The 230,686-nt window shown below is 55.6% G+C and carries 191 protein-coding genes, 4 tRNA genes and 3 riboswitches (1 of these 198 cut by a window edge); of the genes, 137 read left to right on the top strand and 58 right to left on the bottom strand.

Annotation, left to right across the window (positions count from 1 at the left end):
- Nucleotides 1–629 carry the 3' portion of a sigma 54-interacting transcriptional regulator gene (locus C7459_RS03295; protein WP_109686285.1) on the top strand. The gene continues 616 nt to the left of window position 1, outside the view, so 629 of the gene's 1,245 nt are visible here — the last part of the coding sequence; its start codon lies off the left edge, out of view; its stop codon occupies nt 627–629.
- A gap of 5 nt (nt 630–634) precedes the next feature.
- On the top strand, nt 635–2,425 hold the full coding sequence (locus tag C7459_RS03290) for an ABC transporter ATP-binding protein (RefSeq protein ID WP_109686541.1): 1,791 nt from the start codon (nt 635–637) through the stop codon (nt 2,423–2,425).
- Nucleotides 2,426–2,498: 73 nt separating this feature from the next.
- Here C7459_RS03290 and C7459_RS03285 read toward each other — a convergent pair whose 3' ends face one another.
- The gene (locus tag C7459_RS03285; RefSeq protein WP_109686283.1) at nt 2,499–3,578 is read right to left on the bottom strand and encodes an undecaprenyldiphospho-muramoylpentapeptide beta-N-acetylglucosaminyltransferase; all 1,080 of its coding nucleotides are present in this window, start codon (nt 3,576–3,578) and stop codon (nt 2,499–2,501) included.
- A 127-nt stretch (nt 3,579–3,705) separates the two neighbouring features.
- Here C7459_RS03285 and C7459_RS03280 point away from each other — a divergent pair, with 127 nt between their 5' ends.
- From C7459_RS03280 to C7459_RS03270, 3 genes are all read left to right on the top strand, one after another.
- The gene (locus tag C7459_RS03280) at nt 3,706–4,098 is read left to right on the top strand and encodes a VOC family protein (protein WP_109686281.1); all 393 of its coding nucleotides are present in this window, start codon (nt 3,706–3,708) and stop codon (nt 4,096–4,098) included.
- Nucleotides 4,099–4,159: 61 nt separating this feature from the next.
- Complete coding sequence (locus tag C7459_RS03275) at nt 4,160–4,831, top strand: sulfite oxidase-like oxidoreductase (RefSeq protein ID WP_109686279.1); 672 nt, start codon at nt 4,160–4,162, stop codon at nt 4,829–4,831.
- A 256-nt stretch (nt 4,832–5,087) separates the two neighbouring features.
- A complete protein-coding gene (locus C7459_RS03270; RefSeq protein WP_146200933.1) occupies nt 5,088–6,035 on the top strand; it encodes a WD40/YVTN/BNR-like repeat-containing protein in 948 nt (315 codons plus the stop codon).
- 77 nt (nt 6,036–6,112) lie between these two features.
- Here C7459_RS03270 and C7459_RS03265 read toward each other — a convergent pair whose 3' ends face one another.
- Nucleotides 6,113–6,427 (bottom strand): YolD-like family protein, encoded by a 315-nt coding sequence (locus C7459_RS03265; RefSeq protein WP_109686275.1) that lies wholly within the window; start codon nt 6,425–6,427, stop codon nt 6,113–6,115.
- Nucleotides 6,428–6,609: 182 nt separating this feature from the next.
- Here C7459_RS03265 and C7459_RS03260 point away from each other — a divergent pair, with 182 nt between their 5' ends.
- The 8 genes from C7459_RS03260 to C7459_RS24070 all read left to right on the top strand — a co-directional run bounded on the left by C7459_RS03260 (nt 6,610) and on the right by C7459_RS24070 (nt 12,623).
- Nucleotides 6,610–7,338, top strand: a complete 729-nt coding sequence (locus C7459_RS03260; RefSeq protein ID WP_109686273.1) for a DUF2225 domain-containing protein — start codon at nt 6,610–6,612, stop codon at nt 7,336–7,338.
- Nucleotides 7,339–7,496: 158 nt separating this feature from the next.
- Nucleotides 7,497–7,769, top strand: coding sequence for a hypothetical protein (locus tag C7459_RS03255; RefSeq protein WP_109686270.1), 273 nt, complete (start codon nt 7,497–7,499; stop codon nt 7,767–7,769).
- A 229-nt stretch (nt 7,770–7,998) separates the two neighbouring features.
- Nucleotides 7,999–8,442: an RrF2 family transcriptional regulator gene (locus C7459_RS03250; RefSeq protein ID WP_109686268.1), complete on the top strand. Its 444-nt coding sequence runs from the start codon at nt 7,999–8,001 to the stop codon at nt 8,440–8,442.
- 44 nt (nt 8,443–8,486) lie between these two features.
- On the top strand, nt 8,487–9,671 hold the full coding sequence (nifS, locus tag C7459_RS03245) for a cysteine desulfurase NifS (RefSeq protein WP_109686266.1): 1,185 nt from the start codon (nt 8,487–8,489) through the stop codon (nt 9,669–9,671).
- A gap of 48 nt (nt 9,672–9,719) precedes the next feature.
- Entirely contained in the window at nt 9,720–10,142 is a 423-nt protein-coding gene (gene nifU / locus C7459_RS03240) for a Fe-S cluster assembly scaffold protein NifU (protein WP_109686264.1), read from the top strand.
- A 62-nt stretch (nt 10,143–10,204) separates the two neighbouring features.
- The gene (locus C7459_RS03235; RefSeq protein ID WP_109686262.1) at nt 10,205–10,579 is read left to right on the top strand and encodes a hypothetical protein; all 375 of its coding nucleotides are present in this window, start codon (nt 10,205–10,207) and stop codon (nt 10,577–10,579) included.
- A 68-nt stretch (nt 10,580–10,647) separates the two neighbouring features.
- Nucleotides 10,648–11,865 (top strand): MDR family MFS transporter, encoded by a 1,218-nt coding sequence (locus tag C7459_RS03230; RefSeq protein ID WP_245884374.1) that lies wholly within the window; start codon nt 10,648–10,650, stop codon nt 11,863–11,865.
- Nucleotides 11,866–11,894: 29 nt separating this feature from the next.
- Nucleotides 11,895–12,623, top strand: coding sequence for a DUF1284 domain-containing protein (locus C7459_RS24070; protein WP_342766654.1), 729 nt, complete (start codon nt 11,895–11,897; stop codon nt 12,621–12,623).
- A 49-nt stretch (nt 12,624–12,672) separates the two neighbouring features.
- On the opposite strand, the gene corA (C7459_RS03220) is transcribed toward C7459_RS24070, so the two are convergent.
- Together corA (C7459_RS03220) and C7459_RS03215 are read right to left on the bottom strand one after the other, a co-directional pair.
- Complete coding sequence (corA, locus tag C7459_RS03220) at nt 12,673–13,626, bottom strand: magnesium/cobalt transporter CorA (protein ID WP_109686260.1); 954 nt, start codon at nt 13,624–13,626, stop codon at nt 12,673–12,675.
- Between the two features lie 93 nt (nt 13,627–13,719).
- The gene (locus C7459_RS03215) at nt 13,720–15,297 is read right to left on the bottom strand and encodes a nitrite/sulfite reductase (RefSeq protein ID WP_109686258.1); all 1,578 of its coding nucleotides are present in this window, start codon (nt 15,295–15,297) and stop codon (nt 13,720–13,722) included.
- Nucleotides 15,298–15,461: 164 nt separating this feature from the next.
- Between C7459_RS03215 and C7459_RS03210 the strand changes: the two genes are divergently transcribed.
- From C7459_RS03210 to C7459_RS03200, 3 genes are all read left to right on the top strand, one after another.
- Nucleotides 15,462–15,659 (top strand): hypothetical protein, encoded by a 198-nt coding sequence (locus C7459_RS03210; protein ID WP_109686256.1) that lies wholly within the window; start codon nt 15,462–15,464, stop codon nt 15,657–15,659.
- A gap of 70 nt (nt 15,660–15,729) precedes the next feature.
- Nucleotides 15,730–16,512, top strand: coding sequence for an enoyl-CoA hydratase/isomerase family protein (locus C7459_RS03205; RefSeq protein WP_109686254.1), 783 nt, complete (start codon nt 15,730–15,732; stop codon nt 16,510–16,512).
- 71 nt (nt 16,513–16,583) lie between these two features.
- Nucleotides 16,584–18,107 (top strand): long-chain-fatty-acid--CoA ligase, encoded by a 1,524-nt coding sequence (locus C7459_RS03200; RefSeq protein WP_245884373.1) that lies wholly within the window; start codon nt 16,584–16,586, stop codon nt 18,105–18,107.
- Between the two features lie 120 nt (nt 18,108–18,227).
- On the opposite strand, the gene C7459_RS03195 is transcribed toward C7459_RS03200, so the two are convergent.
- Entirely contained in the window at nt 18,228–18,707 is a 480-nt protein-coding gene (locus C7459_RS03195; protein WP_109686250.1) for an NUDIX domain-containing protein, read from the bottom strand.
- Between the two features lie 14 nt (nt 18,708–18,721).
- Nucleotides 18,722–19,606 (bottom strand): ABC transporter substrate-binding protein, encoded by an 885-nt coding sequence (locus C7459_RS03190; RefSeq protein ID WP_109686249.1) that lies wholly within the window; start codon nt 19,604–19,606, stop codon nt 18,722–18,724.
- Between the two features lie 92 nt (nt 19,607–19,698).
- Between C7459_RS03190 and C7459_RS03185 the strand changes: the two genes are divergently transcribed.
- Nucleotides 19,699–19,959, top strand: a complete 261-nt coding sequence (locus C7459_RS03185) for a hypothetical protein (RefSeq protein ID WP_245884372.1) — start codon at nt 19,699–19,701, stop codon at nt 19,957–19,959.
- 34 nt (nt 19,960–19,993) lie between these two features.
- Here C7459_RS03185 and C7459_RS03180 read toward each other — a convergent pair whose 3' ends face one another.
- Nucleotides 19,994–20,479: an inorganic diphosphatase gene (locus C7459_RS03180; RefSeq protein WP_211320328.1), complete on the bottom strand. Its 486-nt coding sequence runs from the start codon at nt 20,477–20,479 to the stop codon at nt 19,994–19,996.
- A 257-nt stretch (nt 20,480–20,736) separates the two neighbouring features.
- On the opposite strand from C7459_RS03180, the gene C7459_RS03175 reads away from it, so the two are divergent.
- The 5 genes from C7459_RS03175 (at nt 20,737) to corA (C7459_RS03155) (ending at nt 27,064) form a co-directional block, all read left to right on the top strand.
- Entirely contained in the window at nt 20,737–22,083 is a 1,347-nt protein-coding gene (locus C7459_RS03175) for a hemolysin family protein (protein ID WP_425450711.1), read from the top strand.
- Between the two features lie 103 nt (nt 22,084–22,186).
- A complete protein-coding gene (locus tag C7459_RS03170; protein ID WP_170119234.1) occupies nt 22,187–23,740 on the top strand; it encodes a spore germination protein in 1,554 nt (517 codons plus the stop codon).
- An 11-nt stretch (nt 23,741–23,751) separates the two neighbouring features.
- Nucleotides 23,752–24,882 (top strand): GerAB/ArcD/ProY family transporter, encoded by a 1,131-nt coding sequence (locus C7459_RS03165; protein WP_170119233.1) that lies wholly within the window; start codon nt 23,752–23,754, stop codon nt 24,880–24,882.
- A complete protein-coding gene (locus C7459_RS03160) occupies nt 24,879–26,000 on the top strand; it encodes a Ger(x)C family spore germination protein (protein ID WP_109686244.1) in 1,122 nt (373 codons plus the stop codon). The genes C7459_RS03165 and C7459_RS03160 overlap by 4 nt, the downstream gene beginning before the upstream one ends.
- Before the next feature lie 92 nt (nt 26,001–26,092).
- Nucleotides 26,093–27,064: a magnesium/cobalt transporter CorA gene (gene corA, locus C7459_RS03155; RefSeq protein WP_109686242.1), complete on the top strand. Its 972-nt coding sequence runs from the start codon at nt 26,093–26,095 to the stop codon at nt 27,062–27,064.
- A 48-nt stretch (nt 27,065–27,112) separates the two neighbouring features.
- Here the strand turns inward: corA (C7459_RS03155) and C7459_RS03150 are convergent, their stop codons facing one another.
- The gene (locus tag C7459_RS03150; RefSeq protein ID WP_109686240.1) at nt 27,113–27,301 is read right to left on the bottom strand and encodes a 2-hydroxymuconate tautomerase; all 189 of its coding nucleotides are present in this window, start codon (nt 27,299–27,301) and stop codon (nt 27,113–27,115) included.
- A gap of 119 nt (nt 27,302–27,420) precedes the next feature.
- On the opposite strand from C7459_RS03150, the gene C7459_RS03145 reads away from it, so the two are divergent.
- Nucleotides 27,421–27,984: a hypothetical protein gene (locus C7459_RS03145; protein WP_109686238.1), complete on the top strand. Its 564-nt coding sequence runs from the start codon at nt 27,421–27,423 to the stop codon at nt 27,982–27,984.
- Nucleotides 27,985–28,100: 116 nt separating this feature from the next.
- Here the strand turns inward: C7459_RS03145 and C7459_RS23930 are convergent, their stop codons facing one another.
- The 3 genes from C7459_RS23930 to gerPC form a co-directional block, all read right to left on the bottom strand.
- A complete protein-coding gene (locus C7459_RS23930; RefSeq protein WP_281272725.1) occupies nt 28,101–28,232 on the bottom strand; it encodes a hypothetical protein in 132 nt (43 codons plus the stop codon).
- Nucleotides 28,233–28,328: 96 nt separating this feature from the next.
- A complete protein-coding gene (locus C7459_RS03140; protein ID WP_109686235.1) occupies nt 28,329–29,003 on the bottom strand; it encodes an SGNH/GDSL hydrolase family protein in 675 nt (224 codons plus the stop codon).
- Nucleotides 29,004–29,009: 6 nt separating this feature from the next.
- Nucleotides 29,010–29,273 carry a spore germination protein GerPC gene (gene gerPC, locus C7459_RS03135; RefSeq protein ID WP_109686233.1) on the bottom strand — a complete coding sequence of 88 codons (264 nt, stop codon included), beginning with the start codon at nt 29,271–29,273 and terminating at the stop codon, nt 29,010–29,012.
- A gap of 179 nt (nt 29,274–29,452) precedes the next feature.
- Between gerPC and C7459_RS23110 the strand changes: the two genes are divergently transcribed.
- The 3 genes from C7459_RS23110 to C7459_RS03125 all read left to right on the top strand — a co-directional run bounded on the left by C7459_RS23110 (nt 29,453) and on the right by C7459_RS03125 (nt 30,815).
- The gene (locus C7459_RS23110) at nt 29,453–29,629 is read left to right on the top strand and encodes a hypothetical protein (RefSeq protein ID WP_170119232.1); all 177 of its coding nucleotides are present in this window, start codon (nt 29,453–29,455) and stop codon (nt 29,627–29,629) included.
- Nucleotides 29,630–29,787: 158 nt separating this feature from the next.
- On the top strand, nt 29,788–30,336 hold the full coding sequence (locus tag C7459_RS03130) for a bifunctional transcriptional activator/DNA repair enzyme AdaA (RefSeq protein WP_109686231.1): 549 nt from the start codon (nt 29,788–29,790) through the stop codon (nt 30,334–30,336).
- Entirely contained in the window at nt 30,333–30,815 is a 483-nt protein-coding gene (locus tag C7459_RS03125; protein ID WP_109686229.1) for a methylated-DNA--[protein]-cysteine S-methyltransferase, read from the top strand. The genes C7459_RS03130 and C7459_RS03125 overlap by 4 nt, the downstream gene beginning before the upstream one ends.
- A gap of 44 nt (nt 30,816–30,859) precedes the next feature.
- On the opposite strand, the gene amyS is transcribed toward C7459_RS03125, so the two are convergent.
- Nucleotides 30,860–32,401, bottom strand: coding sequence for an alpha-amylase (gene amyS / locus C7459_RS03120; RefSeq protein WP_425450710.1), 1,542 nt, complete (start codon nt 32,399–32,401; stop codon nt 30,860–30,862).
- Nucleotides 32,402–32,574: 173 nt separating this feature from the next.
- Between amyS and C7459_RS03115 the strand changes: the two genes are divergently transcribed.
- Nucleotides 32,575–33,000, top strand: a complete 426-nt coding sequence (locus C7459_RS03115) for a DUF309 domain-containing protein (protein ID WP_109686225.1) — start codon at nt 32,575–32,577, stop codon at nt 32,998–33,000.
- A gap of 26 nt (nt 33,001–33,026) precedes the next feature.
- Nucleotides 33,027–33,386 (top strand): 2Fe-2S iron-sulfur cluster-binding protein, encoded by a 360-nt coding sequence (locus C7459_RS03110; protein WP_109686223.1) that lies wholly within the window; start codon nt 33,027–33,029, stop codon nt 33,384–33,386.
- 53 nt (nt 33,387–33,439) lie between these two features.
- Here C7459_RS03110 and C7459_RS03105 read toward each other — a convergent pair whose 3' ends face one another.
- Both C7459_RS03105 and C7459_RS03100 read right to left on the bottom strand, forming a co-directional pair.
- Complete coding sequence (locus tag C7459_RS03105) at nt 33,440–34,348, bottom strand: phosphatase PAP2 family protein (RefSeq protein ID WP_170119231.1); 909 nt, start codon at nt 34,346–34,348, stop codon at nt 33,440–33,442.
- Nucleotides 34,349–34,430: 82 nt separating this feature from the next.
- Nucleotides 34,431–34,868, bottom strand: coding sequence for a Dps family protein (locus C7459_RS03100; protein ID WP_109686219.1), 438 nt, complete (start codon nt 34,866–34,868; stop codon nt 34,431–34,433).
- An 85-nt stretch (nt 34,869–34,953) separates the two neighbouring features.
- Here C7459_RS03100 and C7459_RS03095 point away from each other — a divergent pair, with 85 nt between their 5' ends.
- A complete protein-coding gene (locus C7459_RS03095; RefSeq protein WP_109686217.1) occupies nt 34,954–35,583 on the top strand; it encodes a DUF2238 domain-containing protein in 630 nt (209 codons plus the stop codon).
- Between the two features lie 73 nt (nt 35,584–35,656).
- Here the strand turns inward: C7459_RS03095 and C7459_RS03090 are convergent, their stop codons facing one another.
- Together C7459_RS03090 and C7459_RS03085 are read right to left on the bottom strand one after the other, a co-directional pair.
- Nucleotides 35,657–37,693 (bottom strand): ABC transporter ATP-binding protein, encoded by a 2,037-nt coding sequence (locus C7459_RS03090; RefSeq protein ID WP_109686215.1) that lies wholly within the window; start codon nt 37,691–37,693, stop codon nt 35,657–35,659.
- A 13-nt stretch (nt 37,694–37,706) separates the two neighbouring features.
- On the bottom strand, nt 37,707–39,467 hold the full coding sequence (locus C7459_RS03085) for an ABC transporter ATP-binding protein (RefSeq protein WP_109686213.1): 1,761 nt from the start codon (nt 39,465–39,467) through the stop codon (nt 37,707–37,709).
- Between the two features lie 74 nt (nt 39,468–39,541).
- Here C7459_RS03085 and C7459_RS03080 point away from each other — a divergent pair, with 74 nt between their 5' ends.
- Nucleotides 39,542–39,817, top strand: a complete 276-nt coding sequence (locus C7459_RS03080; protein ID WP_109686211.1) for a GIY-YIG nuclease family protein — start codon at nt 39,542–39,544, stop codon at nt 39,815–39,817.
- A 44-nt stretch (nt 39,818–39,861) separates the two neighbouring features.
- Here the strand turns inward: C7459_RS03080 and C7459_RS03075 are convergent, their stop codons facing one another.
- Nucleotides 39,862–40,503, bottom strand: a complete 642-nt coding sequence (locus C7459_RS03075) for a helix-turn-helix transcriptional regulator (RefSeq protein ID WP_109686210.1) — start codon at nt 40,501–40,503, stop codon at nt 39,862–39,864.
- Nucleotides 40,504–40,671: 168 nt separating this feature from the next.
- On the opposite strand from C7459_RS03075, the gene cax reads away from it, so the two are divergent.
- Nucleotides 40,672–41,715: a calcium/proton exchanger gene (gene cax, locus C7459_RS03070; protein WP_109686208.1), complete on the top strand. Its 1,044-nt coding sequence runs from the start codon at nt 40,672–40,674 to the stop codon at nt 41,713–41,715.
- A gap of 49 nt (nt 41,716–41,764) precedes the next feature.
- Here the strand turns inward: cax and C7459_RS23105 are convergent, their stop codons facing one another.
- Both C7459_RS23105 and C7459_RS03065 read right to left on the bottom strand, forming a co-directional pair.
- Complete coding sequence (locus C7459_RS23105; RefSeq protein WP_170119212.1) at nt 41,765–41,911, bottom strand: hypothetical protein; 147 nt, start codon at nt 41,909–41,911, stop codon at nt 41,765–41,767.
- 149 nt (nt 41,912–42,060) lie between these two features.
- Nucleotides 42,061–42,699, bottom strand: a complete 639-nt coding sequence (locus C7459_RS03065) for a lytic transglycosylase domain-containing protein (protein ID WP_109686205.1) — start codon at nt 42,697–42,699, stop codon at nt 42,061–42,063.
- A 91-nt stretch (nt 42,700–42,790) separates the two neighbouring features.
- Here C7459_RS03065 and C7459_RS03060 point away from each other — a divergent pair, with 91 nt between their 5' ends.
- The 6 genes from C7459_RS03060 to C7459_RS23100 all read left to right on the top strand — a co-directional run bounded on the left by C7459_RS03060 (nt 42,791) and on the right by C7459_RS23100 (nt 46,985).
- The gene (locus tag C7459_RS03060) at nt 42,791–43,366 is read left to right on the top strand and encodes a DUF502 domain-containing protein (protein WP_109686528.1); all 576 of its coding nucleotides are present in this window, start codon (nt 42,791–42,793) and stop codon (nt 43,364–43,366) included.
- Nucleotides 43,363–44,799 (top strand): Na+/H+ antiporter NhaC family protein, encoded by a 1,437-nt coding sequence (locus tag C7459_RS03055; RefSeq protein WP_109686204.1) that lies wholly within the window; start codon nt 43,363–43,365, stop codon nt 44,797–44,799. The genes C7459_RS03060 and C7459_RS03055 overlap by 4 nt, the downstream gene beginning before the upstream one ends.
- 96 nt (nt 44,800–44,895) lie before the next feature.
- Nucleotides 44,896–45,354 carry a Fur family transcriptional regulator gene (locus C7459_RS03050; RefSeq protein ID WP_211320327.1) on the top strand — a complete coding sequence of 153 codons (459 nt, stop codon included), beginning with the start codon at nt 44,896–44,898 and terminating at the stop codon, nt 45,352–45,354.
- Nucleotides 45,355–45,479: 125 nt separating this feature from the next.
- Entirely contained in the window at nt 45,480–45,911 is a 432-nt protein-coding gene (locus tag C7459_RS03045; protein WP_109686202.1) for a Fur family transcriptional regulator, read from the top strand.
- 74 nt (nt 45,912–45,985) lie between these two features.
- Complete coding sequence (locus C7459_RS03040) at nt 45,986–46,858, top strand: DMT family transporter (protein ID WP_109686200.1); 873 nt, start codon at nt 45,986–45,988, stop codon at nt 46,856–46,858.
- A complete protein-coding gene (locus tag C7459_RS23100) occupies nt 46,839–46,985 on the top strand; it encodes a hypothetical protein (RefSeq protein WP_170119230.1) in 147 nt (48 codons plus the stop codon). The genes C7459_RS03040 and C7459_RS23100 overlap by 20 nt, the downstream gene beginning before the upstream one ends.
- A gap of 34 nt (nt 46,986–47,019) precedes the next feature.
- On the opposite strand, the gene C7459_RS03035 is transcribed toward C7459_RS23100, so the two are convergent.
- On the bottom strand, nt 47,020–49,200 hold the full coding sequence (locus C7459_RS03035; protein WP_109686198.1) for a cell division protein FtsA: 2,181 nt from the start codon (nt 49,198–49,200) through the stop codon (nt 47,020–47,022).
- 12 nt (nt 49,201–49,212) lie between these two features.
- Complete coding sequence (ilvA, locus tag C7459_RS03030) at nt 49,213–50,418, bottom strand: threonine ammonia-lyase (RefSeq protein WP_109686196.1); 1,206 nt, start codon at nt 50,416–50,418, stop codon at nt 49,213–49,215.
- 160 nt (nt 50,419–50,578) lie between these two features.
- On the opposite strand from ilvA, the gene hisC reads away from it, so the two are divergent.
- Together hisC and C7459_RS03020 are read left to right on the top strand one after the other, a co-directional pair.
- Nucleotides 50,579–51,700 (top strand): histidinol-phosphate transaminase, encoded by a 1,122-nt coding sequence (gene hisC / locus C7459_RS03025; RefSeq protein ID WP_109686194.1) that lies wholly within the window; start codon nt 50,579–50,581, stop codon nt 51,698–51,700.
- A gap of 48 nt (nt 51,701–51,748) precedes the next feature.
- On the top strand, nt 51,749–52,840 hold the full coding sequence (locus tag C7459_RS03020) for a bifunctional 3-deoxy-7-phosphoheptulonate synthase/chorismate mutase (RefSeq protein ID WP_109686192.1): 1,092 nt from the start codon (nt 51,749–51,751) through the stop codon (nt 52,838–52,840).
- 61 nt (nt 52,841–52,901) lie between these two features.
- On the opposite strand, the gene C7459_RS03015 is transcribed toward C7459_RS03020, so the two are convergent.
- Nucleotides 52,902–53,549, bottom strand: coding sequence for a YcnI family protein (locus C7459_RS03015; protein ID WP_109686190.1), 648 nt, complete (start codon nt 53,547–53,549; stop codon nt 52,902–52,904).
- Nucleotides 53,546–55,138 carry a copper resistance CopC/CopD family protein gene (locus C7459_RS03010; RefSeq protein ID WP_170119229.1) on the bottom strand — a complete coding sequence of 531 codons (1,593 nt, stop codon included), beginning with the start codon at nt 55,136–55,138 and terminating at the stop codon, nt 53,546–53,548. The genes C7459_RS03015 and C7459_RS03010 overlap by 4 nt, the downstream gene beginning before the upstream one ends.
- A gap of 116 nt (nt 55,139–55,254) precedes the next feature.
- On the opposite strand from C7459_RS03010, the gene C7459_RS03005 reads away from it, so the two are divergent.
- Nucleotides 55,255–55,908, top strand: a complete 654-nt coding sequence (locus tag C7459_RS03005; protein WP_109686186.1) for a HoxN/HupN/NixA family nickel/cobalt transporter — start codon at nt 55,255–55,257, stop codon at nt 55,906–55,908.
- 38 nt (nt 55,909–55,946) lie between these two features.
- Here C7459_RS03005 and C7459_RS03000 read toward each other — a convergent pair whose 3' ends face one another.
- The 8 genes from C7459_RS03000 to C7459_RS02965 all read right to left on the bottom strand — a co-directional run bounded on the left by C7459_RS03000 (nt 55,947) and on the right by C7459_RS02965 (nt 61,850).
- Nucleotides 55,947–56,597, bottom strand: coding sequence for a response regulator (locus tag C7459_RS03000; protein ID WP_109686184.1), 651 nt, complete (start codon nt 56,595–56,597; stop codon nt 55,947–55,949).
- The gene (locus C7459_RS02995) at nt 56,594–57,415 is read right to left on the bottom strand and encodes a sensor histidine kinase (protein ID WP_109686182.1); all 822 of its coding nucleotides are present in this window, start codon (nt 57,413–57,415) and stop codon (nt 56,594–56,596) included. The genes C7459_RS03000 and C7459_RS02995 overlap by 4 nt, the downstream gene beginning before the upstream one ends.
- Nucleotides 57,416–57,498: 83 nt before the next feature.
- Complete coding sequence (locus C7459_RS02990) at nt 57,499–58,572, bottom strand: HD-GYP domain-containing protein (RefSeq protein ID WP_170119228.1); 1,074 nt, start codon at nt 58,570–58,572, stop codon at nt 57,499–57,501.
- 118 nt (nt 58,573–58,690) lie between these two features.
- Nucleotides 58,691–59,176, bottom strand: a complete 486-nt coding sequence (locus C7459_RS02985) for a DUF1269 domain-containing protein (RefSeq protein ID WP_109686179.1) — start codon at nt 59,174–59,176, stop codon at nt 58,691–58,693.
- 12 nt (nt 59,177–59,188) lie between these two features.
- Nucleotides 59,189–59,707 carry a c-type cytochrome gene (locus C7459_RS02980; RefSeq protein ID WP_109686177.1) on the bottom strand — a complete coding sequence of 173 codons (519 nt, stop codon included), beginning with the start codon at nt 59,705–59,707 and terminating at the stop codon, nt 59,189–59,191.
- A 27-nt stretch (nt 59,708–59,734) separates the two neighbouring features.
- Complete coding sequence (gene ccoS, locus C7459_RS02975) at nt 59,735–59,875, bottom strand: cbb3-type cytochrome oxidase assembly protein CcoS (protein WP_109686175.1); 141 nt, start codon at nt 59,873–59,875, stop codon at nt 59,735–59,737.
- 12 nt (nt 59,876–59,887) lie between these two features.
- Nucleotides 59,888–60,391, bottom strand: coding sequence for a cbb3-type cytochrome c oxidase subunit II (locus tag C7459_RS02970; protein WP_109686173.1), 504 nt, complete (start codon nt 60,389–60,391; stop codon nt 59,888–59,890).
- A gap of 34 nt (nt 60,392–60,425) precedes the next feature.
- The gene (locus C7459_RS02965; RefSeq protein ID WP_109686171.1) at nt 60,426–61,850 is read right to left on the bottom strand and encodes a cbb3-type cytochrome c oxidase subunit I; all 1,425 of its coding nucleotides are present in this window, start codon (nt 61,848–61,850) and stop codon (nt 60,426–60,428) included.
- Between the two features lie 135 nt (nt 61,851–61,985).
- Between C7459_RS02965 and C7459_RS02960 the strand changes: the two genes are divergently transcribed.
- The gene (locus C7459_RS02960) at nt 61,986–62,831 is read left to right on the top strand and encodes a L,D-transpeptidase family protein (protein WP_109686169.1); all 846 of its coding nucleotides are present in this window, start codon (nt 61,986–61,988) and stop codon (nt 62,829–62,831) included.
- Between the two features lie 33 nt (nt 62,832–62,864).
- Here the strand turns inward: C7459_RS02960 and C7459_RS02955 are convergent, their stop codons facing one another.
- The 4 genes from C7459_RS02955 to C7459_RS02940 all read right to left on the bottom strand — a co-directional run bounded on the left by C7459_RS02955 (nt 62,865) and on the right by C7459_RS02940 (nt 66,684).
- On the bottom strand, nt 62,865–64,157 hold the full coding sequence (locus tag C7459_RS02955) for an HD-GYP domain-containing protein (protein WP_109686167.1): 1,293 nt from the start codon (nt 64,155–64,157) through the stop codon (nt 62,865–62,867).
- 89 nt (nt 64,158–64,246) lie between these two features.
- Nucleotides 64,247–65,404, bottom strand: coding sequence for an acetoin utilization protein AcuC (locus C7459_RS02950; RefSeq protein WP_109686165.1), 1,158 nt, complete (start codon nt 65,402–65,404; stop codon nt 64,247–64,249).
- Between the two features lie 5 nt (nt 65,405–65,409).
- Nucleotides 65,410–66,027: a CBS and ACT domain-containing protein gene (locus C7459_RS02945; RefSeq protein ID WP_109686164.1), complete on the bottom strand. Its 618-nt coding sequence runs from the start codon at nt 66,025–66,027 to the stop codon at nt 65,410–65,412.
- Between the two features lie 24 nt (nt 66,028–66,051).
- A complete protein-coding gene (locus C7459_RS02940) occupies nt 66,052–66,684 on the bottom strand; it encodes an N-acetyltransferase (RefSeq protein ID WP_109686162.1) in 633 nt (210 codons plus the stop codon).
- 125 nt (nt 66,685–66,809) lie between these two features.
- Here C7459_RS02940 and acsA point away from each other — a divergent pair, with 125 nt between their 5' ends.
- Nucleotides 66,810–68,534: an acetate--CoA ligase gene (acsA, locus tag C7459_RS02935; protein WP_425450709.1), complete on the top strand. Its 1,725-nt coding sequence runs from the start codon at nt 66,810–66,812 to the stop codon at nt 68,532–68,534.
- A gap of 165 nt (nt 68,535–68,699) precedes the next feature.
- Nucleotides 68,700–69,368, top strand: coding sequence for a PspA/IM30 family protein (locus tag C7459_RS02930; RefSeq protein ID WP_109686159.1), 669 nt, complete (start codon nt 68,700–68,702; stop codon nt 69,366–69,368).
- Nucleotides 69,369–69,548: 180 nt separating this feature from the next.
- Here C7459_RS02930 and C7459_RS23095 read toward each other — a convergent pair whose 3' ends face one another.
- Both C7459_RS23095 and C7459_RS02920 read right to left on the bottom strand, forming a co-directional pair.
- Nucleotides 69,549–69,875: a hypothetical protein gene (locus tag C7459_RS23095; RefSeq protein WP_170119227.1), complete on the bottom strand. Its 327-nt coding sequence runs from the start codon at nt 69,873–69,875 to the stop codon at nt 69,549–69,551.
- 113 nt (nt 69,876–69,988) lie between these two features.
- Nucleotides 69,989–70,240 carry a hypothetical protein gene (locus tag C7459_RS02920; protein WP_109686155.1) on the bottom strand — a complete coding sequence of 84 codons (252 nt, stop codon included), beginning with the start codon at nt 70,238–70,240 and terminating at the stop codon, nt 69,989–69,991.
- A gap of 90 nt (nt 70,241–70,330) precedes the next feature.
- On the opposite strand from C7459_RS02920, the gene C7459_RS02915 reads away from it, so the two are divergent.
- From C7459_RS02915 to C7459_RS02860, 12 genes are all read left to right on the top strand, one after another.
- Nucleotides 70,331–71,794 (top strand): spore germination protein, encoded by a 1,464-nt coding sequence (locus C7459_RS02915; protein WP_109686153.1) that lies wholly within the window; start codon nt 70,331–70,333, stop codon nt 71,792–71,794.
- A 95-nt stretch (nt 71,795–71,889) separates the two neighbouring features.
- Nucleotides 71,890–72,201: a thioredoxin family protein gene (locus tag C7459_RS02910; protein ID WP_109686151.1), complete on the top strand. Its 312-nt coding sequence runs from the start codon at nt 71,890–71,892 to the stop codon at nt 72,199–72,201.
- Between the two features lie 37 nt (nt 72,202–72,238).
- Complete coding sequence (uvrC, locus tag C7459_RS02905; protein ID WP_109686149.1) at nt 72,239–74,023, top strand: excinuclease ABC subunit UvrC; 1,785 nt, start codon at nt 72,239–72,241, stop codon at nt 74,021–74,023.
- Between the two features lie 38 nt (nt 74,024–74,061).
- A riboswitch (Lysine riboswitch) is annotated at nt 74,062–74,255 on the top strand.
- Nucleotides 74,256–74,399: 144 nt separating this feature from the next.
- Nucleotides 74,400–75,638, top strand: coding sequence for an aspartate kinase (locus C7459_RS02900; RefSeq protein ID WP_109686146.1), 1,239 nt, complete (start codon nt 74,400–74,402; stop codon nt 75,636–75,638).
- Between the two features lie 54 nt (nt 75,639–75,692).
- Nucleotides 75,693–75,818, top strand: a riboswitch (SAM riboswitch).
- Nucleotides 75,819–75,891: 73 nt separating this feature from the next.
- Entirely contained in the window at nt 75,892–76,899 is a 1,008-nt protein-coding gene (locus C7459_RS02895; protein ID WP_109686144.1) for an aspartate kinase, read from the top strand.
- Between the two features lie 89 nt (nt 76,900–76,988).
- Nucleotides 76,989–77,111: riboswitch (SAM riboswitch) on the top strand.
- Between the two features lie 85 nt (nt 77,112–77,196).
- Nucleotides 77,197–78,270, top strand: coding sequence for a homoserine O-acetyltransferase MetX (gene metX / locus C7459_RS02890; protein WP_109686142.1), 1,074 nt, complete (start codon nt 77,197–77,199; stop codon nt 78,268–78,270).
- A complete protein-coding gene (locus C7459_RS02885; RefSeq protein WP_109686140.1) occupies nt 78,260–79,633 on the top strand; it encodes a homoserine dehydrogenase in 1,374 nt (457 codons plus the stop codon). Before metX ends, C7459_RS02885 begins: the two co-directional genes overlap by 11 nt.
- Nucleotides 79,634–79,922: 289 nt before the next feature.
- Nucleotides 79,923–80,534, top strand: a complete 612-nt coding sequence (locus tag C7459_RS02880; RefSeq protein ID WP_109686138.1) for a succinate dehydrogenase cytochrome b558 subunit — start codon at nt 79,923–79,925, stop codon at nt 80,532–80,534.
- A gap of 33 nt (nt 80,535–80,567) precedes the next feature.
- Entirely contained in the window at nt 80,568–82,346 is a 1,779-nt protein-coding gene (gene sdhA / locus C7459_RS02875) for a succinate dehydrogenase flavoprotein subunit (protein WP_109686136.1), read from the top strand.
- Between the two features lie 28 nt (nt 82,347–82,374).
- On the top strand, nt 82,375–83,124 hold the full coding sequence (gene sdhB, locus C7459_RS02870; protein WP_109686134.1) for a succinate dehydrogenase iron-sulfur subunit: 750 nt from the start codon (nt 82,375–82,377) through the stop codon (nt 83,122–83,124).
- A 206-nt stretch (nt 83,125–83,330) separates the two neighbouring features.
- Nucleotides 83,331–83,735, top strand: a complete 405-nt coding sequence (locus C7459_RS02865; protein ID WP_170119226.1) for a chemotaxis protein CheX — start codon at nt 83,331–83,333, stop codon at nt 83,733–83,735.
- 139 nt (nt 83,736–83,874) lie between these two features.
- A complete protein-coding gene (locus C7459_RS02860; protein WP_109686130.1) occupies nt 83,875–84,102 on the top strand; it encodes a helix-turn-helix domain-containing protein in 228 nt (75 codons plus the stop codon).
- A gap of 59 nt (nt 84,103–84,161) precedes the next feature.
- Here C7459_RS02860 and C7459_RS02855 read toward each other — a convergent pair whose 3' ends face one another.
- Nucleotides 84,162–85,904, bottom strand: a complete 1,743-nt coding sequence (locus C7459_RS02855) for a phytoene desaturase family protein (RefSeq protein ID WP_170119225.1) — start codon at nt 85,902–85,904, stop codon at nt 84,162–84,164.
- Between the two features lie 358 nt (nt 85,905–86,262).
- Here C7459_RS02855 and C7459_RS02850 point away from each other — a divergent pair, with 358 nt between their 5' ends.
- From C7459_RS02850 to C7459_RS02685, 34 genes are all read left to right on the top strand, one after another.
- Nucleotides 86,263–86,679, top strand: a complete 417-nt coding sequence (locus tag C7459_RS02850; RefSeq protein WP_109686126.1) for an acyl-CoA thioesterase — start codon at nt 86,263–86,265, stop codon at nt 86,677–86,679.
- A complete protein-coding gene (locus C7459_RS02845; RefSeq protein ID WP_109686124.1) occupies nt 86,676–87,626 on the top strand; it encodes an ACP S-malonyltransferase in 951 nt (316 codons plus the stop codon). Before C7459_RS02850 ends, C7459_RS02845 begins: the two co-directional genes overlap by 4 nt.
- 13 nt (nt 87,627–87,639) lie before the next feature.
- Complete coding sequence (gene fabG, locus C7459_RS02840) at nt 87,640–88,383, top strand: 3-oxoacyl-[acyl-carrier-protein] reductase (RefSeq protein WP_211320326.1); 744 nt, start codon at nt 87,640–87,642, stop codon at nt 88,381–88,383.
- A 43-nt stretch (nt 88,384–88,426) separates the two neighbouring features.
- Nucleotides 88,427–88,714, top strand: coding sequence for a phosphopantetheine-binding protein (locus tag C7459_RS02835; RefSeq protein WP_109686122.1), 288 nt, complete (start codon nt 88,427–88,429; stop codon nt 88,712–88,714).
- Between the two features lie 7 nt (nt 88,715–88,721).
- A complete protein-coding gene (gene fabZ / locus C7459_RS02830; protein ID WP_109686119.1) occupies nt 88,722–89,213 on the top strand; it encodes a 3-hydroxyacyl-ACP dehydratase FabZ in 492 nt (163 codons plus the stop codon).
- Nucleotides 89,214–89,231: 18 nt separating this feature from the next.
- Nucleotides 89,232–92,432, top strand: a complete 3,201-nt coding sequence (locus C7459_RS02825) for a hypothetical protein (RefSeq protein WP_109686117.1) — start codon at nt 89,232–89,234, stop codon at nt 92,430–92,432.
- An 18-nt stretch (nt 92,433–92,450) separates the two neighbouring features.
- Nucleotides 92,451–93,548 carry an aminomethyl transferase family protein gene (locus C7459_RS02820; protein ID WP_109686115.1) on the top strand — a complete coding sequence of 366 codons (1,098 nt, stop codon included), beginning with the start codon at nt 92,451–92,453 and terminating at the stop codon, nt 93,546–93,548.
- 21 nt (nt 93,549–93,569) lie between these two features.
- Nucleotides 93,570–96,032: a beta-ketoacyl-[acyl-carrier-protein] synthase family protein gene (locus C7459_RS02815; RefSeq protein WP_109686113.1), complete on the top strand. Its 2,463-nt coding sequence runs from the start codon at nt 93,570–93,572 to the stop codon at nt 96,030–96,032.
- A gap of 95 nt (nt 96,033–96,127) precedes the next feature.
- Nucleotides 96,128–97,306 carry a sensor histidine kinase gene (locus C7459_RS02810; protein ID WP_170119224.1) on the top strand — a complete coding sequence of 393 codons (1,179 nt, stop codon included), beginning with the start codon at nt 96,128–96,130 and terminating at the stop codon, nt 97,304–97,306.
- Nucleotides 97,303–97,998, top strand: a complete 696-nt coding sequence (locus C7459_RS02805; protein ID WP_109686108.1) for a response regulator — start codon at nt 97,303–97,305, stop codon at nt 97,996–97,998. The genes C7459_RS02810 and C7459_RS02805 overlap by 4 nt, the downstream gene beginning before the upstream one ends.
- Before the next feature lie 116 nt (nt 97,999–98,114).
- The gene (locus C7459_RS02800; protein ID WP_109686106.1) at nt 98,115–98,474 is read left to right on the top strand and encodes a carboxymuconolactone decarboxylase family protein; all 360 of its coding nucleotides are present in this window, start codon (nt 98,115–98,117) and stop codon (nt 98,472–98,474) included.
- Between the two features lie 154 nt (nt 98,475–98,628).
- Nucleotides 98,629–99,072, top strand: coding sequence for a YdbC family protein (locus C7459_RS02795; RefSeq protein ID WP_109686104.1), 444 nt, complete (start codon nt 98,629–98,631; stop codon nt 99,070–99,072).
- Nucleotides 99,069–99,755, top strand: coding sequence for a response regulator transcription factor (locus C7459_RS02790; RefSeq protein ID WP_109686102.1), 687 nt, complete (start codon nt 99,069–99,071; stop codon nt 99,753–99,755). The genes C7459_RS02795 and C7459_RS02790 overlap by 4 nt, the downstream gene beginning before the upstream one ends.
- Entirely contained in the window at nt 99,752–101,131 is a 1,380-nt protein-coding gene (locus C7459_RS02785) for a sensor histidine kinase (protein WP_109686099.1), read from the top strand. The genes C7459_RS02790 and C7459_RS02785 overlap by 4 nt, the downstream gene beginning before the upstream one ends.
- A 112-nt stretch (nt 101,132–101,243) precedes the next feature.
- Nucleotides 101,244–103,445 carry a beta-barrel domain-containing protein gene (locus C7459_RS02780; protein WP_109686097.1) on the top strand — a complete coding sequence of 734 codons (2,202 nt, stop codon included), beginning with the start codon at nt 101,244–101,246 and terminating at the stop codon, nt 103,443–103,445.
- A gap of 1 nt (nt 103,446) precedes the next feature.
- Complete coding sequence (locus tag C7459_RS02775; RefSeq protein ID WP_109686096.1) at nt 103,447–104,187, top strand: ABC transporter ATP-binding protein; 741 nt, start codon at nt 103,447–103,449, stop codon at nt 104,185–104,187.
- The gene (locus C7459_RS02770) at nt 104,184–105,398 is read left to right on the top strand and encodes an ABC transporter permease (RefSeq protein WP_109686094.1); all 1,215 of its coding nucleotides are present in this window, start codon (nt 104,184–104,186) and stop codon (nt 105,396–105,398) included. The genes C7459_RS02775 and C7459_RS02770 overlap by 4 nt, the downstream gene beginning before the upstream one ends.
- Before the next feature lie 112 nt (nt 105,399–105,510).
- Nucleotides 105,511–105,954 (top strand): MarR family winged helix-turn-helix transcriptional regulator, encoded by a 444-nt coding sequence (locus C7459_RS02765; protein ID WP_109686092.1) that lies wholly within the window; start codon nt 105,511–105,513, stop codon nt 105,952–105,954.
- Between the two features lie 101 nt (nt 105,955–106,055).
- Nucleotides 106,056–106,859, top strand: coding sequence for a glutamate racemase (racE, locus tag C7459_RS02760; protein ID WP_109686090.1), 804 nt, complete (start codon nt 106,056–106,058; stop codon nt 106,857–106,859).
- A gap of 127 nt (nt 106,860–106,986) precedes the next feature.
- The gene (locus tag C7459_RS02755) at nt 106,987–108,039 is read left to right on the top strand and encodes a GerMN domain-containing protein (RefSeq protein WP_109686088.1); all 1,053 of its coding nucleotides are present in this window, start codon (nt 106,987–106,989) and stop codon (nt 108,037–108,039) included.
- A 143-nt stretch (nt 108,040–108,182) separates the two neighbouring features.
- On the top strand, nt 108,183–108,947 hold the full coding sequence (gene rph / locus C7459_RS02750; RefSeq protein ID WP_109686086.1) for a ribonuclease PH: 765 nt from the start codon (nt 108,183–108,185) through the stop codon (nt 108,945–108,947).
- A gap of 19 nt (nt 108,948–108,966) precedes the next feature.
- Nucleotides 108,967–109,581: an XTP/dITP diphosphatase gene (locus C7459_RS02745; protein ID WP_109686520.1), complete on the top strand. Its 615-nt coding sequence runs from the start codon at nt 108,967–108,969 to the stop codon at nt 109,579–109,581.
- The gene (locus C7459_RS02740) at nt 109,578–110,183 is read left to right on the top strand and encodes a metallophosphoesterase family protein (protein WP_109686084.1); all 606 of its coding nucleotides are present in this window, start codon (nt 109,578–109,580) and stop codon (nt 110,181–110,183) included. Before C7459_RS02745 ends, C7459_RS02740 begins: the two co-directional genes overlap by 4 nt.
- A gap of 62 nt (nt 110,184–110,245) precedes the next feature.
- Nucleotides 110,246–110,319, top strand: a tRNA-Gly gene (locus C7459_RS02735).
- 8 nt (nt 110,320–110,327) lie between these two features.
- Nucleotides 110,328–110,404: transfer RNA gene (locus C7459_RS02730), tRNA-Arg, on the top strand.
- A gap of 27 nt (nt 110,405–110,431) precedes the next feature.
- Nucleotides 110,432–110,507: transfer RNA gene (locus C7459_RS02725), tRNA-His, on the top strand.
- 3 nt (nt 110,508–110,510) lie between these two features.
- Nucleotides 110,511–110,585, top strand: a tRNA-Gln gene (locus tag C7459_RS02720).
- 171 nt (nt 110,586–110,756) lie between these two features.
- Nucleotides 110,757–112,055 (top strand): trigger factor, encoded by a 1,299-nt coding sequence (gene tig, locus C7459_RS02715; RefSeq protein WP_109686082.1) that lies wholly within the window; start codon nt 110,757–110,759, stop codon nt 112,053–112,055.
- A gap of 122 nt (nt 112,056–112,177) precedes the next feature.
- Nucleotides 112,178–112,768: an ATP-dependent Clp endopeptidase proteolytic subunit ClpP gene (clpP, locus tag C7459_RS02710; protein ID WP_109686080.1), complete on the top strand. Its 591-nt coding sequence runs from the start codon at nt 112,178–112,180 to the stop codon at nt 112,766–112,768.
- Nucleotides 112,769–112,785: 17 nt separating this feature from the next.
- Nucleotides 112,786–114,039 carry an ATP-dependent protease ATP-binding subunit ClpX gene (gene clpX, locus C7459_RS02705; RefSeq protein WP_109686077.1) on the top strand — a complete coding sequence of 418 codons (1,254 nt, stop codon included), beginning with the start codon at nt 112,786–112,788 and terminating at the stop codon, nt 114,037–114,039.
- Nucleotides 114,040–114,171: 132 nt separating this feature from the next.
- The gene (gene lonB, locus C7459_RS02700) at nt 114,172–115,869 is read left to right on the top strand and encodes an ATP-dependent protease LonB (RefSeq protein WP_109686075.1); all 1,698 of its coding nucleotides are present in this window, start codon (nt 114,172–114,174) and stop codon (nt 115,867–115,869) included.
- Nucleotides 115,870–116,063: 194 nt separating this feature from the next.
- A complete protein-coding gene (gene lon / locus C7459_RS02695; RefSeq protein ID WP_109686072.1) occupies nt 116,064–118,433 on the top strand; it encodes an endopeptidase La in 2,370 nt (789 codons plus the stop codon).
- Nucleotides 118,434–118,509: 76 nt separating this feature from the next.
- Nucleotides 118,510–119,151: a ribosome biogenesis GTP-binding protein YihA/YsxC gene (gene yihA, locus C7459_RS02690; RefSeq protein ID WP_109686070.1), complete on the top strand. Its 642-nt coding sequence runs from the start codon at nt 118,510–118,512 to the stop codon at nt 119,149–119,151.
- A 94-nt stretch (nt 119,152–119,245) separates the two neighbouring features.
- The gene (locus C7459_RS02685; protein WP_109686068.1) at nt 119,246–120,079 is read left to right on the top strand and encodes a DUF4097 family beta strand repeat-containing protein; all 834 of its coding nucleotides are present in this window, start codon (nt 119,246–119,248) and stop codon (nt 120,077–120,079) included.
- A 38-nt stretch (nt 120,080–120,117) separates the two neighbouring features.
- On the opposite strand, the gene C7459_RS02680 is transcribed toward C7459_RS02685, so the two are convergent.
- The 4 genes from C7459_RS02680 to C7459_RS02665 all read right to left on the bottom strand — a co-directional run bounded on the left by C7459_RS02680 (nt 120,118) and on the right by C7459_RS02665 (nt 124,010).
- Nucleotides 120,118–121,032, bottom strand: coding sequence for a DMT family transporter (locus tag C7459_RS02680; protein ID WP_109686066.1), 915 nt, complete (start codon nt 121,030–121,032; stop codon nt 120,118–120,120).
- Between the two features lie 232 nt (nt 121,033–121,264).
- On the bottom strand, nt 121,265–122,104 hold the full coding sequence (locus tag C7459_RS02675; protein ID WP_109686064.1) for an ABC transporter permease: 840 nt from the start codon (nt 122,102–122,104) through the stop codon (nt 121,265–121,267).
- On the bottom strand, nt 122,094–122,861 hold the full coding sequence (locus C7459_RS02670; RefSeq protein WP_425450714.1) for an ABC transporter ATP-binding protein: 768 nt from the start codon (nt 122,859–122,861) through the stop codon (nt 122,094–122,096). The genes C7459_RS02675 and C7459_RS02670 overlap by 11 nt, the downstream gene beginning before the upstream one ends.
- Before the next feature lie 132 nt (nt 122,862–122,993).
- Nucleotides 122,994–124,010 (bottom strand): ABC transporter substrate-binding protein, encoded by a 1,017-nt coding sequence (locus C7459_RS02665; RefSeq protein WP_170119223.1) that lies wholly within the window; start codon nt 124,008–124,010, stop codon nt 122,994–122,996.
- A gap of 239 nt (nt 124,011–124,249) precedes the next feature.
- Between C7459_RS02665 and hemA the strand changes: the two genes are divergently transcribed.
- The 9 genes from hemA to C7459_RS02620 all read left to right on the top strand — a co-directional run bounded on the left by hemA (nt 124,250) and on the right by C7459_RS02620 (nt 133,407).
- The gene (gene hemA, locus C7459_RS02660) at nt 124,250–125,719 is read left to right on the top strand and encodes a glutamyl-tRNA reductase (protein WP_109686060.1); all 1,470 of its coding nucleotides are present in this window, start codon (nt 124,250–124,252) and stop codon (nt 125,717–125,719) included.
- Nucleotides 125,720–125,818: 99 nt separating this feature from the next.
- A complete protein-coding gene (locus C7459_RS02655) occupies nt 125,819–126,637 on the top strand; it encodes a cytochrome C assembly family protein (protein ID WP_109686058.1) in 819 nt (272 codons plus the stop codon).
- A gap of 9 nt (nt 126,638–126,646) precedes the next feature.
- Complete coding sequence (locus tag C7459_RS02650; protein WP_109686055.1) at nt 126,647–127,291, top strand: precorrin-2 dehydrogenase/sirohydrochlorin ferrochelatase family protein; 645 nt, start codon at nt 126,647–126,649, stop codon at nt 127,289–127,291.
- Nucleotides 127,288–128,214, top strand: coding sequence for a hydroxymethylbilane synthase (gene hemC / locus C7459_RS02645; RefSeq protein ID WP_109686054.1), 927 nt, complete (start codon nt 127,288–127,290; stop codon nt 128,212–128,214). The genes C7459_RS02650 and hemC overlap by 4 nt, the downstream gene beginning before the upstream one ends.
- Nucleotides 128,214–129,008 (top strand): uroporphyrinogen-III synthase, encoded by a 795-nt coding sequence (locus tag C7459_RS02640; RefSeq protein WP_109686052.1) that lies wholly within the window; start codon nt 128,214–128,216, stop codon nt 129,006–129,008. The genes hemC and C7459_RS02640 overlap by 1 nt, the downstream gene beginning before the upstream one ends.
- Before the next feature lie 3 nt (nt 129,009–129,011).
- The gene (hemB, locus tag C7459_RS02635) at nt 129,012–129,995 is read left to right on the top strand and encodes a porphobilinogen synthase (RefSeq protein WP_109686050.1); all 984 of its coding nucleotides are present in this window, start codon (nt 129,012–129,014) and stop codon (nt 129,993–129,995) included.
- Between the two features lie 26 nt (nt 129,996–130,021).
- Entirely contained in the window at nt 130,022–131,311 is a 1,290-nt protein-coding gene (gene hemL / locus C7459_RS02630) for a glutamate-1-semialdehyde 2,1-aminomutase (protein ID WP_109686048.1), read from the top strand.
- Between the two features lie 53 nt (nt 131,312–131,364).
- Nucleotides 131,365–132,042 carry an HAD family hydrolase gene (locus C7459_RS02625; protein ID WP_109686046.1) on the top strand — a complete coding sequence of 226 codons (678 nt, stop codon included), beginning with the start codon at nt 131,365–131,367 and terminating at the stop codon, nt 132,040–132,042.
- Nucleotides 132,043–132,066: 24 nt separating this feature from the next.
- Nucleotides 132,067–133,407: a purine/pyrimidine permease gene (locus C7459_RS02620; protein ID WP_109686044.1), complete on the top strand. Its 1,341-nt coding sequence runs from the start codon at nt 132,067–132,069 to the stop codon at nt 133,405–133,407.
- 18 nt (nt 133,408–133,425) lie between these two features.
- Here the strand turns inward: C7459_RS02620 and C7459_RS02615 are convergent, their stop codons facing one another.
- The 4 genes from C7459_RS02615 to C7459_RS02600 form a co-directional block, all read right to left on the bottom strand.
- Nucleotides 133,426–133,734, bottom strand: a complete 309-nt coding sequence (locus C7459_RS02615; RefSeq protein ID WP_109686042.1) for a hypothetical protein — start codon at nt 133,732–133,734, stop codon at nt 133,426–133,428.
- A gap of 79 nt (nt 133,735–133,813) precedes the next feature.
- A complete protein-coding gene (locus C7459_RS02610) occupies nt 133,814–134,284 on the bottom strand; it encodes a MarR family winged helix-turn-helix transcriptional regulator (RefSeq protein ID WP_109686040.1) in 471 nt (156 codons plus the stop codon).
- A gap of 24 nt (nt 134,285–134,308) precedes the next feature.
- Nucleotides 134,309–136,033: a DHA2 family efflux MFS transporter permease subunit gene (locus C7459_RS02605; RefSeq protein ID WP_109686037.1), complete on the bottom strand. Its 1,725-nt coding sequence runs from the start codon at nt 136,031–136,033 to the stop codon at nt 134,309–134,311.
- 17 nt (nt 136,034–136,050) lie between these two features.
- Nucleotides 136,051–136,698, bottom strand: a complete 648-nt coding sequence (locus C7459_RS02600) for an HlyD family secretion protein (protein ID WP_245884371.1) — start codon at nt 136,696–136,698, stop codon at nt 136,051–136,053.
- A gap of 410 nt (nt 136,699–137,108) precedes the next feature.
- On the opposite strand from C7459_RS02600, the gene C7459_RS02595 reads away from it, so the two are divergent.
- Together C7459_RS02595 and C7459_RS02590 are read left to right on the top strand one after the other, a co-directional pair.
- Nucleotides 137,109–138,290 (top strand): class I SAM-dependent methyltransferase, encoded by a 1,182-nt coding sequence (locus C7459_RS02595; RefSeq protein WP_245884370.1) that lies wholly within the window; start codon nt 137,109–137,111, stop codon nt 138,288–138,290.
- A 70-nt stretch (nt 138,291–138,360) separates the two neighbouring features.
- Nucleotides 138,361–138,981 carry a uracil-DNA glycosylase family protein gene (locus C7459_RS02590; protein WP_109686035.1) on the top strand — a complete coding sequence of 207 codons (621 nt, stop codon included), beginning with the start codon at nt 138,361–138,363 and terminating at the stop codon, nt 138,979–138,981.
- Nucleotides 138,982–139,029: 48 nt separating this feature from the next.
- Here the strand turns inward: C7459_RS02590 and C7459_RS02585 are convergent, their stop codons facing one another.
- From C7459_RS02585 to pxpB, 3 genes are read right to left on the bottom strand one after another with little or no spacing between them, the layout of a single operon-like run.
- Entirely contained in the window at nt 139,030–139,800 is a 771-nt protein-coding gene (locus C7459_RS02585; protein ID WP_109686034.1) for a LamB/YcsF family protein, read from the bottom strand.
- Between the two features lie 29 nt (nt 139,801–139,829).
- Nucleotides 139,830–140,777, bottom strand: coding sequence for a 5-oxoprolinase subunit C family protein (locus tag C7459_RS02580; RefSeq protein WP_109686032.1), 948 nt, complete (start codon nt 140,775–140,777; stop codon nt 139,830–139,832).
- Nucleotides 140,774–141,460: a 5-oxoprolinase subunit PxpB gene (pxpB, locus tag C7459_RS02575; protein ID WP_245884369.1), complete on the bottom strand. Its 687-nt coding sequence runs from the start codon at nt 141,458–141,460 to the stop codon at nt 140,774–140,776. The genes C7459_RS02580 and pxpB overlap by 4 nt, the downstream gene beginning before the upstream one ends.
- Nucleotides 141,461–141,999: 539 nt before the next feature.
- On the opposite strand from pxpB, the gene C7459_RS02570 reads away from it, so the two are divergent.
- On the top strand, nt 142,000–145,482 hold the full coding sequence (locus C7459_RS02570) for a P-loop NTPase fold protein (protein ID WP_109686027.1): 3,483 nt from the start codon (nt 142,000–142,002) through the stop codon (nt 145,480–145,482).
- A 30-nt stretch (nt 145,483–145,512) separates the two neighbouring features.
- Here C7459_RS02570 and C7459_RS02565 read toward each other — a convergent pair whose 3' ends face one another.
- Together C7459_RS02565 and C7459_RS02560 are read right to left on the bottom strand one after the other, a co-directional pair.
- A complete protein-coding gene (locus tag C7459_RS02565) occupies nt 145,513–145,953 on the bottom strand; it encodes a hypothetical protein (RefSeq protein WP_109686025.1) in 441 nt (146 codons plus the stop codon).
- Nucleotides 145,950–146,867, bottom strand: a complete 918-nt coding sequence (locus tag C7459_RS02560) for an RluA family pseudouridine synthase (protein ID WP_109686023.1) — start codon at nt 146,865–146,867, stop codon at nt 145,950–145,952. The genes C7459_RS02565 and C7459_RS02560 overlap by 4 nt, the downstream gene beginning before the upstream one ends.
- Nucleotides 146,868–146,962: 95 nt before the next feature.
- On the opposite strand from C7459_RS02560, the gene C7459_RS02555 reads away from it, so the two are divergent.
- Entirely contained in the window at nt 146,963–147,364 is a 402-nt protein-coding gene (locus C7459_RS02555; RefSeq protein ID WP_170119222.1) for a thiol-disulfide oxidoreductase DCC family protein, read from the top strand.
- On the opposite strand, the gene C7459_RS02550 is transcribed toward C7459_RS02555, so the two are convergent.
- Together C7459_RS02550 and C7459_RS02545 are read right to left on the bottom strand one after the other, a co-directional pair.
- Entirely contained in the window at nt 147,361–147,942 is a 582-nt protein-coding gene (locus C7459_RS02550) for a hypothetical protein (RefSeq protein ID WP_109686019.1), read from the bottom strand. The two genes, C7459_RS02555 and C7459_RS02550, sit on opposite strands and share 4 nt — an antisense overlap.
- 94 nt (nt 147,943–148,036) lie before the next feature.
- Nucleotides 148,037–149,509 carry a methyl-accepting chemotaxis protein gene (locus C7459_RS02545; protein ID WP_109686018.1) on the bottom strand — a complete coding sequence of 491 codons (1,473 nt, stop codon included), beginning with the start codon at nt 149,507–149,509 and terminating at the stop codon, nt 148,037–148,039.
- Nucleotides 149,510–149,637: 128 nt separating this feature from the next.
- Here C7459_RS02545 and C7459_RS02540 point away from each other — a divergent pair, with 128 nt between their 5' ends.
- From C7459_RS02540 to C7459_RS02520, 5 genes are all read left to right on the top strand, one after another.
- On the top strand, nt 149,638–150,105 hold the full coding sequence (locus C7459_RS02540) for a GNAT family N-acetyltransferase (protein ID WP_109686016.1): 468 nt from the start codon (nt 149,638–149,640) through the stop codon (nt 150,103–150,105).
- Nucleotides 150,106–150,152: 47 nt separating this feature from the next.
- Complete coding sequence (locus tag C7459_RS02535) at nt 150,153–151,181, top strand: CotS family spore coat protein (protein ID WP_170119221.1); 1,029 nt, start codon at nt 150,153–150,155, stop codon at nt 151,179–151,181.
- An 18-nt stretch (nt 151,182–151,199) separates the two neighbouring features.
- Complete coding sequence (locus C7459_RS02530; RefSeq protein WP_109686012.1) at nt 151,200–152,246, top strand: CotS family spore coat protein; 1,047 nt, start codon at nt 151,200–151,202, stop codon at nt 152,244–152,246.
- 14 nt (nt 152,247–152,260) lie between these two features.
- Nucleotides 152,261–153,400 (top strand): glycosyltransferase family 4 protein, encoded by a 1,140-nt coding sequence (locus tag C7459_RS02525; protein ID WP_211320325.1) that lies wholly within the window; start codon nt 152,261–152,263, stop codon nt 153,398–153,400.
- A gap of 126 nt (nt 153,401–153,526) precedes the next feature.
- Entirely contained in the window at nt 153,527–166,429 is a 12,903-nt protein-coding gene (locus tag C7459_RS02520) for a non-ribosomal peptide synthetase (protein ID WP_109686008.1), read from the top strand.
- Between the two features lie 42 nt (nt 166,430–166,471).
- On the opposite strand, the gene C7459_RS02515 is transcribed toward C7459_RS02520, so the two are convergent.
- Nucleotides 166,472–167,455 (bottom strand): TauD/TfdA family dioxygenase, encoded by a 984-nt coding sequence (locus C7459_RS02515; RefSeq protein ID WP_211320324.1) that lies wholly within the window; start codon nt 167,453–167,455, stop codon nt 166,472–166,474.
- A gap of 244 nt (nt 167,456–167,699) precedes the next feature.
- On the opposite strand from C7459_RS02515, the gene C7459_RS02510 reads away from it, so the two are divergent.
- Genes C7459_RS02510 through C7459_RS02485 form a run of 6 tightly spaced genes read left to right on the top strand, consistent with a single transcriptional unit; the run spans nt 167,700 to nt 195,804 of the window.
- Complete coding sequence (locus tag C7459_RS02510; protein ID WP_109686004.1) at nt 167,700–168,944, top strand: MFS transporter; 1,245 nt, start codon at nt 167,700–167,702, stop codon at nt 168,942–168,944.
- The gene (locus C7459_RS02505; protein WP_109686002.1) at nt 168,941–169,630 is read left to right on the top strand and encodes an aspartate/glutamate racemase family protein; all 690 of its coding nucleotides are present in this window, start codon (nt 168,941–168,943) and stop codon (nt 169,628–169,630) included. The genes C7459_RS02510 and C7459_RS02505 overlap by 4 nt, the downstream gene beginning before the upstream one ends.
- 20 nt (nt 169,631–169,650) lie before the next feature.
- Nucleotides 169,651–182,490, top strand: a complete 12,840-nt coding sequence (locus C7459_RS02500) for a non-ribosomal peptide synthetase (RefSeq protein ID WP_109686000.1) — start codon at nt 169,651–169,653, stop codon at nt 182,488–182,490.
- A 28-nt stretch (nt 182,491–182,518) separates the two neighbouring features.
- Nucleotides 182,519–188,767, top strand: a complete 6,249-nt coding sequence (locus C7459_RS02495; RefSeq protein ID WP_170119219.1) for a non-ribosomal peptide synthetase — start codon at nt 182,519–182,521, stop codon at nt 188,765–188,767.
- Between the two features lie 13 nt (nt 188,768–188,780).
- Nucleotides 188,781–194,306, top strand: a complete 5,526-nt coding sequence (locus C7459_RS02490) for a type I polyketide synthase (protein WP_245884368.1) — start codon at nt 188,781–188,783, stop codon at nt 194,304–194,306.
- Nucleotides 194,299–195,804, top strand: coding sequence for a condensation domain-containing protein (locus C7459_RS02485; RefSeq protein ID WP_109685996.1), 1,506 nt, complete (start codon nt 194,299–194,301; stop codon nt 195,802–195,804). The genes C7459_RS02490 and C7459_RS02485 overlap by 8 nt, the downstream gene beginning before the upstream one ends.
- Before the next feature lie 98 nt (nt 195,805–195,902).
- Here the strand turns inward: C7459_RS02485 and C7459_RS02480 are convergent, their stop codons facing one another.
- Nucleotides 195,903–198,935 carry an efflux RND transporter permease subunit gene (locus C7459_RS02480; RefSeq protein ID WP_170119218.1) on the bottom strand — a complete coding sequence of 1,011 codons (3,033 nt, stop codon included), beginning with the start codon at nt 198,933–198,935 and terminating at the stop codon, nt 195,903–195,905.
- Nucleotides 198,936–199,207: 272 nt separating this feature from the next.
- On the opposite strand from C7459_RS02480, the gene C7459_RS02475 reads away from it, so the two are divergent.
- The 10 genes from C7459_RS02475 (at nt 199,208) to C7459_RS02430 (ending at nt 210,075) form a co-directional block, all read left to right on the top strand.
- Entirely contained in the window at nt 199,208–199,540 is a 333-nt protein-coding gene (locus C7459_RS02475) for a PadR family transcriptional regulator (RefSeq protein ID WP_109685992.1), read from the top strand.
- Nucleotides 199,527–200,090, top strand: a complete 564-nt coding sequence (locus tag C7459_RS02470) for an HAAS signaling domain-containing protein (protein ID WP_109685990.1) — start codon at nt 199,527–199,529, stop codon at nt 200,088–200,090. Before C7459_RS02475 ends, C7459_RS02470 begins: the two co-directional genes overlap by 14 nt.
- Entirely contained in the window at nt 200,080–200,940 is an 861-nt protein-coding gene (locus tag C7459_RS02465) for a DUF4097 family beta strand repeat-containing protein (protein WP_109685988.1), read from the top strand. The genes C7459_RS02470 and C7459_RS02465 overlap by 11 nt, the downstream gene beginning before the upstream one ends.
- A gap of 155 nt (nt 200,941–201,095) precedes the next feature.
- The gene (locus C7459_RS02460; RefSeq protein ID WP_109685986.1) at nt 201,096–202,562 is read left to right on the top strand and encodes a phytoene desaturase family protein; all 1,467 of its coding nucleotides are present in this window, start codon (nt 201,096–201,098) and stop codon (nt 202,560–202,562) included.
- A 125-nt stretch (nt 202,563–202,687) separates the two neighbouring features.
- Nucleotides 202,688–204,640: a LysM peptidoglycan-binding domain-containing protein gene (locus tag C7459_RS02455; RefSeq protein WP_109685984.1), complete on the top strand. Its 1,953-nt coding sequence runs from the start codon at nt 202,688–202,690 to the stop codon at nt 204,638–204,640.
- Nucleotides 204,641–204,741: 101 nt separating this feature from the next.
- Nucleotides 204,742–205,743, top strand: coding sequence for a hypothetical protein (locus C7459_RS02450; RefSeq protein ID WP_109685982.1), 1,002 nt, complete (start codon nt 204,742–204,744; stop codon nt 205,741–205,743).
- Nucleotides 205,744–205,777: 34 nt separating this feature from the next.
- Nucleotides 205,778–206,851, top strand: coding sequence for a mannose-1-phosphate guanylyltransferase (locus tag C7459_RS02445; RefSeq protein WP_109685980.1), 1,074 nt, complete (start codon nt 205,778–205,780; stop codon nt 206,849–206,851).
- 13 nt (nt 206,852–206,864) lie between these two features.
- On the top strand, nt 206,865–208,238 hold the full coding sequence (locus C7459_RS02440; protein ID WP_109685978.1) for a CotS family spore coat protein: 1,374 nt from the start codon (nt 206,865–206,867) through the stop codon (nt 208,236–208,238).
- A 162-nt stretch (nt 208,239–208,400) separates the two neighbouring features.
- Nucleotides 208,401–209,342 (top strand): phosphodiester glycosidase family protein, encoded by a 942-nt coding sequence (locus C7459_RS02435; RefSeq protein WP_109685976.1) that lies wholly within the window; start codon nt 208,401–208,403, stop codon nt 209,340–209,342.
- Nucleotides 209,343–209,355: 13 nt separating this feature from the next.
- Nucleotides 209,356–210,075 carry a hypothetical protein gene (locus C7459_RS02430; protein ID WP_109685974.1) on the top strand — a complete coding sequence of 240 codons (720 nt, stop codon included), beginning with the start codon at nt 209,356–209,358 and terminating at the stop codon, nt 210,073–210,075.
- Nucleotides 210,076–210,130: 55 nt separating this feature from the next.
- Here C7459_RS02430 and C7459_RS23090 read toward each other — a convergent pair whose 3' ends face one another.
- The gene (locus tag C7459_RS23090) at nt 210,131–210,283 is read right to left on the bottom strand and encodes a hypothetical protein (RefSeq protein WP_170119217.1); all 153 of its coding nucleotides are present in this window, start codon (nt 210,281–210,283) and stop codon (nt 210,131–210,133) included.
- Nucleotides 210,284–210,407: 124 nt separating this feature from the next.
- Here C7459_RS23090 and C7459_RS02425 point away from each other — a divergent pair, with 124 nt between their 5' ends.
- From C7459_RS02425 to C7459_RS02410, 5 genes are all read left to right on the top strand, one after another.
- Nucleotides 210,408–211,550 (top strand): phosphohexomutase domain-containing protein, encoded by a 1,143-nt coding sequence (locus C7459_RS02425; protein WP_109685972.1) that lies wholly within the window; start codon nt 210,408–210,410, stop codon nt 211,548–211,550.
- Nucleotides 211,551–211,628: 78 nt separating this feature from the next.
- On the top strand, nt 211,629–211,766 hold the full coding sequence (locus C7459_RS23085; protein ID WP_170119216.1) for a hypothetical protein: 138 nt from the start codon (nt 211,629–211,631) through the stop codon (nt 211,764–211,766).
- A gap of 16 nt (nt 211,767–211,782) precedes the next feature.
- Nucleotides 211,783–212,976, top strand: a complete 1,194-nt coding sequence (locus tag C7459_RS02420; protein WP_170119215.1) for an ABC transporter permease — start codon at nt 211,783–211,785, stop codon at nt 212,974–212,976.
- A 2-nt stretch (nt 212,977–212,978) separates the two neighbouring features.
- Nucleotides 212,979–213,677, top strand: a complete 699-nt coding sequence (locus tag C7459_RS02415) for an ABC transporter ATP-binding protein (RefSeq protein ID WP_109685968.1) — start codon at nt 212,979–212,981, stop codon at nt 213,675–213,677.
- The gene (locus C7459_RS02410) at nt 213,662–214,165 is read left to right on the top strand and encodes a hypothetical protein (RefSeq protein WP_109685966.1); all 504 of its coding nucleotides are present in this window, start codon (nt 213,662–213,664) and stop codon (nt 214,163–214,165) included. The genes C7459_RS02415 and C7459_RS02410 overlap by 16 nt, the downstream gene beginning before the upstream one ends.
- Before the next feature lie 43 nt (nt 214,166–214,208).
- Here C7459_RS02410 and C7459_RS02405 read toward each other — a convergent pair whose 3' ends face one another.
- Together C7459_RS02405 and C7459_RS02400 are read right to left on the bottom strand one after the other, a co-directional pair.
- Nucleotides 214,209–214,694 carry a hypothetical protein gene (locus C7459_RS02405; RefSeq protein ID WP_109685963.1) on the bottom strand — a complete coding sequence of 162 codons (486 nt, stop codon included), beginning with the start codon at nt 214,692–214,694 and terminating at the stop codon, nt 214,209–214,211.
- A 69-nt stretch (nt 214,695–214,763) separates the two neighbouring features.
- Nucleotides 214,764–216,035 (bottom strand): hypothetical protein, encoded by a 1,272-nt coding sequence (locus tag C7459_RS02400; protein ID WP_109685961.1) that lies wholly within the window; start codon nt 216,033–216,035, stop codon nt 214,764–214,766.
- A 174-nt stretch (nt 216,036–216,209) separates the two neighbouring features.
- On the opposite strand from C7459_RS02400, the gene C7459_RS02395 reads away from it, so the two are divergent.
- The 9 genes from C7459_RS02395 (at nt 216,210) to C7459_RS02350 (ending at nt 230,624) form a co-directional block, all read left to right on the top strand.
- Nucleotides 216,210–218,429 (top strand): DUF4132 domain-containing protein, encoded by a 2,220-nt coding sequence (locus C7459_RS02395; protein WP_170119214.1) that lies wholly within the window; start codon nt 216,210–216,212, stop codon nt 218,427–218,429.
- Between the two features lie 470 nt (nt 218,430–218,899).
- The gene (locus C7459_RS02390; RefSeq protein ID WP_109685957.1) at nt 218,900–219,946 is read left to right on the top strand and encodes a tyrosine-type recombinase/integrase; all 1,047 of its coding nucleotides are present in this window, start codon (nt 218,900–218,902) and stop codon (nt 219,944–219,946) included.
- Nucleotides 219,947–220,386: 440 nt separating this feature from the next.
- Nucleotides 220,387–222,144: a hypothetical protein gene (locus C7459_RS02385; protein WP_109685955.1), complete on the top strand. Its 1,758-nt coding sequence runs from the start codon at nt 220,387–220,389 to the stop codon at nt 222,142–222,144.
- 320 nt (nt 222,145–222,464) lie between these two features.
- On the top strand, nt 222,465–223,424 hold the full coding sequence (locus C7459_RS02380) for a restriction endonuclease (protein ID WP_109685953.1): 960 nt from the start codon (nt 222,465–222,467) through the stop codon (nt 223,422–223,424).
- Between the two features lie 638 nt (nt 223,425–224,062).
- Nucleotides 224,063–225,118 (top strand): YaaC family protein, encoded by a 1,056-nt coding sequence (locus C7459_RS02375; protein WP_109685951.1) that lies wholly within the window; start codon nt 224,063–224,065, stop codon nt 225,116–225,118.
- Between the two features lie 986 nt (nt 225,119–226,104).
- Nucleotides 226,105–227,292: a helix-turn-helix domain-containing protein gene (locus C7459_RS02370; RefSeq protein ID WP_109685949.1), complete on the top strand. Its 1,188-nt coding sequence runs from the start codon at nt 226,105–226,107 to the stop codon at nt 227,290–227,292.
- A gap of 278 nt (nt 227,293–227,570) precedes the next feature.
- Nucleotides 227,571–228,872 (top strand): helix-turn-helix domain-containing protein, encoded by a 1,302-nt coding sequence (locus tag C7459_RS02365; RefSeq protein WP_342766653.1) that lies wholly within the window; start codon nt 227,571–227,573, stop codon nt 228,870–228,872.
- The gene (locus C7459_RS02360) at nt 228,869–229,447 is read left to right on the top strand and encodes a hypothetical protein (RefSeq protein WP_109685945.1); all 579 of its coding nucleotides are present in this window, start codon (nt 228,869–228,871) and stop codon (nt 229,445–229,447) included. Before C7459_RS02365 ends, C7459_RS02360 begins: the two co-directional genes overlap by 4 nt.
- 412 nt (nt 229,448–229,859) lie before the next feature.
- Nucleotides 229,860–230,624, top strand: coding sequence for a tyrosine-type recombinase/integrase (locus tag C7459_RS02350; RefSeq protein ID WP_109685941.1), 765 nt, complete (start codon nt 229,860–229,862; stop codon nt 230,622–230,624).
- Nucleotides 230,625–230,686: the final 62 nt, after the last annotated feature.

The following is a 230,686-nucleotide window of genomic DNA, read 5'->3' as shown; positions in this document are numbered from 1 at the left end:
CACTTCCGCTACAGGCGAAGCTCCTGCGCACGATTCAGGCCGGGACATTCCGCCGCGTTGGGGGCACACGGGAGCAACAAGTGAACGTCCGCGTCATCGCCGCCACCAATCGCGACTTGCAACAGATGGTGCGCAAGGGGCAGTTTCGCGAGGACTTGTATTATCGCTTGCATGTGATCCCGGTGCAGATCCCGCCGTTGCGGTCGCGACCTGAGGATGTGGTGCTGCTGGCCGAGCACTTTCTGCAAAACTGGCGGCAAAAAACAGGCAAAATGGGACTGGTGTTGTCAGCCGCTTGCCAAGAGCGGATGTCGCAGTACGATTTCCCAGGCAATGTGCGGGAGTTGGAGAACATGGTGGAGCGCTCGGTGCATCTCGTCGATGGCGAGTGTATTGAGCCTTACCACATGATGTTCCCAGAGGAACGCCCCAGCGCGCAACGCGGGTTAGGCACAGGTTCGCTGAAGGAGCGGGTGGAGGAGTTTGAGCGGCAAGTGCTCGCGGACTTCCTCGACCGTTACGACAGCCTGCGCACGGTTGCGAAGCAGTTGGGCACCTCGCATACGACGATTATTAACAAAGCGCATCGCTACGGGTTGGTGCGCGGGCGAGAGGAGGAACGGGAGTGAGAGGCATGCACGGGTACAATGACTGGGGACGAGACGGCAAAGACAAGCCGGAGTTGAAAAAAGATTCGCTGCTGCGCATCTATCGCTACTTCCTCCCTTATTGGAAGCAAGGCATCGGTGTGATCCTCTGCATCCTGCTGATGTCAGGGTTTGGGCTGTTGCAGCCGCTTTTGATCAAATGGGTGGTCGATACGGCGATTCCAGAAGCGCGCATGAGTTTGCTGCATCTGCTGGTGATCGCGATGATCGTGGCGGCGATCCTGCAAGGGGTGGTCAGCGTGGGGAACACCTACCTGAACTCGATCATCGGGCAAGGTGTGATGAATGACATCCGTAATCAGATGTATACGCACTTGCACCGGATGTCGCTGCGCTTTTACACCAGTACCAAGACGGGCGATATCATGTCGCGGGTGAACAATGACGTCAACGGGTTGCAAAATGTCGTCACCGATACGATCTCCCAATCGATCAACAACTTCCTGATGGCCTCGACGACGTTGGTCACGATGTTCGTGATGGACTGGCGGCTGGCGCTGTTGTCTCTGGTGTTGTTGCCGCTGTTCATCCTGCCGACGCGCAAGGTGGGCAAGCTCAACTACCAAGTGCGCAAGGACACACAGGTGAAAATGGGCGAGATGTCCGCGTTGATGCAGGAGACGCTTTCGGTCAGCGGAGCCTTGCTGGTCAAGTCGTTCGGGCGCGAGGCGGATGAGCGCGTCCGCTTCGAGAGCAAGACGCGGGAGTTGATGCGGCTCCAGATTCGCCAGAGTTTGATCGGGCGCTGGTTCTTCATGTTCATCACGGTGATCTCGACGGCAGGACCGGCCATCATCTATTGGTACGGCGGGAAGTTGGTCATCGACCAGTCGATCACGCTGGGTACAGTGATTGCGTTCACGGCGTTTTTGAACCGCTTGTACGGGCCGGTGGCATCGCTTGCGAACATTCAGGTCAACGTGCTCGGGTCGGTGGCGCTGTTCGATCGGTTGTTTGAGTATCTGGACATGCCGGTGGAGATTCAAGACAAGCCAACGGCACCGGCGTTGCAGACGGTATCGGGGCGCATCGAGTTTGCCGATGTGTCGTTTTGGTATCAAAAGGAACGTCCGGTGTTGCAGAACCTGACGTTCGCGATCGAACCTGGGCAGTTGGTGGCGCTGGTGGGCCCTAGTGGATCGGGCAAAACGACGATCTCCAACTTGATCCCCCGGCTGTATGATCCCTCGAAGGGCGCGGTGCTCATCGACGGGCATGACTTGCGCGATGTGCAATTAAAGTCGGTCATGGATGAGATCGGGATGGTTACACAGGAGACGTACCTGTTCCACACGACGATCCGCGAGAACTTGCGCTATGGGCGACCGGATGCGACCGACGAGGAGATCGTGCAAGCGGCACAGGCGGCATACATCCACGATCTGATCGCGGGTCTGCCAGATGGGTACGACACGGTGGTCGGTGAGCGCGGGCACAAGCTGTCGGGCGGTGAGAAGCAACGGATGGCGATCGCACGGGTGATCTTGAAGGACCCGACGATTTTGATCCTCGACGAAGCGACATCCGCGTTGGATTCGCACTCTGAGGCGTATATCCAGCAGGCGTTGGAAAACTTGATGAAGACGAGAACCTCTGTGGTCATCGCCCATCGCCTCTCGACGATCCTGCATGCCGACCAGATCCTCGTGATTGAGGAGGGCAGGCTGGTCGAGCATGGGACGCATGAACAGTTGCTGGAGCAGGACGGGCTGTATGCGAGCTTGTACCGCCAACAGTTCGAAGGGGAAGCGTCCTGAAGTGAACAGGCTGTGCCGATCCTTGCACAGGACGGAAAAAGGCAGGCTTCCAGAGGGAAGCCTGCCTTTTTTGCTACTTGCGTTGCTTCTGTGCATGTTTCTCGATCAGGCCCATGATCGTGCCGACGGCGTCGCTGACGGTGGAGGTCTGCATCGCAGCGATGTACTCGGCGCGGTTCGCATGGGTCTCTTGGATCGCGGTGAGCAGGGTTTCGGTGGTCAGGTCTTCCTCGAACAGCACGCGGCTGTAGCCTGCTTTTTCAAATGACTTGGCGTTGAGGATCTGGTCACCTCGTGAAGCGGCACGGCTCAGCGGGATCAGCACGTGCGGTTTTTTCAAGGCGAGGAATTCAAAGATCGCATTGGAACCAGCCCGCGAGACGAACAGGTCGGTCATCGCGAACAGGTCGGGAAGTTCCTGTGAGACAAATTCATACTGGCGATAGCGCGGGCGACCTTCCAGCGCCGGGTCGACGTGACCTTTGCCGCAGATGTGTACGATCTGGTACTTCTCCAGCAGGACGTCGAGGTTGGCGCGGATCGCTTGGTTGATTTTTTCCGAACCGAGCGATCCGCCGATGATCAGCAAGACCGGGTCCTTGGGGGTCAGGCGGGTGAAGGCAAATCCGCGCTGGGCATCCCCTTGCAACACATCTTCGCGAATCGGAGCGCCGGTGTGTACGGCTTTGTTGCCCTCGATGTGCTTGAGCGTCTCGGCGAAGGTTACGCAGACTTTTTCAGCGCATGGCGCGCAGAGTTTGTTGGCGAGGCCGGGGGTGAGGTCCGATTCGTGGATCACGACCGGGATGCGGTTCAGCCACGCGCCCATCACGACTGGCACCGCCACGAAACCGCCTTTGGAAAACACGAGGCTCGGCTTCACACGTCGGAGCACGCTGTACGCTTGAAAGACGCCTTGGATGACTTTGAACGGGTCTTTGAGGTTTTTCAGATCGAAGTAGCGGCGCAGTTTGCCGACTGCGATCGGGTGGTAGGGTAGCTGAACCCGCTCGATCATCTCCCGTTCGATGCCGTCGAACGATCCGATGTACTCGATGTCCCAGCCTGCTGCCTGCAACTTCGGCAGGAGCGCGAGATTCCCGGTGACGTGGCCCGCAGAGCCGCCGCCTGTCAGGACGATTTTTTTCTTCATTCGTTACACCTCTGGTTTCCCGTGTTGAGTACTGCCATTATACCGTAAGATCCCTTTGTTGCGCCCCTGATTATGGTACTATATACAGATACATAGTATGTTAAGACCTGATTGGAGGACGCACAGCATGGCAATCAAAAAGATCGAACATGTAGGCATTCAGACCCGCGACATCGAAGCTTCGATCGCGTTTTACCGCGACGTGATCGGGATGGAGTTGAAAGGCACGCTCGACCACACCAACGGCGTGATCAAACTGGCATTTCTCGGCTTCAAAGGCGCAGATGAGACCGAATTGGAGCTGATCTTCGGTTACAACGACTACCTCCCGACCGAAGGCAAGGTTCACCACATCGCCTTCACCGTCGATGCGCTGGAGCCGGAAGTGGAGCGCTTGAAGTCGCTGGGCGTGCAGACGATCGACACGGAGATCACCACGCTGCCCAATGGGTCGCGCTATTTCTTCTTCCACGGGCCGGATGGGGAATGGATCGAGTTGTTCCAAAGCACGCGCGGCTGACGTGTTGCGGTCTTGGCTAGACTATACCCAACGACTTTTGCGCATGAGGAGGAGAACGACGATGAGCGACGATGGAAAAGACCGCGTCCCGCCCGGTCAGTATCTGACCGACAAATGGCCGGTTCTGCATGCAGGCACGGTGCCGCGCATCAACTTGGAGACCTGGAAGTTCCGGATCTTCGGCTTGGTCGAGGAGGAAAAAGAGCTGAATTGGGAGCAGTTTCTGGCGCTGCCAGCGTATCGCTCCACCTCGGACATCCACTGTGTCACCACGTGGTCGCGCCTCGACAACACTTGGGATGGCGTGTCCTTTCGCGATGTGATGGCACAAGTGAACGTCAAACCGGAGGCGAAGTTCGTCGTGATCCACGCCGAGGAAGGCTGGTCGACCAACTTGCCGCTGACCGATCTCTTAATGGAGGACGTACTTTTTGCCCACACGCATGACGGGGAAGCACTCACGCCCAATCATGGCTGGCCGCTGCGCCTCGTCGTACCGCATCTCTACTTTTGGAAATCAGCGAAGTGGGTGCGCGGCATCGAATTTGTCGCGGAGGACAAGCCGGGATTCTGGGAGGAGCGCGGGTATCATCTGTACGCCGACCCGTGGCTGGAGCAACGCTACAGAGACGACCCAGAATGGCACCAAGGCACCAAGAACACCGACGAGTACTACGAGCGTGTCGCCCGCCGCATTCGCTTGCACGAGCAGAAAAAATCACAAGAGTCATGAAAAAAGGACCTCTTCGCTGGATGCGGAGAGGTCCTTTTTTGGTCATACTAGCCTCAGAACGTTCACTTCGTGATTACGATAGCGAGTAAGCAAGCGTATACAACAAAGACGCAACCATGACGATGGCAAGCACCAGCGAGATGGCTCTGATTGTACTGGGTTTCATAGGCGGATAGACTCCTTTCAATCAAAATCATTGTAGTACATGCGCGCGCGGAGAGGCAACCGGGAATCAAGCAAAGGAGTTGAGAGATTGTTGAACAGATGGAAACGAGGCTTGTGGGTCGGGGTCAGTGTGTGCGTGCTCGCGCTAGGTCTTGCGCTTGGAAGTACGTCAGCATCTGGGGCAAAAGCGCCGACGCCTGTGGGCGGCGGGCTCTATGTGGGGGACAAGCCGTTGCTGGGCGTGGGCAAGGAGGCGTGGGATGTCAGCGGGATTCTCAAGCTGACAGACGGGTCGTTGCTGACGTGGGGGTATGCTGATCCGCTGACCAAGGAACAACAATTCGTGAAGCGTTCCACGGATGCTGGGGCGAACTGGCAGGACGTGGCGATGCCCGGCAGTGCCAAAGGCAAAGGATACTTTCGATTCTGGCGGGAAGGCGACCGGCTCTATGCGTGGGGGGAAAGCGGCCTGTGGCTGTCGCGCGACCAAGGGAGTCAGTGGAAGTCGGTCTGGAAGGGCGGGCGCAAGACGACGAGCCTCGATGTCCAAGGGCGCAAGATCGCGGTGGTGACAGATGGCGTTTTGCAGGTGTCGGCTGACGAAGGCCAGCACTTCACGAAGCTCGAAGCGCCCAAGGAGACGTCACGGGCGGCATTTGACGCAGATGGCACGATCTACGCACAAGTGATGAACAAAGTCTATGATCTCCACGCAGGCAAGTGGAATCGCGTGAACGGGTCGTTTTTCACCAAGACGGGTGGACATGTGATTACGTTCGACCCTCAAGGGGTGTACATGTGGGTGAACGATCATACGGTCACCTACGAGTACCCGACCGCGAAACGGTCTGCAGAACGGCTGATCCTGCTCGGGGATCGGTTGTATCTGTTGTCAGAGGACAAGCTGTATGCGCGAAGTCTCAATCCAGACGAACCGTGGTCGACAGTAGAACTCCCCAATCAAGGGTCGCTCATCGGGCTGGAACAGGCGCCGGGCGGGGACTTGTACTACGCGTTTGGAGCGAAACTTCCAGTGTAAGCAAAAAAGCGCCACCAGAGGCTAGGGCTCTGGTGGCGCTTTACGTGCTATGTGTGTGCCTGTGCAGGCAGATGTAGTTAGAGGACGCGGACGATGTTCTGGATGGGAATCTGGAAGCGGCCCCACTCGTTGTGAATTTGCAGGCTGCGGGTTTCGGTGCGATAGGAGACGACACGGCCCTCGACGGTGTGTTCGCCGTCCGATTCGCCGACGACCAGTTTGAGCGGCTGGCGGCGAACCATCGCTTCCTGGACCCGGTACTCGATCATCTCTTGGACGTCCTCGTGCAACATCGGCACGACATAAGGTGTGATCTCGGATTCCAACATGCGAGCGCGGTGTTCAGGTAGGATCATGCGATGGCTTTCCCAGAGTTTGTTTCCACGATTCATACAATCGCTCCCTTAAGTAATTTCGTGCGAACGTTTGTTCTTATGATACCCCAAATCCGCCTGCGAATCAACACCATTTTCTCGTTCAAACGTTGTCAACGAAAACAGTATATTGTCGTTTCTTGCATATCATGCGACTATAAGGATATAGACCTAGATATTTGGAAATGGGGTAGGGCAAAATGACGACGACAGATGGGCTTTATGATCGTAAAGTACGGTGTCCATTGTGTGAGGAGACCTATAATACCAAAAAAGTCCTGACTCGAGCGGTAAAAGTCCTACAAACAGAAGGGGATTTTTACGCAAGGTACGGAGGACCTAATCCTATACATTATCTAATCAATGTATGCACGACGTGCGGATTTTCTTTTTTAGAAAAAACCCAACCGCGGGTGACTTCATTGCGCCGGCAGCAGTACGTGTCGGAGGTCGCAAGCAAGTGGGTGGTGCGCGATTATTGTAGCGAGCGCACGATCAAACAGGCGGTCGTGTCGTTCAAGCTCGCGATCTTCTGTGCACAGTTTGTCAGCGAACCTTCGCGCACGATCGGCGGGCTGTGCTTGCATCTGGCGTGGCTGTATCGTGAACTGGGCGACGTGGAGGAGGAGCAGCGCTTCCTGCGCGATGCCTTGGAATTTTATATCGATGCGTTTGAGCATGACTCGCGCTTGGAGGACAACGGCAAGATGCCGTATCTGATCGGGGAATTGTCGCGCCGAGTCGGGGATGATAAGCAGGCGGTGCTGTACTTCAACCAAGTGATCCAAGACCGCGAATCCGCCCAAAAATACATCAAACTCGCCCGCGACCAGTGGGGCTTGCTCCGCGAAGCTCGCGCCGCCCAAGGGCTCAAAGGCATCAAAGACGATGGCACCGAGGAAGGGCATGACGACCAGCAAGCTGGATAGGGCTTGACAAGGCTGCTGTACATCGGCACGATGAAGGCGGAAGGTGAGTTTTTAGGTGCATCGCATTCAATCGGATGGAGGAGTGGGAGCAACCGCTGGAGTAGGCCGTTGCCAAGCGACCCATCGGAGCTTTTTTATAAAAGGAGGATTGCCTTCAGATGAGACCGATCTCTGTGCAAGTGCGAGGCCTGTTCAGCCGCGAGGAGATGGATCGCTACAACAACCTCTGGGAAGTCGGCAAGTTCTGCGAATCCCAAGGCCGCTTCGACCTCGCGCGCATCGTGCAGCATGAGGTGGAGCTGCTCGCCCAACCGGCGGTAGAGAAACTCAGAACCTACGAAAACCGTGCGGATTCCCCGACCACCGTCGGGGCTCCGGTGATCATCGACAACCGCCCGCGCCAAGCAGCGGTCGAACCGCCACAAGAGTGAAAAGTATCTGAAAATGGGCATCGTCAGCTCTTGACAAGCCCTTGAATCGGGTGTTGGAACCGCTTGACATGGGAACTTTCTCATGGCTATAATAAAGGTGACCTAAATGATCAGGATTCCACTTTGTGATTCCTGATTCTCTTTTGCACATAATCCTGACTCATTCAGTCAAGATTAACTCGGAAGCGATTCGGAGATGTGCTTGTGTCCCAGAAGGAGGTGCGTACACATGAAATTATCCTCGCGCGGACATTACGGGATGATGGCTCTGACCTACCTCGCGCAGAAGGTGGGTGACGGTCCGATTCCGATCAAAGTGATCGCGGCGGCGGAGGAAATTCCGGAGCAATACTTGGAGCAGATCTTCGTTGAGTTGCGTCGTGCGGGATTGGTGACCAGTGTACGCGGCGCGCGCGGCGGCTACAAACTCAGCCGTCCGCCGGAACAGATCCAAGTCGGAGAGGTTGTCAAAGTCCTCGAAGGTGAGATCGCTCCGGTGGAGTGTCTGCATGCGGATGAGGATAATCCCTCGCTCTGCTGCTCCAAGACCGAGCATTGCGCAACCAAGATTGTCTGGGTGAAACTGCGCGATACGATCGTTGATTATCTCGACGATATCACTTTGCACGATATCGTCCACAAGAGCTCAAAGTTATATACGGAGAGCCGATAAACTACACAGACATGTACCCCCTGTCCAGAAGGAGATGACCAGAAGTGCGCAGCATCTATCTTGACCACGCAGCTACTACCCCGGTTCGTGAGGAAGTTATTGAAGCGATGGTGAAAGTTCTTCGCGAAAACTACGGGAACCCGTCCTCGATTCACCAATTCGGCCGTCCGAGCCGTAAATTGATCGAGGAAGCCCGCGAGAAAGTCGCGAAGGCGATCAATGCCGACCCACGCGAGATCATCTTTGTAGGTTCCGGCACCGAAGCTGACAACCTCGCCATCCTCGGCAGTGCTCGTGCGAACAAGAAAAAAGGCAACCACTTGATCACAACCTCCGTCGAGCACCACGCTGTTCTCGATGCGTTCAAAGCCCTCGAAAAAGAAGGCTTTGAAGTCACCTATCTCCCGGTGGATGGCGAAGGTCGCATCTCGGTAGCAGATTTCAAAAACGCACTGCGTGACAACACGATCCTCGTGTCGGTCATGCACGCCAACAATGAAGTCGGCACGATCATGCCGGTCGAAGAAATCGGCGCGATCTGCCGTGAAAAGAAAATTCTCTTCCATGTAGACGCTGTGCAAGCGGTCGGCAAGATCCCGGTTGATGTCACCCAAATCAACTGCGACTTCCTAGCCCTGTCCGGTCACAAAATCTACGGCCCGAAGGGGATCGGCGTGCTGTACATGCGCCGTGGCGTTCGCACCCAGCCGTTGTATCATGGCGGCGGTCAAGAGCGCAAACTTCGTCCGGGTACCGAAAACGTTCCGAACATTGTCGGGCTCGGCGTTGCGATTGAACTGGCAGTAGCCGAAATGGAAACGGAGTCTCCGCGTCTGGCAAAACTGCGCGACAAACTGATCGACGGCGTCCTGAGCACGATCCCGGAAACCCGTCTGAACGGACCGCGTGAAGGTCGCCTGCCGCACAATGCAAACATCTCGATCGTGTACGTCGAAGGCGAAGCACTGTTGCTGACTTGCGACATGAAGGGCATGTCTTGCTCCTCGGGCTCCGCTTGCACCTCCGGCTCGCTTGATCCGTCGCACGTGCTGATGGCCATGGGCCTGAGCCACACCATCGCACACGGCTCGCTGCGTCTGTCGCTCGGTCATTCGACCACCGAAGACGATATCGACTACATCATTCGTGAACTGAAACCGATCGCTGATAGACTTCGCGCGATGTCCCCTGTCTGGGAGAATTTCCAAAAAGGTCTCCCGATCGCGTAGAGACACCATATTTTACAAATCACAGACCTTCAAAGGAGGATTCTCTTTATGTACACTGATAAAGTATTGGATCACTTCACCAACCCGCGTAATGTTGGTGAAATCGAAGACGCGTCCGGCGTCGGCGAAGTAGGTAACATGAAGTGCGGCGACATCATGAAAATGTACCTGAAAATCAACGATGAGTCCAACGTCATCGAAGACGTAACCTTCAAAACCTTCGGTTGCGGCGCAGCGATTGCAACGTCCTCGATGTCCACCGAAATGATCAAGGGCAAGTCGATCGATGAAGCGCTCTCCCTGACCAACAAAGCGATTGCAGACGCACTCGACGGCCTCCCGCCGGTCAAAATGCACTGTTCCGTACTGGCAGAGGAAGCTCTCAAAGCCGCTCTGCTGGACTACCAAAAGAAATCCGGCAAAAACCTCGGCCTGAACGACGACGACTTCGAAGACTGGGACGCAGAGTAAGAGACCGCAAAAACTCCCTCCAGACTCTGGGGGGAGTTTTTTTACAAGGGGTGACACAGCAGATGTCAGATGAGAACAAAAAAGACGAGGAAGTTTGGGTAAACCCTCTGCTTCCAGACGGCAAGCGCGAGTACGTTGTCGATCTGCAGATCACGCGGGTCAGCGAGGAAGACGACACGTGGACACTGAAGCTCTCGACCGATCAGATTCAGCAGATCCACACGGCGCTCCAGCACTCGGTGATCGAGAACCAGCGCGAGATGTCCAAACTCAAGAAACAAGCGCAGCGCTGGTCGGAAACCGGCACCGATCTCGAGAAACTCGGCGTCGGCAAGAACCGACACTTGTACAAAGCACTGAAAAAAGAAAACGAGAAGCTCGCACAGCTCAAGGACACGCTGACCGACTTCATGTTTAAACAAAAGCGCATGCTGTAAGCAAAAAAGCCCAGTTTGCTGTACCAAACTGGGCTTTTTTTCAGTTCCGAGGAAATGAGGGATAGGGGTTGCGGATCTTTTCTACGTTTCATCCGATTGTGAACACGCTGTTTGTCGGGGTCTTGATGAGCCGGATGGCGACATCGATGAGCATTCCGTTTCTGGCGATCTACTTGTCGATGCGCACCGATATGGCGCCCGCCACAATCGGGTTCACGATCGGGATCAGCGCACTCTCCAGCACAGTCGCAGGCTTTGTCGGCGGGGCCCTGTCCGATCGATTGGGACGCAAGTACGTGATGCTTGGCGCGCTCTACATCGCAGCTGTCGTCTCCGTGGGCTTTACGCTGACGACCAGCACCTGGTTGTTTATGCTGTTGAGTTTTCTGAATGGCGCAAGTCGTGCGTTTTTTGAACCGGTTTCCCAAGCGTTGATGGGGGATCTGACCCCGCAAGAGATGCGGTATCGGGTGTTTTCCATTCGCTATATTTTCGCCAATTTCGGCTTTGCGGTCGGGCCGATGATCGGTGCGGTGCTGGGGTTGGTGGCCGGTTCGGGGCCGTTCTTGGTGACGGGCGTGTTCTACCTCCTCTATGCTGTCGTGCTGCACCTCTTGGTCAATCGGTTTGGCATCGACGAGCTGGAGGTTGAACATACGCAATCGGTTGAACGCGTGACGATCTCGTCCGCCCTTCGCGTGATCACACATGACCGCGTGTTGCTCTGGTATCTGATCGGGGGCGTGTTCATGCAGTTTGGCTACTCGCAGATGACCACGCTCTCTGAATACACCACCGACCATTTTTCTGACGGTGTGAAGCTGTATGCGTGGCTGATGACGACGAATGCGATCGTCTGTGTCGTCTTTCAATTTTTCATCTCCAAATGGGGGGAGAAACGTTCACCGCTTGCGTTGGTCAAGATTGGCAACTTCATGTACGCACTCGGGGGCTTAGGTTTTGCGTTTGCCACGGGCTGGGGGACGATGACGCTGGCGATGGTGGTGTTTACGATCGGGGAAGTGATGTGTTTCCCTGCCAATAGCATCCTGATCGACCGCATCGCACCAGACGGGTTGCGGGGAACGTACTACGGGGCGCAGTCGTTTCGCGACATCGGGCGCTTCCTCGGCCCGACTTGTGGGCTGTTCCTCCTCGCCCAGATCGGGATGGTGCCGTTGTTTGTCATCATCGGGATGATCTTCCTCGGCAGCACCGTCTGTTACGGCATGGGGGAGCGATTGGAACACCGAGCTTCCCCACCCAATCCATCGCTCTCCGCTTAATAGAAGTTGATCTCGAAGGAGGGGTTCCCGTGCCGATTGCGTTGCGTGGGCACCATCTGCTCTGTCTGCTCGGCTATCGAGGGATGGGGTATTCAGATACGTATGTGGACAATATGACCGGGGTGTATCGGACGTTGCTCGCCGATCCGACGACGGAGTGCGAGATCGTGAGCGGCCCTGATCAACTCTGTCAGTGTTTCCCGGCAGATGGCGAGTATCATTGTGAGGATCGGAATGTGGCAGAGCGTGATGCGCTGATCGTGCAGCGCTTGGGTCTACAGGCCGGACAGGTCGTCTCGTGGGCGGAGATCCTCTCCCGCGTGGCACAGTCGTTGCAACCGGACGATCTCTTCCAGATCTGCTCGACCTGTCCGTGGCTCTCGTATGGAGTCTGTCAGGAGGGCATCCAGCGCGTGGTCGCAGGCGAGGAATTGCCGATGGTGCGACCCAAGGTGTACGGCGTGCAAGTCGATGAGCAGACGCGTTGCAAGCACTATTACTCGGAGATCGACATCATCGCGTTGAAGTTCGGGTGCTGCGAGCGCTATTATCCTTGCTACGAGTGCCATCTGGAAGCGGCAGATCATCCCCCGAAGCCTTGGCCGCGAGCGCGGTTTGACGAGCCGGCTGTGCTCTGTGGCGCCTGTGGTCACGAATTGACGGTGCAGGCGTACAAGAGTTGCGAGTCGAAGTGCCCATCCTGTCAAGCCGCGTTCAACCCAGGCTGTCTGTTGCATCACCATCTCTATTTTGAATGAGCAAAAAGCCCTCTGGGATGCCAGAGGTTTTTTTTTTGCCTGCTTCGTCTCAGTCGAACCAACCCTTGCGCTTGAACCATGAGGTCATCAACACGCCGATCCCCGCCATCACGCCCAGTACCGTGAAGTAACCGTACTTGGTATGCAACTCTGGCATGTTGTCGAAATTCATGCCGTAGATGCCGGCGATCAAGGTCAGCGGCATGAAGATCGTGGTCACAACGGTCATCACGACCATCACCGAGTTCTGACGGCTGTTCGTGAACGAGATGTAGGAGTCGCGCAGGTCGGCCGTCATCTCGCGGTTGGAGTCGATCATCTCCGCGAGCTTTAACAGATGGTCGTACACGTCTGTAAAGTACGCCCGCTGCTTGCGCAACTCTTCGATCGGATCGGAATGCAAGATCCGGTAGAGCAGGTCGCGCATCGGGACCACGGTGCGCCTGAGTTGCAACAAGTCAGCACGGATGTCGAACACTTGGTTCATCAATTGGCGGATTTTCTGATTGCGCGTGTTGTCCTCGATGTTGTCCAAGTGCTCCTCGATCTGGTACAACGCCGGAAAGTAGTGGTCGACCAACTGGTCCATGATCTGATACGCCACATAGTACGGTCCACGTTCGAGCGCCTTGTGATCGCTCGGGGCTTTTTTCCAGACGTTCTCGATTTCGAGACAGACTTGCAGGTGGAACGAGACGATGAAGTTTTTGCCGACGAACAGATCGACTTCGTTGGGCTTCAACGTCAATTGGTTCAACTGGTGGAGCACGAAAAAGTAGTAGTCGTCGTAATGGTCAACCTTCGGACGCTGCATGTGGTGCCAGCAGTCCTCAATCGCCAACGGATGGAACTGGAACTGATCCTGCAGGGCTTTGCCTTCCTCGAAGGTCGGGTTCTCAAAGTCCACCCAAAACCACAGGATGTCCGGCGCCTGAAGCAGTTGCTCGATCGGGCGGTCGTGTACTGCCTTTCGATCTTGGGTTATCGCGTAGGTTCGGATCATGCAGTTCACCTTTTCCCGGATTGCGTATCTGTCCATTTTAGAAAAAAAACCCGCCCACCGCAATGCGGGGAACGGGTTTTTTGCCAGAACGGACTAGGCGCGCGCTTGAGCGAATGCTTCCACCGCAGCCTTGACGTCTTCGTCCGCCACGCGGTTGGCGTAGTCGCGGAACGATTCGCCCGGTTCGCGGGTGGCGACGTAGTGGTCGACGATCGCTTGGATGCTGTATTTTACTTCATCCGCGGGGATCTTGGCGATCACTTTGCGGTTGAATTTCGCGTCGTGGCCGAGGCCGCCGCCAATCGAGATGTCATACGCGTCTTGCATCTTGCCGTCGATGCGGACCAGCGCACCGGCGAGCCCGATGTCGGCGATCTGTTGCTGGCCGCAGGAGTTCGGGCAGCCGTTGACGTGCAGGCGGATCGGGGTGTCGAAGCTCGGGAATGCCTCGTCGAGGTAGTACGCGATCGACTTCATGCGCTCCTTGGTCTCGACGAGCGCCAAGTTGCAGAACTCGCTGCCGGTGCAAGAGACCGCGTGTCCGATGAACTTCTCAGGCGTTGCCGGGAATTGCTGCAACAGCGGCTCTGCGAGCAGCGCTTCGACGTGCTCATCCGCCACGTTCGGGATGATGATGTTCTGCGTGTTGGTGGTGCGCAGGTCGCCGTTGCCGTAGGTTTTGGCGAGGCGAGCGAATTCGAGCAGGATGTCGCCGGAGATCCGGCCAACCGGAAGCGAGAGTCCGACGAAGTTCAGGCCCACTTGTTTCTGCGGGTGTACGCCGTACAAGTACGCGCCGTTCCAAGACTCGATCTGGCGCTCACCGCCACGGGTGTAGGTCTTGCCGGTGACAGCTTCGACATGCTCCAAGAATTTCGCTGCGCCCCAATCGGCGACGAGGAATTTCACGCGGGCATGGTTGCGCTTCTCACGGTAGCCGTTGTCACGGTAGACCGCGACGACCGCTTGGATGACTTCCAACGCTTCCTCTTGGCGGACAAAGATGCCGAGGTTTTGCGCCATGTGCGGCTTGGCGGAGAGGCCGCCGCCGACGAGGAAGTGGTAGCCGACTTCATCGCCGTGACGCGCCGGGACCAAGGCGAGGTCATTGATGTCCGGGTGACCGAGGTCACGCGGGTCTGCGGAGATCGAGATCTTGAATTTGCGCGGCAGGTTGGAGAAGTCCTTGTTGCTCAGGAACAGTTTCTCCACATCCCAGACGAGGTCGCGCACGTCGAACAGTTCCTTCGCGTCCAGACCGGCGACCGGGGAGGAGATGACGTTGCGGACAACGTCGCCGCATGCTTGGATCGGCGACATACCAACAGCGGCCAGACGATCGAAGATCTCCGGCATATGCTCGATTTGCAACCAATGGTATTGAATCGCTTGACGAGTGGTGACGTCGGCGAGGCCACGACCGAATTTGTTGGCGAGTTCGGCGACGACGACCGTTTGCTCATAGTTCAACATCCCGCCCGGAATCTTCACGCGCATCATGAAGTAGGGGTCGGTCTTGGGTTTTTGTTGGTAGATACCGTACCATTTGAAGCGGATGAAGTCACCCGGGTCGATTGCGTCGAACCCTTCTTTGGCGTAACGATGTATATCGGCAAGCACGTCGAGTCCGTCCTTGTCGATCTTTAGTTGTTCTTCTTTGTTCAATGCCAAGTTTGCTCATCCCCTTTGTCGGACTAAAATCCCAGTAAGTATATAAGGATTATATGTCTTTTGGCAAACGAAGTAAATACGTTTTTCTACTTGTCAAACCTATCGCGCATGACCGAAAATAGTGACGACGACCATACAAAATTATACGGGGTATGAGGGGTAACATGGACGAGAAAAATCTTCCTACTTGGTTGCTGGTTGCAGTCGTTGTTGGGCTCGGGGAAGTATCGTATTATCTCTGGAAGCATTACGGGTTTGGATTGGGAACCAAAACGGCTGTGGCCGTGACCGGTCTCGCCGCCATCGCGACGGGGATCATCTATCTGTCGCGCACGGTCAAAAGCAAAGCCGTGAAAAAATGACCAGTCAGTACAAAAGGCGGCAGGAACTGGCCGCCTTTTGTCGAAATATTGTCAAGGAGGCGCAACAAGCATGAGCACTCGCAACTATGTGAATTGGACGAAGGAAGACGGAATCGCGATCCTCACGATCGACAACCCGCCAGTCAACGTCCTGAGCGAAGCGGTTGGGTTAGAGATTCGCGAATGTGTACACGAGGTGGAATTGGATGAGGATGTTGTCGTCCTGATCGTGACTGGAGCCGGACGTGCGTTTATGGCAGGCGCTGACATCAAGGAGTTTCCGTCCAAGATGGCGCGCGGCGAAGCGAAAAAAATGGCGCTGGAGCACTTCCATACCTATAACAAGCTCGACTTCCTGCCCAAGCCGACGATTGCTGCCCTCAATGGCATCACGTTGGGTGGGGGCTTGGAACTCGCGATGGCCTGCGACATCCGCATCGCAGGCGAGAGTGTGAAGCTCGGACTGCCGGAGATCAAGCTCGGACTGTTCCCAGGGGCCGGCGGCACACAGCGTTTGCCGCGTCTGGTCGGAGAAGGTCGGGCGAAGGAATTGATGTATCTCGGCGACCCGATCGATGCCCAGGAAGCTTGGCGCATCGGGTTGGTCAACAAAGTCGTGCCGGACGGGGAAGTGCTTGAGGCCGCACGATCGATGGCGAAGCAACTGGCATCGCGAACGTTGACAGCGCTTTCTCGCATCAAAAAAGCGGTCGACAAAGGCTTGGAGATGGACTTGACCAACGGGGTGCTCTACGAGGTGGAGCTGCTCGACGAAGTGTTCCAGACGGAGGACATCCACGAAGGTTGCAATGCGTTTTTTGAAAAGCGTGAACCCAAGTTTAAACACCGGTGAACGACCGGTGTTTCTCTATGCACGATTCAACCGACTGTTCGGTTGAAGACCATACTCAAGGGGGGATTCTCGTGAATCTCAGTTTGACTCTGCGCCACTCGGCCGAAGCATTTCCGACCGTGACGGCGATTCACTTTCAAGGCACTGACATCTCCTACGCACAATTGGAGGGAGCGGTCGATGCGTTTGCAGCCGGTCTGACCCAGCTCGGTTTGCGCCAAGGTTCCAAAGTCGCGATCCTGCTCGGCAACTGTCCGCAATTCGTGATCGCGTACTATGCGATCGCCCGGATCGGGGCAGTTTCGGTGCCGATCAATCCGCTGTACACGCCTGGTGAATTGCAGTTCATCCTCCAGGATGCGGGTGTAGAAGCGGTCGTCGCGGTCGCTCCGATGGCGCCGATGTTCCAGATGATGCGCCCGACGCTGCCGGACTTGCAACAGGTGATCTTGGTTGGGGGTGCGGGAGAAGGCGCGTTGGAATTCTCGCAAGTGGCGGGGAATCCGGCTGAGCTCCCGGCGGTCACGATCGACGAGAATGACTTGGCGGTCGTGCTGTACACTTCGGGTACGACCGGCAAGCCCAAAGGTGCGATGTTGTCGCACCGCAACCTCGTCAGCAATGCCTACCAGGCCGGGACGTTCCTCGGCATCGAGCAGACAGACCGCGTGATCACGGTGTTGCCGATGTTCCACGTGTTCTGCATGACGGTGTGCTTGAACGCACCGATCTCGCGTGGCGCGACGTTGATCGTGTTCCCGAAATTCTCGCCAACCGAGACGGCGAACGTTGCGCGTGAGGCGCAGGCGACGATTTTTGCCGGCGTTCCGACGATGTTCAACTTCCTCGTGCAGCACCCTGAGTGCAAGCGGGAAGACCTGCAGTCGTTGCGCATCGCGATCTCTGGTGGCTCGGCGATGCCAGTCGCGGTGATGCAAGCGTTCGAACAGAAGTACGGGGTGCAGGTCAACGAAGGCTATGGTCTGTCGGAAGCTTCCCCGGTCGTCTGTTTCAACCCGATCGATGCGGTTCGCAAGCCAGGGACAATCGGCCTGGCGATCATCGATGTGGAAGTTCGTCTGATGGGAGAAGACGGGCAGGAGCGCGGTGTTGGCGAGATCGGGGAACTGATCTGTCGGGGTCCGAACGTGATGCGCGGTTACTTGAACCGTCCTGAGGAGACAGCGGTGACGCTTCGTGACGGTTGGCTCTATACGGGAGACCTTGCGACGGTGGATGAGGATGGGTACTACACCATCGTCGATCGCAAAAAGGACATGATCATCGTCGGCGGCTTCAATGTCTACCCGCGTGAGGTGGAGGAAGTGCTGTTCAAGCACCCGAACGTCGCAGAAGCTGCAGTCGTCGGTTTGCCTGATGCGGAGTACGGCGAGAAAGTCCGCGCCTATGTTGCGCTCAAGCAAGCAGACGCCTCGAGCACAGACGATCTGAAAGCCTACTGCAAGGAACAGCTGGCGAGTTACAAAGTGCCGGAGGAAGTCGTCATCCTCGACGAACTCCCGAAAAACACCACCGGCAAGATCTTGCGCCGTGAACTGAAAAACCTTGAAACAACCAAAACCGTTCAACAGTAGCGCGAAAAAAGCCTCCACCGCGAGTGGGGGCTTTTTTTCGTGTCAGCACGTTGCGGTCGAGCAAAAAAACGCCGTCACACGTGTGGGGCGTTTTTTGCGCAGGCATGTGTTCCTATGAAATTAGATGAACACGTGGAACGACTCGTACCCGTAATCGCGGGTGAAGCTGAACTCGCGTGTTAGCAAGCCGGGATTCTGGACGGCTTCCTTCATCAGGGCGGCGAGGAATTCGGTGGTGGTCGGGTCTTCGATCAGCTCCTGCGGGGTCTTCCATTCCATCGCTTCCAGTTCACGCTCACAGCGCAGTTCGGTGCCACCAGTCGGGCGCAGGCGGAAGACGAGCAGCGTGTCAGACTTGCCGCGACGCAGCACGCCCGAGCGCACCGCAACAATCGCTTCCGCAACAGCTTCCACCCCAGTCTCTTCTACCACTTCGCGGGCTGCCGCTTGGTCGACCGTCTCATCGGCGTTGACGAAGCCGCCGGGCAGGGTCCACAGTCCCTTGGTGGCACTGTACGATTTTTTGACGGCGAGGACTTTGTCGTCCTTGATCACGAGGCCAGCGACAGCCAGCCAGATATCGCCACGTTCTGTTGCCATGTTGGTGTTCCTCCTTACAAGTTCAAGTCTGGGTGGATGATGCGGGCCAGTTCCTCCAGCCCGTCGAACAAACGTTGGGAAGGCCGACAGTACAGGCCTTCCTCCAGCACGAGCACTCGGCCCTGCTGAACGGCGGGTACGACGTCCCAACCAGGACGGTCGGTGATCATCGAGGGTTTGACTTTGTCAGCGTGTACGCCACACCAGACGGCAAATACATAATCAGGCGCGCGCTCGATGACTTCCGAATGCTCTGCGGTGTACGAATCGCCCGGCTTGTCTGCAAAAAGATTCTCTGCCCCTGCCAACCGCGACAACTCCGTCAGCCAGTTCACAGAGCCAGGCGAGATCAACGGACGCGGCCACCATTCCCAATACAACTTTGGAACAGAGGTGCTTGCCGCTGCAATGCTTGCTGAAGACGCTTGAGATGCCAGATTGGAGGGGTCCTCAACGTGAGATTCTGGATTCTGATCGTCTGGTTGTCGCGTTCGAATCTGCAAAGCTTCCGTGATGCGCGTCACACGCCCGCGCAAACTCGCGATGACTTCCTGTGCGCGGTCTTCTACCCCGCAGGCTTGGCCAAGGGTTGCGATGTCGAGGTAGATCTCCTCGAAGGTTTTCGGGTTGAGCACGAGATAGTTCAGTCCGAGCGCTTGCAGGCGGTCGATGTTTTTCTCCATGCCGGGCACCGAGAGTGACGCGATGACGAGGTCTGGTTGGAGCGCCACCAGTTTGTCCATGTCGATGTTCAAGTCCGGGCCGAGCTTCGGCAGGTCGCGGACCTTTTCAACTGGCCAGTCCGAATAATCGTCCACACCGACCACGCGATCCATCAAACCTAGCAACTCCAACAACTCCGTGTTGCTCGGGCAAATCGAGACGATGCGTTGTTCCATCGATGGATTCCTCCTCTTGAGCGGGCAAGTTGCCCCGTGTCGTGCAGAGTGGTACAATATGTTCGATCTATTGAAAAATGAGGTGACCTGCATTGTACATTGCTATGTTCGTGGTTGTCTTTCTGTTGTTGCTGATCGCTTCGTTCGGTTTTGGTTTCATTCTCAATATGTTGACGAGAAAATTCCCGTGGACGTCGAGCGTGGTTGCCATCGTGATCGGCGGTTATTTCCTGATTGCATTTGAAACGTACACGACCAAGTTGATCCTGTCGCTTCCGGTTATCGCCGGTGGCATCATCGCGACGATGACGATCCGCACGTTGCAACGCCGCGGATTCAAGATGTTTGGTTAGAAAAAATCCTGAGTCTTTCGACTCAGGATTTTTTTTATTTGCTGACGCGTGCTTTTGCTTCTTCGATCAGGCGAGCGGCAGTTTCTACGCCTTCCCAACCGTCGATTTGCACTTTTTTGTTCTCCAGGTCTTTGTAGACTTGGAAGAAGTGCTGGATTTCCTTGAGCGTGTGCGGAGCAACGTCATCAAGGGTATGTACTTCCTTGAAGCGCGGGTCTTGGGTCGGAACTGCAAGCAGTTTCTCGTCCTTGCCCTTGTCGTCAGTCATCATCAGCACGCCGATGACGCGGGACTCGATCATGCAGCCCGGGAATGTCGGGAAGGAAGCCAGCACGAGGACGTCAACCGGGTCGCCGTCTTCTGCGAGGGTGTTTTCCAAGTAACCGTATTCGGTCGGGTAGTGCATCGGGGAGAACAGGACGCGGTCGAGAATGTAGCGGCCTTTCTCCTTGTCGAATTCATACTTGTTTTGGGAACCGGTCGGGATCTCGACCAGCACGTCTACGATCAAATCTGCCATAGTAGAAGTCAGCCTCCAATCAATTCTATAAAAACCAATTTTAATTATAGCAAGGAAGGCAGACGATGACAACGTGACGAAGCACTGTTCTCAACTGTCGGTCATTTTTCGCCCCATATGGAGCATAATGTGGGAATACGCGATGTGGAAGGGTATACGAACGTGTGTTATACTAATCCTTAACTACACTATTCTTGGGAGGTGGATTCCTGCTGGAAGGACGCGTACCCTCGCGTTTTCTTGTCAGGAGCCTGAACTTGGAGGACCCGCTCGGAACTACCGTTTCCTTTTTTGATATTGCCCTGATTTTATTCCTGGTGTTACTCAATGGCTTTTTCGTCGCAGCCGAGTTTGCGATGGTCAAGGTGCGTTCCACTCGGATTGAACAGCTGGTTTTAGAAGGGAACAAACGGGCGAAATTTGCCCAAGGTGTCACCGACAAAATGGACGCCTATCTCTCGGCGACACAACTAGGTATTACGCTGGCTTCACTGGGCCTTGGTTGGGTTGGGGAGAGCACGATCGCTACCTTGATCACCAATTGGTTCCACGACTTGAACTTGGCTGTCACGGCAGCGACTGTCCATACGATCGCTGTGATCATCTCGTTCCTCGTCATCACCTTCCTGCACATCGTGCTCGGGGAGTTGGCACCGAAGTCTTTGGCGATTCACCGATCCGAGGGCACTGTCCTCTGGACGGCAGGACCGCTGATCGTTTTCTACAAGGTCATGTATCCGTTCATCTGGACGCTCAACGGCACCGCGAATGGATTCGTGCGGATGTTGGGGATTCGTCCGGCAACAGAAGCTGAGATGGCGCATAACGAAGAGGAGATCCGGATGATCGTCACACAGTCGCACGAAAGCGGCATGTTGGATGAGACGGAACGCATCCTGTTCGACAACATCTTTGACTTTTCGAACCGCGTCGCCCGCGAGATCATGGTTCCACGCACCGACATGCTCTGTCTGTATGTTGACCGTCCGTTTGACGACAACATGCGCAAGGCCGAGACCGAGAAGCACACGCGCTTCCCGCTCGCCAAGGAAGACAAGGACAACATCGTCGGCATCGTCCACATCAAGGATCTCTACGCCGTCGCCTTGAACGGCAGCAAGAACCTGTCGCTGGAGACGATTGCTCGCAAGCCGGTCACCGTCCCCGAGTCGATGCCGATCAAGGACGTCCTGCGCATCCTGCAAAAAAGCCGCTCCGAACTCGCGATCGTCATCGATGAGTACGGCGGCACCGCTGGGATCGTCACGACGGAGGACATTCTGGAGGAGCTCGTCGGGGAGATTCAGGACGAGTTTGACGAGGAGCGCCCGTTCATCGAGATGTACGGAGAGGATCTCTCCATCGATGCGCGGATGCTGATCGACGAGGTCAACGAATACTTCTCGTTGCGCATCGAGTCTGAGGACGTCGACACGATTGGCGGCTGGGTCTATGCGCAATTCAATACCCCGCACGTCGGCGCGAAAGTCAACGTCGACAACTTGCAGTTCATCATCTCCGAGATGGACTCTCTGCGCGTCACCCGCTTGACGGTCAAGCGCCTCAAGTCGGTCGATGCCGAAGAAGCCCAACGTCTCGCGTAATTGGAAAAACCCGCTGTCCCCAACTGGGGGTGGCGGGTTTTTTTCGTATCGCTGGAAACACTATGAGAAAATTGGCAGAGCACGAAATGAATGGGTGGGAGAGATGACAACAAAATGGTTGAATGGGTTGATCAAGACGCTCAGTCAAAGGCAAGGGCTCAATGACCGTCGCGGAGCCTCACGTGAAATTCCCGAACTGCCGTTGACGGAAGACCCGCGCGAAAACGCCCAGCGCGTGCTGGACGCTGTGAATCACTCGATTGATGTCGTCAGCGAATCGCTGACGACGGAACGACACGCCCCACAAGTCCTGTATCTCAAGTCGATGATCGATACGAGCGTTATGCAGCGCGACATCATCCGTCCACTGAAAAGCCTGCATCTGCAAGGCAAGTCGTGGAATCTGATCCACGAGTACGTGACGATCGGGCAACGGCGAGTGGTGGAGGAACTGACAGAAGCGATTCTGCTGCTGATGGATGGGTGGACGTTGGTCGCGCTGCCAGGGCAGAGCCGTTTCCAGTGTTTCAAGACGGACAAGGAGCAGAGTCGCCCTGTGTCCAAAGCCGAAAATCAATCGATCGTCATGGGACCGCAGGAAGCGTTTAGCGAATCGCTGGAGATCAACATCTCGCTGATTCGCAAGCGGCTCAAGACGCCCGATCTGGAGATCATTTCGCTGGTGGTTGGTGACCTCACACAGACCAAAGTCATCGTGCTCGGCATCAAGGGCATCGTCAATGACGAGTATATGAAACTGATGATCAAGCGCATCCGCAACATCGAAACCGACGGATTGATCGGCTCCGGGGAACTTGTACAACTGCTGGACGACCAACCGCTCTCACCGTTCCCACAATACAACCTAAGTGAGCGTCCAGACTCGGTGGTTGCCGGGCTGATCGAAGGCAAAGTGGCCGTGATCGTCGCGGGCTCCCCCTATGCCTTCACCGGGCCAAGTTCCTTTATCGAGTTCTTTCATTCGCCAGAGGATTATTACAACCGGTGGGCCGCTTCCAGCCTCGTGCGGATGTTGCGCTTGATGGGCGTGATCGGCTCGATCACGTTTTCGGGCATCTATGTCGCGACTTTGCAGTACCACTATGAGATCATCCCCGCCAACATGTTGAAGACGATCGCCCTCTCGCGTGCCAAAGTCCCGTTCCCTCCGCTCTACGAAGCGCTGTTCCTCGAATTAACGCTGGAGGTGCTGCGGGAAGCGGGGGCACGGTTGCCGGCGAAAGTCGGTCAGACGATGGGCATCGTCGGCGGTATCGTCATCGGGCAAGCGGCGGTGTCGGCGGGCTTCACGTCCAACGTGATGATCATCGTCGTTTCGCTGTCTGCCCTCGCGTCATTTGTCACACCGAGTTATGTGATGGGCAACGCTGTGCGCGTGGTGCGCTTCCCGGTCATCGTGCTCGCTGGCATGTGGGGTTTTCTAGGCTTGACGTCTGGTGTGTTGATGATCCTCATCCATCTCTTGAATCTCTCGTCGTTGCACGCGCCTTATATGAGCCCGTTTGCTCCGTTGCGCCTCGCGGATCTCAAAGACACGTTCCTGCGCCTGCCGACGCAACTGCTCTCGTTTCGCCCGATGCTCACACGAAGCAAACGCAACCGCAAAAACAATTCGCCATCCTTGAAACGGAAATGAGGGAAGCAGCCGTGAGACACAGCGAGACTCCAGCTCCCTATGCACCTGAGCATCCACAGCACCCTCGCAACCGCATCAACGGGATTGAGTTGATGTTTCTCCTCCATACGGTGCCAATCGGGGTCGGAGTCCTTGGGATGGTGCGCTTTATCGCGGACAAAGCAGGTCATGATGCGCCGCTGGCGGTGCTGATCTCCGGTCTGTATCCCCAGGTGGGCGTCCTGTTCATGTGGTTGCTCTTGAAACGCTTTCGCACGATGGGCATCTATGAGATCCACCAGCAATTGTTCGGACGGTGGGTCGGCAAGATCTTCAATCTCGCCTTCGCCAGCTACTGTCTGTATGCGTTTTTTATGACCTTGCGCACGTTTACAGAGTTGGTCAACACGTGGTTGTACCCGATGATGTCCCCGTGGGTGTTGTCCTTGATCTTTCTCGTACCGATGATCTATGCGAGTTATGCGGGCATTCAATTGTTAGGACGCTATGCGATCATGACGTTTTTCCTGACCTCGTGGATCTTGGTGCTGATCTACTTCCCGATCATGGAGGGCTCGAGCAGCTACTTGTTGCCGTTCGGGTCGAACGGAATCTCGAGAATCTTCCAAGGCAGTTTGTTGTCGGCACTCTCCGTGCTCGGGTTCGAGCTGCTGATGGTCTACTATCCCTTCGTGTCGTATAAAAAAGACGTCTTGCCAGCGGCCACGATCGCGAGCTGGTCCGTGACGCTCGTCTACTTGATCAATGCGGTCGTTTCGATCATGTTCTTCAGCCTGCCGCAACTTTCCAAGACGATCTGGCCGATGTTGACGATGTTCAAGCATGTTCAGGTTCCGTTTATTGAACGATTTGAGACGATCGTCATCGCCGTCTGGATTCTCAAGGTCGTCAACACCGCCGGCACCTATCTCTGGGCTGGTGTGGACGGGATGTTGAAAACGATTCCCGTCAAAAAATGGGTGCTCTATGGCCTGATCCTCATCCTCGCCCTCGTCTTCTCCAATGCTTTACACACGCGAGCGGAGATCAATACCCAACTGAACTTCCTCTCCAAACTCGGGCTGGGCCTGATGATCGGCTATCCGCTGCTGCTCTGGCTCTTGAGCCTCGTCCTGCGCAAGAAAGGGGTGGAGCCGTCATGAAAAAAAGCGCGATGGCGTTGACGCTCGCGCTTGCCGTCGCCTGCACGGGCGTTGGGTGCGGGAAACGCCAACAGCGGCAATTGGAACAATTGGGCGTCATCTCAGCGATCAGCTATGACAAGGGCGATCAGGAAAACATCCTCGGCAGTGTCGTCATCCCGAACTTCACCGAGACGGGCCAAGAGAAAATCGACGTGCTGACCGGCAGAGGGGCCACCTCCAAGGAATTGCGCTTCAATCTCTCGCGAATGAGTGAACGCAAGCTTGTCTCCGGGCAGATCCGCGTCGTGCTCTACGGGGAAAAGTTGGCGAAGAGCGGGATCATGCCTTATAGCGACACACTGTTTCGCGACGTGGAGATCGGGTCCCAGATCGACTTGGCGGTCACCGACGGGCGGGCGATGGACTTTTTCACCAAGCGCTACCCGGACAAACCGAGCGTGGACATCTATCTCTATCGGATGTTGCGCAAGGAGACGGAGCAACACACGTTGCCCAAGACCAATCTGTACCATTTCCTGCACGATGTGTACGATCATGGCCGCGACCCTGTGTTGCCCTACTTACGATTGGGCAAGGAGGACGTCATCGTCGACGGCGTGGCGGTGTTCCGCGATGATGTGATGGTCGGGAGGCTTGACCCCGAGGAGACGCGCATGCTCTCCTATCTCCAAGGGGGAGCTGCCTTGGGCGAGGTCGATTTCAAGCTGGAGGAAAAAAACCAGACCGGTGAACAAGTACACGCGGTGATCATGTACATGGACTTCAAGCGCAAAGTCGACATCTCCGAAAAACAAGGTCATCCGATTTTCAACTTGAAATTTGCGATCCAAGGGGCGATCTCCGAATACTCAGGAGATGCTGATCTCGAACAGGAGCCCAACCTGCGCAAGTTGGAAACCGCGCTGAAAAGCAAGTTAGAGCGGTCGATGAGCGGTGTCCTCCGCAAGTTGCAACAGGAGTATCGATCGGACCCGTTGGGGCTGATGGAGTTGTACCGCTCCAAAGGGTTTGTAACGGACGAGGAGGAACCCAAACGCTTATCCGAGCTGTACAGCAAGGCCGAGCTTCAGGTCAAGGTCGAGGTGACCGTCTTGCAAACCGGGATGATTCACTGAGGAGATTTGAAGACGGAAGCATTGACGCTCCTGTCTCCTAGACCTATAATTCGAATAGACGATTCGACAGAGAGTGAAAGAAGGGCCGCGCCATGATCAAGACGTATTTCTACAACTTTATTGAAAACAAGATGTACCATGACGTCGATCTGCAGACCCGTCAGGAGCTTCTGCAGGACCCCAAGAATCTGCTGTGGATCGATCTCTACAACTGTACGGCTGAAGAATTGAAGTATATCGGGAACACATTTGAATTCCACCCGCTTGCGATCGAGGACTGTTTGCACGACTCACCGCGTTCGAAGGTTGACAAATACGATGACTATTATTTCTTCGTCTTCCACGCCCTCCGCTATGATGAGGAGCGCGAGATCGAGATTACGACGGAGGAACTGAACGTGTTCCTCGGGCGCAATTACTTGGTAACGATTCACAAGAAACCGCTGCAATCGATCGGGCGAGTTGCGGCCGCCTCGCTGCGCAGCTCGCAGTTCATGAACCGTGGACCGGACTATCTGCTCTACGCGATGGTCGACGGAATCACGGACGAGTACTTCCCGATCGTCGACCGCTTGACGTCACGGATTGATGAACTCGAAGATGAGATGTATGTGGAACCTGCGCATGAGATCACCGAGGAGTTCCTCTCGCTCAAACGCAACATCGTGTTGGTCCGGCGGGTGATCCAGCCGCAGAAGCGGATCTTTGCCAACGTCAACGGGCGTTATTCCTTCGAGATCAGCGAGGACAACATCCCGTACTACATCGACTTGGTCGACCATTTGGAGCGCATCGCCGATACGGTCGAGTCCCAGCGCGACTTGATCAGCGGTGCGTTGGAGACGTATTACTCGCTCGTCTCTGCGCGCACCAATGACACGATGCGAGTCCTGACCGTCATCTCGACCCTGATGCTCCCGCTGACGTTTATCACCGGCTTTTTCGGGATGAACGTCCCGTTGCCGTTCCAGACTTCGTGGTGGGCGACGGGCGCTGTCACCCTTGGACTTGTCGCGATCTCCTATTGGATGATGAAGACGTTCCTCAAGCGCAAATGGATCTGAGCAAAAAAGCCTTTGTCCGCACCAAGGTGCAGACAGAGGCTTTTTTGACTACTTTTTGTCGATCAGCAGTTCGCCACCAACGGCGTATTCGTCCTTTTTCATGTCACGGATGAAGACGTGGACGCGGTCGTTGGGGATGCCAGCGATCTCTGCAACAGCAGCGGTGATGCGGGTGGTCAGCTCGCGTTTTTGTTCCAGTGTGCGGCCTTCCATCCATTCGATATGTACAAACGGCATGGGTGCTGCCTCCTCTCAATAGGTTTATTATCATCGGGGAGCCTCTTTTTTGCAAGATACAGGACACGCGTCCAGACCAAATGTCTACCCTCGCCGTAGGATGTAGAGGGGGTGAGCGAGTGGGAGACATGGTACGGAGCAAGCGGAAGAGACCGACCAAGCACACGAAGCGAGCGATCGTGATCGACGGGGACCTGCGGAGGATGATCGCGCAGGAAGCGCGCAAGTTGAACATGTCGGAGGAGGAGTATCTGCGGTTGGCGGTACACTTCTCGGAGGCGATTCGCACAGCAGCAGTGCCGGCCGGGTTGCTCGACGGAGGGTTTCTGACGGCGATCCTCGGGAATCCGATGATCATGGACATGATCAAGGGCATGATCGGGAACGCGATCACCAAGTACTTTAACAAGGACGGATCGAGCAGCACCCAACCACAGGCGCCAACACATGCGACGCCCGCGATGCCATATGGTGGCAGATATGGGCCGCCGATGGGGCATCCGCAAGGGATGCATCCACAGGGGATGCATCCGATTGGGCACGGGCCGGGGATGTACGGGATGCCACCGGGCATGCGCCCACCGCAACCTGCACAGCCCGCGCCGCAGGAGAACAAGGACAGCGGGTTCTCTATGGACGGGATCGCCAAGATGATGATGAATATGATGGGCAGTCAGAAGTGAGCGGGCGCAGAGGATGCCCGCTTTTTTTGCTGCGCGGCAGGTGAAAAAAGCGGTGGTCTCCGCAGAGACCACCGCTTTATTGTCAAGATCCGCAGGGATGAGCTGCGTGGTGCGGATTAGTATCCGCCGCCGTGCTCCGGAACGAGCAGGATGAACAGTACGAAGATGATCAGGAATACGATCGCCCAACGAGTGAAGCCACCAAACATACCGTAACCGCCGACAGCTTGTTGTTGATGATGAGACATTTGTCAACACTCCCTCATGTTTGGTTTGTCTTTCTGCTCTCATCGTATGCAGCGGAGGGAGGTTGGCACACGGGACAAACGTGGAGATTGGCGGGCTCAGGGCTGCTGCCCATTGCAGATGGCGCGATAAAACGCTTCAGCGATCAGCTCGTGCCCGTGGTCGTTCGGGTGGATCGGGCGGCGGAAGTACTTTTTCATGTCCTGAATACTTCCGGTCTTGAAATATTGGATCGCGCGCGGTTCCTCACCGCGCAGCACGTTGGAGAGGGGAACGAGATGCACATGCTGGTAGCGCTTGGCGAGCGGTGTGAGGTGCAAGCGGTTCAGCGCCCCGATCAGGTGGGCGGCGAGTTCAGATTGCGGGAACGGGTTGTAGAGGTTGCCGAGGTAGATCGGGCAGGTGGTCAGCGAGATCAGCGTGGTCATCAACAAGTCGAGTTCGCGGGCGATGGTTTGGCTTTGCAGGGTGAGCGGCTCCGACTCGTCGAAACGTTTCGGGAACAGGTTGATGACGTCGTTGCCGCCGATCGTCATCACGATCCAGTCGGCGGTGGCGAGCGTGTCGTAGAGATGATCCCCTTTGCGCAGGGCTTTGGTCAGGCGCGGGATCGTCAGGCCGGGGATGCCCCAGTTCACGAGCTTCAGGTCAGCATGTTGTGCTTCGAGGCGCTTGGCGAGGTGCGTCGGGTAGCCGCGATTCCACGTGCCTCCGACGCCTGCTGTGATCGAGTCGCCGAGGGCGACGAGGGTTTTGCGTGTCGATGGTGGCATAAGGGGTCAGATCTCCATGATCGGCCGTTCGGGCAGGTGAGGGAGGGAGACAGTGCCCTCTCTCGAACCTTCCGTCTGCGCCTGATGGGTGATCCCGATCTGCAGGGAACCGGAGAGTGTGTCGATGTCGATGTTATCGAGGTTGAACTCGACTTTGTTGATGATCAACGTCTTGGCCGCCAACATCAGCCGGATGTGCTGGTTCTCGCGCTCCAATTCCGCGACACGCCGCCGTAAGTAGTAATTCTCCTGCACGAGAGGATGCAACATGGTCTTGACCTCCAATCCTCGCCTCAAATGTCTTGGTGCAGTGTATGGGCGGATATCACGGGGTGTGACAAAGAAGTATTTTTCGGTAAGTAGTATGTCATATATCGACGTTGAGAAACATATATGTTATACTGAGGCAGTTGAAAGAGCGAATCTGATCTGAGAGGGGATTGCAGACTATGCAAGACTACATCGACCGCAAGCACGCAGAGCTAAAGACCTACATCCAGGAGTGTGAACAGCGCTTTGGCATGACCAGCGACGAGTTCCTCTCGTACTACCGCGAACTGGAATCGCATGGATTAGAAGAAGAGTACGACTGGTTCGTGGCGTTGAACTTCCTCAACGCTGCGTGAAAACGCATACAATGTGACATACCAATGATAGCCTCCGCAGCTTGATGCGGGGGCTTTTTTTATCGACCGTTTGGCGATCTTGACTCTTCATTGCGACAGGCTACTCGCAGGCGCAGAGGTGCGTTACACTAGAGGGGCAGGTAAGGGAGGGACGGGAGATGGACGAACAACAGTGGCAAGCGATTGAAACATGCGACCCGGCGTTGGACGGGGCTTTTTTTTACGCGGTGCGGACGACGGGGATCTATTGCCGGCCGTCGTGCAAGTCGCGAACGCCGAAGCGGGAGAATGTGCAGGTGTTTGGGTCGGCGGAGGAAGCGATCGGGCGAGGGTTTCGCGCTTGCAAGCGCTGCCGACCGGAGGAAATGGCATGGCGAGGACCTGCGGATGAAGTGGTCGCGCAGGTGCAGGCTGTGATCGAACAGCGGTACGCGGAGTCGCTCAGCTTGGAGCTGCTCGCGGAGCAAGTGCGGATGAATCCGCATCATGTACACAGGGTGTTCAAGCGTCAGACCGGGCAGACGCCAGCGGAGTTTTTGCTCGCCAAACGGATGGCGGTGGCGCAGGAGTTGTTGCGCACGACCGACTGGAGCGTCACGGAGGTCGCCGGGGAGGTTGGATATGTGAACTTGTCGCACTTTTCGACTGTTTTTCATGAGCAGACGGGGCAGACACCCACACAGTTTCGAGGAGGAAAGCAGCGATGATCGTCGCGTGGTCGAAGGTTCAGGAATTATATGTAGCGATGACGGAACAAGGTGTGTGCTCGATCATGTTGCCCAATCAGTCGTTCGAGACCTTGCAAACGTGGGTGGCCAAGCAGGTGCCAGGAGCTGTGTTGGTCGAGGATGCGCAGGCGGTCGAGGAAGCGACTCGGCAGTTGGAGGAGTACTTCCGAGGGGAGCGGCGGGTGTTTACATTGCCGTTGGACATGCGCGGGACGGAGTTTCAGCAGGCGGTGTGGCGGACGGTCGCGCAGATTCCCGCCGGAGAGACGCGCAGTTATTCGGAGATCGCGAACCAGATCGGGCGACCGCGTGCCGTGCGAGCGGTCGGGGCGGCCAATGGGGCGAATCCGATCCCGATCCTCATCCCGTGCCACCGTGTGATCGGCAGTTCTGGGAACCTCACCGGCTATCGCGGAGGACTCCCGATGAAGCGTGAATTGCTGGATCTGGAAGCGTGAAAAAAAGAGCTTGCTGCCGTGCGCAGCAAACTCTTTTTCTGCAATTATTGCTTGACCCAGATCGAGACGGAACCGCCGTTGCAAGGGAAGGTCCCGTTGCCAGCGGAGTTGATCGTGACGGTGTCGGTGCGGTTGCCAGTGATGTCCTTCCAGATCTGGCCCGCGTGCGACGTGCCGACGAACATGGTTTTGGAGCCGCCCGGACCATCAGACATGACTGTTGCCAGACCGGAGTTCAGGTGTGCGGAATCGCCTTCACGCGTCCAACCGACCACATCCCAGTGGTCGAGGTAGTCGTGCTGGGTACCGTATGCAAAGGACTTGCGCGCCGACAGTTCCTTGTCGAGCATCGCAGACTTGGCGGAGACCGACTTGGTCGGGATGCCGTAGTAGTCGCCGTAGAACACGCTCGGGTAGCCTTCCTGACGGGTCAGGATCGTCGCATACGCCAGCGGTTTGAACCAGTCAGCTACCCACGATTGCAGGGATTGACCCGGTTCGGTGTCATGGTTGTCGACGAAGGTGACCGCTTGTACCGGATGATTTTTCATCATCGTGCCGTTCAAGATGTTGCGCATGTCATAGTTGCCGCCGCTGTTGGCTGCCGCTTCCAAGTTATAATGGAGCGGCACGTCGAACAGTGACATGCTCCAGTTCGTTTTGGTCTCGTAATTCTCCAGCGCGGCGAGGTCGTTTTTCCAGTACTCGCCGACCGCGAACAGGTTCGGTTTGCCCGTCACGGAGCGGGTGTTTGCCAGCCAGGACGCCATATAGTCGTACTTGATGTGCTTGACCGCATCGATACGCACGCCATCGAGCGCGAGGGTGTTGACGTACCATTTCCCCCAGTTCTTGACTTCCGCTTGCACGTCCGGGTGGTCGTAATCGATGTCAGCGCCCATCAGGTAATCATAGTTGCCATTTTCGGAATCGACTTCCCAGTCCCAAGCCTTGCCCGTCGATTGGAACAGGTAGATGCGGTTTAGAGCGCGGGACTGGTCATAATCCACGCCGTTGAAGTGATACCAGTGCCACTTGAACGTGGAGTACGCGTTGTTGCGGCCTGCAAAGTTGTAGTCGGTCCACGCGGAGATCTGGTACGTGCCCGAGGTGATCTGGTTGCGGTTGGAGGGATTGACTTCCGCCGCGTTCGCCAATTCGGTGCCGTCTGCGCCTAAGCGGTGGTTGAGCACCACATCGCCGTATGCTTGGATGCCGTTGGTGTGGAGCGAAGAGATCGCCGATTGCAACTGGGCTTTGGTGCCGTACTTGGTGCGGACGGTGCCTTTTTGGTTAAATTCACCGAGGTCATACATGTCGTACACGCCATAGCCGACATCCGCTTGCGATTGGCCTTTGTAAGCCGGTGGGAACCAGACGCCGGTGATCCCGATCGTTTTCAGGTGCGAGGCATCGCTGCCCATCTTGGTCCAAAGCGTGCCGTCGTTAGGCAGATACCAATCGAAGTACTGCATCATCGTGCCGTTGTCTGCCGCGTGGGCCGCCCCTGCTGGTACTACGGTCGCCATGAAAATGGCAGCGAAGGACATGCCGATCGATTTTTTAAAACCCTTGCTCAGTTTCATTGGTATTCCTCCCATATCTCTGTATTTAGTAATGAAAACGGTTGCACAACTTGATACTCACAATATAACAAAGCAAACCACAATATTCAATAAGTTTTTAGATTTCGCTGTAGAACAATCGGTTGCATGAAAGATGTAGTGTATACTAGGTGCAAAGAGAGGTGTTGGCGCGGATGGCGGAACAGCATCCCGAGGAAGTGTTGGATTATCTGCTCTATATGAACAGACGGCAGTATTTTGAGGCGCATGAAGTGCTGGAAGGGTATTGGCACGGGGAGCGCATCGATTTTTATAAAGGTTTGATTCAGGTGGCGGTGGCGTTGTTCCACCTGAATACTGGCAACATCGCTGGATGTCGGGCGTTGTTCACGCGGGCACATGAGCTGTTGACCCCGTATCAACCGGAGTTTCGGGCGCTGAACGTCCAACGGGTACTGAACTATATCGAGGACAGCCTCGCCTGCATCCCGAACGTGGTCGGCATGGAAGCGGTGGAAGCGCGTGCGCTTGGGGTTGAGGCCCTGCAATTGTGGTTAGAGGATGGCACGGAACTGCCCGCGGAACCGGTTGTGCCGTTGGATGAGGAAGACGGGGAGTAAGCAGAGGTGTTGGAAGGAGTTTTCTCATGAGCAAGGTAACGTTTGAACCGCATGGCAAGACGGTGGAGGTGCGCGACGGGGGGACGATCCTCGCGGCGGCGCGGGCGGCAAAAGTTTTGTTGCCCAGCAAGTGCGGGGGGCGTGGGGCTTGTACGACCTGCAAGGTGCTGATCAAGTTCAGTACACCGCCCTCCGAATTGAGCCGCATGGAAAAGCACATGCTCAGCGACCGCATGATCAAGGACGGCTACCGACTCGGCTGTCAGTGCAAGGTAACTGGTGACGCGGAGGTCACGATCCCAGAGGATCCGTTGCGCCGCACGATTCGCCTGCAATTGGAAGCGCAACGGCGGGAGAAGGAAGAGAACGAACGGCAGCAAGGCTAGGCGGCTGCGCTGGCATAAAAAAAGGCACTATCCGCTCGCGGCGGAGTGCCTTTTTACTGTTCCTGTGGGTGTTCCGCAGTGGCGGCGACTTGTGGTTGCACCAGACCGCTGGGAGTGCGTCGTTGCCAGAGTGCCGGGAGTTTCATGATCCCATCTGCGAGTTTGACGACGAGGTAGGCAAACAACATACCTGCGAACACGTCGAGCACCCAGTGGATTCTCAGGTACAGGGTGGACAGGATGATCAGCGTGCAGTACGTGCCCATGATCCAGCGGAACGCACGTGACTTCTCGCGCATCGCCATCAGCAACATCGCGAACGCCATCGAGGTGTGCATGCTCGGGAAGCAGTTCTGCACCCAGACGAGGTATTCGTTGTGCGTGTAATCGCGGTACCACGGGTTGAGCAGATCAGGAAGTCCGCGCACCCACCAGACTTCTTGGAGAAAGACCGTGTTGTAAAAAAGCAGGATCAGCGGCACTTGCAGGACAAATCCAGCGAAGGAATAGTGGAGCATCTTTTTCACGTCTTTGGTAAAAAAGCTGCGAATCATGCAGGCCCAGAATGACAGGGTGAAGCCATACCAATACACCCAGCCGATAAACCTCGTCAACCACTCTGGCTGCCAGATCCAGATAAAGGAACCGTCGTTAAACGGAATCGAATTGAACAGGTCATTCCATTGAAAGATGTGGTGTACGCTCTTGGTCTGCCAGCTTGCCACGTGCTCCCAGAATCCGCCAGCATAGTTATACATGACAAAGGGGAACAACAGCGCGAGGAAGCCGTAGGGCAGGTACTTTTTCCACGGGATGTTCGTCTGATCGTGCTGGACGCCAAACAGCGTGAGCAAGATCAACAGGATACACCCGATGCCCCAGTTCTGTACGGTGGTGATCCCCACCAGCACGGCGCCAGTTGCGAGGATCAACAGCGGCCACATCCAACGTCGCATCGTCATCGTGAACCCCTCCTTTCTGTTTACGGAAACTTCATTATAGCATAAAAAAACACCTGTTCCGTTGCGGAACAGGTGTTTTTTCTTAGTGGCGGAGGAAGGCGCTGAGCATCCAGACATGCTTTTCGAGCCCGGTGTAGATGGCGAGCAGCATGTCGGCAGAGGTTTCGTCGTTGGCTTGATCAGCCGTTTCCATGCCCGACTTGAGTTCGGAGAGGATCGTCTGGAAGTCAGAGACGACGCTCTGCACCATCTGTTCCGCCGTCTCGTTAGGGGCCGCTTCTTGGATGGAGGAGGTTCCGAGGTAGTCCTTCATCGTCGCCAGCGGTTGGCCATCGATCGTCAGGATGCGCTCGGCAATCTCGTCAACGTGGAGTGCGGCTTCGTTGTAGAACTCTTCGAACTTGGCGTGCAGGGTGAAGAACTGTGGGCCATTGACGTTCCAGTGGTAGTTGTGCAGCTTGACGTAGAGGACGCTGAAATTGGCGAGTTGCTTGTTCAGAACTTGCGTAAGGTTGGACATGGAATTCCCTTCTTTCACGAAGATTCTCAGGGTAGCTTGCCCTGAATTGGGAAATCCTATTTCGGTGAGAAGGGAGCGGATCTGGATGCGTGTTCGGACTTTGCATGCGGTGTTGCTGGGGCTCTATCTGGCGGTGTTCGTGTGGTCGGTGATTCGTCCGCGTGAATTGTTGACGTGGTCGTTGGAGTTGGGGCCGATTGTTGTGATCGTGATCGTGTTGATCGCGACGTACAAGCGGTTTCCGTTGACGACGCTGACGTATGTGTGGATCTGGATCGGTGCGGTGATTGTGACGGTGGGCGGGCACTACACGTATGAGCACAACCCGTTGTTCAATTGGTTGCGGGATCATTACGGGTGGGCGCGCAACAATTACGACCGGTTCGGACATTTCATAAAGGGCATCGTCGCAGCGCTGGTGGCGCGGGAAGTGTTGGTGCGCAAGTCGCCGATCCGGGATGATCATCCGCGCTGGTTGGCGTTTCTCGTGCTGAACCTCGTGCTGTCCGTGGCGGCGTTCTACGAATTGTTGGAGATGGGCTCGGTGAAAGTGGGAGGCGATGAAACCCAAGACTTCCTCGGTTTGCAAGGCGATATCTGGGATGCCCAGTGGGACATGCTGTTGGCCTTGCTTGGCGCGGCGGTTGGTCTGCTGGTTTGGAGCAAGGTGCAGGATAAACAGATGTTGCGACTCCCGATCTCCAGACAAAAGTAGCACGGAGGCTTCCCCTGAACGTGCGGTTGCATGAAAAAAAGACCACTCCGCGTTGCTTGGAGTGGTCTTTTTGCTACGCTTGCGAGGTGGCCGCAGCTTCGTGCTGGAACTCTTCCTTGTATTGCAGTTGGTAGAGGTTGTAGTACATGCCGCCCTGTGTGAGGAGCTCTTGGTGTGTGCCCATCTCGCGGACGCGGCCTTTGTGCATGACGATGATCTTGTTGGCGTGTTGGATCGTGGAGAGTCGATGCGCAACCACGATCGTGGTGCGGTCGCGGGTGAGTTTCACCAGCGCATCTTGGATCAGGCTCTCCGTCTCTGTGTCGATGTTCGAGGTTGCTTCATCCAAGACCAAGATCGCCGGGTCAAACGCCAGCGCGCGGGCGAAGGCGATCAACTGTCGCTGTCCTGCGGAGAGCGTAGTGCCGCGTTCGACGACGGGCTCCTCCAATTTCCCGGGCAATCGGTTGATGAAGGTGTCCGCGTTGACGAATTTGATCGACTCCTCGATGCGCTGATCGCTGATCGACATCTCCGCCAGCCGGATGTTGTCGCGGATCGTACCTGTGAACAGGAACACATCTTGCAACACGACACCAATCGCGCGGCGCAGGTCTTCCTTGGTGCAGTCCTTGATGTTCACGCCGTCGATGAGGATTTCGCCTTTTTGGATGTCGTAGAAGCGGGAGATCAGGTTCAGGATCGAACTTTTCCCGGCTCCGGTCGCCCCGACGAACGCGACCGTCTGGCCGGGTTCGATGGTGAAGGAAACATCGCGGAGCACCCATTCCTCGCCTTTGTAGGCGAACCAGACGTTGCGGAACTCGACGCGGCCTGTGACTTTTTTCAAAGGCTGTGGGTTTACCGGGTTCTGAATCGCATCCTCTGTGTCGAGCAGTTGGAACAGGCGCTCAGAGGATGCCATCGCCGATTGCAGGATGTTGTATTTGTCGGTCAGGTCATTGATCGGTTGGAAGAACTGTTGGATGTAGGAGATGAACATGTACAGCACACCGATCTGAATCGTCGTATCCAGCACTTTGCCGCCGCCATACCAGATGACGATCGCCAGCGCCATCGACGACGTGAACTCCATCGTCGGGCGGAACAGGGCGAAAGTCATCAACTCGCGCCAAGAAGCGCGGAAGTACTCTTGGTTGGTGGCTTCGAACTCGTCGTGCATCTGCTTCTCACGGCGGAAGATCTGGATCACGCGCATCCCGGCGATGTTTTCCGCGAGCGTGGCGTTGATGCTCGCTAGTTTCACGCGAGTATCGCGGAAAGCGGTGCGAGCGTACACGCGGTAGACTTGTGTCGCGATGATCACCAGCGGCAGGCAGATCAGAGAAATCCAGGCCATCTCGGTGTTCGCTTGGAACATGATGATGATGATTCCGATGATGATGAACACGTCCTTGAACAGCGTGACCATCATGTTCGAGTACATCTCGTTCAGCGCCTCGGTATCGTTCATCACCCGCGTGACGAGGCGACCGACCGGGTTGTTGTCGAAGAAGGCGATCGCCAAGCGTTGCAAGTGCGAGAACAATTGGTGGCGGATGTTGTAGATGATGCGTTGCCCCGTCCATTGCAGGATCAGGGTCTGTGTGTAGTTCAAGACGAAACTGGTCACTATCAGCGCGAGGTAGATGCCGCCGATCTTGAGCAGGGCGTTGGTCTCGGTGTCTTTGTAGCGGTTGACCGCTTCCTCCGGCATCGAAGCGGTGGAGACTTTGCCATCAGCGGCGGTGGTGATCATCGCGTAGGTATCGCCTTCACGCTGGATCTGGTAGCGTTCTCGACCTGCGGGTACAGCACCGTCAAAAGCAGACTCGCGCACCATCGTCAGGTTTCCGTAGCTGTAGTGTTGCGCATCGGGCAATTCGTTGCTTTGCACCGCCACATAGCTTGTGTCAAATACATTCATGTGGTCATCGATGGCGATCTTGATCAGATACGGGCGTGCAAGGTCCGCGACCGTGATGATCAAGAGCAGGACGATGGAGAGCGCTACCCATTTCCAAAATGGTTTGACATAGGCGAGGAGGCGGCCCATTAACGTGCTGTCGTAACTTTTCTCTAACTTCTCTTCTTCATGGATGTTCGCCATGCTCCCACCCCTTTCAGTCGTTCGTGGAAGCGATCTGCTCTTCAAGCAGTTGCTTCTGGTAGAGTTCGTAGTAGAGTCCGGTGTTGGTGAGCAATTCTTCATGTGTGCCGCGCTCGATGATCTCGCCATCGTCGAGGATGAGAATTTCGTCGGCGTCCTTGATCGTGGAGATGCGGTGTGCGATGATCAGCGAGGTACGTCCTTGCATGATCTCTTTCAACCCGCGCAGGATCTCCTCCTCCGTATGCGTGTCAACGGCAGAGAGGCTGTCGTCGAGGATGAGGACTTTCGGGTTTTTGATCACAGCGCGCGCGATGGAGACGCGCTGTTTTTGCCCGCCGGAGAGGGTGACACCGCGCTCGCCGAGCATGGTATCGTAGCCATCGGTGAAGTCTAGGATGTTGCCGTGCACTTGGGCGAGCGTCGCCGCAGCTTCGATCTGAGCTTGGCTGTAGCTGCCGCGCCCGGAGAATCCGATGTTGTCGCGGATTGACTTCGAGAACAGGAAGTTCTCTTGTGGGACATAGCCGATGTTCTCGCGCAAGGTTTCCAGCGGAATCTGGTGGATGTCGATGCCGTCGATCAGGAGTTGGCCCTCCGGTGCGTTGTACATGCGCAGCAACAGGCTGAGCAGCGTGGTTTTGCCGGAGCCGGTTCGTCCGATGATGGCGACTTTTTTGCCAGCAGGGATCGTGACGTTGAGTTGCTTGAGCACAGGACGGTCGGTGCCAGGGTAGGTGAAGGTCAGGTTGCGCAGTTCAATCGAGCCTTCGAGGTCGGTTTTGTCAGCGCGGACCTGCGGCCCGTCGATGATCTCCGGCTTGGTGTTCATGATGATGTTGATCCGTTCCATCGAAGCAGAAGCGCGTTGCCAAATGTTGATGACTTGACCAATTGCCATCATCGGCCACGTCATCAGCGCTAAGTAGGTATTGAACGAGATGAATTCCCCGAGCGTGATCGAGCCGCGCACGACGAGGATGCCACCATAGGACAGTGCAATCAGGAACGAGAAGGTCGAGACCAGCATGACCAGCGGGTTGTAGATCCCGTTGACGCGTGCCAACTTGAGGTTGCGTTGGAAGTTTACTTGGTTGATTGACGTGAATTTCTGGATCTCCGCGTCTTCCTGGACGAAGGTTTTCACAACGCGTGCGCCGGCGAAACTTTCATTGACGCGATCGGAGAGCGAGCCGAACGATTCTTGGACTTCGCTGAATCGCTTGTGGATGACCTTGCCGAACATCCGTGAGATCAGGATCAGCAGCGGCATCGGAGCCAGTGACAGGAGCGTAAGTTGCCAGCCGACGGTGTAGATCATCATGAACAACGTGAACGTCAGGACGAACATCGGGTCGATGAACGACAGGAAACCAGGTCCTAGCGCCATGCGGATCGCGTTGAGGTCATTGGTCGCATGTGCCATCAGGTCGCCTGTTTTGTTATAGTTGAAAAAGTTCGGGGACAGCGTCTGCAGGTGCGAGTAGAGCTTGTCGCGCAGGTAGACTTCGGAGGTGCGGGCGGTGCCCATGATGTAAACCCGCCAGAAGTAGCGGGAGACACCGGTGAGGGCGGCGACGCCGAGGATGATGCCGGCGTACTTCCAGATGCCCGCATGGTCCAGCGTTCCAGCTGACAAGCGGTCGGTGAAGGACCCGATGATCTTCGGGGTGATCAAGCCGATCAGATCGACAAAAAAGACCCAAAAGATCCCGAGCAAGTATTCCTTTTTGTGAGCGATCAGGAATTCCTTGAGCGTGATGAAATTTTTCATGTGCATCAATCCTTTATGGCGTTATGACGTAATTTCACAAGTATTTCGAAAACAAACCACATGAGGTAATGTGTATGGTCTACGTGTATCTACTAGAATGCAAGGACGGCTCGCTGTACGCGGGAATCACGACCGATCTGCAGAAGCGTCTGCGCGAGCACCGCATAGGCAAGGGTGCGAAGTACACGCGGGGACGGTCGCCGCTGATCTTGCGGTATGTGGAACTGCAACTCGACAGATCGAGTGCGCTGCGCAGGGAATTGGCCGTCAAGCGGATGAAACGCCAGCAAAAAGAGGACTTGATCGCGACAATCTGCCTGTTGCCGCATGCGGATGTTGAGCAGACATGAGGAATGCGCCCCTAAGCAGGGCGCATCTGGGCGGGGGTGTATGGTTAGGCTTCGATATTCAAATTGCCAGAGATCTTGAATACACAGCAGGAGCCGCCCTCGGCGAGGCATTCGGAACGGTCGACATCCGTGCCGAGCACGCGGCGGAACACGTTGGTTTCACAGGAGCAGGTCTGCGGGTAGAGCTTAGAGACTTGGGCGATCGGGCAGTTGAACTCCACGATCTCATAGTTTCCATCTGGTTTGTGCTCCCACTTCGAGAGGTAGCCCTTGCGGTTTTGGATGTCGGCGAGGATCGCCACTTTTTCCTCCAAGGACTTGCCTGCGAGCATCTCGGTGTAGTTCTGCACCAGTCGTTCCTCGCGCTGATCGAACAGTTGCTTAATTTTCTCCGACCCATCAACTTTGGCGATGTCTTCTAAGAGGTCGAGGGTCAGGGTATGATAGTTTTTAGGGAAAAGTTCATCCGCTTCCTCGGTCAGCCCGTAGACTTTCGCTGGGCGGCCCATCGGTTGGCGCACGGTCGTCGGGTAGATCAGATCGTCGCGTTCCAAGGTGGCGATGTGACGCCGAATTGCCATCTCAGTAATTCCAATCCGCTCGGCGAGATCGCCTGCGCTCATCGATCCCTCTGTGCGTAACAGCGTGATGATCAAGCGGCGGGTACTCGTTTCTTGGTTGGCCATTTGCGATCCCCCTTCCGTTGTTTTCGGTACTATCAGTATATACGTAAAGCTGTGGGAAGTAAATTTCTATATATAAATGCTTAGAATATCGGGAAGCTGTTTCAACTTGCATGTTGTGTCCTCATTTTGGTACATTCAAAGGTGGATGGAAAGAGAGGAGTTTTTCATATGCAACGTTTGCTTATGATCCTGTTGTTGATTACGCTTCCGTTAAGCGTGGTGGGCAATCTCCTGCACTGGAGCGAGGTGGCGCAATTCGCCATCGCCTGTGCAGCGATCATCCCGCTGGCCGGGGTGATGGGCCGTGCTACAGAGTCGATTGCCATTCACAGCGGACCGAAAATCGGCGGGCTGATGAACGCAACCTTTGGCAACGCGGTCGAGTTGATCATCGCGCTGTTCGCCCTCAAGCAAGGCTTGATCGGCGTCGTTCAGGCTTCGTTGACCGGTTCGATCATCGGGAACCTGCTGCTCGTCGCGGGTTTGAGCTTCCTCGTCGGCGGGATCAAGTTCCCGCAGCAGAAGTTTAATCGCACGATCGCCGGCACCAACTCGGCGATGATGTTGCTCGGGGTCGTGATTGCGTTGGTGATCCCGGCGATCTTCACGGCGACCAACCCGCAGATCTCCAACTCGATGTCGATCGGCGTCTCCGTCGTCGTGCTGTTGCTCTACTTGTTGGGCCTGTTTTTCTCACTGTACACGCACCGCAACCTGTTCAACTACACGGAGGATCTTGAGGAGGAGGAAGCGGAGTGGAGCATGAAAAAAGCCCTGCTCATCCTCGCCCTCGCCACCGGTGCGGTCGCGTATGAGTCCGAGTTGCTCGTACACTCGATCTCGAAAGTCTCCGAAGAGCTTGGTTGGTCGGAAGTGTTCATCGGGGTGATCATCGTCGCGATCATCGGGAACGCGGCTGAGCACAGCTCCGCGATCCTGATGGCGATGCGCAACAAGATGGACGTCGCACTGGAGATCGCTGTCGGGTCTTCGTTGCAGATTGCGATGTTCGTGACGCCGCTGCTGGTGTTTGCGTCTCTGGCGTTTGGCAACCCGATGTCGCTGGTGTTCTCCTGGCCGGAACTCGGTGCGATGGTGCTCTCCGTCCTGCTGATCAACTTCCTCGCCCAAGATGGGGAATCGAATTGGCTGGAAGGGGCGATGGCGCTGGGTGCCTATCTGATCATCGGCATCGGCTTCTACTTCCTGTAAGCGCAAAAAAGCCCGCCTCCGCGAAGGAGACGGGCTTTTTTTTCATGCATTAGCAGCCGCAGCCACCGGATTGCTGACCTCCGACAAAGCCCGGAACGAGCAGGAAGAACAGGACAAAGATGATCAGGAAGACGACCGCCCAACGAGTGTACCCACCAAAAGCACCCATACCGTAACCGCCAACGGGTTGGTTCATTACGAATTCCTCCTCGACGTGTTTTCGTGTGTTGCACTTGACACCCTAGTACATGCAGCGGGCGGGCATTTGGCAAGGGACAAGAGTCCATATCCTGAGCCCAATTGAAAAAAGACCCGCTGGTCGTGGCCATGCGGGTCTTTTGCAGATTACGCGAGGGAAGCGAGGATGTTTTTCACATAGCGCTGTGTCTCACCAAACGGCGGGATGCCGCCGTAGCGGTCGACGTTGCCAGGGCCTGCGTTGTAGGCAGCCAAGGCCATCGAGGTGTTGCCGTCGTAACGGTCGAGCAATTGCTTGAGGTAGCGTGTGCCACCGTCGACGTTCTGGGCAGCATCGTAGACGTTGGTGACGCCGAGGCCCTTCGCCGTGGCGGGCATCAATTGCATCAGGCCGCCTGCTCCGACTTTGGAGGTGGCGTAGGCGTTGCCGCCCGATTCGTGGTGCACGACTGCCTTGATCAAGGAAGGGTCAACGCCATATCGAGCGGCGGTTTGCTCGATCAGGTCGTCATAACCGGATGCACCGAGCTTATACATCATAGATGGAGTCTGACGGGACGATGGCGCGAGCAGGCTGGCGAGACGCGTGTTGGCGGTTGCACTCGCCGTGGTTGGAGATCCGGAGAGCTTCTGCTGTGCGATCGTCGCCGTCTGCGTGGTTTGCGCCATGACGGCACTCAAGAGCGCCGAAAAGTCGCTGTCATCGCCGCTGTTGTCAGACGATCCGGACAGCGTATTGGTGTACATCTGTGTCCGCATCATCGTGGCGAGCATTTTGACGTCCATAATCCACCTCTTTGTTCTCGTAAGTGTCGACTCTAGTTTACTCGAATTTCGGAGAACGGTAAACTGGAGAAAAGGAGGAGATCGTTACATGTTGAAAAGTTTGGTGAAGTTTTTTGTGAACGGAATCTTGACGATCGTCCCGATTGGGCTGGTCATCTATGTGGTGGTGCAGGTATTTGAGTTTTTGGATAGCTTGCTCGGCAAGACGTTGCGCAAGGAATTAGGCGATGGCCTGTATGTGCCGGGCTTGGGAATTCTGGTGACGATCGTATTGATCACGTTGGTCGGCTGGTTGACCACGTATTGGTTCTCTGTGCGCTTGATCGAGTGGATGGAACGCATGCTACAGAAGATCCCGTTTGTCAAGTCGTTGTACTCGATCATCAAAGAGACGATCGGGTCGATTTTTGGCGAGAGAAAGTCGTTCTCTCAAGTGGCGCTGATCACGTTGCCAAACAACCCGATGAAGATGCTGGGATTCGTGACCACAGAGAATTTGGAGGCGCTTGGTGATCCGTTGCGCGGGCATATCGCCGTATACGTCCCGCAGACGTTCCAAGTGGCGGGCGTGACGTTCCTCGTGCCGAAGGAACACATCGAAATCGTCGACATCACACCGGAAGAGGCGATGCGATTCATCCTCTCTGGGGGTGTCTCCGGAGCATGAGTCGCGATCCTGAAAAAAAGGCCCCTCCTGCGCCGCACGCGCAATCGGGGCCAGCGTCTGCTCTAACGATCCCGATCGCCGTCGCGCTGATCCCATTTGCGGTGTCGATTCTAGGTCTGTTGAGTGTGATTTTCTGGCTGCATTGGCCGTTGTATACAGGGTTGTTGATCGGGTGGCTGGTGGCTGTCGTGCTGGCTTTGGCGTATGGTCGCGGGGGCCGGCTGGTCGCAGTCGGAAGTTACCAAGGGGCGCGGAACACGTTTTTTGTGATCGGGATCTTGTTGATGATCGCGGGTGTGATCTCCGCTTGGTTTCTGTCGGGCACCGTCCCGGCGCTCATCTATTATGGGTTGCAGCTCATCCAGCCCACCTACCTCGTCGTGACAGCATTTCTGCTGGCGGCGGGCACGTCGATGGTCTTGGGCACGTCGGTCGGCACGCTGTCGACGATGGGCACAGCCGTCGCAGGCATGGGCGTGGTGTATGGCATCGACCCGGCGTTGATCGGCGGTGCGCTGATCTCCGGCGCGATGGTCGGCGATCGCACATCGCCCGTCTCGGGTTCCTTCCACCTCGTCGCCACGATGACCGGCACGCGCGCCGAGGACAATTACAAACCGATGTGGCAGACGGGACTGCCGATGTTCCTGCTCTGCATCGTGCTATTCGGCTGGCTTGGCTACGGTCTGTCTGCGAACAGCCCACAGGAGACCGACGCGCTGAACAGCCCGATGTTGCGCACGATCACGACGCACTTCCAACTCCCGTGGTATGTGATGCTTCCGCCGCTGCTCGTCCTCGTGTTGGCGGCGTTGCGGATGCCGATCCTGCGCAATTTGAGTCTGGGCATCCTGTTCGGAGCTGTGCTCGCCGTGGTGACCCAGCAGGCGACGCTCCCTGACGTGCTAGGCTCCGTCTGGTTTGGTTACGATCTGGAGTCTGTCCTGCATGGCGGCGGGATCTGGCCGATGTTTCATCAAGTGTTGTTGATCCTCATGGCCGGCGCACTGACTGGCGTGCTCGAATCCAGCGGGATGATGAGCGCGATCTTTGATGGATTGCTCACGAAAATACATGACACGCGAAATTTAATTTTTACAACCTTGCTCATTTCAATTATCATGGCAGGAGTGGCGTGCAACCAAGCGCTCTCGATCATCGTCCCTGGACGAGCCCTGCGCCCGACCTATGACCGGCTCGGCGTATCGCCCAAGATACTCGTCCGCAGCCTCGCGGATTCGGGTGTTGTCGTCTCGCCACTGATCCCGTGGAACCTGCATGGCATCCTCTGTTCCACCGCCATCGGCATCGCCACAACCACGTACTTTCCCTACGCGATTTTTTTATGGGGATTGCCTTTATTAACGTTCTCTCTCTCATTTCGACATAAAAATAAAAGAAATTCAGATAAACTCGACAAATTATTACAATAATCAATTGACAACGACCCTCCAAGTTAGTAAAATTTAAGACAAATGAATCAGAAGATTTTGTAAGTCTGTTTTGTTCCAATGGGGAGGGGACTTAAAATGATGCAGCAGAAAAGAACGTATAGCCAATCGTTAGCAGATCTAAAATCTCGGGGGATTCGTTTGACTCCTCAGCGCCAAGTCATCCTGCAGTTTTTGAAAGAGACTCACGAGCATCCGACGGCCGAGCAAGTCTATCAAAAAATCGGGGAGCAATTCCCGGGAATCTCGCTGGCTACCGTCTACAACACGTTGAACATGCTGAAGGAACTTGGCGTCATCCGCGAAATGTCCTACGGGGACATGTCTAGCCGCTACGATGGCAATGACACGGAACACGCGCATCTCGTCTGCGAATCCTGCAACCATGTCATCGACATCACGTGCCCGCCGCAGGAGATGCTGGCTACGCCAGACATCGCCCAACACGGCTTTACCATTCACTCGTACCGTCTGGAGTACTATGGTGCGTGCCCAGCCTGCGCATCTGCACAGGTTGCCAAATCGGACGCTTCCTAAGCAACAGACTCTATACGTGCAGGGCTCTCCGTCAACTGTTGACGGAGAGCCTTTTGCTGTCGACCGCGTTGTGTTTGACAGGTAAGAATCAGAATCAGTACAATGTGAAGGAGGAGGTGAGTCTGATGCAACGAAGTTCGTTCATAGAAACCCTTGCGGACTTGAAAGCGCGCGGTGTGCGGTTAACCCCACAGCGGCAGATGATCCTGAAAGTTCTCAAAGAAACGCATGAGCATCCGACCGCCGAGGAGATCTACAAACAGGTCTGCCAAGAGTTTTCTGGCATGAGCATGGCGACCGTTTACAATACGTTGCACCGCTTGAAGGAACTGGGCGCGATCAAGGAACTGTCCTATGGTGACATGTCCAGCCGCTATGACGGCAACGACACGGAGCACGCCCACCTCGTCTGCGAGTCGTGTGGCGAAGTCGTCGACGTCCCTGCGCCGGTTCTGCCGATCGTCACACCCGATACGGAAGCGCTCGGCTATGAAGTCACGTCGTTCCGGCTGGAATACTACGGCCTGTGCTCGCTGTGCCGCACGCAAGTTTCGTAAAAACGCCCGGTGCGCAACACGGGCGTTTTTTCTCAAGGAGTTGCAGCAGATTCTGGAGCAGGGAGGGTGGACGTGTGGGATATGTGTACGTGATTGCGGCGATGTTGATCTGGGGCAGCGTCGGGATCTTTGGCCGCTGGGCGCATCAGGACGCGACGGTGATCGTGTTCTTCCGCGTGCTGTCGGCGTTTGCCGTGCTCACGCTGTACCAACTCGTGCGCGGCAACATCCGGCAGGCGTGGACGCAGACGCAGGGTCAGCGCAAGTGGGTGATGATCGGCGGGGTGGTGCTGGCCTTGAATTGGATTTTCTTTTTCACCGCAATCCAGCTGACGTCGGTCGCCAATGCCGTTTTGTCCTACTACTTGGCGCCGGTGATCGTGACGTTGCTCGCTCCGTTGCTGTTGCAGGAACGCTTGGAGCGACGGACGCTGTTCGCCGTAGGGATCGCATTTCTCGGGACGGTGGTGATGAACCCGCTCTCGGAGGTCTCCAGCCATGACCTGCTCGGGATCGGGGCCGGGATCACGGCAGCAGTGTTCTACGCGCTGGTCACGATCGCCGGCAAAAAGGTCAGCGGCGTCGAAGCGACCGCGCTGACCCAATGGCAGACTGGCGTAGCGGTGGTGGTGTTGACCCCCTATGTGCTGTGGCAAGGCTTGCCTGTGCCCAGCATCGGGTCGCTGGCGGTGATGTGCTCGATCGGGGTGATCCATACGGCGCTGGCCTTGACGCTGTACTTCCTCGGTTTGCGCCAGGTGAAAGTGCAGCATGTCGGTGTGCTCGGGTACATAGACCCGTTGAGTGCGATCTTGTTTGCCTTCCTGTTTTTGGGGGAAGTTCCGGGTTTGACCACGTGGATCGGGGGTACGCTGATACTGGTGAGCAGTTACCTGATCCTGCGTGTGAAGGAGGCTGGACGTTCTCTTGGTGAAGCCCAAGCGTAAGATGCGAGCGAGGGACAAGTTGATCATCCTCACGGTGTTTCTGGTCGGTCTGGCCGGAGCGGGGTTTGAAGTGTTCCTCAATTCCAAAGTCGACGAGTGGCACATCCGAACGGAACAACAAAAATAAGACCCGAACCGCTGTGGCGGTCGGGTCTTTTTTGTTACACCCACTCCATCGTGACCACCGCGCCGTGGTGCAGCGGGGTCATGAAGGTGGCGGGTTGGGCGTTGACGGTCAGGACGAGGTCCGTAGCGTGTGCAGGGCGTTCCTTTTCAATTGCAATGTAGCGGAAGAGGTCGCTCAGCACAGGTTGCCAGTTCTCCGACTTGTGCCGCAGGTCTGGTGACGAGGTGAAGTGCAGGTGGTCACCGTGCAAGACGAGGTCGTCGAGTTCGGCGCGTTCGCCGTTGCGGTAGACTGGCGGGCGCGGGCCTTCGAGCCGGATCGGTTGGTTGTTGCAGCTCACGCCGATCGCTTGCGCCGGAAGCAAGGACTCATCGTAGAAGTAGCGCACTTGGTAGACCGGTGGTGGGAGTTCGTCATACTCGACGGTGTCGCCGTCAGCGATCGGAGTGTCGAGCGTCGCGGGTTCACCGTTGTGGAACAGCACGTACTTCTCATACGGCATCTGCACGGTATGACCGTCGACGGTGACGGTAAACACGGGTGGTTTCGCCACCTGTTCGCCTATTTCCGGAGGCAGTCCAAGAAGCGGCAGGACGTCGCGCATAGTCTGCGGCAAGGTCGTGACGATCTGTGCCCGGTCGAGCAGGGGTGTCTCAAGGGCAACTCCTTGCCCGTTCATGGTGATCAGCGGAGGCAATGAATAGCGCCGCTCGCCGAAGTAGAGCACCAGCGGCGGGAGCGGGTCGATCACATCGACGATCGTGCCTGACGCGTCCAGACCGGACGAGCCGCCGATCACTTCGAGTTCATCGCCATGTTGGACGATGGTATCGAGTTGGGTCGGTTGGCCGTTCAAGAGCAATTGCGCAGGCGTGCCGTGCGTGCCGCGCAAGACTTTCATCCGTCCGTTGACTTCGAGCGTGAGCGCCAGCCCCGGTCGACCATGCAGTTTGCGAATGTCGACATCAGCGGCGAGCAAACAGTCGCCGACGGTGATCTGGCGGAACTCGAACAGGCGGTGTTGCTGGCCGTTGATGCGCACAGCGACGGAGGAGACCGGTGTCTGGATCGCCGCCAGGGCGATGCCGACTGGCGTGACCGCCTGTGGACCTTGTAACGTCGAATGCTGGGTGGCGAGCTGTTGGATCGCTTCGGTGCCACGGATGACAACGCGCTCCTTGGGCAGACCCAGTTCAGCGGCGAGCAGGGCTGGGAGCATCGGCGTCTGGGAACCGCCTCCGATCAACATCACTGCTTGCGGGCCGCGCTGGTTCAAGTTCTTGATCTCGTGGGCGATCATCTGGGACAGTTTGCTGACTTCCTCAAACAACGATTCCGTGATCTCGCGCGCGGGCAGTTCGTAGGGGATGCCTAGCACATCGGAGAACGCAACGGTTTCGTCGGTGAGCAGTTTGCGCTTGACCTCCTCGGCGACCGGGAAGTCGAGCAGATACTTCTGACTGAGCGCTTCGGTGACTTCGTCGCCTGCGACGGGCACCATGCCGTAAGCGGTGACAGTACCCTCGGCGGTCAGTGCGATGTCGGACGTGCCTGCCCCGATATCGACCAGCGCGAGATTGAGCTTGCGCATCGTCGGAGGGATCAGGGCATTGATCGCGGCAATCGGCTCCAGCGTCAACGCCGCCATCTCCAACCCAGCGCGCTCCAAGGCGATCTGCAGTGAGTCGATGACGACGCGCGGCAGGAAGGTCGCGATGATCTCCACGGATGCTTGCAGGCCCCATTGATCGATCAGCGAGCCCATCTGCGAGTCGTCGAGCAAGTAGTGGATGACGGTATAGCCGACACAGTGGTAGCGCGCAGCATCGGGCGTGATCTCTTGGAGCTGCTTTTCCGCTTGTTGGACGGCGGTCAGTTCCAGCGCCATCACGTCCTCGCGGGTCAGGCGCTGGTTGTTGAGCAACTCGCGGTCGACGCGGGTGCGCACCGTCTTCAAGGCGCGACCGGCGGCGGCCACCGCGACTTTTTTCAACGGACCGACTTGGATCTCGAGTTGTTCCTTGACGCGGCGGATGATCTGGGCGACCTCGACCACGTCATGAATTTGCCCATCGAGCATTGCTCGGGTGGTGTGTTCCTGCACTTCCGTTGCGATCACTTGCAGTTTGCCATCTGTATGGTGCTCTGCCACGAGGCCGACGACGGAGCGCGTGCCGATGTCGAGGGCGAAAATCAGGTCTTGCGGTTGACTCAAAGGGACTCACTCCTATCTCGTCACAACAGAGAAGCCTGCGTCCTGCAGGCGACCCAAGATGCGCTCTTGGTGTGCGTGATCACGAGTCTCAATATCGACTTCGATCTCCGCTTGTCCGAGCATGACGCGCGAGCCCATGCGATGATGTTGGATTCCGATGATGTTGGCGCGCTCGTCGCCGAAGATTTTCAAGATGTCTTGCAACACGCCCGGTTTGTCCGGGACGGTGGTGTTGATGCGCAAGTAGCGACCCGACTCGACCAGGCCGCGCTCGATGATCCGCGAGAGGAAATTGACATCGACGTTCCCGCCGGAGAGCAGGACACAGATTTTTTTGCCCTTCACAGGCAGTTTGTCGTAGATGACAGCAGCGAGGCCGGTCGCCCCTGCGCCTTCGACGACCATCTTGTTGCGCTCAAGTGCCATCAGCATCGCGCGGGCGATCTCTTCCTCCTCGACGGTGATGATGTGGTCGACGAAGTCGCGCGTCACTTGGAACGTCAGGTCGCCCGGTGTGCGGACGCAGATCCCATCGGCGATCGTGACCGCTTGTTCGAGGGTGACGATCTGCTTGTTGTCCAGCGATTCCTTCATGCAGGCAGCACCGCTCGCTTCTACGCCGACGATCATGATGTCTGGCTTCATTAACTTCGCCGCCATCGCCACACCGGCGACCAGTCCACCGCCGCCGATCGGCGTGACGATCACATCGCAGTCTGGCAGTTGTTCGAGAATCTCCAGTGCGATCGTGCCTTGCCCCGCCATGACGGCACGGTCGTTGAAGGCGTGGACAAAGGTCATGCCGCGCTCGCGTTGAATCTCAAGTGCTTTGGCGTAGGCTTCGTCATAGTTTTTGCCATAGAGGATGACTTGTGCGCCGTAGTCGGAGGTCGCCTCGACTTTGGTCAGCGGTGCGGACTCTGGCATCACGATGATGCAGGGAATCCCAGCGTGTGCAGCCCCGAAGGCCACGCCTTGGGCGTGATTGCCTGCAGACGCGGCGATCACCCCGCGCTTTTTCTCCTCATCAGAGAGCGATGCGATCTTGTGGAAGGCTCCTCGGATTTTGAAGGAGCCGGTTTTTTGCAAGTTTTCAAGTTTTAGATAGATTTCATTATGAGAAAGCGAGCTGAACGTTTTCGAGTAGTCCAGCGGTGTGCAGTGTATGACTTGTTGGAGATTATGTCGGGCGGCGAGGAAATCTTGTATGGTTAGCAAAAAGCAAACACCCTTTCATGTACTACGGTTGTCAGTCATATTAAACTATGTTACTATCATAATTAATTGTTGCCTTTCTTTATCGCTGTAAAGTAGGATAGTGTAAGGCATATATTTGTATTCTACCATGACTACTTGGTGTTCGGGAGGAGTTGTCCGTATGTCCCAAGAAATTTTGAACAACGTGCGCAAGAACCTACAGGCGATCACCCCGTATAGTCCCGGCAAGCCGATCGCGGATGTACAGCGTGAATTCGGATTGGATGAGGTGATCAAGCTCGCGTCCAACGAAAACCCGGTCGGTCCGTCGAAAAAATCGCAGGAGGCAATCCTCGCGGCACTCGGGCTCCTGCATCGCTATCCGGACGGTGGCGCAGTAGATCTGAAAGCGGCGATTTCCTCTAAATATGACATTCCTGCGGGACAGATTCTCGTCGGCAACGGCTCAGATGATTGCATCAAGCTGATCTCGGAGACGTTTCTAAATCCGGGTGATGAAGTGGTAGTGCCGAGCCCGTCGTTCTCCCAGTATTGGTTTGGCACACAGTTGATGGCAGGTACTCCTGTACAGGTCAAACTGACCGAAAGCTTCGAAACGGACTTTGATGCGATGCTCGCAGCGGTCACTGACAAGACCAAGCTGTTGTACCTTTGCTCCCCGAACAACCCGACGGGGACGTATATTCGCAAGGACGACCTGCGTAAATTCCTCGATCAAGTGCCGGAGCATGTCCTGGTCATCCTCGATGAAGCGTATGCCGAATACGTGGATGCCGACGATTATGCACAAGGCATTGAGTTTTTAAAGGAAGGGTATAATGTGCTTGTCATGCGTACATTCTCGAAAATGTACGCGCTGGCAGCGTTGCGCGTTGGCTACACGTTCGGCCGTCCGGAGATCCTCAACGAGATCAACCGCGTGCGCGAACCGTTCAACGTGAACATGTTGGCGCAAGTGGCTGCTGCGGCTGCACTGTTCGATGACGAACATGTGCAAACTTCCCGCGAGCTGAACCGTGCCGGGTACGAGCAACTGTCCAAAGGACTGGCTGCGCTCGGGTACACTGTGGTACCGACACAGGCGAATTTTTTGATTTTCGACACGGGCTTGAATGACAAGGACGTGTTCCAACGTTTGTTGGAGCTAGGGGTCGTCACCCGCAGCGGCACGGCGCTCGGAATTCCGGGCTATCTGCGCGTGTCGATCGGGCAAGCAAGTGAGAATGAGAAGTTTCTGAAATCGTTCGAATTGGTGGTTTCCCAACTTCGACAAAAGGTGTAGACTCTAGAGATAACGTTTTTTGTTTTATTGAGGAGAGGAGAGTTGAGCATGAGCAAAGAGAGATTTGAAGAGCTGCGCCGCCAACTGGATGCGGTGAACCTGGAGATCCTAGAGGTACTGAATCGCCGGGCAGAATTGGTGCAAGAGATCGGGCAAATGAAATCCGGAAAAGGTACCGAGCGTTTCGATCCGATCCGCGAGAAGGAAATGCTTGATCTCGTCGTGGATGCGAACGAAGGGCCGTTCCCGAGCGATACGATTAGACATTTGTTCAAACAGATCTTCCAAGCCTCGCTGGGTCTGCAGGAAGAGGAGAAGAAATCGCTTCTCATCTCCCGCAAGAACCAAGCGACCGATACGGTGGTGCAAGTGGGCAAACTGCTGATCGGTGGCGGCAACGCGCCGGCGCTGATCGGGGGTCCGTGTTCGGTGGAGACGGTCAACCAGATGAATGCGGTCGCCTCGCACTTGTCAGGTGAAGGTATCCATCTGTTGCGCGGCGGTGCTTACAAACCGCGCACCTCGCCGTATGACTTCCAAGGTCTGGGCGTCGAGGGTCTGAGGATCCTCAGCGAGACCGCGAAACGACACGGCATGACCTGCGTCTCGGAGATCGTGCGTCCCGACGACGTGGCGATGGCTTGTGAGTACCTCGACGTGATTCAGATCGGGGCGCGCAACATGCAGAACTTTGAACTCTTGAAGGAAGCGGGCTCTGTGAAGAAACCGATCCTCTTGAAGCGCGGCCTGTCCGCAACGATCGAGGAGTTGTTGTACGCGGCAGAGTACATCGCGGCGCGCGGCAACAACCAGATCATCCTCTGTGAACGCGGCATCCGCACCTATGAGAAAGCAACGCGCAACACGCTCGACATCTCGGCAGTGCCGATCCTCAAGCAGGAATCCCATCTGCCGGTCGTCGTCGACGTTTCGCATTCGACTGGGCGCAAGGACATCATGTTCCCGATCGCGAAGGCAGCGCTGGCTGTCGGCGCGGATGGTTTGATCATCGAGACCCACAACGAGCCGGCCGTGGCTCTGTCCGATGCCAAGCAACAACTCGACCTCCATCAATTCAGCACGTTGCTCAACCAATTGCGGGAGAGCGGCTACCTGAAGGACACCGTCAAAGCGAAGTAATTCACGATGGCGTAGCAAAAAGCCCTCCTATCTCGGACGCGAGATAGGAGGGCTTTTTTCGTTAGGCGCGTTTGCGGAATAAATTGACGAGCGAGAGCAGGAGCGCGGCACCGGAGAGGATCAGCGGAAGCGTGTTGCTGCTCGTGGTGGTGCTGGCGTTCTCCGTGGTTTTGTCGGCTGCCGGTGCGGCGGCTTTTTGCTCATCTGCTTTTTTGTCGTCGCTGTGGTCATCATGCCCTGCGGTGGTGCCTGCATGGATCGTCGTCACGGAAGCCGGCGTTTTGGAGCCTTCCTCGCCCGTCCATTCCACAACGCTGTTGTCGGTATACGTTTGGAACGCCTTCCACACTAGTTTGCCGCTGCCCGCTTCCTTGGGGTTGGCACCGACGAAGTTGAACTCCATGAATTCGCCTGCTTTAATTCCACCCGCCGTCGCCGTCCACGTGATCGCTTTGTTGGTGCCGTCGGCGTTTTTCTCATAGGCATAGTCCCAACCGGTCATCGGTTCGACGGTGGAAACTTTCACGCCTGCCGGGAACTCGACGCGGACTTTCGTGGTGTTGACGTCCTTCTCAACCGGGACGCGGACGGTGTATTTTTCATACGCGCCAGTCGTGGTTTCCTTGGGCCAGACGGTGACGTGTGCAGAGGCGGTGGTCGTCCATGTCAGGGCAGCGGTGAGCAGCAGTGCGGTCGTGAGTTTTTTCATCGGGAAATTCCTCCTAGTGGGATGCGGATTGTGTCTGTCCACACGACTTGTTGGTCGGTGGGATACGTAGCGGTGATCGTATACTTCCAATTGCCTGACATCGTGAAGGGGATGTCGAAGTTGTAGTGAGTGGCGTCGATTTGAACAGGCTTGAGATCGAGCGACCCCATCTCCATGTCCATCATTTTCAATTCGGCTTTCACAGCCTGCGGTGCTTCTGGCAGGGTGATCGTCATCGTCTGCTTGCCCAGCACGAGCTGTGGGATGCGCACGTCGACTTGCCGTTGTTCAGCTTGCAGGGTTTGGCTGTAGGGTTTGATCGGAGCGGGGTACGGCATCTGGCTGAGGAAGATCGCGACTTGTATCACCAAGATCCCGACCAGCCACTCGACGCGCAACAGTTCGAAGGACAGCTTGCCTGCGTCCTGCTTCCAGCGCATCGTCTGGTAAAAAGCGAGCAGGATCATCACCAGCATCAGCGCGATTTTCAGCCACAGCAAGTTGCCCCACATGCCACCGCGGAACAGCAGCACGGAGAACCAATCGGTCTGCACTTCGGTCATCGCGATCCCCGTGATCGTCGTCAACAGCACAGCTGCGACCATCAATCGGACGAAGAACGGGCGGAACTTGGTGCGATCGATCCGCTCGCCGTGAACGTGTTCATGGTGCATCGTCAACGCGAGGTAGCTCAGACCGCCCAGCCACAGGGCGATGACGAGCAGGTGCAACACGCGCAAGGACAGGGCCAACCATTCCGGATCGACACCGCGCGCATGACCGCCAAATGCGAGGTTGCTGACGAGCAACGCCCAGATCAGCGGGTACCAGATCTCTTGCATCCCGCGCAGAGCCAGCAGGAGCAGCAAGCCCAGTTGCACGATCAGCATCGTCGCGAACGAGCTTTCCAGCAGCACGTTCCAGTGGCCGTTCAGCAGGGCTGATGTGATTCCACCGCCAGGCAACCCAGCCGAGTAGACCATCCATTGGGCTGCGGTGAGCAGGAGCAGTACGCTCCAGATGAGGGTGCGGTGCTTGCGAGACAGCAGGACTTCCACGCGCGGAAGTTGGAAGCGACGGGCGGCGTGCGCCAGACCGTAGAGGCCTGCACCCAGCAGGAGGAAGCCCTCGACCACATAGCGCAGGACGATCAGGCCAATTTCAGTGCTGTGTTGAAACAGCTTCGAGGAAGTTGCCGGAGCGATGCGTCCTTCTGAAGCGGTGCCGATGGAAAACGAGTACGACCCGTTGACCGGGTGCCCATCCTCGGAGATCACGCTCCAAGCCACCGTATAGGTCCCGTCGTCGAGTTGTGGCAACGGGGCGATCATCTCATTGGGTTTGCCAGGTGCGAGATGGGGGTTGTCAATCGCTCGTTCAGCCCCCGTCCAGTCGTACAATTTCAGCCCGATCAGGTCCGGTTCCAACGGTTCGCTGAATTCGAGAGCGACCGATTCGGGTGTGGTGGTCAGCAGGCTGCCATTGCTCGGTGTGGTCTTGGTCAAGTTGGCGTGGGCATAGGCTGAGGAAGTGCCAAACGAGAAGAGGAACAGGACAAAGACCAGCAGGTGGATGCAAATTTTTCTCAAGGGTGTCTGTCTCCCTCCTTGTAACCCCATGTATCAAAACCTACCTCATCATACCGCTTCCTGCTAGGCGTACAAAATGGCTCACAGGGGCTATCTTTTAAGGAGGTGTACATCGAGTGCATCTAGATGTGATGTCGATTTTGGCGATTGGATTCCTGATGGGGATTCGACATGCGATCGAACCAGATCATGTGATCGCCGTCTCGACGATTGCGAGTGCGAGCAAGAGTTTGTGGCGATCCTCGCTGGCCGGTGTGTTCTGGGGGATTGGGCACACGGCGACGTTATTCGTCGTCGGATTGGTGTTGATCGTGTTCCAAGCACACGTGCCAGAGCGTTGGTCGCTGTCGCTGGAGTTTCTGGTCGGGATCATGTTGGTCGTGCTCGGGGCCAATTCGTTGCGCGCATCTAAGGCTCAGTATGAAGATGGAAGTCAAGTCGCTATACATCCGGCCACCTCCTATCGACGCAGCACGTTGGTTGGCTTCGTGCATGGACTAGCAGGTTCGGCGGCGCTGGCGGTGCTGACGATGACGACGGTGAGCAACGTGTGGGGGGCGATGGCGTATATTTTCGTGTTTGGCGCGGGGACGGTGCTGGGGATGTTGATCTTCACGACTGCACTCGGCGTTCCGTTCGTCTGGAGCCGTCGGGTCCCGCGCTTGCCCGAGCGCTTGGGCATCTGCACAGGTCTGGTCAGCACCGTGTTCGGTATGTATTATATGTACAATTTGGGCGTTACTGAAGGGCTTTTCCAGATGTGGATGTAAAAAACACGCGCGCCGTTGACGGCTGCACGTGTTTTTTTCTACTCGGCTTTCAGTCCGTGACGCACGGCGTAGGCCGCGAGTTGGACGCGGTTTTGCAGGTGGAGTTTTTCGAGGACGTTTTTCATATGGTTTTTGACGGTGTTCTCGGCGATCACCAACCGCTCGGCGATCTGTTTGTTGGTCGCCCCCTCCGCAACTTGCCCGAGAATCTCTCGTTCGCGCGGTGTCAACACGTCGGGACTGACTTCATCGGGGTGATCTACACCACGTTGGAAGCGGTGGAGCATCCGTCCCGCCATCTCGCGTGGAATCTCGGCATCCTCATCGAGCAACGCGTGCAAGTAGGTCAGCCAGTCATCCGGCTCTAAGTTCTTCAAGAGATAGCCTTGCGCTCCAAACTGGATCGCGGTGAACAGGTCGGCGACGTTGTCAGATACACTGAGGATCACCAGCTTGACATGCGGGTGGTTTTTCTTGATCTGGCGTGTGGCTTCCAGCCCGTTGAGGTGCGGCATATTGATGTCCATCAGCACGAGGTCCGGTTGCAATTCGTCACATAGTTGAACCGCCTGCCGTCCGTCGCATGCTTGCGCGACAATTTGAAACGCTTCGTCACCTTCCAAGAGGCTGCGAATCGCCTCGCGCGCTAGAGGATGATCGTCAGCAATCAGCACATGATACGTGTTCATCGGATGGTTCCTCCCGGTCGCGCAGTCAGCGTCAGTTCGGTGCCGCCGCCACTGCTCTGTCGTATTGTAAAGTCCGCGTGTAATTTCTCGGCCCGCTCTGCCATCATCCGCAGACCGTATTTTTGCAAATCGGCGCGTTGCAGAATCGCTTCCTCAATCCCGCGCCCATTGTCCTCGATCACCAACTGCCAACTGCGATCTGCCTGCCATGCGAATCTGACTTGGGCGGTCGTTGCCTGCGCATGCTTGCGGATGTTATTGAATGCTTCCTGCACGATCCCGAAAATTTGTACTTCCTGTGCCGTATCAAAAAGCTGCTCCGGCGGCTTTTGAAACTCGTGCTGGACTTCGATGCCGGTCAACGCGCTCCACTGTCCAAGCCATTTCTCCAAGCGGCAGGTCAGCGTGTCACCCTCTTCCGGCAGATCGCGCAGGTTGAAGATCGCTTGGCGCACATGGTTGTCGATCGCGGCGACCGCACTTCGCGCCTCCTCGACCTTGCCTTGCTTGAGTTTCACATTGAGAAAAAACAACGTCTGCGCAATCCCATCATGCAACTCGCGCGCCATCCGTTCACGCTCTTCATAGACCGCGCGCCGCGCTTGCTCCTCAACAAGTCGGTTGTTGATGCGCCGGATCGTCCGAAAAACCCATGTCGCGTAGAAAAAGGACAGCACCAACACGAGGAAGGTGATCAACACATTGCCTTGCTCCATCGACAAGAACGGGAGCAGGTATTGGTGGCGAAGATATTCCATGTATCCGACCAACAAGGCCGGCGTCAATACGGAGAACCAACGCAGTTGTGTATAGGTCATCGATCCAGCCTCCCAACTTTTCTCCAGTATACAAAAAAAGACGAGCCTGTACAGCGGCTCGTCTTTTCAACTGGGTGAACTCGTCACACGCTAGCTTGTGCGTGAGGCTGGTGTTCGCGCTCCTCCTCTTCGTAGATGGCGAGGATGCGTTCATAGCAACGCACGAAACTGTCGACGACCACCGCATCGTAGAAGTCTCCCGTCAGCGAGAGGATCTCGTCGTAGGCGGTTTGCGGTGGGAAAGCATGGCGGTACGAGCGGGTGGTGGTCATCGCGTCGAACGTGTCGGCGACTGCGAGGATGCGGGCATAGACGGGGATGTCATTCCCAGCACGGCCTTCTGGGTAGCCTGTTCCGTTCAGGCGTTCATGATGGTAGAGCACCCCGTCGAGAATCGGACCTTCGATGCCAAAGTGGCGCAACAGATTCGCACCGTCGACCGGATGACGCTTGATGATCGTATACTCTTCGTCTGTTAAACGACCTGGCTTGAGCAGCACAGCGTCAGGTGTGGAGATTTTCCCGATATCATGAAGGTCGCCGGCGACGCGCAACAATTCGAGGTCGACGCCAGGCAGGTGTTTGCCGATCTCGACGGCATAGCGCGATACCCGGCGAGAGTGGCCTTGTGTATAGGAATCGCGTGCTTCAATCGCTCTGGAAAACACTTCGACTCGCTCTTGAAACTTCGCGACTTCGGACGCATTGCGCACTATGAACTGCGAGACGAAGCTCAGCAGGGCGGTGTAGGACAGGAAAAGGCAGTAAAAGACGACATGCTGTTGGACAGGCTTGTCCCACGAGCAAACCAAATATCCGATGGAGGTGAGCAACTGACCCCAGAAAAAGTAACGGCGGTTGGGAAACAACAGCGTGTAAATGGGGAGGAAAAAGAGCACGGCAGCACAGAGGGGAAAATCGTGTACAACGTAGTAAAGACCGAGGTTCAGCAGCAATTGGTTCCAAAACATCACGTGCAGGGCCACGCGAGGATATCGCTTGGGCAACCAGAGCATCAACAGCATCGAAATCAACAACGCGCCTTCGATGAGTAGAAAATAGGGAAAATTCCGATACACAACCTCGTAAAGGCCGATCATGGCAATCGCGAGGGTGAGCATGAGGCACCAAATATTGAATATTTTGGCGGAACTCATTAAGTGCCCTCCTGTCGACATTAATATGTATGAGTAGAGTATTCAACAAAATTTATGATTCCCCTGCTTTTGATCGCAAAAAAACCCCTCGAAGGTCAGGGGTTTTTTCACACTCGTTCTATCGGGTGAGCACGGAGTCTGCACCGTAATCATGGAACAACTGCATCACGACCCGTTCGTTTTGCTCCTCGACTTCCGCGCTGAGCAACAGCTTGCCTTGCTCGATGGCGTCATGGAAATTCTTCGCGTTCGGCGGTGAGATGCCGAGGTCGATCAAGGCACCGAGTGCACCTCCGCTCCAAGAGCCATAGGCAGCCCCTGCCAGCGGGCCTAAAGTGATCAGCAGGTTGCCAGCGGTCGGGTACAGCGCAGACGCCATCGCCGCACCGATGCCGAGCACGCCACCGATCGCGGCTCCGATCAGCGTGCCATCGACGATGTTGTCTGTCTCGTATTGCTGGGTGGCGTAGTCGGGCAGTTGATCCGACTTGGTGACCAACGAGATGCGGTCTTGTGGAACGTAGGGGCCGAGTGCTGAGACCAGCGCACGTGCCGCCTCTGTCGTGTCGAACAAGCCAAAGACGTGCCGGGATTGAAGCGGCATGTTGCCCACCTCCTATTTTTTCAGCGACGTGAGATAGAGTTTCAAGGATTGGATCTGGCTTTCGTTCAGGTTCAGGCTGGGTGGAGCGGGCATGCCTTTGTCGGGGCGACCCTTGTGCAGGACATCGTCCAGACCTTGATCGCCAAGACGCTCGTGGACACCCAACAGACCGGGTCCGATCTTGCGTTCGGCCGTCACGTTGTGACAACCTGCACAGGAGGCGGAAAATACATCCGCTCCCGCCTCGGCGGTCGGTGCAGCGGTGGGCGAGGCTTCGTGACGGTCGTTGATCGGACTGGCGGCCAGCGCGTAGTACAGGCCCCAGAACGCCAGCGCGGCGTAGACAAATTTTAGGAATTTCGGGACTTTGCCATGTCCGACTTGGATATCGGAACTGTCCGTGTAGACCCCCTTGTCTCGGTGCTCCTCGATTTCTTCCTCGACCATGAACTGCTGGGAGAGGTCGGTCGGTGCCGGAGTTACTGGCGGCTGGGGGTGGTTCGGATCTTTCGGATCGCGAGGGTCCGCCATGCGCGGCTCCTCCTTTCTGCCGTGGCGTTATTCGTCTTGGAGCATGCGGTACTTGATGCCTTCGGTGTCATCAAACTGTCCGGTCTTCCATGACCACCAGATCACCAGTGCGCTTGCGCCGGTCATGCACAGACAGACGATGACGAGCATCCATGCGGCTGCGTTCATTGCGGGTTCCTCCTATTTTTTCGCCGGTGCTGGTTTGAGCGAGAGCAGGTAGGCGACGAGGTCGTTGCGATCTTGTTCGGAGAGGTAATCGTACTTGGGCATGATCGACGCCGGACCGGCAATTTTTTGCGGATTCAACAGATGTTGGTGTTGCCAGTCCGCGCTGTAGCGTGAACCGACCCATGTCAGGTCGGGACCGGTGCGCTGCGTCATCATGACGATCGGTTTGTCATAGTAGTAGTCACCGGCCACGGAGACAGGGCCGAGCTTGGAGTCGGCGAGCACGGGACGCACTTGTTGCGAGTGGCACCAGATGCAGCCTTCGCGTATGTAGACGTGGCGGCCTCGCGCTTCTGCTGAGTCGGTCGGGTAGTTTTTTAACTTGGCTGTGGCGGTCGGCGTGACCACCGACTCGTCAAAGTACGGGAGGATGACCGTGCCCAAGACTCCCATGAGCACCAACAGACCTGCGCCGATCAGCAGGATGGTTGGGTTTTTCTCCGCTTCGTTCGCCATGTGGCTTCACCTCTTTTGTTCAAAAATGGTTCGATCAGCGGGAGACGAGAATCGGATCGTCCGCCGTGACGACTTGTCCGGCCTTGGCGGAGCGATAGATGTTCCAGGCAAAGGCGATCTGGCCGAGGAACATCAGCGAACCTCCGACCGCACGCGAGATCAAGAAGATGTGCAGGGATTCCATCACTTGCAGGAACCCGGAGCCGAGCTGCTTGCCGTCCATCCATTCAAAGCCTTGGATGATTCCGGCCGTCCACATTGCGAAGCCGAAAATCAGGAAGCCGAGCACCGACAGCCAGTAGTGCAAGTTCATCAGCGTCTGCGAATAGATGTGGCGATAGGTGATGCGCGGCAGGATGTAGTAGATCGCGGAGAACGCGACCATCGAGAACCCGCCGAACAGCGGCATATGGGCATGTCCGACCGTCCAGTACGTGAAGTGCAGGATCGCATGCGGGCCCATCAACGCTTGAAATGGGCCTTGGATGCAGGCCAGTCCGTAAAACAACGCCCCGGTGATCAGGAATTTCAGTCCGATCTGCTGCGAGACTTTGAACCACACGCCCTTCATCGTCCCGATCACGTTGGCGAGCACCGACCAGACCGGGATCAGCAGCAACAGCGACGGGATGATGCCCGCCTTCATCAACCAGAGCGGGATTGGGCCGTTGACCAGATGATGCGGGCCGTTCCATGAGTAGAAAGCGATGATCATCCAGAAGCCGATCAAGGAGAGTTTGTGGCTGTAGATCGGACGTTGCACCATCTTGGGCAACAGGTAGTAGATCGTGCCGACGCCGACGACGGTGAACCAGAGGCCGACGATGTTGTGCAGATAGAAGTAGTAGTACCCCATCTGTGTCGAGCCCGACCCGATCCATTCGACCGGGATGTTCCCGACGATGTACACGATCGCGAGGTTTAGCAAGGAGCCGAGCCAATACCACATCGACACGTACAAGACGCGCTCTTTGCGGTAGCGCGTCGTCTGGAACAAGTTCCAAAATGTCAGGACGACGCAGATGACGACACCGATGTCGAACAGCAATGGCAATTCCGCATACTCCACACCGGTTTGATACCCGGCGAGCAAGGAGACCGCTCCACCGATGTAATTCACGTTCCACAGGATGGCTGTGATCAGGCCGAGTTTTTCACTCCACAGACCGGTTTTGCACAGAGCGGGCACCCCGTAGAACAACACGCCAAAATTCACAGTGGTCAGCCAGCCGACCAACGCGGTGTTGGTGTGGGTGGGACGTAGGCGGCCGTAGGTGAAGTACTCCTGCAAAAAGCGGTTGCCAGTCAGAAACTCCGGATTGACCGATTTTAAGGAGACGATCAACCCGAGAATCATCGAAGCCAGTAGGTAGAAGATGGAGAAGTAGAAAAAAATCTTGACCGTCGTTGATCCCTTGGGGATGTGGGTGGGGACGCCTTTGACGGCACGTTGAGACATGGCGGAATCTCCTTTCACTTGCAAGTCTGCCGAGAACTGGTGCTGTTTATATATGTTCCCTGCGCATGTGGATGGTATTCAGGACATAGTGTGGTAGGGATGGTGCACAATCGGCATCGTGAGGAGGAAACGGAGATGATCTACGCGTCGCGTTTTCTGCGGTTGGTCAGCCCGTATCTGCGCGGCCCAGACGTAGTGTCGTTGCAAGAACGGCTGGTGGAACTCGGACTGACCGTGGAGCAGCCGGACGGCGTGTTCGGCCCGCAGACGGCGGAAGCGGTGCGCCGCTTCCAAGAGAGGCAAGGACTGCAACAGGACGGCGTGGTCGGCCCGGAAACGTGGTCTGCACTGGGCGCGGCCGAAGCGGTGAGCGTTCAGATCACCGCCAACGGCGAGTATCGTTTGCAAGTGGACACCGAGCGCTGTGTCCTCTATGTATACAAGTCTGCACACCTCGTCAAAACGTTCAGCGTTGGCGTCGGCACCGCGCTCAATCCAACGCCGCTCGGAGATTGGAAGATCACGCAAAAAGCGCTCCACCCAGGCGGCCCGTTCGGAACGCGCTGGATGCGGCTGAATATTCCGTTCGGCGGTTATGGCATCCACGGCACGGACAATCCGTACTCGATTGGCAAAGCGGTCTCACACGGTTGCATCCGCCTGCAGAACAAGGATGTCGAAGAACTCTACGATCTGGTTCCGCTCGGGACGCTGGTCAAGATCACGGGCAAAGTGACGACCGCAAGGATCTTGCGCCTCGGTGTGACGTATGGAACCGACGTGATCGACGTACAGCGCATCCTGCAATCGCTCGGGTACTACAAAGGCGATCTCGACGGGCTCTACGGCACGGTGACGACGGCGGCTGTGCGCTCGTTTCAAGCGGACAAAGACCTCGTCGTCGATGGGATCGTCGGACCGCGCACGATTGAAGCGTTGATGTCGAACATCGATGAAGCGCTAGGCGGACGAAACCCGTGAACGCAAAAAAAGCACCTGCACGCCAGGAGGCGGTCAGGTGCTTTTGGCTCGCGAGGCCGAAACTTCGCGCAATGTATCCACATCGGGTTCGAGTTGCTGGTGTTCGAGGACGCGCAGGAACGCGTCGACGGCTGGTGTCCAGAATTGCGTGCCTTTGCCCTCATCCAAGATGCGGGCGGCTTGATCCTTCGACATCGCGTTGCGGTAGGCGCGGTTGCTGGTCATCGCGTCATAGGCATCGGCGACGGCTGTGATCTTGGCAAACAGCGGAATCTGTTCCTCGATCAGCCCGAACGGATAGCCCCGACCATCAGGGCGCTCGTGGTGGGACAGGACGATCTCCAGCATCCGCTCACGCTCCGAATCGTTCAGCAATTGCGAAGCTGTGTAGACACCGCGCAGCAATTCTTCGCCGATCACCGGATGTTGCTTCATGATGTCATACTCGTCAACTGTTAATCGATCTGGCTTGTTCAGCACATGGTCAGGGATGCCGATTTTGCCGATGTCGTGCAACAGTCCGCCGAGGTGGATCACTTTCAACTCCGCTGTAGACATGCCGAGTTCCTCAGCGATGTACACCGCGTATTGGGCAACGCGTTCGCTGTGCCCAGCGGTATACGGGTCGCGTTTCTCCAGACTAGAGGCGAAGGCGAGCAACACTTGCTGGTTGGCGTGTGCGATCTGTGTGTTCAATGCCTTCAGTTCCTCTACTTGCACCTCAACTTTGCGGTCTTGCTTGATCCCGACTGTACGCCAGTAGTAGAGACCGACGATCGAGGCGATCGTGACGATGTCGGCAGTGAAGCGCCAGAGCGGTCTGACTTCCACGACCGAGGTGTAGGAGGTCGCGATCACATAAAGCGTCAGGTAGATCGAATCCATCAGCGCGTACTTCAACAATACGCGCTTCCAATTGCCAACGCGCAGCGAGATCTGGAACAGGAGGCTGGAGACGAGCACGGTCGTCAACTGTGTGAGGAAGACGGTGATCGACATCGTCAGGAACAGCGTCAACGGTTGGTGTGTCGGCATCAACCGCTCGAACGTACCGAGCACGAGATAGACGGCAAGCGCCTGTGCTGCGATCAGGATCAAGTTCAACGGACGGTACTTCATTTTTTGGCGCAGGCGCATGAAGGAATAGATGGCGATGTAGCACAGGGTGGTGAAGGCCAGCATCACCCAACCCCCGACCCACATCGAAGCGACGAACAACAGCGCGTGCCCGTCCTCGCGGAATCGGCTCTTGCCGACCGGGATCACATAAAATTGTCGATAAGCAAATACGGACAAAATGGCGAATGTGAAAAAGGATAAATACATGGAGCCTCCCCCCAAGGAGTCCGAATCAGATGTCTAGGGGAAGTATTCGCCGGAATTGTTATAATTCCTTCACTTGACTACATTCTAGCTCAAAAAAGGAACGGGGTGCCTTTTAATGCGCGGCGGACGGTGATCTCGTTTTTCTCTGTGATCTCAGTGCGGCGCGGGATCGGGGTAAACAGATCAGCCGGATCGAGGAACGTCGTCGGCAAGTCGACGGGCGCTTGTGCTTGCCAGCGTGCCAACCAGTTCGAGGGTACGTCAGCAGGCAATGGCGAGTCGACGATCTCCGCCCAGAGCATCGTCCACGCACGGGGAACCACCCGCCAGATGTCGTATCCGCCGCCGCCGATGCCGACCCAGCGTCCTTCGCACAGCTCATGCGCCAGTTGGTGTGTCAATTTCGGCATGTCGCGGTAGATGCGCGTCGTCGCGGCGAGATGGGTCAACGGGTCAAAGCGGTGCGCATCGCAACCATTTTGGTGTACGATCAGGTCCGGTTGGAAGGCTGTGAGCACAGGAACCAGCACATTTCGCACCGCCTGCATCCAAGAATCGTCCTCGGTGAAGGCTTCAAGCGGTACGTTTAGCGAGTAGCCATATCCGCGCCCTTCGCCGCGTTCGGTGAGTTCGCCGGTGCCAGGGTAGAGGTACTTGCCCGTCTCATGAATCGAGATCGTCAACACGTCTGGATCTTCGTAGAACAACCACTGTACACCATCGCCGTGGTGGGCATCGGTATCGATGTAGACGACGCGGGCGTTGTACTTCTCCCGGACATGGGCAATCGCCACGGCGATGTCGTTGTACACGCAGAAGCCGGATGCTTTGGAGCGGTGGGCGTGGTGCAGGCCGCCTGCCAAGTTCAGCGCGTGCTGTACTTGACCGGACATCACCAACTCTGCCGCCAACTTCGTACCGCCGCAGATCATCGCAGACGCGTCATGCATGCCAGGGAAAATCGGCGTGTCCTCCGTGCCGAGCCCCCACGCCGCGAAGTGATCAGGATCGGCGCCTTCCAAGGAAGCGCGGCGCACCGCTTCGAGGTAGCGGGCGTCATGCACGCGCAACAGGTCTTCCTCCGTCGCGGGGACAGGCTGCACGAGGTGGCTTGCGTCGAGCAGTCCTAACTCCTTGATCAAATCGACGGTCATGAGGAGGCGCTGCGGGTTAAACGGATGTTCCTCGGTAAATTTGTAGCGCGTGAAGTCTTCGGAGAAGACAAAGGCGCTTTTTCCAGTAGACATCCCCGTTACACCTCGCCCTCGTCGAGGGCGGACGGATGTTGCACGACGCGGTAGCCGGCGTTCTGGATGTCTTGAATGAAGCGACGCGGGTCCATCGTGCCGATGCGGAACACGATCGTCTTGCAGCCCTCGGTTGTGCTGGGAAAGACCATGACGGTCGAGGCGTTGATGCGGCGAGCGCGCAACAGGTCGGCGATCTCAGCGAGCATGCCGGGCTTGTCAGGCAGTTCGACTTCGACGCGCGATGTCGGCGCATGCACACCCATCATCTCGACCAAGTTGTGCAGGATGTCGCGTTCAGAGACGATGCCGACCAGTTGGCCTTTGGAGATGACGGGCAGGCATCCGACGCGGTTTTTGTAAATCGTCGAGGCGGTGTCCTCGACGAAGTCGAGCGGATGGCAGGTGATCACATCCTGCTTCATCCATTGTTCGACAGGCGTGTCTGGCGAGTGGGCAGCGTCGCGCAGGTCGCGGTCCGAGATCAGGCCGACCAGCTTGCCGGCTGTGACCACCGGGAGATGGCGAATTCGATGCTTTTTGGTGATTTCATAGGCGTCTCGCACAGTGGCGCCGGTTGCGACAGTCAGCACGTCACGGGTCATGATCGTTTCTACTAACATGAGCAGGTCCTCCCAATTCACAGGTTAGAACAGATGGCGTCCGGTGAAGCGAATCTCGTGGAAGCGTTCGATGGAAGCTTGATCGACGCGGGTGCCGATGCGGGCCATCAGCATGTTGGCTGGGTGTGAGCAGATCTCTGGATCATCGGTGGCAAAGGCTTCCATGCCGACGGAACCCATGATTTTTTTCATGACTTCCTTGTAGTCCCACACGGAGATGCCGGTGGCGTCCAAGTCCCAGTGCCAGTAATATTCGGTCGAGATGACGATGTAGTCATTCATGTTGTCGTCTTGAAAGGATACGTCGAGCAGTCCCTTGGCGACGCCGCCAGCGCGGTAGGGGGCGGCGACCTCGATCGCGCCGAGTTCCAGCAGGTTGGCAAGTCGAGCTTCTGACCAGCGTTCCATCGGATCGGGGTAGAGATAGGTCACATAGCCGACGACCTGATCTCCGAAGCGAGCGAGGACGATTCGTCCCTCGGGAAGCGCGGCGATGTCGACCAGCGCTTCTTGTTGGCGCCCGGCGGGGCGGAAGGCTTTGAGGCCTTCGTGGAAGGAGAGGGCAGCCAGTCGTTCAGCTGGCACCGGACCTTCGAGCACCAAGTCGCCAGCCTGGGTCTTGAGGGTTTTTGATGCGTAGGTTTTGGGATGGTTCATTTGAGGGGTCACCTCCATCGTTCGATGGTTTTATTATACAGGAAAACAAGAGTGAAACCTGTTGTTTGCGCTTTCATTATGTTACAATATTCTGCAAGTTAGTCGAAAAGGGGGAAGTCTTGTCTATGACGGAAATGTCGAAAGAGCGGGTCGACGTATTGACCGCTGACCACAACCTGAAGGACTACGCACAAGCCTATGAAACGTTCAACTGGGCCGATGTGGAAAAGGAGTTTTCGTGGGCGACCACCGGTAACGTCAACGTGGCCTATGAGGCGATTGACCGTCACGTCGACAACGGACGCGGCGAACACGTGGCGCTCTACTACAGCGATGCCACCCGCGATGAGCAGTATACATTTGCAGAGTTCAAAGCTCTGTCCAATAAATTCGGTAACGTTTTGAAAAAACACGGCGTGAAAAAAGGGGACCGCGTGTTCATCTTCATGCCGAGATCTCCGGAATTGTACGCGGCGCTGTTGGGCGCGGTCAAGATCGGCGCCATCGTCGGACCGCTTTTCGAAGCCTTTATGGAAGGTGCGGTGCGCGACCGCCTCGAGGATGCTGCTGCGATCGCCATCGTCACCACGCCCAAGCTCAAGGAGCGCGTACCGGTCGCTGAACTTCCGGCGTTGCAACACGTGTTCCTCGTCGGGGCAACAGGGGAACTGGCGGACAGGGAAATTTCCTATGAGACGGAGATGCAGGAAGCGTCTGCAGATCTTGACATCGAGTGGGTCGACCGTGAGGACGGGCTCGTCCTGCACTACACTTCTGGCTCGACGGGCAAGCCCAAGGGCGTGCTGCATGTACACAATGCGATGATCCAGCATTACCAAACCGGCAAGTGGATTCTCGACTTGCGCCCGGATGATGTCTTTTGGTGCACAGCAGATCCAGGTTGGGTGACGGGCACCGCATACGGCATCTGGGGCCCGTGGCTGCAGGGTGTCTCCTCTGTCGTGCGCGGCGGTCGCTTCACGCCAGACGACTGGTATGCGACACTGGAGCGCTTCAAAGTAACCGTCTGGTACTCCGCACCGACCGCGTTCCGCATGTTGATGGGCGCAGGCGACGAACTCGTGAACAAGTACGACCTGAGCTCGGTTCGCCACATCCTCTCCGTCGGAGAACCGCTGAACGCCGAAGTCGTGCGTTGGGGCATGAAAGTGTACGGCAAGCGCATCCATGACAACTGGTGGATGACCGAGACGGGTGGGCAGATGATCTCCAACTATCCTTCGATGCCGATCAAGCCAGGTTCGATGGGCAAGCCGTTCCCAGGCATCCATGCTGCGATCGTCGACCACGAAGGCAACGAACTGCCGCCGAATACGATGGGCAACCTCGCGATCCGCGCACCGTGGCCGTCGATGATGCGCCGCATCTGGAACAACCCAGCGAAGTACGAGGAGTACTTTGGCTTGAAACCGTGGTACATATCGGGTGACTCGGCGTATATGGATGAGGACGGCTACTTCTGGTTCCAAGGTCGCATCGACGATGTGATCAATACGTCGGGTGAGCGAGTGGGGCCGTTCGAAGTCGAGTCGAAGCTGGTCGAGCATCCGGCGGTCGCTGAAGCTGGTGTTATCGGCAAACCAGACGCACTGCGCGGGGAAGTGATCAAGGCGTTCATCTCCTTGCGCGAAGGCTACGAGCCATCCGACGAACTGATCGCTGAAATTCGCGAGTTCGTGAAAACGGGCCTCGCTGCACACGCAGCCCCTCGCGAGATCGAGTTCCGCGACAAACTGCCCAAGACTCGCTCTGGCAAGATCATGCGCCGCGTGCTCAAAGCCTGGGAGCTGAACCTGCCGACGGGCGATCTGTCGACGATGGAAGACTAGATCGTCGCGAAAAAGCATCTCTCCGCACGTGCGGAGAGATGCTTTTTTTCTCTGAGGCGGGTGGGTAAGAAAAAAGTTTTTCGGAATCCTGAAACCTAATGGGGGTTCCGTCGTATTACCTAGCATAACCAAATGACATGTACACTTTAGGAGGTTGTTTATAAAATGGCACTTTTCAAGCGATTGCGTGACCTGACGATGTCGAACATCAATGCACTGCTGGACAAAGCAGAAGATCCGGTGAAAATGCTGGAACAATACTTGCGCGATATGGAAGAAGACATCCAAGACGCAGAAGTCGCGGTCGCCAAACAGATCGCGGTCGAGATGAAACTGAAGCAACAGCACGAAGAAGCGCAAGAACTGGTCGAGAAGCGTGAGCAACAAGCGCTGATGGCGCTGGAGCAAGGCAACGAAGACCTCGCGCGCCGCGCACTGGTGGACAAAAAGGCGGTAGCTGAGAAAGCATCCGACTACAAGCAACAATACACCAACGCCAAAGCAACTGCGGATGATCTGCGTTCCCGTCTGTCTGAGATGAAGGACCAGTTCATGGAGATGAAAAACAAAAAAGACACGCTCAAAGCTCGCCACGAAGCGGCGAAGGCACAAAAGCAAATCAACGAAGTCATGTCTGGATTCGGTACCGACAACGCAGCCAAAGGCTTCTCCCGCATGGAGGAGAAAGTGTTGCAAGCAGAGGCGGAAGCAGAGGCGTCCAAGCAATTGTTCGGCTCCAGCCGTTCGCTCGACGAGGAGTTCAAAGAACTCAAGAAAAACTCCGTTGACGTCGATGATGAACTCGCAGCGCTGAAAGCGAAATTGGGGAAATAAGCAGCAACGAATGTAGGTGAAAAGGCTCGCTCCTGTAAAGGGGCGGGTCTTTTTTGCTTGCGGGAAGATAATTTTGTTAAAGCTATTGTTTACAATCGAAATCGGGTGCTAGAGTAGAGATAACACGTTTGCTCCGACACGCGAGCCCTTTAATTGGCGCACCACGGCTTCTCTTGGGAGTCACCACTTTATCGCGAAGGCAGGTGCCCACCACTCATGCAACACGCGTACAATCCCGATGCTCCGATGAACCAATTTCAGTTCTTCCAACTGCAATCCATGCTCCAAAACCTCCATCAAACGGTCGTCGCCAACCACCAACAGACCCAGCTCCAATTCGACCGCGTCGACCAACGATTCGAGGACTTGGAACAAAAAATGGACCAGCGCTTTGAAATGGTTGACCAGCGCTTCGAGGAATTCGAACAACGGGTCGACCAACGTTTCGAGGAATTCGAACAAAGGGTCGACCAGCGTTTCGAGGACTTTGAGCAGAGAATCGGCCAACGCTTTGATGTCTTAGAAACCAGTGTCGATGCTCTCGTGCTCATCATCGTTCCCGCATGATCTGCGCAAAAAAACACCCTGTGCACACGACTCGCGTGCAACAGGGTGTTTTTTTACAGATCGGGCAGTTCGGCGCTGGGGGGATGGGCGAGGGAATCGGTGAATTCCGGATTCTCATCGAAGAAACGGTGGTTGGTCTGCTGCCCCGGTTGCCACGGGGTGGACTTCCCGAGTTTTTGATCCAAGAATACAGTCGCTCCGTATGGTCCATCCGGAAACTCTTCCGGCACCAGCGTGTTTTGCATGGACTGCACATACTCCAACTCTCGATCCACGAACTCCTTGCGCTTCGGCGTATCTGCCATTCCATCCACCTCCCCTTCTTAAGGAAGTATGAACCCCCTCCCCTCAACTCATACTGAGAAACAATGCCTGCACAGAGAAGGGATGATCACATGCCAGCCACCCAACCGCGCAAGATCTCCACCACCCTGCGCGACAACATGGACACCCTCAACCGCGAACTTGGCGTCGGCAAGAGCTTCGACATGATCTGCCGCGAACTCCACTACGCTGGACGTGATTTCGCGCTCTATTTCATCGACGGATTTGCCAAAGATGACATCATGAACCGCATCATGGAACACCTTGCCAACCTCCAACCACAAGACCTCAGCACCCAACAGATCAAACAACTGGTCCAAACCCAAATCGGCTACCTCGAAGTCGAAACGGTCGACAACCTCGAAGATCTCAAAACCAATGTCCTCTCCGGTCAACTGGTCTTTCTCATCGATGGGCAAGACAACGGCATCCTCATCGACGCCCGCACCTATCCGGCGCGCGGGCCGGAAGAACCAGATCTTGAACGCGTCGTCCGTGGCGCCCGCGACGGATTCACGGAGACGATGTGCTTCAACATCGCGCTCACCCGCCGCCGCATCCGTGATGATGGGCTGCGCATGGAGTATGTCCGCGCCGGCGCTCGCTCCAAAACGGACATCTGCGTCTCCTACATCGAAGACATTGCCAACCCTGACCTCGTCGAATTGATCAAAAACAAAATCAGCGAGATCGAGATCGACGGCCTCCCAATGGCGGAAAAAACGGTAGAGGAGCTGGTGTTTGGCCGCAATTGGAATCCGTACCCGCTCGTTCGCTACACCGAACGACCCGATGTTGCGGCCGTACACTTGCTAGAAGGCCATGTGTTGATCTATGTGGACACTTCGCCGAGCGTCATGATTACGCCGACGACATTTTTTCACCATCTCCAGCACGCCGAGGAATTCCGTCAGAAACCGATCATCGGGGTTTTTGTTCGCTGGTTGCGGTTTGTCGCGATCTTGATGTCGATTTTTCTGTCCCCATTGTGGCTGGGACTCGTTTCAAGCCCGAGCATCGTGCCCGGTGCGTGGCACTTTTTGCTCCCAGACAAAGTTCTCACGATCTCAGTGTTCTGGCAATTGCTCGCCGCCGAATTTGGGTTGTCGCTCCTGCGCATGGCTGCTGTGCACACGCCGAATCCGCTGGGGGCCGCCCTGGGTCTCGTCGCCGCGCTGATGATCGGGCAAGTGGCGATCGACGTCGGCTTTTTCACCAACGAAGCGGTGCTGGTCACCTCGATTGCGGCGATCAGCACATTTGCTACCCCTAGCTACGAGTTGGGACTCGCCAATCAGATAGTGCGCATCGGGATGCTCGCCCTCACCGGACTGTTCGGGATCTGGGGCTTCCTCGCCAGCGTCTTGCTCTGGTTGGTGTTGATGGTCCGCACCAAAGCGCTCGACACGCCGTATTTTTGGCCGTTGATTCCGTTAAACCGTGCGGCGCTGTTTCATGTTTTGTTGCGCCCGCCTGCTGGTTGGAAAGCCTCGCGACCGAAAATCCTGCACCCTAGTGACGACACCCCCAATTGAGAAAAAAAGCCCTGCCGTACGCATGCGGCAGGACTTTTTTGACTAGGAGTCGAAGTCGACGAAATGCGCACAGACCGAACGAGAGGACTGAGTGGATGAAGCAAGCGACCGAACAAAACTTTGCAACGCTGATTGAACACGGCGTGGTGCTCGCCGATTTTCACGCCTCGTGGTGCCCCCCGTGCAGCAACCAATTGGAAGTGCTCACACAGATCGAGCAAGAAACAGCCGACTTCCTCACCCTCATCCGCGTGGACATCGACCATTGCGGGCAACTGGTGCACAAGTACGGTTTGTTGAGCGTTCCAACTCTGTTGTTGTTCCAAGAGGGACGGGTCGTAGAGCGCATCGTAGGCGTGCAGAGCAAGAAAGTGCTACTGGAGTTGATCACCCCGTATTTGCTATGATAGGGGATACGATACTAGAAAGCGGGTGATCCGCCACATGGACTTTCGTGAGCGAATCCGTGAAAAACTAAAATTACTGCCTGACAAACCAGGCGTGTACCAGATGAAAAATGCAGATGGCGAGATCATTTACGTCGGCAAGGCCAAGGTCTTGAAAAACCGCGTGCGCTCGTACTTCACCGGGAGCCACGACGGCAAGACCCAACTGCTGGTCTCGCACATCGTCGACTTCGAATACATCGTGACCAACACCGTCGTTGAGGCGTTGGTGCTAGAATGCAACATGATCAAGCAATACAAACCGCCCTACAACATCATGTTGCGCGACGACAAGACCTATCCCTATATCAAGATCACCGGGGAAGAACATCCGAAGTTGGAAATCGTCCGACGCGTTGCCAAGGACAAAGGCAAGTACTTCGGCCCCTATCCGAACTCTCAGGCCGCCTATGAGACCAAGAAATTGCTCGACCGCCTGTACCCGTTGCGCAAGTGCAAGACGCTCAAGGACAAAGTCTGTCTCTACTACCACATCAACCAATGTGTGGCCCCTTGTGAGTTCAAGGTGGAAACGGAAACCTACCAAGGGATGATCAAGGAGATCACCCGGTTCCTCAACGGTGGGCACCGTGAGATTGCGGATGGGCTCCGCGAGCAGATGATGCAGGAAGCAGAAAACCTCAACTTCGAACGAGCGAAGGAATTGCGCGACCAGATCGAGGCGATCGAGCGCGTCATGGAGAAACAAAAAGTCACGATGGCCGACACGGTCGACCGTGACATTTTCGGCTATTACGCCGACAAAGAGCATATGTGCGTGCAAGTGTTTTACATGCGCCAAGGCAAATTGATCGAACGCGATGTCCAGATCTTCCCGTACCACGGTGAAGAACGCGAGGACTTCCTGTCCTACATCACGCAATTTTACGTCGACAACGCCGACTTGCCCAAGGAGATCATGCTCCCGTATGAAGGCGAGGAAGCACAAGTGCTGGAAGAGTGGTTAAAAGGCGTGCACGTCAAAACCCCTCAACGCGGCGACAAAAAACAACTGGTCGAACTGGCTTGTGAAAACGCCAAGATCGCGCTCCATGAACGCTTCAAGCTGCAAGAGCGCGACCAAAACCGCACGATCCGTGCGATTGAACAACTTGGCGAAGTGATGATGATTCCCGCTCCCCGCCGCATCGAAGCGTTCGATAACTCGAACATCCAAGGAACGGATGCTGTGGCGGCGATGGTGGTGTTTGTCGATGGACAACCGTTTCGCAAGGACTACCGCAAGTTCAAGATCAAGACGGTCGTCGGACCGGACGACTACGCCTCGATGCGCGAAGTCATCCGTCGACGCTACACCCGTTTGTTAAAAGAGCAGCAGCCCCTGCCGGATCTGGTGCTCGTCGACGGTGGGCGCGGGCACATCAACGCGGCGCTCGACGTGTTGGAGAACGAACTTGGGCTCGACATCCCGGTCTGCGGGCTGGCGAAGGACGACAAACACCGCACCTCGCAGCTATTTTTAGGCGAAGACCCAACGCCGATCCCGATCGATCGCACCTCACAGGGCTTTTATTTGATGACGCGGATTCAGGATGAAGTGCATCGCTTTGCGATCACGTTCCACCGCGAAACCAAGGGGAAAAACGCGTTCCGCTCTGTGCTCGACGACATTCCGGGCGTGGGCGAGAAGCGTCGCAAGGCCTTGCTCAAGCACTTCGGCTCCGTGCAGGCGATGAAGGCCGCCTCCGTGGAGGACTACCGCCAAGCCGGCATCGGTGACAAGTTGGCGCGTGAGATCTTGAGTTTTTTGGCGCAAGCATGATATACTAGCCGAAGTTTCATAGATCCTCATCTCTCAACGAGGTGAGTAGAGGCGCGAATACATCATGAGTACGTGCGAGGAGAGACCGGGATCTCGATGAATCGCAGGGAAAGGGACATTCGCCGAAGCCGAGGTGGTACCGGATTACCTCAGGCTGGGTCTGCATTGAACAAGTGCAGGACTGTCACGTGACGGACCTCAACCCGTCGTCACGTGGAGGACTATCTCACAACTTGGGGAGACGAGGGACGCCGTACGTCTGTGATCAGCCGTAGGAAGGATGTGTCCTTTCTTACGGCTGTTTTTGTATAGGTGGCCCACCCGCTCATCTCGATTGTGACAGTCAGCAGGGACTAGAGACAAGGAGTGGAGTACGATGGCATTGATCGTTCAAAAATTTGGCGGTTCTTCTGTGGCGAACCCAGAACGGATTCAACGCGTTGCGCGCCGCGTCGTGGAAACGGCCGCAGCAGGTCATGGAGTCGTCGTCGTCGTGTCGGCGATGGGCGATACCACCGACCACCTGATCGACTTGGCGCGTCAGCTGACGAGCAACGCGTCTGCACGAGAGATGGACATGTTGCTGTCCACCGGTGAACAAGTTTCGATCGCGCTGCTCGCGATGGCGGTGCAGTCGCTTGGACAGGATAGCATCTCCTTCACCGGCGGTCTGGCGGGCATTCGCACCGAGGCGGTGCATGGTCGCGCTCGCATCCAGAACATCGACCCGGCGAATGTCCACGAAGCGATTCAAAACGGCAAAGTCGTGATCGTCGCAGGTTTCCAAGGTATGTCCGAGGACGGATCGATCACCACGCTGGGACGCGGGGGGTCGGATACGACAGCGGTCGCGCTCGCTGCGGCGCTTGAGGCAGATCTCTGTGAAATCTACACCGACGTCGACGGTGTGTACACCACCGATCCGCGCGTGGTGAAGGCCGCGAGCAAAATCTCTGCGATCTCCTACGACGAGATGCTGGAACTGGCGAACTTGGGCGCAGGTGTCCTGCATCCGCGTGCAGTCGAGTACGCCAAACAGTACAACGTCGCGCTGATGGTGCGATCGAGTTTCAATCACAATCCAGGTACGCGAGTAGAGGAGGTCGCAACAATGGAACAAGGGAAAATTGTACGGGGCATCGCCCATGACATGAACGTGGTGAAAATCGGCTTGGTCGGGGTGCGCAGCCGCACCGGCAACCTGAAACGCATCTTCCAATCGCTCGCTGAACGCGCGGTCAATGTCGACATCATCGTCACATCTGTCGTCCATGACGAGCAATCGGACATCTCCTTCACGATCACTGGAGATGACCTCGAAGTCACCGTCGCCACGTTGCAGACGGAGTTCCCGGAGGTGCAACTGTCCGTGGAGCAGAACCTCGCGAAAGTCTCGATCGTGGGCGCGGGCATGATCTCCAATCCAGGCGTTGCAGCGCAGATGTTTGCCACGCTGGCGGACGCAGGCATCTCGATCAAGATGGTCTCCACTTCGGAGATTAAAGTGTCCACCGTCGTCGATCGCGATCTCGCGCATGAGGCTGTAAAATCCCTGCACACTGCGTATGGTTTGGACAGCGCTGCAGAAGCGGTTGTTTCCGGATTGAAGGAGTGACACGCTTGACACGAACCCTGCATTCGTGGTACAAAATAGGAAATTAAATACACACTCTTATCCAGAGCGGCGGAGGGACTGGCCCGATGAAGCCCGGCAACCTCGTTTGTTACCCACACAAGCGAAGAGGTGCTAAATCCAGCAAGCGTGTTTGTTGTAGACACGTTTGGGAGATAAGAGGCGGAACCCTTGCTGATAGGACCCCCTCTTTGATAAAAAGTGGGGGTTTTTTACGAATTCAGGAGGGGATCACATGTCATTGCTCGTACAAAAATTTGGCGGCACGTCTGTCGCCAATCCAGATCGCATCCAAAAAGCGGCGCGCCGCCTCGTGGAGACGTGTCAGGCCGGACACCAAGTGGTCGCTGTCGTCTCTGCGATGGGGCACGCCACCGATGAACTTTTGCAATTGGCGGGGCACTTGTCGGCGAATCCGTCTGCGCGAGAAATTGACATGTTGCTCTCGACTGGGGAGCAAGTCACCTGCGCGCTGATGGCGATCGCTGTTCAACAGCTGGGCCTCGAGAGCGTTTCGCTCACTGGCGGTCAAGCGGGCATCCGCGCCGAATCTGAGCATGGGCAAGCGCGTATCCAGAGCATCGACCCGACGCGGGTCCATGCAGAGCTTGCGACAGGCAAGATCGTGGTCATCGCCGGATTCCAAGGGCTGACGGACGAGGGGGAGATCGCGACGCTGGGACGCGGGGGTTCGGACACGACAGCGGTGGCGCTGGCAGGCGCGCTTGGAGCCGATCTCTGCGAGATCTACACCGATGTCGACGGAGTGTATACGACCGACCCGCGGCTCGTGCCCGCTGCCAAGCGCATCCATGAGATTCCCTATGACGAGATGTGGGAATTGGCGCGGCTGGGCGCGAACGTTTTGCACCCGCGGGCTGTGGAATCGGCGCGCCGACATGGGGTGCCGGTGCGCGTGCGGTCGAGTTTTGATTATGAAGACCCAGGTACGCTGTTGCAGCGCGAAGTGCCCTGCAACGCGGATGTCCGCGTCTACGGCCTTGCCCTCGACCTCGATCTGCAGGAACCGGACGTGGCAAAAGTGTCGGTGGTCGTCACCGACTCCACGCACATCGCGAGCGTGCAAGCGCACTTGTCTGACTGTTTCAACCGAGCAGGCATCGTCGTTCATGACACCTTCACGACTCAACGAGGCATCTCCTGTCTGGTCGATCGGAGTTGTGCGCATACGTCGCTCCAAGCGTTGCATACCGAACTTGGTCTCGACGCAAGGGTGCTCTAGAAAACGCGCGCATAATTTTGAGACGCTCAAGCGTACCCTGTTAGAGCTGTGGAGTCTTGAAATCTTACTATAATTCTATAATTGAAAAACTCTTATCGAGAGCGGCGGAGGGACTGGCCCGAAGAAGCCCGGCAACCTCGTCTGTACCCACAGACGAAGAGGTGCTAAATCCAGCAGACAGGTACTTTTTTGACTTGTCTGGCAGATAAGAGGTGGACTGTACACATACAGGACCCCCTCTTGTTGCGACAAGTGGGGGTCTTTTTTCATGCAAACAAAGGAAAGGGTGGATGGTGAATGACGGTGATCGAACAGTGTCGCACGCGCGTGTTGCAGATTCCGGAGTTGCGCTTGGAGAGCGGGGCCGTGTTGTATGAGGTGGACGTCGCTTATGAGACGTATGGGGAATTGGATGCCAGCGGGAGCAATGCCGTGCTGGTCTGCCATGCGTTGACGGGGGACGCGCAGGCCGCGAATTGGTGGGACGGCGTGTTGGGGCCCGAGCAAGTGTTGGACACTGCGCGTTACTTTCTGGTCTGTGCGAACGTGCTCGGCGGTTGCAACGGCTCGACCGGGCCGCAGTCGGTGAACCCAGCGAGTGGAAAGCCCTATGGAAGTGCGTTCCCGACGATCTCGATTCGCGACATGGTGCACGTGCAACATCTCTTGCTCCAAGCTCTTGGCGTGCGGTCGCTGCACCTCGTCATCGGTGGCTCGATGGGGGGCTTGCAGGCGATCGAGTGGGCGGTCAGCTATTCGTCATTCGTCCGGCACTGCATTCCGATCGCGTCTGCCCAGCAGCTTTCCGCGCTGGCGATCGCCTATAACGACACGATGCGCACAGCGGTCACCAACGATCCCGCTTGGTCTGGCGGCGATTACTACGGAGGCACGGGTCCGGTGCAAGGATTGGCTCTGGCGCGCAAGATCGGCATGATCACCTACCGTTCCTATGAATTGTTTGCGGACCGTTTCGGCCGTGAGACCGCTCGGGACGAGTGTTACCAGATCGAGAGCTACCTCGACCACCACGGGCAGAAGTTGGTCAACCGCTTCGACGCGGGCAGTTACCTGTGCTTGCTGAAGGCGATGGATCACCATGACATCGGGCGCGGACGAGGTGGATTGCAAGCGGCTCTGCAGCGGATCACAGCCAAGTTGCTCTGGGTTGGCATCGACAGTGACCGTTTGTACCCAGCAGTCGAACAGCGCGCCTGCTACGAGGCGCTACGAACGGCTGGTGTGGACTGCGAGTACGCGGAGATTCGCTCTGTGCACGGACACGATGCGTTCCTGATCGAATGCCAGCAGACGTCGCAGATTGTCAAGCGTTTTTTACAACAAGTGGAGGGATCGAGAGATGACAATTGAGAAAAAAGGCAGCGTCCGCGTGGCGATCTTGGGCTTGGGAACGGTCGGAGGTGGGGTCTACAAGACGATTCAGAACAACCGGGAGACCATTCGAAAACGCACGGGCTACGAAGTGGAGGTCACGGCGATCCTCGTGCGCGACTTGGAGAAGGAGCGCTTGCTCGACATCGACCTCGCGCTCTTGACGCAAAACCCAGAGGATGTGCTAAACGGGGAACTCGACGTGCTGATCGAGGTGATGGGGGGCTTGGAGCCAGCGAACACGGTGATCTCACAGGCGTTGCGCTCCGGTCGCCACGTGATCACGGCGAATAAGGAACTGATGGCGAAGCACGGCGCTGAGTTGCTCGCCATCGCGGAGGAACACGGCGCTCATCTATTATTTGAAGCGAGCGTAGCGGGGGGCATCCCGGTCATCCGCATGTTGCAAGGCTATCTGACCGCCAACCGCGTGAAGGGAATCTCTGGCATCCTCAACGGAACGTGCAACTACATTTTGACCGAGATGGCGCGCACAGGGCGCGAGTATGCGGAGATCCTCGAGGACGCCAAAGCGCTTGGGTATGCCGAAGCGGACCCGACGAGCGACGTGGAGGGCTATGATGCCGCCTACAAGCTCGCGATCTTAACCAACCTCGCCTACGATGCCAAAATCGATCTGAGGCAGATCGAGCGCGAAGGCATCACCGCCTTGCAAGCGGCCGATCTCGAACTGGCCGATCGGCACGGCTATGCGATCAAGTTGATCGGCAGCGCCCGCGAGTCACAGGGGGGTCTGCAACTCTCCGTGCGCCCTCGTCTGTTGCCCAAATCACATCCGTTGGCAAACATCAACGATGTGTTCAACGCGGTGACGATCCAAGCGGACGTCGTCGGCGAATTGACGTTCTCCGGGCGTGGGGCGGGCGAGTTCCCGACAGCGAGCGCGGTGATCGAGGACCTCACGGCGCTGCTGACTGGCGAAAGTGCGATCCGCCGCCCTGTGTGGAAGCGCATCGTCAACGAGGGTGTATATGAGCCGAACACGCAGCCGGGCGCTTGGTACGTCTCGTATTGTTGTCGCCCCGAGGCGGCTCAACAGATCGAAGTCGAGTGGCTGTCCGCGATGTTGACACAGCGTGCGTTTGTCGCCTCGCGTGAGGCCGTGCAACTGGCAGATGGTGCAGTCAGGCAAAGTTGGTTGGTTGGGGGCGTAGGAGAGCAGGAAGTACGGGTAAGTCTACAATGGCTCTACAAAACAGGGGCAGAAGCGACCACAGCGGTGCTCCTGCCAGTTGAAGGGGAAATTGAACCGGGTGTAGAATGGAGGCAACCTGTTTCTTCGCTTGTCGAAGAGACAGACTCCGTTCGGCATGTTTTGTAGCGCGCCCGACACGCTCGTGTGCGGAGGTCATGCTACAGAGGCATGACCTTTTCTTTTCTGTCCATACTAGTGGATATTGGGAATTCGATGAATCGGTTGAAAGATTGTTTGCGCAGTTGAGATTCGACAAACGACGTCGAACTCTGTCAAGATTGACAGTTTCTTGACATTGCTTCTGCCAAAACAGTACAATTTATAAAGCGTGCGTAGGATCGGGTATGTGATAGATTGCACGTACCGCAGTAGCACGGCCGTGTGAACACGGCTATTTTTGGAAGGAGGATCTTATGTGGCAAACCAACAAGTAAACCGAGACTTTCTGTTCCGTCGTTTGCACAGTTTGCTCGGCGTAGTACCCATCACTTTGTTCTTGTTCATTCACTTGTTCACGAACTCGTTCGCAACCAAGGGTGCGGAAGCATTCAACGACAAGGTTGGGATCTTGGAAAGCATTCCGTTCCTGCCGATTGTTGAATTCGTTTTCATCTTCTTGCCGTTGCTGTACCACGGTGTGTATGGCATGTACGTCGCGTACACCTCTGGTTACAACGCATCGAAGTACTCGTGGGGTCGCAACCTGATGTTCACCCTGCAACGCACTTCCGGTGTCATCACTTTCATCTTCATCATCTACCACCTCTGGACCACTCGTTTCAGCGGAGACAATCCGTCGTTCGACATGGTCGCTTCGATCGTCTCCAGCCCGCTGCAATACTGGTTCATGATCATCGGTACCGTCATGGCTGTGTTCCATCTGGCGAACGGTCTCTGGGGCTTCTTCATCCACTGGGGTGTCACCGTCGGCCCGCGTGCACAACGCGTGTCCGCATATGCTCTGATGGGCCTGTTCGTCGTGCTGTCTGGCATGGGCGTCGCTGCGCTGATGGCATTCCACGGCTAGTCGAACGCCAACCGCACTAAGGGAGGAAATGCAATGAGCAACCAACGCATCATCGTCGTCGGGGGCGGCCTCGCAGGTTTGATGGCGACCATCAAGAGCTGTGAAGCAGGCATCCCGGTTGACTTGTTCTCGTTAGTACCCGTTAAACGTTCCCACTCTGTCTGCGCACAGGGGGGCATCAATGGCGCTGTCAATACCAAGGGTGAGGGTGACTCTCCGTGGGAACACTTTGACGATTCCGTCTACGGTGGCGACTTCCTCGCGAACCAACCGCCGGTCAAGGCGATGTGTGATGCCGCACCAGGCATCATCCACTTGATGGACCGCATGGGCGTCATGTTCAACCGCACCCCGGAAGGTCTGCTCGACTTCCGCCGTTTCGGTGGCACACAGCATCACCGCACCGCGTTCGCGGGCGCAACCACCGGCCAACAGCTGCTGTACGCGCTCGATGAGCAAGTGCGCCGCTTCGAATCCCAAGGTCTCGTACAGAAGTACGAAGGCTGGGAGTTCCTCACCGCGATCCTCGATGACGAAGGCGTGTGCCGTGGCATCACCGCACAGGACCTGCGCTCGATGGAGATTCAAGCCTTCTCCGGCGACGCCGTCATCCTCGCGACCGGCGGCCCAGGCCTCGTATTCGGCCGTTCGACCAACTCGATCATCAACACCGGTACTGCAGCGTCCGCTGTGTACCAACAAGGTGTCAAATACGCAAACGGTGAGTTCATCCAGATCCATCCGACCGCGATCCCAGGCGATGACAAACTGCGCCTGATGTCCGAGTCGGCTCGTGGTGAGGGTGGCCGCGTGTGGACGTACAAGGACGGCAAGCCGTGGTACTTCCTCGAAGAAAAATACCCGGCATACGGCAACCTCGTCCCGCGTGACATCGCGACCCGCGAGATCTTCCACGTCTGCGTAGACCTCGGCCTCGGCGTCAACGGCGAGAACCAAGTCTACCTCGACGTCTCGCACATTCCGAAGGAAGTTCTCGACGTGAAACTCGGCGGCATCATGGAGATCTACGAGAAGTTTGCTGGCGACGATCCGCGCAAAGTTCCGATGAAGATCTTCCCGGCGGTTCACTACTCGATGGGCGGCATGTGGGTTGACTTTGTCGATGACCCGAAAGCAGGTCGCTTCAATCAGATGACCAACATCCCAGGTCTGTTCGCAGCCGGTGAGTGTGAGTACCAATACCACGGTGCAAACCGACTGGGCGCGAACTCGTTGCTCTCCGCGATCTTTGGCGGTATGGTCACCGGTCCGTCTGCTGTTCGCTACGCCAAAGGACTCAAAAAGTCTGCGGCCGATCTCGACAAGTCGGTGTTCGAAACCGAGCGCACCAAGCAAGAGCAGAAGTACGAGTCGATCCTCAAGATGGAAGGCACGGAGAACCCGTACCAACTGCATCGCGAACTCGGCCAAGTGATGACCGACAACATGACGGTCGTTCGTTACAACGACCGTCTCCAAAAGACCGACGAGAAGATCGTCGAACTGATGGAGCGCTTCAAAAACATCGGTATGGCTGACAAGTCCAAGTGGGAGAACATGATGGCACCGTTCACCCGCCAACTGTGGAACATGTTGGAACTGTCCCGTGCGATGACCGTCTCCGCGCTGCTGCGCAACGAATCTCGTGGGGCTCATTACAAGCCGGACTTCCCGGAACGCGATGACGAGCAGTTCTTGAAAACCTCGATTGCCGCTTGGTCCCCGGATGGCCCGGTCATCTCCTATGAAGATGTTGACGTCTCCCTGATCAAACCGCGTCTGCGCAACTACGCCAAAGACAAAAACGCATAAGAAACTCGTTCGAAAGGAGGAGACTGACATGAGCAAAAAAGAAATTCATCTGATCATTGAGCGCCAAGACCGTCAAGACGGCCAACCGTATACGGAGGAATTCCGCATCCAGTACCGTCCGAACATGAACGTCATCGCGTGTCTGATGGAAATCCAGCGCAACCCGCAGGAAGTGAGCGGCAAAAACGTCGCTCCGGTCGCTTGGGAATCGAACTGTCTCGAGGAGATCTGCGGGGCGTGTATGATGGTCATCAACGGCAAGCCGCGCCAAGCGTGCTCCGCCCTCGTCGACCAGTTGGAACAGCCGATTCGCCTGAAGCCGGCGCGCACCTTCCCGGTTGTTCGTGACCTCGTCATCGACCGTAGCCGCATGTTCAAGGCTCTGCAACGCGTGAAGGCATGGGTGCCGATCGACGGGACCTACGACCTCGGCGCAGGCCCGCGCATGGCAGAGCGCGACCGTCAGTGGGCGTACGAGCTCTCCAAGTGCTTTACCTGCGGCGCGTGTGTAGAAGCATGCCCGAACGTCAACGAACGCACCAAGTTCATCGGTCCGTTTGCGATCTCGCAAGTGCGTCTGTTCAACACGCACCCGACGGGTGAGATGCACAAGGAAGACCGTCTCGATGCCCTGATGGGCGAGGGCGGCATCCATGAGTGCGGCAACTCGCAAAACTGTGTGCAGGTCTGCCCGAAAGGCATTCCGCTCACGACTTCGATCGCTGCGATGAACCGTGCGGTCAACCGCCACGCGTTCTCTTCCTGGCTCAAGCGCTAATCACGAAAAGACCATCTGACAGAATTGTCAGATGGTCTTTTTTTACTCGTCAAGTCTTGTCGAAAGTGCTCGTCTAGCTTATAATGATAAAATAAGTGTCCTTCTTAAATATTACTGTTCCGTATGCATGAGCTAAAGGGGATGTGGTAACCATGCACGCACAGATCATAGTTCCGTTTCTTGAGTCTGCACAACAGGTTCTTCAGATGATGACACCCGCAGCAATGAACCCGGGAACGGTGACATCGGCGGCCCCCGACCTTCAGTCGCATCATGTTTGGATTCGCATTGATTTGAAGGGACACATGGAAGGCCAAGTGGCTTTTGGCCTCTCGCCGGAGATGGCAATCAAGATCGCCTCTGCCATGATGGGCGGATTTGAATTGAGTTCGTTTGATGAGATGAGCCAGAGTGCCGTTGCAGAGCTGGCGAACATGATTTCTGGCAACGCCTGTATGCAACTGTCTAACAGCGGGATGAACTTTGATATCACGCCGCCCACAGTTCAAGTGGGCGATACGCTAACGCAACCCCTCCACGAGATCGCTTATGCCGTCCCGTTGGAACTCCAAGAGATGGGCATCATGGAAATCAAATTGCTGGTCGCCTAAGACGGGCATATAAGTGTTCAGTAGGTCTTTCTCCGGAAAGGCCTTTTTTGTTGCACCATACGCCCTCCCCACTTCATAAGATAACCTGACTGTATCCCTACTACCTTGACTTCATGACCCGAGCAAGGAGGGATCGAGAGTGACAGCGGGCAAGGACACGCGAGGAAAATCCCTACTCACCATTCGTGAACGCGAAGTGTTTGAGCTACTCGTTCAAGACAAGACGACCAAGGAAATTGCGGACCAATTGTTTATCAGTGAGAAGACGGTCCGGAACCACATTAGCAATGTGATGAAGAAGTTAAACGTAAAAGGACGCTCACAGGCAGTGGTCGAGTTGGTACGACTCAGGGAATTGCAGATCTGACTGCCGCTCTCCAACAAAAAAACCGTTGAGATCAATTGATCTCAACGGTTTTTTTCGTATTAGTTCGAGCTCAGTGCTGCTTTTCGAGCTTCGAAGTACGGTTTGATCTTCTCCGCTGCGAAGCCGCCAGAGATGACGACCGCTTCGACGCCCGGGCCGTGTACGCCAGCGCCGCAGAGGTAGAGACCTTTGACCGGTGCGTTGGTGTTCGGGAACTTGCGGGCTTTGCTCGGACGGATGTTGTAGATGGAACCGCCGTAGGTGCGCATGTAGTTGAACGCGGTTTTCGGCGTGGAAATTTCTGCCCAGAGCACGTTGTCATGCGCTTCTTCGTCGATCTCTTTCAGGATGCGCATCCCGACTGCCAGAGCTTTTTCCTTGAAGTCTGCGTACTCTTCCTTGCTCATCGAGGTGAAGCGCTCCAAGTCTGCCGGTGCATTCAAGTTGATCGTGATCTGGCCTTCGCCTTCAGCAACCAGCGACGGGTCGTGAGTCGCTGCGGAAACGTAGGAGCAACGCGGGAAGGTTGCGCCGATTTCCGGTGCTTCGATCGGCTCTTTGAAGTAGTAGGTGACGATCGCATCGTGCGGGAACGGCTTTTTCAAGATCGCTTGGAAAATGAAAGCCGATGCAGACGGGATCAAGGTTTTGATCTTCTCTTGGTACTCTTCGGTCAGGTGCTCAACGCCGAGCAGGTTTTCGTACATCATGCGCGGGTCGATGTTGGAGATGACGATCGGCGCATAGTACGTACCCTTTTTGGTTTCCACACCTTTGACTTCGCCATCTTCGACGAGGATCTTGTCAACGGTGACGGAGCTTTTCGCGACGCCGCCGTACTCACGGAACTTGCGAACGAATGCATCAGCCAGACGTTGCGAACCGCCTTTGACACGGTAGCCGCCGACGATGAAGTAGCCGAGCAGCGGGAGCATATCAGAGGTCGGGGTGTCTTCATTCAAGTCGCCGATGAAGTGCGACAGGAGCGAAACTTCACGGTGCAACATCGGATCTTTGAAGTGTTCGCCCATGAATTCGCCCCAGGTCGTCGTCATCAGGCGGTAATTGTGCGGATGCAGTTCCGGGTAGCTCATTTTTTCTTCATCGGTTACCGGGCGCGGGGTGATGCGATCCGGTTCGAAGAAGCTGTATTTTTCTTCGTAAGCGGCTTTGGTGAAGGTGAAGAACTCGCGGATCCCTGCTTCTTCGTGCGGGTAACGGGTGCAGAGGTCTTCGACCCACGGGCCGAGTTCGTTCGGCAGTGTGATGTAGTGTTCGCCGAAACGGAAATGGAAGCTTGTCTTCAGGAACTCCACTTCTTTCCACATGTCATGGCGGGTCAGGAAGTGGTTCGGAGCGCCGAGGTGGCCGAGACCGGAAATGGTTTCTACGCCAGCGTCGAAGTGGTATTTGCCTTTGCGCACGTAGTTATGCGTCGCGCCGCCAAATACATAATGTTGCTCGAGCAAGAGTACTTTCGCACCGGATTGAGCAATCTCGATCCCTGCGGTCAGGCCGCCGATGCCCGAACCAATGATGATGACATCGTATTGGTCGTCCGCTTGCGGAACTTCCGGCAACACGGTCGGTTCCCATTCAAGTTCTGGCGAGCTTGCAACGGTATAACCTTTCATCGCTTCTTGAACTTGCTTGTAGATTTCAGCAACCATGCCGATTTGTTGCGGGGAACCTGCCGGCAATGCTTGCGCCATTTCAAGAGCACCCTTCAACCGTGCATCGTTGGTAAATTGAGCGACCTGCGTCAGAAATTCGATCTGTTCTTGCAACTGATCCATAGACATTCCATGACCTCCTAGATTGTGGGTGATGTTTGGAATCGCTCTCATGTTGTAAGGTTTTTTGTTAAACTCAACTTACAACATTTAGTGAAGTAGACTTCGCATAAAAATATACCATAGAGGACGGATGGGTGTAAATAAAAATACAACGAAAAAAAGTATGTCTTACTTTATATTACCTTAGAATTGTTGTGGTGTTTGGTTCGTTCTTGTTTTAGTTTTGTTATCGCATCTGATAATCAAATTTTCTATTAGGATATTGAAATTTAATTTCCTGTGTGATACAACTACAAATATGATGATGTAAGGACAATTAAACGGTTCCGCATGGTCGATTGATACGGGAAAGGGGGTGACCTTCATGAAATGGGTGAAAACCGAAGTGCAAGTGCGTTTCAGCGAATGTGATCCCATGAACGTCGTCCACCATTCTAATTATTTTGTTTGGTTTGAGATGGGGCGGATCGAATTGGCGCGTGCTGCGGGTATCTCGTTTGCGCAATTGTCGGAGGAGATCTTCCTGCCGGTGATCGACATTCGAAGCCAGTTTAAGGACTCTGCACGATACGGACAGACGGTGATCGTGGAGACGGCACTGGAGCGACCGACGAAGGCGATGCTGGACTTTAAGTATCGTGTGTACCGTAAAGTCGGGCGTCAGTTGCTGGCCACCGGAGAGTCCAGACACGCGATGACCAGTTCCAAAGGTCAATTAATCGTCCGCATACCAGCTGAAGTACAGGAAAAAATCGATGCATTTCTCGGAGGGATCGTATGAAGACCGCGTTTATCTTCCCAGGTCAAGGTACACAGGCGGTCGGCATGGGCCGCGACTTCTCGCAGCGTCACCCCGCAATTTTTGGTGAACTGTTCGAAGAAGCGAACGACATCCTGGGATTTGATTTGAAAAAACTCTGTTTCCAAGGGCCGATCGAGCAACTGACAGACACTGCGGTTGCACAGTCGGCGATTTATACCGTCAGCGTCGGCGTGTTCCGACTGTTGACACAGGAAGGGTTCAGACCTGATGTAGTGGCGGGGATGAGCTTAGGGCAGTTTGCTGCAATCGTAGCATCGGGCGCGCTGTCTTTCCAAGACGGGTTGCAGATTGTCAAGCGACGCGGCGAATTGATGTCCGCGGTGAAGGAAGCCGGCGATATGGTCGCCGTCATCACGCTGAATGAACAACTGATGCAACAGGTCAAAGAGATCGTGACGACGCTTGGTGGGAACATCGGCGTCGACAACTCACCGACGCAGGTCGTGCTCTCCGGGGCAGCGACCAAGATGAAGGAATGTTCAGAGGAATTGGGCACGATCACCGGCGTCAAACCGCGCCATCTGCGCGTCTCGCAAGCGTTCCACTCCCCGCTGATGCTGGAAGTGGAAGACGAACTGATGGATTACGTCTCGCAATTTGAACTGAAAAATCCGACGATTCCGATCTTGCTGAACTGCGGCCCGTCGTTTGGCGAGACCGCACAGGATATCTTCGACGATATTCGTGGCCAATGTACGAGAACGGTGCAGTGGCGCAAGTCGGTGGACAAGCTGGCGGAACTCGGTGTGGAGACGCTGGTCGAAGTCGGGGCGAGTCGCACGTTGATCGGACTGCTCAAAGCGTGGCAAGGTCTGAAATGGACGACCAACACCACCGATTCGACCAGCAACTATATGCGCACTGTCAAAACGTTAAAGACACAGGCGCAAGTCGTAAAAGGGTAAGGGGGAGCTTTGGGTGGATCAAGCGCGTATTGCAGTTGTCACCGGCGGCTCGCGCGGGATTGGACGCGCAGTCGTAAAAGACTTGGCGGCGAGCGGTGTGACTGTTGTCTTCACCTACAACGGCAACCAAGCAAAAGCTGAAGACGTCGTTCGCGAGATTGAGGAAGCAGGCGGTCAAGCGGTCGCCATCAAGTGTGATGTCTCCCGCGAAAAGGAAGTCAAGGATTTGTTTAAGCAAGTCCGCACCTCCTATGGCAAGTTGGACATCCTCGTCAACAACGCCGGGATCACCAACGATGGATTCGTGGCGATGATGAGCGAGGCCAAGTTCGAAGAGGTATTGAAAGTCAACCTCGGCGGGACCTTCCTCACCACCCGCGAGGCTGTCAAGTTGATGATGAAACAAAAGTCGGGCGTGATCATCAACCTCGCCTCGACCACCGGAATCTCCGGAAACAAAGCGCAAACGAACTACGCGGCCTCCAAGGGTGGCATCATCTCCTTCACCAAAGCGCTGGCCCAGGAAGTTGCTGAACATAACATTCGTGCCAACGTCGTGGCACCTGGCTTTATTGAGACTGACATGACGAAGGGCATGGACCAAGGCGTGCTGTCGAGAATGCTGGAATTGATCCCGCTGCGTCGCATCGGCAAGCCGGAAGACATCGCCTACTTGGTCACGTTCTTGAGCTCTGACCGCGCTTCGTACATCACGGGCAAGGTGTACACCGTCGATGGCGGCATGGTGAATGGCTAATTCATACGAATAAAATTCCGAATCAAAGAGAGGGCGAAACCAGATGTTGCTGACCTATGCATCCGTAAAAGAGCAAGCGGAGAAACGCCGTGAACTGACCAACCGTATCAAAGCGATCATCGTTGAGCGTCTGAGCCTCGATATCGAGCCAGAATTGATCACTGATGACCAACCCCTGTTCGGCCGTGGCCTTGGCCTCGATTCGATCGATGCACTGGAATTGACCGTTTGCATCGAGGACGAATTCGGCGTCACCCTGTACGATGACAACATGGAAGTACTGGGTTCGATCAACAAGCTTGCCGACTATATCACGGAAAACATGGAGTGATCGAACAGTGAAAACGTTGATGACCGCGGATGATATCCGCAAATTGCTTCCGCACCGCTGGCCGTTCCTGTTGCTTGACCGCATCATCGAACTGAAACCAGGCAGCAGCGGCACCGGTTTGAAAAACGTCACGGTCAGCGAGCCGTACTTTGAAGGGCACTTCCCGACCGAGTCGATCATGCCGGGCGTGTTGATCATCGAAGCGCTCGCACAGATGACCGCCGTCGTGGCTAGCACCGGGGCGATCGAAGCTGCCAAGCAGGCTGGGAATACGGACGATCTGGACGCAGCAGGTCGCATCGGCTACCTGGTCGCCATCCGCGACATGAAGTTCATGAAGCCGGTCGTGCCGGGCGATCAACTGGAGCTAAAAGTTTCCTTTGGCCGCGCGGTTGGCATCCTGACGATGGTCAAAGTTGCAGCGTATGTCGGCAAGGACAAGGTCGTCGAAGGCACGATCTCCGTTTCGCAACGTCCGGACTCCGGCGCCGAAGCGTAAGCAGGGGGGACTTCACCTATGTCGACCGCGTCGACCACTGAGACCAGTACGCAAGACCGCATCACGATCTCTCCCTGCGGTCGGGAGGAAGCGGTGCGCATCACCGCTTTTCTCAACCAATTTGCGTTTCACAACCGCGTGGGATCGGGTTCGACCCCGCCGGGGGAAATGCTGAAGCCAAGCGACGTCGAGCGTTTTTTTGACGAACAGAACATCGCGCTGTTCATGGTCATGGAGTACGACCAAGACATCATCGGCATCTTGTACTTCGCCAATCGCAACATCCAGATGATGTGCGAGGACAACGCGATTTTTGCGGTGGAGCTGTTGATTCATCCCGATTTCCGCCAAGGTCCGCTGACGGGGAGGTTTTTCTCCGATGCGGCGGTGCGCCTGTTGCAGATGGGGTACGACTACATCGATGCGACGGTGTACATGACCAACCAATCGGCGCTGGCGCTGTACAAGCGTATCGGGATGTACCGCAGTGGCCGCGAATACATGGTCAACGACGGTCAGATCAAGCTGCGCAGCTACCTGCCTTACTTGATCAAGTACATCCGCGATGGACTGAAAAATGTCCGCCAAGACATCAACGACCGGCTGGCGCAAGTCGGCTGGAAAGGGATGGTCAGCTCCGACAATGTCCGCAGCGCGGAGGATGATACGATCCGTGTCCACGGCATGCAGGTGATGGAGAACAAGTTCCAGTTCGGTGACCGCAAGTATACGTTTTGGCTCGACCTGCGCACCCAGCGCGTCGTGATGATGGAGAGCCCGTATGTGCGCTTTTTCCACCACGTTGTGAATTCGCCAGAGCTGGTGATCGGACAACAGGCGCAGGTGCGCTTCGAGTGCCAGAACTTGACGGAAGAGCCCGTCACGGCGAAGTTCCGCACGTGGCTGGGCGGCGAAGAGATGCTGTACAGCGAGGGTCTGACGGAGCGCGTGCTGCAACCGGGTGAGAGTGTCACTTGGGAGGAGCCCCTGTGCTTCGGAACCGCTGGCAACGTCCCCTTGCGCACGGAGCTGAATTTCGATGTGATGAACTTCGACTTTGAGACGCTGGTGGAAGTCCGCCCGCAAGTCTCGATGTCCTGTCAGATCGGCTCGTTGCTCAGCGGCGAAGTTTGTGAAGGGCACTTGGTGCTGACCAATAACTCGACGCGTGAACTTCAAGGGCTGTTGCTCCTCGACAACCTCGAACCACACCACGTGTTGGTAAGCGGTCTGGCCACGCGCTCGGTGGTGTTGCCAGCGGGTGGGACGGCAGAAGTTCCGCTGTCGGTGACGGGCCTGCGCACGGGTCTAGGTCGATTGCAGGCGCGGTTGTTTGCCAAGGAAGGCGGGGAGTGCGGCTCGCAGGAACTGCTGGTCGCCGTGACCGCTCCGAACAAAACGGTGCGCTACGAGCGCGGCGAACGCTACCTGCTGGACAGCGCGTGGCTGTCTGCACAAGTCGACCGCCGCACTGGCAACCTGTACCTCTACGACCGCCAAACGGGCGCCGAACTGGTCCTGGAAGCCTGGCCAGATCTCGGATTCCCGTTCCAAAACGGCATCCGTGAGTCGGCAACTCGCCAGCTCGAACTGTTGGAGGACGCCAATCCGAGTGCCTTGTTGGTCAAGGAAACGCGCCGCGACGGTCGCACGCTCGTCCGCCGGATCTCGTTCACGGAGGACCGCCAGTTGCGCGTCGAGGATTACACGCCCGATCAACATCCGCTGAAACTCTATCCGTTCTGCCTGTTGCGGGATACGTCAGTCTCGATTCCGCTGGCGGACGGCACGGTGCACAGCACGGTGGTCGACTCGGTGTTCCCGTATGGAATGCTCGATTACGAATGGGTCAACGACCTTGAGTTCCCTGCCAACCCTGAAGGGTATGCAGCGAACTGGACCGCGTTTGAAAGCCGTGATGTCACCGTGGGCATGATCTGGCATGGCGATGTGCGCAGCGTACACTACGGCCAACGCTTCATGCCTGCTCTGACTTTCCACAGCCGACCGAATGGCAAGCCCGTCAAGGCATTTTGGAAAACGCAACCGCCTGTGGCGGTGCATGCTTACGTCCTCGGCTACGGAGGCGCACGAGAAATCGAGCGCATCTGGCAAGCGCAGTCTGGGCAGGTTGCCCCGAGCTTGCCTGTACACGACCGCGTGGAGCTGACGATCCTCTCGCCGTCGTTCCTCCCGAACGACGCGACGCCGCAGACTTTCCGCGTTGGCGTGACATCCCGCCTCATGAAAAAAGTCGACGGCACGCTCACGCTCCGTCTCCCCGCGCTCGACCATGAGCAATCCGTGAAACTTGACGGGCTTAGCGCGAGCGCCGGGCAAGAGATCGCCTTCGAACTGCCGCTGCTTGGCGAGCAAAACGTCGTCGACGGTGTGCTCGTTTTTGCAAACGACACGCGCGGCCTGCACATCGAGCAGACGTTCGTGCTGACTGCGCTCCCTGTTGAGCATGAAGTCGACGTGCGGACCAAGACCTCTGGCGGCCAACCGGTCTTCGAACTCGACAACGGCGCGTTGACGCTGACGGTCGCCCCGCACTTCCAAGGTGCGGTGACGAGCTTGAAGTACAACCGCCACGAGATGGTCTCCTCGAACTACCCGAAGTTGAAAAACCACGGGACGAACTACAACGCGCCCTGTGGCTTCCATCCGCAATGGCTACAACAACCGGTCAATCCGATTCACCACGGGGTGCTGTTCTATGACATCCACTCGAAATCGTTCGTCGGGGAGCCGATCGAACGGGAGGACAACGGCCAGACTTGGCGCGGTGTGCGTTGTGTCGCTGATGGCTGTGAAGTGGACTACCTGTTGTTGCCGGGCAGCCCGATTCTGCGCATGGAGATGCGTGGGGAGGGAGTCAACCTCGGCTGGCAACTGTTCTGGAACGGACACGGGGAGAAAAAATCGGCGAAGACGGTGCATTACTGGAACCACCTCGGTCACCATCAGTTGACCGAAAGCCGCAACTCCCGCCGTGTGTACGGCGAGTCGCGGATGGTCGTGGAGCTGGGCAAAGGTCACTTTGCCGCCGCTTGGTCACCGCAGGCGGACGCGTTCTTGACGGCGATCGAGATGCCCGACAAAGGCTTGCAACTTGCTGTGGTGCAACCGCATGACAAACGAACTCATACGATCTACGTGGCTTTCTGCCAATCGAAGGAAGACGCGTTTCGCTTTTTACAACTTTCGCACAAGTAAGAGAGGAGCCTCTACCTAATGAAAACGTCCATCCTGACTCAAGCAACCAAGCAACAAGGCACCCTGACCGAAGTAAACGGCTATGCAGTTGTGTCCACCTACTCCACTGAAGGTGCTGAATATGAGGCACTGCGCAACGGGGTCGGGCTCTACGACCTGTCTGCTGTCGGCAAATACCTCGTCAAAGGCGACGAGCACGTCGAATTCCTGAACCACCTCGTCACCAAGGACATCGAGTTCCTCGACGTTGAGAAAACGATCTACACCTTGCTCCTGAACGAGGAAGGCAACGTGATCGACGCGGTCACCCTCTACAAGCGTGAAGAAAGCATCCTGATCGAAACTTCCGTACAAGGCCGCGATGCGGTCGGCGCATGGCTGGAAGAGCGCAAAACTGGCGATGTCGAGATTGAAGACCTCTCCGATGCGCTCTCGATCCTCGCAGTCGAAGGCCCGTACTCCTGGAAAGCGGCGGCTGGCCTGATCGACTTCGACATCTCGTTGCTTCCGTTCCAATCCTTCGTGGAAAATGAAATCGACGGCGTGCAAGCGATCTTCTGCCGCAACGGTGTGACCGGTGAGTACGGCTACAAAGTTGTGATCGAATCGGAAGCAGCTGCGGGCGTTTGGGAAAAACTGCTCGGTCATGATGCCTCGCAATACCCGGTGCAAGCGGTTGGCCACAGCACCTTGGAAGTGGCGATGCTGGAAGTGCGCCAACCGAACGTCGCGGTCGAAACCGCCGATGTGAACGTGTTCGAATCCTGCTTGGAATGGGTCGTCTCCTTCTACAAGGAAGACTTCGTGGGTCGTGAAGCGCTGGAAGCGAAGCGCGGCGAAGGCGTCAACCGCCGGATCATCGGCTTCTCTGTCGAAGCGGGATCGCTTAGCGAGCAAGACTCGATCGTGCTCGAAGACGAGACGATCGGCACCGTGCTGCAAGTGCGCGACTCCGGTTTCCTCGGCAAAAAGCTCGGCCTCGCTCTGGTGGATGAACTGTTCGCCGTCTCGGGGATCGCGCTGGAAGCGACAAACCAAGCGGGTGAGCGTGTCACCGTCCAAACCATCTCCTCTCCGTACATCCTGCCGAAGTCTTGGGCTATCAAAATCGCATAAGAACGGAGGGACTGGGAGCACATGTCCAACTACAAGGACCGCATCGCGGTGACTGGCATCGGCATCATCTGCGCCAACGGCAACAACGTCGAGGATTTCTGGCGCAGTGTCACGAGCAACAAGAGCGGCATAAAGGTGGTTTCCTCCATCGATATGTCGGGAATTGACACCCAGTATGCGGGAGAGATCGACGGGTATAACCCGGCCGATCACTTCTCCCCGCAAGAGGTGCAGGAGTACGACATCGCAGGCCAGCTCTCGATCATCGCAGCTCGTGAAGCGGTTCAAGTCGCCAAGCTGGATCTGGCGAGCGTCGACCCGTATCGCGTCGGGGTGATCCTCGGCACATCGCTTGGTGGGATGCGCAGTGGCGAAGAGTTCCATGCGCAATGGATTCAGGAAGGCATCAAGGAAGCGGACCCGTCCTTGCTCTACAAGTACGTCATCCACATCCCGGTCGACAGCGTCTCGAAATCGCTCAAGCTCAAAGGCCCGAAAAGCGTGATCTCCAACGCTTGTGCGGCAGGCACGAACTCGATCGGCTATGCGGCAGATATCATCCGCAGCGGTCGTGCGGACGCGATGTTCGCCGGCGGTGTCGATCCGCTCTGCCGCCTGTCGATGAGCGGCTTCAATACCCTTGGGGCGTTGAGCGCGGAGCACTGCGCACCATTTAGCAAGTCGGAAGGTCTGAACATCGGTGAGGGTGCAGGCGTGCTCCTGCTGGAGCGCATGGACCTCGCGCTCGAACGCGGTGCGACGATCCTCGGTGAAGTGCTGAGCTACGCGCTGTCTGCGGATGCCTACCACATCACGGCACCAGACCCGGCCGGTGCAGGCGGCATGCGTTCGATGCGTCGCGCGTTGGAAAAAGCGGCGATCACCGAGCAGGATGTCGACTACATCAACGGTCATGGCACAGGGACAAAAGCGAACGACTCTTCGGAGCCGGTCGGTGTGCGCACGCTGTTCAAAGGCAATGTGCCGATGTCCTCGACCAAGTCGATGCTCGGGCACATGCTCGGCGCGGCAGGTGCAGGTGAAGGGGTCACCTCGATTTTGGCGATCAACAACAACTTCCTGCCGGCGACGATCAACTTCGACCACGAAGCGAACGGTTTCAAGGACATCGACTTTGTGCCAAACGAAGGTCGTCAAGCAGAAGTCAACACCGTCATGTCGAACTCGTTCGCATTTGGCGGCAACAACGCTTCGATCCTGCTCGGCAAGTTCGAAGAGCAACGCGAGTTGCCTTCTGTGCGTGACAACAAGCGCGTCGTGATCACCGGCCTCGGTGCAATCGCAGGGCAGTCTGCCAAAGCAGAGGAGATCTTCGCGAAGTTTGAAGCGGGTGAGCATGCGTTTACGGCGATCGACGAGTTCGATACCACCGAGTATGACGGTGTCAAACTCGGGTCGAAAATACCGGAGATGCCGTTTGAAAAACTGGTCAACCGTGCCCTGTTGCGCCGGATGGATGAACTCGGCAAGCAAGCGTGTGCGGCAACCAAGATGGCGCTCGACGATGCCAAGCTCAAAGTCGACACCAAAAACTCGGAGCGCATCGGCGTGCTGTTCGCGACCGGTACGGGCCCGTTGAAAACGGTTGAAGCGTTCAACCGCACCGTGATCTCCAAGGGTGCCGAACATGCGGAAGCACAACTGTTCCCGAACACGGTCATGAACGCGGCGGCAGGGCACGTCTGCCTGAACTTCAAGATCAAAGGCCCGACCACCACGATCACATCGGGCGGCACGGCGGGCATCAACGCCCTGTTCTATGCGACCGAGCTGATCAAGCATGGCGATGCGAATGCTGTGATCGTCATCGCGGCTGACGAATTCAACGAAACGATGATCGCGGGTCACTCCCGCGTGCCGGGCTACCTGAGCCGGGACATGATCAAACCGTTTGGCCAAGGTCTCGATGGCACGGTGATCGGCGGCGGTTGCGTCGCATACATCGTGGAGAGCGAGGAGTCCGCGTTGGCGCGCGGCGTTCGCGTCTATTCGGAACTCAAAGGCTTTGGCTTGACCTCCGATTCCTCCGGTCCTGGGCGCGTCAACCGCACGGGCGAGGAATGGGCGAAGTCGTTTGAATTGGCGCTGCAAGAAGCGGGTCTTGCCAGCGACCAACTCGACTATGTAGCGGCGGCGGCGAGCGGCAACCTCGTGTTCGACACGGCGGAAGCTCGTGCGCTCAAGCGGGTCGTCGGCGACAAAGTGCCGGTCAGCGCACCGAAAGGCTATTTCGGTGAGATGTTGGCGACGTCCGGTATGATGGGTCTGCTCAGCGTGCTCTACGCGATGAACAGCGGCAACATCCCAGGGATTCCGGGCTTGGAGCAGACGTTCACCGAAGCAGCGGGTCTCGACCTCGTCCTCGGCGGCAACCGTGAGCGCGTCGTCAACCACGCGCTGGTCTCCTCGTTCTCCTTCGGGGGCAACTATCAATCGGTTGTGGTCGGTCGTTACGAAAAGTAAATTATATAGTTTTAATGTCACTATTCTCCTCTTGCACCCGTTTTGTTAAAATAGGTGAAAGAGGAGTTTTTTTTCTAGAGGAGGAGAGGTCCGTTTTGACCCGCAATCTGTTGTCGATGTCGCTGTTGTGGTGGACGCGCATCGCCATGCTCATCGGCATCGCCGCCAGCTATCTATTCATGAGTGAGGACCTCACGCTCGACCAACGCAGATTTGTTGAGCTCGGCATGATGCTGTTCGCCGCCAACCATGCGTTGTATATGCTGTTTCCCAAGCGGTTTATCTGGATATTTACAGCTGACCTGTTGCTCGCCTTAGGATTTGGAGTGGCGATCGATCCGAAGGATCATACCTACCTGCTGTTTTACGGCATTGAGAGCATGACGTTGATGCTGATGACCAACCGCCGCCAAGTCGTGGTCTGGTGGTGTGGATCGGTGACGTTGATCTGGGCGGTGCTGGTCGGTGTGGAATATGTGCAGACGCAAGAGATTACGCTGTTCAGCAATTTGTTCAATTACGGATTTTTCGTATTCGCTACGGTGGTCGGCTGGTTGATTCGCTATTACCAGCAATCGCGACAGGAGTTTGCCAAATTGTACGAGGAACTCCGCGCCTATGCTCGTCAGGTCGAGGAGATGACCGCCGTGCGCGAACGCAATCACATTGCTCGTGAAATACACGACACCGTCGGGCACAAGATGACGGCGTTGCTCGTCCAATTGCAAGCAGGGCGCAAACTGCTCGAACACGACCGCGAACGCAGTCATGAGACGCTGTTGCACTGTGAGGAGTTGGCGCGGGCCGCGTTGCAGGAAGTGCGGCTCTCCGTGCGCACGTTGCGGGACGAAGAGACGGCAGCGCCGACCGTGACGGAAGCGTTGCGCCGCTTGTTAGCAGAATTTGCGAAAATGACCGGTTTAGAAGCGAAATTGATCGTACAGGGCGATCTCACGCTGATCTCGGCCTCGTGGCACCCGGCGATCTACCGCATCGTGCAGGAGGCATTGACCAACGCCAAGCGACATGGTGAAGCGCGGTCTGCAACGGTGTTGCTGGCCGGGGTCCCCGATTCGATCGTGCTGGAGATCTCCGACGACGGAGCGGGAGTCGCCCAGATCCAACCTGGTTTTGGACTGCTGAACATGCGGGACCGGGTGACGGAGTTGGGCGGTACGGTGCAGTTTACCAGTGTGCAGGGAGAAGGATTTCGGATCGAGGTCCGGATTCCGTTACAACAACAAGTGTGGAGATTTGGGGGAACGACCGCATGATTCGTGTGATGGTAGTGGATGATCAGCGCTTGATGCGCGATGGATTGAAGACGATCTTGAGCTTGGAGGATCAACTGGAAGTCGTAGGCACCGCCAGTGACGGCAGACAGGCGTTCGAATTGGCGAAGCAACTGCGCCCGGACGTCGTGCTGATGGACATCCGCATGCCGTGCGTTGACGGTGTGACGGGCACGCGTTTGATCCGCGAGCAATTGCCGGAGACCAAAGTGTTGATCCTGACCACGTTCAGTGACAGCGAGTTAATTTTTGAAGCGCTTGACGAAGGGGCGAGCGGCTATCTGCTCAAGGAGATGCCGACCGAGGAAATCGTCGAGGCGATCCATACCGTGTACCAAGGCGGGATGATGTTGCCGCCAGACATTACGGCCCAAGTGGTCTCTGAGTTGAAGCGCGTCCGTGAACAACAGGCGGCCTTTGCGTTGATTCCCGACCCTGCCAAGCAAGTCGTGGCGCAACCGGCGTGGATCGAGGAGCTGACAGATCGGGAGCGCGAAGTCCTGCGTCTGCTCGGCTTTGGTCTGAACAACCGCGAGATCGCCGACCGCCTCGCGATCACCGAAGGAACGACCAAAAACCATGTCTCCAGCATCATCTCGAAACTGCACCTGCGCGATCGTACACAGGCGGCGATCTATGCGATCCGTCACGGGATCACGCCCTTGGATTGTTAAAAAAAGACCGGAGAGCCCTGCGCTCCCGGTCTTTTTTTCCGACCCGGTTGGAGCATCGCCCGTTTCTGCTCGGGACACACTAGGGGCACAAACCCCGTGTGAAAGGTGGAACCCGGATGGAAACGCAAACCAACGTAGAGCACGCGATCCGCGATTTCAAGCAAGGTCTCGGTCGCTTCACGGAAAAGCTGCCCGATGTCGGCAACAAGTACATGGAATTCACGGCCGCCTGCTTCCGCGAAGGGGCGGTGTCAAGCAAAAACAAACACCTCACCGCATTGGGTATCGCGATCACAACTCAGGATGAATACTGCATCCTGTACCATGCCAAGGGTGCGCTGGACAACGGTGCGAGCGAGGCGGAAATCCTGGAAACCGTAGGTGTCTGCGCAGCTTTTGGCGGCGGTGCAGCACTGGCGCAAGGTGTGACTTTGGTGCAACAGGCGATTGAGCAGTTGAGCCCGCACTCACACTAGGCTATTTGGAGCGGTCCCAAAATCCCCGGCACGTGCGCGTGAACGGGGATTTTTTTAGTTGGCATGGGTGTCACGCTGTATAGGGTGGCGTCGCATCTTGGGAGCAGGAGTTTCGTCTTTCACTGCGAAGTAGACCGTGGGAGCGTGATTCTCGATGTTGTGTAAATGGATTCTCTGCCGCGTGCCCACTGAGGGGCGCGCGGCTTTTTCAAAAGCGCAGGAAAATTGGCAAGCGCTGCAGGGCGTCGACGGATTCGGCGGCCAGTGGGGCGGGTGGAATGCGGACGATGTGCAGGAGGCGTGCATCCTCGGCCTCTGGCGGGATCTGGCGGCTTACCAGCAGTTTATGGCGAATGTACACGATACGATTTTTGAAAAAAGCGACCAAGGCCGCACGTATGATACGATCTCCGTCACTCTGTATGAACAAGTGGAAGTGGTTGACCTGCCCGCAGGTTCTGTGTTGCGCGTGGAGTTGACGCCGGGGATTTCCTGCGCGCGATTGGCGGCCGACACGCTGCAACTGCCCGCTGATCTCGCGGGGGCGAAGCGCATCGGCCTGCTGGATACTTGGTCTGTGGAGGGAGGCTCCCGATGAGGCAGAACCCGATCATCCTCGTGGTGGAGGACGACGAATCGATCGCCCTGTTGATGCGGCTGTATCTGGAGAAGGAAGGGTTTGAGTTCGTCCATGCGGTCGACGGGGAGCAGGCGTTGCACTTGTACCGCCGCCTGCGCCCGAGCCTCGTCGTGCTCGACCTGATGATTCCGAAAATCGACGGACACGCCGTCTGCAAGCAGATTCGTCGCGAAGGCACCACGCCGATCATCATGGTCACCGCCAAGACGCAGAGTCAGGACAAGCTGCTCGGCTTCGACCTCGGGGCGGATGACTATCTCGGCAAACCGTTCGATCCGCCGGAGCTGGTGGCGCGGGTGAAAGCGGTGTTGCGCCGCAGCCAACCGAAAGTCGCCAAGCAACTGCGCTATGAGGGGCTGTTGATCGACCTTGACGACTATGTGGTGGAGGTGGACTGCGAACGGATCGTCCTGCCGCCCAAGGAGATGGACCTGTTGCATTTCATCGCTTCACACCCCAATCAAGTGTTCGATCGCGAGCACATCTTGGGCAAAGTGTGGGGGGCGGAATACGAGGGGGACAACCGCACGGTCGACGTGCATGTCAAACGCTTGCGTGAAAAAATCGAGCGTCCCGATCTGCCGTGGAGCATTCGCACGGTCTGGGGGGTCGGTTATAAATTCGAGGTGCAAAAGCCATGAAGCGCCTGCGAATTTTTCACAAACTGATACTCGTCATCCTCGGCATCATGCTGGTCACCGTGTTGGTGCTGAACGTGGCAGGGACGTATTTGTACCGAGGGTACTTTTTGCAGGAACGTCAAGCGTCGATGCTCGACCAAGCGCGCGCGATCTCGATCGTCGTCGGCAAGCGGATGGAGCGAGTCGAGCGCGACGACCCGTTTTCCAGCGGGCAGGATGCGACGTTTAACGCCGTCTACATCTATAACGCGGACGGCACGTTGCGCGTCGAGCCACCGGAGGAAAAGCGGCGCACGGCCCCGCCGAACGCTGCGTTTGTCGAGGCGACGCTGACCGGCGTGGAGCAGGTGCCAGAAGCGAAAACCACCCAACCGGAGTCGATGCAGGTGGGCGTCCCGATCCGGCGCGGCCCCAAAGTGATCGGAGCGGTGGTCGTGCAGGGAGCCGGGCTGGACCGGCACTTTGGCGGGGTGGACCGCGTGTTGGTGATCTCAGGCGTGATCGCCTTGCTCTGCACATCCTTGCTGGCCTTTCTGTTCTCGCGTTCGATCGCTCGCCCGCTGCAGGAGATGAGCGACGCGGTGCGACGGATGGCGAAGGGCGACTTTTCGCGCAAAGTCAAAGTCCGTTCACAGGACGAGGTCGGGGAACTCGCGGGGGCTTTCAACCACATGGCGGAGGAATTAGCGGCGTTGGAGGCGATGCGCAGTGAATTTGTCGCGCACGCATCGCACGAATTGCGCTCACCGTTGACCTCGATCCGCGGTTTTGTGGGTGCGATCCTCGACGGCACGATTCCGGTTGAGGAGGCACGACCTTTTTTAGAGCGGATTCACAAGGAGTCGGAGCGACTGGGGAAGTTGGTCGATGAACTGCTCGACCTCGCACGGCTGGAGAACCCGGAGCAGGAACCTCTGCTTGTGGAGGGCGAAACCTCGCTTGGCTTCGTCGTGCGCGAGGCGTTGGCGATGCTGGCGCCGCAGATTGAAACCAAAGGCTTGGTGTTGCACACCGAGTACGCAGATGTCACGGTGCAAGCCCCGGCGGAACGCGTGATCCAAGTGGTGATCAACCTGCTCTCCAACGCGATTCGCTTTTCGCACAAGGGCGGCACGATCACGATCCGCGTGTTGGACACGGGAACGGAAGGGCGTGTGGAGATCCTCGACCGAGGGATCGGAATCCCAGAGGAGGAGATCGAGCGCGTCTGGGAGCGCTTTTACAAAGTCGACAAAGCCCGCACGACCGATCAAGGCGGCACTGGACTCGGGTTGTCGATCGCCAAGCGAATCGTCGAATTGCTCGGCGGTCAAATCGGCCTCGACAGCGTCTGGGAGGAAGGCACGCGGGCTTGGATGTCATTGCCGAAACTGTGACAAAGTTTTGAAAAAAGCCCTTGCCGTCTCGGCAGGGGCTTTTGCATTCATATCTTGTTCATATCTTCTTGCTAGACTTACCCCTGTCATCATCATTAAGGGGGATTGCATTATGTCTGAACTCTCGCTGAACAAGAACCAGCAGGAAGTGATCCTGCCGAAGCGACGGAACACGAAACGAATCATCGCCATTGCCATCGTCGGGCTGTTGCTCGTCGGCGGCGGGGCGTATGCATATGAAAAAGTGGTAACGCCCAAGGCCACGACCGCCTCGTTCCGCACCTACACTGTACAACGCGGGGACGTGACGGAGACGATCTCCGCGTCGGGCACCGTGCAAGCGCCGCAGTCGATCAAGCTGAACGTCAGCGGCAACTCCAGCAAATTGACCGCGCTGGGGGTCAAAGTTGGCGACAAAGTGACGGCGGGACAAGTGCTCGCCCAGTTCGATGACGCCAACGCCAAAGCATCGGTGGCGCAGGCGCAGGCGAACCTCGAAGCTGCGAAAGCCAAGCTCACATCGGCTGGGAAAGGCTCGACTGCCGAGCAGATTGCCGCTTCGCAAGCCAGCCTCAGCGCGTCACAAGCGAAACTGACGCAGACGGAAAAAGGCCCGACCGCAGAAGCGATCGCGATCCAGCAAGCGACGCTTGAGAAGGCGAGACTCTCGCTGGAAGCGGCCAAGATCTCTTACGACAACCAAGTCAACCAATTCAACAACCGCACAGCCGCGTACCAAGCGGTGATCACGGCACAGAATAGCGTCAAGCAAGCGGAGATCTCCCTGCGTTCGGCACAGGCGGGCTACACGTCTGCACAAGCGAAGTTGACCACCGCACAAGCAGGTCCCTCGTCGGCGGCGCTCGCGGCTGCCCAAGCCGCCGTGCAGACGGCGACCGATCAGTTGGCAAGCGCAGTGTTCAATCGTGACAATGCAGCGACCGACGCGGCGAAAGTGGCGGCGGAGCAGGCCGTTTCGCAAGCGATGCAACAGATCGCCAATGCCAACAAGACGCTGACCGATCTGCGCTCCTTGCCAGACCCGACCCAAGTCGCGCAGGCGCAGGCATCGGTCGACCAAGCGCAGGCGCAAGTCGATCAGGCGACGCTGAATTTGAATAATGCCAAGCAGAGCCAGGACATCGCCCAACGCAGCTATGACGACCGCTCGGCGGCACAGTCGCAGCTCGACACAGCGAAAAACCAACTCGACCAAGCGCAGGTGTCTTACAACCTCGCACAGGCGAACTTCAAGCAATCGACGGCAACGCCCGATGAAGCCACCTTGCAATCCGCGAAGGCGGCAGTCGACCAAGCGAAGGCACAGTTGGGTCAGACTACGGCAGGTCCAGATCAAGCGACGATCCTGTCAGCGCAAGCGTCGGTGGCGCAGGCGCAAGCAACGCTTGATCAGCAAAAAATCGCGCTCGACGCGCTGACGATCAAAGCGCCGATCGACGGCATGGTCACGCAAGTCAACGGGGCGGTCGGTGAACTCTCTGCGGCGAGTACCCCGGTCGTCGTGATGAGCGACACGTCGGGCAATATGCAGATCACCGCGCAAGTCAACCAGACGGACATCGGCAAGGTCAAAGCGGGCGAGGATGCGGTGATCACGACCACGGCCTTCGCAGACAAGACGTTCAAAGGCAAAGTCTTGACCGTCTCGCCGGAAGCGACGACCGCCAACGGGGTCACCACCTATGCAGTTGTGTTGTCAGTCGATGCACAAGACTCACTGAAATCAGGCATGACCACCAGCGTGACGATCACCGTCGGTTCGCACACCAATGTGCTCTATGTCCCGACCACCGCGCTCAAGGAAGTTGGCGGGCGTGACGGTGTCTATGTGGAAACATCCACTGCGGGCGGGACGGCGGAGCAAGGAACTTCCACAGGTGGCAATAAGGGCAACGGAGCGAACGCTGGCAACGCCGCAGGTTCTGGCACCAACGGCACCAACGGAGCTGCGCGCAACAACCAAGGCGGCACCCGCACGGGAACTGGCAACTTTGGTGGCACCACCGTGGCAGCGGGCGCGAACGGCCAACCGCAAAATGCAGCGTTTAAAACGGTCACGATCGGTCTGCTGAGCGCCGACCGCGTTGAAATCACCGAAGGTCTCAAAGAAGGCGACAAAGTCATGATCCAACTCGATCTGCCGGCGACCACTGCCACAGGCAGCCGAAGCGGTGTCGGTGGACTTGGCGGCTTCGGTGGAGGCGGCAACTTCGGCGGGGGTGGCAACAACCGCAACAGCACCGGCGGGAACAGCGGCGGTACGAGCGGTGGCGGTGCACAAGGAGGTAAATAACATGCAACCTCTCATCCGCATCGAAGACTTGCGCAAGATCTATCACGTCGGTGATCAAGAAATTCACGCACTGAGCGGTGTCTCCCTGACGATCAACCCGGGCGAGTTCGTCGCGATCATGGGACCCTCCGGCTCCGGGAAATCGACGATGATGAACGTGCTCGGCTGCCTCGACAAACCGACGATCGGCGAATATGTGCTGGACGGTCATGCGATCTCCCAATTGCACGACGATGACCTCGCCATCATCCGCAACCGCAAGATCGGATTTGTTTTCCAGAGTTTCAATCTGCTCTCCCGCACCTCGGCAGTCGAAAACGTCGAACTGCCGATGCTCTACTCGGGCGTCTCCTCCAAGGAACGCCGCCAACGCGCCATCGAAGCACTGCAATCGGTTGGCCTCGGCACACGCTTGTACAACAAGCCCAACGAACTGTCGGGCGGGCAGCAACAGCGGGTCTCGATCGCCCGAGCGCTGGTCAACAACCCGGTCATCATCATGGCGGACGAACCGACCGGGGCGCTGGACACGCGAACCAGCGTTGAGATCATGAGTATTTTCCAACGCCTGAACGACATGGGCAAGACGATCATCCTCGTCACGCACGAGCCGGACATCGCAGACTATGCCAAGCGGATCGTGCGCTTCCGTGATGGGCGGATCGTCGAGGATGTAGACGTTCAGAACCGCCGAATCGTCGCAGAGATTGCGGTCGCGGCAGAAGAGGAGGCGATCTCATGAATTTCATGGAATCGATCCGCGTCTCGATCCGCAGCGTGCTGGCGAACAAGATGCGCTCCTTCCTGACCATGCTCGGGATCATCATCGGCGTATCCGCCGTCATCGCGATGGTCTCGATCGGTCAAGGCGCCTCCTCCAGCGTCACCTCGCAGATTCAAGGACTCGGCTCCAACCTGCTGATTGTCAGCCCTGGGCAAGCGTCGCAGGGTGGGATCAGACTGGGTGCCGGCTCCGCGAACACGCTGACGTTGAAGGATGCAGAGGCGATCGCCAAGCAAGAGTCTGTGGCGGGCGTGGCACCAGATGTCACCAAGCAGGCGCAAGTCGTCTACCGCAACCAGAATGCCTCGACCACGATTGAAGGGACTTCGCAGAACTACCCGGATGTGCGCAGTGCGAAGATCCAGTCTGGGCGTTTCTTCAATAAGTATGAAGTGCAAGGCCAAGCCAATGTCGCGGTGATCGGCTCTGAAGTGGTGAAAAACCTATTTGGCAGCGCCACCGCCAACCCGCTCGAACAAAAAATCGAGATCAACCAGATCTCCTTCACCGTCGTCGGGGTGCTGCAATCGCAAGGTTCGTCAGGCAACACCAACAACGATGACCGCGTGATCATCCCGGTCACCACAGCTGTCAACCGGCTGGGCTTAGGCAACATCCGCACGATGTTCGTCTCCGCCAAATCGGCAGACCTGATGGATCAGGCGACGATCGACGTCACCACCGCCCTGCGTGGTGCGCACCGCTTGTTGCCCAAAAATGATAATGACTTCCAGATCTCCTCGCAAGCGCAGATCCTCTCCACGGCGCAAGGCATCACGGGCATCATGACGACCTTGTTGGCGGGGATCGCCGGGATCTCGCTGCTCGTCGGCGGGATTGGGATCATGAACATCATGTTGGTCTCCGTCACCGAACGGACCCGCGAGATCGGGATTCGCAAGGCGATCGGTGCGACGCGTGGCGCGATCATGCGTCAGTTTTTGATCGAGTCGGTGATGCTCTCGCTGTTGGGAGGCATCATCGGCATCGGGCTTGGCATCGGCATCGCCAAGTTGGTTTCGCAGTTCTCCACGCTGACCACGACGATCTCGCTGTCGCCGATCCTGTACGCGTTTTTCTTCTCGATGATGGTGGGTGTGGTATTTGGCGTCTATCCAGCGCGCAAAGCGGCCCGCCTCAATCCGATCGATGCACTGCGTTACGAATAAAAAAAGTACCCGGTTCCCTGACCGGGTACTTTTTTTAATGTTATTCAAATTCAATTGACCTAGCATGAGTAGGATGATAGAATGAGGAAAGGTACACCACAGGAGGTTAATCATGACAGAGTCGTCGATTCATACTGGTCTTGTTGTCGAGATTGAAACTTTGCTTCGCCAAATTTCAAAGGAAGTCCGCCGCCGTGGCCGTGAGATCCTCAGTGAATTTTCGATCACGCCTCCGCAGTTCGATGCGCTGATCTATTTGAACGAATTCGGCGATTTGACGATTGGTGAGTTGAGTTCGAAGCTTTATCTCGCCTACAGCACCACGACCGATCTCGTGGATCGGATGGAGCGCAACGACCTCGTGGAGCGTGTGCGGGACAAAAACGACCGCCGCGTAGTACGCTTACATATGAAGGAACGCGGTCGGGACATGATCCAGCAAGTGCTCGTCGTCCGGCGCGAACATCTGGCCAAAGCTTTAGTCCACGTAGAATCCAAAGACCTAGCGCCGCTTGTCACCGCGCTATCGGAAATCTATAATCATATCAGCGACTGATTTTATGAGAGAGCGACTCCGCAGGGAGCGCTTTTTCTTTTTGACCATATACTTACTTAGAACAGATCAGTCAGACAGCATGAGAAGGGAAGATTGCACCTGTGTGTTCTACAAAACCGATCGGCATCCTCGACTCCGGATTTGGCGGTTTGACCGTCGTCGGTGAAGTGATCCGCCAACTCCCACAGGAGAATATCCTCTATGTCGGCGACAATGCACGTTGCCCGTATGGGAGCCGTCCGCCAGAGGAAGTGCGCAAGTTTTTGTTTGAGATCATCGATTTCCTCGTAGCCCAGGAAGTCAAGATGATCATCATCGCCTGCAACACCGCGACGGCTGCTGGATTGGAGGAAGCACGTCAGCGTTATTCCGTGCCGGTGATCGGCGTGATCGTGCCGGGCAGTCGAGCGGCGATCTCCGCGACCAAGAGCGGGCGGATCGGTGTGATCGGCACGGAGAACACGATCAATTCCGATGCCTACCGCCGCGAGTTGCACCGGATCAACCCGCGACTCACCGTCACCAACCGAGCGTGCAAACCATTTGTCAGGTTGGTGGAGGAGGACTTGACCGATACGGAGGAGGCGCGGCGCACGGTCACAGCGTATCTGCAACCGATCCAGACGGAGCGCATCGACACGTTGATCCTCGGCTGTACGCACTACCCGTTGCTCGCTCCGGTGATCGCAGAGGTGATGGGGGAGGGGGTAGCCCTGATCAATTCCGCCGAGGAGACGGCGCGCGAAGCGAGCACGGTCCTCTCGGTCAGTCAGCAGCTCCATGACCAGAATCCGCAGCCGCAGTACAAGTTTTACACGACTGGTGACACCGAGTATTTTCGCCAGATCGGGGGGCGCTGGCTACACCGGGACATCGAGGTCGCTTCGGTCGCGTTGGGCGGGTGAGGAAGCGTCGCGTTTTGCAAGTTTGCAAAAACTTGTCTCCTGTGGACAAATCACAAGCATATCTCGTCCATGATCTCGTATACATGTAACAAGAAACGAGATTCCAGTTTGGAGGAGGAAAAACGCGATGCGTAAAAAGTCCCACTATGCGCTGGTCGCGGTCCTCGCGATGTCAATTGTGGCGGCCACCGGTTGTTCGCTGACTCCGGAAAAAACGTCGACCCCGTCAGATTCATCGCAAGGCGCTACCAAAGGAGAACAAGCGACGAACGTCATGCCGACTACGGTTTATGTCAGCAACCAAAATGGGTTCGTCGTCCCGCTGAACATCAAGATGGAGAAAACCAACTCGATCGCCAAAGCTACGCTTGAGCACATGGTGCAAGGCAGTAGCGGTGACGCGGCGCTCTCCGGAACCGGCTTGCACAACGTCCTGCCCAAGGGCACGCAGATCAAGGGCGTGGCGATCAACAACCACGTGGCCCGCGTCGATTTCTCCAAGGATGTGCTGAACTACAAGTCGGCAGCGGAGGAGCAAGCGATCGTCGATTCGGTCGTCTGGACGCTGACCGGCATCGAGGGCATCTCCAAAGTTCAATTTGCTGTCGAAGGCCGCACCCAAGCGACGTTGAAAAACGGCACCCCGATCGCCGACGCGATCTCGCGTGAGAACGGCATCAACCTGCAGGTGTCCAAGGACGTCAGCAACCCGACCAACGCGACCAAGTTGACGCTGTATTTCACAGGCGCGAACCCACAAGGCGATTACGCCTATCTCGTTCCGGTCACCCGCATCGTCCCGAAAGCGGACGCGAGCAAGATGGTCGACCTGACGTTGGCTGAACTTGCCAAAGGCCCGAACGCCGCCGGTCTGGAAGCGGTCGTTCAACCGACGATGAAACTGCAAAAGTCGGAGCAAAAGGACAAAGTCGCGATGCTCGATTTTGGCGACGACTTCCAAGTCTCTAGCGGCACGACAGCGGAGAAGAACATGGTCAACTCGATCGTGCTCTCCGTCGCGGCGAACACCGGCGTGCAACAGGTTCAATTCACAGTCAACGGCAAAGCGCCGAAAGCGCAAGCAGCGGCAGCCAAACCGGATATCAATGTGGCCAAGCACGGGCTCGACCTGACCAAACCGGTCACGACACCGAAAGTGATCAACGAGCAAAAGCTCTAATCGATAGTGCAGATGTGAGAAAAAACAACGGAGTCGCGAGGCTTCGTTGGTTTTTTTCTGTCGAGGAAGTTTGGGGTAGTGGAAACCGCAAGAAAAGGTTATGCTACAAGAGTATTCCAAAGGGACGATGAGGAGGCAACGTAATGCGAGGAGATGGAAGAAAGCCTAACGAGACGCGCGTGATCACGATCGAGCGCGACTACATCAAGCATGCGGAAGGTTCCGTGCTGATCACGGTCGGCGATACCAAGGTGATCTGTACGGTGACGGTGGAGGACAAAGTACCGCCCTTCCTGCGCAACTCAGGGACCGGCTGGATCACAGCTGAGTACGGCATGTTGCCGCGTTCGACCGGTACCCGCAACCAGCGTGAATCGACCCGTGGCAAAGTGGGCGGGCGCACGATGGAAATTCAGCGCCTGATCGGGCGTGCGCTGCGAGCGGTCGTCGACCTGAAGGCGCTCGGCGAGAAAACCCTCTGGCTGGATTGCGATGTCATTCAAGCGGACGGCGGTACGCGCACCGCATCGATCACCGGCGCCTTTGTCGCGCTGGCGGACGCTCTGCATAAACATATGAAAAAAGGCTCGCTGAGCAGCCTGCCGATCACCGACTTCCTGGCGGCGACTTCCGTGGGGATCGTCAACGGGCAACCGGTGCTCGACTTGAACTACCCGGAAGATTCCGCGGCGGCGGTCGACATGAACATCGTGATGACCGGAGGCGGCAAGTTCGTCGAACTGCAAGGGACGGGCGAGGAATCGTCGTTCTCGATGGACGAATTGCAAGCGATGATCGGACTGGGTCAGCAGGGCGTGAACTCGTTGATCGAGAAGCAAAAAGCGGTGCTGGGCGAGGACATCGTCAACCTGATCGCAGCCAACGCCAAGACTGTGCAACATACATAAGGAAGGTAGTTGTTTGAACATGTCGGAACGGATCGTCACGAAGCTGTTATTGGCGACCCGCAACCAGGGCAAGGTGCGGGAGATCGCTTCTTTTTTTGCGGAGCTAGGTTGGCAGGTCGAACCGGTTCCTGCTGATGCGCCGGAAGTCGTTGAGGATGGTACGACATTTGCCGCCAACGCGATCAAAAAAGCCGAAGAGATGGCGGCGCTCTATCATTGCCCAACGCTTGCTGATGATTCCGGGCTGGAAGTGGATGCGTTGGACGGTCGACCGGGCGTGTACTCGGCGCGTTTTTCCGGTGAGGATGCCACCGATGCGAGCAACAACGCCAAACTGCTCGAGGAACTGAGCGGATTGGCTGAGCCGGAGCGCGGGGCGCGGTTTCTCTCCGCGATCGCGCTGGCGAGACCGGGTCAGGAGACGCTGGTATCGTTTGGCACTGTCGAAGGTCGAATCCTGACCGAACCGCGCGGTTCGGAAGGCTTTGGCTACGACCCGCTTTTCTACCTGCCAACGCACGGACAATCGATGGCGGAGATCTCCCTCGCGGAGAAAAACGCCATCTCACACCGCGCCAAAGCCCTGCGCACGATGGTCGACATGCTCAAGTCTGAGGTGGAAGCGCAAGCATGACCTCCGCGAATCTGTTTGCCAACGCAAGCTCAGCTCCTGGCGAATCCGAACAGGTCGCGCAAGGCGATCGCGCCTTGCGTGTGCTGGTGATCAGCGACACCCACGGCCGCACCGACCGCGTACAGCAGGTGGTGCGGCAGGTGGGAAGGTATGATGTGATGATGCATGCGGGGGATCATGCTGGGGATGTGTTGGACCACTACCCGCGCGCCGTGGCGGTGTGCGGAAATTGTGACGACCCTGCAAGTGCCGCGACAGAGCAAGAGCTCGACCTGCTGGGTCTAAAAGCTCTGCTCGTCCACGGTCACACCCTCAACGTCAAAACCACCGCACTCCCGCTCTACTACCGGGCGGCCGAACGCAACGCACAACTCGTTGTGTTCGGGCATACCCACACGCCGACGCTCTCCGTCGAGGACGATCGCGTGTTGCTCAATCCTGGCAGCCTGTCCTATCCGCGTGGATACACGGTCTGCACCTATTGTGTGCTCGACCTCACGCGCACCGCTGAAGGTCGGGTGGAAGCTGAGTTCGTCTATTACACGCTCGACGGCGACCGCATCCCTGCGTTCGATCTGAAAAAAACTTGGGATCTCAGTTGACATCGTCAAGCAGTTTGCTGTATACTAAGTTTCGTTGCCGCTCCATAGCGGCTTCTTCTCTTGCGGGTGTAGTTCAATGGTAGAACTCCAGCCTTCCAAGCTGGTCGCGTGGGTTCGATTCCCATCACCCGCTCCATTGCTTTTGACTCAGTAGCTCAGTTGGATAGAGCAACCGCCTTCTAAGCGGTCGGTCGGGGGTTCGAATCCCTCCTGGGTCGCCATCTTTACCCCTTTCAACTTTATACATGGCGGTCGTGGCGAAGTGGTGAACGCACCAGATTGTGGCTCTGGCATTCGGGGGTTCGATTCCCCTCGATCGCCCCATGTTGGGGAGTCGCCAAGCGGTAAGGCAACAGACTTTGACTCTGTCATGCGAAGGTTCGATCCCTTCCTCCCCAGCCATCTTCAAGTCCTCGCCCTCGTGGCGGGGATTTTCTCTATGTATTTGATTTGAAAGTTGATCAGGTTGTGTTATAATGTGATGGTCTATCCAATCAAAAATACAACTTCGTGGAGCCACGACCTACATACGGACGAGCTTTCGCACGGTATTTTTAAGGAGGAAAAAGTCAGATGGCAGTTGCAGTTAAGAAATGGGAAAAAACAGAAAAAAACGTCGGCGTTCTTGAGTTTGAAGTCGGTGCAGAGCAAGTAACCGAAGCGCTTGATCAAGCGTTCAAGAAAGTCGTGAAAACCGTTTCCATGCCGGGCTTCCGCAAAGGCAAAGTGCCGCGTGCGATCTTTGAAACCCGCTACGGCGTCGAGGTATTATATCAAGACGCGCTGGACATCCTGTTACCGATTGCCTATGGCCAAGCGGTACGTGAAGCGAACATCATCCCGGTAGATCGTCCGGAGATCGATGTTGTTCAATTCGGCAAAGGCGAAACGGCTGTCATCAAAGCAACCGTCACCGTCAAGCCGGAAGTCGTCCTCGGCGACTACAAAGGCCTTGAAGTCGAGAAAAAAGACTTCACCGTCTCGGCTGACCAAGTCAACGAAGATCTGGCGAACCTGCAAAAATCCCACGCAGAAATCGTGGTAGCAGGCGACGACGTGACCGTTGATAACGGCGACATCGTCTTCATGGACTTCAAAGGTTTCGTCAACGGCGAAGCGTTTGAAGGCGGCGAAGCGGAGAACTACCAACTCGAAATCGGTTCCGGCCTCTTCATCCCGGGCTTCGAGGAGCAACTCATCGGCGTCAAAAAAGGCGAAGAGAAGGAGATCACCGTCACCTTCCCGGAAGCTTACCATGTAAAAGCTCTGGCTGGCCAACCGGCTGTCTTCCAGATCACCCTGCATGAAATCAAGCGCAAGCAACTCCCGGCGCTCGACGATGAATTCGCGAAGGACATCTCGGAGTTCAACTCCCTCGATGAATTGAAAGCTGACATCGAGAATAAACTTCAAGAGAAATCCGAACAAGACGCGAAAAACTACGTCGAAGAAGCTGTGATCTCCAAGGCTGTTGAGAACGCTACCATCGAGATCCCGCAAGCGATGATCGAGAACGAAATCGAAGTGCTGATGAACGACTTCAAACAACGCCTGCAGATGCAAGGCATCCCGTTTGATGCATACGTTCAATTCACCGGTGCTTCCGTTGAATCCCTCCAAGAGGAATTCCGCGGCCAAGCTGAATCCCGCGTGCGCACGGGCCTCGTTCTGGAAGCGATCACCGCTGCAGAAGGAATTCAAGCATCCGATGACGAAGTTAATGCAGAACTGGCGAAAATCGCTGAATCTGCAAAAATGGACGTGGAGCGCGTGAAGTCGATCCTTGAATCTCGCGACCCGCAACTCTCCAACCTCAAGAACGACATCCAGACCCGCAAAACGGTCGAACTGCTCGTTTCTTCTGCGAAGTAAATTCATAGTAGTAATTCTATATCTGTTGGATAGAAACAAGGCACTTTTCCCAAAGTGCCTTGTTTTTCCAAACATACATAACCCGTACTTCCAAATCCGGAAAGTGAAGGAGGATCTGACACATGAACTTGGTACCGATGGTAGTGGAACAGACGAGCCGTGGGGAGCGTGCCTACGACATCTACTCCCGCCTGCTGAAGGATCGGATTATCTTCATCGGAACTCCGATCGACGACATGGTGGCGAACGTTGCGGTGGCACAGTTGCTGTTCCTCGCAGCCGAAGACCCGGACAAAGACATCCATTTGTACATCAACTCACCGGGCGGTTCTGTTACCGCTGGGATGGCGATCTACGACACGATGCAATACATCAAGCCGGATGTCTCCACGATCTGCCTCGGTCTCGCAGCGAGCATGGGTGCATTTCTCCTGAACGCCGGGGCCAAAGGCAAGCGCTATGCGCTGCCGAACGCAGAGATCATGATTCACCAGCCTCTTGGCGGTGCACGCGGGCAAGCGAGCGACATCAAGATCCACGCCGACTGGATCATCAAAACCCGCGAGAAGCTCAACCACATCATGGCGGAGCGCACTGGCCAACCGCTGGAACGCATTGAAAAAGACACCGACCGCGACAACTTCATGTCGGCCGCGGAATCCAAAGAATACGGTTTGATCGACTCCGTCATCACGCGAATCGATCAGATGTAATGTAAGGGGGGAATCCGATGTTCAAATTCAACGACGACAAGGGCCAACTGAAGTGCTCGTTCTGCGGCAAGACACAAGACCAGGTCCGCAAGTTGGTGGCCGGTCCGGGCGTCTACATTTGCGATGAGTGCATCGAACTCTGCAACGAGATTGTAGAGGAGGAGCTCGGGGAAGAGGAAGAGTTTGAAATGAAGGATGTCCCGAAACCGCGGGAGATCCGAGAAATCCTCGACCAATATGTCATCGGACAGGACGATGCGAAAAAAGCCCTGTCTGTTGCTGTTTACAATCATTACAAGCGCATCAACACCGGTGCTGGCAAAGCAGGCGAAGACGTGGAACTTTCCAAGTCGAACATCCTGCTGATCGGCCCGACCGGTTCCGGCAAAACCCTTTTGGCGCAAACGCTCGCTCGCATCCTGAATGTTCCGTTCGCCATCGCCGACGCGACCTCGTTGACCGAGGCTGGCTACGTCGGGGAAGACGTCGAGAACGTGCTGCTGCGCTTGATCCAAGCCGCAGACTACGATGTGGAAAAAGCGCAAAAGGGCATCATCTACATCGACGAAATCGACAAGATCGCCCGCAAGTCGGAAAATCCGTCGATCACGCGCGATGTCTCTGGCGAAGGCGTGCAACAAGCCTTGCTGAAAATCCTCGAAGGCACCACCGCGAGCGTTCCGCCGCAAGGCGGTCGCAAGCACCCGCATCAGGAATTCATCCAGATCGACACCAAGGACATCCTGTTCATCTGCGGCGGTGCGTTTGACGGTATGGAGCAGATCATCAAGCGTCGCATGGGGGACAAGGTCATCGGCTTTGGCAACACCGAGCAAAAGAAACAGGAAGACTTCGTGCTTTCTCGCCTGATGCCGGAAGACCTCCAGCGCTACGGCCTGATCCCGGAATTCGTCGGTCGTCTGCCGGTTCTCACCTCGTTGGAGCCGTTGGATACCGATGCGCTGATCCGGATCTTGACCGAGCCGAAAAACGCCATCGTCAAGCAGTACCAACGTCTGCTGAACATGGACAGCATCGAGCTCGAGTTCACCGATCCGTCGCTCAAGGCGATTGCCGAAGAAGCGATCAAGCGCAAAACCGGTGCTCGTGGCTTGCGTGCCATCATCGAGGCGACGATGCTCGACGTCATGTTCGATCTGCCGTCCCGCGATGAGATCACCAAGTGCGTAATCACCAAGGAAGCGGTTGAAGGCGACGAACGCCCGCAACTGTACACCGCAGAAGGTCAAATTCAAGGCGAAATTGCCTAATTGAAAAGAGAACCGATCCTCTCGCGAGGGTCGGTTCTTTTTTTCATCCAAAACCCCACGTTTTGCCCGCTCGAATCACGGACATACTAGTTCCATTGACTCCAGAACGTGAAACAAGAGGGGGGTATTGCAGTGTTTACCTTTACATCCATTCTCAGCCTCGTGCAAGTGTTTTTTGCCGTGGTGATCGGGTTGTACTTCTGGAACCAGCTCAAAGCCCAACAGGGCAACCGTTCGGCTATCGAGTCCGAATCGAAAAAGGAGCTGGAAAAGCTGCGCAAGATGCGCGCCGTGTCGCTGACCGAGCCGCTGGCGGAAAAGACCCGTCCGAGCCGGTTTGACGAAATCGTCGGTCAAACGGATGGGTTGCGGGCGCTTCGTGCTGCACTCTGCGGTCCGAATCCGCAACACGTGATCATCTACGGCCCGCCTGGGGTTGGCAAAACGGCGGCCGCACGCTTGGTGCTGATGGAAGCCAAGAAAAACGCCACCTCGCCATTTGGCCAAGATGCCAAATTCACGGAGCTCGATGCCACCACCGCCCGCTTTGACGAACGCGGCATCGCCGATCCGCTGATCGGCTCTGTGCATGACCCGATCTACCAAGGGGCCGGCGCGATGGGCATGGCGGGCATCCCGCAGCCGAAGCCTGGCGCTGTTACCAAAGCGCACGGTGGCGTGTTGTTCATCGACGAAATCGGTGAATTGCATCCGATCCAAATGAATAAGCTACTGAAAGTGCTGGAAGATCGCAAAGTTTTCCTCGAGAGCGCCTACTACTCTTCGGAGGACAATCAGATTCCGAGCCACATCCACGACATCTTCCAAAACGGTCTGCCTGCTGACTTTCGCTTGATCGGGGCGACCACGCGAACGGCGGATGAGATTCCGCCGGCGATCCGCTCGCGGTGTGTGGAGATCTTCTTCCGCTCCTTGAAACCGGAGGAGATCAAATCAATCGTTCGCACAGCTGTCAAAAAGATTCTGTTCGACATCGAAGACGGTGCGATCGAAACGATCGCGAAGTACGCGACCAACGGTCGGGAGGCGGTCAACGTCGTGCAGATTTCCGCAGGCGTCGCACTCGGTGAAGCACGCAAGAAAATCCACACCGCCGATGTCGAGTGGGTGATCAACTCCTCGCAGATCTCACCACGACCGGAGAAGCATGTTCCGGACATGCCGCAGGTCGGCTTCGTCAACGGCCTCGCCGTCTACGGCCCGAATCTGGGGATGTTGCTGGAGATCGAAGTCACAGCAGCCGAAGCGTGGGAGAAAGGCAAGGGCACGATCAACATCACCGGCGTGGTCGAGGAAGAACATACCAATGGTGGTGCGCGCAGCACCCGCCGCAAGTCGATGGCGAAAGGCTCCGTCGAGAATGTGATGACCGTTCTGCGCCGGATCATGGATGTCGACCCGAACGATTACAACCTGCACGTCAACTTCCCAGGCGGAATTCCGGTCGATGGACCATCAGCGGGTGTGACGATGGCGACCGCAATCTACTCCGCGATCAAGGGGATTCCGGTCGACAACTGCTTGGCGATGACCGGCGAAGTGTCGATCCGCGGCTTCGTCAAACCGATCGGTGGTGTCGTCGCCAAGATCGAAGCGGCGCAACAAGCGGGTGCCACGCGGGTGATCATCCCGAAGGACAACTGGCAAGACATGTTCAAGACGTTTGAGAACATCGAGATCATTCCCGTTGAGCGCATCGAGCAAGTGTTGGAACTGTCGCTGATGCCGCAGACGGAGGAAGAAATCTCGCGTGTGATCACGCCACTGCCGGGTCTGCTGACCAAAGGAACCCTGCCAGCCCAAGCGTAACAGCTGATGGAACTTGACAGGGAGCTATGCCCTCCCTGCCTTGGTTCTGCTTACTTGTTTTGGTTAATTTGCTAGTTAACTTTTGAGTTAGTCAGGATTAGACAAAGCGCAACTCGTAGGGTACAATGGAAAAACATACTGACCTAGACATCTGGGTATAGTATGTTTTGTTGAAGGTAGTGGAGGTGAACGTGATGGGAATCACTCGAACGAAACGCAAACTGCCTTTGCTGCCGCTGCGTGGTCTACTGATCTACCCGACGATGGTCATGCATCTGGACGTTGGTCGGGAGAAGTCGGTCAAAGCGCTGGAGAAGGCGATGGTTGGCGACAACCTGATTCTGCTCGTATCCCAAGTGGAAACGCACATTGATGACCCCGAGCCGGATGAGATCTTCGAACTGGGCACAGTTGCCCGCGTGAAGCAGATGTTGAAGCTCCCGAACGGGACGATGCGAGTGCTGATCGAGGGCATCCACCGCGCGAAGATCCTCGAATACCTCGACTCCGAAGAGTTTTACCTCGTGGAAGTTGAGGAACTGCCGGAGCAGGATGAACATGACCCGGAGGTCGACGCTCTCATGCGCGCGATCCTCCATCAGTTTGAGCAGTATATCAAGATCTCCAAGAAAATTACCCAGGAGACGTTGGCTGCCGTCACCGATATCGATGATCCGGGTCGACTCGCCGATGCGATCGCCTCGCACTTGACCTTGAAGATCAAGGACAAACAAGTGATCCTCGAAGCGGTTGACGTCAAGGAACGCCTGGAAAAGCTCTTGAAGATCCTCTCCGACGAGCGCGAAGTGATCGAGTTGGAACGCAAAATCAACCAGCGCGTTCGCAAGCAGATGGAGAAAACGCAGAAGGAATACTATCTGCGTGAACAATTGAAGGCGATTCAAAAGGAACTCGGTGACAAGGAAGGCCGCGCTGGCGAAGCGGACGAACTCCGTGAGCAGCTCGCTGCCAAGCAGTTGCCAGAAGAGGTCCACTCCAAAGTGGAGAAGGAAATTGATCGCCTGGAGAAGATGCCCTCCACTTCGGCGGAAGGCTCTGTCATTCGTACATACATCGACTGGGTACTCGCGCTCCCGTGGAGCGAGAATTCCGAGTCGGAAATCGACATCAAGCGCGCGGAGGAAGTCCTCGATGAGGAACATTACGGTCTGGATAAAGTCAAGGAGCGCATCCTTGAATACCTAGCTGTCCAAGCGCTGGTCAAAAAGCTCAAAGGCCCGATCCTCTGCCTCGCAGGTCCTCCCGGTGTCGGGAAAACCTCGCTCGCCCGCTCGATCGCCAAAGCGCTCGGTCGCAAGTTCGTCCGCGTGTCACTGGGCGGCGTGCGCGATGAAGCCGAGATTCGCGGTCACCGCCGTACCTATGTTGGCGCGATGCCAGGTCGGATCATCCAAGGCATGAAGTCGGCAGGCCAGAGCGATCCGCTGTTCCTGCTCGATGAGATTGACAAGATGACCTCCGACTTCCGTGGCGACCCGTCTTCGGCTTTGCTGGAAGTGCTCGATCCTGAGCAGAACGCGACGTTTAGTGACCATTACATCGAGATGCCTTACGATCTCTCGAATGTCATGTTCATCACGACGGCGAACGTCCTGCACAACATCCCGGGCCCGTTGATGGACCGGATGGAAGTGATCAACCTCTCTGGCTACACCGAAGTCGAGAAGCTTCATATCGCCAAAAACCACCTGCTCAACAAGCAGATCGAGAACCACGGTCTGCAACCGGAGCAAGTGGAGATCGACGATGAAACGCTGTACAAACTCATCCGTGGCTATACCCGCGAAGCAGGCGTGCGCAGTTTGGAGCGTCAACTCGCCGCTCTGTGCCGCAAGTCGGCCAAGCTGGTCGTCTCCGGTGAGGCGGAAAAAGTCGTCATCACCCCGGAAAAAGTCGAAGAGTTCCTCGGTGGCGAACGCTTCCGTTTTGGGATGGCGGAAAAGGAAAACCAAGTCGGTGTCGTCACCGGGTTGGCGTGGACATCGGTTGGCGGGGATACGCTGTCGATTGAAGCCTCGACCTATGCTGGCAAGGGCAAGCTCACCTTGACCGGGCAGCTCGGCGACGTGATGAAGGAGTCTGCACAAGCAGCGTTCTCCTACATCCGCAGCCGTGCAGACGAGTTGGGGATCGATCCAGACTTCCTCGATAAAAACGACATCCACCTGCACATCCCAGAAGGCGCGATCCCCAAAGACGGTCCGTCGGCGGGTATTTCGATGGCCACCGCGTTGGTGTCGGCGCTCACCGGCATCCCGGTGCGCAAGGAAGTCGCGATGACTGGCGAGATCACGTTGCGTGGTCACGTTCTGCCGATCGGCGGGCTCAAGGAGAAAAGTATGTCGGCGCATCGCGCTGGGATCACCACCATCCTGCTCCCGTTCGACAACAAAAAGGACATCGAGGACATCCCGGAATCGGTGCGTGCGGAATTGACCCTTCATCCGGTCGAGCACATGGACCAAGTCTTGGAATATGCGCTGACTTCCAAACCGAAACCCAACCCCAAACCAGCAATCGCTACCGTCCAGACGGAAGCCTAAACAGAACTGGAAACCAGCCGGCGGTGTACGAACCCGTGCTGGTTTTCAGCATTCCACAAAGAATTGGTGTGACACCATGATTATTCGTGATGTAGAGTTTGTCATCAGTGCCGTCAAGCCTGATCAATACCCGATTACAACGATGCCGGAGATCGCGATGGCTGGCCGTTCCAATGTCGGGAAGTCCTCACTGATCAACAAGATGCTCAACCGCCGCGGCGTCGCACGCGTGTCCGCAACGCCGGGCAAGACGCAGCAGTTGAACTACTTTCTGATCAACAATGAATTCCATCTCGTCGACTTGCCGGGATACGGGTTCGCCAAAGTCCCGATCGACGTGAAGCGTCAATGGGGCAAAATGGTCGAGACCTACCTCGGCCGCCGCGATAACTTGCGCCTCGTGTTGCAATTGGTCGACATCCGCCATGCGCCGTCCAAGGAAGATGTGGAGATGTACCAGTACCTTGCGCATTACGGTCGCCCGCACGGCATCGTCGTGACCAAAGCGGACAAGATCTCGCGCGGTCAGTACCAGAAGCACATCAAAGTGATCAAGGAAACGCTGAAAGTGCTTCCGAACACCCCGATCATCTTGACCTCCTCAGAAACTGCACTGGGTCGAGATGAGCTCTGGAATCTGATCGAGCAGCACTTGATCCCGCTTCCAGAACCGGAAATCGATGACGAAGATTTTGAACGAGAATTCCCCTCTGAGTGAGGGGAATTTTTTTTCCTTAAAATTGTGAAGGGTTGTGCCTGTGCTTGTCGTCTATAGAGTCAAACAATCGACAGGCAGGAGCGTGAGGAGAACGATGAGAGCAAAAACGAGCATTGGGATCGCCTTTATCGTAGCAGGGGTCGTTGCACTGATTGGCGTAGGGGTTACCTACTTCCAGCCGCAACAAATGATCGTGAACGGGATCGGGGAAGCAGTAGGGGAAGTCTCCTTTGGGAAAAGCACAGAGATCGAGTCGGGGGATCTGGACGTGGACTTCACGACGGTCAAGAAATTGGTCGTGGACAACCCGATCGGCCGCATCCATGTCGTAGGCACCAGTGACACACAAGCATGGAAACTGCACTACGCCAAAGGCATCTACGGGCTCAGCAATGACCGGGCGCGCCAAAATGTCCAAGAGTACAAAGTGGATGTCAAACAGGACGGCGATGTCGTCAAGATCAAGACCACGTACAACGTGTCGAACCTCAACTTCAGCAACTTGTATGTCGATCTCGAATTGTTCGTTCCCGCCGAGCTGGCGGTGGAGTTGGAAAACAACGTCGGCGAAATCGAAACCCAAAACCTGCTAGGCACCGTCAACGTGAAAAGCGATGTCGGAGCGGTACACATCGATGGATTCAAGGGCGTTGTGGCCGCGAGTTCGAGAACGGGGAGCCTGGATGTGCGGGGTGGGCAAGAGATCAAAGAGATCGATCTCGAAACCAACGTTGGGAAAGTGAGCATCACCCTCCCCGAGGACGCGCGCTTGAAAGTTGATGCACAGACCAACATCGGTCGCATCGAGAACGACTTCGACCTTCCTGAGAGCGACCGCCACCAAGTCCATGCCAACATCGGAGATGGTTCGCTAGGCAAGGTTCGCCTCAAGACCAACACCGGGGCGATCGAAATCAACAAGCAATAACGCAAAAAAGACCAGCCTTCCCTGAGGCTGGTCTTTTTTTATGTCGGCAGGAGTTCTGGATCTGGTTTGTCATCCTGTCCGCCAAGTTCGGCGAAGAGCATGCCGCCGAGGATCAGCAGACAGCCGCTCACTTGCAGGATCGTCAGTCGATCACCTGCCCAGAAGTAGCCGGTCGCAGCGGCAAATACCGGTTCGGTCGCAAAGATCAACGCGGTGCGCGCAGGCGATGTGAACTTCTGGAACTGGTTCTGCGCCACAAACGCCACCGCCGTCGCGAACACCGAGCAGATCAGCAGCGCGGAGAACACCCACGGGTCGAACAGGACGTCGGGCGCGAACACCACCGACACGTCCTCAAAGACCAACGCCCCACCGAGATTGAACACCCCGCAGAAGAAAATCTGCAACAGGGCCAACGGGAAGGCCTGGAAGCGAGGCGCGTACTTCCCCACCAGTGTAATGTGCAACGCATACGACAGCGCGCATAGGAAGACCAGCAGGTCGCCGATGTTCACACTGAGTTCGCTCGTCAACGAGAGCATCGCGAGGCCGACCGTCGCAATCCCCGCCCCGAGCAACGCGTTGCGTTTCAGCGTATGACCGAGCATCCACAGCGAGAGAAAGGGCACGAACACCACAGACAGCCCGGTGATAAACCCGGCCTTGGACGATGTGGTGAACTGCAAGCCGAACGTCTGGAAGGCATACCCGGCAAACAGCCAGAATCCGAGGATCACGCCGCCAATCCAGATGCGTCGATCCAGCCCTCGCAACGTATCGCGGGCAAAAAAGAACATGAACAAGAACAACAGGAGTGCTGCAAACAAAAACCGCACCGCCAAAAACGTGAACGGGGGCATCGTTTGGATCGCTTCTTTGACCAGCACGAACGTTGCACCCCATGAGAAGGTGACGCCGAGCAGGATCAAATCCGCCATGTAAGATTTCTTCATAGATAGTACGCCCTCCGTAAAATAATCTGACTTATTCTTTCACAGAAGAGTTGTCCGCGTCAAGTCCATGAATATACATCTCTCGACGATGTGTTCCAGACGGAGGGAGGGGAAGCGGTGGAAGTACTCAGTTTGCTGTTTGCCGCAGCGTTCCTCTACGTGCTGATCAAGATCTTGCACGTGCGGGAATCATGAAAAAAGCGAGGGAGCCGCTGCGGCGATCCCTCGCTTTTTAGTCTTTCCACTTGAGCGTGCGTTTTTCAAAAAAGGCCACCGCGTGGTACATCACCGTGGAGACGATCAGGATGACGAACAGCGCGAGCATGACCAGCGTGAAATTGAAGACTTGGAAGCCGTAGATGATCAGGTAGCCCAGCCCGGCTTGGGCGACGAGGAATTCACCGACGATGACGCCGATCCAGGAGAGGCCGACGTTGACTTTTAGCGTCGAGAGGATCGCGGGCAGGGAGGCGGGAAAGACAACTTTTTGGAACACATGGCGACGCGAGCCGCCGTAGGTGCGCACCAGCTTGAGCAGATTGGGGTCGACATCGCGAAACGCCGTGTAGACGACGATCGTCGTGATCACGACGGAGATCGCCAACGCCATCATCAGGATCGACAGGAAGCCTTGGCCGAACGCGACGATGAAGATCGGGCCGAGCGCGACCTTGGGCATCGAATTGAAGATCACGATGTACGGATCGAGCACGCGAGCGAGAAACGGCGAGGCCCAGATCACGATCGCCAGCACCGTCCCGGCGAACGTGCCGAGCAGGAAGCCGACCAACGTCTCATAGACGGTGATCCACGTATGATGCAACAACGACCCGTCGCCCAGCATCGCGAGGAATTGCAACCAGATCTTCGAGGGATAGGAGAAAATAAACGGATTGATCCAATTCAGCCGCGCCCCGACCTCCCAGAACGCGAGGCAGGCGATGAGAATCAACAGTTGCGTCGCGAATACCCAAAAGGTCTGCGTGCGCTGGTGGCGCAAATACCGCGCATGATCTGGCGTTTTCGCCCCGCGTGACCAGAAGCGGCTCCAGAGACTGGTTTTAGTATTCATCTTGGAGATCCCCCCAGATCGTGCGGAACAGGCTGTGGTACTCGGCTGTTTCCCGCGCTGCCAGCGGTGAGCGCTGTCGGACGTTGTGCGGCACATCGAGGATGCGCTTGATCCGCCCAGGGTGGTTGGAGAGCACGACGATCCGGTCGCACATCGCCACCGCTTCACCGAGATCGTGCGTGACCAGCACGCCGGTGATCCCGCGCGCCTTCAACGTCGTGGTGACCAACTCCTCCAACTGCAACTTGATCTGATAATCCAGCGCGGAGAACGGCTCATCCAGCAACACGATCTGCGGTTCTGTCAAAAGCGTCCGCACCAGCGCCACGCGCTGCCGCATGCCGCCCGACAGTTGATGCGGGTGTTTGGCAGCGCTCCCGTCCAAGCCCATCTCCTCGAGCAGATGCAACGCCCGCTCCCGAATCTGGGGCGTCACCCGTCCAGCGATCTCCGCCCCGATCAAGATGTTGTCGAGGATCGTGCGCCACGGCAGCAGATAGTCTTGTTGAAACATATAGCCGCGGTCCGGACTCGGACCCGCGACTTTTTCGCCAAAAACGCGGACGCTGCCGCTGGTTGGAACGAGCAGTCCGGCAATCAGCGACAACAGCGTCGATTTGCCGCACCCGCTGGGCCCGACGAGCCCGATCATTTCGCCTGCTTGGATGTCCAGCGTGATCTCTTGCAAGGCCGTGGTCTCGCCGGACTTTGTAATGTATTTCTGGTAGACACCTGCAAACGAGATGGCCGTCATGATGTTCACCTCCGATGTATAAAGGCACAGGTGAGCGGAGAACCTAGTGGGGAAACCCATATTTCTCCTCTCCTTTTTCTTGATTGCCCCTGCCCGAACTTGGTCAGGGGCCTTTTTTCTACTGTAAGCAACGTCCTATTTTTGCTTGGCTTTTTCTGAGAAGCTAGGTTCGACGACCGTTTCATACGCGACGTCCTTTTTCAGTTCGCCTGCTGTTTGCATGATTTTTTTCATGTTGGCGAACTCCTGTTGGTCGATCACCGTATTGGTCGGCCAGGCGTCAGATTCTTGGTAACGCTTGACGACGCGCACGAGGATCTCTTGGTCCACATCGGTAAAGTACGGCTTGATCACGCTGGCAACTTCCTCTGGTTTGGCGGTGTGCAGGTAGTCTTGGGCTTTTTGCACGGCGTTGGTGAATTTTTGCACCGTTTCCGGATGAGACTTCAAGTAACTGGACTTCGCCATGAACACCGTGTAGGGCAGGGTGCCGATGTCCTGTCCGAAGGAGGCGACGACATGGCCTTGGCCTTGCTTTTCCAAAAGCGATGCGGCGGGTTCGAAGGCTTGGAAGAAGTCACCAGTCCCGGAAGCAAAAGCGGCCGCTTGGTTGTCGAACGCGATGTTCTGGATGATCTGGTTGTCGGTGAACGGCTTGAGTCCGTGTTGCTTCTGGACGTACTCGCTGACCATCTCGGGCATCGAGCCCGCTCGCGAGCCGAGCAGCGACTTGCCCTTCAACTGCGACCAGTCAAAGTTGGTTGCACTCTGGCGGGCGACGAGGAAGGAACCATCGCGCTGGGTGGCTTGTGCGAAGGAAACGAGCGCATCGGGCGCGCCCTGTTGTTGGACAAAAATCGTCGTCTCCGCGCCGACGAGCGCGATGTCGTCCTGATTTGCGAGCAGGCGGGTGGTCGCTTTGTCCCCACCCCATGCGGTGTCGAGTTGGATGTCGAGACCTTGTTCCTTGAAGTAGCCTTTTTCAATCGCCACGTAGTGCGGCGCGTAGAAGATCGAGCGGATGACTTCGGTCAAGCGGACCGTCTCCAGCTTGCCGTCGTCTGTCGTGTTGCTGTCACCTCCGCATGCTGTCAACGTGAACAGCATCGCGCCAAGGGTAACACCGCATGCAAATTTTTTCCATGTGTTCATGGTGAGCCCCCCTTGGGAAGATATCGTGCTAGCAGGATATGCGTAGGCTCCTGTCACGGTGAATCGGGAATTTATCGGATATCGACATACACTTGTCAAATTTCGTCGAAGGCAAGTGGCATGGCTATGATATAATGAGGGTGTTTGACTGTGCTGGAGTCTTTTTTGTTGACGATGGGTTGACTTGATATAGAGGGCGGCTTTTTTGAGGGTTGAAAGGATAGAGGGGGAGTGAAGGGATGTACATCATGGTCGTGGGTCTGAATTACCGTTCAGCTCCCGTCGAGATCCGCGAACGATTCGCTCTGCCGGAATCTGAGTTGGAGGTGGCGCTGGCGAAGTTGCGCAGATCTGGCGCGATTCACGAGGTCGTGCTCGTGTCCACCTGCAACCGCACGGAGATTTACGCGGTGGCGGAGGATCGCGCTGCTGGGGAAGAGGCGATCTACGGCTACCTGACGGATCTCTCTGGGGTGCCGCGTGCGACGTTCCTCCCACATCTATATGTATATGGGGAAAACCAAGCGATCCGTCACTTGTTCCGGGTGACGGCAGGTCTGGACTCGATGGTGCTGGGCGAGACGCAAATTCTCGGGCAGGTGCGCACGGCGTTCCTGTTCTCGCAGGAGATTGGGGCGACGGCTGCCGTGTTTAACGGTCTGTTCAAGCGCTCCGTCACCGTGGCGAAGCGTGCGCACAACGAGACCAAGATCGGGGAGAACGCCGTGTCGGTTTCCTATGCGGCGGTCGAACTGGCGAAAAAGATCTTTGAGTCGCTGGACAACAAAACCGTGCTGATCATAGGAGCCGGGAAAATGTCGGAGTTGACCGCGAAGCATCTGAACGCCAACGGAGCGACACAGGTGCTCGTCGTCAACCGCACCTACCAACGCGCCAAGGAATTGGCGGACAAGTTCGATGGCAAAGCGCTGGATATGAATTCGTTGGAGATGGCGCTCAAGGAAGCGGACATCGTGGTGTCCTCGACGGGGGCAGAAGGCTATGTGGTGACCAAGGAACATGTCAAAGCCACGATGAAGACGCGTCGCCATCGCCCGCTGTTCCTGATCGACATCGCGGTGCCGCGTGACCTCGACCCGGAGATGTGCAAAGTGGACAACGTGTTCCTCTACGACATCGACGATCTGGAGGGTGTCATCGCCATCAACATGAAGGAACGGCAAAAGGAAGCAGACAAGATCGAGATCATTATTGCCGAGGAAATGAGCGCGTTCCGCCAGTGGCAGAACGAGCAACAGGCGAAACCATTGATCTTGAAATTGCGAGAGAATGCGATGGCCCAGCAAGCACAACTGATGCAAAACTTGGTGAACAAAGTCTCCGGCTTGTCGGAGAAGGACGTACACACGATCAACAAGCTGACGATGACCTTGATCAACCAGATGGTGCATGGGCCGATTACGCAGGTCAAGGAGATGGCGACGGAGAAGGAAGCGGATATGTATCTGTCGGTGTTCTCGCGGATCTTCGGACTCGATGGTGGCGAGGAGTCGGCATCGGACAAGCCTGTCGCGGAGAAGTCATCCGGATCTGTGCAGGAAGCGGCGGTGAACGTGCAAGCAATCGGCTTGAGTTCGCACACCTCCGCCAAAGTCGCCGTGACCAAGCAATTGGACCAAACCCGCCAGGAGGAAGCTCCGGCCGCGGCGCGCATGTCCAGCATACGAGGTCGCTGGGGGACGCGATAACGTCAAGTTTCAGGAGTTTGATGGGATCTGGTTTTGCGGAAGGGTTGAGTAGGCAGGTAGGGTTGAGGTTTCTTTTCGTGGAAAGGAGGAACGTGCACCATGCCAAGGAGTCTGTTTTTATACGACCTGATGACGTTTTTGTATGCGGTCGTGGTTGTGTTGTATTTCGCCGATTTTGTTACGCATAAGCGCATATTGAACCGCATCGCATACGGGCTTTTGGCGGTGGTCTGGGGCTTGCAAACTTCCTTCTTCCTCACGCGGATGACGGAGGTGCACTATGTGCCTTTGTTGACCACATTCGAGACGACGTTGTTTTTCTCGTGGTTGCTGATTTCGTTCTCATTGGTGATCAATTATTTTTACAAGATCGACCTGTTTGCGTTCTTCACCAACGTGATCGGGTTTGCGATGGTGGTGTTTGACCTGTTTACGGGTGAGGGTGCCACTTCGGTCGGAACCGGGTTGCAAGGCAACTTGTTGATCATCCACATCACGCTGGCCTTCCTGAGTTATGCGGCGTTTTCGCTGGCGTTTATTTTCTCGATCATGTACTTGATCCAGTCGAAGCTGCTGAAGGAAAAGCGCTGGAACTCGTGGTTCCGCCGCCTCCCTGCACTCGACAAGCTCGACGCGTTCACCTATCGCTTGATCATCGTCGGGTTCCCGATGTTGTTGCTGGCGATGATCCTCGGTGTGAACTGGTACTACACCGTGTTCGGTTCGGTGCTGGTCTGGGACGCGAAGCCGGTCGTTTCGATCGTGCTGTTGCTCTGCTACATGTTCTACCTGTACTTGCGCAACGCCACGGGATGGTCGGGGCGGAAGCTGGCGTGGTGGAACGTCGCCACATTTGGCCTCGTCGTGATCAACTACCTGTTTGTCGGATCGTTTTTCTCCGGCTTCCATCGCTGGTAGGTGGCTGGCATGGACTCAGGCTTGTATGGTGTGTTTTTGAATTTGGCAGGACGGCGGTGTCTCGTCGTCGGTGGAGGCCCGGTGGCAGCGCGCAAGATCACCGGGCTTCTCGCATGCCACGCGGAGGTTACCGTCGTGGCACCCACTGTGACGGATGTCATCGCCGCACATGTAAAGTCGGGCAGCATCAGGTGGGAAGCGAGGGCGTACCAAGACGGGGATGCCGCTCGTGCTTTTTTGGTCATTGCCGCGACCGACTCCATCGAGATCAACCGGCGCGTCTATGCAGACGCAGAAGCGGCAGGCCGTCTGTGCAACGTCGTCAATGACCAGACGCTCGGGAATTGTACGGTCCCGGCGGTGGTGAGGCGGGGACGCTTGCAAGTCGCCGTCTCGACGGGCGGGGCCGCGCCTGCTGTGGCGAAACGCATTCGCCGGGAGTTAGAGGTACATTTTGGTGAGGAATATGTATCCTATTTAGACAGGATGGCGGAGATTCGCCAGCTTTTGCTGGGTACAGTAAGTGAAGAGCAGCGACGAACGAAGATCTTGCAGGCGATTGCCGAGTCGGACTTGCTCGACCTCTTGCGCACAGGGCGCGAGGAGGAGGCAGAACAGCTCGTGCAGGACTGCATAGGGGGATACATGACATGAAGCGCATCGTCGTCGGGACTCGCAAGAGCCCGCTTGCATTGACACAGACGAATTGGGTACTCGATCAACTGAAAAAGCATCACCCGGACTTGGAGATCGGCATGGAGCAGATCGTCACCAAGGGTGACCGCATCCTCGATGTCACGCTCTCGAAAGTCGGGGGCAAGGGCCTTTTTACGAAGGAATTGGAACAGGCGATGTACGACGGCACGGTTGATTTTGCTGTCCACAGCCTGAAGGATATGCCGAATGAGATGCCAGAAGGGCTGATGATCGTGGCGATCACGCACCGTGAAGACCCGCGTGACGTGCTGATCTCGCGCGGTGGCGTGCTGTTTGCAGACCTGCCGCTCGGGGCCAAAGTCGGCACTTCCTCACTGCGTCGTGCCGCGCAATTGCGTGCGGCTCGCCCCGACTTGGAGATCGTCTCCCTGCGTGGGAACATCAACACCCGTCTGGCGAAACTGGAAGAGCAGGAGTTGGATGCGATCGTGCTGGCTGCGGCTGGTCTGGAGCGCATGGGCTGGTCGGACAAGATCACGGAGCGCCTGTCTCCAGAGCTGTGCATCCCGGCGGTAGGTCAAGGTGCGCTGGCGATCGAGTGCCGCTCGAAGGACGCAGATGTCCGCGAACTTCTGTCTGTGCTCGAAGACCCGGCGACCCGCCGCATCATCACCGCGGAGCGCACGGTGTTGGGCAAACTCAATGGGGGGTGCCAGATCCCGATCGGTGCATTTGCCGAGTTGGAGGGCGACGAGTTGCGCCTGACCGGGATCGTCGGTTCAGCAGATGGTGCGATCCTGTTGCGTGAGACCGCGACAGGTCATGATCCGGTCGAACTGGGCAACCTGATTGCAACCCGCCTGATCGAACAAGGGGCAGGGGCGATTCTGGCGCAAGTGCGCGAGGAGCTGAGCCACTAATGGTCAGTCCAAACGACGCGCCGCTACACGGTGTTCGCGTCGTGGTCACCCGTTCTCGCGCACAAGCGAGCGAGTTGTGCCGACGCATTGAAGAACTGGGGGGCTCGACTTTTGAGTTCCCCGTGATCTGCATCGAGTGGCCGGAGGATTTGCAGCCGCTCGATACAGCCCTACATAGCTTGGAGACGTTCGATTGGGTGGCGTTCACATCGCCCAATGGTGTGGAGATGTTCGGAGCGCGGATGCAGGCGCTAGGCGTCCCGGTTTCCGCCCTGCAGTCGGTGCAGATCGCAGCGGTCGGGCCGAAGACGGCCGCCCTGCTTCAAGAACTGGGTCTGACCGTCCACGCGCTCGCAGGCGAATTTGTCGGTGAAGGTCTTGCTGACACGTTGGCCGCGCAGACCGCAGCTGGGCAGCGCATCCTGTTGCCACGCGCACAGATCGCGCGCAAGCAACTGCCTGAGGCCTTGCGCAACTTGGGCCTGCACGTCACCGAAGTGGATGCCTACCGCACGCTGCCTGTCACAGAGGATGCCTCCGCGCTGGTGAAACACTTGCAAGCACAGGAGGTTCACGCGGTCACGTTCACCTCCTCCTCCACTGTGACCAACTTTCTCGACGCGCTCCAGCACTACCCGATCCATGACTTGCTCGCAGGTGTCACGCTGGCCGCGATCGGCCCGATCACAGCTGAGACCGTGGAAAAAAACGGCCTCGCTGTCGACGTCATGCCTGCTGAATACACCATTCCGGGACTTGTCGAAGCACTTGTCCAACACCTCAGGAGGGGCTAACACATGAGCCAGTTCAACTTCCAACGCCACCGCCGCCTGCGCCGCAGTGCTGGCATCCGCGCGATGGTGCGCGAAAATCAATTGACGACCAACGATCTGCTCTACCCGGTATTTGCAGTCGAAGGCCAAGGGATCAAAACTGAAATCCGCTCGATGCCGGGCGTCTACCATTTTTCGCTCGATACCTTGAAAGTGGAGATGCAAGAGGTGGTCGACCTCGGCATCCCGTCGGTCATCCTGTTCGGCGTCCCGGAGCACAAGGACGAGTGCAGTTCCCAAGCCTACGCGGAGCAAGGCATCGTGCAACAAGCGATCCGCATGATCAAGCAGGAATTCCCGCAGCTCGTCGTGATCACCGACGTCTGTCTCTGCCAGTACAACCCGGCAGGTCACTGTGGCATCGTCGAAGGCGAGCAGATCCTCAACGACGCTTCGCTGGAATTGATCGCGAAAACGGCGCTGTCCCACGTCCAAGCAGGTGCGGACATCGTCGCACCGTCCGACATGATGGACGGTCGCATCGCCGCGATCCGTCACACGCTGGACGAACATGGCTACACCGAGATCCCGATCATGTCCTACGCGGTGAAATACTCCTCGGCCTACTACGGTCCGTTCCGTGAAGCGGCGCACTCCGCACCTTCCTTTGGCGACCGCAAGACCTACCAGATGGATCCGGCGAATGGTCGTGAAGCGCTCCGCGAAGCAGACTCGGATGTCGAGGAGGGGGCAGACTTCCTGATGGTCAAACCGGCGCTCGCCTACTTGGACATCATCCGTCAACTGCGCGATCGCTATGAACTGCCGATCGTGGCCTATAACGTTTCGGGTGAGTACGCGATGATCAAAGCAGCCGCGCAAAACGGTTGGATCGATGAAAAAAGCGTCGTGATGGAGACGCTGCTCGGCATGAAACGCGCAGGTGCAGACATCATCATGACCTACTTCGCCAAAGACGTAGCGCGCTATCTGCAAGAAGGCAACTAAACTCTATTTTCCGCGAGGTGACACCGATGCACAAAGGCTACACTCGTTCCGAAACGGCATTTGCCGAAGCGAAAAAACTGATCCCCGGTGGCGTCAACTCTCCGGTGCGGGCCTTCCGCGCTGTCGGAGGCTCGCCTGTGTTCATCGAGCGCGGTGCCGGCTCAAAAATGTACGACATCGACGGCAACGAATACATCGACTACTGCTTGTCTTGGGGCCCGCTGATCCTCGGCCACGCCCACCCGGAAGTTGTCCATGCGATCAACGAATACGCGCTAAAAGGCACCTCGTTCGGTGCGCCGACCTTGCTGGAAACGGAGATGGCACAACTCGTCACCGAGATCATGCCGTCTGTTGAAGTCGTGCGCATGGTCAACTCGGGCACCGAAGCGACGATGTCCGCCCTGCGTCTGGCACGCGGCTACACCAATCGCTCCAAGATCCTCAAGTTCGAAGGCTGCTACCACGGCCATGCGGACTCGTTGCTGATCAAAGCGGGCTCTGGCGTGGCCACGCTCGGCCTGCCCGACTCTCCGGGCGTGCCCGACTCCGTAGCGTCGAACACGCTGACCGTTCCGTTCAACGACTTCGACAGCCTGAAACTGGCGTTCGAGAAGTTTGGCGACGACATCGCGGCGGTGATCCTCGAACCGATCTGCGGCAACATGGGTCTGGTCAAACCGCGTGAGGGCTATCTGCAACAAATCCGGGAGATCACTCGCCAGTACGGCACCCTGTTGATCTTCGACGAAGTCATGACCGGCTTCCGTGCGGCCTACGGCGGCGTCCAAGCGCTCTACAACATCGAACCGGATCTGACCACGCTCGGCAAAGTCATAGGTGGCGGCCTTCCGGTCGGCGCATATGGCGGCAAGCGTGAGATCATGGAGATGATCGCCCCGGCAGGCCCGATCTACCAAGCGGGCACGCTGTCTGGCAATCCGTTGGCGATGATCGCTGGCTACACCACGCTGAAGATGCTCGGGGAACCGGGTGCGTATGACCGCCTCGAAGCGATGGGCAAGCGCCTCGTCGAGGGTTTCCTCGCGACGGGCCAAGAACTGGGGCTCCCGGTCACCGGCGCGTATGTCGGCGGGATGATGGGCACGTTCTTCTCCGAACAGGAAGTTGTGGACTATGACACGGCGAAGCTATGCAATTTGGAGCGGTATGCGAAGTACTTCTCGCTGATGTTGGAGCGCGGTGTCTACCTCGCACCTTCGCAGTTGGAGGCGGGATTCCTCTCGCTGGCCCATACTGATGCGGACATCGACCGCACGTTGGAAGCGTCTCGTGACGCGATGAAGCAGCTATAACACAAAAGCCGTCGGGGCGTCCGACGGCTTTTTTTACAAAGGGGGAAGCAGTTATGGCGGTACAGGCGATTTTGTTTGACCTCGACGACACGCTGATCGACCGCAGGGCGACGATGCCGAAGTACGCGGCGCGGTTCGCAGCAGACTTTGCGGACGCGTTGGACGAGCTGACGTTGGAACAGCTTGAACGCGCGATCGTCGAAACGGACGGTGGCGGATACCGAGGGCGTGACAAATTCCACGATCTGTTGGCGACCTTGCCTTGGAAAAAACGCCCCGCTGTGGAGGCGTTGATCGAGCACTGGAACACGGTGTTCCCGCAAGTGGTGGAGCCGATGAACGGGCTGTTCACGCTGTTGAACCAACTCGCGGTTCGCGGGTATCGCCTCGGGCTGATTACCAACGGGCAGAGCGAGCGTCAAAACGCCAAGCTCGACTTGTTGGGCATCCGAGACTATTTTGACGTGACGTTGATTTCGGCAGAGGTGGGGTATGAAAAGCCGGACCCGCTGATTTTCCTGTTGGCGTTAGAAGCGTTGGGTGTGGAGGCGGAGGAGGCGATCTATGTAGGAGACCACCCGCAAAACGATGTAGGCGGGGCAGAGTTTGCCGGGATCACACCCGTCTGGCGGCGTGGGTGTCACCCGTGGCCAGCGGATCAAGCAGAACCTGAGCACCAGTTTGTCACCTTGGCGGAATTTCTCCTGTGGCTCGAAGAATACGTATCGTAGAGAGAGAAAAAGGAGGCGCATCGCATGAGTGAACCAAAGAGCCATTCTGATCAAGCGTTGCGCGAACCAGCTCCACGCGGGACGATGCTCTGGTTGCAGAGTGTGCAGTGGATGGTGTTTTTGTTGGCGAACACCATCGCCGCCCCGATCGTCGTCGGAGCTGCGTTCGATCTGCCAGCAGGGGATGTGTCGTCGCTGGTACAGCGGATCTTGCTGGTCAGCGGTGGCATGACGCTGTTGCAAGTGCTAGTCGGTCATCGCTTGCCGCTGATCGAAGGGGCGGCCGGCATGTGGTGGGCGTTGTTCCTGACCTTGGCGGCCGTCGCAACAGGTGGTGACAAGGGCGCGGTGCTCCGGCAATTGGAGATGGGGATGATCATCGCCGGAGTTGTGCTGGTGTTGCTCAGCCTCTTGCCGCTGATGGGACGCCTGCGAGATCTGTTTACTCCGCTCGTCACCGGAGTCTATCTCATACTGCTGGTCGTCTCGCTCAGCGGGTCGTTTTTCAAAGGCATGCTCGGCATCACTCGCACAGGTGGTATCGATGGCACGGTGGTGCTGATGTCGCTTGGCGTGATCTTGATCGTGTTGATGCTCTCGCTCAAGGGACGGGGTCTCTGGCGAAGCATGGGGCCGTTGATCGGGATCGTGATCGGGTGGGCGCTGTTTGCCGCCTTTGGGTATCTCGATCGCGAGGCGACAGGGGAGGCCACGCACTGGTTCGCCCTGCCACAGCTCTTCGCTTGGGGCACTCCGATCTGGGACACGGGCATCGTGTTGACCTCGGTGCTGACCGGGGTGATTCTGATCTCGAACGTCGTCGCCTCGATCCTCGTCGTCGCCCGCACGCTCGGCCAAGAGATCTCCTCGGACACCTACCGACGCGGATTGCGGGGCAATGGGATCGGCTCGGTGTTGTCAGGGATGTTCGCCACGATCGGCCCCGTACCGCTCTCCGTATCAGCAGGCTTCATCTCGACGACGGGCATCCGCTCCAAGCGCCCGTTCCTGATCGGGGCGACGATGGTAGCGCTCAGTGGGCTGTTCCCGATCATCGGGGATTTTTTCGCCACGTTGCCATCTGAGGTGGCGTATGCGGCCCTGTTTGTGCCGTTCGCCCAGATGATGGGCTTTGGCATCCGCGACTTGATGTCATTGGAACCCTCCCCGCGCAACTTGCAGGTGATCGGCTTCTCGCTGATGGTGGGCATCGGCGTGATGTTCCTCCCGCCCAGCGCGATCGCCACACTCGATCCTTGGCTGCGCAACTTGGTCGCCAACGGCATTTTGGTCGGGCTGCTGCTCTGCTTGTTCCTCGAACATGTGGTCTTTCGCGAACGAGTAAAAAATCCCGCCTCCGAATAGGGGGCGGGATTTTTATGCTTACCAGTAGTACCCACCATAACCGTACCGATACGGTGCGGTGGCAGCGACTACGGCGAGCGCGACCAGAGGCAGGAACAGCAGGGGGAAGAAAACCGATTCGCCGTCAACCGCGTGCGGGCGATCGGCATGTTGGACCGTCGATTCATCAGCTTGAGCGGAGACGCTACCGCCGTAGGGCGTGCGTTGCAGGTAGACTCCGTCGCGGGTGACGCTGTGGACGACGCCATAGTGTCGTGCGCCGTCGTGGCAGGTGATGCACACATGACGGCCCACGTGCTTGCGGACGTGGCAAGGGGAGAGTGCCATAACAAACAACTCCTCCTTTCTCGTAGGACTACTGTATCCTACGGGAAACCTGTCCGTTTCGCGCTCCGCACCAGCCTGTTTATGTGCGCTCCAGTTCCTCCGTCCCGCGCAAACGGGCTAGGAATTGGTTTTGAATCCGGATCATCGTCTCAATGTCTTGCGCGGGCATCTCCAGCGCGACCGCCATCCGTTGCAGCAGGACGGACTTCTCCGGATCGTAGGCTTCTTGCAATTTCTCCAACCCACTCGGCGAGAGGTGCAATTCCAGCTGGCGTCGGTCGCGTGTGGAACGCTCGCGTCGCAACAGGTCTGACTTGACCAACCGATCCACGATGCCGCTCAACGTGCTGCTGGCGAGTTGTACGTGCTCACTCAACTGATCGAGCCCGATCCCCGGGTTGTTGCGAACTTCATTCAACACCATCAACTGCTGGGGTGTGATGCCGACTCGATCTGCATCGAGGGTCCGAAGTTGAAACAAGACCCGATTCAATTCACGAAACGGCATCGTACATCGCTTGATTTTCTCTAGTTCTGGCAAAGTAGTCATCGTAAAGCCTCCCTCGGGATGCTGTTACGCTTCATGATACCCTTCTGCCGGCTGTGAGACAACTTTGGCTTTGGATCGACGCATGAAGAGCGAGGTCAGAAGTGCGGCCGCCGTGAGCGCCGTACCGACGACAAAGGCGTCGTTGATGCCCTGAATGGTCGATTCCTTCACGATGAGGCCATTCATCAGTACGCTGACGAGTGAGTTGCTTGCCTGCGCAGACAGCCCGGTTGATACGGCCACACCTTGGCCCAAACGTCCGAGTTGCTGGTAGAGCAAGGGGTTGGTGGTGGTCATCTCGTTGGCAAGCGAGGCGGCGTGGTACGTGGCGTGCGTGGTCATGATCGTGACCAGCAGCGCGGTGCCCAGCGACGCAAAAACCTGTTGGAACGTGTTGGAGAGCGCGGTTCCGTGACTTCCCAAGCGTTCCGGCAATTGATTGAGACCTTCCGTCGTGGTCGTCATCATCATCAACGCCATCCCGATCATCCGAATCGAGTTCAGGACGAGGATGGTGCCATACGATGTGTCGGCCGACAGATGGGTGAATTGCCATGTGGTGATCACGGAGATCACCAAGCCGGTCACGATCAGTGGACGCGCACCGATCCGGTTCATCAGGCCGCCTGCGATCGGGGAAAACACAGCCATCATCAGGGCGCCCGGCAACAGCAGGAGTCCCGATTCGACGGGCGTAAACCCGCGGATGTTCTGCAGGTAGATCGGGAGCAGCACCATCGCAGCAATCATCGCCATGTACATCAGCGAGGAGACGATGATCGCCAGCGTGAACACGCTGTACCCGAAGGCGCGCAGGTCGAGCATCGGTTCGTCGGTGGTCAGTTCGCGCCAGACGAAGAGCGCGAGACCGATGATGCCGACGACGATCGGGATCAGAACTTGCGGGCTCGTCCAACCGGCAGAACCGGCCTTGCTAAACCCGAACAGCAAGTCGCCAAAACCGATCGTCGAAAAGAGAAAGCCCCACAGGTCGAACTTCTCGCGCACGCGCTCGGTAACGTCCTTCATCCAGGTCAACGCGATCAGGAGGTCGATGATCCCAATCGGGATGACGAGGATGAACAGGAGCCGCCACGAGTAGTTTTGGACAACCCAGCCTGCGAGGGTAGGCCCGATCGCCGGGGCAAAGATGACGACGACGCCCGCCAGACCCATCGCCATGCCGCGTTTTTCCGGCGGGAAGACGGTGAGGACGACGTTCATCATCAGCGGCATGATCAAGCCAGCACCGCCGGCTTGGACAAATCGCCCGACGAGGATCAGCGTGAAGCCTGGCGAGGCTGCGCAGATGATCGCGCCCAGTGTGAACAGCAGGATGGCAAAAATGAACAGATTGCGCGTGCCGAAGCGCCGCGTCAAGAACGAGGACAGCGGGATCGTGACACCGTTCATCAACATATAGCCTGTGATCAGCCAGTTGATCGTCGTCGCTGAAACGTTCAGGTCGTTCATCATGTGCGGCAACGCGATGTTCAGCAACGATTGATTTAGGACGGCCACAAAACCGCCGAGCAACACGACAGCGAGCAACTTTCCGATTTTCAGGTTCGAAAGGTCGGGAGCGCCCGAGGAAGCGGGAGTTGCGGCAGGACGACCAGATGGTGATGCTGCATGTGGTTCAAGTTTCGTTCGCTGTGCCATGCGGCTGGCTCTGCGGCGCAGGAAGCCGTTCACCAGCAGGAGCAGCAGCACGGCAAACGCGCCATATCCCCAAAGAAATGCGGTCATTGCGTTTCACCCGCTCTCTATTTGTGGATGCGCACGGTGACGTTCATGCCAGGTGCGAGTTCCAGCCCTTTGTACCCGTCGAGGGTGACGGTGACCGGGATGACTTGCGTAACCTTGGTGAAGTTGCCTGTGGTGTTGGAAGCTGGCAACAGCGAGAAGGTATTGGCGGTGGTCAGACCGACGGTGGAAACTTTGCCTGTCAGCGTGGTGCCTTCGTAGGCGTCGACGTATACATCGACAGTTTGGCCGGCTTCGACATCGTCGAGATCGGTTTCCTTGATGTTTGCCGTCACGCGCAGATGGTCGAGGTTAAAGGCATACGCAAGGGGGGAGCCTGCTCCGACGAATGCGTTTTTGACTGCGTTCGAGGTGACGAGGGTGACCGTATCCGGCACGGTGATGTCGACTTTACCCTGTGCAGTTTCCACAGCGCCGATCTTGTCCCCAGCGGAATAGCTCTTGCCGACCTCGCCGTTCCATTCGACGAGTTTGCCTGCGACTGGCGGTGCGATCGTGACCGCTTGCCCGTCGATCTTGGCATTGTCGGTGCTCAGGTAGGTTACCGATTGATTGTAGAAGTAGTACCCGGCGAAACCTCCGGCGACCAGCACGACCACAATGAGTACGTTGATCAGGATCATGCGGCGAAAGTTAGTGTTGCTCATCTGTTTCTCTCTCCTCCTTAGAATGTTTCGAAATGAACATGAATCGAATAAAAATGTTTCGCATACGAAATGTTATAACGAAAATTACATTTTGTCAATTAAAATAATCCAACCGCATACACAGGTGCGGTTGGATTTTATTAATTAGGAATTTACTTTAGTTACGAGTAAAAAGTCAGCGAAATCGTCAGCGTGAAGATGCGAACGTGCGGATGATGATCCCGTTTTCACGAGCTTCTATTAAAAGAGAAGCGATTTTTCAAGTCGTTCAGGTTGCGTTGCAGCACATCATGTCTAGGGGGAACGCTTTGGGTCAGGGTTCAGGCTGAGCTTGCCGATTCTTGTGTTCCGAACCAAGTTCAGGTAAGCTAAGGCATGGAAAAAAGATCGAATTTGAGGTGACAGATTTCATGGTACAAACGTGGTGGCCGGTGTTGCACGCGCTTGTCTCCGAGCTGGAAGGCGCGGGGATTGCTTATATGGTCGTGGAAGAGTCGGCGCTCTGGGCGCAAGGGGTCGAGGGCATCGAGCTGGAACGACTCACGGTGGAGATTCAATGGGATCAATTCACAGACGCACGCCGTCTGTTTGCTACAGATGAGGCACAGGAAGACAGCGGCAAGGGCTGGTCGAGTTTGTCGTTCACGCGCGATGGGGTGCCGACCACGATCCTCTGCCGCTACAACACGGTGATTCTGACCAACATCGACCGCTGGAGCATCGTCCATGAGGGGCAGAAGCTCTATGTGAAGTCGTTTGATTTCTACCGCCGCACGTGGGGAAGTGCGGACCCGCGCACGTTGTTGATCGCGAAGTTCCTGCGGAACCTGCAGCGCGAACACAGCCAGATCAATGCAGAAGCGTGGAACCAGAGCACCTACGATGCGTGGGTGCATCGCTACGGTAGCCCAGCCGAAGCGGCCGCATGGATCAAAAAAGACCCGGAGGCGCGTCTCGCTCCGTTGAATGAACAACTCGGTGATCTGCACGGGAAAAAGACGGTCAACCTGCTTGGCTCACACGGAGCGAAGGGGATTGCGATGGCGTTGCTTGGTGCGGACGCGGCCGTGATGGACATTTCTCGGGAAAATGCCGCCTACGCGCAGGATGTAGCGCGAGAAGCAGGCGTGGCGTTGCGCTATGTTGTGTCCGATGTGCTGGACCTGCCAGCGGAGGAGTTGACCGGGGACTATGACGTGGTGTTGATGGAATTGGGCATCCTGCACTATTTCATCGACCTGTTGCCGCTCGGGCATGTCGTCCGCGATCTGCTCAAGCCGGGCGGGAGGTTTGTGTTGCACGACTTCCACCCGATCTCGACCAAGTTGATCACGTCGAAGGGCAAGAAGCACAAAGTGACAGGCAACTACTTCGAGAGCGGATTCGAGGAAGCGGACGTCGCCTACAGCAAGCACTTCCCAGATGGGCGCGAGTTGAAAAAGGTTCGCCATCGCAAGTGGACGCTCGGCGAAATCGTCACCGCCTTTGCGCAAGCCGGGCTCGCTATCACCTCGCTCAGTGAGGAGCCGAACACCAAGATCGACGACATCGGGCTGCCCAAAACGTTTACACTCGTCGCTCAAAAAGCATAGACTTTCGGCGGGCGTGAGAAGACAAGTTTTGCTAGACAGGGGTAGCTAGAAGGAGTAGGTGGTCCACATCATGTTAGTAACACAATCTCTTGCTGAGAAGTTTGAAGAGGTCGCAGTCGAGTACGGGGTTCCCGACCTGATCCCGAACAACGCTCGGATGGTCTTTCTCCTCGAAAGCCCGCACACGCAGGAGTTGCTGCATGGAGTCCCGGTTGCGGGGTTGTCAGGCGGTTCGATGGCGAAGCACCTGTTGGGTGTGAGCGGCAAACTCGGACCGGTGGTGAAAAGCGACCCGGAACGCTACCGGATCGGCTTGATGAACGTCTGCCAGATCCCGATGCAGAGCAACGCCTACGCCAACACAACTTTGGACCCCGCGGCGCACGGCGCGTTTTTCCCCCTGCTGGAAGGCTTGCGGGCGGATCGGAAAAAAGGCTTGGAGCTCGCCCCGTGGAACGAACTCCAAGCCTTGATCCTCGACAAGCTGCGGGCGCGGTTGCAAGCGTTGGTCGACCGCAGGCTGATCCTCGTGCCATGCGGTGCTTACGCGCAGAAGTACTTCCGACTCGCTGGCGTCCACTCCGCGAACTGGCAGGTCGTGCCGGACGTTCCTCACCCGTCCTTCAACAATTGGGACAAGGAACGCTATCGGGACAAGACCGCTGAAGTCGTCGCACGCTACCAACAGTAAAAAACCTTGGGCGCACACGCGCTCAAGGTTTTTTACTATCGGTACGCCTTACGCCTCCTGCAAGTGAAACGCTTCGACCAAGATGTCCTCCGCTTCCAACGCCTCGCGAATCCGCTGTGCGAATGCCAACGCGTGCGCACCATCTCCGTGCAGGCAGATCGTGTCCGCTTGGAGGGAGACGTCCTCGCCGGTCAAGGAGCGGACACGGCCTTCGGTGATCAGGCGCAGAACCTGATGTACCGATTGCTCAGGGTCGGTGATCAGCGCTTGGGCGTGGTTGCGCGGGGTGAGCGTGCCGTCTGCTTGGTAGGTGCGGTCGGCGAACACTTCGTGTGCCGTGACCAAGCCGATGCGTTCGCCTGCTTTGACCAGTTCACTGCTGGCCAAGCCGAACAGCATCATCCGTCCGTCGAGGTCGTACACCGCTTCGGCGATCGCTTCGGCCAGTTTGCGGTTGACCGCCGCCATGTTGTAGAGGGCACCGTGTGGTTTGACGTGTTGGAGTTGAACACCTGACGCGCGGGCGAACGCGTCGAGCGAGCCGATCTGGTAGATCGTCATGTCATACGCCTCACGCGGAGTGATCTCGAACTGTCGGCGTCCGAACCCGACCAAGTCGGGCAGCCCAGGGTGTGCCCCGATGGCGACACCGCGCTCCAACGCGAGGTGTACCGTGCGCCGCATCGTCGCCGGATCGCCTGCGTGGAATCCACAGGCGATGTTCGCCGAGGTCACGATGTCCAAAACCTGTTCGTCCTGACCGATTCGATACACTCCATAACTTTCTCCCATGTCACAATTCAAATCGACACGATACATGATGGCGGTTCCTCCCTTGGTTCAGGTGTTTAGCGGGAAGCGAGGGCGAGTTTGAGCCGTAGCAACGCTCGCTCCCTCGCAACATACAGCGAGAGCGCTTCCTCCAACGAGATCTCCTGAAAACGCACCGTCCCACCGGGCGGCACTTGTGCGGCCAACGGCAAGTCGACGGCGGCAACCTGTCCGATCTTGGGATACCCGCCCGTGGTCTGCCGGTCGGCGAGCAACAGGATCGGGCCGCCTGCCGGTGGCACTTGGATCGTGCCAGACGTGACCGCTTCGGAGATCATCTGCTCCGCATGCTGGAGTTCCAACGACGAGCCGCCCATCAGCCGACAGCCCATGCGGTCGGAGTGCGGCGTGACCGTATAGCGAGTCTGGAAAAAACGTTCCCGACTCTCCGGCGTGAACGTCTCAAACTGATTCCCGCGCAGCACGCGCAAAAGGGGATGTGGCGAGTACGCCGGGAGCAGGGCGGGGTGGAGATAAGCGGAGGTTCGAAGACGGGTGCGAGGTGGCGTGCCAAGCGGCGCGATCACATCGCCTTTTGCCAAGGCCCGTCCGATTCCTGCACGCAAGTAGGCACTCCGGCTGCCGAGCACGACCGGGACGTCAAAACCACCGCCTGCGATGGCGAGATACGCTCGACAACCGCGACGCGGAGCACCGAAGTCCAATACTGTGCCGCGTGGAGCGAGCAGGGGTCGCCAGAGCGGGAGCGGCTCACCGTCGAGCGCAGGCGAGAGGTCAGCACCGCCGATGGCGAGATAGACGTCGCTCTCCACGTGCAAGCGCGGTCCGTGTAACGTGATCTCCAGCGCGGCGGCTCCCTCCAGATTGCCCACGAGCAGATTGGCCACACGCAGGGCGAACCGATCGACCGCGCCGCCGACGACTACGCCTTGGTTCTGGTAGCCCGGCCGTCCCAAGTCCTGCACGGTGGTCAGCAACCCTGGGCGCAGGACGCGCAAGGTCATCTGCGCTCTGCCTCACACTCGCGGAACTCCTCGGCTGAGACGGCGCGAAACCGCACGGAATTCCCGGCCTGCAACAAGCTCGGGCGTTCATGCTCGGGGCGGAACAGGTGCAACGGCGTCCGTCCGATGATCTGCCAACCGCCGGGCGTTTCCAGCGGATAGACGCCCGTCTGCTGGCCTGCGATGCCGACCGAACCTGCAGGGATCTTGAGGCGCGGTTCCGTGCGGCGGGGTGCGGCAATGGCTTCCGGCATGCCGCCGAGATAGGGGAATCCGGGCGCAAATCCGATCATATAGACGAGGTACTCGACGCTCGTATGGAGGGTGATGATTTCCTGGATGTCGAGTCCGGTATGATCGGCCACAGCCTCCAAGTCGGGCCCATACTCCCCGCCGTAACAGACGGGGATTTCCACCGTCCGTGGGTGTAGAGGCGCGGAATTCGCCGTGAGCGAATGCAGCGCCTTTTCCAAGTAGGCGCAGGCTTGCTCGTAGGATGTGACCTGCGGGTCGTAAAATGCTGTCAGCGTAGTGAAGGCCGGGATCAGCTCCCACAGCCCTGGAAATGGCTGCTCCTCCAACCTTGCAGCCAACGCTTGCACTTCGTAAAACGTCTCCTCGCGAATCTCTGTGCCGAGTCGCACCAAGACCGCTTGCTCGCCAAGTGGTTCCATGTTTGCCATCGTCCGTGTGCACCTCCTCATATCTTCAGAATAGCAGAAAAAAATGCCTGCGTCCTCAACAGGGAAAAGGAACTAGGCTCTAGCCGTGTCCAAACCAGACCCGCCTCCATAGTATGGTTTTGTACAACGGGACAGGGGGTGACACAATGGGTACTTTCGGCGGTTACACGCAGTGGGCAGTGGTCTTCCTGATCATCTTTGTTCTGTTCTTCCTGCTGGTTCCAGGTCTTGGTGGCGGCGGCAGCTACTAGTTAGTCGGCCTTGATCGGGCAGCAAAAAAGCGGATGTCTCGAGACGAGACGTCCGCTTTTTCTTGTTTTCGAGGCGGGTGGTGTTTTGTCTTGACCTCGATGCATTGCCTATAATGGGAAGGAACACCGAAGTAACAAATACAGAAATCGGCCTCATGTTTTCTTTTGGTTCCGAATCATAACTTTGTTGAAATTATTTAGAATTTAGGCTTGATATTTGTGGAAAATGTTGTCGATTAGAGGTATAATTTTAAAAACAAAAGTAGTTATCTAAAAGGGGGAGTTCAAATGAAGGATAAAAGTGAAACTTTACTAATTTCGGACATACCGTCTAATAAGGATGAATTTGGTGCACATGCTAGATTAGCAAGCGCATTAAGTTCCATGATATTGAAGGAGAAGGGTGGACGCTCCATTGCCTTAACAGGGTCATGGGGTAGTGGAAAATCTACCGTAATAAACCTAATCAGCAAAGAAGCAGATCAGCTTAAGGATAGCGATATTACACTTCTGACATTTGATGCTTGGGAGCATGAAGGGAATTTATTGAGAAGAACATTTTTAGAGTTTACTATCAAGAAGTTGTTGGGGAAAGGCTGGCTAGAAGATCAGGAAAAATGGAATGTTTCATTGTCTAGTTTGTCAAATAAACATAAAGAACAAACAACAAAATCAATGCCTCGCTTAACCACTGGGGGTCAAGTAATGGTATTTCTCACCTTACTTGTACCTGCGGGTTTTATTTTGTTTAATAAATTAGGCACGAAATTAGGTAGTGATGTAAATGATACATTCCCTAGTATATATAGCTATATTGGGGGAGTCATTGCGTTATTGCCAGCTGGGATTATTATTTCTATATTTATTATAAAATTGGGGAGGAAGTTTTACCAAAGTAAGATGAAGTTTCTATTTAAAACCAATAAAAGAGAACGTAAATCTTGGAAATGGACTCGCAATTTGCGTAAATTGCTCCGAAAAGCCTCTTCGGAGGATTTTGTCTCGTTGTTGGTCAATAAATTTGAGAATGTGACTATAACAGAATCGAGCGAGACTCCTGAGCCATCATCGATTGAATTTCAGGAAAAATTCGAATCCTTGATGGTAGACGCTTTGAACAATGATGAACGTAGGTTAGTAATTGTGGTAGATAACCTTGACAGACTAAGTTCGGATGAGGTTTTGAAGGTTTGGGCCACCATGAGAACTTTTTTGGACTCTTCTTCAAGTCTATACAATGAGGGTGATAGGAACTGGAAAGAGAAGTTTTGGCTTTTGGTTCCATTTGATCCTAGGGCAATAACATTGAAGTTGGAAGACAGTAGTGATAAATTAAATTTAGCTACATCATTGTTTGATAAGACGTTTCAGGCGAGATTTGAGGTTGCTCCTCCAGTTTTATCGAAATGGCGACATTTTATGGAGCAGTTATTAGTGCAGTCTTTTCCTAATCACGACCTAGTCGACTTCCACAAGGTATACCGGATTTTTTACAAAATAGTTGTAAGCATTAAAAAATCTCCAATTACACCAAGAGAAATTATTGTGTTCGTAAACCAATTAGGGACGGTAAATCGCCAGTGGGGAAATGAAATACCGATAGCGGATCAAGCTTTATTTGTTACGATGAAGATGTCGAATCAAGATATTCAATTATTGTTATTGAACAATGACTTGGATAAATACGATGTTACAAAAATATTGGGGGAAGATTACTACGAGAATTTAGCATCCCTGTATTTCAATGTACCAAAGCAAGAAGCTGTGCAACTCATAATGAAACCAAGGTTAGAGAACGCAATAACGAAGTATAATCAAGAAGAGATCAGCAGACTTAGTGAGATGCCTGGATTCTGGGAGGTCAGTGAGAACCTTGCTGATGAGCTGAAGAATGACTTTAAAGATAACCAGAAATTGTTGGTCGAAACTGCTGCAACATATGGGAAAATACCTTTTGGTTTTATTACTAAAAATAGTGTAGCAAACTATTGGGAGACACTAAGTGAGATTGCTATGGGTATTGAGAGTTGGGAAATGAGTACGAGAATTGGCGAAGGTTTAATTGAAATTATGAAAAATAATCGCGATGAGGTATTAGTAGAAAAAATATTGAGTTCGTTATCGAAGTCACATAGAGATTACTCCGTTTGGGTTGAAACAATTTACAAGGTATTCACTTTTCTTGAACAATATAATTATGATGGGATGTTTAGCTCTGCGTTTCAAGTTGAGATGAACTCTAACGAAGTTGTTGCAATGATTGGCGAAGGCTTAGTCAAAAAAGAAAAGTATCGAAAACTGGAGAAGTACTTGATATCCAGTTCACTAGATGCTGAGGAAATGCAAACGTATTTTCTTAACTCAGCGCAAAATGGGGAGTTGACACCAAACTTTTCGTCATGTGTTCAAGTTTTCTCTAGAAACAATATACAACTCGATGAAACGAAAATTGTAAGTGCAATAAAAGATCGTTTTCGAAATGATATACTAATTTCAAATGAAGTGATTCAATCGATGTCCCTTGTGTTTGAATTTATAAATGAAGGAAAAACTAATTTTGGAAATTTTATCCATGATGATTTATCAATAGCATATTTGATGCATCATCTGAAAAGCTTGATAGATCAAAATTCATTTAAAGCAGCAATGATGTGCGCTATCCCAATGTTAATGCACTCTTCTGAATTCACACTCAGCAATTCTGTTTGGAATTCTGCTGCAGGGATACTCCTTCTGCAAGGAATTGCTAATGAACCTGATAAGAATGCGAATTCGATTAACGATCTTGTAAGATTGATTATGTCTCTCAAAGATAAGTCGTTTGTCTATAATAAGCTTTATGGCAAAAAAATTGGAGATAAATTAGCAATACAGATTGTAAAAAGCGCTATAAAGAAAAAAGACAGATTAGACTTTTTCAGTGCAGAGGATATTGTAAAATACTTCCGAAATATATTCTACGTTGTAGAGGATATCGACATGGAGGCATTGATTTTTGAGTTACATGATAAAACTAATATTGATGAATTGATCGAATCTGAAAGATTCAACATATGGTACGCACATCTTTATTCATTATTTGTTATCAAGAAGTCCGAGGTAAGCAAATCTGTTGTTGATGGATTACTAAAAGTATCAAAAGATGAATGGAAAGAAGTATTTGTAAATACTTATAGTTTACTTGATCTTGCTATCATATTGCACCAAAAAAATCTGAGAGTATATGCCGGGTTGCCTTTAGAAGACGCCCTGCGAGAGTATGTTAAAGAAGTGCTTGAACAAGGAACAGAGATAGCGAGAAAAGGTGAGTTACATTTTATTATCACGCTTTTGAATGATTCAGCGAAAAAGAGATTTTCGCGAGACTTGTTCCAGATTGTTACATCAAGCAGTATGAATAATCTTATCGAAGTTATTGAAGCTTTTGGTGAGTATCTTTTGGATCAAGATGTCATTTTGGAAAACACTGATTTATTGGTCCGAGTTGTATTTAGAAATATTCTTGATAGACTTGAAGATATAGAACTTAATTGGGTTTATAAAATTGTTTCGACGATTCCAAGTCTCAAAAATCAAACTGAAGTAAGTAATTGGGATGGTTTTGCTAAGCGCATAAGTATGGCCTTGGACAGTGAAGATGAAATCGCAAATGAAGTTCGTGGAGTTCTAATCGAAATCGCAAATTATATTCTTCCTACCATTGATGGAAGATCTGAGGCCGCTTCTGCTGCGTCTGATGTCGAAGTCAATCTTAGGGAAGAGGATGAATGAGGTTCTGAGAAAATTAGCAAAAAAGAAGCCTCATTCACGAGGCTTCTTTTTTTGTTCAAGATTTTGTTGTCCCACATTAGGCTCATTGACCGCATCGATCGCTTTGCGCAACACCCGTGTCAGCAACATCGTGAACAGAGCGGCCACAAACCCGACCACAGACATCAGGGTCGCCGTGGTCAGCGTATGATTATCAAATACCCCCAGCGTGGAAAAACTGCCCCACACCAAGCCGAGCGCAAAGTACGTGTACAGGAAACTCACCAACATCCCCCAGTACATCGCCCGTTGGCGGAACAGCAACATCCCGACCACACCGCCAAGCATCGCGATCGTGCCCGGGTTGACCAACAGGCCGCGGATCAGCGCGTAGTTTTTCGGCGGGTTGTCCGTCCAACTGTTATAGCCGACCAGCGCGAGTAGAACAGGGAAGAGCATCAGGAGCAACAGCAAGAGATAGCGTTTTTTCATCGGTGTTTCACCTTCCGTAGCAAGTCAGCAAAATCGTTCGGTTCCGGTGCCTCGATCTCCAGCTCTTCCTGGGTGATCGGGTGTGTGAAGCGGAGGTACTTGGCGTGAAGTGCTTGGCGATCCAACCAATCGGTCCGCCCGCCATACAGCTCATCGCCAACCAACGGATGTCCCAGATGCGCGAAATGCACGCGGATCTGATGCGTCCGCCCAGTGCCAAGTGACGCTTGTACCAGCGTCGCCTGCGGAAACCGCTCCACCACTTGGAAGTGCGTTTGCGCTTCCTTGCCGGTGGCGGATACGCGGCGGCGGGTCGCATGGTTGCGATCCCGCCCGATCGGCGCCTCCACAGTCCCTTGCTTCACGCGCACAACCCCTTGCACCAGCGCCCAGTACTCGCGCTTGATGCTGCGCTCCTGCAACATCGCATCCAGCAACCGCTGCGCAACGGCGTGCTTCGGGAACAGGATCGCTCCGGACGTGTCTTGGTCGAGGCGGTGCAAGAGCCGGACACGCGTCTCCAAGCCTTGCATCTGGTAATGCCAGGCCAGCGCATGCAACAACGTCCCGGTCTCGCCAGCTTCGTTGGCGTGGACTTTCATCCCGACCGGCTTGTTGACGATGATCAAGTGGTGATCTTCATACAGCACATCGAGCGGCAACATCTCCGGTTCCACTCCATACGGCTCCTCTGGGAACAGCAGGGCGCGCAGGCGGTCGCCAGTTTTTACGGGATCGTCCAGTTGTGCGATGTCTTTATTCAGCACGAGGTGCTTCGCCCGCGCGAGGTCTTCGATCACAGCTCTTGGCAGGCGCACTTCGCTCTCCAAAAAGGACAGCACCGTCCGTCCTGCACCGTTGCTCTTGCCCTTGGCGCGAATTTCCAGCCACGGGCCCATTTTCTCATCATGCATGCAAATTCCTCCGACATTCGTGTGGTGTAGCACATTGGTCTCATTGTACCGTTATGATATGCTATTGGCAACGAGTCCCAAGGGAGTTGATCCTCATGAAAGTCGTGTTCGACGGTCATTGTGGCATCTGTCAAGCGAGCATGGTAAAACTGTTCGAGATGTTCGGCACGCAGATCGAACCGGTCGATTTCCGCACGTATGACAACGTGGCACAGATCCACCCGGACTTGCGCGAGACCGCTTGCAAAGCCCGCATGCACGTGATCAAAAACGACCGCGTCTACGGCGGGGCCGAAGCGGTCGTGCAACTGATGGGCCTGCACAGCTTCTACCGCTGGCCGACCAAGCTCTACTACCTGCCGCCGATCGGGTGGATCACCGAACGCATCTACGATTGGGTGTCACACAACCGCTTCAAACTCTCCAAACTGCTCGGCCTGAAAGTCCCAGCATGTACCGACGCTTGTCAGATTCACTCCCATAAAAAAGAGGACTAGCGATTCTGCAAGTCCCCAGGTTTGATCACGCGGTACCGCCGTCCCTTGATCTGGATCGCGACATAGAGGTCGTCGCCCACACTCTGCGACATGCGGATCGCATCGATCGTATGTTGGAAAAAGTACCACGGCAGCCGCTCGCCTTCTTGCTCGACCATCTGCAGGAACTGCGGCAGTTCGTCCTGTGTCAAATACCCGTAGCGGATCAACGCCAGCGGCGAGACGCTGTGGTCGAACAGGTAACGCCCGTGCGTCAGATAGCCCCAGTAGCGCTTGAGCAGGCTTTTCTTGGGCAGGCGCAACCACGCGTCGTGGTAGTCGATCTGGTAGTCTTTGTCGTCAAAAAAGTTGCGGTAGCTCGGGAGCGCCTGCACGATGTGGTTCAAGGCGTCGTTGTAGAGGTCTTCCGCGAAAAATTCGTGGTACAGCAAACCATCGATCAGCACAGCACGGCAGACGGTGAGCAGGTCAGGGTCGTGAGGCAGCTGGAGTTCTATCTTGTGGAGCAGGTCTTTGTCGTTGGACCCGATCGCCTCGTACAGTTCACCGAGACGAAACGAATAATAATAGATACTCATCGAGCGCACACCCCCCCTTTACTCTCCAGTATGGACAAAAAGCCACCGCTCAAATGCAAGTTTTGGGCGGGGCTTTTTTTGACATCGGATAGGGTTAGTCTTGCGTTAATTCGCGCAGGCGCAGCGTCAGTTGCTCCAATTCAGCGAAACTCTCGACGACTTGGGCGACATGCTGGTTCTGCTCTTCGATGTTGGCGAGGATCTCCTCGACCGATGCGGCGTTCTGCTCGGTCATGTTGGCGATCGCGCCGATCTCGGTGACGATCTGGTGGGAGGATTGCTGCAGGTGTTGGTTCATGTTCTCGACATGGCCGGCCTGTTGCACCACGCGCGTCGTGTTGTCTTGGATCTGGCCAAAGAACTGGGCCACGCGCTTCATCGCCACTTGTGAAGTTGAGACGGCCGATTGCCCGCTCTGCACTTGGTTGGCGACGTCGGCGGTCTTGGTCTGAATTTCGTGCAGGACGGCGGCGATCTCCTTGGTCGACTCCAGCGAGTTCTCCGCGAGCACGCGGACTTCGTGGGCGACGACAGAGAAGCTGCGACCATGTTCGCCAGCGCGGGCGGCTTCAATCGCGGCGTTGAGCGCCAACAGATTGGTTTGGGCGGCGATCTTGTCGATCGATTCGACGATGTCAGAGATGCGCTGGGTTTGCGCGTTCAGGTCATTGGTGATCTGTACGGTCGCGGTGATGATCTCGTCAACGTTCGCCATCTCGTGTGAGAGCGTGGCCATCTCGCGGGAGCCTTCGACGGTGACTGTCGCCGTCTCGGCAGAAAGTTCGCGCATCGTGAGCGAGGCTTGGTTGGCAGAGTCCACGCGCTCGCCGACTTCCTTCATCGAATCGGAGATGTCGGTGACGCTCTCCGCTTCCAGTTCGACGGAACGGGCGATGTCTGTGAACGTCGCCGCGACTTCCTCTGAGATGCGGCGGGTGACGGTGATGTTCTCGCGCAGGTTGGAGGAGAATTGGGTCACGATGTTCACCGAATCCTTGATCTGGTGGAACAGGTCTTCGATGCGAGCTTTAACTTCCATCGCTTCGTCATGCTTCTGGGAGACTTGGCGACGCATGCGCTCAGAGAACACGCAGGAGAAGATCAACAGGCAGGTGATCAGCAGGACGAACATGTGCAGGGTCTGCAGATCGGTCTCAACGAATGCTTTGAACATCGTGTCGCGGTAGTTCATCCAGAAGTACTGGGTCATGCCCATGCCGAGCACGCCGGAGACGATCAGCGGTCGCCAGTTCTGATAGAGCGCGACGGCGGCGAGGTTATAGAAGATCAGGAAGTAGTTCGTGAATCCCTCGGTCTGCGTGACCATCGAGAACGTGACAGCGGAACACATCACAGCCACCAGATACATAATCTTGGTGGTGAACAAGCGACGCCAGTTCAAGAAGGTCAACAGCACAGCGTTAAAGCCTCCGACAGCGAGCAGGATCAGGGTCGGTTGTAACGGCATGTGCGCGGCCACTGAACTTCCCACGCCGAGCAACAGGGAAAACCACATGAGGTTGGTCAGGAGCTTATTGCGCTTATGAATGATTTCCAGTTGTTCCATGATGAGCGATACCTCTTTCTATCGTGGAATGTATACTCGACGATACTAGGACTATTCCTTACAGGGTGGGTATTTTTCCTGCTGAATCTGTATCAATCAAGAAATATTTTTGCAGACGAGGAGACCAAATGATTACATACATCGATGTTCAAGTTAAAGAGCATGCACAAAAGCTGTTAGCGTTGCAAATTCCTTCCTATCGAGTGGAGGCCAAGTTGATCGGATTTGATGGCATCCCACCGCTGCACGACACCACGGAATCGCTACAGGGATGTGGCGAGACGTTTTTTGTCTACGAGCTGGAGGGCCAGTTGGCGGGGGCGATCTCCTATGAGCGGGACGGGGACGAGGTGACGATCTGCCGGATGATGGTACATCCCGACTACTTCCGCCGTGGGATCGCCGGGAAGTTGTTGCGCCATGTGCAGGAAGTGGAGGCGAGGACGCAGCGCTTCCTCGTCTCGACGGGATCTGCGAACGAGCCAGCGCTGGCACTCTATGGAAGGGACGGGTTTCAGGTGACATCGGAGCGCGAGGTTGCGCCGGGGATTTGGCTGACGTTTTTAGCAAAAGTCACACCTTTTCTTGGGCGCTGACATAGGCTAGGGTGAAAATGCCCAACAGGTAGGGGAGGGACATCACATTGGCTAAGAAAGACAGCCTGACATATGACTTGAGCGCGGTGATTCCAGATGTGGATCTGCAGGAACTGTACGGATGGCAAGTGCTCGATGCCAAACAGGTGCGCGCCGTGGTGCGCGTGGAGACGACACAGGGGGTGTTCGCCCTGAAAAAAGTCTCGCACAAGCCTGCGAAGCTGCAATTCCTCTACGAAGCGCAGGAACACCTCTGGAACAACGGCTTCCAGACGCTCTCCCGCTTCGTGAAGACGCTCGATGGCAAACCGTTTGTCGATCTGGGTGACGAGTTGCTGTTTGTAAACACATGGCTTGACGGCGAAGAGATGGATGTGAAAAGTCCGGAACACCTGCGCGAAGTCGTCCGCCTGCAAGCGCGCTTGCACCAAGCGTCACGCGGATTCAAAGCCTCTGTGCAAGCCTCGATCAAAACGCGCTGGGCCGGTTGGATCGAGCGCTACGAAGACCAATTGAACGACATCCACGTCTGTTACGACCGACTGAAAGGCCACACCCCGCAGACGGAGTTGGAGACGGTGTTCCTCGAAACGGTGGAACCGATGCTCGAACTGGCGGAGAAAGGGGTGGAGCTGCTCAAGGAATCGCCCTATCAAGAAGTGCTGTACCGCGAACGCCAACTGAGCGGCTTCGTACACGGCGACTTCACCTACCACAACTTCATCCGCTCGCCGGAGGGCGTGATGCAAGTGATCGATTTCGATTACTGTGCACACGAACTGCGCGCCCACGACTTCGCCCGCTTCATGCGCAAGATGTTGCGGCGCAAGGAGTGGAGCCCGGAAATCGCCGAGACGATCCTCAGAACCTACCATGAAGTTGATCCGCTCCACGAAGACGAACTGCATGTGCTCAAGGCGGTGCTCTACTTCCCGCAGCGCTACTGGCGTGCCGTGGAGCGCGGGTTCCTCTCTCACCGCTACTCGCCGGAGGGCTCTGTGAAAAAGATGCGGCAGGAAGTTGCGAAACTGGACGAATGGAAGCGTTGCTTGGACGCTTTCCCGACCCGCCTCTAGGCTCCGGGAGGGTGAGAGATGGCAGAACAGACGACGATCTCGCAAGCGCTCGAAGAGAGCGGGTTTCCACCTGTGGTGTTGGGGGCGTACCCGTTTGTCGTGTACGAGGCCAAAGCGGTGCGCAAGGTCGTGCGCGTAGAGACGACGCTTGGCACGTTGGCGCTGAAGAAATTCAAGCTCACCGACGCGGAACTGAACTACTCGCTCGCGGCGATGCGCCACGTCAAGCAACAAGGCTTTAACGTCCCTGGCATCCTGCCGACGCTTGACGGCAGCCTGTATGTGACGATTGACGAGATGAAGTACTTCGTCATGGATTGGCTGGCGGGTCGGGAGAGCAAGTACAGTCACGTGTATGATTTGGCGTTGGCTGCCCGAGGCTTGGCGGATTTCCACCACGCCACGCGCGGTTTCACGCCGCCGCACTCACCTGGCAAGGAGCAGTGGGGCTCGTGGACCGGGCATTTTCTGGAGCGCATCGAGGAGATGCGGAACTGGTTGCTGCTGGCGGAGCAGGGCGAGACGGCTTTTGACAACATGTATGCCAGCGTGATCGCATATGGTATCGAGGAAGCGACGCGGGCGGTGGAGTTGTTGTCATCCTCCCGTTATCAAGCGATCAGCGAGCAGGAAAAGTCGTGGAGTGGCTTCTGCCACCACGACTATGCGCACCACAATGTGCTGATCACCACAGAGCGCGAGGTGGCGATCATCGACTTCGATTATTCGATTTCCGACATCCGCGCCCACGATCTGGCGTCGCTGATCCTGCGCAACATGAAGAGTGAAAAGTGGGACGGCCGCACGGCCTTTTTTATCCTCAAATCCTATTTTGAACGCGCCACCCCACATCCGGGGGAGGAACGGCTGTTGCACGCGATGTTACGCTTCCCGCAGGACTTATATGAAGTGGCGCGCTTCCGGTATGTGGAGCAGAACCGTCCGCCGGAGCTGTTGGAGTCACGCCTGCGCAAATGGGCGGAGCACAAGGATCGCCGCGAGCGGTTCTTCCAAGAATTTGAAGCGGGTGCGCGCTATGTGCTGGAACAGGGTCAGATCCGCTGATGTGAGGGAGTGACATGATGAAGATTGGGGTAGACGCACGAGGAGCGATCTGGTATCGAGGTACGGGCATCGGCACCTACACCTACCAGTTGGTCAAGAATCTGCACCTGTTGAATCAGAGCCACGAGTATCGGTTTTTCTGGCCGGGCGATGAATATAAAAACCTCGACCCTTCGGTTGACGAGGTGTTCAATTCGATTGAGCGGAGCAAGGATAAGTTTTGGGAGGAAGTACACATCCCGATGAGCGTGGAGCAGGAGCACATCGACCTGTTTCACGTGCCGCAAAACGGCATCGGGCTCCCTGCGAAAAAGGGCTGCCTGAACGTCGTCACCGTCCATGACCTCATCCCGTATATCTACCCGGAGACGGTCGGGCGTGGTTATCTGAAGATCTTCCTGAGCGAGATGCCGCGCATCATGGAGCAAGCCGATCTGGTGATCACCGTCTCTGAGCATTCCAAGCGCGACATCCAGCGCATCTTCCAACTGCCGGAGGAGCAGGTCGTCGTGACCTATGAAGCGCCGGAGAGCGTGTACCAGCCGATCGACAAGATCGCAGCCCAGTCTTACGTGAAGGAAAAGTTCGGCATCGACAGCCGCTACATCCTCTACATCGGCGGGTTCTCGCCGCGCAAAAACGTCAAAGGGCTGATCAATGCCTTCTATGAAATACAGCACGACATCCCGGCCGACTACAAATTGGTGCTCGTCGGTAAGGAAGCGCGCGACTACGAGGAGACGGCGATGTTGATCGAAGCGTTGCGCTTGCAAGACAAAGTGGTGTTCACCGGATTCGCGCCGGTGCTGGAACTGCCGTATCTCTACAGCGCCGCCGACCTGTTCATCTACCCGTCATTCTATGAAGGCTTCGGCCTGCCGCCGTTGGAAGCGATGGCTTGCGGGACGCCGACGATCACCTCGAATACTTCCTCGATCCCGGAGGTGACGGGCGAGGCGGCGCTGTTGATCAACCCGCATGACATGTATGACCTCGCCGGGCAGATGGTGAAGGTGCTCAACGACGAGAACCTCCAGGCACGGATGCGTCAGGAAGGTCTGCAACAGTCTGCGAAATTTACATGGAAACGCTGTGCCGAGGAGACGCTTGCGGCGTATCAGACGCTCTACAACCGCACGCGTTCGCATACGTAAGCGAGAGACAGCACCCAGTTGGGTGCTGTTTTTAATTAAAAATAAATATGATTTAGACAATATCCTATACCTACAATGTGAATTTGACTTATACTGATTGGAAAAAGGATTGGGAGGAAAGTGGAGATGAATGATCATTTGCACTTCATTCATCACTTGTTTGATCAGCAGGTCGAAAGTACCCCTGACCAAGTGGCAGTGAAGTTCGGCCAACAACAGGTGACATACCGTGAATTACAAGAACGCTCCAATCAAATGGCACACTTCCTGCGCGATCGTCAGTTGCAACGCAGCGAACCGATTGCGATCATGGTCGAACGCAGCGTGGAGATGGTCGTCACCTTGCTCGGCGTGCTGAAGTCTGGCGCCGCGTTCGTTCCCTTAGATCCCAAGTACCCGTTGGATCGCCTCGCGATGATTCTCGATGAAATCACGCCGCGCTGGGTGATTGCACAAGACTCCTACTCTGAGCAACTCCAGACGTTGCTGGAAACGTCCGGCCAGACAGAGGCTCAGATCCTGTACGTTTCCCAGTTTGCTGACATGACCGCGTATCCGACTCAGAGTCTAGACCTGATCAACGAGCCGGACGATCTCAATTATATCTTCTATACCTCGGGCTCAACGGGGCGACCCAAAGGCGTCATGGGTTGTCACAAGAGCCTCGCGCATTTTATTCGCTGGGAAATCGAGGAGTTTGGACTTGGCGAAGGTGATCGCGTCTCCCAGTTTGCGGCGCTGTCGTTTGATGCCTGCTTGCGCGACCTGTTCGTGCCGCTCTGCTCCGGAGGAACCGTCTGCTTGCCGCCCCAAGAGGTGATCCTCGACCGGGAATCGCTGGTCAAGTGGATCGAGGAGGAGCGATTGACGCTGGTGCATTGTGTGCCGAGCGTGTTCCGACAACTGCTCGCAGAAGTGCAGTCGATGGAGAAAGCGACACGGGCTGCCCGGTTCCCGAACTTGCGCTACATCTTGATGGCGGGCGAAGTGCTGGAAGTCAAACAAGTTCGCCAGTGGATGGAGAGCTTTGGCAAGCGGATACAACTGGTCAATCTGTACGGTTCTACAGAAACGACGATGATCAAGATGTTCCACCGAATTGAAGACATGCCGCCCGCGGGCAAGTCGATTCCGGTGGGGCGTGCGATGAAAGGTGCCGCTCCGCTGATCCTTAACGACAAGCAGAAGCTCTGCGGGATCGGACAGGTCGGAGAAATCTACATCCGCAGCCCGTATTTGTCGCTGGGTTATTACAAACGTCCCGAGTTGACGAAGGACGTTTTTTTGCAGAACCCGCTGCAAGCTGGAGAACTTGATCGCGTGTATCGGACAGGCGATCTCGGGCGCTACCTCGCGGACGGTACGGTCGAGTACATCGGACGCAAGGACAACCAAGTCAAAGTTCGCGGCATCCGCGTCGAGCTAGGCGAGATTGAAGCCGCGCTGACGAGTGCGGAAGGCGTGCGCGAGGCGGTTGCGGTGGCACGCGTGGAGGATGAAGGCGATTGCACGTTGATCGCGTACTTCACCGGGACGACCACAGGGGAAGAGTTGCGCGTGTTCCTGCAACAGAAATTGCCGGATGTGATGATCCCGGCGCAGTTCCACGAGATGCCAGAACTTCCGCTGTTGCCCAACGGCAAGATCGACCGCAAAGCGTTGCAGGCGTTGGCCGTCGTAGCGAAACCGGAGCTGGGTGGCAACTACATCGAGCCTGTGACCGACACGGAAAAAATGCTGGCTCAGATCTGGGCCGACGTGTTGAAAGTGGAAAAAGTGGGCACCCGCGACGGATTTTTTGCACTGGGTGGGCACTCGTTGTTGGCGATGCAGGCGATTGCCCGGATTCGGGAGACAGTACAGGTTCGCGTGTCGCTGCAGGAGTTTTTCACTAGCTCCACAGTCGAGGCGCTGGCGGCGCATCTGGACACGCTGACCCGCACCGAGCTGAACGTAGCGATCCCGCGTTTGCCGGTACTGCCTACTTACGAACTCTCGCATGCACAGAGTCGACTCTGGTTCTTGCAACAGCTCGATCCGCAGAATGTCTCGTATCATATGCCTTACAGCGTTGTGGTGCAGGGCGAGTTGAACGTCTCCGCCTTTGCGTTGGCCGTCCAACGGTTGGCAGAGCGTCATGAGATTCTGCGCACGGTATTTGCCGAGCAGGATGGGGTGCCCTATCAAGTGGTGTTGGAACAGGTGGAGATCGGCGTGGCTTTCCACGATCTCACAGACTTGACTCCTGCCGAGCAAGAGTCGGTGTGGCGTGAACGGATGGACGTGGATGCGAGAACGCCGTTCGATCTGTCGGCAGGTCCGCTGATTCGTTTGCAGTTGTTCCGTGTCGGGGAGTTGGAGCACCGTCTCTATCTCAATACACACCATATCATCTCAGACGGCTGGAGCACGGGGTTGTTCGTGCAGGAGTTGGCGGAGTTTTATCATGCGCTTTGTCATGGGCAGGAGGCGGAGTTGGCAGCGTTGCCGCTGCGCTATGTGGATTATGCCGCGTGGCAAAACGAACAGCTCGCCTCTGGGCACTTGAGCGCAGAGGAAGCCTACTGGTTGCAGACACTTGCCAAGCCATTGCCGACGTTGCATGTGCCGCTGGACTTTGAGCGCCCACCGGTGTTGACCGATACAGGCGCCCAACTCTCGTGGCAACTGAGTGCGGAACTCGTCGAGCGGGCGCAACGGTTTGCCCAGCGCGAGGATGCCAGTTTGTTCATGGTGCTGCTGACGGCGTACCATCTGTTGCTACACCGCTTGAGCGGGGATGAGGATATCATCGTCGGGACCCCGACGGCTGGGCGCACGACCCGTGAACTGGAATCGCTGCTGGGTGCGTTTCTGAACATGCTGTCGATCCGCGTGCAGTTTGCCGGAGTGGACAGTTTCCGCGAGTTGCTGGAACAGGTCAAGGCGCGGTGCTTGGAAGCGTTCGACCATCAATCCTACCCCTTTGATCTGTTGGTTGAAAAAATCCAGCCGGAGCGCGATCTGAGCCGATCGGCTATTTTTTCCACGATGTTCGTGTTTGAAAATGCGCCGTTCGCGATGCAAGTGCCAGGGCTGGAACTCTCGTCAGCGACGATCCATCGGCAGGCGAGCCAGTTTGACTTGGCGCTGAAAGTGCTGGAGAACGAGGCCGGGCTGGAGCTCTACTTTGAATACAACCCGAACTTGTTCCTCGCGTCTTCGGTGCAAAAAATGGCCGAGCAGTTTGTGAGTCTGTTGGATGTCGTGTTGGACGATGCCGAGCTGGGTCTGTACGAGGTCGATCTGCTGACAGCTGTGGACAAGCAAGTCTACGCGGAGCTAAACGATACTGCCGTGGAGTACGACCTAGATGCGTTGCTGTTCGAAGGGTTCGTCGAGATCGCCGAAGCCCACCCGGAACGCATCGCCCTGCGCGACCGAGAGCGGACGATGACGTATGGCGAACTGCACGAGCGTTCGAACTCGCTGGCACACTTCCTGCGCGCGCGGGGAGTGCAACGCAATCAACTGGTCGCGATCATGATGGAACGCAGTTTGGAAATGATGGTCGGACTGTATGGGATCTTAAAGTCGGGGGCGGCCTACGTGCCGATCGACCCGGAATATCCAGAGCAACGGATTCACTACATGCTCGCAGATTCAGGGGCACAGGTGTTGCTGACGAAGCAAGCACATCTGAAAGCGGACTTGCAAGGGATACCGACTGTGCTCTTGGTAGAGGAGGATGTGCAGACATTTCCTGCTCTCGAAGGCTTTGAGCTGTTCGCATGGTGTGATTTCGCAGAACAGCCGACCTCTCTGCCGGAGACCGTCAATGAACCAGACGATCTCGCCTACATGATCTACACCTCAGGTTCGACCGGACAGCCCAAGGGGGTACTGATCCAACATCGTGCGATCCTGAACCGCTTGCACTGGCACCAAGATACGTTCCAGTTGACGCCAGACGATGTGGTGATCCAGCGAACGTCCGTCTCCTTCGACGATTCGGTGATCGAGCTGTTTTGGCCGTTGCGTCACGGGGCGACGCTTTCGATCATGCCGCAGGAGGTGGTGTTGGATGCCGACTCCCTGATTGAGCAATTGGTGCGCGACCGAGCGACCTACATGCAGTTCGTCCCGTCCCTGCTCGCCGTCGTTGTCTCTGCGCTGCAAACCCAGCCGTCACGAGCGGATGTGCAAGTGCGCACGATCATCGTCAGCGGCGAAGCGCTGCCTTCCAAACTGGTCGAGCAATGGTTCAGCCTCTATCCCAACACGTTGCTTGCGAATCTCTACGGGCCTACGGAAGCAACGGTTGACGTCTCCGGGGCGATCTATGAAGCCCCAGAGCGTCTGATCACAATCGGCAAACCGATTGCCAACACGCAACTCTACGTGCTCAACCCGCGTGGAAAACTATCGCCGTTGCGCGTGGCAGGTGAACTCTATGTCGGAGGCGTGCAACTCGCAGTCGGCTACCACAACAAGTCGGAAAAAACGGCAGAGTCGTTCGTGCCGAACTCTCTGCCGGGCACACCGGGTGACCGCCTGTACCGCACCGGGGACTCCGTTCGCCTCCTGCCCGATGGCAACATCGAATACTTGGGTCGGGTCGACAACCAAGTCAAAGTTCGCGGCTTCCGCATCGAACTGGGCGAGATCGAGGATGTTCTGATGCAGATGACCGGCGTTGAGATCGCCACCGTCATCGCGCGCAAGGGTTCAGACGGCACCAATGCCCTATTTGGCTTCTATACGGCAACTACGGCAAGTGCTGGCGAACTCGAAACCACGGAGATCAAGGACTTCCTGCGCAAAAAACTCCCCGACTACATGGTGCCGCCGCGCATCGTCCAACTCGACATGATGCCGCTCACCCCGAATGGCAAGGTGGATCGCAAAGCGTTGGAACAACTGGCGGCAGATGTCGCTGACACAGCGGGGGTCGAATATGTCGCACCGTCGACCGCAACGGAGCAAGCGCTGGCGGCGATCTGGTCCGAGTTGTTGGGACGTGAGCAAGTCGGTCTGGGGGATCACTTCTTTGAGTTGGGCGGGCACTCGCTGTTGCTGATGCAGGTGAACAGCCGCATCTCCCGCACGCTCGATGTCGGATTGGCTTTGAAAGACCTGTTCGCATACCCGACGTTGGCGGAGTTGGCCGCCCATGTCGATTCGTTGATCCAAGCAGGGCGCACGCAAGACATCGTGCGCATCGAACCGGCTCCAGTACATGCGCACTACGAACTCTCGCATGCCCAGCAACGCCTGTGGTTCCTGTACAAGTTCGATCCGAGCAATACCGCGTATCACGTCAACCTCAACGTTTGTCTCAGAGGGGAGTTGCGCGCAGATGTATTTGAAGCCGCGTTGCAAGAGCTGGTGCGGCGCCACAGTTCGTTGCGCACCGTGTTCCGCGAAGTGGATGGCTATCCGCGCCAGTTTGTTCAGGAGAGCTCTCCGTTCCAGTTGGAGTTTGCCGATTGGACGACCTCGCCTGCGGAGATCCAGCACGAACGCCTCCGTGCGAAGTTGCGCGAGACGGAAGCGCAACCTTTTGACCTGAGCCAGGGGCCGTTGATGCGGGCGATGCTGTACCGCACGGGGGAACAGGAGTACCAATTCCTGCTCCAAAAGCACCACATCATCACCGATGCATGGAGTCGTGACCTGTTCATGAAGGAATTGCACGAAGCGTATACCGCACTCGTCGCGGGGCGTTCGGTGGAATTGGCTCCGGTCGAGTTGCAGTATGTCGACTATGCAGAGTGGCAGGCGCAGCAAGTTGCGAACGGCAGCTTCGAACAGGAGCAAGCGTACTGGCTGAACGTGCTCGCCAAACCCTTGCCGATCCTCGACTTGCCGACCGATTTCCCGCGTCCGGACGTGCAGACGTACAACGGCGGTCTCGTCGCGCAGGTGCTTTCTGCGGAACTCGTGGAACGGGTGCGGAGTGTGACCCAGCGAGAAGGGGTCTCGATGTTCATGTTCCTTTTTGCCGCCTATGTGCAGTTGTTGCACCACCTGACGGGCAACGAGGACATCGTCGTCGGCACCACGATTGCCGGGCGCACGGTCGAGCAGTTGGAATCGGTATTTGGTTTCTTCGTCAACACCTTGGCCTTGCGCGTGCGTCTGGAGGAGATCGAGACGCCGAGCGAGCTTTTGCAAGCGATCAAGAAGCTGTCGGTGGAGGCGTATGAGCATCAATCGGTTCCGTTTGACCTGTTGATTGAGCAGATCAATCCAGAGCGCGACATGAGCCGCTCGCCGATTTTCTCGACGATGTTCCAATACGAGATCGGCATGAGCGATGGCTTGCGCGGGGAGCATTTCACGATTGAGTTGACCGAGAATCCGTTTGAGGTGCTGACCTCCAAGTTCGATCTACAGTTGAACATGATGGATTTTGAGGAGCAGGGTCTACACCTGTTCTTCCAATACAATTCCGACTTGTTCACCCACGAGACGGTGGAGAAGTTCACGGACTTGTTCTTGCAAGTGCTGGAGGCGTTTGCGACCGATACCAAGACATCGCTTGGCACGTTGCAACTTTTGACAGCAAGCGATCGCGAGGTCTACGAGCAGATGAACGACACCGCTGTGGAGTACGACCTCGACCGACTGCTGTTGGAGGCGTTCGTGGAGCAGGCGGAGGCCCACCCGGAACGAATCGCGCTCTCAGACCAAGGCCGCATCATGACCTATGGCGAACTGCACGAGAAATCCAACCAACTCGCACACTTCCTGCGCGCACAAGGGGTACAGCGCAACCAATTGGTCGCAATCTTGATGGAGCGCAGCATCGAGACGATGATCGGCTTGTACGGCATCATCAAATCGGGTGCCGCCTATGTGCCGATTGACCCTGAATACCCGGCGCAACGCATCCAGTACATGCTTGCCGATTCCGGTGCGCAGGTTCTCCTGACGAAGCAGGCGTATCTGGAGCACGCACAGGCGAACGCAGAGCACGGGTTGAAAATCGTCTTGTTGCTGGATGCAGACCTACAGGTCGCTCCTGACGTTGCAGATGTTCACGCCCATGTCTGGCGCGATCTGCACAACCAACCGACCTCGTTACCAGAGCCTGTCAACGAACCGAGCGATCTCGCCTACATGATCTACACCTCAGGCTCGACAGGTCAACCGAAGGGCGTGCTCATCCAGCATCGTGCGATCCTCAACCGCTTGTACTGGCACCAAGACACCTTCGCACTCACACCGGACGATGTGGTGATCCAACGGACCACGGTTTGCTTTGATGACTCGGTGATCGAGCTGTTCTGGCCGCTGCGTCACGGTGCGAAATTGTCGATCATGCCGCAGGACGTCGTGCTCGACTCCAGCCGTCTGATCGGGCACTTGGTACGCGAGCAGGCGACCTACATGCAATTCGTACCGTCGCTGTTGGCGGTTGTCGTCTCGGCGCTCCAAGACTTGCCAGCGCACCAACGCCCGCAACTGGGCACGATCATCGTCAGCGGAGAGGCCTTGCCTTCCAAATTGGTTGAGCAATGGTTCGCGCTCTATCCCAACACGACCCTCGCCAATCTCTACGGCCCGACCGAAGCGGCGGTTGACGTCTCCGGTGCGATCTACAGAAGTCCGCAAACCTTGATCACCATCGGCAAACCGCTCGCCAACACCCAGCTCTACGTCCTGAACGCACACGGTCAACTCTGCCCGGTCAACGTCAAGGGCGAGCTCTATGTCGGTGGCGTCCAACTCGCGCTCGGCTATCACAACAAGCCGGAAAAAACGGCAGAGTCGTTCGTGCCGAACTCTCTGCCGGGTACGCAAGGTCAGCGCTTGTACCGCACAGGCGACGCCGTTCGTCTTTTGGCGGATGGCAACATCGAATACTTGGGACGCGTCGACAACCAAGTCAAGATCCGGGGCTTCCGCATCGAACTTGGCGAAATTGAGGAAGTCCTGACCCACTACCCGGACGTGGAGCTGGCCGCCGTGATCGCACACATCGGGCCGGATGGCAACAACGCGCTATTCGGATACTACACAGCGACCCTCGACGGACTCGAAACTGTTGAACTCAAACAATTCCTGCGTGCCAAGCTCCCCGACTACATGGTGCCGCCGCGCCTCGTCCAACTGGAGACGATGCCTTTGACTCCGAACGGCAAGGTAGATCGCAAAGCCTTGGAACAGATGGCCGCTCACGATGAATTTGTAGCGGTTGCAGAATACGTCGCACCGTCCACCGCCACGGAGCAGATTCTCGCTTCGATCTGGTCGGAGTTCTTGAAGCGCGAACCCATCGGTGTGAGTGACAATTTCTTCGATCTGGGCGGGCACTCGTTGCTGGCGATCCAGATCCTCAACCGCGTCCGTACCGAATGCCAGGCCGCGTTGGAACTAAAAGACCTGTTCGCCAATCCGACGATTGCCGAACTGGCAGCTACCCTCGACCAACTTCGGGCAGATGGACGTACCGATGCGCGCATCGAGATTCCGAAAGCGCCTGTTCAGGAACACTACGCGCTCTCCAATGCACAGAAACGCTTGTGGTTCACCTACAAACTCCATCCGAACAGCCGCGCCTACAACGTCCCACTAGAGATCGCGATCAAACGCCCGCTTGATGTGGCGCTTTTTGAACGGGCCTTGGATCGTGTGGTACAACGTCACGACGCCTTGCGCACCCTCTTCGTGGAGATCGAAGGCGAGCCTCGTCAGCGCGTTTTGACCGAAAATCGAACGCATCTCTTCTATAAAGATGTAAGCGGACTGGCAGACGACGAGCAACAGCAGTACATCCGCGAGACGATCTCTCACAGTGACAGCATGCCGTTCGATCTCGCCCAAGGGCCCTTGATGCGCACGATGCTGTTCAAGCGCGGCGACGAGCACTACCACTTCTATCTCAGCCTGCACCATATCATCACCGATGGCTGGAGCAATGAACTGCTGGCTCGCGAACAAGCGGCGATCTACGAAGCCCTCCTCATCGGCGAGGAACCAAATATTCCTACGCTTGAACTTCAATACGCAGACTTCGCAGAGTGGCAAGCACAGGAGGTGGAGCGCGGAGGCTGGCAAGCGGACGAGTCCTATTGGCTCACGACCCTCTCCAAACCGTTGCCGGTGCTGGAGCTGCCGACCGATTTCCCGCGCCCAGCGATTCGAACCGACAACGGCGATGTGCTCTGGATGAAGGTCCCACGCGATCTGACCGCGGAACTGCGCACCCGAGCGACGACAGAGGATGTATCGCTGTTTGTGCTGTTGCTGGCAGGCTACGTCATGTTCCTGAACCAACAGACTCACCAGCAGGACATCATCGTCGGCACACCGATTGCCGGGCGGATGGCGCAAGAGTTGGAACCGATTGTCGGCTTCTTCGTGAATACGCTGGCGATCCGCACCCGCTTGGACGAGGTGGAGAGTGTCAGCGACTTGGTGCAACAGGTGAAGGAACAATTCCTGACCGCCTATGGGCATCAAGCCTACCCGTTCGACCTGTTGATCGAAAAAGTGAACCCTGAGCGAGACCTGAGCAGAACGCCAGTCTTCGCGACGATGTTCACCTATCGCCAGTTCCTCGAAACCCTCTCACCGCTGTACGAACCGCTTCTACAGGACGAAAGCGGCGTCGCGAAATTCGATCTCACCGTCTCTGTCAACGAATCGGATGACGAGCTCCACGTGAGTTTCGAGTATAACACCGACCTGTTCCGCCACGAAACGATGGAACAGTTTGTGACCAGCTGGCAACAAGCCTTGCAGACGCTGGCGACCAACCCGACAGCGAAGTTGCAAGATCTCGGGGAGGAGGAGCCAATCGTCGAGATCGCTCCAGAAGAACGCGAGCGACTTTTGCAAGGGATGAACCCAGACCCGAAGGAATTCCCGGCGGACGACACCCTGCAGGAACGCTTCGAGCGCCAAGCTGCGCTCCACCCGAATGCCATTGCCGTCACCTGTGGCGAGGAGTCGTGGTCATATTCCCAACTCAATGCGCAAGCCAACCGCATTGCGCACCTGCTTCGCGAAAAAGGCGTGCAGGAAGGCACGCCGGTCGTGCTGGTGCTAGAGCGTTCGCTGGACATGCTCGCCGCAATCCTTGGCGTCGTCAAGGCAGGTGGCTTGTACGTCCCAGTAGACCCTGACTATCCGGAGGAGCGGATCGCCTACATCGTGGAGGACAGCGGTGCCGCATTCCTGCTTCTCCAAAACGAAGTGCCGACGGCGCTCCACGGATTCCACGGGCGTGTGCTCGCCCTCGACCAAGTCAATTTCGCAGAGTTGCCTGATCACAACCCGGAATCGTGTATCAGCGCCGACAGTCTGATCTACGCCATCTACACCTCAGGCTCAACCGGAAAGCCCAAGGGAGTCCTGCTCACTCACCGCAACGTGGGACGCTTGATGGATGTCACTCATCCGCACTTTGGATTCGGGCCCGACGATGTCTGGACGATGTTCCACTCCTACTGCTTCGACTTCTCAGTGTGGGAAATGTACGGCGCGCTGTTGTACGGGGGACGTGTGGTGATCGTGCCGAAACTGGTGGCGCAATCGACGGCCGACTTCTACGACTTGCTCTCCAGAGAGCGCGTCACCGTGCTCAACCAAACACCGTCCGCGTTCTATCGATTGCTCGAAGCGGACGCAAAAAACGACGAGCGCCGGCTCGCGCAACACCTCCGCTATGTGATTTTTGGTGGGGAGGCGTTGAATTTCAACCACTTGCGTCCGTTCTTCAACCGCTATCCAGAGAGCCCGCAATTGGTGAACATGTACGGGATCACGGAAACCACGGTCCATGCGACCTATCGCCCGATCCAGCTCATCGATGTAGACAAATCGTGGAAGGGCAGTCCGATCGGCAGACCGTTGGACGACTTGAAATTCTACCTGCTCAACGAACAGCAGCAATTGGTTCCGCCCGGTGCGCCCGGTGAAATTTACATCGGAGGCCCTGGCTTGGCAGCCCGTTACCAGAACAACCCGGCCAAGACGGCAGAAGTCTTCCTCGAAGTGTCAGTCCCAGAACTGGCCGGGCAGCGCCTGTACAAAACCGGCGACCTCGCCCGCCTCAACGAGGACGGCGAACTGGAATACGTGGGACGTGTCGACCATCAAGTCAAGATCCGCGGCTTCCGCATCGAACTTGGCGAAATCGAGAATGCCTTCGTCCAACATGACGCGGTGAAAAACGTCCTCGTCGTGGCCAGCCCCGACGCAGACGGCGATCTGCAACTCGTGGCCTTCCTCGAAACGGATGCTGCACTTTCCGCCAAGGAATGGCGGCGCTATGTGAGAAATACTCTGCCCGACTACATGGTCCCGACCCGGATCTTGGCAGTGGCCGAGTTTCCCATGACCCCAAACGGAAAAATCGACCGCAAGGCGTTGCAAGAACTCAGCCAGTCGAAATCGCAAATCCATCAAGCAGCGACGACCCCAGTAAGCAGCTCTTCTCAACGAAGCGGCTCAACGAGGCAAGTCCAAGACTTGCAACAGGAACTGACGAAAATTTGGCAGGACGTTCTGCAGCATGATGACTTCGGTGTAGAGGACAACTTCTTCGACGTTGGCGGGCATTCATTTGCGCTCGCGAAAGTCAATCATGCGTTGAAGGAAAAACTCAGCCGCGAAGTCCCGTTGACCGACCTGTTCAAGTACACGACGATCAACAGCTTGGCGCAAGCGCTCGTCGAGGAAAAAACGGACGGTGAACCAAGCAACCTCGCGTTGCGTAAAACCCTCGTCAGACAGGAGAACGATGCGGTCGCGATCATCGGCATCTCCTTGCGGTTGCCCGATGCCAGCACACCGCATGAGTTCTGGGAGAACTTGAAAAACGGGGTCGAGTCGGTCCGCGAATTCCCCTTGGAGGAACTCGAGGTGACACCGTTCACGGCAGATCCAGAGGTGCAGGAGCAACTGGTGCGCGTCGCGGCCTTGCTGGAGGATGTGGACAAATTCGACGCTTCCTTTTTCGGCATCCCCGAGCGGGAGGCACGCCTGATGAATCCGCAACACCGCCTGTTCCTCGAATGCGCGTGGGAAGCGGTGGAGGACGCGGGATACAACGTAGAAGAGATTGAAGAGGAGGTCAGCGTCTACGGTGGATGCGGTGGGTACGAGTACCTGCCGCGCACGGGTGTCCCGAATCTGACCCAAGCGGATCTGTTCCAAGGCATGATCGCCTCGCAGCCGAAGTTCCTGACCACCCGTGTCTCCTACAAACTCAATTTGAATGGGGAGAGCATGCTCGTCGACACCGGGTGCTCGACATCGCTGGTCGCCGTACACATGGCTTGCCAGAGCTTGTTGAACTACCAATCCGACTACGCGCTGGCGGGAGGAGCCTCGATCCAACTGCCACAAAAACAGGGCTACATCTACGAGCCAGGCTTCGTCAACTCCGAGGACGGCCATTGCCGAGCGTTCGACAAGGACGCGACCGGTACCGCCAACGGCAGTGGAGTGGGGATGGTGTTCCTGAAACGACTGTCTGATGCCCAGCGTGACGGTGACCCGATCTATGCCGTGATCCGCGGATCGGCGATCAACAACGACGGCAACCGCAAAATCGGCTACACGGCCCCGAGCCAAGATGGACAGGCCAAAGTCATCGCCAAAGCTCAAGCTGCAGCAGGCGTGACGCCAGACGAGATCTCTTACATCGAGGCACACGGCACAGGAACCAACTTGGGCGACCCCATCGAGGTGAGCGCGTTGCATGACGTGTTCCGTTCCCAGACTACCCGCCGCCACTTCTGTGCGCTAGGTTCGGTCAAGACGAACCTCGGGCATCTCGACGCCGCCGCTGGCGTGACCGGTCTGATCAAGACGGCGCTGGCTTTACAACATCGGGAATTGCCGCCCAGCCTCAATTTCACGGAGCCGAACCCGGCGTTGAAGTTGGAGGACAGCCCGTTCTACGTCAACACCACGCACAAACCGTGGGAGACAGATCAACCTCTGCGTCGCGCTGGTGTCAGCGCCTTTGGCATCGGTGGCACCAACGCCCATGTCATCCTTGAAGAACCGCCGACTGACGATCACAACTAAAAAAAGCCAGCCGCTTGGAAGAGCGGCTGGCTTTTTTTTGCGTTACAGGTTGCGGTCGCTGGTCACATCACCCATCGTGACCACGACTTTGCGGGCGCCGGTGAAGGGAGTGCGTCCGTGGGCGATGAGGTAGTTGTCCAACATCAGGATGTCGCCCGTTTGCCACGGGAATTTGATCGTCACTTCCTCATAGGCGGCGCGAATCTGCGCCAATACATCTGCTTCGATCTGTTCGCCATCCCCGTAGTAGGTGTTGCGCGTCAGATTCTCCTCGCCTAGCGCGAACACCAGCGCCTCCCGCACCTCGTCAGGCAGGTTGGAGACGTGGAACAGATGCGCTTGGTTGAACCAGACGAGCTCAGATGTGACCGGGTGCTTCGCCAGCGCATCGCGGATGGCGATCGTGCGCAGGCTTCCGTCTTTTTTCCATTCCCACGTCATGCCGGTCTTGCGGCAGTAGGCTTCGACTTCCTGCTTGCTCGTGGTTTGGAACACTTCCTCCCACGGGAGGTCCAGTCCGCGCATGTAGTTGCGGACATAGCGGATTTTTTTGTCCACAAAGCGCTGCACCAATCCGGGGTCCAGACGTTTCAGCACTTCACGGCTGTCCGCAATCGGTGTCTCACCGCCCGTCTCTGCATTCAGCACGGAGAAAAAGAAGATCTTTTTCGGCCATGCATACGCGTAGGACATCTCGTTGTGCATGGGAATGTGTTGTTCTGAAGGATATGAGGTCGATGTGTAGACCTTGCCATGCACTTCGGAGCGCGGGGTGGAGCGCTCTGTATAGTCCTCTAGATTCGGACAGAGGGTCGCGGTAAACGTCTCGAACGCGGCGATATCGGTCACGTTGCAGTTGCGAAACAGAATTCCACCGTGTTCCAATAATTTTTGCTCCAACCACTCGGTGTTCTGCTTGGCCCATTCCAGCAGGTCAAAGGTATCACAGGTAGGGGAGATCACCAACGGCAACGTCTGTCCGGGTTGAAGCTCGGACAATTCGATCGGGTTTTGTTGTAGTTCCATTCTCTCAACCTCCTCTGGCATACGTGCTCTATATTGAAAGTAACCGAAACTAATAAAACAATCAACAGAATTTATTTTACACATTAAAAGAAGTACCAGTTTGTAGTTGTACTAAATATCAGGTTTAAGGTACTACAAAAAATATTAGTAGACACGTAAAGGTAAAATAATTATACTATTCTTGTCAATTTGATTTATTGTCGTTGTAAAAAAGATCAACTCTACCACACGATGTTCAAGGAGGATGTGCATGGAGAAAACAGGGACAGCACCGAGATCGCTTTGGAAGAACAAAATTTTCACTAGAATGTTCGTTTCCTACTCTATCTCAAGTTTTGGCGATTGGTTCGACATGACGGCCCTCATGATTTTATTCAGTTACACGTGGCATGCCAACTCGTTCCTGGTGGCGTTGGTGCCGATCTCGTATGCTGTGCCAAGTATTGCGTTGGGTCAATTGGCTGGCGTTTATGCAGACCGCTGGAAGAAAATACAACTGATGATCAACACCGATTTAATACGTGCAGTGCTGACGGTCGCTTTGATTTTTACAGGGAATCCATACTGGGCCTTGCCGATCATGTTCTTGCGCGCAACCGCTTCGGTATTTAACACGCCGGCTCAACAAGCGTTGCTGCGCACCTCAGTCCCTGAGGAGCAACTGATGAAGGCTAGTGCGATGATCGGGATGGTTATGCAGATTTCCAAAGTGGCGGGGCCGTTGCTGGGCTCGATTTTGATCGCCTTGGTCTCGATCAAATTGTGTCTCGTCATCAATGCGATCTCCTTTTTCATATCGGCGGTGCTTCTGATGACGGTTGGTAAGGTTTCCGAAGAAGGTCTCTCCACGCCAACACCGACAGAAACGAAACCCAGCCTGCTTCAATCTTGGCAAGAAGGCTGGAAGACGTTGTTCACCATTCGCATGTTGTATATGAGCTTTGCGTTTTACCTGGTCGGATTCTTCACGTTGCAGATGGTCGATTCGCAGTTCGGGATTCTGTTGCGGGAAGTCGTGCCAGGTTCGGAAACGTTGCTCGGGTATGTCATCTCGACCGTCGGATTTGGGATGTTTACAGTCGGCGGGATCTTGACAGGGATCAAAAACATCAAGTCGTATGGCTGGACACTCAGTCTGGGCTGCTTGCTTACGGGGCTGTCGTTTGGCGGATTCGGGATGTTTGAGTTGGGAGGACCGATTCTCTGGATTTATCTCTGCGCCTTCCTTGGAGGACTTGGCGTCGGTTTGACGATCATTGGATTTAGCTTCCTGCGCCAAAAAGAAACTCCGCCCGAAATGATGGGCCGCATCACCGGCATCACCAATTCTTTGACCAGTGCGGTGGTGATCATCGGCCCGATGGTCGGCGGTGTGATGATCGGGGCGCTTGGTGTCTCCACTGCGTTTCAAATCACAGGATTGGTGATGCTTTGTGTTGGTGTGCTGGGCGTATTGTTCAAACGTCTGATCTGGGGGAGTGCTCAATGAAGCAAAAGCTAGTAGGGATATTAGGCGGGATGGGTCCGTTTGCATCAGCGGAATTTGTGAATACGATCTACGAGCAGAACCTCAACTTGGGTATGGAACAGAACAAACCGCGTGTGGTGCTCTGTTCTGACCCAAGCATTCCGGACCGCACGTCCTCGATTGAAGCGGGGACCAACGATGCGGTCACACAAAAGTTGATCTCCCTGTGGGAGCAGATGTCCTGCATGGGTATTGAAGTGCTGATCATTCCGTGCATCACCTCACACTATTACGTCCAACAGTATCCAGAAGCGATGCGAGAGATGATGGTGAATCTCGTGACTTTGACATTGGACGAGGTGGAGCGTTCTGATCGGACGTACTTGCTGTTTGCCACCAATGGATCGTATCGCACTCGGCTGCTCGAGCACGAGAGAATTCTGATTCCAAGCGTGGAAGACCAAGTGCGTATTCATGAACTCCTCTACACCATGAAGCAATACGGGAGCCGTCCTGATCTGCTCCGCCAAGCGTATGACGTCGCGTTGAGTCTGGTCGAGCACTATGGGGCAGATGGCTGGATTAGCGGGTGTACTGAGTTTCATCTATTGACCCGGTATGTGATGCGGGAACAAGAGGCGATGGCCTCCCGAATTCTCGACCCGTTGATGTTGGTGGCTAGAGCATGGCCGCAATTCGCATTTTAAGCCTAAGGAGGCATGTGTAGATGACGGACCAATTAAACTTTATTTGGCAAATGTTTGATCAGCAAGCGGAACGGACTCCTGACCAGGTGGCGGTCTCATTTGGCTCACAGCACGTGACCTACCGAGAAGTTGCTCAACGTGCGAACCAACTGGCGCACTTTCTGCGCGACAAACAAGTCGGGCGCAGTGAACCCGTAGCGATTCTGCTGGAGCGCAGCGTGGAGATGGTCGTCTCGCTGCTAGGGGTGCTCAAGGCTGGGGCGGCATTTGTCCCGCTCGATCCGAACTATCCACAGGATCGACTCTCCATGATTCTATCTGAAGTAGCTCCGAACTGGGTGATTACCCAAGATTCCTTCGAGGAGCAGATGCGCACACTTTTTTCAAATTCGCAGGTCTTGCTGACCCGTCAGTTTACCGAACTGCATATTTATCCGACATCCAGCCCAGAGCTCATCAACGAGCCGATGGATCTCAATTATGTCTTTTACACCTCTGGCTCTACTGGGCGACCAAAGGGGGTCATGGGTTGTCATAAGAGTCTGTCGCATTTTATTAGGTGGGAGATCGAAGAGTTTGGCATTGGGGCTGGGGATCGCGTAAGCCAGTTTGCCGCCCTGTCCTTCGACGCCTGCTTGCGTGATATTTTCGTCCCGCTCTGTGCAGGGGGCGTTGTCTGCCTCCCGTCGCAGGAGGTGTACCACGACCGCGAGTCGTTGGTGAATTGGATTGCGGGCGAGGAATTGACACTTGTGCATTGCGTGCCCAGCGTGTTCCGCCAAGTGCTGGCGGAGTTGCAAACGATGGAACGCGCCGAAGCTGCTGAAAAGTTTCCGAACTTGCGCCACATCCTGATGGCCGGGGAAGTGCTGGAAGTCAAACATGTGCGGCAATGGATGGACATCTTTGGCACGCGGATTCAGTTGGTGAACCTGTATGGTTCAACCGAGACCACGATGATCAAGATGTTCCACCGGATCGAGACGTTGCCTGCGATCGGCAAACCGATTCCGGTCGGGCGGGGGATGAAGGGGGCTGTCCCGCTCTTGCTCAATGATAAGCAAAAGCTCTGTGGGATCGGGCAAGTGGGCGAGATCTACATTCGAAGCCCCTTTTTATCGCTCGGATATTACAAGCGTCCGGAACTGACAGCGGAAGTATTTTTGCAAAACCCGCTTCAGGTTGCACAGCCAGACCGCGTCTACCGCACAGGTGACTTGGGCCGCTATCTGGCGGATGGGTCGGTCGAATACATCGGGCGCAAGGACAACCAAGTCAAAGTCCGCGGAATCCGCGTTGAGCTTGGGGAGATTGAAGCCGCGCTGACCGAGGCAGAGGGCATTCGAGAGTCGGTGGTCGTTGCACGCGTCGAGGAAGAGGGCGATTGTACGCTGATCGCGTACTTCACAGGGGATGAAGAACTCACGATTGAAGGGTTGCGCGCATCGCTGCAGCAGAAACTGCCGGATGTGATGATCCCCTCGCAATTCCACTGGTTGGCGGCCTTGCCGCTTTTGCCAAATGGCAAAGTCGACCGCAAAGGGTTGCAAGAGCTGGCCCTAGAAGCGAAGCCGCAGTTGGGCAACGTCTACGTCGCACCACAGACGGCAACGGAACACCTGCTGGCCGGCATCTGGGCGGATGTGTTGAAACTTGATCAAGTCGGGATTCGAGACAGCTTTTTCACGCTGGGCGGGCATTCGTTGTCGGCGATGCAAGTGCTTGCACGGATCAAGGAAACCAGCGGAGCACAGATCAAGATCAAAGACCTGTTCCAGTTCCTCACGATCGAGGAGTTGGCGCACTATCTCGACAGCGTGAGCCTCGACAGTCCAGGCGCTTCGACGAGGATTCAGCCGCGCCCGCAACAGGAGTCTTACGAACTTTCCCATGCGCAGAGCCGCATCTGGTTCCAACAACAACTCGATCCTCAAAATGCTTCCTATAATATGCCATACAGCGTGGTATTCACCGGCGACTTGAACGCACAGCTCCTTGAAAAAGCGTTGCGATGCGTAGTCGAACGTCAGGACTCCCTGCGCACGCTCTTTTTGGAACGAGACGGTGTACCGCGTCAGGTGGTGCTCGATGCGGTCGAGATGACGATTCCGCTACAAGACGTGAGCCACCTCGCGACAGAGGAACAGGTAGCGCTGACCCAACAGGTGATGGACGAGGATGCTCGCCAACCGTTCGATCTCGCCCAAGCACCGTTGATGCGCACGATGCTGTTCCGCCTCGGAGACTTGGAGCATCATTTTTATCTTAACACCCACCACATCATCTCTGATGGGTGGAGCACCCAGCTGTTGATCCGTGAGATCGCGGAATTCTACCATGCGCTCTCCCATGAACAGGATGCAGAACTGGAAGTGCCTGCGATCCGCTATGTCGATTATGCCGCTTGGCAAAATGAGCAGATCGCAGCAGGGGTGTTTGACGAAGCGGAGGCGTATTGGACCTCTCAACTCGCCAAGCCGTTGCCTGTGTTGAATTTGCCGCTCGATTTTGACCGTCCCGCCGTGATGACCGATTCCGGGGCTGTGTACAATTGGCAGCTGAACCCGACGCTGGTGGAGAGAGCGCGGAGCTTTGCCGAACAGGAAGGCACATCGCTGTATATGGCGTTGTTTGCCGTGTATCACCTCCTGTTGCATCGCTTGAGTGGGGACGAGGACATCATTGTCGGCACCCCGGTCGCCGGTCGGACCGAGCGGGAAGTAGAAGCGCTGCTCGGCGTGTTCATCAACACGGTGGCGATCCGCGTGCGTTTTGGCGAGGATGACACGTTCCGCCTCTTGCTGGAACAGGTGAAAGCACGCTGTCTCGAAGCGTTTGATCACCAACAGCTTCCCTTCGATCTCTTGGTGGAAAAAGTACAGCCGGAGCGCGACCCGAGCCGTCCGTCGCTGTTCTCCGCACAGTTCGTGTTCCCGAACGCTCCGTTCGGTCTGCACTTGCCCGGCTTGAACATGTCGGAGCCGAAAGTTCACCGCCAGTCCAGCAAGTTTGACCTCGCACTGAAAGTGCTGGAGAACGAAGCGGGCTTGAAGCTCCACCTCGAATACAACACCGATCTGTTGGTTGAGGAAACGGTGCGCAATATGGCACAGCAGTTTGAGCTCCTGCTTGCTACCGTGCTTGACAACACGGAGATCGGCTTGTACGAGCCCGATCTGTTGACTGAGCGCGACCGCGAGATTCTCGCGGGTATGAATGCGACGGAGCGCGACTACGATCTGAACTCTCTCGCGATGGAGAAGTTCAGCGAACGAGCGGACCTGCACCCGGAACGCATCGCGCTCCGCTATGAAGGACAGTCGATGACCTACGGGGAACTGCATCAGCGTTCGAACGCCCTCGCGCATGTTTTGCGGGAAAAAGGGGTCGGGCGCAATCACTTGGTCAGTCTCCTGATGGAACGCAGTCTGGAAACAATCGTCGGAATCTACGGCATTTTAAAAGCGGGTGGGGCGTACGTGCCCATCGACCCGGAATACCCGGAGTGGCGCATCCAATTCACGCTGGCCGACTCACAATCGCGCATCGTGCTCACCAAGGGTCGTTACCTGATGCATCTGGCAGATGTGCGCACCGAAGTGCCGTTGCTGGAGACGATCATTCTGTTGGACGACAGCCCTGCATCGGAGGAAGTGATGACGTGGCAAAACGTGGCCGCGTACCCCACCTCCACACCAGAGCGATTGAATGAAGCGAGCGACCTCGCGTACCTCATCTACACCTCTGGTTCGACTGGACAACCCAAAGGAACGATGATCTCCCACCGCGCGCTCAACAACATGTTGCACTGGTGGCAAGAGAAGCTGCCGATCGACGAGCAAGACTGTGTGGCACAGCGGGCCTCGGTCTGCTTTGACGCATCTGTCCCGGAACTGTTCTGGCCGTTGCATCACGGCGCGCGGATGGTGATCATCCCGACGGAAACCATCGTCGACGCCTACCGCCTGCGCGACACGTTGATCGCAGAGAGTGTGTCCTACATCAAATTCGTTCCGACCTTGTTCAACAGCTTCATGTATGGCTTGCAAAACATGGGGGCTGAACAAGCGCGGATTCCATCCTTGCGCTGGATTCTCAACGGCGGGGAAGCGCTGACCGCCAAGACGGTCAACCTCTGGTACGAACTGTTCGGACCAGGTGTCACCCTCGTCAACCAATACGGACCGACGGAAGCCACGGTCGACGTGACGATCTATAAAATGACAGGCCGTCAAGAACGCAACATCCCGATGGGCGATGTGATGCCGAACAACCAAGCGCACGTGCTGGATCGCCAAGGCAACCTCTGTCCGGTTGGCGTGATCGGGGAACTGCACCTCGCAGGTGTGCAACTGGCGGAAGGCTACCACAACAACTCGGAAAAAACGGCTGAGGTCTTCGTGCCGAATCATCTGCCGAACTCAGTCGGAGATCGTCTCTACCGCACGGGCGACCTCGTTCGCGTCCTGCGCGACGGGACGTTGGAATATGTCGGGCGCAAGGACAGCCAAGTCAAAGTGCGCGGGTTCCGCATCGAACTCGGCGAGATCGAGGAAGTGCTGATGCAGCACCCCGATGTGAACAGCGTCGGCGTGGTCGTGCTGGCGGGGCCTGATGACAGCAACTCCTTGGTTGCCTTTTTCACCTCCGGCAAGTCGAGTCTGGACATCGTCGAACTGAAAGCCTATCTCGGGGAAAAACTCCCGCCGTACATGGTGCCAGCGGTTCTTCAACAGATCGACCAGATGCCACAGACACCCAATGGCAAAGTGGATCGCAAAGTGCTGCTGCAACTGTCGACGGACGCGACGTTCGAAACGGACGCGGACGCTTTTGTCCAGCCGGTGACCCCGACAGAAGCGAAGTTAGCGGAGATCTGGAAGGAACTGCTCCGCAAGGAAGAAGTGGGCACGACCGACAACTTCTTCGAACTCGGCGGACACTCGCTGACGTTGATGCTCATGCACAGCCGCATCCGCAACACACTCGACATCGCGCTCGAACTCAAAGACCTGTTTGCCAATCCGACGGTCGCTGAATTGGCGGCACACGTCGATTCCTTGCTCAACCTTGGCAGTTCCCAAGAAATTGTCCGCATCGAACGCGCACCTGAGCAGGAGCATTACGAACTGTCGCACGCGCAAAAACGGTTGTGGTTCCTCCACAAGTTCGATCCGACCAGCACCGCGTACAACGTCTATTTCAATTTGGTGCTGAAGGGCGACATCCAGGTCGAGTTGTTCGAAGCAGCGTTGCAGGAGATCGTACGCCGCCATAGCGCTCTGCGCACGGTGTTGCGCGAAGTGGAGGGGCAACCGCGTCAATTCGTGCAGGAGAGCTCTCCGTTGCGACTGGTGTACGAAGATTGGACACCTCTCAGCACAGCGGAGCGACACCTCGCTCTGCGCGCAAAATTGCGCGAGACCGAGCAACAGCCATATGACCTCAGCAATGGGCCACTGTTACGCTGCATGCTCTACCGCATGGGCGAGCAGGAGTACCAATTCCTGCTCCAGATGCACCACATCATCACCGATGCATGGAGCCGGGACCTGTTGGGCAAGGAATTGCACCTCATCTACTCCGCATTGGTTGCTGGACGAGAACCGAATCTGGCGCCGGTCGAATTGCAGTACATCGACTACGCCGAATGGCAGGCCGCCCAAGCGGAGGGGGGCGTTTTTGAGCAGGAGCAACAGTACTGGTTGCACGAGCTGGCCAAGCCGTTGCCCGTGCTGGATTTGCCGACCGACTTCCCGCGCCCGGACGTGCAATCGCACCATGGCGGCATCGTGGTCGAAGTCCTGCCTCGTGAATTGGTCGAGCGGGTTCGACGCGTGACCCAGCAGAGCGATGTCTCGATGTTCATGTTCCTTTTTGCGGCCTACGTTCATCTCTTGAACCATCTGACTGGTCAGGATGATCTAATCGTGGGCGTCCCGATCGCCGGAAGAACGAATGAAGCGTTGGAAGGTACCCTTGGATTTTTTGTCAACACACTGGCAATTCGCGTGCGATTGGCAGGCATCATGACGCCGCACGAGTTGTTGCAAGAGATCAAGCGTCTGTCTGTAGAAGCGTTCCAGCACCAGTCGGTGCCGTTCGATCTCCTGTTGGAGCGCCTGAATCCAGAGCGCGACCTCAGCCGTTCGCCGATCTTCTCGACGATGTTCCAGTTGGAAATCGGTGAGGCTGCTGTGTTGCAGGGCGAGCATTTCACGCTTGAACTGGCTGACAATCCCTACGAGACGATGACGAGCAAATTCGACATGCAGCTGACGTTGTTGGAGTTTGAAGGGCAGGATTGCAACCTGTTCTTGCAATACAATACCGACCTGTTCCGCCACGAGACGGTGCAGAAGTTCACCGATCTGTTCCAGCAGGTGGTCGACGCATTCGCCACCGACCTGCAACAGCCGTTGCGTGAGCTTGCTTTGTTGACGGAAGGGGACAGCCAAGTTTACGAACGCCTGAATGACACGGCTGTCGATTACGACCTTGATGCGCTGTTGTTAGATGCGTTCGTGGAGCAGGTCCAAGCGAACCCCGACCGGGTCGCGCTGTCTGATCAGGGTCGTACAATGACCTATCGCGAACTACACGAGCGTTCCAACCAACTGGCGCACTACCTGCGCGCCCAAGGTGTTCAGCGAAACCAACTGATCGCGATCATGATGGAACGCAGCATCGAGTTGATCGTCGGCTTGTATGGGATCGTAAAAGCGGGTGCAGCGTATGTGCCGATCGACCCGGAATACCCGGCGCAACGGATTCAATACATGATCGAAGATTCTGGGGCAAACGTGCTGTTGACCAAGCAAGGATATCAGGAACAAGCTATGGTTCCCCTCCAAACCGTGCTCTTGTTGGACGAATGCTGGGAGACCATGGAGGAGCTTTCCACCCAACTGACCACGCTCCCAGAGATCGTCAACGAGTCGACAGACCTCGCCTATATGATCTACACCTCGGGTTCGACCGGGCAACCGAAGGGCGTTTTGATCCAGCATCGAGCGATACTTAACCGTTTGCACTGGCACCAAGACACGTTCCAACTGACACCGGAAGATGTGGTGATCCAGCGCACGACCAACTGCTTCGACGACTCGATCATCGAACTGTTCTGGCCGTTGCGCCACGGGGCGATGATGTCGATCATGGCACAGGATGTCGTGCTTGATCCGCAACGCCTGATTCAGCAAGTGGTACGCGAGAAAGCGACCTACATGCAATTCGTCCCGTCGCTGTTGGCGGTGGTCGTTTCGGCCTTGCAAGAGATCCCGCAGGACGAACGTCCGCAATTGCGCACGATCATCGTCAGCGGGGAAGCGTTGCCCTCGAAGTTGGTCGAACAATGGTTCGCGCTCTACCCGACGGGTACCAAGCTCGCCAACCTCTACGGCCCGACCGAAGCTTCGGTCGACGTATCTGGCGCGATCTACGAAGCTCCACAAAGCGTGATCACAATTGGGGTACCTATCGCCAACACCAAACTGTACGTTCTGAACGCACGTGGTCAGCTCTGTCCGGTCAACGTGAAGGGCGAGCTCTATGTCGGAGGCGTGCAACTCGCGCTCGGTTACCACAACAAGCCGGAGAAAACGGCAGAATCGTTCGTCCAACATCCGTTGCTGGGCGCTCCAGGTGAGCGTTTGTATCGCACAGGTGACATGGTTCGCCTGCTGTCCACCGGCAACATCGAATACCTTGGGCGCGTTGACAACCAAGTCAAAATTCGCGGTTTCCGCATCGAGCTCGGCGAGATCGAGGAAGCCCTGACCCAGTGCCCGAATGTGGACATGGCGGCCGTGATCGTCCACCAAGGCCCAGACGGCAACAAGGCTCTTTTTGGCTACTATACGGCAACTTCCGTAGACATCGAAACCTCCGCAATCAAAGACCATCTGCGTTCCAAGCTCGCCGACTACATGGTGCCGCCGCGCCTCGTGCGACTGGAGACGATGCCGCTCACTCCCAACGGCAAAGTGGATCGCAACATCTTGGAGCAATTCGCTGCCCAAGACTCGTTTGAAGTCGTGGTGGAGTATATGGCACCCTCCAACTCCACGGAGGAGACTCTCGCGGGCATCTGGTCGGACGTGTTGAAACGCGATCAAGTCGGAATCCAAGACAACTTCTTCGACCTTGGAGGACACTCGCTGCTGGCGATCCAACTCCTCAACCGTATCCGCAACGAACTGAACGCGGCTGTCGAGTTGAAGGAACTCTTTTCAAACCCGACGATCGCTCAACTGGCGGAGCGCATTCACTCCAAACAGATAGCGACGGCGTTGGTGATCCCGAGAGCTGCTGACCAACCGCACCATGTGCTCTCCAACGCGCAAAAACGCCTTTGGTTCACTCACAAAATGAACCCGGAGAGCCGCAGCTACCATGTTCCGCTGGAGATCGGAATCCTGCAGGAATTGGATGCCAAGCTGTTTGAAAAAGCGTTCGCTCTGCTCGTGCAACGCCATGATGCGCTCCGAACTGTCTTCGTCGAGATCGACGGGGAACCGCGCCAAAAAATCATGCCGAATAGCCCAGTCCGCCTGTTCTACAAAGACCTCAGTGGACTCACCGAAGACGAACAAACCACCTACATCAGAGAAACCATCGCCCTCAGCGAGAGCAAACCGTTCGATCTCGCGACTGGCCCCTTGATGCGCACGATGCTGTTCAAGCGAGGGGAACGGGCGTATCACTTCTACCTCAATTTGCACCACATTATCACCGACGGATGGAGCAACGAACTGCTCGCTCGCGAACACGGGGCGCTATACGAAGCCTTGGTTGCTGGAGAGGAGCCGCCAGTTGCTGAGTTGCCGTTGCGATACATCGACTACGCAGAATGGCAGGAACAAGAGCGCGTGAAAGGTCGTTGGCAGGAGGACGAGTCCTATTGGCTGACCACCCTCGCCAAGCCGTTGCCTGTGCTGGAGTTGCCGACCGACTTCCCGCGTCCAGAGGTTCGCACCGACAGCGGAGCTGCCGTCTGGATGACGATTCCGGCACAGCTCACCGCCGAACTGCGAGCGCGGGCTTGCGCAGAGGATGTCTCGCTGTACTTGCTGTTGCTGGCAGGTTATGTGCTGTTCCTGCACCAACAGACTCACCAACAGGACCTCATCATCGGCACCCCTGTTGCCGGACGGACAGCAGAATCGCTGGAGAGCATCGTCGGTTTCTTCGTCAATACCCTGGCGCTGCGCACTTCTCTGGACGGTGTCGAGACTCTGCGCGACTTGGTGAAGGTGGTCAAGGAGCAATTCCTGAACGCCTATCAGCACCAAGCGTATCCGTTTGACCTCTTGATTGAAAAAGTGAATCCTGAGCGCGACCTGAGCCGTTCACCGATCTTCTCGACGATGTTCACGTATCGCCAGTTCCTTGAAGCGTTGTCGCCGATCTACCAACCGCTTGTGCCCCAAGGGCATGAGGTCAGCAAGTTCGACCTGACCGTCAATGTCAGCGAAGCGGAGGACGAGTTGCGGGTACGTTTTGAATACAACACCGATCTGTTCCGCCAAGCAACGATTGAGCAATTTGCCACGCGCTTGCAACAAGCGTTGCAGACGCTGGCGACGCAACCGACAGCACAACTGAACGCGTTGCAAGAATCAGTCACGCAGGTCTCTGCACAAGAGCGGGCCCACCTTTTGCAAGGTCTGAACCCAGAGCCGAAGTTGTATCTGGCAGACGAAACGTTGCAGCAGCGCTTCGAGCAACAGGCGGCGCAAACGCCTGCATCCCTCGCGGTCACGTGCAACGGTGAGTCGTGGACCTACGCAGAACTGAATGCCCGCGCCAACCGCATCGCCCACCTGCTCAGGGAAAAAGGCGTGCAGGAGAGCACGCCGGTCGTTCTCGTGCTGGAGCGTTCCTTGGACATGATCGCCGCAATCCTTGGCGTGGTCAAAGCGGGCGGGTACTACATCCCGGTCGACCCAGACTACCCGGGAGATCGCATTGCCTACATTCTGGAGGACACCGCCGCCCAGCACTTGATCTACCAAGCCGAGCAACCGACAGCTCTGCAATCGTACAGCGGTTGCACGATCGCACTCGATCAGGATCAAGCGGTCTTAGAATCGATGCCCGACAGCAACCCAGCGTCGCTGATCACGGCAGACAGTCTGATCTACGCGATCTTCACCTCGGGTTCCACGGGTAAGCCGAAGGGCGTGTTGCTCACCCACCGCAACGTTGGGCGCTTGATGGATGCCACGCACCCGCACTTTGGTTTCGACAGCGAGGACGTCTGGACGATGTTCCATTCGTACTGCTTCGACTTCTCGGTATGGGAGATGTACGGGGCGCTCTTGTACGGTGGACGACTGGTAATCGTGCCGAAAATTCTGGCTCCGTCGACCCGTGAATTCTACGAGCTGCTCTGTCAGGAGCGCGTCACAGTGCTCAACCAAACCCCGTCCGCGTTCTATCGCTTGATCGACGTCGATGCCAAACACAGGGAGGGGCGATTGGGTCAACACCTGCGCTATGTGATCTTCGGTGGTGAGGCGCTGAACTTCACGCAGCTACGCCCGTTCCTCGAACGCTACCCAGCAGCTCCGCAACTGGTGAATATGTACGGGATCACGGAAACCACCGTGCATGCCACCTACCGCCCGATTGAGCGCGCAGACCTGAACAGCGCGTGGAAGGGCAGCCCGATCGGCGTACCACTGGACGATCTGAAGTTCTATCTGCTCGATGAGACACAACAGTTGGTGCCGCCGGGCACACCGGGTGAAATCTACATCGGCGGCCCAGGATTGGCTACCCGATACCTGAACAACCCGGAAAAAACGGCTGAGGTCTTCCTCGAAGCTCCACTCCCGGAACTCGTGGGTCAGCGCTTGTATAAAACCGGCGACCTCGCCCGTCTCAACGAGAATGGTGAATTGGAATATCTGGGTCGTGTGGACCACCAAGTCAAGATTCGGGGCTTCCGCATCGAACTTGGCGAGGTCGAGAACGCCTTCATCCGTCATGACGAGATCAGCAATGTACTTGTCGTCGCCAGCCCTGACGCAGACGGGGAGATGCAATTGGTCGCCTACCTTGAAACGGACGCGGAACTGCCCGCGAAGGAATGGCGACGCTACGTCCGCCAAACTTTGCCGGAGTACATGGTACCGACCCGCTTGATCCCGGTTTCAGAGTTCCCGATGACGCCAAACGGCAAGATCGACCGCAAAGCCTTGCAAGCGTTGGGCGAGCAAAAACCGCCGCAACCGCAAGCGGCGGCGGTGACGATGCCAGTCACCCAGCTACAGGAGGAACTCCTCGCGATCTGGCGGGACGTCCTGCAACATGATGATTTCGGCATCGAGGACAATTTCTTCGACGTCGGCGGCCATTCGTTCGCGCTGGCGAAAGTCCAAAACGCCATGCAGGAGAAACTCGGGATCAAAGTCCCGCTCACCGACCTGTTCAAGTATCCGACGATCCAATCCTTGGCGGAAGGGGTAGCGCCTGCCACCGACAACCTGCGTGAAACTGCCCCCGTGCAAGTCAAGCAACAGCAGCGTCACGAAGGCAAGGAAGCGGTGGCGATCATCGGCATCGCGCTTCGCTTCCCAGAAGCCAGCACCCCGTATGAATTCTGGCAGAACTTGAAAAACGGGCGTGAGTCTGTGCGAGAGTTCCCGCTAGAAGAAGTGATGGATACCCCGTTCAACCAAGACCCAGAAGTGCGAGCTCGTCTCGTGCGAGTGGCGGGTTTGCTCGATAACATCGACAAGTTCGACGCTGACTTTTTTGGGATTTCGGAGAAGGAAGCGCGCCTGATGAATCCTCAGCATCGCCTGTTCCTCGAATGCGCGTGGGAGGCGATTGAAGATGGCGGCTACAACGTCGAGAGCATGAATCGCAAAGTCAGCGTCTATGGCGGTTGTGGCGGCTATGAATACCTGTCACGCGGCATGGCGGGAACTGGAATTCCCAACCTGACCCGCTCGGAGTTGTTCCAAGGCATGCTGGCCTCGCAGCCGAAGTTTTTGACGACCCGCGTCTCGTACAAATTGAACTTGACCGGGGAGAGCATGTTCCTCGACACCGCCTGCTCAACCTCGTTGGTTGCGGTGCACATGGCGTGTGAGAGCCTCTTGAATGGCAAGTCTGACTTTGCGCTTGCAGGCGGCGCTTCGATCACATTGCCTCAGAAACAGGGCTACCTCTATGAACCGGGCTTCGTGCATTCCGAAGACGGTCATTGCCGAGCGTTCGATGCCAGCTCCACCGGTACGACGAACGGCAGCGGCGTAGGCGTCGTGTTCCTGAAGCGCCTCTCCGACGCGCAACGAGACGGTGACCCGATCTACGCCGTGATCAAGGGATCGGCGGTCAACAACGATGGCAACATCAAGATCGGATACACCGCTCCAAGCCAGGCGGGTCAAGCCGATGTCATCGCTTTGGCTCAGGCGGCGGCTGGTGTCCAACCGGAGGACATCTCCTACATCGAAGCACACGGTACAGGCACGATCCTTGGGGATCCGATCGAGGTCGCTGCACTGACCGAAGTATTTCGCAAGCAAACCGACCGCCGCCAATTCTGCGCGCTCGGGTCGTTAAAAACCAACGTTGGGCATCTCGATGCCGCCGCTGGTGTCGCCGGCTTGATCAAAACCGCACTGGCGCTCAAAAACCGCGAATTGCCGCCGAGCCTGAACTTTGAAGTGCCGAACCCAGCCTTGAAGCTAGAGGAGAGCCCGTTCTATGTCATTACGGAGCACCAACCGTGGAACACCGAGAACACCGTACGCCGCGCAGGTGTCAGTGCCTTCGGGATCGGTGGGACGAACGCACACGTGATCTTGGAGGAAGCACCGTCAGATGAACAGGAAACGAACTAATTTTTCAGAGGAAAGAGGGGCTTCCTTGATGCCTAAACAGCGAGAGAGATCGCATCACCTTTTCAATCTGTCGGCGCGAAGTGAAGAAGCAGTTCGCCAAGCGGCTTTGAAGCTCGGTCAACATCTCGACCACGAACCGAACCAAGAGCTTGGAGATCTGGCGTACACGTTGCACATCGGCCGCAAAAAATTTGATCACCGCTTGAACGTGGTCGCTTCCAACCGCGAGGAATTGAAGCAACTTTGTCTGGAAGCGGCAGAGATGCCATTGGAATCAGGGCAAGTCATGGGCGCGATCAGTTACCTCCATCACACGGAAAAAAAGGCACCGAAGGTCGCCTTTCTCTTCACCGGCCAAGGAAACCAATACACAGGGATGGGGCAGGAGCTTTACGAAAGCTCCTCCGTGTTCAAAGCGGCGGTGGATGAGTGCATCGCCATTGTAGAACCGCACTACCCGGTTCCGTTCCTGCACTACATGTTCAACCCGAAATTCAAGGACGAACTGGACCTGATCTACATCTCAACAACCGCGATGTTCGTGTTGGAATATGCGGTCGCCAAACTGTGGATGTCCTGGGGGGTCGTGCCGGATTTGATCCTCGGTCACAGTTTCGGCGAGTATGTCGCGGCCACAGTATCTGGGGCGATGACGATTGAGGAAGCCCTACCGCTGGTGGCCGAACGCGGTCGTCTGATGCATGAAGGCATGGAGCCGGGCGGCATGCTCTCTATCCTCTGTGACGCAGAGACGATCCGCAACTATCTGGAACCACACCGCGAGCATCTCTCCGTCGCGACGCATAATGGTCCGCAGTCGCTGGTCGTCAGCGGACGTGTGCCTGCGCTTGAGGAATTGACCGCTCAGTTGGAGCGGGATGGGATCGTCCACAAGCGGTTGCCGATTTCTGTCGCGGGCCACTCGCCCTTGATGGACCCAATTCTGGGCCCGTTCAAGGAACATATCACGAAGCACATCCAGTTCAAGCCGCTCCAAATTCCGCTGGTGTCCAACCTTACTGCGGAAGTTATGCAAGGGATCGTGCTCGACGAGAACTATTGGGGCCGCCACATGCGGGAGCCTGTGCAGTTCGCGCGCGGCGTGGAGGTGCTAATTGAGCAGGGCGTGACCGTTTTTGTCGAGATCGGTCCACACCCAGTTTTGAAAACGATGGTCGAATCCATGACCGACAACACACTGGTGGTCGGTTCGCTCAACCGCAAGGAAAGCGCATGGAAACCGATGCTCAGCTCCCTTGGGCAAATCTCGTCGGCAGGAGTCCGCGTCGATTGGAAGTTGTTGGACCAAGACTACAAGCGGCGCCGGGTGCATGCGCCGACCTATCCGTTCGAGCGCAAGTCCTACTGGATCTCGCTCCAACCGCAGGCGATGCAGACCGCGCAGTTCGAAGTGGCCACAACCTCCGAAGCCGCATCGGAGGCAAGCGCGGAGGGGAAGAGCCGGAAGTCCGTCTTGGCGAACTCTCCGACCGAAGACCTGATGGCGATGTTCTGGAAGGAAGTCTTGGGACTCTCGAAAGTCGAGCCAGACGACCACTTCCTGACTCTCGGCGGCGATTCACTGATGATGATCCAGATCAAATCGCGGATACAAAAAGTTCTGAATCTAAACGTCCCGATCCGCGACGTGTTCACATACCCGACGTTCTCCGACTTTGTGGCGCACATCGACGGCATGCGCAGAATTGCAGAAGGAGAGCAAGAACAGTCTGACATACCGACGGCATCTCACCAGGAGTACTACCCGCTGTCCCATACCCAACGACGCCTCTGGTTCTTGTACAAATTCGACCCGTCTTCGACGGTTTACAACATGCCGTCGCACTACGTGTTGAAGGGCGACGTGAACGTCGAATGGATGCAAGCGGCCCTGCAATACATGGTCGACCGCCACAGCGCGTTCCGCACCGTGTTCACCGAGATCGAGGGCAAGCCGTACCAAGTCGTCGCCAAGCACCACAAGTTCTCGCTGCACTACGAAGACAGGACGGAACTCTCTCGCGAAGAGAAAATGCAATACGGCATGGAGCTCATTATTCGCGACCAAGACACGCCGATCGATCTGCTAGAGGGGCCACTTTTGCGAGCAATGCTGTTCAAGTTGGACGAGGGCGAGTATCACTTCTACCTCAACCAACACCACATCATCACCGACGGTTGGAGTTTGGACTTGTTCAAAAAGGAACTGTCCGCAGCCTACCACGCCATCGCCGAAGGACAAGCGCCGGCGCTGAAAAAACCGGTGCAGTATATCGACTACGTAGAGTGGTACGAACGCGAGCGCGAGAACGGACGATGGGCACAGGAGGAGCAGTTCTGGGTGAAAACCCTTGCCAAGCCTTTGCCGGTGCTCAACTTGCCGACCGACTTCCCACGCCCGGAGATCCAGACCTTCAATGGGAGCTTATTCCGCCTCCCCTTGTCAGAGGAGTTGGCATACCGCGTCCGCACGTTTGCCCAGCAGGAAGGCGTTTCGCTGAACATGCTCTTGCTTGCAGCTTTCAAGTTGCTGTTGCACCATCTCAGCCAAGAGGAGGACATCCTCGTCGGAACTCCGGTCGTTGGACGTACAATGGAAGCACTGGAATCGACGATGGGCTTCTTCGCGAACTCAATTGTCATCCGCACCCGCATGAGCGGCGTGCAGACGTTGCGCGACCTCTTGAAGCAAGTCACGATGCAGAGTTTGGATGCCTTCGAACACCAGTCCTATCCATTCGACCAATTGGTGGAACAACTCAATCCAGAGCGGGACATGAGCCGTTCGCCGATCTTCTCGACCTTCTTCACCTACCGCTATGCGGGGGGCGTCGAGGAACATCTGGAGCAAAAGATTCGCTTCACCCCGCCTTTGGATGAGACGCGCGGTCTCGGGCACAACGTCTCCAAATTCGACCTGTCGATGATCATCAACAACGAGGGAGACGACCACTTGACGGTGTTGATGGAATACAACACCGACCTGTTCCTCGCCCAAACTATGGAGCGTTTCGCACTTTGCTACAGTAAAATTTTGGAAGTTTTTGTCGCGCATGTGGACGTGTCGTTGCAGGACTTGAGCCTGCTGATCGAGAGCGAGCAGGCTCTGTATCAACGCCTGAACGATACGGCAGCGAACTTCCCGGCCGAGCAGACGATTCCCCAACTGTTCTACACGCAAGCGAAGATGCACGCAGACGCTCCTGCGCTTTCCGATGCAGTTCAGACGCTGACCTTCCGCGAACTGAACGAGCGATCCAACCAATTTGCCCATCTGTTGCGAGATCGCGGCGTTGGCAAGGAGAGCATCGTCGGAATCTTGCTGGAGCGTGGAATCGAGGCGGTTGTCGCGATCCTTGGTGTGCTGAAATCGGGTGGAGCCTATGTGCCGATCGACCCGCGCTATCCGGAATCTCGCGTGCGGTACATGATCGAGGACAGCGGTGCCTTGCTCTTGCTCAGCCGTCGGGGAACGGTCGAGGCGCTGGGCCTGCAAGAGTCTGACGAAGTGCTCTGCCTCGAAGACATGCCAACCGACTTGGCGACCTCCGATCTGGAGATCATCACCGGAGCAAGAGACCTCGCGTACATGATCTACACGTCCGGTTCGACCGGGCTTCCGAAAGGCACAGAATTGCACCACGTCGGTGTTGCCAACCTCACGCAGTGGAAAAAAGACCGATTCGGGTACTCCCCGGAGGATACGATCTTGCAGTTCGCCTCGTTTAGTTTCGATGCTTCTGTCTGGGAGATGTTCCCGGCCTTGTTGAACGGTGCACATCTGTACTTGCTCGCAGAGGATGAGCGTCATTCGGTGGAAGAGTTTTCGGCTGTTGTGGCCAACACGCAGGCGACTACTGTCACGTTGCCGACTGTCTTCTTTAACCAACTCAGCCAGCATCTGCACGACGATGACCTCGCGAAGTTCAGCACCATGAAGCGCATCTTCGTCGCCGGGGAAGCCCTGCAGGGCGAAGTGGTGCGGGCATGGCAACGCCGCTTCGGCGAGCAGATCTTGATCATCAACGCGTACGGCCCCACGGAGTCGACCGTCTGTGCCACCGTCTACACCATCGATCATCTGGTGCCAGAGACACAGGTGTACATTCCGATTGGCACACCGATCGCGAACACGCGCATCCACATCCTGGGTCACAACCTGAAGCCCTGTCCGGTCAACGCGATTGGCGAACTGCACATCGAGAGCGTCGGCTTGGCGCGCGGATATCGCAACCAACCGGAGCGCAGCGCACAGGCGTTCATCCCGAATCCACTTTCGTCGGAGCCAGAAGCTGTGCTCTACAAATCGGGAGATCTGGCGCGGATGCTTCCAGACGGCACCATCGAGTTCATCGGTCGTCGTGACGATCAAGTCAAGATCCGTGGCTACCGCATCGAGATCGGCGAGATCGAAGACTGTCTCTTGAAAGGAACCGGTGTCCATGATGGTGCAGTCGTGGCACAGAAACTGGCGAACGGAAACCACCAACTCGTGGCGTTCTGCACGGCGCATTCCGGGCAGGAGCTCGACACCGCTGCTGTTCGCGCCGAAATCGCCAGCCAGTTGCCCGACTACATGGTGCCTGCCCAGATCGTCTGTCTCGCCGAGATGCCACTCACCCCGAACGGCAAGATCGACCGCAAACAGCTGCTCACTTTCGAAGTGCACGTGGAGTCGATCGGCTACGTGGCCCCGCAAAACGAACTGGAAGCCAAGATCGCCACCGCATGGGAGAAATGTCTGTATCGGGAGCAAGTCAGCGTTCACGACAACTTTTTTAGCGTCGGGGGCGACTCGATCATCTCGATGCAAGTCGTATCTGTGCTCAACCGCGAGGGTCTGCGCGTGAAGACGCCCGATCTTTTCAAATACCAAACCATCGCCGAACTGGCACACCACGTCGAACTCCACAGATTGTTCGTGGACGAAACGCTTGAACAGGAAGCACCCGTCACTGGTGTTGTCCCGCTCGGACCGATTCAACAGCATCTGTTCGAACTGGAGAACACCGACCGCGAGTACTACCTGTTGGCCCTGATTCTCGACGTGATCAAACGGGTCGACCCAACGTTGCTGCAACAGGCTTTGGAGATGCTGATGCATCAACACGACATGCTGCGCGCCACCTACAGCTTCGAACAGGGTCAGGTCATCCAGACACTCCTCGATCCCAACGATGCGAACTTCGAACTGCAGGTCTATGAATACCCGGAAACGGCACACGAAGAAGTGCTTGCTGAGTGTGCACGAGTGGAAGCTGAACTCAAATCGAACATTAAATTCTCCAACGGCTTGGTCATGAATGCTGCCCTGCTGAACTTCGGTGGCAACAAGTGCCGTCTGATCTGGGTCATTCACCACCTCGTCACCGACATGGTGAGCAGCCGGATCCTGACCACAGACTTGATCTATCTCTACGAGAGCTTAGAGCGTGGGGAAAAAGCGAAACTCCCGGCGAAGTCGACACCTTATCACGAGTGGGTGCAAGTGAGCCAACGCCACATGAACGGCAAGGAAGGCGAGCGCGCCTTTGCGTACTGGAAACCGTTCCTCGACGTGGTTGGGGAGATCGAGATCGCCGTCGACAACAGAGCGGGAACCAACCTCATCTCTGACGGTCTAGAACTATTTGTCAACATCGACGAGACGACCACGACCCAACTGCTGACCGAAGTCACAGAGCGGTATGGCACCTCGATCAAGGAAGTCCTCCTGACCACCATGCTGCGCTCCGTGGCCAAGTGGACAGGACAGACATGGGTCGGCTTGGCGACCGAAGGTCATGGTCGCGACCAGATCGTGGAGGACGACGGAATCAACCTTGAGCGCACCGTCGGCTGGTTCACCAGCGTGTATCCGTTCTATGCGCAGATCGCGGAGAATCAATCGATTCGCGAGTCCGTTTCGCAAGTCGTAGAGAACATGGGTGCACTTCCGCATGGCGGGGCTTCGTTCAACATGCTGCGCTACCTGAGTGAGGACGCAGCGGTGCGCGAAGTGTTTGAGAACTTCCGCATGCCAGAGATCTGCTATAACTTCTTTGGCCAGTACGACAACATGCGCTCGCTGACCTTGGACTGGTCGCCAGGTCATCAATTTGTAGAAAACCATCCGGCAGACAGTGAAAATCACTTTGAGATCTTGATACGTGGACGGATTCGCGATGGAAAACTGTCGATGGGCTTCCAATTCTCCGGAAAACGTTACGATTCAGAGACCATTCAGCGTTTGATGAACCTATTTGAATCCGAAGTTCACCTCATCGTGCAAACCTAAGGAGGAGAGTTTTTTGAAAGAGAGTCAAACTCGTGACATGATTGCTATCATTGGTATCGGATGCCGTTTCCCAGGTGGTGTGACCAGCCCAGAAAGCTATTGGACCATGCTCAAAGAAGGGGTGGACGCGATCTCCGAAGTACCAGCAGATCGTTGGGGCCGACACTACTTCAACCCCAACCGTTCCACCACAGGCAAAACCTACACCAAGTGGGGTGGGTTTTTGGATCAAGTCGATCAGTTTGACGCTGCCTTCTTTGGCATCTCGCCACGTGAAGCCGCACTGCTCGACCCGCAGCAACGCCTGTTGATGGAGACCACGTATGAAGCGCTTGAGGACGCCGGTCTGGTCGTCGAAACCTTGGCAGGTTCGAAAACGGGCGTGTACATGGGTGGGTTTACCCTCGACTACCAAGGTCTGCAATTTACCGAGAGCAACCAAGATGTGATCGAATCGCATACCGCGACAGGTGTGATGATGACGTTGCTGGCCAACCGCCTCTCCTACGTGTTCGACTTCCGCGGCCCGTCCGTGGCGGTCGACACGGCCTGCTCGTCCTCGCTTGTGGCGGTGCATCTCGCCTGCCAGAGCTTGCTGAACGGGGAGACCTCGTTCGCGGTCGCCGGTGGTGTCAACGTGATGGTCAAGCCGAACATCACGATCGCCGAATCCAAAGCGGGAATGCTCTCGCCGACCGGTCGCTCCAAGACGTTTGATGAGAGCGCGAATGGCTATGTGCGCGGTGAAGGCGCAGGCGTGGTCGTGCTCAAGCCCTACGAGCAAGCGCTGGCAGATGGCGATGATATCTACGCGGTCATCCGTGGCACGGCTTGCAACCAAGACGGTCACAGCGAAGGCTTGACCGTCCCGAGCGGCGATGCACAACAATTGCTCGTCCGGGAAGCCTTGGAACGCGCAGGCGTGCAACCGCATGAGATTCAATACTTGGAAGCGCATGGAACCGGGACGCCCGTTGGCGACCCGATTGAAGCCAACGCACTGGGCACCGTCTTGAAGGAAGGCCGTACCCTCGACAACGCCTGCTACATCGCTTCGGTCAAAACCAATTTTGGCCACACCGAGGCAGCGGCGGGTGTCGCCGGGCTGATCAAAGCGACGCTTGCCTTGAAACACGGCGAGATCCCGGCACACTTGCATCTGCAAAACCCGAACCCGAAAATCGACTTCAACGAACTCAAGATGCGCGTCCCGCTCGTACACACCCCGTGGCCGACCGTGGAAGGCCCGCGACTGGCAGGGGTCAACTCGTTTGGCTTCGGCGGTACCAACGCGCACGTCGTCCTGCAAGATGCGCCTTCCGCACACGTGCGACGCACCCAAGATCAGGACAAGACCGTGCTCGTCCCGCTCTCAGCCCGCAGTGAGAAGGGCGTCATCGAGTACGCAGGCAAACTGATCGAGCGCTTGGAAAAAAGCGATGTCTCGCTCACGGACATCGGCTACACGTTGACCCACCACCGCGCGCACCATTCGAATCGTGCGGCAGTGGTCGCGAACTCCAAGCAAGACCTGATCGACAAACTGACCGTGCTCCAAACCGGCGAAGCAACACCGGGCCTGACCACAGGTCAAGTCCCGCGCGGCGGCGTTCCGAAAGTGGCGTTCGTCTACACCGGCATGGGCCCGCAATGGTGGGGCATGGGTCATCAATTGCTGCAGGAGGAGCCCCTGTTCCGCTCCGTGGCCGAAGAGATCGATGCGAAATTCCAAGCGCTCTCCGGCTGGTCGTTGCTGGCCGAGATGCTGAAATCAGAAGCGGAATCCCGTATGATCGAGACCGAAGTCGCCCAACCGGCGAACTTCCTGATCCAAGTCGCACTCTCTGCGCTGTGGCGCTCCTGGGGAGTACAGGCGGATGCGATCATCGGCCACAGTGCTGGCGAAGTGGCGGCTGCCTATGAAGCGGGCGCGATGACGCTCGACGAAGCGGTGCGTCTGATCTACCACCGCAGCAGCTTGCAGCAAAAAACCACCGGCCAAGGCCGTCTGGTCGCGCTCGGACTTCCGATGGAACAGGCAAAGCAAGCGATGGCGGGCTACGAAGACCACGTCTCGTTCGCAGCGATCAACTCGCCAAGCTCCGTGACGCTGGTTGGCGATCCCGAGGCGTTGGAAAAAATCGTGAATCCGTTGCAAGAACAGCAAGTCTTCTGCCGCTTCTTGACCGGGAAAGTACCGTACCACAGCCATTACTTGGAGCCGCTAAAAGACGAGTTCTACAACGCGATGGGTGTCGTCCAACTGCAAGATACCACCACACCGCTCTACTCGACCGTCACGGGTGGCTTCATCACAGGTTCGGAGCTGGACACGAACTACTGGTGGCGCAACAACCGGGAGCCGGTGTACTTTGCAGACGCGATGTCGCGGATGATCGAAGACGGCTACCAAGTGTTCGTCGAAGTCGGGCCGCATCCGGTGCTGGCATCCTCGATTCGCGAATGCCTCGCACTTCTGGAAAAGCAAGGCGTCACGCTGAATTCCTTGCGCCGCAATGAACCTGAACTGCCGCAAGTCTTGGATGCCCTCGGCGGGCTCTATACCCAAGGCGTAGCGGTCGACTGGGACAAGTTCTTCGCAGACGGCAACCGCGTGAAATTCCCGACCTATCCGTGGCAACGCGAACGCTACTGGCACGAGTCGGATCGTTCGCGAGCTGAGCGACTAGGCGAAGACCTGCACCCGTTGCTCGGACGTACCGTTCGTGCGCCGCATCCGGTGTTTGAAACGGACATCAACCTGCAAAACCTGCACTGGATCGGAGATCACCGCATCCAGAGCTCGATTGTCTTCCCAGGCGCTGGGTATGCTGAGATGATGATCGCGACCGTCTGGAACTCGATTGGCAAGGGACACCCAGCAGTTATGGTGCAGGACGTCGAATTCAACAAAGCTCTGTTCCTGAATGAAGAGGAGACCATCAAGCTGCAGGTTCGCATGGACAGTGAGAATGGCAACATCGGGATCTACCGCTCGTCCAACTACGACGGTCTCGAATGGTCGCAACATGCCAAAGGGGTTTTCCGCCCGATCAACTTCTTCCCCATCGCGAACCCGAACATGGAAGTCCTGCAAGCGCGCATCACGCACGAAGTGCCGAAGGAACAATGCTACGCACACTTCCGCACGCTCGGTCTGGAATACGGGCAGACCTTCCAAGGCATCTCTCAGCTCTGGCAAGGGGCAAGAGAAGCCTTGGCAAAAGTAGAAGTTCATGAGCTCCTGCTCGCGGAAATCGATCAATACCATGTCCACCCGGCGATGCTCGACCTCTGCTTCCAAGTTCTCGCGGCGGCCCTTCCGTTTAACAGTGCGGAGAGCTCCGTCTACATGCCGACAGCGATGCGCCGCAGTTACTACCGCAACATCCCGATGACGCAAAAAATGTGGATTCACGCAAAGATCACCGGGCAAACCGACACGCTGCTCACCGGCGACATCCAACTGATCGACGAACAGGGCAACCTGCTGATGGAGATCGGTCAATGTGAAGCGCGATCTCTGCGCGATGAATCGCAAGGCGGAAGTGGCGGCAACATCACCTATAGCGAATTGGTATGGAAGGAACAAGCGCGTCCTGAACCGGAGGAAGCGGCAGCCGCTGCACAACCAGCCGGTCTGTGGCTGGTCTTCACAGAAGGTCAAGGTGTAGGCGATGCGGTGGTGCAAGACTTGAACCAGCGTGGTGACAGCGTCCTGCGCATCGAGCGTGGCAGCGACTGGAATCTGGCGGATGGCGTCGCAACCCTCAATCCGATCGATAGCGATCACTACGAGCGTCTGGTGGAGTGGACCAAGGGGGAAGGCCAAGCACCGTTCAAAGGCATCGTCCACCTCTGGAGCCTCGATGCGCAATCTGGAGATCAAGCAACCTTGGACGATCTCCGTCACGCCGAAGAGATCGGTAGTGCGAGCGTTCTCCTGCTCGTCAAAGCGTTGGCACAAGGCACGCTGCGCCACTCGCCACTGCTCTGGTTGGTTACGCGTGGTGCACAACCTGTATTGGGAACCACGGAACGCCTGCAAGTGGCACAGTCTCCGCTGTGGGGACTGGCGCGCGTCATCGGTCACCAAGAGCATACCGACCTCTGGGGTGGGATCATCGACCTCGACACCGAAAGCCTTGCACCGGCTACGGATGCGGCGCTGGTTCTGGAGGAAGTGTTGGGCAAGACGATTGAAGATCAGATCGCGTTCCGACAAGGACTGCGTTATGTCGTTCGCGTCAAGGACTGTGGGGATCTCACCTTGCCGTTGCCACCTGTCTTCCGTCCGGATGCCTCCTACCTGATCACAGGCGGGCTCGGGGGACTCGGCATCCAAGTGGCACGCTGGTCGATTGAACAAGGCGCACGCCGCGTCGTGCTGTTTGGTCGCGAAGCCTTGCCGCCGCGCACAGACTGGTCGCACTATGACGCCGAGAGCCGTGTTGGAGAGCGCATCGCTGCCGTCAAGGAACTGGAAGCGTTAGGCGCGAGCATCCATGTGATCGGTTGTGATGTAACGGATCGCGAGGACCTGTTCGCCAAACTGTCCGCATACGAAGCGGAGGGCTATCCGGCGATTCGCGGTGTCGTCCACTCTGCAGGGGTGGCACGTCCGCAGATGTTGTTGCAAATGGAACTGGAAGACCTCAGCACCGTCCTGCGCCCGAAAGTGTTCGGGTCGTGGAACTTGCACCAGTACTTCGCACAGCGAGAACTCGATTTCTTCGTCATGTTCTCCTCGCTCGCATCCCAGATCGTCTCCCCGGGCCAAGGCAACTATTCGGCAGGCAACGCCTTCCTCGATGCCCTCGCCTATGACCGCCAAGCGCAAGGCATGTCTGCTTGCAGCATTAACTGGGGACCTTGGGCCGAAGTCGGGATGGCAACCAAACTGGACCTGATCGAGTTCTTCGACCGCCGTGGGATGTACCAATTCTCGCCGGAGAAAGGCTTGGCAGCATTCGGGAACTTGCTGATGAACAACAAGCCCAACTTGATTGTCTGCATTGCCAACTGGTCGGTCGTCGCCCAAAATAACTACCCGGGCGGCATGACTCCAGCGATGATCTTCGACATTGCAGCCGAGGAGCAGAACGCATCGGAAGGTCAGTCTGACAACCAAGGAACGGACTTCCTCGTACACTGGAAAGCGGAGAGCGACGATGCCGCACGACTGGCGCTGCTGGAAGAACATCTGCAAGACGTAGTAGCACATGTCATGCGTCTGAACCGTGCGAATCTGACCAACGACCAACCGCTGAACTCCTTGGGTCTGGACTCGATGCTGGCGATTGAGTTGCGCGTCAACTTAGAAAAAGGCCTTGATGTCAAACTCGCCGTCGTCGAATTGCTAAAAGGCCCGACGATTGCCGAACTGGCTGCCTCCCTACACGAGCAGATGGTCAGCAACCTCGAACTGTCTGAGGACGAAGAATTGGCAGACCTGTTGGCGGAATTGGGCGATCTCAATGAAGACGAGATGCAAGCCTTGTTAGAAGCTGCAGCCACACAGGAGAGCGACGATGAATGAGAAACTTCTAGCCCGTCTGGCGTCACTTTCTCCCAAGCAGCGGGAGTTGTTAGAGAAACAATTGGCAAAAAAACAAGCGGCGGACGAGGGATCGGCAACGATCCCTGGCGTCCCGCGCGATCGTGATGGCTATGAGCTGTCTTACACACAACAGCGCATGTGGTGGATTGATCAGGTGGAGTCGGGCAGTGCTGCCTACATCATCCCAGTTGCGGTGCGGTTCCGTGGGCCCTTCCAACCGCAGCTCTTGGAACGCAGCCTCAACGAGTGCATCAAACGCCACGAAGCGTTGCGCACGACGTTTCAAGTTACGAGTGAGGGGCAACCGGAACAACGTGTGACCTCGGAGTTGAACTTGCCGATCCCGCTCGTCGATCTCTCCGTCCTCGCGGCAGGGGAGCGACAGGAGGAAGAACAACGCCTCGCCTTTGAGGTCTGCAGCCAACCGTTCAATCTAGAGGAGTTGCCGTTGATCCGCACACAATTGTTGCGCATCGGGGAGCACGAACATCTCTGGGTCGTGGCGGTGCACCATATCGTTTTCGACGGCTGGTCGACAGGTGTATTCGTCCAAGAAGTTGCCACCCTGTACGAGACTCTGAGCCGTGGCGGGGTCCCAACGCTTCCTGAATTGCCCGTCCAAGTGATCGACTATGCCGTTTGGCAGCGTGAGTTTCTGACCGAGGAACGCGTCAACAAACAAGTGGAGTATTGGAAAAAGCAACTCAGCCGCCCGTTGCCGGTGCTGGAGTTGCCGATTGACCATGTAAGACCCTTGGTGCGCACCTCCAAAGGACGACACCACAATCTGTTCTTGCAAGAAGGTCTGCCTGAGCAGGTACAAGAGATGAGCCGCAACGAGGAAGTCACCTTGTTCGTGACGATGATGGCAGCGTTCCAGACCTTGCTCTACCGCTACACCGCTTTGGAGGACATCATCGTCGGCTTCCCGATCTCCGGGCGCGGACCTGCGGAAATTCACGGGGTGATCGGTGCCTTTATCAACTCGTTGGCTTTGCGCAGTCACGTCTCATCCGACATGACGTTCCGTGAGTTGTTGCAACAGGTGAAGCAACGCACGATGGAAGCGTTTGAACACCAAGACATTCCCTTCGAGCGAGTGTTAGACGCTGTGCAGCCAGAGCGCGTTCCCGGCCACACCCCCGTGTTTCAAGTGATGTTCAACTTGAACAAATCGGTTCCGCCGATCAAGTTGAGCGGCGGCCTTGAACTGGAGTACGAATTGATCGACCATGAAGCGGTCAAGTTTGACCTGTCCTTGAGCATTCGGACTGGGGATGACACGCTGTGGTGTACGTTTGAGTACAATGCGGATCTGTTCGAACCAGAGACGATCCGCATGCTGGCCGAACAGTACGCCAACGTGCTGCGCGCCATCGCACAAAACCCCGAACAAGCACTCGCAGAGATCGACATGATCTCCGCTGAGGAAGTCGACATCGTCGCGGCTCTTGGCTTGTTCGACACTTTGGAATAGAGGAGAAAAAAGCACCGTGCCCTCAAGGGCCGGTGCTTTTTTTTTTGCATAAAAAAACCCCTGATCAGCAAGAGCTGACCAAGGGTTTACTTTGCTGATTATGCTTGCAAGGAGTTGTTCCATTTCTTGCCTTGACGTTCGACCTTCACGCGTTTGCGGTGGAGGATTTCGAACATGATCGGGACGATGAACAGGGTCAGGAAGGTCGAGGAGATCAGACCGCCCATGACGACGACCGCCAGACCTTGCGAGATGACCATCGAGGAACCGAGGCCCAAGGTCAGCGGCAGAATCGCGAACATCGTCGCAATTGCCGTCATCAGGATCGGACGGAGACGCACGCCGCCTGCGTTGACCAGTGCTTCGCGGATCGATACACCCTTCTCGAGGTTCTGGTTGGCACGGTCGAGCAGGACGATCGCGTTGGTGACGACGATCCCGATCAACATCAGGAAACCGATCATCGACGGCAACGAAATCGGCTGGCCGGATAGCTTGATCCCGATCATGGAGCCGATAATCGCGAACGGGATCGAGAACAGGATGGCGAATGGTGCTTTTCCTTCTCCAAACGTCACGACGAGGACGATGTAGACCGCGCCGATGGCGATGATGAAGGCGATGATCATGTCTTTGACCATGTTGGCGATCTGTTGGTTTGCGCCGCCCAGCGAGTAGGAAGCGCCGTTTTCGAGGGTGACACCCTTCAGGGCATCCTTGATCTTGCTGGACGTGGAGGACTTGTCATCCGAGATGATCCCAGCAGATACAGATGCGTATTCATTGCCATTCTGGAGTTGCAGGGCGCCTGGTTGCTCAACTTCTTGGACATCTGCGATGTCCTTGACTTTGAACAGTTTGCCAGTCGGGTCGACCAATTCCAGATTGGCGATCACGTCAAGCGATTGGATGCCGTTGACCGGGGTCAGTTGCATGAACAGATCGTCTTGTTTGCTGCCGTTGGAGATCGTTCCGATCTTTTGCTCCGTGAGGTACGGGCGGATCATCTGGGACGCTTGACCGGAGGTCAGACCGTGCAGGAGGGCATCGTCGTGGCGAACTTTGATTTCCACGCCTTTGAGACCTTCTTGCAGGTTGTTTTTGACGTTTTCGGTGCCTTCAACGCCTTTGACGATCTCGGTGATTTTCTCAGCCGCTTTTTTGATCGATTCCTTGTTCGGGCCGTTGACGATAATTTGTACGTCGGCACCGTTGGCTGCATTCGGAACTTGGAACAGTTCCAGCGTGGTGAATTCACGGTTCGGTTTCAGTTCGGATTTCTTTTCATCGATGTACTTGACGATATCGGTGTTCGGTTTCAGGAGGACGTACCAGTTGGTGACATTGGTAACGGTCGCTTCCTTGCCTTGGCCTTTCGGAGTCCCGACGACCATCTCAACCGTTTCCGAGCGGCTGTCGGCGCGCAGTTTTTCGTCGATGTTCTTGGCTGCGTTGTGCACTTCCGTGAGGTCGGTGCCGCGTGGCAATGTCAGCGTCAAGCCGACGACTTTGTTCTGTTCACTGGGGAGGAACGTGAAGCCTGCACTCATGCCCAGTGGGATCGAGCCGCCGAGGACGACGAACGAGAGGATCAACACGATGGCTTTGTGGTTGAGCGACCATTCCAGCGCTTTTTTGTAACGCTTGGCCATCGTGCCTTGGTGATCGCCATGATTGCTCGAACCATACTTGCGCATCATCAGGTAGGCCAACATCGGCACGACGGTGATCGAGACGATCAGCGATGCGATCAGGCAGAGCACGACGGTGATCGCGAACGGGCCGAACACGATCCCGATCAGGCCGCTGACCAAGCCGAGCGGTGCAAATACGGCGACGGTCGTCAGTGTAGAGGACGTGATCGCTTTGACGACTTCGCGCAGCGAATCCAGGATCAGTTCGTAGCTCATTTTTTCATTTTGCAGACGGCGCATGATGTTCTCGATGACGACGATGGAGTCGTCGACAACACGACCGGTCGCGACGATCATCCCGGCCAGCGACATCAGGTTCAGCGCGATATGGAACTGTTGGAGCATGATCAGCGTGATCAGGATCGACAGTGGAATCGAGACGACCGAGATCACAGTTGCGCGGAAGTTGCGCAGGAACAACAGGATCAGCAGGGCTGCGAACACAGCACCAAGGCCGCCTTCGCGCGCCATACTGAACACCGATTCGGAGATCGCTTCCGAGGAATCGTAGATGACTTTCAGCTCAACTTTACTGTTTTGAGCCATCATGTCTTTGAGATCGGCTACGACTTTTACGGTGTTCGCGTCGATGTTCTTCATTAAAGAGATGCCAACGCCCGGTTTGTTATCAACCGTAGTGACCGTCTCTGTGGATTCGACTTTTTGAACACTTGCAACATCCTTCAAGCGCAGATTCGGGCTCAAGGAGAGATTGCTGATTTGATCGAGCGAGGCCAGCGCGCCGTTGAGCGTGACGGTCTCGTTCATTTTGTTCAGGGTGACGACACCCAGCGGAGCGTTGACATTTTGCCCTTGCAACACTTGGGTAACTTGTTGGTAGGTTACTTTTTGCGACTTGAGTTTCTCAGGGTCGACGGAGATCATGATCTTCGTTGCGTTCAGGCCGGTCGCTTCGATACCGCCGACGCCACTGACCGATTTCATATCAGGGATGACATGGTCACGAACTTCCGCTTGGAATTCATCGGCCGAGAGCGAACCTTTGGGGACGACCGCGGCGAAGAGGATCGGAACGGTGCTCGAACCGCCTTTGATGATGTTCGGTGTCATCGCGTTCTGTGGCAGGGTGACATTTGCAATCGCTTCCTCAACCTTGCTCTTCTTCAGATCGCGGTCTGCACCTTGATCGAATTCGAGACGGATGAAGGAAACCGAATCGGAGGAACTGGAGTTGACTTTCTGAACCCCTTCGACGTTTTGCAACGAACGCTCCAGAGGTTTGGTGACGGTGTTCATCACCTCTTGGGAGGAAGCTCCCGGCCACACCACGTTGACGTAGATCGCCGCTGGGGTGACGTCAGGCATCATCTCTTGATTGAGTTTGGTCGTGGAATAGACACCACCAATCGCGATCAGTAGGACGATGATGAGGATTGCGATGGGATTTCGCAAGGAGAATTTTGTTAATTGAGTCACGGGCTGTTCACTCCTGTTCTTATACCGATGTATTTAGGTGGCAACTCTGATTTAACATGATGTCCCGTTTGTATTTCGATTTGAGGTTGATCATTTCCTCCCATCATGTAAAATTTCCTTTCTTTTTGTCGAATGATCAGAGCAGTGAGGGATGCGGAAAAATTATTTTGAACAGTACCTTTCATTGCAAGGTAGCTGGTGTTATAATAAACCACAAGGAGCACAATTGACAAGGTTAATTTTCAGGTAGAAAGGAGAGTTGATGAAAGGACATGGAAAATATACAATTTAAAAAGGGTGTACTCGAGTTGTGTGTACTCGTATTAGTGGGTCAGCAAGACCTGTACGGCTATGAACTGGTCAACAACATCTCCAAATACATCGAGATCTCAGAAGGTACGATCTATCCGCTGCTGCGTCGCCTTACGAAGGAGGGGTACTTCACCACCTACCTCGCAGAGTCTCATGAAGGGCCGCCGCGCAAGTACTACCGGCTGACCGAGGGGGGCCAGCGCTATCGGGATGACCTGATGCGCGAATGGGATGTATTTGTCGGGCGAGTCAATTCTGTGATCTTCCAAGGAGGACGCCATGAACAAGGATAATTTCTTGAAAGCGCTGGAGGCTGAATTGCGCGGGATCGATGGAGACGAGCGCAACGAGATCTTGGCGGAATATCGTGAACACTTTGAAATCGCCTGTGCAGAAGGTCGGGACGAGGCGGGGGTAGCCCTTGCGCTCGGCAATCCGAAGACCTTGGCCAAGGAACTCAAGGCCACCGCCTTAATTGAACAAGCGCACGAGGAGTTTTCGCTGGGGAAACTGTTCCACGCCTTCTTTACGGCCGCGAGCCTGGGGTTTTTCAACCTCGTCTTGCTGGCAGGTCCGTTTTTCGCGATCGTCGGGCTGATGCTTGGCCTGTATGCGGTCGCCCTCGCCTTCTTGGGTTCGCCATTGGTATTTTTCTATATGAATGGGTTTCCGACCACAGGTTCGGATGTATTGCAATTCGTACTCGCGCTCTTGCTCTCCGGAGTAGGCTACTTCTTGGGACGGGGCTTGATCTGGGTGACCAAATGGATGTACAAATGGGTACTCAAATATCTGGCTTACAACGTGAAGCTTGTAAAGGGGAATACTAACAATGAAGCGTAACAACATGGGTTCGAAAGTGACGATGGGTTTTGCAGTATTGGCATTGGCCGCGACGATGGTCGGATGCAGCAGTACGGCACTCACTGGCAAGGAGTCTTCGCTGGATCTGGAAAAGAGCTTTGATGGCAAGGACGTTACCTCCCTGCAGATCCAATCCTCTGCAGCTGAGATCCATTTGATTCCGATCGACGGTGACAAGATCCAAGTCTCGCTGAAGGGCACGCTTGGCGAGAAAGACATCGAGAAGGAAAAAGACACTATGCTCAACGCGACGCTCAGCGGTTCGCAACTGACGATCATCGCGAAAAAGCCGAGCCAGTTCCTCAACTTGGGCACCGGCAAACTGCAACTGGATGTGCAAGTGCCGAAGAAAGTCTACAACTCTATCAAATTGGAAAGCTCCTCCGGCGACATCACGGTCGATCCGTTTGAAGCGAAGCAGTTCACCATCGATGTGCAATCGGGCAACACCAAAGTCGCAGGCTTCAAAGGCGACGAGTTCATCGCATCCGCGCAGTCAGGCAACATGAAGTTTGACAAAATGTCCGGTCACGTCAACGTCACGGTGCAATCCGGCGATGTGTCGCTCTCGATGGCGGAGATGCTGAAGGACGTCTCGGTCGAAACCCACTCTGGCGACACCCGCGTGTTCCTGCCGGAAACCAGCGCGGTGCGCGTCGATGTCGAAGCCAAGTCGGCCGATAGCCTGAAACTGGGCCTCCCGCTCACCACGCAGACCAATGACAAGCAACACATCGTCGGCATGACCAACAATGCAAGCGGCAATGCACCGCTGCTCAAAGTCTCCTCGCACTCCGGCGACTTCGAGCTCGGCAAAGTGTCCAACTAACACCCTGTGCAAAAAAGAGATGTGTCGATAACCGGCACATCTCTTTTTTATTACAATAATTTTAAAATAACAAGATATCATTTACCTTCTGTGAGTTGATGGTTATAATTTATGTGACATCATTTACCAAATACTCGAAAGGAGCCTGATGCCGAATGTCTCAGCGATATGACGTCATCGTCATTGGTGCAGGGTTAGGCGGATTGACTACGGCTGCGTTGTTGGCGAGAAATGGCGCGAAGGTGCTGTTGCTGGAGCAACACTATGTTGTAGGTGGTTGTGCCAGCACATTTCGTAGAGGTCCCTACCTGTTCGACGTGTCGGTACACTTGATGGGCGGCATGGAGGAGGGCGGTTCTGGACATAAGATTCTGCAAGAGCTCGACGTGCTGGACCGGTTGCCGCTGGTGGAAGTCTCCCCGATGTACCGGGTGCAGATCGGCAACGATTCCTATGACATCCCGGCCAATCTGGATGAGTTTGCTGCGGCGTTGGTGGGGTGGTTCCCAGACGAAGCCGTGGCGATCAAGGAGACGATGAGCGAGATCCGCGACTTTGGAAACGCGATCCTCGACTCCGAGAAACTGACACCGAACTTGTTGCATCGCTTGCCGGAGTTTCACCGCAAGCCAGTTGACCAATACCTCGCAGGAAGGTTCCGCAATCCACGCATTCGCTTCCTGATCACCTCGCTATTTCCCTACATCGGGGCGACGCCAGATGAGTTGGAGACGCTGTTCTTCATGGGGGTGTTGGCCTCGTATCATGGAGGGGCGTTCTACACGGAAGGCAGTTCGCAAAAACTTGCGGACGCACTGTCGTATGCGATTACTCGTGACGGTGGCGAGGTCAAGTTGCGCACCCGCGTGGACAAGATCTTGATCGAGGATGGCCGTGTAACCGGCGTGCGCACGAAAAAGGGGGAGGAATACCGGGCCACCACAGTCGTCACCAACGCGGACATGAAGACCACGTTCTCGACACTGGTGGCATCCGAGAACCTGCCCGCAGGTTTGGCAGGAGAGATTCAACGGATGCGCTCCTCGCACTCGGCGATCCTGTTGTACGCAGGGATTCGCAACGATGGCTGGGAGTCGCAACTGCCGCATGAGATGATCGTGTACCCGCAGGAGAACTTCCACAAAGACAACAACGGATTCAACCCGCTGCACCCAGAACTCGGTGGCTGGTTCATCGTCACCCGCCCGACGAGCACCGATCCGCGACTGGCTCCCGAAGGCAAGTCGATCGTAGCGTTTCAGATCGGGTGCGATGCGGAGCTCGTCGAAGTGGTGCGCGAGGAACGGGGAAAAGAGTTCGTGACCGAAGCTGCGTTGCAGATGTTGGAAACGCACTTGCCCGGTCTTCGCGAGCGCATCGAGCAGTTGGAAGTCGCCACGCCGCGCACGGTCAGACGCTACACGGGCAACACCAATGGGGCGGTGTATGGCTGGAAGAAATCGTACAACCAACCGTGGAGCAAAAGCGCCGCCGGACCGACGGCGATCTCTGGACTGTATGCGGCAGGACACTGGACGAATTCTGGGCATGGCGTCTATGGCGCAATGCGTTCGGCACGGCAAACGGCGCAGGCGATCATCGAAGCTTGGAAGCAATCATAAAATGAGAGTTCTTATAATGGAAGAGATGTGTTCGGGGAACCGGACACATCTTTTTTTGTGGCATATGGGTACAGGCAGTTTCATAGATATGAACGTGACGTTAGTGAACGAAGGAGGGACTGTGTGTGGCGGAGTCGGAAAACAAGCCGTCGATTCGGATTCATGTCGACCAGCAAATCACGATAGAAGGTGTGCGCGGCCAAGAGGAAGTGGAAGACGCGACGGTCGCGACGGAGATCACTGGATTTGATGTAGAAGACGATCTGTATGTGTTGCGCGGGGCGCTTTCGTTCAGCGGGTTTTTCCGTCAGGTGGAAGAGGAGGACGGCGAGGCGGAGTTGCCAGATGCGTTCGATGATCGAGATGTATTTGCCGCTGGAGAGGAATTGTCGGATGCTCCGGTGTTGCCGTTCCATCACCGCTTGCCGTTTTTGCTGCAAGTGCCAGTGACTGCACAAGAGGTACACCAGCGTGAATCCGGCTCGCTGTACGTCAACCCCAAGATCGGCCAGTGGAACGTCCACGTGCTGGGCGAGGAGACGATCCATCTGCGCGCGGAGTTGGTCTTGCAAGGGCTGTCCGGGCAGGAGGGGTATGTGTTCCGCTGTGGCTCACAGGAAGAGGGAGTCAAGCCTGCGACCTCGCTTGACCACCTGCTCGATCAGGAGGAGTCGCGGGCGATCGTGCCTCCCGCGCTGGAAGAGGAGGAGTTCGAGGCTCCGTTTGAAAACGCGTGGGCGTCCAACTACCGCCAACAGCTCGATGCGGTCGAGGCGCCCACATCGGAGGATGACTGGTTGATCGAATCGCCAGCCCCAGATGCGCAGAGTGCGCAGGCGGAATACACCGCTGAGCAGGAGGAATCTGAGGATGACGATGTGATCTTGTTCACGCCTGACCCGCGCTTGGTATTCCCGGTGCCGGAAGCGGTCGATCAGATTTTCCCACACGCCTTGCCGTTGAACGAGCAGGATCTGTTCGACCAAGCACAGGCGATGTTCGAAGATGCGCGACGTCAGTTTCCAGAGTTGCAGGACATCGACTTCGAGCAAGCATCCCGCGAAGTGCTGGACCAATTCCAAGTGAATAATCTGGAAGAGTTGCAGCGAAACCTGTTCGAACAAGCCCAAGCGTTCCAACCGGAGGCGTTTCTGCAAGAAGGAAGCTTCGAACCGCCGCTTCAGCCGTATCAACCGATCCAGTCCTCGGCGTCTACTTCGTACCACGAGGCGTACAACCGCATCGTCGCTCAGCACGGCACCCCGTCCCCGGTCGATGAGGACGCATTTGTCGTGGAGGATACGGATGTCCACGAGCTGACGGAACTCAGCCACTATGAGGAAGATGTGCGATCAGAGGCGGTTTCAGAAGTCGCGCAACACGAGCAGAGCGTGTACGAGGAAGTGGTACATGACGAGGAAGTTCCGTCTGCACAAGCCTTGGATTCAATAGATGCGGTGGAGGCAGTAGAGGCAACCGAAACTGTCGAGGCACAGGATGAGTCCAACGCCGAAGACACTGACCGCCCGATCCTCGATGTTGTTGCCGAACAGATCGAAGCCGAGTATGAGTTCGAAGATGAGGTGCCAGAGTCGCAAGTGATCTTGGCAGCCCCTGAAGTCGTCGAGCAGCCACATGCCAGCGGCCCGAAACTGTCGGTGGGCAGCAAGTCGTCGTTTGACCCATCCACAGGCGTCAAACTTTCCGCCCTGCTCGGCGAGTCGCGGCCTCGTGAACAAGAAAGCCATACGTTCGGTTCCATCGTCGGCAACAACGGTGGCAGCATCACGGAGCGCGCCATCGTTTCCAACAATGGTAACAACGGCAACAGCATCGAAGATGTGCCGCCCGTCTACAGCCAGTACGACAGCGCACATGACTCGGTCTGGGGCAACTTCCTGCGCCAGAAAGAAACCAAGACCACGCTGAAGTTCCGCATCGTCCACGAGGCAGACTCGCTCGGCGATCTCGCAGAACAGTACAACACCACGCCTTCGGAATTGCAACGCGCCAACCGCCTGCAACGTCAAGAGGTGGAAGCCGGACAGATTCTCTACATCCCGACGAAGCGCCGCTAATGCAAAAAACAAGCCGGACGACAAGTTGTCCGGCTTGTTTTTTTCGTCTACTCGCTGGTACAAACGCATAGGCTTACAGCAAGAAAAGGGAGGGGAGAAGTATGGACAGTGCGCAAGTAGATGTGATCCTCGAATCTGTACTGCCCCGGTATGGCATGCGCGTTCGCGGGATCATGCCGCTCAACCCACAGACCGTTCTGGTGGACAGCGACCGCGGCGTGAAGCGCCTGCGTATCGATACGGATGAAAAAGTGGTGGGTCGACGCCATGCGCTATGGGAGCACCTCGCCAAGCAGGGATTCCGCCGCATCCCACGGCACATCCGTTCGCTGTACGACGAGTCGTGGATCGTGATCGACGAGCAGGTTTTTACGCTGGCAGACGATTGGGAAGGACGAACACCGGAAGTGATGCCGCTCGACATGCGCCTCATCGGGCGCAACCTCGCCCACCTGCACCAAGCCTGCAAAGGGTTACAGCTCGATGCCGACATCGCGTTGCCCAAACGCCACGGCACCTGGTTGCAGCGCTTCACCCAAGCGGGCGACGAACTGGCGCAACGCCATGAACAATGGGCGGAGCAGCGTTCGCGCAACGCGATGCAAGAACGCTTTTTGGAGCACTATGACTGGGTTGCCGAGCAGATCGGAGCGGCGGTCGAGGGGCTGACGGTCGGGCATTACGAGGAAACCGCCCGCCGCGCTGAACAGGAGGGGGAATTCTCTGTCGGGGACTACCGCCTCGCTGACCTGCGCATCAACATGGAGGGCCGTGTCGCGACGATGCACATCGATGACGCGATTGCCGACCTGTCCCTCTATGATGCCGCCAAGTTTGCACATGGGCTGGTCGAGAAGGGCGAGTACGACATGGCGCGGCTGTTCCTCGATTCCTACGCTGAGTCTGGGCAGCTCCACGAGCAGGACGTGATCGTGATCGACGCCTACCTCGCGTTCCCGCACGCGGCATACCGTCACATCTCGCAGTACGCCCGCTTGAAAAAAAGCGCCGACGTCTTCGCCGATCGACTGGAACAGGCGGTGTTCCAAGGCCAGTCGCGTCGTCCGATCCTCTACGGCGCGGACAGCATCCGATGGTCCTAAGCGGTCGGAGAAGCTCGAAAGGAGGGACACCCCCATGCTGTACGCCGTAATCTTGGCCGGAGGAGTGGGGAGTCGTTTCTGGCCGAAAAGTTCGCATGCCAACCCGAAGCAGTTTTTGCAAATCTTCGGTGACAAGAGCCTCCTGCAGACGACCGCCGGACGCGTCCGACCGCTGATTCGTCAAGATTGCGTCTATGTCGTGACCAACGACCGCTACTTTGACAAGATCCGCGAACAACTGCCTGATCTCCCGCCTGAGAACCTGATCATCGAGCCGGAAGCCCGCGAAACGGCTGCCGGCATCGGACTCGCGGCGATCAAGCTGGCGAAGCGCGATCCTGACGCCGTGATGGCGGTGTTGCCGTCTGATCACTTCATCGGTGTGGAGCAAGACTTCCGCCGCTGCCTCTCCTGGGCGGCTGAGTTTGCCCGCAACCACAAGATGCTGGTCACGTTTGGCATCCGTCCCACGGAACCGAAAACAGGCTATGGCTACATCAAGATGGACTCCCTGCTCGTCAACGACAATGGCCGCCGCTCCTACCATGTCGCGGAATTCACTGAAAAGCCGGACTTCGACCGGGCGCTGCGCTTCCTGCAATCGGGGAAATACCTCTGGAACTCCGGGATGTTTGTCTGGAAGGTGCAGACGATCCTGCAAGCCTACCGCAAACACATGCCGGAGATGTACGAACAGCTCTCATACATCTATGATCACCTCGACACACCAGAGGAGCGCGACGTCATCCGCGAAACCTACGGCAAGTTAGAAAAACTCTCGGTCGACTACGCGATTATGGAGAAGGCCCCGAACGTTGCGGTGATCCCCGCCGATTTCGCATGGGACGACGTCGGATCATGGCGGTCGGTCGAGCGCTTCCTGACCCAAGACAACAGCGGCAACATCGTCAATGGCCTGCATGTCGGGATTGATACCCGCAAGTGCATCATCGAGAGCGAAGACCTGTTGATTGCGACAATTGGCGTGCGCGACCTGTTGATCGTGCAATCGGATCGCTCGATCCTCGTCGCTGACAAAGAGCGCGACCAAGAGATCAAAGACCTGGTGCGCCGCATCGAGAAGCGCGACCTGCGCGAGTTTTTATAAGGGGGAGTGTGCGATGGGGAAGCGAAAAGAAGAACGCGAATTGCACGAAACGTTTGACCTCTACGGTGCCGATGTGGAGATCCTGCGCGAGTGGGATCTGCCCGTGGAAAAAGTCCGCCAAGTGCGTGGCGTCCTGAAGATCTACACCACGGCCGGTGTTCGCATGTTGAAAAAAGTCAACGTCAGCCATGCGCGGTTGCGCTTCATCCACGAATCGCTGGAACATCTCTACGCCAGCGGATTGACCGCCGTTCCGCGCTTCATCCGCACCAAGTACGGCGACCCGTTCATCGTACACCCGACCGGTCTGTACTACCTGACCAACTGGTTGCCCGGCAAGGAAGCCGATTTGAAAAAAACCAAAAACCTCTTCCTCGCGGCGGAGACGCTGGCTCGCTTCCACAACGCCAGCGCAGGGTTTGCAGGCGGTGGCTTCGGTCATGAAACCCGCGAGGATTTCTCCGCCCAGTGGGGCAAGTACCGCGCCAAACTGGGCAGCTACGACCAGCACTTAGCAGATCGTCGCGACCATACGGCGATGGATCGCGTCTACACAGAGCACCGCCATGAGTTGGTGAAAATGATCGACCACGCCTGCGAACAGTTGAACGAATCACCTTACGGGGCGGTGTTGGAATGGGCGCGCGAGCACAAGACGATCTGCCACGGCTCGTTCTCGCGTCAAAACCTGATCGTCGACAAGGAACGGATGGGCATCGTCGATTTCGACCATTGCCACTTCGGACATCCGGTCCAAGACCTCGGTGCGTTGCTTTCTCGCTACATGCCGCGCAACGGATGGGATGCGGAGATCGGATTTGCAATCCTCGACGTCTATCGCGGGGTACGCGAGATCACGAAGGAAGAGATGACCGTGTTGGCCGCCTACCTCTCGTTTCCTTCGCGCACGTTGCAAGTGGTCGAGTCCTACTTCGAGCGCACGCGGGACTGGGATGTGGATCGCTTCACCTCACGATTGCGCAAGTCGCTGGCGCTCGACCGGGGACGGGAGACGTTCGTGCAAGACCTGATCGACCGCTACGGCCTGCAGATGGAAGCGCCGTCGTTCGCACCGCAATTGGATGACGTCGGGTCCTATGATCTGGAGGATGAGGAGTCTTCCTCGGCGGAATCTGCTCGCCGCGATGGCTGGGAGGAGCAAGAAGCGGACGAGAGCGGGCCGATCGCCGTGCAAGTGGAAGACCCGCAGAGCCATGTGACGCTGGCAAGGTTCGAAGAGGATGACGAACAGCTCGAAGAACGCTCGCAGCGCATCACCCAAGCGGCACATGTGCGCCAGAACCGTCCAAAAAGCAAACGCCCCGCAGAACCCCAACCGCGCCGTCGCCCGAGCCATGGCGGACCGTGGACACCGGGTCGTTCCTAAGGAGAAAAAAACCACCGAATGGTTTCTTCGGTGGTTTTCGCTATTTTTCGCTAAATTGTTACCTCCTGACAACACTTCCCCCTTGCTATCTCGTAGTCAAGTTTCGTAAAGTAGTAGAGATAGAGTCGGAAGCTACAAGTTGGGGGAACAGGAAACGTGCGCATGAAGAAATGGCTACTCCGTTTTGCAGTCGCAGTCGGCTTGGTGATCTATGTAGGAGCATCGAGTGTCCTCCTCGTGTTCTACGGACCGTTTGAACATCTGCGGTCTACGGCGGTCGGTTCGATCCTGACGTCTCGGCACCCGCAGTATGCAGAATATTTTTTGTCGCAAGAAAAATTACAGCAATACCAACCGCTCTCGATGGACGTCGCCGCCAAAGGCGATACCGAGATGCTGAATAACTACAGCGACATCACCGACAACAGCATCGAAGTTCTGCCGGTCGAGGAGAAACTCTTCACCGGCAAATTGATGATCGTCAAAAACCCGAAGCGCCTGCACGTCGAAGTCACGCAACACCTCAACGACGTTGGCGAGTTCGTGAGCGACATGGCGGATCGCACCAAGGCGGCGGCCGCGATCAATGCGGGCGGATTCCTCGACGTTGCGGGTCACGGCACCGGCGGTATCCCGATCGGGCTGACGATCACGCACGGCCAGACCGTCGTCAAGCCGACCAGCGATCCGATCATCGGGTTCACCAAGGACGGGGCGCTGGTCATCGGCAAGTACACCCCAGAGGAGATCGAGAGCCTCAACGTCACCGAAGCCGTGTCGTTCGGGCCCCAACTGGTACACAACGGACAAGGCATGATCGCCAGCGGCGACGGAGGCTGGGGCCGTTCGGCGCGTTCTGCCATCGGCCAACGCGCCGACGGTGCGGTGCTCCTGTTGGTGGTTCAAGGACGTGGTACAGGCGGCATCGGAGCCACGCTCAAAGACCTCGAACAACTGATGATCCAACACGGCGCGCTGATCGCCGCCAACCTCGACGGTGGATTTTCCGCCGAGATGTGGCAGGACGGGCAATTGGTTGTCCCGCCATCCAATCCGCTGGGCGAGCGCCCGGTCGCGACGTCGTTTGTCGTGAGCAAGAACTGAGGAGGAGAGATTCATGAAATCGTGGCAGAAATACCTGATCCTCTTCACTTCGGTCGTTGCGTTGCAACTGACGGGGTTCGTCCTCTTGGAACGCTACCTGACGCCGACCACGTCCGCTTTTACCGCGGTCGCCGTCGCGAAAAGTTCCACGCCCGTCGAGGACGTGCTCACCCCGCCAGACACCGCCTTGCTCTACGACATCGACGCGCGCGGCAAAACGATCGCCTACTACACGCGCAACGCGCAAGTCATCATCCAGAACCAGAAGCATCAGAACCTCGCCGTGCTCGACTTGGAGGGGGCGCACTATCTGCAATGGATGGACCAGGGCAAGACGCTTTTCTACCTGCGCCAACAGTGGGGTCGCTACACATTTGGCGTCTACAAGGTCGCGGAGAAAAAACTCGTCCCGCTCTACGACATGGACGGTCGGCAGATCCAGATTGAACAGTTGTTTAAGTCAACCTATTCGCAGTCGATCAACTTTCTCTACGAGCAGGATGGGCAGCTCAACCTCGGTTTCTACGAGTCGATTTTTGGCTTCAAGTCCTACTCGCTGTACGGGGTCAAGCCCAAGAAAACGTGGTTCGATGAAAAGGAGAACATCCTCTCGATCCAGGACGAGTCGGGCAAGGTCTACCATTACCAAAACGGACGCCCGACGACCGATGTCAGCGAAACGCACGAGGCGAAACTCAGCACCTCGAACCAACTGAACACGATCAGGCCGTAGGTAGCAAAAAACACCACGTTCGCGCGAGGCGCGGGTGGTGTTTTTTTTGTCGGCATCAAGTCCCGAGGAACATCGTCATCAACACGAGGAACAGCAACAGCAGGATCAGGATGTCCAACACATTCGGGAAGAACAGAGCGCGCAAAAAGATGATCCCGATCGCGGTGCACAACAACACCTTGACGATGCGTAACAGGTAATAGTACACGGCCGGCCCCTCCGTTTGGCAAAGGTTTCTTCCCCGTATCCTATGAGTCTGTTGCGCCCGGCGTGACAACGGCCCATCTCCTTGCATACTTTAATGGAAGATCGAGGAGAAGAGGGGATGCGAGATGGAAATCGTCTTTGGAGCGGAAGGCTGGCGCGGTGTCACGGCAGATGCGGTGACGATCCCGAATGTGCGGGTGGTGAGCCAGGCGCTGGCAGACGACCTCTTGGAACGGCAGGCGGAGGAACAAGGCGTGGTGATCGGGTATGACACGCGCTTTTTGTCAGAGGCGTTTGCGCGGGAGTGTGCCCAAGTGTTGGCAGGCAACGGGGTATCGGTATACCTGCTCGACACGGTGGTGCCGACGCCCTTGCTGTCGTTTGCCGTGCGCTACCACGGAGCTGCAGTCGGCGTGATGGTCTCCGGCGGGACTCGTCCTCCCGAATGGAACGGGCTGGCGTGGAAAGGCCCGCACGCCGGGCCGATCATGATCAGCGAACTCAAGTACCTCGCAGCCAAGGTCGGACGTTCCAGCCCGCGCAGCCGATCGCTGGAGTCTGCGATGCAGCAAGAACTGCTCCGCTATGCCAACTGTGACGAGCCTTACGTACACCACTTGTTGCGCCTCACCTCTGTCAGCGCTCGGAAAAAGCGTCGCCTCCGCCTCGTCGTCGACGCGATGCATGGGTCTGGTGGACACTTGCTCACCCAAGCGCTAGAGGAGTTCGGCAGTGAGGTGATCCCGATGCGGATGCGTCACGATCCGCTTTTTGGCGGGTGTGTGCCTGATCCGGCGATCGCGGAACAGCTCATGCCGTTGCAAGAAAAAGTCAAAGACTCGGGTGCTGACCTCGGGCTTGCGCTCTCCGGTGATGGAGCACGCCTCGCCGCTGTCGATGAAACCGGGCGCGTGTTGACCGGGCAGGAGCTGTTCGGACTGACGGCGTTGCACCTGATGCGCGAACGCGGCTGGCGGGGGTCGCTCGTGAAAACGTCAGATGTCGGCAAGCGGATCGTGGATGCCCTCGGCAAACGCTTCGACCAACGGGTGCGCGAAGTGGGCAAGGGGTTCAAAAACGTCCAGGACCGCGTACAGCGCGAGGACGTGCTCCTCGCAGGCGATGGTGATGGCAACTTGTTGATTCCACGGCATATGCCAGAGCGGGATGGGTTGTTCGTCGGGCTGTTGTTGCTGGAGCATCTCTTGTGGACCGAACAGAGCCTCGCGGAGGCCGTGGATGAAATGAACGGGATTGTGGAAAAGTAGTCCATACATGCCAAGGGTTGCATGCCCTTGGTCTTTTTATTATGATCAAAACTGACGCAAGAGAGTGAGGGAACGCAGATGTTGAACGGCATCGAGATCTTCTTCAATCTGTTGTGGCTGTTTCTGTTGGGATTCGGTGCGTGGATGACCGTGCGCATCCTGCGCAAGCCGGACCCATTTGATGAGGGGACGGCTGTCGTGGAGGACGAGGACTAGGAGGAGGTACAGGCACATGTGGCAACGCGTTCGATGGGCGTGGGGCAATCTGTGGCGCAAACCGCTGCGCAGTGCGCTGTTGGTGACGAGTACCGCGATGACAGCATCGATCCTGTTCTTGAGTTACTTTTTCCTCATGAGCGTCGATCGCAGCCTCACCGCCAGCGAGGCGAGATTCGGCGCGGATGTCATGGTCGTGCCCAAGCAGTACAGCGCTGTGGCGGAGCAAGTGATGATCTCGGGGGAGGTTTCGCCTTTTTACATGCCCGCGAGCGTTTTGGACAAGCTCCGCCAGATCCCCGAGGTGCGGCAGGTGTCGCCACAGCTCTATTTGACGACGTATTCGGGCGTCTGTTGTCAAGTTGAGGGCGATTTCTCCGTCGTCGCGTTCGACCCGGCGAGCGACTTCACGTTGCGAGGGTATCTCAGCGGAGAAGGCAAGCGCTTCAAGCCGGACTCGTTGCTGATCGGGAGCGAGGCGGGTGGCAAAAACGCGGTCAACCATGTTAAGTACAAAGCCTACCACGAACAGCTCAACCTGTTCGGACACCCGTTTGAAATTGCGCGGGTCTTGTTCCCGACGGGAACCGGCGCGGACAAGACGATTTTCATGTCGCTGGACAAAGCCCGGACGCTTGACGTCAAAGCGCCACAGGATACGATCTCCGTCGCGCTCATCCGTACCAACCCGGGCGACGAGGAGTATGTGAAGCGCCAGATAGAGCGCTCGATTCCAGATGTGACCGCCCTGACAGGCTCGAAGATTCGCGAGACGATCAACCGGCAGCTGAAGCCGATGCGGTTTTTGTCCTATTCGATGATCGGTGTGGTGTTGATCATGGCGGCCTTGCAAGCGATGACGCTGTTCTCGGCGCTCGTCAACGAACGGATGCGCGAGATCGGGATGTTCCGGGCGGTGGGTGCAGGCAAGTGGTCGGTGTACCGCTTGATGTTGACAGAAGCGGCACTGGCGGCGGTCGTCGGCGGGGGGATCGGTGTGTTTTTGATCGCGACGACGCTTTACGACAACCAGACGTTGATCATCAAGGCGTTCACGCTGCCGTTGCTTTTTCCAAACTTGCTGACGACAACTTGGTTGGCGGTGGCGGCGGTGGTGTTGACTGCCACGATCGGGATGCTGGCCGCGGCGGTGCCAACGCGCCAGATCCTGCGGCGCAATCCGTATGATGCGATCCGGGAGGGGGAGTAGCCATGATCGACTTGTGCGGCGTGACGAAAACCTATGATGGGCCGGGCTTGCAGGAGAATCGGGATCGGAAGCAGAAAATACATGCACTAGGTGGAATTGACTTACATATCCCGCGCGGCGAGTTTGTGGCGATCATGGGTCCGTCTGGCAGTGGGAAGTCGACGTTGCTTTCGATTCTCGGGTTGTTGAGCCAACCGACCGCAGGCACGATGGTGCTGGACGGGTTGGACGTGACAGGACTGCGAGAACGCGAGCGGACGCGATTGCGGGCGGAGCAGATCGGGTTCGTGTTTCAGTTTCCGAGCTTGGTGAACACCTTGAATGTGCGAGAGAACGTCTTGCTGCCCAAGATGCTGACTGGAAGTGTGACGAAGTCCGACCGCGCGCGGGCGGATTCGCTTTTGGCAGACATGGGGTTGGCCGGGCGTGAGGAGGAACGGTCGTTCAAGTTGAGCGGCGGGGAGCAACGGCGCGTGGCGTTGGCGCGGGCGTTGATCTCCGACCCGGCGGTGGTGCTGGCGGATGAGCCGACGGGGGCGCTCGACGAAGCGACGGCTGGAGAGCTGATGGGGTTGTTAGGCCGCTTGCATGCGGCCGGCAAGACGGTGGTGATGGTCACGCATGACCGCGCGATGGCGCAGTATGCAACACGCACCGTGAAGATAAAGTCTGGAGTGATAGGATCATGTTCTATGGATTAAATTGGAAGCGAATTCTGACCGTAGCAGGTCTGCTCGGTGTCGTGTCTGGCATTGTGCCGATGTTCTTCACACCGGATCTGTTGCTGTCGACATTGCCGGTGGCGATGATGTTCACGATCTACTTCATCGTCCAAAAAGTCGAGACGAAGCGTTTCACACACGGGATCATCGGGTCTGTATTGGCCGCGATCCTCTCGTATGTGGTGTATTTTATCTATGTGTACAGCAAGATGAGTGCGGCAGATGCGACGACGGCGCTGAAAAGCGCATTGGTTTCGTTGCCCTTGCTCGTGGCGGTGATCTCAGTATTCGGGACGTTCATTTTTACCAAAACCCACGAGTGGGCGGAGAAAAAGCGTCTGGAGCTCGAAGCGAAGCAAGCGGCTAAGAAACACGCCGACGAAAAATACGCGGTGAAAAACGACAAGCCGTATGTCCCACATGCAACGAAGAAACGTTATCGCAATACCAAGAAGAAGAAAAAGTAAATGCCAAAAACCGTCGGGACAAAAGTCCTGACGGTTTTTTTGCTCAGTAGGAGTTGGAATCTACTCTTAATACACTACCCTCGGGGTTTGCATAGGACTCAATTTGAATGGTGTACTTGTGGGATTGGTAGAGGATTGTCCACGTTTCGGTGTCGTGGGTCTTGGTCGTCTGATGGTTGTCTGCTAACGAGGTGAAGTAGGAGAGCAATTCGGGTTCAGATGCTGGGGTAAAATAACTTACTCCAGTTTCCGAGTAGCGGGCAATGAATGCCGTATTCGGTGGCAACGGAAGAGCGTTCGAACTGGAGAGGCTTTGATGGGATGCGGTTGGGTTCCAACGTGAATCGATTGACCAACGAAAGGCGGTGTTCGTTGCATAGACGTAGACACTGCTTACTGCACTAACGACAAGCAAGGTGAGGACAAGGAAGGCGAGCAACTTGATCCGTCGACCGGGTACATACCGACCTATCAAAATGTACAGAACGACAAGGAATGCGACAAGTGAAAGAAACTTTACGATGGTCATTGAATACCTCCTGGATGGATAGAAGGTAGGTATCTGGTGGATACCTACCTTCCATAAACTATTTTGAACTTACGGGTTGATATGCGTAAAACTTGCGTAAGGCCCGTTTGTCGAAGAGAATTCATCCCAATCGATATATCGGTTGCTGTAGGTATAACCATCGTAAACCTTAAAGAACTCTTTGTTGTTATCATACCAGTTACGGGAGTATGCATTGTAACCAACAACGACCACCGTATGATTTGTATAATAACCTGAATTGATGTTGCAAAGCAACGGACGTTTTCTGTCGATATCGTCAGTGATTGTCGACCATGTCCAAACATACACGGAGTTTGAACTTCCACTTGTATTCCCATATTTCCTCATAAGGTCAGTGGCGATACTTGAGATATTGAGTGGAGGGGTTCCACCTACAGCTGTATACCCATATTTATCGCTGGCAATTTTTTTAACGTCTGAGTAGAGGGTTGAGTTAGAAGAAGGTATGCTACTCATGATGCTGTTCGTCCGGTAATATTCGAAAATCGTTGTGAGTCCGACAAGCGTGCAGTTGTTGACATTCGGTTCAAAGTCACTTAACAAGTGCGCGTAAATGTTCGGTTGTAAGGTGCCATAGTATGCAGCCGTCCATCCACTTCCGTACTTATCGTTTACATAGGCTGTTGTGTCGGTAATGCCACCGTAACCGGAAGCATTGGAAGCAGTACCTGCAAAGCCCATATACGGAAGCAGGTTGAAATCGACAGTACGGATTTTGTTGAGGGCTTCCTTGTTATTATACAGTTTGTTGAGATTATGTTTAAATTGGTTTTTCAGTTTGTCGGGAGGAATTTTGACCGATTTTTTAGATAAATCATCTAGCCCGAATACTCCACCTCCATTTTTTACCGCATAGGTTAATGGAGCGACGTAGTAGGCCTTGTCAAATTGACCATCAGTGATACTGTTGAACAGCGGCGTGCCTTCATAGGCATATTCTTGGATCAGGTTTTGGTCACCCATTGCAGAAACGACGATGTAGCCATTGTCCGTCTCATTTTTGGTAAACTGTACGGCATAACCGGTCACAGTATCCTCTGCATCGTAAAGCGTGGTTACCTGTGCAATTCGTGTTTCGGAATTCCATATGCAATCTGGATTGGATTTGATGTTGTCTGCCATAAACCAAATGGCAAGTTTTGAGGCTTCCTGAAGCGTAATTTCCTTTTTTTCTGCAACGCTTTCTTTAGCAACAGGTGCGGATGTAGGGTTCTCTGCATAAGTAGGTGTTGAGACGAGCACGGAAAGGGAGGCGACGACTGACAGGGTAGCGATTGTTTTCCTGTATAAGTTTCCCATAGGTATAATTCCCTCCACATCAAAATTTTGGATGATTATGTAGATAAATTTACCGCGTGATATAAAATCATGCAATACGTAATTTAAGTACCGTAAATCATTCAGACATTGGAGGAGTAGGTGAATCGGAAACGAATAATGTACTGTTCAGAACGAGAAAGGTGGCACCATCGAATGAATCTTCCTGACTATTATATGGAATATGCGCTCCAGTGGTTGACAGCCTGCGGGGTTTCCGAGGACTTGCTGGAGCGCTGCCAAGACTATATTCTTCATCAAGGTGTGGCGGCTGACGTGTTGCCGTTGTTGCCGGAAAACGACCTGAGTGACGCGCAGTTTGAATCGGTTTGGCAGGAGATCGGGAACAGTTACTTTTTCCTCCGCACGCATAAACCCAATACATCACGCCTCTTCCAAATTCTCTACCGCATCGGCGGTGTGGCGATGTTGGAACCATTAGGGACCGCCTTGCGCGTGGAACGTGGGCAGATGCTCACCTTGATCTACGTCGAGGAGGGGGCGGCTTTTGCACCTGTGCTGCTGGACTATTTAGGGGATTCCTCACAAGCAGTCCGCGAGATCGCAGCCGAATTGCTCGCCAAGCACCGGGAGTTAGACGACCGACTGGCGGAGATGCTTTTTCACAAACTCAAACATGTGCGGGAAGCGGTGGCACAGACGATTTACATGTGGGGAGACGCCAAAGGTCGCGCACTGCTCGAACAAGCCTATGAGAAGGAGCGAAACCAAGGGGTGAAATACAACCTCGCCCTGTTCCTCGGCTACATCGCAGGCGAAGTTCGCAAGGACAGCGAAGCGTTGCCAGACATGAACTCCCTGCAGACCAAGGAGCAGATCGTCGAGTACTGCACGAGGCAACTGAAACGGATTCGCAAGCAATACCTGAACTGGCTCGACCTCGAACAGCTGCCGATCCTGCACTTTGCAGAGGATGGCGAAGCTGCGCCAGATGCGGTGCGTCAATATCTGATGATCTCCCTCGCGGAACAGACCCAGCCGGGACCGAATTTGGAAGCGAGCACGATCCATCGCTTTTTGCAGGAATCGGATGTGCAAGATCTGGCGCGGGCTACCTTCGAGGCATGGGTACAAGCGGAGTATGAGGCCAAGAAAAAATGGGTGATCACCCTCGCTGTCTTCTCCGGCGACAGTCAGTTGTTGCACCAGTTGGAGACGTTGGTCGAAGCATGGCCGAAACAAAAGCGTGGGGCATTGTCGAGCTACGCGTTGCGCGTGATGGCGCTGACCGGTGGGCAAGAGCCGTTGTTGCTGGTAAACACCTTCCGTCGGAAGTCGAAGATCAAGCTCGTGAAGGAAGGTGCAGAGGAATCATTTCTCGCAGCGGCTGGAGCGCTAGGTCTGGATGTGGACGGGTTAACCGATCGCATGGTGCCGACGCTTGGATTCGATGCGGCCGGAGAGCAAGTGTTGGACTATGGGACTCGCACATTCCGTTTGCGGTTGACGCCGACACTTGATCTGGTGGTTGTGGATGAGAGGGGCAAGCAGTTTAAGAACTTACCGAAGCCGAGTCAAAAAGACGACGAAGCGCAAGCGGAGGCGGCGAAGGAGTTTTTCAAAGCGTTGAAAAAGCAGTTGCGGGCGCTGTACAAGGCTCAGGCGGCGCGTTATGAACTGGCGATGGTCAAGGAACGCATGTGGACGCGTGAATTGTGGTCGAAGCTGTTCGTGGAGAACCCGATTCTGATGAAATTTGCCACCGCGTTGCTCTGGGGTTTGTATGAGGAGGGGGCGCTTCAGCAATCGTTCCGGTATCTAGCAGATGGGACATGCAGGACACTAGATGGCGCGACCTTCGAAGCACAGGAGGGGAGCGTGATCGGGCTGGTGCATCCGTTGGAGATCACGGAGGAGGAGCGGGTGCAGTGGCTACGGCAGTTTGAGGCGGATGAATTGAAGGCCCCGTTTGAGCAATTGAGTCGGCTCGTGTACCACATCACCGACGAGGAGAGGGCCGGAACTCAGATCGAACGGTATCATGGGGTGACGATCAGCAGTCATACGCTGTTCAACCGGCTGACCAAACTGGGCTGGTCGAAAGGATTGAATCAGGACGGTGGCGTCTACTTTGATTTTTACAAAGACGACCAGCGCCTGAGAGTCGGGGCGCAATTGGATCATCATGGCATCCGAACCGATTCCACGGACGAAGGGGCAGATGTGACCGTGACCACGCTCCGCTTCTACCGTGCGACGACGATCAAACGGGGGAGCTATCTGTCGGATGGGAACCCGGTGCAGAACTTGATACTGCCGGGCGATGTGCCGCCGCGTCTGTTTAGTGAGGTGCTGTATGAGGTGGAGCTGGCGTTGACGCATCCGGAGGTAGAACGTGTGGTGGTGACTTCTTGAATATGATCAAACAGCAGGCTTACGGGTATTCGTTAGGGGGGGGGATGTGGGCTTTTTAGTAAGGAAGACGCATTGGCGTGGTGTGATCAGGTGATCGGTACGGTACACATGCAGAACCGTCCTATTAGTTGATTGAAATCTCCCTGATGTCCGAGGCGAAAGCTGTTGATGTATCTACTGTTGAAGGATCATTTCGGGAACATTTGAGCCAACTTTTAGGGTAGTTCATAGAGAACAATCTTCCACAGCTCTGCATGTAGAGCACCACCTTGACATGGTGAGGGTCGCAGGTTCGAGTCCTGTTGATCGTATCACAATAGAAAACCTTGATCTATCAACGTTTCTCCTTCGGTTCCCTGAACAGTTTTTCCTTACAGGGTGTTGCTCCACTTTGTGACAGGGTGTGGCTACGAATGGACGTATTATGCGGACGCTCATCATTCAAGAAATTGGATGGGGGCGTTTTTTGTATGGATAAACGGATTGGTAAACGTAAGAAACAAACTCGCAGTGCTCATGAACTTGACGCTCTGTGCCTTGATACCCTGTTTGAACAGTTTATTCGAGCGAAGCTGGCAGAAGGCCGCTCCAAGCGAACGATTGACCAATATCGCGAGAACTACAAGTTCCTGCTTACCTACATCGACAGCAAAGGGATTGAGCGGACAGTAAACTCTTTGTCACCCGTTGTGATTCGTGACTACATCGTCTGGATGCTCCACGAAAAAGTGCGGTTTGAGGGTCATCAATTTGTGAATGAACAGTACAAGACAGTGGGATTATCTCCTGTTACCGTGAATACACGCCTCAAAACGTTGAGAGTATTCTTCGGCTTTCTGCATTCAGAGGATCATATTGAACACGATCCCATGAGGTTGGTTAAAAATGTCGAGGAAAATGAAAACGAGATTGTGATCCTCAAAGTGGAAGAATTGCAGCGACTCCTCGAAATTCCGTCTCAACGCCAATTTTGTGACTTTCGTGATTATGTGCTGATGAATCTGCTTCTCGACTCGTTTCTGAGGATTAACGAAGCCCTCTCGCTCAAAGTATCCGACATTGATCTGGAAGCAGGTATGGTGCTTGTACGAGGGGAGAACGCCAAGAATCGCAAGTCTCGCACGATTCCGATTCAGCAAAGTACAGCAAGCCTCCTGAAAGAGTTGATCGAGGAGAACAGGGAATTCAATGCGGACTTTGTGTTCCTCTCAAACTATGGGGAACAGATGACTGCAAATCACTTCCGTCACAGACTGAAAGAGTACGCGACCAAGGCAAACTTGACTTCTAAAGTTCATCCTCATCTATTCCGTCATACAGCGGCGACAATGTTTCTGGAAAATGGAGGAGACATTCGACATCTGCAAATGATGCTTGGTCATCGTGATCTGCGAATGGTGCTCCGATACACGCATTTGTCAAAGCAAGCTCTGAAAAAGCAACATGAGCAATATTCTCCTATCATTCAAATTCTGGAGAAGAAAACGTCAAGACGAAACATGAGGAAGAATGCTTAGTTTGTACTTGGAGTGGGTCAATTCGACCCGCTCTTTTTTCTTGTTCTGAGAAAGATATATAAAGTGAAAATATCATAGTGTGATAAATTATATTTAAAATAATTGTTTACAATTCGCGTGATAGAGAGTATCATCCTCTGTAGAGATACAATCTTTTGAAGGGTTACAAGTCAGACAATGTTAGATACTCCGTATCTAAATGTTCATAATCCGCGAACTCGCAATTATGTATTTTTGTCTTTTAGTGCGGAGAAAACAGGGCTCAAAAGCCATCTCACGGTCAACTCTATATAATATTAACAATGATAGTGTGAGATAGTTTTTTTCTGTGAGAATGTTGATAAAAAAATTGCGTGTGCGCAAAAATTTTACCAATTGTTCGTGGTGTTCGAACAACTTTGGCTGACTCGTAACCCGCCTCAACATGAAGGAGCAACGAGATGACGAACGAGGAATTACCAATCTTATTTCGAAATGATCCCTACGCCAAACATTACGGAAATCAGTACATCAAGAAAATGAAGTACTTGGAGGAAGTTGTCACATCCTATGAAACAGGAGAAACCAACTTTCTAGTCCTGAATTTCGAAGGTGGGTTGGGGAAATCGTTTCATCTCTTGAAGGTTCTAAATCAGTATTTGTCAGATCCGACATGGCAACGGAATGTGCTAGTCGTCAAGAAGTTCAAAGCAGAGATCGACAGGGCAGTTGATTATTTGAGCGGTCAAGGACAATGGAGTGTTCTTGGCATCACCGCTGATAATTGGACAGGAGATTGGGCTAGAAAGGCTGGAGAACTCCAAAACATTCGAGTTCTATTCATCACTCATGACAGGTATATGAAACTCTGTCTGAATGAGAAAGAGAGACACTACTTCACAGAAAATCGGCACGTACTAGTGATCGATGAGAAAGTGACATTCCCCATCTACACTTTCAAAAATTCCCTCTATAATTCGGTTCGGGGAGCATTCAACAGGTCGATCCAAGAAGTGTTTGATAGAGTGTGTGAACCTCTTCGTGACTGGCTTGATAAGTTCCAGGATTCCAAGAACCAGTGTTTTCAAGTGAGGGCAAAGTTCAAGCCTGAAATCGTGACTCAATTCAAGTCCATTGTGGAAGCGAACTGGTCAAGTACTCCTAAGAAAATGTGGGAAGATGTAGATTATTTCATCAAAGGGTTAGACGTGTGGTACGGCACTGTATGTGTATACAACGCAGGGAACATCTCCGGTGTCCACCCGCTTCATCGTCATTGGGGATTAGCAACTAATCTGATACTCGACGCATCTGCCAGTATTGATGGAGTCTACAAAATGAATCCGCGCAAATTTCAGATCATGAATCAAGGCTTGGTCATTGACCATGAGAAATGCAAATTCAATGTGTATAAATTCAATACGAGCAAGAGCAATATCCAACGAAATGAAGCTGAACTGTTCCCAGAGATCGCGAGAAAGATCAAGGAAACCTTGCAGCCCCACGAAAAATTGCTGATAATCTGCCACAAGAATTACGCCGCGAAACTGTGTGCCCATCTCGCCGCTGAGGAGATCGAGGATGTGCTCCTACATGAGAAAGATGTTGAGTATAGCGGTCAACAAGTGGTTATCAACTGGTACGGGAATATTGTCGGAAAGAATGACTACTCCAAGTTTCAAAAGTGTTGGCTGATCGGAACGCCTAATCTTCCGTTTGAGCAATACCTAGTCCATTACCAGCAATACTCATTCACGGGACTAGGACGAAAAGGGATGACCCTGCGTAATGGCCGTTTTGCTAATAAAAAGTACAAGACTGTACAGGTTGGATACATTGCCGCCGAGATGTATCAAGCATTGAAACGGATTCAACGTGTCGTGGAGCCGGAGGGGGAATTCAATATCGTATCGAATGATCCTGAGGTCGTGAAGCTGGTGTTGCACCGATTCAAAAACGTAGTTCACCGCGAGGAGTTTGAATTTGGTTTCAAGGAGAGGCAGGAGGCGGAGAAGGATGAAAATCGCAACAGGCGGGTGATTGAGCTTGCAAAATACTTTGAGTCCCTGCAAAAAGGAGTCTATTCGAAAAGGGAAATTCGCGAGGCGGTAGGAATCGATCAAGCACATTTTTCTGACTATCTAAAGAACGAGAGAATCGTTCGGCTGGTACAGAACAAAGTCATAACGATGACGTATAGGTCAATTGAACGACTATGAGGAAGCGAGATCGCCTCTATATGCCTATATACGCCGTTTTAGAAGTCGAGGGGTACATCTGTATACCCCTCTTTCTTTTTGTGCGTTACAGAAGAAATTTGAGGCTAAAGTTTGGTATAAAACTACTCTTTTATCGGGATGTCATAAGTTGGGTTACTGTCATCTTTTGAGGAGTATCGGTTACAATGGGAGGTTTCAGATTGAAGGTCTGTTATTCTCTTTTCTGATCTTAATATGTTGTCAAAAGGTAATCTTAGAAATATGATATAATCAAAGAAAAAACTAATAAAGATTTTGTATTATGAAAGGGGCAAACGAATATGGAAATTTATCACTACCCTCCAGACGTTTTGAATCTGCTTGTTGATACAATTCCTTTGTTAAATCGTTCCAAAATTCAAGTGCTTGATTTCTTTAGGAGTTGTGGGATACCCAATTCAATTTTGAACGATTTAACTAATCGAGTACGTACTAGCCCTGATACAATTACAAAATACGAAATAGCGAGGACGATATTAACTAGAATTAACGAAAAAGGTGATGAACTACTAAGAACAAGACGTGAAGTTGTCAGGCGAGTACATGAGTTTGAGAGTTTCTACCTTTGCTGGCCTGAAGACCAATTGAAAGCGAAAGGATTAGTTGCTGAAGTTCAAAGGGTAGTTAATGTTAAAGATTCGTTCACGAGGATGAAAAAAGCTCAGGAGATCGCAAACGAAAAGCATCGTAAAGAATATCAAGAAAAAGTGAAAGCAATCAAAGAGCGACGAGAAAGAATAGAGAACATCAAATTTGATATTTATAGTTTATTCGGTGTGAATGACCCTCAAAAAAGAGGGAAAGAACTGGAGGGAATCTTAAACAGATTGTTTAGAGAGTACAGTATTTTAGTAAAGGAATCATTTACTATTGTTGGCCAAAATGGAGAAGGGGTAATAGAACAAATAGACGGGGTAGTAGAACTTGACAACCACATATATCTGGTAGAAATGAAGTGGTGGAAAAATCCAATAGGCAGAGCGGAAGTTTCAGAACACTTGGTTCGAATATATAATCGCCAACAAGCCAGAGCCATAATAATATCAGTTTCAGATTTTACTGAACCTGCGGTAAGTGTATGTAGGGAAGCACTAGCAAACAAAGTAGTGATTTTGATGAATATTGAGGAATTGATAAATGTTTTGGAGAAAGATGTAGATTTTAAGGAGTTGCTGAGGAAAAAAGTACAGGCTGCAATCATTGAGAAGGAGCCATATTTTAAAGTTCAACAGGGGGATTGAGCCAAATTCATCTAAATCTGTTGGGAGTGGCATATTGCTACTCTCCTTTTTTTCGCTCTCTATTTGCCTTTCTAAGCGATTTTTATATTCAAGGGGTACTCATGCATAGCCCCTCGTTCATTTTTTCGTTGTGGGGCAAATTAGAGACTAAATAATTTCCCATAAAACTACAATTTTATCGGAAGGTCAGTCAATATAGATCGTCTTTTTGCTGGTCGATGCCTTGATCCGATGAAGGACATGGGGAGCTTCTTTCTTGCGTTGCAGTATTTAGAGGTGAGCGATGAGAAAATTGCAAAATAAACAACGTCACATTCTCTGATTTTCATCAAAACATTTTAGATCGGACGATGAAAACGAACAAAAGTTTTTGCACCCAAGAAATAAAAATACGCCCACTTTTCCAGATGAGCGTTTGATCTATATAGAATGGCCTCTATTTGCCTGTATAAGCCGCTTTAGAAGTCGGGGGAGTACATTTGTATGCCCCTCTTTCTTTTTGCACGTTACAGACGAAATTTGAGTATAATATGATTCCCATAAAACAAGATTTTTAAATGGTGGGGACAAGAGTCATTTTTATAGTAGAATAACAGAGAGGAGCGGTCTGAATATTATAAATCAAGGAGGAAATTGAAGTGTTTACTTGGTCTGAAAGTCCGTCGAAGGATATGTGGGAACATCTAAAGTTCCTTGGCAATAAGAACAACTGTATCAATTTGCTGAACGGAAGTATAAAATCTGAGAGGACTATTATCTACAACGAAACAAATGAATTCATGGAAAAAAAAGCAGATCAAATCGCTATGTGTATTAACCAAGCTTTTGAATATTTTGAAGCCGCAGACAAAGTTTCAATTAGAACCTCGCCAGTGCTTTTGTTCTATGGAATGCTTTCTCTTGCAAAGGCAGTTATTGTTGCTAATGAAAAAACTATATTTGTAGAAGATATCAATTATCATGGACTTCATACAAGGCCAAGAAATCAGTCATTACAGCAATATAAAAATGACAGAAATAGTTGGGAAATTGAAAAAGAATTTTCAGTAACAGATAAAGGTGTTTTTAAATATTTAACTAATATTTTCGATTCCTTTATGTTTCCTGACGGGTCTTTTATCTTTTTAAAAGATATGCTATCAGTCTGCCCTGAAGTGCACAATATTTACGAAAAATATTACGGGGAACCTGCTAGGATATTAGCTCTCTATAGCCTTGAGGAAAGTAATGATCCTAATTATAAAATGAAAATTTCAAGCTATTCAAATGATGCCTTTATTAGATTTCCCGAGATGACGGAACACTTTGATTTAGAGGCCGACTTGCTGCATGGAGTAGGTTACGTCTTTTCTTCCAAATCTACAGTCCAAACTAGACCAGACTATTTAGGTGTGTATGAGCCGTATGTAGGAGGTAGATATGTAGTAGGTGGATTAAAATTTTATAATGAGGTAGGTTTTGATACAAAATATTTAAGTCCTGTAACAATAGATTATTTAGCAATGCATACTCTAAGTATTGTTGCAAGATACAAACAAGATTTTTGGGGTTCTATTATTTCTGGCCATGATACAGGGAGTATAAGCTTGATATCGTTATATCTATCTGTAGTGAAAAGGAGATTTCCTAATGCAATATTAGAAAAAATGTTTGGCGAGGAATTTGGATACGGTATTGTTTCAAGATGGTTATGATAAGCAGTGATAATTTTTCATTTTAGTATTGCAGTGAAAATTACTATGAAACTATAATTTCATGGGGATTCAAATCAGAAGGGGCAAACGCCTCTTCTTTTTGTTTTGGGCAAGGGAATCGTCACTTTATGTGAGACATGTCCAATAGCTGGCGTTCCTGCCTGTCTATAGATTGACGGATCGAATGTCCAACGCAGAAAAATATTTTCGTATTTTTGATGGCTTGATACATCGTCTTGTGGTCAGCTTCTTCGTCAGTCCTTGGACAGCAGGCGTAATCAACTTGTGGTCAGTTGGATCGACACGTTTTTTGTCGAGGTGGTTTTGTGCAGACAATCGCGGCGAAGGAGTGTAGCGTTGAATGTGAGGAAATCCAGCGTTGCGAAGTTGCGGATCACAGTAACATGAGTAGTCGAAGCTGTGAATGACAGAATGAGAAAAATGGCATAAAAACACATCAATCTCCTTGCTCCTGTTATCTTCCGATTCCGATTAAACATACCTTTTTCGGGTGTGAAATTGCCTCTAAGACAAGGAAAATAAGCGTTCCCTCGATTGCTAAAAAATTGCAATTTTAGCGTGTCGATTGTGTTCACCATACGAAACTATTCAGACCATCTCAAAAACACTGTACAAGCCAAATAGGAGGCGAATAAATGGATTAGGGGAGCCTATAGCGGGCTTCCTTTTTTGTTGTTCGATCCGAATTTAACCAATCGCTGCAAATGCTTTCTACGCCATCTCGTAGGTCACAGACCATACGCCAAGCCCGTGCCCTACCTCAACTAGCCCGCCAAGTCTGAGAAGCTGAGAAGCTGAGACGAGCGTGTAGAAAGCGAAATACAAGACTGAACGAAATACTTGCTCCATTCAGAATTGTAGTAACGAATTGTATACATCTTATGTGAGTTTCGATATAATTGAAGCGGTATGTCATTTGATTAGCCATTAACCATTGAAGATAGATCGTTGACGGAGGGATTTACATGAGTACGATTGATCTTACAACTATGTCTGAGTTTGCGAAAATTCCCCTGCTCAGAAGAATAATTGAACTTTTGGAAGAACAGGAGGATAATCTTTCTAAGCGGTCGATTGCTAGTATGATTGGGGTTAATCGTGAAACTGTTCGTCTTCTCTTCAAGGAGAAGCGTCCAGTAACCCTAGATGTGTTGGAGAAGATTGCAAAGGGGCTAAGTATCACTGTTGATCGAATACGGCAATTGGATAGCATAAAAAGAGAGAAAGAACTTAATAAAGTTCTCACTGGAAACAAAAGAACGAGAGTCATGTTAATGCGTGCCCTTGATCTTGCAACGGAACTCGTTGAACTTTCACTAGGGGTTACAGAGAGAGGATACGCATTAAACAATCTCGGTCGTGTTCTATACGTACAGGGGGAATATAACAAGGCTCATGACATATGGCTCAGTGCGTTGGACTTCGCTAAAAGCATCCAGCGCGAACACAATGACTCTCAGCTCCTACACATCGTTACTGCAAACCTAATGTTGACTTACACCATTAGGAAGGAATACAGCAACATTGAATCAATTTTCCACATTGTAGAACAAGCATTTCCAGACCATCCCAAGGCAATGGGGCAATGCTTCTACACCAAAATGAAGATGGAGGAGGAACGTGGGAATCTTGAACTTGCCAGAGAGTATTCCTACAATTCTCTTGAACATTTTAGTAAAACCGATGATGATAAACAGATTGGAAAAGCATTCTTCAATGTGGCGTATTATGAATTTTTATTAGGAAGTTTTAAAAAATCTCTTAATCTACTATCTACATCCATTGAATATCTAAGGGATTTTGATGATTTGTTGATTCGCTGTGTCAAGGACTATGTTAAATGCTTGATGAAATTACGTGATCATGAAACTGCCATTCGAGTCGTTGAAGAATACTCTGAACTTGCAAGGGAATATCCAGAATATCGTGCAAAACTAAGAATCATGTACGCTGTAGCGAAGGATGACCCCTCCATTGCAGATTATGTTATGAAGGATACAAGTCTCAGCGTTAACACACGCTACATTGCAAGTAAATGTTTGTTGGAATATCACTACTCCAAAGGTGACTCTGACTCTGCGATGCGATACTATGAGATGGTACGTATCTTTTCAAGCACTAAAAGCGGGTATCTTGACGAGGAGGGGTTATGATGAAAAGGAAGTTAGTTTTGGGGCTATTACTGGTCGTCGTTGCAGGGATTGCGTTGGGGAAAACCACTATAACTTATAACGCTGGTACTATGCCACCAGAACCTTGGGGTATCATCTCGAACAAATAGCGTTAATTTTCTCCCTCGTCATTGACGAGGTTTTTTTGTTGTCGAAATTGTTGTCGAACTATTCATATTGACAGTTATATTTACAAACGAGCCACCTCGTAACATACGGGGTGGTTTATTGTGTTTGTATGAAATAACACAAAATCAGAGGTGTTTAATGTGGAAACTTTCGGTCAACGTCTCCGTCAACTACGGATGAAGAAAGGCTTGAATCAAATGCAATTAGCAGAAGGTATCGTCACACCGTCGATGATCTCCCAGATTGAATCCGACAAAGCCAAGCCTAGCTACCACGTCATTGGCAAGATCGCTGAGAAACTTGAGATCCCACTAGACGAGCTAATTGGGAACTTGGAAATGAACCTTGTCGTACTCAGCGAGTACAAATTGGCGAAAGGAATGCTGTCTGCTGGTGAATTTTCGGGTGCGCTGCCGTTTTTGCAAAATGTCATCCAAACGAACAATGGAAAGCTCGACCCCTTTGAAATCCGATATGACTATGCATTCTGTCTGCTTGGGCTGAATCAGTTTCGAGAAGCCGAAGAGTCGTTCCAGCAATTGTTAGACCACGCACAATCAAATAGCAGAAGACCTATCATGATCGTTCGTGTCTTTCATCAACTAGGACACCTCGAATTGAAGCGCAGACGATTTCAGATCGCAGAGCATTATTTGACAAATGCCCTCACTCAGATGCGTTCTTCTCATTTGAAGGACGTACATCTCCAATGCTCGTTGTTGCTGACGCTGGCGGAGATTCAACAAAAATCGGGTCAATTGAAACAAGCAGTTGTTACGCTTCAATTGGCCTTGCCGATCTTTGAGGAACGTGAGGACATTCAAGGACTGGGGAATCTCTATATGAAACTGGCTCAGTCCTCCCACGTAGCCGACCAGTACGAGCAAGCAACAGACTATGCCCAGCATGCGCAGTGGTGTTTCGAAGCGTTGAACAACAATAGTGAAAAGTTGACTCTTGAAGTGCGACTTGCAGTTCTTCAAGGGGAGATGGGGAACCGTGACAAAGCGATACATGCGTTAGAATCAATCGTGGAGGACTACCGAAGACTTCGACGGGATGAAGAAACGGGGAACACGATAACGGAGCTTGCGAAACTCTACCTAGCGGGCGACAAACTCGATCAAGCAGAGGAAGCATGTCAAACGGCTCGTAAACTTTTGCCAACCGTCCATTCCTACCAAGCATGGGTAGCCAGGATTCAAGCCGGTATCGCTCAGGCTCGAAATCAACATACAGTCGCGATCAAATATATGAAACAGGCGGCAGACTGCTTCAAACTCACCGATTGTCAGACTGAGTATGAGGAGACGATGCAAGAGCTATCTCACTTGTACGAGTCCCATGACGACTGTCAGAGTGCGTTACGTGTAATGCATGAGATGTGGTCATTCAACCGTCAAGCACGGGAGCAGAGAGGAATCGTGCTATGAGTCAGGTTGTATTGCCGAAGAACGTCAGCGAGTTTGTCCGTACTGATTCTGGTTCACACCTCCTCTTGTTACTATTGGAACATTCGTTCGGGCATACCCTCCAGCGGATTAATCCCGTTGAACGTGCAAATATGGCACGAGAATACGGGAACGACTCAACCGTAGAATTGGACTTGGAGTTACTTTTAGATCATCTCTCCTTGATTCGTGTGGTTAGCAATCTAAACAGTCGTGCAGAGGAAAGTCTAATCAACTATTGGTCATCGGACGACGGATCAATCTTTCTAGCTGATGCGAGACGTTACGTAGCCGATGCCTTGCGAGTCGCCCCACAGAAACACCCTGAACGTGGGAGAGCCTACAAGAACCTTGCTTATCTCCTGCTGGCACGGAACAAGACATATGCGGCCTGTGAACTCATCGGCAAGGCTATGGAGATATTCCAGCAGAACGGGCTGATGGAACAGATCGATGAACTTCTTGAAATGATCTCGAACCGAACAGAGATGGAGTGTAAAATGTTGCAGGAAAACATTGCAGCGGTACTTCGGGAGATGGAAGTTGAATTGTCATGAAGATTGATCCTGAATGGGTACGTTGGGGGAGAGGGCAGATAAACTCCGGCGTAGATCGAGGATACCTGTATCAGCATCGGCAGAAGTCCAAGCGGTGGAAGTGGAAAGGGATCGAGTTTGAAGCTCATACACCAATGAGAGCGATTGAGTTGTTGATGAGTCAACAGGTAGGATTGGAACATGGGGAACGGAGGATTGGTTAAGGGGCAACCGTAATGGTTGTCCTATTTCTTTAGGAACAGACGAATAAGTAGTAATTGCGTAGAAATATGTCGCAGAACTGTAATTCTGAGCTATAATAAAGATAGATCGGAACGGTCGAATGCGGGTTCGTGAGACCTATTTTTCAAAATAACGAGTAGAAAATATTGCGTAGAATTATTTATCCTACTTTTATCGGAGGAATACGACCATGTTACAGAGGTTCTTAGAGGAAGGTTTGAGAGGAAAGTCTGCATCTACGATCCGTACATATGAACATGCGATCAAGCAGTTTGAAGAGTGGTTGCAAGGAGCCGGTACGAATCTGGAGGAGTATTCCCGCTCGGATGTTCAGCAGTACATCGACTATCTAGCCAGCAAGAAGAAGACCGCTTCCACGATCAATAAGTTATGGAGCGCGATCAAGCTGTTTTCTAAGTGGTCAGGCAAGAAAGTCGCGATTGAGGATATTTCTGTTGTGAAGCAACCAGACATTAAGAAGCAAGCCCCTAAGTCTCTCGACACGAAGGAACGCAACCGTTTGATTCGGGAATTGGATCGAGAAGGTAGCACAAGAAATTATGCGATCCTCATGACGTTGATGATGAGTGGAATTCGGGTCGGTGAATTAGTGGAATTAGATATATCGGATGTGGAGATAAACGAACGAAGTGGGAGCCTGACTGTCAGATCGGGGAAGGGAAACAAGGAGCGGTCTATCCCATTGAATGTGGAGGCACGTAGAGCCATTCAGAAGTATCTGGATGAGCGATCAGATGATAATGAAGCTCTGTTCCTCAGTAACCGCCTAGAGAGGATTAGCGTTCGAAGCGTTCAGCACCTTCTAGGCCAGTACGATGTTCACCCTCACCAACTGAGACATACGTTCATACGTGGACTTGTGAAGGCGAATCAGGACATTGCAGTCATTCAGTCCATGAGTGTGTGGACAACGGTTGTAAAATCTCCAATATAAACGGTTGAAAATTCCCCACTTCCAACGAATAGTCTCTCCGAGAGGAGAGAGATTTCATGGTC

The sequence above is a fragment of the Tumebacillus permanentifrigoris genome (genome assembly GCF_003148565.1).
In the GTDB taxonomy this organism is placed as follows: domain Bacteria; phylum Bacillota; class Bacilli; order Tumebacillales; family Tumebacillaceae; genus Tumebacillus; species Tumebacillus permanentifrigoris.
This window is presented reverse-complemented; position numbering and strand designations above follow the sequence as displayed.

Excerpts from the sequence above, each read along its gene's own strand:
- C7459_RS03290 (WP_109686541.1), top strand. The coding sequence starts at position 635 with ATGCACGGGTACAATGACTGGGGACGAGACGGCAAAGACAAGCCGGAG.
- C7459_RS03285 (WP_109686283.1), bottom strand. The coding sequence starts at position 3,578 with ATGAAGAAAAAAATCGTCCTGACAGGCGGCGGCTCTGCGGGCCACGTC.
- C7459_RS03280 (WP_109686281.1), top strand. The coding sequence starts at position 3,706 with ATGGCAATCAAAAAGATCGAACATGTAGGCATTCAGACCCGCGACATC.
- C7459_RS03275 (WP_109686279.1), top strand. The coding sequence starts at position 4,160 with ATGAGCGACGATGGAAAAGACCGCGTCCCGCCCGGTCAGTATCTGACC.
- C7459_RS03265 (WP_109686275.1), bottom strand. The coding sequence starts at position 6,427 with ATGAATCGTGGAAACAAACTCTGGGAAAGCCATCGCATGATCCTACCT.
- C7459_RS03260 (WP_109686273.1), top strand. The coding sequence starts at position 6,610 with ATGACGACGACAGATGGGCTTTATGATCGTAAAGTACGGTGTCCATTG.
- C7459_RS03255 (WP_109686270.1), top strand. The coding sequence starts at position 7,497 with ATGAGACCGATCTCTGTGCAAGTGCGAGGCCTGTTCAGCCGCGAGGAG.
- C7459_RS03250 (WP_109686268.1), top strand. The coding sequence starts at position 7,999 with ATGAAATTATCCTCGCGCGGACATTACGGGATGATGGCTCTGACCTAC.
- nifU (WP_109686264.1), top strand. The coding sequence starts at position 9,720 with ATGTACACTGATAAAGTATTGGATCACTTCACCAACCCGCGTAATGTT.
- C7459_RS03235 (WP_109686262.1), top strand. The coding sequence starts at position 10,205 with ATGTCAGATGAGAACAAAAAAGACGAGGAAGTTTGGGTAAACCCTCTG.
- corA (WP_109686260.1), bottom strand. The coding sequence starts at position 13,626 with ATGATCCGAACCTACGCGATAACCCAAGATCGAAAGGCAGTACACGAC.
- C7459_RS03210 (WP_109686256.1), top strand. The coding sequence starts at position 15,462 with ATGGACGAGAAAAATCTTCCTACTTGGTTGCTGGTTGCAGTCGTTGTT.
- C7459_RS03205 (WP_109686254.1), top strand. The coding sequence starts at position 15,730 with ATGAGCACTCGCAACTATGTGAATTGGACGAAGGAAGACGGAATCGCG.
- C7459_RS03195 (WP_109686250.1), bottom strand. The coding sequence starts at position 18,707 with ATGGCAACAGAACGTGGCGATATCTGGCTGGCTGTCGCTGGCCTCGTG.
- C7459_RS03190 (WP_109686249.1), bottom strand. The coding sequence starts at position 19,606 with ATGGAACAACGCATCGTCTCGATTTGCCCGAGCAACACGGAGTTGTTG.
- C7459_RS03180 (WP_211320328.1), bottom strand. The coding sequence starts at position 20,479 with ATGGCAGATTTGATCGTAGACGTGCTGGTCGAGATCCCGACCGGTTCC.
- C7459_RS03170 (WP_170119234.1), top strand. The coding sequence starts at position 22,187 with ATGACAACAAAATGGTTGAATGGGTTGATCAAGACGCTCAGTCAAAGG.
- C7459_RS03160 (WP_109686244.1), top strand. The coding sequence starts at position 24,879 with ATGAAAAAAAGCGCGATGGCGTTGACGCTCGCGCTTGCCGTCGCCTGC.
- corA (WP_109686242.1), top strand. The coding sequence starts at position 26,093 with ATGATCAAGACGTATTTCTACAACTTTATTGAAAACAAGATGTACCAT.
- C7459_RS03150 (WP_109686240.1), bottom strand. The coding sequence starts at position 27,301 with ATGCCGTTTGTACATATCGAATGGATGGAAGGCCGCACACTGGAACAA.
- C7459_RS23930 (WP_281272725.1), bottom strand. The coding sequence starts at position 28,232 with ATGTCTCATCATCAACAACAAGCTGTCGGCGGTTACGGTATGTTTGGT.
- C7459_RS03140 (WP_109686235.1), bottom strand. The coding sequence starts at position 29,003 with ATGCCACCATCGACACGCAAAACCCTCGTCGCCCTCGGCGACTCGATC.
- gerPC (WP_109686233.1), bottom strand. The coding sequence starts at position 29,273 with ATGTTGCATCCTCTCGTGCAGGAGAATTACTACTTACGGCGGCGTGTC.
- C7459_RS23110 (WP_170119232.1), top strand. The coding sequence starts at position 29,453 with ATGCAAGACTACATCGACCGCAAGCACGCAGAGCTAAAGACCTACATC.
- C7459_RS03130 (WP_109686231.1), top strand. The coding sequence starts at position 29,788 with ATGGACGAACAACAGTGGCAAGCGATTGAAACATGCGACCCGGCGTTG.
- C7459_RS03125 (WP_109686229.1), top strand. The coding sequence starts at position 30,333 with ATGATCGTCGCGTGGTCGAAGGTTCAGGAATTATATGTAGCGATGACG.
- amyS (WP_425450710.1), bottom strand. The coding sequence starts at position 32,401 with ATGAAACTGAGCAAGGGTTTTAAAAAATCGATCGGCATGTCCTTCGCT.
- C7459_RS03115 (WP_109686225.1), top strand. The coding sequence starts at position 32,575 with ATGGCGGAACAGCATCCCGAGGAAGTGTTGGATTATCTGCTCTATATG.
- C7459_RS03110 (WP_109686223.1), top strand. The coding sequence starts at position 33,027 with ATGAGCAAGGTAACGTTTGAACCGCATGGCAAGACGGTGGAGGTGCGC.
- C7459_RS03105 (WP_170119231.1), bottom strand. The coding sequence starts at position 34,348 with ATGACGATGCGACGTTGGATGTGGCCGCTGTTGATCCTCGCAACTGGC.
- C7459_RS03100 (WP_109686219.1), bottom strand. The coding sequence starts at position 34,868 with ATGTCCAACCTTACGCAAGTTCTGAACAAGCAACTCGCCAATTTCAGC.
- C7459_RS03095 (WP_109686217.1), top strand. The coding sequence starts at position 34,954 with ATGCGTGTTCGGACTTTGCATGCGGTGTTGCTGGGGCTCTATCTGGCG.
- C7459_RS03090 (WP_109686215.1), bottom strand. The coding sequence starts at position 37,693 with ATGGCGAACATCCATGAAGAAGAGAAGTTAGAGAAAAGTTACGACAGC.
- C7459_RS03085 (WP_109686213.1), bottom strand. The coding sequence starts at position 39,467 with ATGAAAAATTTCATCACGCTCAAGGAATTCCTGATCGCTCACAAAAAG.
- C7459_RS03080 (WP_109686211.1), top strand. The coding sequence starts at position 39,542 with ATGGTCTACGTGTATCTACTAGAATGCAAGGACGGCTCGCTGTACGCG.
- C7459_RS03075 (WP_109686210.1), bottom strand. The coding sequence starts at position 40,503 with ATGGCCAACCAAGAAACGAGTACCCGCCGCTTGATCATCACGCTGTTA.
- cax (WP_109686208.1), top strand. The coding sequence starts at position 40,672 with ATGCAACGTTTGCTTATGATCCTGTTGTTGATTACGCTTCCGTTAAGC.
- C7459_RS23105 (WP_170119212.1), bottom strand. The coding sequence starts at position 41,911 with ATGAACCAACCCGTTGGCGGTTACGGTATGGGTGCTTTTGGTGGGTAC.
- C7459_RS03065 (WP_109686205.1), bottom strand. The coding sequence starts at position 42,699 with ATGGACGTCAAAATGCTCGCCACGATGATGCGGACACAGATGTACACC.
- C7459_RS03055 (WP_109686204.1), top strand. The coding sequence starts at position 43,363 with ATGAGTCGCGATCCTGAAAAAAAGGCCCCTCCTGCGCCGCACGCGCAA.
- C7459_RS03050 (WP_211320327.1), top strand. The coding sequence starts at position 44,896 with ATGATGCAGCAGAAAAGAACGTATAGCCAATCGTTAGCAGATCTAAAA.
- C7459_RS03045 (WP_109686202.1), top strand. The coding sequence starts at position 45,480 with ATGCAACGAAGTTCGTTCATAGAAACCCTTGCGGACTTGAAAGCGCGC.
- hisC (WP_109686194.1), top strand. The coding sequence starts at position 50,579 with ATGTCCCAAGAAATTTTGAACAACGTGCGCAAGAACCTACAGGCGATC.
- C7459_RS03020 (WP_109686192.1), top strand. The coding sequence starts at position 51,749 with ATGAGCAAAGAGAGATTTGAAGAGCTGCGCCGCCAACTGGATGCGGTG.
- C7459_RS03015 (WP_109686190.1), bottom strand. The coding sequence starts at position 53,549 with ATGAAAAAACTCACGACCGCACTGCTGCTCACCGCTGCCCTGACATGG.
- C7459_RS03000 (WP_109686184.1), bottom strand. The coding sequence starts at position 56,597 with ATGAACACGTATCATGTGCTGATTGCTGACGATCATCCTCTAGCGCGC.
- C7459_RS02995 (WP_109686182.1), bottom strand. The coding sequence starts at position 57,415 with ATGACCTATACACAACTGCGTTGGTTCTCCGTATTGACGCCGGCCTTG.
- C7459_RS02990 (WP_170119228.1), bottom strand. The coding sequence starts at position 58,572 with ATGAGTTCCGCCAAAATATTCAATATTTGGTGCCTCATGCTCACCCTC.
- C7459_RS02985 (WP_109686179.1), bottom strand. The coding sequence starts at position 59,176 with ATGCCGCTTCAATCCCGGCACGTCTTTGGCTTGTTCGACACGACAGAG.
- C7459_RS02980 (WP_109686177.1), bottom strand. The coding sequence starts at position 59,707 with ATGGCGGACCCTCGCGATCCGAAAGATCCGAACCACCCCCAGCCGCCA.
- ccoS (WP_109686175.1), bottom strand. The coding sequence starts at position 59,875 with ATGAACGCAGCCGCATGGATGCTCGTCATCGTCTGTCTGTGCATGACC.
- C7459_RS02970 (WP_109686173.1), bottom strand. The coding sequence starts at position 60,391 with ATGGCGAACGAAGCGGAGAAAAACCCAACCATCCTGCTGATCGGCGCA.
- C7459_RS02965 (WP_109686171.1), bottom strand. The coding sequence starts at position 61,850 with ATGTCTCAACGTGCCGTCAAAGGCGTCCCCACCCACATCCCCAAGGGA.
- C7459_RS02960 (WP_109686169.1), top strand. The coding sequence starts at position 61,986 with ATGATCTACGCGTCGCGTTTTCTGCGGTTGGTCAGCCCGTATCTGCGC.
- C7459_RS02955 (WP_109686167.1), bottom strand. The coding sequence starts at position 64,157 with ATGTATTTATCCTTTTTCACATTCGCCATTTTGTCCGTATTTGCTTAT.
- C7459_RS02950 (WP_109686165.1), bottom strand. The coding sequence starts at position 65,404 with ATGTCTACTGGAAAAAGCGCCTTTGTCTTCTCCGAAGACTTCACGCGC.
- C7459_RS02945 (WP_109686164.1), bottom strand. The coding sequence starts at position 66,027 with ATGTTAGTAGAAACGATCATGACCCGTGACGTGCTGACTGTCGCAACC.
- C7459_RS02940 (WP_109686162.1), bottom strand. The coding sequence starts at position 66,684 with ATGAACCATCCCAAAACCTACGCATCAAAAACCCTCAAGACCCAGGCT.
- acsA (WP_425450709.1), top strand. The coding sequence starts at position 66,810 with ATGACGGAAATGTCGAAAGAGCGGGTCGACGTATTGACCGCTGACCAC.
- C7459_RS02930 (WP_109686159.1), top strand. The coding sequence starts at position 68,700 with ATGGCACTTTTCAAGCGATTGCGTGACCTGACGATGTCGAACATCAAT.
- C7459_RS02920 (WP_109686155.1), bottom strand. The coding sequence starts at position 70,240 with ATGGCAGATACGCCGAAGCGCAAGGAGTTCGTGGATCGAGAGTTGGAG.
- C7459_RS02915 (WP_109686153.1), top strand. The coding sequence starts at position 70,331 with ATGCCAGCCACCCAACCGCGCAAGATCTCCACCACCCTGCGCGACAAC.
- C7459_RS02910 (WP_109686151.1), top strand. The coding sequence starts at position 71,890 with ATGAAGCAAGCGACCGAACAAAACTTTGCAACGCTGATTGAACACGGC.
- uvrC (WP_109686149.1), top strand. The coding sequence starts at position 72,239 with ATGGACTTTCGTGAGCGAATCCGTGAAAAACTAAAATTACTGCCTGAC.
- C7459_RS02900 (WP_109686146.1), top strand. The coding sequence starts at position 74,400 with ATGGCATTGATCGTTCAAAAATTTGGCGGTTCTTCTGTGGCGAACCCA.
- C7459_RS02895 (WP_109686144.1), top strand. The coding sequence starts at position 75,892 with ATGTCATTGCTCGTACAAAAATTTGGCGGCACGTCTGTCGCCAATCCA.
- metX (WP_109686142.1), top strand. The coding sequence starts at position 77,197 with ATGACGGTGATCGAACAGTGTCGCACGCGCGTGTTGCAGATTCCGGAG.
- C7459_RS02885 (WP_109686140.1), top strand. The coding sequence starts at position 78,260 with ATGACAATTGAGAAAAAAGGCAGCGTCCGCGTGGCGATCTTGGGCTTG.
- sdhA (WP_109686136.1), top strand. The coding sequence starts at position 80,568 with ATGAGCAACCAACGCATCATCGTCGTCGGGGGCGGCCTCGCAGGTTTG.
- sdhB (WP_109686134.1), top strand. The coding sequence starts at position 82,375 with ATGAGCAAAAAAGAAATTCATCTGATCATTGAGCGCCAAGACCGTCAA.
- C7459_RS02865 (WP_170119226.1), top strand. The coding sequence starts at position 83,331 with ATGATGACACCCGCAGCAATGAACCCGGGAACGGTGACATCGGCGGCC.
- C7459_RS02855 (WP_170119225.1), bottom strand. The coding sequence starts at position 85,904 with ATGTCTATGGATCAGTTGCAAGAACAGATCGAATTTCTGACGCAGGTC.
- C7459_RS02850 (WP_109686126.1), top strand. The coding sequence starts at position 86,263 with ATGAAATGGGTGAAAACCGAAGTGCAAGTGCGTTTCAGCGAATGTGAT.
- C7459_RS02845 (WP_109686124.1), top strand. The coding sequence starts at position 86,676 with ATGAAGACCGCGTTTATCTTCCCAGGTCAAGGTACACAGGCGGTCGGC.
- C7459_RS02835 (WP_109686122.1), top strand. The coding sequence starts at position 88,427 with ATGTTGCTGACCTATGCATCCGTAAAAGAGCAAGCGGAGAAACGCCGT.
- C7459_RS02825 (WP_109686117.1), top strand. The coding sequence starts at position 89,232 with ATGTCGACCGCGTCGACCACTGAGACCAGTACGCAAGACCGCATCACG.
- C7459_RS02820 (WP_109686115.1), top strand. The coding sequence starts at position 92,451 with ATGAAAACGTCCATCCTGACTCAAGCAACCAAGCAACAAGGCACCCTG.
- C7459_RS02815 (WP_109686113.1), top strand. The coding sequence starts at position 93,570 with ATGTCCAACTACAAGGACCGCATCGCGGTGACTGGCATCGGCATCATC.
- C7459_RS02805 (WP_109686108.1), top strand. The coding sequence starts at position 97,303 with ATGATTCGTGTGATGGTAGTGGATGATCAGCGCTTGATGCGCGATGGA.
- C7459_RS02800 (WP_109686106.1), top strand. The coding sequence starts at position 98,115 with ATGGAAACGCAAACCAACGTAGAGCACGCGATCCGCGATTTCAAGCAA.
- C7459_RS02795 (WP_109686104.1), top strand. The coding sequence starts at position 98,629 with ATGTTGTGTAAATGGATTCTCTGCCGCGTGCCCACTGAGGGGCGCGCG.
- C7459_RS02790 (WP_109686102.1), top strand. The coding sequence starts at position 99,069 with ATGAGGCAGAACCCGATCATCCTCGTGGTGGAGGACGACGAATCGATC.
- C7459_RS02785 (WP_109686099.1), top strand. The coding sequence starts at position 99,752 with ATGAAGCGCCTGCGAATTTTTCACAAACTGATACTCGTCATCCTCGGC.
- C7459_RS02780 (WP_109686097.1), top strand. The coding sequence starts at position 101,244 with ATGTCTGAACTCTCGCTGAACAAGAACCAGCAGGAAGTGATCCTGCCG.
- C7459_RS02775 (WP_109686096.1), top strand. The coding sequence starts at position 103,447 with ATGCAACCTCTCATCCGCATCGAAGACTTGCGCAAGATCTATCACGTC.
- C7459_RS02770 (WP_109686094.1), top strand. The coding sequence starts at position 104,184 with ATGAATTTCATGGAATCGATCCGCGTCTCGATCCGCAGCGTGCTGGCG.
- C7459_RS02765 (WP_109686092.1), top strand. The coding sequence starts at position 105,511 with ATGACAGAGTCGTCGATTCATACTGGTCTTGTTGTCGAGATTGAAACT.
- C7459_RS02755 (WP_109686088.1), top strand. The coding sequence starts at position 106,987 with ATGCGTAAAAAGTCCCACTATGCGCTGGTCGCGGTCCTCGCGATGTCA.
- rph (WP_109686086.1), top strand. The coding sequence starts at position 108,183 with ATGCGAGGAGATGGAAGAAAGCCTAACGAGACGCGCGTGATCACGATC.
- C7459_RS02745 (WP_109686520.1), top strand. The coding sequence starts at position 108,967 with ATGTCGGAACGGATCGTCACGAAGCTGTTATTGGCGACCCGCAACCAG.
- C7459_RS02740 (WP_109686084.1), top strand. The coding sequence starts at position 109,578 with ATGACCTCCGCGAATCTGTTTGCCAACGCAAGCTCAGCTCCTGGCGAA.
- tig (WP_109686082.1), top strand. The coding sequence starts at position 110,757 with ATGGCAGTTGCAGTTAAGAAATGGGAAAAAACAGAAAAAAACGTCGGC.
- clpP (WP_109686080.1), top strand. The coding sequence starts at position 112,178 with ATGAACTTGGTACCGATGGTAGTGGAACAGACGAGCCGTGGGGAGCGT.
- clpX (WP_109686077.1), top strand. The coding sequence starts at position 112,786 with ATGTTCAAATTCAACGACGACAAGGGCCAACTGAAGTGCTCGTTCTGC.
- lon (WP_109686072.1), top strand. The coding sequence starts at position 116,064 with ATGGGAATCACTCGAACGAAACGCAAACTGCCTTTGCTGCCGCTGCGT.
- yihA (WP_109686070.1), top strand. The coding sequence starts at position 118,510 with ATGATTATTCGTGATGTAGAGTTTGTCATCAGTGCCGTCAAGCCTGAT.
- C7459_RS02685 (WP_109686068.1), top strand. The coding sequence starts at position 119,246 with ATGAGAGCAAAAACGAGCATTGGGATCGCCTTTATCGTAGCAGGGGTC.
- C7459_RS02680 (WP_109686066.1), bottom strand. The coding sequence starts at position 121,032 with ATGAAGAAATCTTACATGGCGGATTTGATCCTGCTCGGCGTCACCTTC.
- C7459_RS02675 (WP_109686064.1), bottom strand. The coding sequence starts at position 122,104 with ATGAATACTAAAACCAGTCTCTGGAGCCGCTTCTGGTCACGCGGGGCG.
- C7459_RS02665 (WP_170119223.1), bottom strand. The coding sequence starts at position 124,010 with ATGAACACATGGAAAAAATTTGCATGCGGTGTTACCCTTGGCGCGATG.
- hemA (WP_109686060.1), top strand. The coding sequence starts at position 124,250 with ATGTACATCATGGTCGTGGGTCTGAATTACCGTTCAGCTCCCGTCGAG.
- C7459_RS02655 (WP_109686058.1), top strand. The coding sequence starts at position 125,819 with ATGCCAAGGAGTCTGTTTTTATACGACCTGATGACGTTTTTGTATGCG.
- C7459_RS02650 (WP_109686055.1), top strand. The coding sequence starts at position 126,647 with ATGGACTCAGGCTTGTATGGTGTGTTTTTGAATTTGGCAGGACGGCGG.
- hemC (WP_109686054.1), top strand. The coding sequence starts at position 127,288 with ATGAAGCGCATCGTCGTCGGGACTCGCAAGAGCCCGCTTGCATTGACA.
- C7459_RS02640 (WP_109686052.1), top strand. The coding sequence starts at position 128,214 with ATGGTCAGTCCAAACGACGCGCCGCTACACGGTGTTCGCGTCGTGGTC.
- hemB (WP_109686050.1), top strand. The coding sequence starts at position 129,012 with ATGAGCCAGTTCAACTTCCAACGCCACCGCCGCCTGCGCCGCAGTGCT.
- hemL (WP_109686048.1), top strand. The coding sequence starts at position 130,022 with ATGCACAAAGGCTACACTCGTTCCGAAACGGCATTTGCCGAAGCGAAA.
- C7459_RS02625 (WP_109686046.1), top strand. The coding sequence starts at position 131,365 with ATGGCGGTACAGGCGATTTTGTTTGACCTCGACGACACGCTGATCGAC.
- C7459_RS02620 (WP_109686044.1), top strand. The coding sequence starts at position 132,067 with ATGAGTGAACCAAAGAGCCATTCTGATCAAGCGTTGCGCGAACCAGCT.
- C7459_RS02615 (WP_109686042.1), bottom strand. The coding sequence starts at position 133,734 with ATGGCACTCTCCCCTTGCCACGTCCGCAAGCACGTGGGCCGTCATGTG.
- C7459_RS02610 (WP_109686040.1), bottom strand. The coding sequence starts at position 134,284 with ATGACTACTTTGCCAGAACTAGAGAAAATCAAGCGATGTACGATGCCG.
- C7459_RS02605 (WP_109686037.1), bottom strand. The coding sequence starts at position 136,033 with ATGACCGCATTTCTTTGGGGATATGGCGCGTTTGCCGTGCTGCTGCTC.
- C7459_RS02600 (WP_245884371.1), bottom strand. The coding sequence starts at position 136,698 with ATGAGCAACACTAACTTTCGCCGCATGATCCTGATCAACGTACTCATT.
- C7459_RS02595 (WP_245884370.1), top strand. The coding sequence starts at position 137,109 with ATGGTACAAACGTGGTGGCCGGTGTTGCACGCGCTTGTCTCCGAGCTG.
- C7459_RS02590 (WP_109686035.1), top strand. The coding sequence starts at position 138,361 with ATGTTAGTAACACAATCTCTTGCTGAGAAGTTTGAAGAGGTCGCAGTC.
- C7459_RS02585 (WP_109686034.1), bottom strand. The coding sequence starts at position 139,800 with ATGTATCGTGTCGATTTGAATTGTGACATGGGAGAAAGTTATGGAGTG.
- C7459_RS02580 (WP_109686032.1), bottom strand. The coding sequence starts at position 140,777 with ATGACCTTGCGCGTCCTGCGCCCAGGGTTGCTGACCACCGTGCAGGAC.
- pxpB (WP_245884369.1), bottom strand. The coding sequence starts at position 141,460 with ATGGCAAACATGGAACCACTTGGCGAGCAAGCGGTCTTGGTGCGACTC.
- C7459_RS02570 (WP_109686027.1), top strand. The coding sequence starts at position 142,000 with ATGAAGGATAAAAGTGAAACTTTACTAATTTCGGACATACCGTCTAAT.
- C7459_RS02565 (WP_109686025.1), bottom strand. The coding sequence starts at position 145,953 with ATGAAAAAACGCTATCTCTTGCTGTTGCTCCTGATGCTCTTCCCTGTT.
- C7459_RS02560 (WP_109686023.1), bottom strand. The coding sequence starts at position 146,867 with ATGCATGATGAGAAAATGGGCCCGTGGCTGGAAATTCGCGCCAAGGGC.
- C7459_RS02555 (WP_170119222.1), top strand. The coding sequence starts at position 146,963 with ATGAAAGTCGTGTTCGACGGTCATTGTGGCATCTGTCAAGCGAGCATG.
- C7459_RS02550 (WP_109686019.1), bottom strand. The coding sequence starts at position 147,942 with ATGAGTATCTATTATTATTCGTTTCGTCTCGGTGAACTGTACGAGGCG.
- C7459_RS02545 (WP_109686018.1), bottom strand. The coding sequence starts at position 149,509 with ATGGAACAACTGGAAATCATTCATAAGCGCAATAAGCTCCTGACCAAC.
- C7459_RS02540 (WP_109686016.1), top strand. The coding sequence starts at position 149,638 with ATGATTACATACATCGATGTTCAAGTTAAAGAGCATGCACAAAAGCTG.
- C7459_RS02530 (WP_109686012.1), top strand. The coding sequence starts at position 151,200 with ATGGCAGAACAGACGACGATCTCGCAAGCGCTCGAAGAGAGCGGGTTT.
- C7459_RS02525 (WP_211320325.1), top strand. The coding sequence starts at position 152,261 with ATGATGAAGATTGGGGTAGACGCACGAGGAGCGATCTGGTATCGAGGT.
- C7459_RS02520 (WP_109686008.1), top strand. The coding sequence starts at position 153,527 with ATGAATGATCATTTGCACTTCATTCATCACTTGTTTGATCAGCAGGTC.
- C7459_RS02515 (WP_211320324.1), bottom strand. The coding sequence starts at position 167,455 with ATGGAACTACAACAAAACCCGATCGAATTGTCCGAGCTTCAACCCGGA.
- C7459_RS02510 (WP_109686004.1), top strand. The coding sequence starts at position 167,700 with ATGTGCATGGAGAAAACAGGGACAGCACCGAGATCGCTTTGGAAGAAC.
- C7459_RS02505 (WP_109686002.1), top strand. The coding sequence starts at position 168,941 with ATGAAGCAAAAGCTAGTAGGGATATTAGGCGGGATGGGTCCGTTTGCA.
- C7459_RS02500 (WP_109686000.1), top strand. The coding sequence starts at position 169,651 with ATGACGGACCAATTAAACTTTATTTGGCAAATGTTTGATCAGCAAGCG.
- C7459_RS02495 (WP_170119219.1), top strand. The coding sequence starts at position 182,519 with ATGCCTAAACAGCGAGAGAGATCGCATCACCTTTTCAATCTGTCGGCG.
- C7459_RS02485 (WP_109685996.1), top strand. The coding sequence starts at position 194,299 with ATGAATGAGAAACTTCTAGCCCGTCTGGCGTCACTTTCTCCCAAGCAG.
- C7459_RS02475 (WP_109685992.1), top strand. The coding sequence starts at position 199,208 with ATGGAAAATATACAATTTAAAAAGGGTGTACTCGAGTTGTGTGTACTC.
- C7459_RS02470 (WP_109685990.1), top strand. The coding sequence starts at position 199,527 with ATGAACAAGGATAATTTCTTGAAAGCGCTGGAGGCTGAATTGCGCGGG.
- C7459_RS02465 (WP_109685988.1), top strand. The coding sequence starts at position 200,080 with ATGAAGCGTAACAACATGGGTTCGAAAGTGACGATGGGTTTTGCAGTA.
- C7459_RS02460 (WP_109685986.1), top strand. The coding sequence starts at position 201,096 with ATGTCTCAGCGATATGACGTCATCGTCATTGGTGCAGGGTTAGGCGGA.
- C7459_RS02450 (WP_109685982.1), top strand. The coding sequence starts at position 204,742 with ATGGACAGTGCGCAAGTAGATGTGATCCTCGAATCTGTACTGCCCCGG.
- C7459_RS02445 (WP_109685980.1), top strand. The coding sequence starts at position 205,778 with ATGCTGTACGCCGTAATCTTGGCCGGAGGAGTGGGGAGTCGTTTCTGG.
- C7459_RS02440 (WP_109685978.1), top strand. The coding sequence starts at position 206,865 with ATGGGGAAGCGAAAAGAAGAACGCGAATTGCACGAAACGTTTGACCTC.
- C7459_RS02435 (WP_109685976.1), top strand. The coding sequence starts at position 208,401 with ATGAAGAAATGGCTACTCCGTTTTGCAGTCGCAGTCGGCTTGGTGATC.
- C7459_RS02430 (WP_109685974.1), top strand. The coding sequence starts at position 209,356 with ATGAAATCGTGGCAGAAATACCTGATCCTCTTCACTTCGGTCGTTGCG.
- C7459_RS02425 (WP_109685972.1), top strand. The coding sequence starts at position 210,408 with ATGGAAATCGTCTTTGGAGCGGAAGGCTGGCGCGGTGTCACGGCAGAT.
- C7459_RS23085 (WP_170119216.1), top strand. The coding sequence starts at position 211,629 with ATGTTGAACGGCATCGAGATCTTCTTCAATCTGTTGTGGCTGTTTCTG.
- C7459_RS02420 (WP_170119215.1), top strand. The coding sequence starts at position 211,783 with ATGTGGCAACGCGTTCGATGGGCGTGGGGCAATCTGTGGCGCAAACCG.
- C7459_RS02415 (WP_109685968.1), top strand. The coding sequence starts at position 212,979 with ATGATCGACTTGTGCGGCGTGACGAAAACCTATGATGGGCCGGGCTTG.
- C7459_RS02410 (WP_109685966.1), top strand. The coding sequence starts at position 213,662 with ATGTTCTATGGATTAAATTGGAAGCGAATTCTGACCGTAGCAGGTCTG.
- C7459_RS02405 (WP_109685963.1), bottom strand. The coding sequence starts at position 214,694 with ATGACCATCGTAAAGTTTCTTTCACTTGTCGCATTCCTTGTCGTTCTG.
- C7459_RS02400 (WP_109685961.1), bottom strand. The coding sequence starts at position 216,035 with ATGGGAAACTTATACAGGAAAACAATCGCTACCCTGTCAGTCGTCGCC.
- C7459_RS02395 (WP_170119214.1), top strand. The coding sequence starts at position 216,210 with ATGAATCTTCCTGACTATTATATGGAATATGCGCTCCAGTGGTTGACA.
- C7459_RS02390 (WP_109685957.1), top strand. The coding sequence starts at position 218,900 with ATGGATAAACGGATTGGTAAACGTAAGAAACAAACTCGCAGTGCTCAT.
- C7459_RS02385 (WP_109685955.1), top strand. The coding sequence starts at position 220,387 with ATGACGAACGAGGAATTACCAATCTTATTTCGAAATGATCCCTACGCC.
- C7459_RS02380 (WP_109685953.1), top strand. The coding sequence starts at position 222,465 with ATGGAAATTTATCACTACCCTCCAGACGTTTTGAATCTGCTTGTTGAT.
- C7459_RS02370 (WP_109685949.1), top strand. The coding sequence starts at position 226,105 with ATGAGTACGATTGATCTTACAACTATGTCTGAGTTTGCGAAAATTCCC.
- C7459_RS02360 (WP_109685945.1), top strand. The coding sequence starts at position 228,869 with ATGAGTCAGGTTGTATTGCCGAAGAACGTCAGCGAGTTTGTCCGTACT.
- C7459_RS02350 (WP_109685941.1), top strand. The coding sequence starts at position 229,860 with ATGTTACAGAGGTTCTTAGAGGAAGGTTTGAGAGGAAAGTCTGCATCT.